This is a genomic window from Bacillus sp. EB106-02-03-XG38 (genome assembly GCF_058792175.1).
Genome location: NZ_JBYTED010000001.1, coordinates 699,842 through 930,527, shown reverse-complemented (window position 1 = coordinate 930,527; position 230,686 = coordinate 699,842). Strand labels below are relative to the sequence as shown.

Below are 230,686 nucleotides of genomic sequence, written 5' to 3'. Positions count from 1 at the left end.
ATACCGGATTTTCCGAGGTGGTAGCTGGGCTGAAGCAGCTAGAGGTTGTGGTGCAACTTGTCGTCGCCGTAGTCATCCTACATTTCATATAGATGACCTTGGATTTAGGCTCGCTAGGTCCATTTAGAAGAATAAGACAAAATACCTGTAATCCTAATGACAACGTAGAAAAGATTTAAATTAAGGAGTGTTTAAAGTGGCACGTGTGTTATTCATTAATACTGGATCAGAAGGACATATAAATCCAACATTGCAAGTGGTAGAAGAATTAGTTTCACGCGGGGAAGAGGTAGTTTATTTTTCAATTGAATCTTTTAGAGAACGTATTGAAAAGACGGGTGCTACTGTACGAACAATTGATGAGCAAAAGTTTATAAAAGCTTTTCTATCTGGTGGTCGAAATTATTTACCAGAGAGAATAAATGGTCTTTTACATACGGCAGATGTAATTATACCAAATGTTCTTGAACAAATTGAAGGGGAACATTTTGATTACATCATTCATGATTCAATGTTTGGGTGCGGTCGTATAATTGCTCAAATTCTAAAGCTTCCAGCAATAAATTCTTGTACATCTTTTGCACAGGATGAAAAATCATTTGAACAAATGTTAGACCACTTGTCTAAAAGTATCCCAGTGAAAGTTCAGGATAAGATACATAATGATTTTGAACGATTGACTAAGGAAATTACGGTAAAATATAGTGTTGAAATAAACTCACCGTATGAAGTTTTTTGTAATCCTGCGCCACTTACTATAGTGTATACAATTAAGGAGTTTCAACCTTCTGGAGAAATGTTTGATGAAACTTTTAAATTTGTAGGTCCATCTATCTCTACAAAAGTAAAAAATGAAGAGTTTGATTTTACTACAATTAAAGAAAAAGACCTGATTTACATTTCACTAGGTACTGTTTTTAATGAAGCGCTCAATTTTTATAAACTTTGCATAAAGGCGTTCGAGAATAGTAATTATACAATTGTGATGTCTATCGGTAATAAAACGAAAATAAGTGATTTAGGTGAAATTCCTAAAAACTTCATTGTAAAAAACTATGTACCACAAACAAAACTACTTTCATATACAAAGTTATTTATTACACACGGCGGGATGAACAGTATACATGAAGGATTATATAACGGGATTCCGCTCATTGTAATTCCGCAAAGTGCAGATCAGCCAGTTATCGCCAAGCAAGTGGAGAATCTCGGAGCTGGGGTTAAATTGTCGATGAAGGAATTAACTGTGGAACAACTGCGTGAAAGTGTAGAATTTGTATTAAATAATCCATCATATAAAGAAGCTGCATTGAATTTGAAGGAGTCTTTCCGAAAATCTGGTGGCTATAAGGAAGCTGTTGATGGGATTTTTACATTTATAGGTCAGTAAGAAATAGAAAATTATACATGAGAAGAGTGTCTATATGAAATGATATAGACACTCTTCTTTTATATGAAGCGGAGAATTCATTGTTTTTAAAGACTGAATATTATGTTTTATAAAATTGGACTATAATTTTACGTGTTAGTAATGCTTTCACAGCTTCCACACAATTTCTGCACAACTTCTGCACATACTTTGATGATTTCTATGTAATGATATATTTATTAAGTGAAATGTTTCACAAAAGATGAAATGTATTTTCACTTTGGTGTATGCATAACTAACACATACATCGATACAAGATTGTCTCTTGTTATTCTTTTACATCGAAGCCCACATTACACTACAAAGTATAACAAGAAGGGGACAGGAACATGAATAATCAATTATTAAAACAACTACAAAACATGAAAATGAACAAAAAAAGTCTAGGAGCTATTGCATTAACAGCTGGAATTATTGGCACGACACTTATTCCTCAAAACGCATACGCGCACGGTTTTGTTGAAAAGCCTAGCAGCCGATCTGCTTTATGTAGTCCAACGTATGGCGCGCTAAATGTAAACTGCGGAAGTGTTATGTATGAACCGCAAAGCTTAGAAGCTCCAAAAGGGTTCCCGCAGGCTGGCCCAGTTGACGGCCAAATCGCTTCTGCAGGTGGTAAATTTGGTGGTGTTTTAGATCAACAAACTGAAAATCGTTGGTTTAAAAATACAATCACAGGCGGGGAAAATACTTTTACTTGGAAATATACAGCGCCTCACTTAACGAGCAAATGGCATTACTATATTACTAAAAAAGGATGGAACCCAAATAAAGCGCTCACAAGAGCAGATTTAGAACCAATTGGAACTGTACAACATGATGGTTCTGCAGCCTCAAATCATTTAACTCACAAAATTAATGTACCTACTGATCGTAGTGGATATCATGTGATTTTAGCAGTATGGGATGTAGCTGATACAGCAAATGCATTCTATAATGTAATTGATGTTAATCTTATTAATGATGTGAAACCGGACATAGAAGCTCCAAGTATTCCAAATGGAATTCAGGCACAAAAAGTAACAGCGAATAGTATAGAACTAGCATGGAACGCTTCTACGGATAATGTAGGGGTGAAAGGGTATCAAATCTTTCGTAACGGAGAGATGATTGATATAGTACCAGGAACTCATTTTATTGATAAAAAATTACAACCAAGTACAGAATACTCTTATACTATAAAAGCAATTGACGTAGCTGGAAATGAATCGAAAGAAAGTGCAGCACTTACAGTAAAAACAACAGTCGAGACTCCTGATACAGAAGCACCAACACAACCAAAAGGGTTACATAGTATGGGAACGACAGCGTCGAGTGTAGATTTAATGTGGAGTCCTTCTGACGATAATAGTGGTGTAGACCATTACGATATTTATAGAGAAACAGAAGGGTCATTTAAAAAAATTGCAACATCCAATACGACTTCTTATATGGATAAAAAATTACTTCCTAATACTACTTATAAATATATAGTGAAAGCTGTTGATGTAGCTGGAAATGAATCTGTACAGAGTGATATATTCACAATTACTACAAAAACTGAAAGCGTTTTATATGAAGAGTGGGATGCAAAGAAAGCATATGAAAAGGGAGATAGAGTTCTACACGAGGGAAGAGTATATGAAGCAGTCCAGAGTTATAAAGGAAATGGGGATACAAACTGGATCTATGCCTTATCATTATGGAAAACAGTGTAAGCTTTACCTAGGTATGAACTAAGAGATGATGGGCTTTGATGCAAAAGGAAATCTTGAGAATTCACTTTTCTATTAATAAAAAAAGGGTAGTATATGAATTCATATACTACCCTTTTTATTATGATAATACTCTCGTCATAAGAACATGTGGAATTCCATCTTCCATAAATACATCAGAAGAAGTTTGATAATCTAGTTTTTTATAAAAACCTTCAGCTTGTGTTTGACCGTGTAGTTTTACTTTTGTAGCCTCTTTGTTACGAGCAATTTCTTCTAACGCCTTGATTATTACTTTTCCTAAACCGTATTTACGATAGTCTTTTAAAATACAGATGCGTTCTAATTTACCAGTACCATCAACAAATCGGATACGACCTGTACCTACAGGAAGCTCATTATAATAAACTAAAATATGTTTACATGTCTCTCCGATTTCATCAAACATATCGAATTCATCTTCAAGTGGGACATTTTGTTCTTTTACAAATACTTCTTTTCGAATGTGAAAGGCAGTTTCTAAATCTGTAAGTTCTGTTATGAGTTTGGAGTGCAAATTGTTCAGCCCTTTCTAGTGTAATATGCTGTTGTTTTCATAGTATATCATAATGATACGTAATAAAGAGAAAATATAAAAAGCTGACTGTAAGAGTCAGCATTCATTATAATTCCTGTATCCCATTTTTTGTTCCAATTATCGCCTTACTAGTCATATTAACAAACAATCCGGTTTCAACTACACCAGTAATCATTTTTAATTCAGTGTGTAAATGGGCAGGATTAGATATATGATTAGGGAATATACAATCTATAATTATGTTATTGTTATCGGTTATAAATGTATCGTTATTTTTCAAACGTAACGTCGTTTGGCATCCTAAAGACTGAATTTTATTTTCTGTTTGTTTCGATGAAAAAGGTATAATTTCAACAGGTAATGGGAAAGTACCTAAGCGTGTCACAAGTTTTGATTCATCAGCGATAATTATAAGTTCTTTCGAGGAGGAGGCTACAATTTTCTCTCGTAGTAATGCACCACCGCCGCCTTTAATAAGCTGTAAATTAGGATCAATTTCATCAGCTCCATCAATTGTAAAATCAAGACTTTGTACGTCGTTTAACGAAATCAATGGGATATTTAATTGCTGTGCTAATGCCTCTGTTTCCTTTGATGTCGGTACAGCTTGAAATGATAACCCTTCTTTTACACGATCACCTAATTTTTGAATCGTCCAATATACAGTTGAACCTGTGCCAAGTCCAACTGTCATTCCATCTTTTACAAAGTTTGCAGCATATTCACCTGCGAGTTGTTTTAGATTCATCGCTTTATTCCGCCGGACGTGGTCCAGCATCAAGACCTGAATTCTCAACTGTAAGTACCGGACGAACGACTAAATCTTTATGTACACGCATTTGACAAGATAATCGTAAATGATCCTCAATCCCTTTTTCCGTCATCGCATTTTTTTCATTCGCACTCGCTTCACAAAAATCACCCGCTATAATTTCTACTCTACAAGTTGTGCAACGTGCTTTTCCGCCGCAACGATGGAGTATGTTTACACCGTTGTCTTCAATCGCTAATACTAATTTTGCGCCTTCTTTTACATCAAAAGTTCCTGCGCCTTCAATTGTTAATTTTGGCAAAATTGTTCCTCCTCACGTAAAATTGTACATAACATATTTATGACCGCGAATTCTTGAACATAAACATAATTTTTTTATATGCCCCGTAACTTTTTTATTTGTTGAATCGTTAATTAAGTAAGCGCTGAAAAGGAGTGGTTATTTTGTGCACAAAAGTAACTCATATTTTAAAAAATCATATCGATATGAATCATTCAAATATAAACTTTTTAATTGAGCAATATGGAGAATTGAAAAGGTACTGTACATTTTTAACGAAAAACAAATGGGACGGCGAAGATCTTGCCCAAGAAACAGTTTGTAAAGTTCTTCAAAAATATGGTGATAAAGATATTTGTATGACGCTTGTATATAAAATAGCTAGAAATCGTTGGTTAGATCAAATAAAGTCAAAATCAGTTCATGAAAAAATAAGAGATCAAATTACTTTTGAAGAACCACATGAAAAAATTGCGGATTTGCATGAAATGGTAGGGAAAGTATTATTTTCATTGAATGTACAGCAATCTACAATTTTATTATTAAAGGATGTTTTTCAATATAGTATCGCTGATATTGCCAAAGTATGTTCCGTATCGGAAGGGGCAGTGAAAGCTTCTTTATTTCGGAGTAGAAATAGGCTGAAAACTGTAAGTGAAGAAGGGATTGAGATAGTCGAATTCACAGATGATATTGAAGTTGTAGTAACGTCTATTCGTGAAGAAAGGCCGGAATTATTAACCAAACTTCTTCCGACAATTGATTTTACTAAGTTACCATCTAAACAGCCAGTCTTATTATTTCATGCGAAAAACCCTTCTTCCTACAGTTGTATGCTTTGTGCGGCATAACAATTATTGGAGGGATTTAAAATGAATGCAATTCCATATGTAGTAGAACAAACAAAATTAGGAGAACGTTCCTATGATATATATTCAAGGTTATTAAAAGACCGCATTATTATTATCGGTTCAGAAATAAATGATCAAGTAGCAAGTAGTGTTGTAGCTCAATTATTATTTTTAGAAGCGGAAGATGCAGAGAAAGATATATATTTATACATTAATAGCCCAGGTGGTTCAACAACAGCAGGTTTTGCCATATTAGATACGATGAATCTCATTAAACCAGATGTACAAACGTTATGCATGGGATTTGCAGCATCATTTGGTGCATTGTTATTATTATCAGGTGCAAAAGGAAAACGGTTTGCGCTACCTAACAGTGAGATTATGATTCATCAACCACTTGGTGGTGCAAAGGGGCAGGCTACGGAAATTGAAATAACAGCAAAAAGAATATTGAAGTTAAAGCATGATATTAATAAAATGATTGCAGAAAAAACGGGGCAACCGATTGAAAGAGTAGCACATGATACAGAAAGAGATTATTTTATGACTGCAGAAGAAGCGAAGGCATATGGTATTGTAGATGATGTGGTTACGAAAAAATAACATAAAACAGGATAGAAAATATGCTAATTCTCTATCCTGTTTTTTTAATCTTTAATCCATTCATCAACTAACGATTGATTCTTTTTAATCCAATTTCGAGCAGCTTCTTCAGGATCTTTCGTTTTATTTAACTCAACCATTAATGTACCAAGCTGTTCATCGTTCATTTTCCATTTGTCAAAGTATTTTATGATATCCGGATGATCTTTTTCGAAACCTTTACGAACAGAGTAATAAATGTCATCTTTTTCACCATATACTTTCTTAGGGTCTTTTAAATATTTTAAGTCAAATTCTGAAAAGCCCCAATGCGGATTCCAAAGCGTAACAGCGATTGGTTTCTTTTTCGTATATGCTTTCTTTAATTCACTCATCATCGCAGCCTCAGAAGATTGGACAAGTTTTAGTTTAATATCATATTCCTTCATTGCTTTGTTCGTTAAATTCATAAGACTACTTCCGGGTTCGATTCCGACAATTTTGTTATCTAGTTCATCTTTATGAGCGTTTAAATCTTCGATACTGTTTATGTTTTTCATATAAGAAGGTACGACAAGGCCAAGTCCAGTACCTTCATACCATTTTGTTTTTAAGACAATATCATCTTTATAACGATCGTTTAACGGTTTATCCGTAACGGGTAGCCACACTTCTAAATTAGCATCAACATCACCGCGAGCAACACCAGTCCAAATTGCCGCTTTTTCTAAATACATGAGTTCAACTTTATAGCCTTTTTCTTCCAATAGAACTTTCCACATGTTTGCAGTTGCAATGTTTTCTTTCCAACTTGTTACACCTAGTTTAATTTTTCCTTTCGAATTTGCATTTGTTGCATTACATGAAGAGAAAATCATAGTAATAAATAATGCAAGGCATATAAGCCATATTTTCTTTCTCATTGAAAACCTCCTAAGAAACGTTTGCCTTTTTAAATAAATGTATAAGTAAGCATTCTTATTATGAACGGAAACGAGAATTTTAAAGAAATCTTATGAATGTTATTTTTATGTAATATTTCTGTGCAAAATCGCAACACTATGTGAATAGATGGGTAGAAAAGGAGTAGTGACATGGATAATACAAAGGTGCGTGTTGAAAACGTAACAAAAGTATTTGGGAAACACCCGCAAAGAGCGCTTACCTTATTAAAAGAAGGAAAAAGCAAATCGGAAATTTTGAAAGAGACAGGAATGAACGTTGGTGTAAAAAAGGCAACTTTTGAAGTATACACTGGAGAAATTTTCGTTATTATGGGATTGTCTGGTAGCGGGAAATCTACGTTAGTTCGCATGTTAAACCAACTGATTAGACCAACAGCGGGGCATATATACATAGATGGTGAAGATATCGCAACGATGGGTAAAGAAGAGTTACGAAGAGTGAGAAGAACGAAGATGAGCATGGTGTTTCAGAAATTCGCTCTATTCCCTCATCGTACCGTTTTGCAAAACGTTGCATATGGATTAGAAATACAAGGAGTTCCAGTAGAGGAAAGAGAGAGAAAAGCGTTAGAGTCCTTGAAGTTAGTTGGATTAGACCATCATAAAGATAATTATCCAAGTCAACTTAGTGGTGGTATGCAGCAGCGTGTCGGCATTGCGAGAGCGCTTACGAATGATCCGGATGTTTTACTTATGGATGAGTCATTTAGTGCATTAGATCCACTGATTCGAAAAGAGATGCAAGATGAACTGCTAGAATTACAAGATAAAATGGAAAAAACAATTATTTTCATTACGCATGATTTAGATGAAGCCCTTCGAATTGGTGATCGAATTGCGTTAATGAAAGATGGAGAAGTTGTTCAAATTGGAACGCCAGAAGAAATTATGATGAGTCCTGCCAATGAATTTGTAGAGAAATTCGTGGCGGATGTGAATTTAGGAAAAGTAATAACGGCGGAATCTATATTAAAACGACCAGAGACGTTATTAATTGACCGTGGACCACGTGTAGCTCTTCAAATTATGAGAAATGCCGGGGTTTCTACAGTGTATGTTGTTAACAAAAAGTATGAGTTTTTAGGAATATTAACGGCAGACGATGCGAGTAAAGCCGTTCAAAAACAGTGGCCAATTGCTGATTTATTACTTACCGATATCCCGCATGTGTATATAGATACTTTACTGGAGGAAACGTATGCGAAAATGGCGGAGATGAAATATCCGTTACCAGTAATTGATGAGAAGAAAAGGTTAAGAGGAATTATTAAACGCGAAAGTGTCATTCAAGCTCTTGCAGGTAATATTGAGGAAGAGGTGAAAGACGATGAGTAGTATACCACGTATTCCATTAGGGGAATGGGTTGATTCATTTGTTGCAAGTTTGTATGAGAACTTTGAAGGATTATTCCGAGGGTTCTCTTATATTATCGGCGGATTCGTTGATTTACTCACTAATTTTTTAACAATAATACCAGGTATATTGATGATTATTATCCTTTGTTTCCTTATTTGGTACACAACGAGAAAAGTATCTTTAGTTATTTTTACATTGATCGGATTATTATTTATTTTGAATATTAACTACTGGGCACAAACGATGCAAACATTAGCTCTCGTACTTACGTCTGTGATTATTTCAATTATTGTAGGGATTCCAATTGGTATTTTAGCATCTCAAAATGAACGTTTCTCAAAATTTTTAAAACCGACATTAGATTTTATGCAAACAATGCCGGCGTTCGTATATCTTATCCCTGCGATTACATTTTTCGGAGTAGGTGTAGTACCTGGGATTATTGCATCAGTAATCTTTGCAATGCCGCCGACAATTCGTTTTACTGACTTAGGAATTAGGCAAGTTCCAGAAGATTTAATAGAAGCAGCAAATGCGTTTGGCTCTACCGCATCACAAAAATTATTTAAAGTACAATTACCACTCGCAACTGGCACAATCATGGCTGGCGTGAATCAAAGCATTATGCTTTCTTTATCGATGGTAGTAACAGCATCGCTTGTAGGAGCACCAGGTCTTGGAGTTGATGTATATCGTTCTGTAACACAAGTTAATATCGGAATGGGATTTGAAGCAGGACTAGCTATTGTTGTCATTGCGATTATATTAGACCGTATTACACAAGGTTTTCATCAAAAAAGAAGATAACAAAAAAACACACTTTATTATAAAAAGTGTGTTTTTTGTTTGAAAAGATTACATACGAACAATGACAGAACCACCAGCTGGGGCACAAACTTGGTTTTGTTGTTGTTCTATTGATTTAATTAAATGATTATTTTCTTCAATTAATGAGATTAATTTCGCTAATTGACTTTCAAGACTTGCGATACGCTGCATCATATATTGTGAATCTTGATGCAACGTATTTCTTACAGGATGGGGGGAATAAACATATTGTTGATTTATATTTGGATTCCAATAAGGATGCATGTAAATTGTTCCTCCTTCAATAAATTACGAAGCTTTCTTATAGTAAATGCCTATGCATAATTAATGGTTACTTGAAATTTTTCATTATAAAAGGAGTATGTGCAGAAAATGGAAAATATTATATATGAAGTAAAAGTACATTTTTTGGAAATATTCAAATGAGATAGTGAATATAGTAATACATTCAAGTAAATGTATGTTATTTAAGAAGAAAAGATGGGAGGAGATGAAATTTTGCCTAAAAATAATAAAAGAAATGATGCCTTGGCAATAGGTATCGGTATAGGGGTTGTAATCGGTGTGTTTCAAGGATTTTTTACTAATAATTTAGTAATTGGAATTGTCATAGGAATTGGAATTGGGATTGCATTTTTGAAGAAATAATGAGGGGTAAATTTATTTTTAAAATTGTTGTATTAAAAGAATGAATTTTCGGAATATAAATCTTTTTTTCCTTTTTTTATGATATTATATATGAAAAGGTTGGTGAGTGAATATGCATACAATAAATAATAGACAATATTCATGGGTTGGAAATACGAAGATGTATTTAGACGAAGTTTCAGTAAAACAATATGGTGATATTGTACTCGGTACATATGGTGGGAATATAAGCGCCGGAGCTAAAAAGAACGAAGATGGTGCGTTAGTTTGGTCGAGTGGTGATTGGGAATTTGCAGCTATTTTAGATGGACATAATAGTGCGGAAAGTGTTGATTTAGTAGTAAATACAATCCAAAAAGAATATGAAAATATAAAAGTAATGATGAATGAATCGATTGATACAGCATTTCGATCTGTTGAAAATCATATACTTACAATTTTTCAATCTTCTTCATTTAAAGAAAAATGCCAAAGAATTAAAGGTGAAACAGCTTGCTTAATATGTGTAAGAAAAGAAAATTATATATGGTGGTTATCTATTGGTGATTGCCTCATTTATGTATTTCATGAAGAGTTACATAAGTTAGGACAATATGCGTTAAATCAACGTCACTTTTACGAATGGATTGGAAATGTAAATACCTTTGATTTATCTATACCTTGCTATTCAACAGGAATTCGTGAATTACGTACTGGAAAAAATCGAATTGCCATGGTTACAGATGGGGTATTAGAATGCGGGGAACGACACTATGAAACGCCATTAAATCTGTATAACGATATGAATAGAAATAATATAGACCTTGAAGAAAGTGTTCATTATGTATTAGAGCACGTTCATCATCAATTCGGACGAGACAGTGCGACAATTATTAGTTGGGATGTTGAAAATAAAAGAAATACTACGTATCCGAGTGATCAGCCGGATAAAAAGTAAAGGAGGGGACATCACTGCTTTTAGCTAAAGGAATTTTATTAGTATTATGGATCATATCCTTAGTTGTTTTGGAAAAAGTAGTGAGAAAAAAATTAAATATACCGAAACAAACTGGCTGGAATAGTAAATATGTAAACAACGCTCATAAATGGGGCACTAGAACTCTTATCATTTCTTATATAATTGTTACGATGATATGTGCAACTTTAAATCCTATTTATATTAGTAATTTACCTATATTATTTTTAATAACTTTATATTGCTTTCAATCATATATGGAGTGGAAATATGATATAGAATCGAGGGAATATCTCATTTCTTTAGGCACAGTTCCATTATTAATAATAACAGGAATTATGATTAATCTTTTCTTTTATAGTTATTGGATTTAATTCTATGTGGAATTGTAATGAATGGGGAGACAAAATGAAAATACCTAAATTACGTACTGAAGTAATAATTTTAAATGAAGATCATTCTAAAGTACTTGTACAATGTGATGAGAATGAATCATTTTACCGTTTTCCAGGTGGTTCTATTGAATTTTGGGAAACTGCAAAAGAAGCGATAATACGAGAATTAATGGAAGAATACGATTTGAAGATTGATGTTCAAGAATTAGCCATTGTAAATGAACATATTTTTGAGTGGAACAACGGAAAAGGACATCATTGCACATTGATATATTGGGGAACTGTTCAAGAGAGAATTAGAAATGAAATAAGACATAAAGAATATGAAGATATTAAATTAACTTGGAAAAGTATAAATGAATTAATGGAGAAGCCCACATATCCTGAAGGGATTGTAAGTTATTTAGAAGAGAATAACCGAAATATAGTCCACTTTATTTCTAAAAATAAATAAAGTAATAGGAGGGGGATAACAATGGACATTTCTACAATCTTAATTATTATTATTGGACTGGCTATAGGTGGTTACTTATTAGAACAGTTTTTAAGAAAAAAATTAAATGTGGAGAAAAGAGGCTTCTTTGGATATAAGCATGTGAATAGTTTACATGTAAAAATAGAAATAGGGCTTATTATTATTTATGTAATAAGTAGTTGTTATTATATATTTAAATTTGAAAACGCTAAAATGGCTTATGTCATGTTCGTTTATTTAGGGATATCATTGACTTTAAGAGCATGGATGGAATGGAAATATGATAGAAAATCAAAAGAATATATACTTTCGATAACGGGAATGGTTGCTTTTATATTGATGCTCTCAATACTATTATATTTTGTTCCACCTGCTGCATAATAAGGTGATTATTAATGGTACAAATAAAGAGTTAACTAATAAATAAGAAACCATTTACTACTAAATGGTTTCTTATTTAAATTCATCATTTATCCCACCTTTAATGGGCAGTAAGACCCCCACCTCAAAATGCAGCGAAAGCAAAGAATTTAGGTGGGGGATCAACTGCTCATAAAAGTCCGATTGGTGAGGGCTAATAATCAGTGGGGATGAAGAAAACCCCCACTGATTAAAGTTTCACTTTATTTTGGATAATATAGATGTAACAAAATTTGTTTTATCCTCAGCATATCGATGTTTATCATTAGGATAAGCTTGTGAAAGTTGAATTTTTAACTGTTCGTATTGTATACGAGAAGTTTTGTTGTTTATTAAGTAATCTCTGAATTGTAATTGCTCTATTAAATATGTATTTCCTTGTTCATACATATGAATTTGATGAGTTCTTGGCTCTCCTTTATTAAAATAATACCGTTCAGGTAGTACATCTTTTCTGTATCTATAGTTTAGCAGTTCTAATTTATTAATACATTTTAATCCGTCCTTATAATCTTTTAGTTCGATTGCAATATCAATAATTGGCTTTGCACTTAAATGTGGAATAGAAGTACTACCAATATGGTGTATTGCTAAAATATATTCGCCAATTTGTTCCTCAATGAATTGTTTCTCTTTCACAAATTCAATTTCCCATTGCTTAGTCCACGGAACTAAAAATACTTTTCCATATGGTAAACCTAACATTTAATTCGCACCTCTTTCAAAATGGTTTTCAAAAAGTCTATTACATTTTCTTAAAGGTTCTCAATACAAGGTACTCCCACAATCTCCAAGGAAGGATCTTCTTCGCAAAGATCATAAATTTTACACCTTTTCCAATCGGATATCGTAAATTCGTACGCTTAGATTCAGCGATTTCTACAATTTTATTAGCAACATCTATCGGATTACCAAATGTATCACTGCCCCTACTAATATGTTTTTGTATTTTCTCCATATATTCTTTGTAAGGAGAAGTAGTTTCGGATTGGTTTGTAGCTAGTTGTTTACCCACTTCCCAAATATTCGTGTTATAAGAACCTGGCTCGATTAAAGCAACATCTATTCCGAACGGTTTTACTTCTAAACGAAGGGATTCACTCCATCCTTCTAATGCATATTTTGAAGAAACGTAAGGGGATAGACCAGGGAATCCAACTTGACCACTGATGCTGCTTATATTAATGATTTTCCCACTTTTTTGTAATCTCATATAAGGTAAAACAAGCTGAGTGATTGAAATAGCGCCAAAAAGGTTCGTTTCAAATTGTTTACGGTATTCCTCTACTGGAATTTCTTCAACAAATCCTCCAGTTGCATATCCTGCATTATTAATAAGAAGGTTTACCCTGTTTATTTCTTTTAAAAATAATTGGAAATTATGTATAGAGTTTTGATCGGTTACATCTAATTGTTGAATTTTTATGTTTTGTTGTAAATTGAGTTTAGTAGCTTGAGATATTAAACCTTCTTGTTTATTAAGGTTTCGCATTGTAGCAATGACTAAAAAGTCTTTTTTTGCAAGCTCAAGTGTTGTTAATAGACCGAAACCACTTGAAGCCCCAGTAATAACTGCGATTTTTTTATTCATTTTTTGCTCGCTTTCTTTTTCTTTTATCATAACGAGTTATGAAAAGAAAATCTATTAATCTTACATTCGTTTTAAGAGCAATATCGTTAATTCTATTTTAAAAGAGGGAATCATACGGACTCAGCGTATATAAAGAAGTGAGTATGAATACGTTAATGAAATGAGGGAATAAAAATGGCCCATGTGAAGGATGTATTAGCAGATCAGTTATTAGCGAATGCAAACGATCCTAGTTGGTATATTCCATTTTCAGATGCAGTGAAAGATCTACCTGAGAGAGAAGCTTTCTGGAAACCGAATGAAGAGAGTAATAGTATAGCTGAAATTGTACAACATTTATTGTATTGGAACTCAACGTGGCAAACTAGGTACAAAGAATCGAATGTGAATGCCGTGCCTGCTATTGGTGATAATAACAAAAGTTTTATGCTTTCAGATAATCAATCTTTCGATGAGTTAAGAGAAAAGCTACTAGAGAAACTGTTACTATGGCAAAAGCTAATAAATGAAGAAAAGGTTGAAAGTGATGTGGTTGGATTTCCTGTTTCCGCAAAGTGGTGGGAAGTATTAGCAAATGTAACAACTCATAATGCTTATCATATTGGTCAAATTATCTACATCCGGAAGTTACAGAAGAGTTTTGATAATGAATAAGATCATAATTCTCAAATTAGGTGAACAAAAGTGGACAAAACGAGACAAGTGTCTCATTTTGTCCACTTTTTTATTTTGAAGGAATAGAGAAAAACTATGAAATCAAGGATTAGAAGTTGGCACAGTATTTGCAATATAAAAGATGAACAAGAAAATAGGAGGGCTGGACATGTTAAAAACAACTGAAAGTAAAGGGAATGAAATTACGAAAGAACAAGCTCGTTGGATGTATGAAAAAATGTTAGAGATTCGTAAGTTTGAAGATAAGGTACATGAATTATTCGCGCAAGGCGTTCTACCAGGTTTCGTTCATTTATACGCAGGTGAAGAAGCAGTAGCAGTTGGTGTATGTGCCCACTTAACGGATCATGACAGTATTACAAGTACGCATAGAGGACATGGACATTGTATCGCAAAAGGCTGTGATTTAAACGGTATGATGGCTGAACTTTTTGGGAAAGCGACAGGATTATGTAAAGGTAAAGGCGGTTCCATGCATATTGCCGATTTAAATAAAGGAATGCTTGGTGCAAATGGGATTGTAGGTGGTGGTTTCCCACTTGCTTGCGGCTCAGCATTAACAGCTAAATATAAAGGTACGAAAGATGTAAGTATTTGTTTCTTCGGTGACGGAGCAAATAATGAAGGAACATTTCATGAAGGGGTTAATTTAGCGGCGATTTGGAAGTTACCAGTTATTTTTATCGCAGAAAATAACTGTTACGGTGAAGCAACGACATTTGAATATGCTTCAAGTTGTGATTCCATTGCAGATCGCGCGAAAGCATATAATATTCCAGGTGTTCAAGTAGATGGAAAAGATTTACTTGCAGTGTATAAAGCGGCGCAAGAAGCAGTAGAACGTGCGCGTAATGGCGGTGGGCCAACAATAATTGAATGCATGACATATCGTAATTACGGTCATTTTGAAGGTGAAGCACAAACGTATAAAACTGCAGAAGAAAAAGAAGAACATTTAAATGAAAAAGATGCAATTGTGAATTTCCGTAAGCATTTAATTCATGAAGCACTATTAACTGAATCTGAACTTGTAGATATGGAAAAGGCAGTAGATGAAGCAGTACAAAAATCAATTGAGTTTAGTGAAAACAGTCCATATCCAGGGGATGAAGAATTGTTAAAAGATGTATACGTTTCTTACAAATAAGAGGAGGGTGAAAAATAATGACTAGAACAGTAAGTATGTCAACTGCAATTAATGAAGCGATGAAAATCTCAATGCGTCGTGATGAAAATGTAATTTTAATAGGCGAAGATGTTGCAGGTGGTGCACAAGTTGATCATTTGCAAGATGATGAAGCATGGGGCGGTGTACTCGGTGTTACGAAAGGACTTGTACAAGAGTTTGGCCGGAATCGTATTTTAGATACACCAATTTCAGAAGCAGGTTATATGGGAGCGGCGATGGCAGCTGCTGCAACGGGACTACGTCCAATTGCAGAATTAATGTTTAATGATTTTATTGGAAGTTGTCTTGATCAAGTATTAAACCAAGGTGCAAAGTTCCGCTATATGTTCGGTGGTAAAGCGAAAGTTCCAGTTACAGTACGTACGATGCATGGTGCTGGTTTTAGCGCAGCTGCACAACACTCACAGAGTTTATATGCGTTGTTTACGAGTATTCCAGGTATAAAAGTTGTCGTTCCTTCTACTCCGTATGACGCAAAAGGCTTATTATTAGCAGCAATTGAAGATGATGACCCAGTAATCTTCTTTGAAGATAAAACACTCTACAATATGAAAGGTGAAGTGCCGGAAGGGTACTATACAATTCCATTAGGGAAAGCAGATATTAAACGTGAAGGTTCTGATGTAACAATCGTCGCAATTGGAAAACAAGTTCATACAGCACTTGCAGCTGCTGAGCAATTATCGAAAAAAGGACTTGAAGTAGAAGTAATCGATCCACGTTCTTTGTCACCGCTTGATGAAGATACCATTTTAGCATCTGTTGAAAAAACAAATCGCCTAATCGTTATTGACGAAGCAAATCCAAGATGTAGTATTGCAACAGATATTGCGGCAATTGTAGCGGATAAAGGATTCGATTTGTTAGATGCACCTATTAAACGGATTACAGCACCACATACACCAGTTCCATTCTCTCCACCACTTGAAAAGTTATATTTACCAACGCCGGAGAAAGTAATTGAAACTGTATCAGAAATGATCGGAGACCAATCGTTATTACATGTGTAATGAAACGATGAGAAAGGGGAGAGAAGCATGGCTGTAGAAGTTGTAATGCCAAAGTTAGGTATGGCGATGAAAGAAGGTATTATTACGAGCTGGAATATTAAAACAGGTGATCATGTAGCAAAAGGTGAACTAATTGCTAGTATTAACTCGGAAAAAATCGAAACGGAAATAGAAGCACCAGCTGATGGAACTGTTCTTGATATAGCTGTAAGTGAAGATGAGGGAGTGCCGCCGGGTACTGTAATTTGCTATATCGGTAAGCCGAACGAAAAAGTAGAAGTAAATGAAAGTACACAAGTGGTAGAAGAAAAAACACCGAAGCCAGAAGTTAAAAAGGTCCAACATCCAGAACCATATGCGATAGATGTGACGAAGCAAAGAATCAAAATTTCACCTGTAGCGAAGAAAATTGCAAAGTCTGAAAATCTGGATATCAAGGCATTAGTTGGTACAGGGCCCGGCGGAAGAATTACAAAGGTAGACGTATTAAAGGCGCTTGAAGAAAAAGTCGTAATTCCAGGAGTACTTGAACAAGAAGAAAGTAAAGTCATTCCTGTTACTGGTATGCGAAAAGCAATCGCGAACCGTATGCATACAAGTTTACAAAATAGTGCGCAATTAACATTAACAATGAAAGTAGATGTTACAGATTTAGTTGCTTTACATAAAGACATAGCGGAAGTCGTACAAAAACGATACGATAACAAACTAACCATTACGGATTTCGTTTCTCGTGCTGTGGTATTAGCGCTTAGAGAGCATAAAGAAATGAACAGCGCTTATATAGATGATGTAATTCATCAATTTGAACATGTTCATTTAGGTATGGCGGTCGCATTAGAAAAAGGATTAGTCGTTCCAGCTATTCGTTTTGCTAATAATCTACCTTTAGTAGAGTTATCTAAAGAGATTAAAAACGTTGCACAAAAAGCACGAGCAGGCAGTTTAAGTAGTGATGATATGCAAGGAACAACCTTTACAATTAGTAATTTAGGTAGCTTCGGTATTGAATATTTCACGCCAGTATTAAATACACCTGAAACTGGTATTTTAGGTGTAGGTGCAATTGAACATATTCCTGTATATAAAGGGGAAAAATTAAGAAAAGGAAGTATGTTACCTTTAAGTTTAACATTCGATCATCGAGTATTAGATGGTGTACCAGCAGCTGCATTTTTACGCACAATTAAACGTTATTTAGAAGAACCTGTAACAATTCTTTTATAAAGAGAAGGTGAGAGAATGAGTAAATTAGTTGTTATTGGAGGCGGTCCTGCTGGTTATGTAGCGGCAATTACCGCGGCTCAAAACGGAAAAGATGTCACTCTTATTGATGAAGCTGATCTTGGCGGGACTTGTTTAAATGTTGGATGTATGCCTACAAAATCATTGTTAGAAAGTGCAGAAGTACATGACATTGTGAGAAAAGCGAATCATTATGGAGTTATGCTTAACGAAGGAAGTATTTCAGTTGATTGGAAGCAAATACAGGCGAGGAAATCACAAATCATAACACAGCTCGTCCAAGGAATTCAATATTTAATGAAGAAAAATAAAATAAAGGTTATGCAAGGTAGAGCGAAATTCGAAACGGATCACCGTGTGCGAGTTACAAATGGTAATAAAGAAGATGTAGTAGATGGAGATCAGTTCATTATAGCGGCAGGTTCAGAGCCGACTGAATTACCTTTTGCTCCATTTGAAGGGAAGTGGATTTTAAATAGTAGCCATGCAATGTCCTTAGAAAATATACCGAAATCATTATTAATTGTTGGCGGTGGTGTAATAGGGTGCGAGTTTGCAAGTATTTATAGTCGCCTTGGAACAAAAGTTACGATTGTTGAAATGGCACCACAATTATTACCTGGTGAAGATGAAGATATAGCACATACATTAAGAGAGAAATTAGAAAATGACGGTGTAGAAATATTTACAGGAGCTGCTTTAAAAGGATTAAATAATTATAAGAAGCAAGCTTCATTTGAATATGAAGGAAGCATCCAAGAAGCTAACCCGGAATATGTTCTCGTTTCTGTAGGTCGAAAACCACGTGTTCAAGGATTAGATTTAGAAAAAGCAGGCGTCCAATTTTCAAATAAAGGAATTTCTGTGAATGAACATATGCAAACAAGTAAATCACATATTTACGCAGCAGGTGATGTGATTGGTGGAATCCAGCTTGCCCACGTTGCTTTCCATGAAGGAACGACAGCAGCATTACATGCGAGCGGAGAAGATGTAAAAGTAAACTATCATGCTGTACCTCGCTGTATGTATACAGCACCAGAAATTGCTAGCGTCGGTTTAACAGAAAAAGATGCAAGAGAGCAGTACGGTGACATACAAATTGGAGAATTTCCTTTTACAGCGAACGGAAAAGCACTTATTATTGGAGAACAAATAGGAAAAGTAAAAGTTATTGTGGAACCTAAATATCAAGAAATTATAGGGATTTCAATTATCGGTCCTCATGCAACCGAACTGATTGGACAAGGAACTGTAATGATTCATACAGAAGTTACCGCTGATATAATGAGAGATTATATTGCAGCGCATCCAACTTTATCTGAAGCGATTCATGAAGCGTTATTGCAAGCAATAGGACATGCTGTACATGCTTAAATGGAAATATAATAAACCACTATTCTCTAAATGAATAAGAGAATAGTGGTTTGAATTTTCACAGAAAAAATTAAATATCCTATTATTTTTTTACGTCAATCGCTGAAGTAATATCGTTCCAATCAGCAGCTAAATTAGCAGTTTTACCATACCAATCAGCATGTTTAAATACAACACCTTTTCCATATCCTTGTGTTGAAGTATGCTCCCAAAGTGTCGTTGAATAACTTGCTGAAGGCGATGCTGTACTTACAGAAGAAATTCTGTCATTCCAGCTAGAAGGTAGGTTTTTAAAACCGCTGCTCCAGTAAATATATTGGCCACCTTTATTTTTATGTTCATAAAAATCAGTACTACCAGCACCGCTACCTAAAGGATTAATTTTATTTTTAAGTGCTTTTTTATCCTTTTCAATATAAGCATCTAATGTTTCACGGCTAGTAAAACCATAAGCTAACCAATCTCCATTTTCATTTTGCTCAGGTAATACCATAGTAATTTGGATGTTTTTTTTCTCCTGATCACTTAATTTTGCAAAAGAAGTAACATTCTGTTCATCAACTTTTAAATAATCAAATGATTTAATTACATTACTTTTTTCTTCAGCACTTGCTACTCCTAGTCCTCCAGTGAATGCAAATCCCGCTACTAGTGTACCTGCTACTAATTTCTTCAACATATAACCATCCCTTTTTGTTTAGATTTTTGTACAAGTGAATCTTTGTACTATTAAAATGTATTCTAATTATAAATAATTGTAAATATTCTGAAGTTTTAGAAATAAAAGGCGGAATATTTACAGTTTTGCATTTTTTCTTTAGAAAAAATAGTTATTGGAATGATATAATAAATAGATATATCGCTTTTGTTGGATGTTAAAATGTTTTAGGAGGAAAGCTATTGAAGTATTTCAATAAAGATTGGTATAAAGAAATGCAAGTATTTGGATTCTTAATTTTCCCAGAAACAGTAGAAGAATGGGAAGAGCTGTTGCGAGAGAGCGAAAAAGTAGGAGTGGATTATAAGCAAAGTTTAAGAGAAGACGTGGAAGAAAAGAAAGAAGATTTATTAAAGTTTCTACCTAAGTCATTACATCCATACATTCATGACAATACCATTAATTCAGAATACCCATCGGAAAAATTAAAGAAACTTATGCTTGAGTGGACAGTAGATTATGAGAAAAGAATGAATGATTTAGAACAAGCTTGTATAGATAATTATAATAGTATAAAAGAAAAGCTCTTGCAGAATGTCGTTCAACTACATGATTACTCACTACATGATAGTGTAGTCAAATCAGTAGAGAGAAGATCAAAAGATACGCTAATTATTACTTTAGATTGCAGTGGTACTTTCAGTGAATTTGATAAACTGCAAGTAACTTTTACAGGCGTAACGAAGTGTTCAATTCCGGAAGATTTTGAAGGTGCTTGGTGGTTAAGTCATGAGATAAATCTTACGAATGAAGGATTCGAATTGGGTGTTTTATTTGATTGCCCATTTGAAGAAGTGACAATTTGTGCAAAAGACGTATTGCTTGAGATAAGTAACTAGTAAACTTTATAACTTTACAAACAAAAAAACAGTCTTATAAGACTGTTTTTTATTTAGATGCTAAATTATCAAGTTTCCAATATGTATCTGTTAACGGCGCAGCTTTGCTATCTATGTATAAATACATATTATTTAAATCTTTTGGTGAAGTTTTCATATTAAATTGAATGTCGCTAGTTAAAGAAAACTCAGATGGAATCTTTTTAGCATTTTCATTTTGTATAACTGCACCTTCGTATTTTTCACCCGTTTTTTCATCTTTTATGAAATATTTTATTTCTGAAAGATCTATCGTTTGTCCGTCAACACGAGCGTTATTTATAGTAACGCGAGCTGTGAGACGCCACTCTTTGTCTATTTTTTCGAATTTAGCATTTTCAACAGTTGCTCTATAGTATTTATTCTTATATATTTCCCCATAGTGCATTGCATTCTTTTCAAGAGCGCTCTTTTCTTGTTTCGGTGCAGTATTCCCATTACATCCTGCCATTAGTCCTGTAAATAATAATGCTGTACAAGTTACTTTAATTATAGATTTCATAATAATTCCTTTCTGTGCTAAAAAGTAAAACATAGGAATAATTTTACATCAATAGGAAGTTAAATGGAAGTATGTTTGTGGAATATGCAAATATGCATTTGTTTCGTTCTGAAGTTAACGGAATAGAAAGAGAGAAAAGCTGAATAAAACGGAGTGAATAAGAATTGAAAATATTGTAAAACGGAAGAGACATGCATATAATTAAAATAAGGATGAGATTTCAGAATCTTCAATAACGGCGGTGGGTACATGTTTACTGAAGAGCGTAGAGAGAAAATTTTAGAGTTACTTAAGAAAAACGGAAGGGTAATTGCTAAAGATCTTGCGGAAAGTTTCGATATGTCTATTGATTCTATAAGAAGAGATTTGTCTATTATGGAGAAGGATGGCTTGTTAAAAAGAACACATGGAGGTGCAGTTGAACTTACGCGAGTGAGGAACTTAGCCGCCAAACTATCAAAATGTTATCGTGATAGTTCACTAAATGCAGAAGCGATTGCGAAAGTTGCTGCATCATACATACAAGAAGGAGATTCCGTTTTTATTGGCGGGGCATCTATTCATAATACGATGTTAAAGTATTTACCTGAAACATCATTTACAGTGATTACGAATTCTTTAGAGATTGCTAGTAAGTTACGGGAGTATAAGAATGTAGAAACGTATTTAATTGGTGGAAAAGTGAAACCATCAGGAAATATGACAGATACACTTTCCTCTGAAATGATAAGTAGATTATCTATTGATCTGTATTTCTCTACAGGTGGCGGCATTTCATTGAATGGTATAAGTACTGCAACGCCTGAAGTTGCTTATTTTGGAAAAACCGTAAGCAAAATTGCTAGAAGAAATATTTGTTTAGCTCCTCATAATAAACTCGGAATAGACTGCTTTATAAAAGGAGAGTCACTAATAGAAATCGAACTTATTATAACAGATGAAGAAGCTAGTAAAGAAACGATTCAACAATTTCAGGAACAAGGTAAAGAAATTGTAATAGCGTCAATAGATCCCATTTAAAAGGAGTTTAAAATGATTATAAAAGAACAAGAGTTTCATATAAATGGATTAATTTATACAGTTCGTTCTGCAGTTGAAACGGATGCAGAGCAGTTATCGAAAATTAGAGTTCAGATCGATGGTGAAACTGAAAATATGGATAGAGAAGCTGGGGAGGGATTTATAGATAAGTTAGGTTTTCAAAAAATAATAAAAACAGATAGTGAAAGGATGAAGAATCTCTTTTTAGTTGCAGAAGTGGACAACCGAATCGTAGGATTTTCAAGATGTGAAGGATCAAATTTGAAGAGATTAAAACATAAAGTAGAATTTGGTGTTTGTATTTTAAGAGAGTTTTGGGGATATAGAATCGGTAAGAGTTTACTGCAACAATCTATTCAGTGGGCTGATGAAAATGAGATTAAAAAGATATCATTACAAGTGTTAGAGACAAACGAGAAAGCCATTCAACTTTATAAAAAATTAGGTTTTGAAGTAGAAGGTATTTTGAAAAATGATAAAAGGCTGTCGGATGAAAAGTATTATAATACGGTTGTAATGGGAAGATTCATAAAAGAGGTGTAGTGGAATGTTTTACAGAAGAAAGTACTATTTAGTAAAGAATGAATTTGTAGAAATATTTAACGAGCATTTTACTAACACGAACTTACCCAATCAATTAAAGCATGGTTCCAGGCTAATAGGACGCTGGATGAAAGATAATAATGATGGTACAACTGAAATATTCGCCATATGGGAATACGATAGTTATATACAGTATAAAGAAATTGAATCGAAAATCAGAAGCGACGAGGGGCATGTGAAAAGAATATATGATTGGTATGAAAAGCATGGCGGAAGAGAATATGTTTTACAGAAGTACATACTAGAGTTAAAAAATGAAGAGTTAGTCTGTACAGTAAGGTGATAGAGGAGGGAGTAATAATGAGAATTAAAACAAAATTATATTTTAGTTTAGCATCTACCATTTTATTTGCAATAGCGGTCATTGTTTTCTTTATAAATGATACTCCACAAAAGTGGTTTTGGTTATGTATTTTCTTTGCGTCCATTATACAAAATATGGTTTTACTAAAAAAGAATAAAGAAGTGCATTAAGATATTCAAATTATTAACATATTTGTGTCGTCTTTCTAGTTTTATTGAAAACGCTTTTATTCAGTTTTATAATAAAAGTATGTTTTTAATAATCTCCAAAATAATGAATAGGGAGATGATACAATGTTAGCTTCACCGTTTTACTTACATACATGGAAAAAGTTTATTAATGAAGGGGTCCTTGATTCGAACCGTATGAACGAAAGAATTTCAGAGTCATGGCATCGATGTAAACAAGCAAATGTGAATCCTCACATGAATAAAGGTCAGAAAATTTTGTCTTCTAATGTTTTTCAAGATCAAAAGAAAAAGAGTGAAATCTTCCTCGATATAGCAATACCTCAAATACAAAGTATGAGAAAAACCATTGATGAACTGCAAATGATGGCATTATTAATTGATCCAGACGGTTACGTTCTATCGTTAAGTGGAAATCAACAAACGTTGAAACGAGCGAAACATATTAATTTCATTGAAGGTGTAAAATGGACGGAAGCAGCTGTTGGTACAAATGCGATAGGAACCGCGTTACAGATTGAAGAGGCTATTATGATAAGTGGTACAGAGCATTATTCTGTCGCATCTCATAGCTGGAGTTGTGCGGCCGCTCCCATTCATAATGATGATGGGAAATTGATTGGGGTTCTAGATTTCTCTTGTCCAATTGAATTTTCACATCCTTATATGCTAGGGATGGTAACTTCAATTGCACATGCGATTGAACGTGAATGTAGTATTCGAGTGCATCAAAATGAACTACATTTAATTCATCGTTTTTTAGATGTAATTGACAGTGATGAACAAGTTGTCATTTGTAATCATCGAGATGTTATCGTTTCTGCAAGTAAGAAGGTTCGAGAACGAGTTTCTAATTGGTCACGAATGAAACTTGAAGATTTAAGGCAAAATGGATTGAAACCTAAGTTAGAGGTGCCAGTATATAGTAATGATAGAATGATTGGGAAATGTATTTATGTAAAGGAAAATAAACAAGGAAATTTATTTTCAACTGCCCCATTTATTAGTGGAATTACTTTCCCAGGAGTTATTGGGACAAGCAATGCATTTCAACATACTTTAGAAGAAATTAAGCTTGTATCTCCAACTGACGCTAGTGTATATGTTTGTGGTGAAACAGGTGTAGGGAAAGAATATGTAGCGAGAGCGATTCATGAAAATAGTCCAAGAAAAAATGGCCCTTTTATAGCTGTTAACTGTGGTTCATTACCAAAAGAATTAATGGAAAGTGAATTATTCGGTTATGCTGAAGGTGCGTTTACAGGTGCGCGGCGCCAAGGGTATAAAGGGAAATTCGAACAAGCAGATGGAGGGACAATATTTTTAGATGAAATTGGTGAAGTACCGCCAGAGATGCAAGTCGCATTATTACGTGTTTTACAAGAGCGAACAGTAACCCCAATTGGCAGTTCAAAAGAAGTACCGTTAAGTATTCGTATTATTACTGCAACACATAAAGATTTACTGCGATTAGTTGAAGAAGGCAAGTTCCGTCAAGATTTATACTATCGTTTACATGTTTATCCACTATATGTTCCGTCGTTAATAGAAAGAAAAGAAGATATTCCGTACTTCATACAAGATTTTTGTAGACGAAAGAATTGGAATGTGGTATTTCCAACGAGCATTTTTAATCAATTTTTACAGCATACATGGTCCGGAAATATTCGAGAGTTATTAAATGTGTTAGAACGTATTTACATTTTGTCGCAAGGACGGGAAATATGCGAAAAGCAAATCTCTTTTTTATTACAAACTATGATGGGAAATCAACATCAACTTGCATTACAAGTAGAAAATATAACAAAGCATACATTCAATCTCCGTGAGAAAATACAGCGTGATAGTATGATTGAAGCGCTAGAAAAGACGAATGGAAATGTTTCATTAGCTGCCAAACTGTTAGATGTACCTCGAAGTACATTTTATAAACGAATGCAAAAATATAAGTTATAAAGTAGATTTTTGTAATCTACTATTTCTTTGTGGGCTCATGTTCTGTCGGAATGTGCGCTTACCGGGGAAATAATAGAATAGTTAGAAATTAATTTTCGGGAGGGGGACTTATGTGAAGTATATTGAAATTGGCATCGGAAATAGGTGGTTCGTTCGAACAGAAACTGAAAATACAGATGGAACTGAATTTGAAGAACGTGGAATCATAAAACCAATTTACTTTGAGTCTTTATATGTACGAATTTGGTTTCGGAAAACGTGTTTAATTTTTGATACGAAAGAAGGATTTAAAAAAGTAAAAAAGAGGAGGATTGAATATAAATTTATAGTCGGGATTGTAAGTAGAATGAATAAAGAAAAGGTATGCTAACATACGCAGTTATATTGGCTAGGAAATTCTTTGGAATTATATCAAATTCATAAAAATTAATTTTGTAAGTATAAATTGTTAATAAAGCCGCTAAGGAAACTTAGCGGCTTCTTTTTAAAGAGGAGGGATCTACGCATGAATAGGATCTTAACGATTTTACTTGCAATTATTGTAATGGGATTTTCTATTTGTAGTTGGAATGATGCTTCGGAACAGAGTATGCTAATTTTGCAAACACTATTAGGGATTATGTTAGTTAGTATGGGAGTGCAAAATTTTAAAAATAAGGAAAAAGAAAATAGGAGTATAGGACTTGTTTTACTACTTGTTGCTTTATTTTTAATTCTTGTATCGTTTATAAAATATTTTAACTGATTTTCTTATTACAATAAGCATTCTTGCAATAAAAGTTAAAATTCTACTTGTATTTCACTATATAAAATATGGCATAATGATTGAGTTAATATAGAATTGGATAGGGTATTTGAGAGGGGCAGTTTAATGAGTTTCGCACTAGAAATAGTAATAAAAGCACCAATTGATGTAGTTTGTGACTATATTGTAGAAGATGAAAAAATAAAAGAATGGAATACGTTTATAATAGAAAATCGTTATCCTTCAAATATGGATAAAGAGAATCCATGTGTAGGAGATAAATATATCTCTGTTCAAAAAGTCGGCAAGAAAATAATTGAGGCAGAAGTAGAAATCATTGAATATGATGCACCACATATTATTTCACTAGGAAGTGAAATGAAGCAAGGTTATTCAGCGATGACTTATATGTTAGAAGAAGATGAGGAAGGTACAGCACTAACATTAATTTCAGAATATGAACCTAGTAATTTTTATTATAAAATTATGTATAAGTTAACAGGTTGGATTTCACGAGGTTTGACTATGGAACAAATGGAGCGTCTAGCAGAGTGTGTAGAAACTGCTTATAATAAAGAAAATTAATATGAAAGACATATTAAAGGAAAAGCGTTACTCAAAGGATTGAGTAACGCTTTTATTTATTTAAGATTTTTATTGAAAATCTTAAAAGCCTTTGTATACATTTCTTTATCAATACGAAATCTTTCTGTTATCCAATAAGTAAGTTCAGAAGAGGTAACGTTAAGTTCTCTTTTCTTACCTTGGAAATAAAGTTTTAAAACGTAATCATGAATAGAAGTTGGAATGCCATCGATATAACCAAAGATTTGAATTTTCTTTAAAACAGGAGATGTACGCCAATTATTAGACTTAGTAATGAGTTCTTTCATACTTTCTAAAGATGGTGAATCTTTAAAACTACAATATTTCTCTCTATCTGAAAAGCCACCTTTAGCGTTACCATACCCAGATAAAATATTTTTATAGATGTAAAATAGCACACTTTATTTATTGAAGGTGTGCTATTTATATAATCCTGTCGTATACATTTCCGTCAATGTATGTACTATCTCTTCTAACTCTAAATTGTTATTATTTTTCACAATCGTCCAAAGAAACATCTCATTCATCGCGAACCAAGCACGTGCTACAATGTCTTTATTTAATTCAGTCTTTGCTAATCTACTTTGTTGAGAGTATGTAATATCCTGCGTAATATTGTTTATAAAGCGTTCCCGTATCTCGTCCCATTTTTGAAGTATCTCTTTTGATAATCCAATCGCTTCTTCAACTACTTGTAAAATAGCTCGTTCTTTCTTTGCTAGTTGCAGAAATGCTCTAACTTGATTTTGGATCATTTTATGTGCTTCCTCTTTCGTTTGAGGCGAAAAGGAGCGTTCAGCAATATCATAAAATTGATTCATAACATCTTCCATTAAAACGATGAGGAGATCATCTTTGTTTTTAAAGTATACATATGCGGTGCCATAACCGGTTTCTGCATGTTTAATAATTTGTGTAACTGTCGTTTTTTGAAATCCATTACGTATAAAAATAGTGTAACCAGCGTGTAATAGTTTCTTCTTTGTTTCTATGGAGCGGTGTTTTCTTGATGAAAGAGTATTGTTTTTCAAAGAATCACCTCTTTATACTGAAATATCTGAAAATATAATTGTATTGTAAAAGAAATTCATATATAAAGTCAACTGACATAATATCATTGACGTTATATCAACTAAGGTGATATATTTCAATTAGTTAGAATAAAAAGAAAATTAAAAGAAGGTGACACCATGTATAAAGAACCATTTCAACCAACTTATGAATATGCGCTTGAATGTGATAAACATGATGAACTGAAAGATTTTCAAACTGAATTCTATAAAAAAGAAGGAACGATATATTTAGATGGAAACTCATTAGGGCTACTTTCAAAAAGAGCAGAGAAATCGTTACTCACTTTGCTAAATTCATGGAAAGAGTATGGCATTGACGGCTGGACAGAGGGTGAGCATCCGTGGTTTTTCCTCTCGGAGAAATTAGGTGAGTTGACTGCACCTCTTATTGGAGCTTTACCAGAAGAAACTATTGTAACCGGTTCCACGACTGCAAATATTCATCAAGTAATTGCGACATTTTATGAGCCAAAAGGAATACGTACAAAAATTCTTGCGGATGAATTAACATTCCCGTCAGATATATATGCACTTCAAAGTCAAATTCGTTTAAAAGGATTAGATCCAGATGAGCATTTAGTACGAGTGAAGAGCCGCGATGGTAGAACACTTTCAGAAGATGATATTATTCACGCAATGACAGATGATATCGCGTTAATTTTATTGCCTTCTGTACTATATAGAAGTGGCCAAATTCTTGATATGAAACGTTTAACAGCGGAAGCGCATGAGCGTGGTATTCATATCGGATTCGATTTATGCCATTCAATCGGTTCTATTCCGCATTATTTCAAAGAATGGGATGTTGATTTCGCTATTTGGTGTAATTATAAATATTTAAATGCAGGACCTGGTGGAGTCGCGGGCCTTTATGTAAATAACAAGCATTTTAATAGAATTCCAGGTTTATCAGGTTGGTTTAGTTCTAGAAAAGATAAGCAGTTTGATATGGAACATACATTAACAGCTGCTGATAATGCAGGTGCTTATCAAATTGGTACACCGCACGTATTAAGTACTGCACCATTAATTGGTTCTCTTGAAATATTTAAAGATGCTGGTATAGAACGTTTACGCGGAAAATCGCTACATATTACAAGATACATGCTGAATTTAATTAATCACGAATTAAAAGATTTCGGATTTACAATTGGCAATCCATTAGAGGATGAAAAACGAGGCGGACATATTTATTTAGAGCATGCGGAAGCGGCACGCATTTGTAAAGCGCTAAAAGCAAATGGAATTATTCCTGATTTCCGTGCACCTAATGGTGTAAGACTTGCGCCAGTTGCTTTATATAACACATATGAAGAAGTATGGCATTCTGTTCAAATTTTAAAGAAAATCATGAAAGATGAAGAATATAAGAAGTTTGAAAATAAGCGAGAGGTTGTGGCATAAACATGAAATCATCAGAGTGGATTGATATTTCACAACCGCTAAATAATGATATTGCTACTTGGCCAGGGGATACACCGTTCTCGTATGAAGTATCATGGTCAAAAGAAGAAAGCGGGTCGGTAAATGTCGGAAAGTTAACGATGAGTATTCATACAGGTACTCATATTGACGCACCGTTTCATTTTGATAATGATGGTAAGAAAGTAATAGATTTAGATGTTCAAGTTTATGTCGGTCCAGCGCGCATCATAGATGTTTCTAATCTTGAAAGCATTGGGAAAAAAGAATTAGAAAGCTTTCATTTAGAAGGTGTAGAAAGATTGTTGTTACGCACATCTTCACATGGTAAAGTGAATGAATTCCCAGATGTAATCCCGCATTTACGTGCAGATATAGCACCGTTTCTTTCAGAGAGAGGTATCTGTTTAATCGGGGTAGATGTACCTTCAGTTGATCCATTAGATGATAAAGAATTAGCAGCGCATCATCAATTGTTTAAACATGGCATACACATTTTAGAAAATGTCGTACTAGAACATGTAGCAGACGGTGATTACGAATTAATCGCGTTACCACTTGCCTTAACAGATGCAGATGGAAGTCCAGTTCGAGCAGTTATTAGACCAATATAAGTAGAATTATATAAAAGGGGCGTTTGGCTAATATGAAAGAAAACGAAAAGGTAATTATGGAAAAAGGAATTCATACGGACTTTAAAGAGAATATGACGTACGGGGAATACTTACAATTAGATAGTTTACTATCTTCTCAAAAGAGATTATCAGACCATCATGATGAAATGTTATTTATCGTGATTCACCAAGCAAGTGAACTTTGGATGAAGCTTATTTTACATGAGTTAAACGCAGCAATTGAGTCTATTAAACAAGATAAATTACAACCAGCGTTTAAAATGTTAGCACGTGTATCAAAAATCCAGTCGCAAATTATTCAATCTTGGGATATTCTTGCGACATTAACTCCATCAGAGTACATTGAATTCCGTGACTCACTCGGTCAAGCTTCAGGTTTTCAATCGTATCAATATCGTATGATTGAGTATGCGCTTGGTTATAAAACACCGCATGCATTAAAAATTTATGAAAAAGATCCAGAATTACACGCTCGTCTTCATACAGCACTACACGCACCAAGTTTGTATGATGTGGCAATTCAAGCACTTGTAAAAGAAGGATTCCCTATTCATAAAGATGTGTTAAATCGTGATATTACGCAGCCTTATGAAGAAGATGCAACAGTAGAAGCGGCATGGTTAGAAGTGTATGCCGATGTGAAAAAATATTGGAACTTATATCAGCTTGCTGAAAAATTAATTGATATCGAAGATTGGCTACAACAATGGCGTTTCCGTCATATGAAAACGGTAGAACGTATTATCGGACATAAAATGGGAACAGGTGGCTCTTCTGGTGTGTCTTATTTAAAACGAGTACTTGATCAACGTTTCTTCCCAGAGCTTTGGAATGTTCGTACGAAATTATAAAAAAGAAACCTGTCAGTTCATTACTGACAGGTTTCTTTTTTATTTGATCACAATTATGTTTTAATTGAAGTTACAAGATATAATAAATCAAGTAATGATTTAATTGGAGGTAAAGTTTTGGATTTCAAGCAACTAGAAAATAAATTTGAAAAGAAAAAAGTAAATACATTTCTTGTTTATCAAAAAGGTGAGTTAACAACTGAGTATTATAAAACGTTAGAGTGTGAAAATAATCTATTTAAAATAAATTCGATTACAAAAAGCATTGTATCTATATTAATTGGTATCGCAATCGATAAAGGATATATAAATGATATACATACATCAATTACAAAATGGATTCCTAATGTACCAGAAGAAAAAAATGAATTAACAATTTACCATCTATTGACGATGACTACAGGTGAAGATTGGAAAGAGTTCGGAAATGGGGTAGTGTTCCCAAATGATTTTGTAGAATCGGAAAACTGGGTGCAATACATATTAGAAAAACCAATAATTGAAGAACCCGCAACAAATATGAATTATAACTCAGGTTCTTCGCATTTGCTTAGCTACATTATCCAAAAAGCTACTGGAATATCGACAGAGCAGTTTGCGAAAAGGTACTTATTTGATCCGTTAGAAATTACCGAATATGAGTGGCAACAAGATCCCCAAGGAATACATGTCGGCGGTTTCGGTATGAAAATGAAATCTAAAGACTTATTAAGGATCGGAATATTATGTTTGCAGAATGGATATTGGCAAGGGAATGAAGTTGTATCCTCGAAATGGTTAAAAGAATCAAGTACAGCTCTATTTGAAACGTATGAACATGTCGGGGCATATGGATATCACTGGTGGGTATTGAATAATGAAAGATTTCACATACCGTATTGTATATATTTTGCTATGGGATATGGCGGGCAATACATCGTTATCATTCCGCAGTTAGAGCTTATTGCTGTAATAAGTAGTCATATGCCAAAACGTGGACTTGTTCCATTGAAATTGTTTATTGAGCATGTACAAGAGAATTATTAGTTTATATAAGAAGAGGAGAGAATGTATGAAAGGTGTAAAAACATTATCTTTATTTAGACTATGTTTAAGTCTTTTAGCATGTAGCGCCATTACTACGCAATTTCTAATAAGAGCACAAATGAAACCATTCAATCCAGTTAATTTTTTTAGTTTCTTCACTATTGAAAGTAATATCTTAGTAGCGGTTATTCTCCTTCTTAGTAGTATAGGAACAGCTACATTTGGTCGATCAGAGCAGTTTGGTATACTCCGTGGTGCGGCAACGGTATATATACTTACGACAGGACTCATTTATTTTTTGCTATTAAGAGGATTAGAAGAATCACTTCAAACTGCAATACCATGGGTAAATACGGTGCTACATTATATCATGCCAATAGCCATGCTTTTAGATTGGATTTTAAATCCACCTAGTAAGAAAATCACTTGGAAACAAGCTTCAAGTTGGCTCTTATTCCCGTTTTTTTACGTTGTGTATAGCTTAATACGTGGTCCACTCGTGAATTGGTATCCATATCCGTTTTTAGATCCGAGAATAGGAGGATATGATAGAGTATTTTTATACAGTATAGGGATAGCAGTTGTAATTGGTGCTATTTGTATATTGGTAAGATTTTTAGGGAATCGAAATTTTAGAAATGAAAGAAACCCCACTGTTTAAAATATAAATAGTGGGGTTTTTATTTTATCTACTCGTCTTTTGAAACGACATCTTTATAAATTTCTCCGTCTTCGTTTCAAATTCTACATCAACAAAAACGCCATATTCTTTTCCATCTTCACGTAGCCACAATTTAAATTTTTCAACTGTTATTTGAACGGTTTTTGGTTTTCTACCTATATGAAGGTAATCAATAATCTCCGCTTTTGGGTATTGTTCTTTCGTCTTTTCTACAGCAAGTTTCCCCCATTTGGCATAGGGCGGCTGGGCATGAGCAATTGATGGGCTGGTATATATATTTGAACTTGTTGTTATGAAAAGAATGACAAGTGCGACACGCATTAACAATTTCTTCATGATTAACTCCTTTTATCTTTTTTTATATTGTTTACATATTTTTTTGACGATATGAGTTTGGATTTTTTTGTCTTCTTTACATAAAAGCGAGGCTTTTACAAAACATAACCAAGAAATCATTTACATAATTAAGGAGGGAAAATTATGCGTCAAAAAGCTATTTTTAAAATAGCAGTTTTACTTGCGTTCATAGGACTATCTTTGATGGTCAGTAGTATACAACTGAAAAATGTAGAAGCCTTTTCTAACCAAGTAATTCAAAGAGGGGCATCTGGCGAAGATGTTATTGAACTGCAATCTCGTTTGAAATATAACGGATTTTATACGGGAAAAGTGGATGGTGTTTTCGGATGGGGTACATACTGGGCACTTCGAAATTTTCAAGAGAAATTCGGATTACCTGTTGATGGTTTAGCTGGAACTAAAACGAAACAAATGCTAGTAAAAGCAACGAAGTATGACAAGTCAACTGCTAATAAAGGAAATAGTGGCGGTACTGCACAAGAAAATAAACCACCTCAAAATAAAGGGACAAATGTTCCAAATGGTTATTCTCAAAATGACATTCAGCTGATGGCAAACGCAGTATATGGAGAATCTCGTGGTGAGCCATACTTAGGACAAGTTGCAGTAGCTGCGGTTATTATTAACCGAGTTACAAGTGCATCATTTCCAAATACAGTTTCAGGAGTAATATTTGAACCGAGAGCCTTTACGGCGGTTGCGGACGGACAAATATATTTAACACCAAATGAAACAGCAAAAAAAGCTGTATTAGATGCACTAAATGGATGGGATCCAACAGGAAATGCATTGTATTATTTCAATCCAGATACCGCGACAAGTAAATGGATTTGGACTCGTCCACAAATTAAAAAGATCGGAAAACATATTTTCTGTAAATAGATCGGAGGTGGAACTATGTTACGAGGTATTATAATCGTATTATTAACAGTCGGTGTAGTTGGAACAGGTTACTGGGGTTATAAAGAGCATCAAGAGAAAAATGCAGTTTTAATTCGAGCGGAAAATAGCTATCAACGTGCGTTTCATGATTTAGCATACGAGGTTGATTTGTTGCACGACAAAATCGGGACAACGCTTGCAATGAATTCACGTGCATCTTTATCACCTGCATTAGCAGACGTATGGAGAATAACATCTGAAGCTCGTTCGGATGTAGGGCAACTTCCTTTAACGTTAATGCCTTTTAATAAAACGGAAGAATTTTTAGCAAATATCGGTGATTTTAGTTATCGTGCGGCTATTCGTGATTTAGAAAAAGAGCCGTTAAATGATCAAGAATACAAAACGTTAGAAACTTTATATTCAAATGCAGGAAATATTCAAGATGAGTTACGAAAGGTACAACATCTAGTTTTGAAAAATAATTTACGCTGGATGGATGTTGAGATGGCACTCGCATCAAATCGTGATCCTGCAGACAATACGATTATTGATGGATTAAAGACCGTAGAGAAAAATGTAACGTCGTATTCATCTACTAACTTCGGGCCAACCTTTACAAGTGCACAAAAAAATAAAAAAGGTGGATTTGAAGCAGAAGGAAAAGCAATTTCTAAAGATGAAGCAGCGAAAATTGCAAAATCATTTTTAAATTTAAAAGGAAATGAAAAAGTAGATGTTGAGAAAAGCGGAAAAGGCGCCAAAGAATCTTTCTATAGTGTGAAAATTAAAGATTCAGCAACGAATAATGAGTTTTATATGGATATTACCGGAAAAGGTGGCTATCCAATTTGGGTCATGAATAATCGAGAAATTAAAGAACAAAAAATTAGTTTAAACGATGCAGGAAGTAAAGGTTTGAAATTCTTAAAGGACCATAAGTTTAATAATATGGAGCTTTATGAGAGCTCACAATATGATAACGTTGGTGTATTTACGTATGTAGTAAATGAGAATGGCGTACGAATTTATCCAGAAGCAATCCAAATGAAAATTGCTTTAGATGACGGTTCTATCGTTGGATTCTCCGCAAAAGAGTATTTAGCATCACATCAAAAACGAACAGTGCCATCAGCAAAGCTAACTGCAGCAGAAGCAAGAAAGAAAATCAATCCAGATGTTAAAGTTATGGAAGAACGTAAAGCTGTCGTAGTAAATGATTTGCATAACGAAGTACTTTGCTATGAATTTATAGGTACTTTAGGGAAAGATACGTACCAAATTTTCATTAATGCAAATAGCGGTGCTGAGGAAAAAGTGAAGAAAATGCAAGCTGTTGAAAAAATTTATGATTAAACTTTAATAGTAAAGTGGTGAGAACAATGAAGAGCCTTATATATATGTTGATGCTTTGCTTGTTTATAGCTGGATGTAGTATTGGAAAAAAGGATAACCCAAACGAAAAACCAGAGCAAAAAAATGTTTCGATGAAAAATGTTAACTATACAAACAAACCAAATAAACCAAATGAAAAAGCAGCGGACCATTTAGCATCTTTAGCCGCAAGTGTGCCAGGTGTGAATGATGCAACTGCTGTAGTTGTTGGGAAATATGCTATTGTAGGTATTGATGTAAAAGCAAAACTCGATCGAACTCGCGTGGAGTCCATTAAATACTCTGTTGCTGAAAGTCTAAAAAACGATCCTGATGGTGCTAATGCAGTCGTTGTAGCAGATGTTGATACGTATGAACGACTGAAACAAATTGGAAAGCAAATTAAAAAAGGAAAAACAGGCGAAGGTATACTTGATGAGTTAGCAGCAATTGTTGGCCGAGTAATGCCACAAGTTCCAAATGACATGATTGAGAATCGAGAAACGAATCCAATTAAAGATAATGATAAGCAATTACCGAAAGATGAAGAACAAGAACTAAGAAAAGAACAGGATGACCAATCAAATAATCATTTAAATAAATAAATTAACTTTAACCCTGTACTGAATTGTGCAGGGTTTTCTAATATAATATTAAATATTCAGTTTATTTTTAAGGGAATATATGGTTTAATTAGTATGGGAGGGACAACTGTTATGATGAAAAAAAGCGCATTAATAGTATGTAGTTTATGCTTAGGTTTCAGTATGACAGCGTGTGAACAGAAGAAAGAAGTGAAAAAACAAACAGCGACTTCTTCTACTGTGATGGAAAGGGAGAAGAAAGAACCTATTAATATAAATCATTTCTCGAATATAAATGAAGGAATGACTTATACAGAAGTGAAAGATGTAATTGGTTTTGATGGTAGTTTACTTATAGAAGAAGGTGTAGAAGATTCTACACAAATTAAGCAAATTTTTGCTTGGAAAGGAAGCGATCCGACTGCATTAGTTGAAATTACCTTTTTAGATGGAAAAGTGCATTCAAAAGCGCAACAAGGTTTAAGTTAATATGTTGAAAAATGGGAGAGTTTAGCATGAACATACATACAGGGGAAATTCAATTAGTTCCGTATAAGGAGAAATATAAAGAAGTTATACAAACATTTACTTTACCAAGTGAACAAGTTCGATTCACATCTGATCCAGGTGAATTATTGGAGAAAGCAAAAAGTGATCAAACAAAAAATGTGATTGTTATTTTAGATTACAACGGGGTACCTGTTGGGCTTTTTGCATTGCAAACAGGAGATAGAGTACAGGAGTTCACAGATAATGAAAACGCTTTACTTTTAACTTCATTTTCTATAAATCACAATAGACAAAGAAAAGGATATGCTAAAAAGTCATTAGCACTACTACAAGAGTTTGTACAACGATATTTTCCGATAAAAAATGAAGTTGTACTTGCTGTAAATGAAAAAAATATTCCTGCACAAAATTTATACGAAAAAGTCGGCTTCCAAGATAAAGGTTTTAGAAGAATGGGACCAATTGGTCAACAAATCATAATGCATTTACCTATTATAAAATAATGAGAAGAAAAACTTACTCCTCGCGTAACAAAGTAGTAAGTTTTTTTATTTAGAACGATAAGAGAATAAATATTAAAAGGCTATATTTTAGAGTAAAGAAATTATAGCTAGATACATAAAAAATTAAAGATACTTAAAAAGCATTAATTTTAGTTAGTTGTACAATTATTAAAAAATATTTTTAGGGGGCTTAGCTTTATGGAAATAATTCAATTACTAAAAAAGGATGATTTATTTAATAAGGCAATAGATGTTTTTTGGAAAGAATGGGGTGAGGAAGGTGGGCGTGCTTTTTATGAAGATTGTATGACTAATGCTTTAACTGATCCAAATGACATACCGAGTTTTTACATAGCAAAAGTAAACGATAAGATTATCGGAACGTATGCATTAATTCGCAATGATTTAAATAGTCGTCAAGATTTGAGCCCATGGCTAGCATGTTTGTTTGTAGATGAAAAATTTAGGGGCAACTCTATAGGTGCAAAATTGTTGAATCATGGACTGCTAGAAGCTGCAAAGAGAGGGTACCAATTTCTTTATCTTACTTCAGATCTTAAAGACTATTATGAAAAATATGGATGGGAAAAGATTGGAGTTGCTTATGGGCCTAGTGGAGGGTATATACCTTTGTTTAAAAAGGAGACGGCTCTATAACAAAAGCAATTTTCATGCAAAAAACAGTTGTTTCCATTGAATAAAATTTAACCCTTTTAAGAACGTTACTTCAATAAAATGTAGCAAGGTTCTTATAGTTTATATAAAAATTAAATAACTTTACATCAATTGGGAAACACATTTATACGAGGAGAAATGATATGACAATTTATATCGCATTACTAAGAGGAATCAATGTAGGTGGGCATAAGATAATCAAAATGGCTGATTTAAAGCAAATGTTTGAATCACTAGAGTTAAAACAAGTAAAAACATATATTCAAAGCGGTAATATCGTGTTCAAATCTGAGGAAAATATAAAATTCCTAAAGGAACGAATACAATCGGAAATTAAAAACGTTTTTAGTTTTGATGTTCCGGTCATGTTAAGAACAAATGATGAATTTTTAAACATTATAAAAGGATGTCCCTATGATGCTGATTCATTGGTGGAAGGAGAAAGTATACATGTTGCTTTCTTAGCAAATGAACTTTCTGAAAAAGAAAAAGATCAGCTGCTTATGCAAAAAAATGAGACTGAAGATTGTTATATAGATGAAAATGTAGTGTATTTGTTTTTCAAAAATAGCATTCGAAATTCTAAATTAATAAATCAATTTCAGAGGTTACATATACCAGCTACAGTTAGGAATTGGCGGACTGTGAGTAAATTAAAAAAGATAGTTGAAGGAATATAAATATAAAAAGGTGAGATTCACTTAGAGCAGATAAATGTTTAAGAGACTATTGTTATAGTATAAAACAAACGAATTAAGGGGTAGATAAAATGGGGAAATATGTGAAAGACCAAAAGGTAGTTGCATTTACCCTAGAAGGGTTAGCGCCATGTACAGTTGTAAGAGTAGGTTGGATTTTCATTATGGTGCAAGTAGAAGAAACGAAACATTTATATTCTGTTACAAAAAGTAAATTAACACCTATAGAGGAAGAGGAACACTACCTTTTAGAAGAGAGTATTGATGAAGAAGGGGTATTCGATATAGGTAGATTGTTTGCTAAAATAGAAGCAGAAGACATGGACTTTGCAAAGAAATCATTTGAAGAAAATGAAGACTTCAAGAAATACGAAGATTTTCACAATCCATCAGAAGGGAAACTGTATGGTGGAGAGTACTATACTACAATCAAAACAGGTAAAGAGTTACTAGAGCAATACTTTAATCGAGAAGAGCTAGAGCGTAATGGTACTAATTCAATTAGATGTGAGAACAGTTAGAGGTCAAATTTTATTTATGTTAGATATATAGAATAAAAAAAATTATATTTGACTATTGGGAGGACAAAATAATGGATTTGGTAAATAAATTTTTAAACGGTTTGAAAGCAGCATTATCAACGGATGATCTCGAAGCACTAAATAAAGCATACGGTGCTATAAAAGAGGATATTGATATATTAAGGTCAAAATATCCAAATTGTCCAGAATCATTAATCTCTTTACTTGAAAATATCGATGGTACATATTGGCGGAAATATGGAGAAAACGAAGTCACAGTATGTATTTTAGGTTCAGATGTTGAAGAGTATCCATATTATTTGCTTTCTACACAGGAGATGATCGAAAGTTCAAAAGAAGGAGAAGACGTCTCCTATCTTTTAGAATACCAAGATGACGAGGATGCTGTTGACTCTAAGATAAAACCAGAAGGACTTCTCCCTGGCACGTATATTCACTTTTCAGATTGTATGAACAACGGTGGAACATCAAAGCTGTATATTGATTTTAATCCTTCTGACGAAGGGGTATGTGGTCAAATCATTCGTTTTTTACACGACCCTGATGAATATGAAGTGATTGCAAACAGCTTTGATGAGTATTTACAGGATCTTATTGATGGCGATTTTAATTTTCTAGAAGAACCTCAATAATTTTTGAAGAATTACACTTCAACTAATGGGAGCTTTATTAAAAAAATTTAGTATTTATATTTGTCTACAAGCTCATTTAAAAGGTTAGAAATTAAACAACTTTAAAGAGCCTTACTACAATATAATTTGTAGCAAGGCTCTTATATTTTTAAATCAAAATTAAATAACATTATTATCACTTTACAAAATCTCACCTTTTTATTTATATTGTTTTGCAACTATAAGTTCGACAATAGGATAAATAAAGAATGAAGAGCAAAGAGAAATAAAAAGTGGAAGATTCTTTATTTCATCGAGTAATAAGAATGCAAATCCTTCTGATGCTATTAATATAAAAAACATAAGGCCTATTAGTAAAAAATAAGCAATTTTAAAGCTTTTATATGTAATTTGTTGTCCCATTTCATCTTGGCTTTCTTCCGATACACCGTGGGGATCTCCCCACGTAATATGATTGATGAGGTAGCTAATTATAATTGCACTTGCGAAAATTGTTCCACCTAAAATCGCACCTTCAGTGATGTATTTATAGGCTCCATGTATAAGTATTCCAAGTAATGATAAAACGATTGTTAGCAAAATGAAATTTTTACGATTCATATTAGAAATAGCACCTCCATAGATGTAAAAAACTATTTACATCTATAGTATAAATTTGGAAAAGTTACATGTCAAATACTTTTTACATAAAGAGTAAGAATATGATATTTTATTTTTGCGATTTATAAAAAATTACATTACATTTGAATGTAAAAGAATGGGCTCGCATATATTTGGAAGGGATGTCAGATTAATTTAGGGGGTAGTTATGTCTATTCTATTAAAAGCTGGTGCTGATGCAGGAAATAACGGTTTGAAGTTAATGGTGAAAGGGCAAGATCCTATTTTTATTCCGAGTATTTATGCTTTATATATAGGAGAGCCTACTGGATTGTTAGATGAGGGAGATGTTTCATTATCTGAGTTAGAAAATCACATTGACGTGACCATTAGTTCTCCATCGTTAATGTTAAATAATGTGCGGTATATCGTTGGAGAAAAGGTCATTCAAGATCAATTAAAAGGTACTGAAGTTGAGAAGAAATCAAATAAGTCAACTGATGAGTTAATGGTTATTACAATTCTATCTGGTTTAGCGGTAAGTGCTATGCGTCAAAGTCCAACTTCTAGTCATATTAATATTCGATATGATTTATCTGTTGCTCTTCCTATGCAGCTTATTACACAAGAAATAGCTGCAGAAAATGCAAAACGTTATATGGGTAATCATAAGGTTGTGTTCCATTATCCTAACGGACGTGATGTGACAATTAATATTTCAATCGAATATTGTAAATGTCTACCTGAGGGCGCTTCTGGGACGTGGGGCATTGTATATGATGAAGAAGGAAATGTTGTGAAACATAAAATAGAATGTGAACAAAATCAAGTATCAGAAATTGATTTTGTTGATAAAACCCTATTATCTTTTGATATTGGTGCAGGGACGACTGAAGAAGTAGTTTCATTAGGTGTAAACTTTAGACCACAACTAAGTAAGGGCTTATCATATGGCGTGAAAGAAACGTTGCTACAAATTATTACAAGATGGAACCGGAAGTATCCAACAAAGACGATTGATAGCATTACAGAGTTTAACCAAATTTATTTACATGAAAAGCACCCAAGAAACGCGTTATTAGTTGAGGAATCACAACCAGCATTATTAGGATTAGCAGCGCGTGTCGCAACGGATATCATAAATAAAATTGATGATATGAAGGACGATCCATACGTATTTATTTATGGTGGGGGCGCAGTAATTATTAAAAATAGTTTAAAAATGATTTTAAAACAAAAAGGACGACTAACAAATGTAATCTTTGTAGATAATCCTTTATTTACAAATGCACGTGGATTATTAGTCTACACTTGTTCACCAAAATATAGAGAGCATAAGCAAAAAGAGTTAGGATTTACAAACTTGACGATAAGTTAGTTGGTGGAAGTATGCGATCTAGGCGATATAAACGTGGTGATCGAGTGAAAATCAATATTCATAAGTCAGTATCACCTGAAATGCTTGCATGGCTAAATAAACAATCAAACCCAACTAATTTCTTTTTCTTTGCAGCGCAGCAACTCTTTAAACAAGTAGGAGATATTGATGTGTCAAAAGCTATACCTAGTAGCCATGTTTTCTCATTATACGTGGAACCATCATCCTTATTAAAAGTCGAAGTAAATCCTTTTAAAAACGTACCACTAGAAGCTAATAAATCCACCGAAAATATAAAAAAAAAATCATGGGAAGCTGTTGATCAATTAGATTGTCCATTTTTTTAAACATAGAAAAATATAAGTATTGCCCATCACTATACATACGGATACAGTGATGGGCTTTTTTACATGTAACGAATAGAAGGGGCACACCATAATTTGTACCCCTTCTATTCGTTATTTATATTTTAGCTGTATGTTCAGTGACAGCATGGATTATGTCTTCCCAGTCATCTGGATGAATTTCATGTCCAGCGCCTTCAAGGGTTAATAGAACAGAGTTAGGAATTTCATCAATTAGTGCGAGACCATGTTCGAAAGGAAGTGCAGTATCGTCAGTTCCATGAATAACTAATGTTGGTGCCTGTATGGAGTGAAGCACATTTTCATATGCATCATCTCCTTGAAGTAAAGCGTGATTAAACATGCTTAATAAATTGTTAGCTCGTTCTATTTCTTGCGTTACTTGATTATAGACTCTTTTTTCAGCAAATGTTCGTTTGGATCCGCATAATAGCCTAGATCCGGAAACTAAATATTCTGCTACAACTTTATCATTTGTCCAATCTAAATGCGTGCCATTTACGTGATGTGTTAAAATTCTTTCATCCATCGGAGGTAAATCACGCGTGTTATCGTCAGAGCCTATTACACTTGTAGCTAGTAATGTTAACGATAAAATTCTTTCGGGATGTTTTACAGCAGCAATTTGAGCGATCATACCGCCTAAAGACATACCAAATAGATGCGCTTGATCAATTTGATAAGCATCTAGTACACCAATTGCATCTTCAGCCATATTTGTAACTGTATAATTGGAAGTACCCGGCTCGTATGCAACAGATCGCCCTACATCACGGTTATCAAAACGAATAACAAATTTCCCTGTGTTAGCCAACTGTTCACAAAATTCTTCATCCCAATACACCATGGAACACGTAGCCCCCATAATTAATAAAACAGCTGGGTTTTTAGGGTTCCCAAAGCTTTCTGTACATATATCAATCCCGTTTATTTTAAATATCTTTTCAGTCATAAAGTTTTCCCCATTTCTTTTGAATGTAATTAAAAATACCGTTTAAAATAATTCTAAGATGTGTGTATGATTCATTTTGGAATTCAAAATGGTTCTTGCGTAATTACCTCCAAAAATAAGTTTATGATAATTCAAGGCAAAAAATTTTGAAAAATATTTGTATGTTATTAAAATAAACAGCAAGGAGGAGAGGAAATGAAAGCAATTGTTATAGATCAATATGGTAGTGTTGAAGAATTAAAAGAAAGACAAGTTTTAAAACCGGTTGTTAAAGATAATGAGGTATTAATACGTATTCTCGCAACATCTGTTAATCCTGTTGATTGGAAAATTAGAAAGGGAGACTTACAAGAGCAGTTAAGATTTTCATTTCCAATCATTTTAGGGTTAGATGCAGCTGGAGTTATTGAAGAAGTTGGGGAAGAAGTAGAGTGTTTCAATATAGGAGATAAGGTGTTTACGAAACCTGAAAATATAGGAAAGGGCTCTTATGCTGAATTCATTACAGTAAAATCAGATTTAGTATCCTATATGCCTACTAATCTAAGTTTCGAAGAGGCAGCTTCTATTCCTCTTGCAGGACTTACAGCGTGGCAAAGTCTTGTAGATTATGCAGAAATAAAAGAACATGACCGAGTACTCATTCATGCGGGTGCTGGTGGAGTTGGAAGTTTGGCAATCCAAATTGCAAAAACATTTGGAGCTTTTGTTGCGACAACTACGAGTAGTAAGAATGAAGAGTTTGTAAAGTCTTTAGGAGCAGATCTCGTTATTAATTATAAAAAAGCTAAATTTGAAGAACTACTATCAGATTTTGATATTGTATTAGATACAATTGGTGGGGAAGTACAAGAAAAAAGTTTTCAAATTATAAAGCCTGGTGGTGTTTTAGTATCGATTGTCCATGAACCAATACAAAAAGTAAATGGGATAAAATCAGGATTTTTATGGCTAAAACCAAATGGAAAGCAACTAGAAGAATTATCTGATTTAATTGCACGTGGAAAAATAAAACCAATCATAAGTAAAGTTGTACCGTTTAATGAGGCAGGGGTTAGAGAAGCTCATATTTTAAGTGAAGGTCAGCATGTGAGAGGTAAGATTGTAATGAAAATGGAATAAAAATAATAAAGTATCTTTCGAAAATTCATTATACCCCAAAACAAAAATATTTTGGGGTAGTTACTTTTTAACTTAAAGATATTGTGCATATGCTTCTATAGCTTATAGTTTCGTATTGTATCATGTAATTTTTCTAAACCAATCAACATATCTTTTTCATTTAACATAGAATAGCTAATCCTTAATTGATTATTATTAATATCGTTATTTAATAAACAAGCTGTTCCTGGTAAAAAAGAGACATCCACTTCATTTGCTTTTTGTAATAAGGTAAAGGGGTCTATCGAATCAGGGAGTGTAATCCATAAATTAAATCCACCATTTGGTATTTCAAAGCTTATTTCTTTAAGTGGTGATAATATATCAATCGTTATATCACGTCTAATTTGTAAAGCTGTACGTAATTTTTCTAAATGATTTTTCATACGTTCTGCACGTAAAAAAGGTAAAAGTGCTTTTTGTGTTAATAAAGGGCTACCGATATCCATTGAACCTTTTACAGCATATAACCATTCGAAAATAGGTCCATCAGCAATAAGTGATGCGATACGCAGTCCTGGTGCTAACGTTTTACTAAATCCTTTTATATATATTACGTGACCGTTTGTATCAAAATTTTTAATCGGAGTGGGAACAGTCGCACCCTCAAAATATATTTCTCCGAAAGAATCATCTTCAATTATAAAAAATTCATATAGCTCTGCTAGTTCTATCAGTTCCATTCGCCGTTCTTTACTCATTACTGTACCTGTTGGGTTCTGGAAAGTTGGATTCGTATACAATAAAACAGGATTTTTACTTTGACAAATATCATCGATTAAGTCGGAGCGAATTCCATGATTATCAAGAGAAATAGGTATAATTTGAGCACCTTTATTGATGAAAATATCAAGAGCAGCACTATAACAAGGACTTTCCACTAGTACAATATCACCAGGCTTTAATAATGTTTGAGCAATTAAATCAATTCCTTGTTGTGCGCCGCTTGTAATTAATAATTGAGATGGGTCTGTTACTAATTGCTGATGTTCATGTAAGTAACTTGCTATTTCAACTCGCAGTTCATAGTCACCTTGAATTGGCCCATAAGTTGCTAGGATCATCTGGTCTTTATTAAGTATTTTATGCATTTCGTCTGCCAAGAATGGATTTGGTAATAAGCGAGGATATAAAATCGCTTGTGAAAAATCATAATATTTCCGGTGCTGATTTATTGCATATTGAGATCGCATAACATTAATCGTTTTCGTTTGTTGCCATTTATACGGAATTGGTTTGAAATCTTTTTTTACATGTTTATGTATATAAGCACCTTTTCCTTGCTCAATACGTATATATGACTTTTTTTCTAGCTGCTTATATGCTTTACGAACAGTTAATAGGCTAATTTGTAAATCTTCGGCCATAGAGCGTAAAGATGGAAGGGAGTCACCATGCGAAAGCATACCACTTTGTACTCTTTCAACAATTTGCATATATATTTGCTGATAATAAGGTATGTTAGATTCTTTACGAAGGACAATCTTCATGGTTTCACCTTTTTCGTTTTTATTTAATTAAAGCGAAAAATTTAAAGAGAATCAACTACGATTTTAGGCAACTGTTATATACATAGTTACACTGTTATACACCACACCTTCTATACTCATGTTAAGAGTAAAAAGGAGGAAGGAAAATGGTCATTATTAATTATATTTTAGTATGTATTATTTTCGGAACAACATTTTTAACGATAAAAATAGGAATTGAAGCAGGGGCGCCTCCATTATTTTCAGCAGGAATTCGTTTCTTTTTAGCAGGTGTAATTCTGATGATTATATTTAAGTTAAAGCGAAAAGAAATAATGCCACATCTATTTTCAAAACGTATTATGTATGCTGGTTTTTGTTTAACGTTTATGACATTCGCTACATTATACTGGGCGGAACAATATATTTCCTCAGGGTTAGCTGCTGTACTATCTGCTACGGGGCCGATGATGATTTTGTTATTACAGGCAAAGAGAAATAAAACGAAATTACAAAAAGAGCAATTGCTAGCTTTAATTATTGCACTCATAGGTGTTGTTTTTGTTTCTTTACCAGGAATGCATCAAGAAGTAAGTTTCATATGGAGTATCGCTTGTTTTGTTTTAATCATTGGAGAGTTATTTTACGGAATAGGTTCTATTCACTCAAAAGAAATACTTTCGGATTTACAAAGTGTATCACCATTTCTCATTAATGGCATTCAAATGTTTTATGGAGGCGTTTTACTACTAATCGTGTCTGTCATAGTAGAACAACCGAATGTAACTGTATTAGCTTCATGGAGTGTACAATGGCCTATTTTATATCTTATCTTTATCGGATCAATTGGTGGGCACGGATTATATTATTGGCTCTTATCAAAAACAAATCCTGTATTTCCGTCAACGTGGTTATACGTATCGCCGCTAATTGCTATTATTGTAGGGTATATTATATTAGGGGAACCTTTAAACCCTACAATGGGGATAGGTGCTTGTTTCATTTTGGTTGGTGTATTTTTAGCTAATCGATCCACACTCCGGTCTTATTTCAAACAAGGGAGATTATTTGAGAAGCAAATGTAGTTGTATAAAGAAGCAGCCCTATATAAAATAGGGCTGCTTTAATTTTATTAAAGATACGGATTGACTTTATTTATTGGAAAGTCATAATATTATTAAGCTATATGAAAGAGAACTGTAAATAGAGGGGGAGTTATTATGAAAATAAATTGGACTGAAGTAAAGGAAAAAATTCGACCGCTAATTTCAAAACCATCATATGAAACTTGATTTACGAATACTACTGTTTATTTAGAAGATGATATATTAACAATTTATTGTCCAAATGAATTTGCACGTGACTGGTTAGAATCTCATTACAAAGAATTAGTATTTAATACATTAAGAGAAATGTTTAATACGACGTTTGAAATTCAGTTTGATCTATGTAATGGCGAACCACCTAAGTTGAAAGATGTTCGAAAAGAAAGGCTTAATAGCTGGGATGAAGTAAAGAAAGCATTAAGGCCTAAAGTAGCAGAGAAAACATTTATGACGTGGATTAGAAATACAAATGCTACGATAGAAGATAATAAATTAATAATCTTTTGTGAAGATGCGTTTCATCGTGACTTGCTTGAAGGTGAGTATAAAAATATAATTTCAAGTACCGTACAGAATCTTACAAATGAAGAATATCAAATTTGGTTCGAAATAAAACCAAACACTACTCCTACATTGCAGATTCATCATGCACAAAATAATCAGCACACTCCCATACAAGAGGAATACAGCACAATTTGGAATGAAATAAAAGATAAAATGCAAGTAATAATTTCAAGACCTTCATATGAGACGTGGATCAAAGAAACGACAGCCAGAATAAATGAGAATTCATTGGTCATTTATTTTGAAAACGAATTCCAACAAGGATGGGTTGAAAACTCTTATAAAGATTTAATTTCGGAAATATCTAAAGAGTTAACTGGAAATACATATAAGCTTCAATTTGAATTGAAATCAAATACAGATGCAACCGATAATGGTGGAAAATCAAAAATTACTATTGATAATATAATTTCTGAAATAGGGGAGCAATTCAAAGGTTCTACTAGTAATTTAAAGAATAATGATGTAGACGATAGTGACAAACGTATTCAAGCATTAGAAGAAAAAATAACAGACATGGAGAGGGTAATTGATACATTAGTAGAAAAATTGAAGGTAGTAGAATTAAAAACACAGTTGGAAAAATAACCAACTGTGTTTTTTACTTAATTTACTTTTTTTATAAACCCTTTATAATGACGTTTCACAAGCTGACTTTCTAACGTCTTCATTGTTTCAAGTGCTACACCGACGATAATAAGTAAGCTTGTACCACCAATTTGTGCAGAAGGTGGCAACGTAGCAATTTTCGTAAATACAAGCGGTAAAATTGAAATGGCACCTAAGAATATTGCGCCGATAAATGTTAATCGATATAAAATTTTCGTTACATATTGTTCTGTTGATTTACCAGGGCGAATACCAGGTACATATCCATTTTGCTTTTTCAAATTCTCAGCCATTTGTTCAGGATTTACTTGAATAAATGCATAGAAATATGTGAAAGCAACGATAAGACCGACATAAAGTGTCATTCCAATTGGATGTGCAAAATCAAGATTTGCAACTATCCATTTTGAGACGCTTGAATCAGGGAAGAGCTGCGCAATTGTACGCGGCGTCATTAAAAATGCAGAAGCAAAGATTACTGGAATTACACCAGCACTATTTACTTTAAGAGGTAAATGAGTGTTTTTTGCTCCTTGATATTGGTTGTTTCCTGAAACAGCTTTTGCATATTGAATCGGTATTTTACGCACAGCTTGTTGTATGTAAATAACACCAACAACTATCGCTAAAATAACGAGACCAATTAAAACCATCTTTATGATGTGCATGAATAATTGATCGCCTGCATTTTGGAATTGTTGCAGATAAACTTGGTTCGCAACATTTGGAATTGCTGCTACAAGTCCTGCGAAGATAATCATCGAAATACCATTACCTACTCCATTAGCGGTAATTTGTTCACCTAACCAAAGTAAAAATGCAGTACCTGCAGTTAAAACTGTCGCAATAAATAAGTATGTAGTCCAGCTTTGATCTGTTATTAATTGTCCACCTGCTATATTATTAAAACCATAAGACATCCCAATGGCTTGTATGAATGCGAGAATGATTGTAAAGTATCGAGTGAATTGAGCTGATTTCTTACGGCCCATCTCTCCTTGCTTTGCCCATTCCGAAAATTTAGGTATAACGTCCATTTGTAGTAATTGTACTATGATGGAAGCTGTAATATAAGGTGTAATACCTACAGCAAAGATTGAGAAGTGTTGCAGTGCTCCTCCGCCAAATACGTTTAGCATCCCTAAAACGTTAGCTTGATCTTGTACTTTTAATACCTCTGCGTTAGTATGAGGAACTGGAATAAACGTGCCAATTCGAAAAACGATTAGCATCGCTAATGTAAAAAGAATTTTGTTTCTTATCTCAGCTACTCTCATGAAATTTGAAATCGTACGAAACATTATGTCGCCTCCTATATTTTTATCAGTTCACAACTGATTATTATATCCCGATGAAGTAACCACAAACCTCCTTCCGCATTAAATTCATTTGACAAATGGATTTACATACATTTTGTAGTTTTCATGGATATAAAATATAAGGTGTTAAATAAGCGACCTATAAACTTTTCGTAATCATTCAATACACATAATATATCGAATAAATTAACAAATGTACATACATATGCATGAAAAATGCTTTTAATTATTGTATTCTAGTAATTCTATTATTTACTAATCAAATAGTAACGGAGAATTACAATGTATAAGACAACGGACTTTTAAAAGTTATTGTGCAAAGAAATCACCAAGTAAACAATTAATGAGACGAGCATATACTAATAAATGACACAATGCATTTATGATTTATAATCGTATGTAAAGAGCGCCTTAGGGAGCTCTTTTTTTTATTGAAATTAACCACTTATATGTGTTGTTCTTTATTTATATCATCGTCCTTACAGTATGTAATTTTGCATAATGTTACATAAATTGTGTATTTTCCCTTTTTTTCGACAGAAACAGCAAGTATACTTTGTACAAGCTTTCTATTTTAAAAATTATACGAGGTGAAAAAATGAAAAACAAAAACACATTAACTAAGGTAGCTTTAACGACAGGCTTAGCTTTAACAGCTGTAGCACCATACGGATTAGGTCATGCTGAAGAAACAGATCAACTACAAGTTCAAATTCAGGAAGAATCGTTCCGTTCGGGTGAACTTACACAACCGTCAAAAAAGGCACCAGAGAATGTAGTAAAAGATGCTCTGAAGGAGAAAACAGAACAAGCTCTTTCTCCGAAGCAAGTCAATGGAGAAACAGGAGTAGATTATAAAGTTCTTCAAAAACGTGGTTCATATGATGGGACTACACTTGTACGTATACAGCAAACATACGAAGGAAAAGAAGTATATGGTCATCAATTAACTGCACACGTAGATAATAACGGTGTTATTAAAAGTGTTTCAGGTGATAGCGCGCAAAATTTAAAACAAGAAGAATTGAAAAAACCTATTAATCTATCAAAAGATGAAGCAACACAATATATTTATACGAAGTACGGGAACGATATCAATTTTATTTCTGAGCCAGAAGTGAAAGAAGTTATTTTTGTTGATGAAAATAATGGACAAGCTAGCAATGCATACCAGGTTACATTTGAAGCTGCAACACCAAACTATGTTTCCGGAACTTATTTAGTAAATGCACAAAATGGTGATATGTTAAAAAATATGGTACAAGAATCTAACTTAAAAGCAAGTGAAAAACTAGTTGGAGCATTAAAGAAAAGTAAAAAAAGCAATCTTACATCATTAACTGGAACAGGAAAAGATGATTTAGGTATATCACGTACATTTGGTATCTCTAAACAAAGTAATGGCAAATATGCACTTGCTGATTATACAAGAGGCCAAGGAATTGAAACATATGATGTAAATTATAGAGATATTACGAAAGAAGAAAGCTATTATCCTGGTACATTAGCAACTAGTACTTCGACAACATTTAACGATCCAAAAGCAGTAAGTGCACATTACTTAGCAACAAAAGTATTTGATTTTTATAAAGATAAATATAAGCGTAATAGCTTTGATAATAAGGGACAAAAGGTAGTTTCAGTTGTACATGCTTGGGATTCCGGAGATACGAATGATCCGAAAAATTGGCAGAATGCTTTAAGTGCAAATAATGGAAGTATGCTTGTATATGGAGATCCTATCGTCAAAGCATATGACGTAGCTGGCCATGAATTTACACATGCTGTTACTTCTAGCGAATCTAACCTTGAATACTATGGTGAATCTGGTGCGATTAATGAGGCGCTATCTGATATTATGGGAACATCTATTGAGAAATACGTTAATAATGGAAGCTTTAACTGGACGATGGGAGAACAAACTGGATCTGTTTTCCGTGATATGGAAAACCCGGCTTCTGTTCCATCTTCACTTGGTGTACCTTATCCAGATGATTACAGTGAATTTAATGATTTTAATGGATGGGATCAAGGTGGCGTTCATTTTAATTCAAGTATTATTAATAAAGTTGCGTATCTTATTGCAAAAGGTGGAACTCATAACGGTGTAACCGTTAAAGGGATTGGCGAGGATAAAATGTTTGATATCTTCTATTATGCAAATACAGATGAGTTAAACATGACTTCTAATTTCAAAGAATTAAGATCAGCATGTATTCGAGTGGCGACGAATAAATATGGTGCGAATACAGCTGAAGTTCAAGCAGTTCAAAAGGCATTTGATGCAGCAAAAATTAAATAAGTTAGAAATATAGTTTTCATTCATATATTATTACATTATGAAAAACAGCTACTGTCATTTTAAAGATAGTAGCTGTTTTTTTGCAGCAATGTATGTGCGATAATAAAGCTATCTATCTTCAATAAGTTACGATAAATATATAAGGAATAAAATTTAAAAACTGAAAATTAATAATATATTGACCTCTTGATAGGAAGTACTATAGAATGAAAGCGATAACAAACGTTTGCTTTAAATGATTTCCCTGATTTTTTTAGTATTTACAAATATATGAAGACATCAACAAATCTATTTTTTTGAATATTAATGCAAACGTTTTCGTATTAAAAAGATCATTGAAATCCATATGTAAAAATAACCAATATGGGGGTGAAGTAAAAGAGATTTCTAGATTAATTTAAATAGTGTAATTTAGTATGAGCATAATAAATTGTGCCTACTATTTAAAGAAAGGGTGTATGTGGTGCAAATGATAAAAAGATTAGTGAACAAATCAGTTTTATTACTTACTATAATCGTTATGTTATCATCTATTTTCTCTTTACAAAGTGTAAAGGCAGTTTCAAATTCGAAAACAACTGAAGTTATCATTCATTACAAAGAGCAGTCTGGAAATACAAAGAACTGGAACCTTTGGACATGGGGAGAAAATGCAAATGGTAAATCATATGAATTTACTGGTGAAGATGAATTTGGAAAGTACGCTAAGATTAATATAGATGGTGAATATAATCGTGTAGGATTTATCATTCGTACAAATGAGTGGGAAAAAGATGGTGGCGATCGTTGGATTGAAAATATAAAGGACGGTCGTGCTGAAGTGTGGATTCTTTCTGGTGATGATAAAGTATATAATTCTAAGCCTTCTGCGGATCTATCCATTCAAAAAGCATCTATTGATAGTTTCAATGAAATTACTGTAACGACTACTGTCCCGTTTCATATTAAGGAACGGAAAATTGAAATTGAAGGCATTAAAATTAAGGATATTAGTCCTTATGATAGAAACAGTGGAAATGTTACGAATAAGTTTAAAATAATTACGGAGCAGAAAATTGATTTAAAACAATCATACAAAGTTAAAATCGAAAACGTAGCTGATACGTATACGGAAATTGGTAAAGTCATTCGTAGTGAGGAATTTGATCATTCATTTTATTATGGTGGTAACGATTTAGGTAATATATATACGCTACAACATACGAAGTTCCGTGTATGGGCTCCTACCGCGAGTGAAGCGAAGTTAGTTACATATAAAAAATGGAACGATAAAATAGGCACTGAAATAAACATGCAACAAGGGGAAAAGGGCACTTGGAAAGCAGAACTAAAAGGGAACCAAAAAGGGCTCTTTTATACGTATAAGGTCAAAATCGGTGATAAGTGGACAGAAGCAGTTGATCCGTATGCACGTGCTGCTTCTGTAAATGGAGATAAAGGGGCAGTTGTTGATTTAAAAGAAACAAATCCCCCAAAATGGAAAGTAGACAAAAAGCCAAAATTTAAAAACCCGGAAGATGCTATTATTTATGAATTGCATGTACGTGATCTTTCTATTCAGCGCGAAAGTGGCATTAAGCAGAAAGGGAAATATTTAGGGGTAACAGAAAAAGGAACAAAAGGGCCTGAAGGTGTGAAAACAGGACTTGGTCATATAAAAGATCTTGGTGTTACGCACGTTCAGCTTTTACCGATATTTGATTATGCATCAGTAAATGAAGAGAATTTAAACGAACCACAATATAACTGGGGATATGATCCGAAAAACTTCAACGTTCCAGAGGGATCCTATTCTACAAATCCATATGAGCCTACTGTTCGAATAACTGAATTAAAGCAAATGATTCAAACACTGCATGATAATAATCTTCGTGTTGTGATGGATGTAGTATATAACCATATGTATAATGCTGCTGAATCTAATTTTCATAAGTTAGTTCCAGGTTATTATTACCGTTACAATGAAGATGGAACATTTGCAAATGGAACTGGAGTAGGAAATGATACAGCTTCAGAACGAAAAATGATGAGAAAATTCATGGTGGATTCGGTCACATATTGGGCAAGAGAATATAACTTAGACGGATTCCGTTTTGATTTAATGGGTATTCATGATTATGAAACGATGAATGAAATACGTAAAGCTATTAATCAAATTGATCCTTCTATTATACTGCATGGAGAAGGCTGGGATTTAAATACACCTCTTGCAGCTGAGTTGAAAGCAAATCAAAAAAATGCGGAGAAAATGAAAGGGATTGCCCATTTTAACGATAATATACGAGATGGATTGAAAGGTAGTGTGTTTGAGGAGAAAGAAAATGGCTTTGTAAATGGAAAGGACAACATGGAAGACCGTATTAAAAAAGGCATTACAGCAGGCATTAACTACGATATAAATTCGTCTACTTATCAAGATCCGGAGCAGGTATTAACTTATGTGGAGGCACATGATAATCATACATTATGGGACAAACTTGAGTTGACGAATCCAGGTGATAGTGAAGAAACGCGAAAACAAATGCACAAATTGTCTTCTTCGATTTTATTAACATCACAAGGGATTCCATTCTTACATGCGGGACAAGAGTTTATGCGCACAAAGTATGGTGATCATAACAGTTACAAATCTCCTGATTCAATTAACCAAATGGACTGGTTGCGCCGTGCAGCATTTAATAATGAAGTAGATTATATGAAGGGCTTAATAGAATTACGCAAAAAGTATCCAGCTTTTCGAATGACATCTGCAGAACAGATTAAAAAGCATATAACTTTTATCGATGTTCCAAAAAATGTTGTCGCTTATAAAATAGATGAAAAGGTAAGTGGGAATAAAAGCGAATACTTTATGGTGGCTCACAATGCAAATAGGGAAGACATTGACATAACGCTTCCATCAAAAGGTCCTTGGAAAGTACTAGTGGACGGTAAACTAGCAGGTAGTAAAACACTTTATGTTGTCCATGATAATAAAATTAAAGTTCCTGCGTTAAGTTCATTAGTTTTAAAAACAGAGAAACCAATTAAATAAATTCAAAAAGCGAAGTGAAGGTTGTTTTCACTCCGCTTTTAAAATTAAAACGATATAATTTCACGTACTGTAATTTTATTACAATCCAATGAAAAACATAAATAAAAAGGAGAAGACTCACCAAGGTTCTTCTCCTTTTTATTGTGTAATTAGGATGATCATTGTTACAGAACCATATAAAGAAATATCGATATAAACCTAAAGTTACAAGAGGTTTGAAAATAGCGAAAGGCAAGACGATGAATCCATTTACTAAGTGACGAGAAAATGACAAAACTGTAAGAATGCACGAATGTTTGTAAGAAAGTTCGATGTTTTCCTTTTTCTTTTTTTATTAAAGTGAAAAAGAAGAAAGCGATGTCATAAGAGGTTAGTATTTTTAGATGAGTACAATAACCAAAACTATTCATGTAATGAAGGTATATGGCAATCAGTAAAACAACTTACTAAAAAGGAGGGATTTGAAAATGTCTTTTTCACAATTCAATATTGATATTTTCCGAGCAATTAATAATTTAGGCAAACAATATTCATTCCTAAACTCAACCATGGTATTTTTGGCAGAATATACGGTATATATTTTTGCTTTAATTATTTTAGCTTATTGGTTTACTGGGTCCAGAAAAACTAGGGTGATGGTTATACAAGCGATGGTTGCTTTTGTAATTGCTGAGGTGATTGGAAAAATAGCAGGGAAATTCCATCTAAATTATCAACCGTTTGCAGTATTGCCTGATGTTAATAAACTTGTCGACCATACTGTAGATAATTCATTTCCTAGTGACCATACGATTCTCTTTTTTTCGATATGTTTTTCGTTTTGGCTTGTTCGTAAAAAAACTGGATGGTTATGGCTTACACTTGCATTTTGTGTAGCGATTTCTCGTATTTGGGTAGGAGTTCATTATCCTTTCGACGTTGCAATAGGGGCTTTAATAGGATGTGTTTCAGCATTGTTTTCTTATTGGTTAGTACCAAAATTTTCTTTTATTAATCAATTGCTTACGCTATATGAAAGAGTAGAAAAACATGTTTTACCATCCAAAAATAATTCAAAGGGATTTTGAGTATAGAAGTATAAAAAAGACTTTATCCTTTCCTATAATTCAACAGAAAGGATAAAGTCTTTTTCGTTTTATCGATATTGCAAAATATTAGATTGATAGTGATGTATCGGGACTCTATAGTTAAATATAAGTTTCTTCAACTCTATCCAACCATTCAAAATAGCTTATTTTTTATTAAAGGATGCACCTTTTAAAATGACGTGATTTCTATGAGAAACATTAAAAGATATCTATATATGTTCCTCTATATTTATTGCATAGAAATTACACAATAAATATATTTTTCATCTTACATACATTAAATTAAGCCCAACTTTCTTCTTTTTCTATAAGTCCTTTAAATGGACAAACTTCTTACCAATATTCAAAACCGCCTACGCTTTTAGAATGTTTTTTCGGTTTTTCTTGATTAGGTCAATGAATAACTACACATAAACTCCTTATATCTATAGATAAACTACCGATTAGCTCCATATAGACTCTAGATAACATATATAGAATACAAGTTATCAAGGAGGTAAGAAAAAATGAATTTTATGAAACGCGCAATTCTCAGTATGAAAAAAAGGATAGGAACATCATTAATTTTGATGGCAGTATTTCTAATTGTTACAAATTTGGTTCTTTCAGGATTCACAATCCAAAATGCATCAAAAAAGGCAGCTGATGCTGCAAGAAAAAAACTAGGTGCAGATGTTACTTTAGGTCTTGATTTTGACAAATTAGGTCAAAAAGCTAGAGAAACTGGAGAAATGCCAAAACCGCCGCAACTCAATATAAAAGAAACAGATCAATTAGCGAAGTCAAAATATGTAAAAGACTATAATTACATAACTAACACTTTCGGAATTTCTGATGGACTTAAACTAGTAGGAGCCTCAGATGAAGAAGAAGGGAAAGGTAAAGTGGGAATGGCGGCTGTACGAGGCGGTTCAAGCTCAGGAACAGAAATAGATATGAATGCATCTTTTACGATTGAGGGAGTTCGCAAGACAGCATTACAAGAAAGCTTTAAAAACGGAAAAAGTAAAATCATTGAGGGAAAACCAATTACAGAACAGATGAAAAATCAGAATGTAGCTTTAATGGAAAAACGATTAGCGGAATTAAACAATTTGAAAGTAGGAGACAAAGTAAAAGTGCAATCAGGAGATAAGAAGGAAACCCTCGAGATTGAAATTATCGGTATTTACGAAACGAATGAACAAGCAATGGGTCAACAGGCCCCTCCTATAATGGATCCAGCTAATAAACTATATATGCCGCATTCAACTATGAAAAAATTAAAATTAGATCAAGGTATAAATAGTGTTCAAGTCGTGTATTTCTTGAATGATCCACAATACATTGATGCATTTAAAAAAGAAGCAAAAAAATCTGATATTGATTTTAATTATTTTAAATTAGATGCACATGATTCATTGTACAAACAAATGATTGGTCCTATCCAAAATATCTCTTCTACTTCTCAAATGATTATTTATATTGTATCGATTGCAGGTGCGATTATATTAGGGTTAATCATTATGCTATCAATTAAAGGCCGACGTAAGGAAATGGGGATTCTGTTATCTATTGGAGAGAAAAAGTGGAAACTGATAGCGCAGTTCGTAGTAGAAGTAGTATGTATCGCTATTTTGGCATTTGGATTATCCATAACAACAGGAGCCAAAGTTTCTCAATATATGGGGGATAATTTACTTTCGAGTGAAATCGCTATAGCAAGCGAAGAAACAGCCCCCCCGCAAAATGGAACTGTAATGGTGTCTGGACCTGGTGGCACGCTACAAAATCAAAAAGAAGATCCGATTGATAAAATTGATGTAAGTGTAACAGGAGAAGATGTAGGAAAAATGGGAGGGATTGGACTAGCTATTGCTATAATAGCAACGCTTCTTCCGGCATTATCTATTCTACGTTTAAACCCAAAACAAATTCTTTTAAAAGATGAATAAGGAGGCTTAACATGGAAACGATTTTACAATTTAAAAATTTGGATTATTATTATGAAAGTAATGGGAAAAATGTAGCGATACTAGACAATGTTAACTTTTCTTTTCAAAAAGGGCATTTCTACACGATTTTAGGACCATCTGGGTCTGGTAAAACTACAACTCTAAGCTTAGGTTGTGGACTGGATGTCCCTAAAAATGGTTATGTACTGTATAATGGCAAAGATATTCGAAAAATTGGTTTGGATCGATATCGTAATCAAAATGTATCTGTAATTTTCCAATCTTATAATTTGATTACTTATATGACTGCTCTTCAAAATGTCCTAACAGCGATGGAAATTACAGGTGTTAAAGTGAAAAATAAGACGGTAAGGGCATTAGAATTATTAGAGAAAGTAGGACTCACAGAAGTAGAAGCGAAACGAAACGTCTTGCAACTAAGTGGCGGGCAACAACAACGTGTAGCAATTGCTCGAGCATTATCTTGCAATGTTGATTTACTTATTGCAGATGAGCCGACGGGAAACCTCGACGAAGAAACGGCAATGGATATTATAGAACTGTTTCAAGAACTTGCACATAAAGAGCATAAATGTATTATTGTTGTAACGCATTCACAGGAAGTTGCAAAAAAATCCGATCGTGCAGTGTATTTAAGTAAGAAGAAGTTGGTCGTAAACCAAATCTAATACAAACATCTTAGTTTTAGAATTCACATAATTTTCAAAAACTAACTATTTCAAAAGTTTATATTTGATATATAATAAAATTAAACCATAATAAAAATGGTCTCCCTGTATTGAATGTGAAGATAGTTTTTTGTTTCCTTTTTAACAATATTTGAAAAAGAACTTGTAGGATATTCTACAGGTTCTTTTTGTTATGATTAGTTACCTAAATGATTCGAAAGTGAAAGACCATTCTGGTGTGGTGGCATCTTCAATAAGATTAAGATGAGAGTTTGATTAGATCAGAAGGAGGATATTGCCTCCTTCTTTGCCTAAAAACATGCTTACATTTCTTGGTGTTTAGATAAAGTAGAAGTCTTTCAAACTATATGTGCTGCAAAATAGGAACGGCTTAAACTCTTTACTTTGATTTATTCTTTACTTTTAAAGAATCTAACACTATTTTAGTTGCGTCCGCAATAAGTTTATCCTCATATTTCGCATCCTCTTTAACATGATTAGAAAGTACCGCAAGAACAATTGGCTTTTTATTTGGTGGCCAAATAATTGCGATATCATTTCTTGTTCCATAAGACCCAGAGCCAGTCTTATCGGCTACTTCCCATTCTTCTGAAACTCCAGCACGGATTAAGTTATCCCCCGTAGTATTTCTTTTCATCAAATCTATTAAAAAGTTCCGTTTCTCAATTGGAAGGATATCACTTAGCGCGTAAGTTTGAAGACTAGTAGCTAATGCCATTGGGGTACTAGTATCACGAGTGTCACCTGGCTGCACTTCATTTAATTCTGGTTCAAAACGTTCAGGATTTATAACAGAATCTCCTATTTCTCTTAGTGATTTTTTGAATTCACTTGGCCCACCTAATTGTTTAAGAATAAGATTTTGTGCAGTATTATCACTATATCGAATGGAAGCATCTGCAAGCTCCTTCAGAGTCATACCTGTATCTACATATTTTTCTGTAATTGGATTGTAATTCACAAGATCTTTGCTGGTATACTTAATTTTTTGATCTAAATCTTCTATTGATTTCTTTTGTAACAGTGCTCCAACAGCAAGGGCTTTGTGGGTAGATGCGTATGCAAAGCGTTCATCTGAACGATAAGTAACAGTTTGATTCGTACCTGTGTCCAATGCATAAATACCGAGTTTAGCATCATACTCTTTTTCAAGCTTTACAAAAGAATGCCTACTTGTATTTTCTTGTTTGGCTTGTTTCGGTGGTTAGGATTGAATATTACTATTGGAACAGCCTATAAGCGTTACACATGAAAGTAATACTGCAGGGAGCACCTTTTTATAATGTGCAATGTGAAAAAACTTCTTTGAAACTATCATACATTTTCAACCTCTTTCAAGAATATATGGATTTTGTATACCTATACAATTAACAAATGCACTGGATAGCACTCCTCTTGTATTTCTTATATTACAAAATTAGAGGACTATCAAGAACACCTTTTTTATACGTAATAGACAATCTAAGGGACACATTTGTTCCATTTATGATTAAATTTTTTAACATACCTATTAACTTTGTTTTTAAGCATCGCAAACTCCATTTTTTGAACTTCACCTAATTTAATATGGATTTAGATTGAGTTTTTCTTGTAACGGGAATTTCAATTGGATAGCCCATATATAACAACTTCGTTTCGGATAGAATAAGTAATAACAACTACTGATTTCATTTTAAAGTTGGATGGTAGAAATAAAGATCTAAAAAAAACGAAAAGTCCACTTATTGATTCCTAATAAGATTATACTTGCTACAAAAACAAACAAACTCGTCCTACTAAGAGGGGAGTTTGTTTGTTTGTTGTTTAGATAAAGGAATCTTCATGCAAAATTGCACACTTTGTTCCATATTTTTTATAGAATACTTTATATTTAGCGTTTCAAGAATTTGTTTAACAATATATAGCCCCAAACCACTTCCTCCGGTATTTCGGTTCCTAGATTTTTCAATTCGATAAAATGGTTTGAAAATTTGTTGTATATCATCATTTTTAATATTGATACCTGTATTAATAATTTGCATTTTAATTTGACCTTGTTTAGGATCCTTACTTAACTTTATATAGACTTTTTCATTATTTGGTGAATACATAACTGCATTATGGATAATATTTTTACATGCTTTTTCAAAAAGGACACGATCTGTATAAACAGAAAGGTCAGAGTCAATTTCTTTTATTATTTGGATGTTTTTTTGAGAAGCGAAAAATTCGAGATCTTTTGTGATTGTACCTATTAACTTTGAAAGATTAACTTCTTCTATTTTTAGTTTAAAAGTGTGTTGTTCTAACTTTGACATACTTAAAATTTCACGAACTAGTTGTTCCATACTTTCAATAATTTGATGATTTTTCTTTAAATATTGATCACGATTTTGATAAGGGCCAATATTGTATATCATCCCTTCTAAGTATCCTTTCATTACAGTAAGAGGGGACTTTAATTCATGTGCTACAATGGCAAAAAACTCTCTGCGTTTTGTTTCTATTTCTCTTTCTTTTTCAATATCATTTTTTAATTGTTCATTTGCTTTTTTCAAATCAGACATAGCTTGTTGTAAGTTAATAGACATGTCGTTCAAACTATTAGATAATTCTCCTAACTCATCTGTAGAGCGAACCTCAATTTTTTCGGAGAAATCTAAATTTGCCATCTTTTGTGCACCCTCATTAATATAAATAAGTGGCTTTGTAATAAATCTGGAATAGAAATAAGCACTCCCTATACCAATTACGAGCACGATGATACTAATATAGGGAAGAAAGCGCACTAATACTTGCGAAGCTTCATCAATCGGTTGAAATGTTGCGAACACTACAAGCGTTAAACTACCATCTTGGAATTGAATTGGTTCCGTAACATTATATGAATTGCTAATGGTACCTGCATTCTCAAATCGTGTGGCTTTAGTAACTACTGTTGTTTGTGTACCACTTTGAATAAAAGAAAATGAAGGCGAGTAAATAATAACTCCTTCTTTATTTTGAAGCGAAAGCATCGCGTTATTTTTTTTTGCGTATTCATCAAAAAGTGGTATCGCATCTTGAAACGTAAGATCTTTGGACTTATCAATTATTTCTTTTATCCCTGTTTGAAGTTGATCTGTTTTGTATTGCTCATAAAACGTAGGGAGAAAGAAATATAAAGTTAAATAAATCAACACTGCAAAGGATAACAAAATGAGGGATGTAGTCATAAAGAGTTTATAAGTAATTTGCTTCATCTTCATGACTTTTAAAATTTTATTCATCAACTTTATAACCAATACCTTTTATTGTTTTAATGTAGGGGATAGCTAGTTTTTTACGTAGATTTTTAATATGTGTATCTATTATTCGTGTTTCTCCAAAATAATCGTATCCCCAAACTTTTTCTACGATATTTTCTCTTGTAAGTACTTTTCTCTCATTTTGAAATAGTAGTTGTAGAATTTCGAACTCTTTTGTCGTTAACAAAATTTCAACATCATTTACATATACTCGATATGCATCAACATCAATGCACACTTCTTTAAATACCAAATGATTATTTACATTTTTATCATAACTTCTTCTAAGTACAGCTTCGACTCGTCTAATCAAAACATGAAACGAAAAGGGTTTTGTTATATAATCATCAATCCCAAGATCGAACCCTTTCATTTGATCTTCCTCTTCTTCTAACGCAGTTAGCATAATAATTGGTATATTTGACTGACTTCGAATCATTTTAGCAACTTCAAATCCATTAAGATTGGGCATCATTACATCTAGAAGAACTAAATCAAAGTATTGCTTATTAAATTGTGTCATACCCTCTAGTCCATCTGAAGCAACTACCACTGTATACTGTTGTGTCATTAAAAATTGTTTAATTAATTCCTGAATTTCTTGATCGTCCTCAACCACGAGGATATGATAGTTTTTCATAATATCACCTCTGGTAGTCATTATAGCCGTACTATCTGTAGTTTATGTGGAGATACAGTAGGAAACTTCATAAGACATTTAACATATTAACTCCATTTTTCAAAATTGTGTATTCTCCGTAAAAAAGTATTATTACCCATATTCCCTTTTTATGGAGAAATATTTGTGTGCATAAAAAAACTTATCATATAAAAAACTGAACGATTAATATTTACGAAAAACTAATGTATACTAATGTAAAACGTGCGTAGTTTTTTAAATTTTTCGAAAATGCATTTTCGGAACTTTAATAGAAGGAAGAAAGGGAGATGAATTTAAATATAAAAGAAGCCAGCGAAATTCTAGAGCGTACGCCACAAACTTTGGAGTTTTTTTGCTAATTTAGTAAAGGCCTAAGGTGCGAACTAAGGATTTTTTAAATTATGTGAGAAAGGTTGTGAAATTATTTAATGGGTTATAAAGCGATGTTATTTGATTTAGATGATACGTTACTAGATAGGGATAAGGCAGTAGATAGCTTGTTTTTATTAGTTTTAGAAAAGTGTTATGAGGATGTTAGTGATACAGTTAAAAACACTATGTTACAGAAATTCAAAGAATACGATAAAAGGGAATACAGTATTAGCAATAAAACGATAGTTTTAGAATCATTATTTGATGAATTCGCGCCGAAACATAGATTACCAAGCAATTATATCCAAGATTTTTGGAATGAAAATTTCCCTAAATGTTTTTCTTTAGACCAAAATACTATTCGTTTCTTAAATCATATAAAGAGGCACTTTAAAGTTGGAATAATAACAAATGGCTCAACTCAAAGGCAAAAGGCTAAAATAATTAATACGAATTTAAACAATTACTTTGATACAATCATTATTTCTGAAGAAGTGGGTTTGAGTAAACCTGATAACCGTATATTCGAACTAGCATTAAACAAGCTTAATGTGCAACCAGATGATGTATTATTTGTTGGAGATGACTTAGAAAAGGATATTGCTGGTTGTCAAAATGCAAATATAAAGGGCGTATGGTTTAATCCTCAGATAATCAAGAACATTACTGAAATACAACCGTATGCCGAGATTCATACTTTGGATAGTTTGTTAAGTTATGTTACACCACAATACTTTTATAATAAGTAAAACCAGTCTCGATATTTAATAATTTCATTGACCGTATTAGTAATATAAATAATCTATATTTAAAATAAAAAGAGGCTACTTTATTCACAGTCTCAAATTTGAATTATGATTACTATGAAGAGCTGCAATACAAGTTTACTCTTACTGTGTAAGTATAAATGGGGTGGGACTATGGAAATAAAGAAATTAGTTATCCATGGAATAAATATTGCTGTCATAAAAAACGATAAGGTATTAATTTCCGATGTTCAAACTGCATTGGATCTTATGGCAACAGTTCAATACGAGGTAGATTCGAAACATATTATCATCGACAAATCATTAATAAGCGATAGTTTCTTTGACTTAAAAACACGCCTTGCTGGTGATGTTCTTCAAAAGTTTATAAACTACAGAGTAAAGATTGCTATCATTGGAGATTTCTCTATGTATACTAGTAAAAGCTTAAAGGACTTTATATATGAATGTAATAAAGGAAAAGACATTTTTTACTTAGCAACTGAACAACAAGCAGTTGAAAAACTAAGTACGTTAAAACAATAATAATACACCCGTAAAATCTCCCTCTTTTTCACATCACTTATTATTTACAACATATAAGAACTGATGTTTGTGATAAACTAAGAGGTGAATAAAGGGGGAATTTTCTTGAATAAATTTAATGATGTAATCCGGAATTTAAACAATTTGGTTTACAAACCTAACAACTTAATGATTACGAAACTAAAAGAAGAAAAGCAAAACGCAGAATATGCAGGATGTTTATTTCACTTAAATGATAAAAGTATTCGTTTTAGAATATCAAAAATTACCCCTAATAAAATCGGGCAATTTGTTTCTTTTTGGGAGAAAGATGACAATATGTATAATCAAGCATTTTCTTATGACGCTGCGCCTGATTTATTAGTTATCACTTGTATAGATGATAATAAACTAGGACAATTTATTTTCCCTAAAGAAATTTTACTTAAAGAAAAAATATTGAAAACGCAAAGTCAAAAAGGCAAGATGGCTATGAGAGTTTATCCAGTTTGGGATACTCCTGTTAGCAACCAAGCTAAAAAGAGCCAAATGTGGCAACTTCAATATTTTGTTGATTTGAGTGATCATAATCATTTACCTATAGACAAACTATTACATTTGTATTTGTAGCTGCTTTTCTTATGTAGTCTTGTGAGCCGAACTTTTTGTACCGGTACAGTTAAACGAAATGTACATTGTTTCAGTACTCCATCAAAATTACAATCAGCATATACTATTTTAACTTATACATGTTAAGGGGTGCTGACTATGACAAGTCTACAAGAAAAGATGTTTACAAGATTGAATCTTGCAAACCGTAATGAAGTGAAGTTTGAAGAATTAAATACAATTCTTTTTTCATTTGCACACACTATACCATTCGAGAATTTAGATGTTATAGCACGTAATGCGAATACAATTACTATGGAAAATTTACAGAATAAAATTTTAACTATATCCCGCGGCGGACTTTGTTATGAATTAAATACTCTTTTTTACTACTTTTTACAAGATTGTGGTTATGATGTACAGCTTGCACTTGGTACTGTATATAAAAATGATATAAACGCATGGGCACTTGAGGATGGGCATATAACAATTATTTTAAATCATGATAACGTACGATACTTAATTGATGTAGGTATTGCTTCTTTAGTACCTTTAATCCCTGTACCTTTTACTGGAGATTCTGTTTCCTCTAAAAACGGTACGTATCGAGTGAAAAAACGAGACACGAGTAAAGGAAATTACGTTCTAGAAAGAAAAGATACAAACGGAGAGTGGAAAGTTTGCCATGCTTTTTATAATCGTATCATTGATGAGGCAGTAGTGAACGATGTTCAAAGAAGAGTAATAGAAGATGAGAAATCTATTTTCAATAAGGGCCCAATCGCAGTCAAATTAACGGACTCTGGCCATGTCACTTTAACAAATACTAGTTTAACTGAAATCATTCATGGTGAAAAAGTGAAACGTGAAATTACAGAAAATCTATATAGAGAGCTTTTATTTACTTTATTTGCTATTGAGTTGTGATGTAACGAATAACTAGCCGGTTCTTATGCAGAATCGGCTACTTTATTTTAAAACTACTATTAAAGTTTGATTTTCTTAATAGATATAATACACTAGAACAGTATGAACAATGAATTTTGAATGTAAAGGAAGATTTTTATGTCAATTATTGATAAATTGAAACTTAATAAGTATACAAATATGGTCGTAATTAATGAACCTAGTGATTATGACATTTTTACAGGGGAAGAAACTGCATTTTCCAAAGGTCACGATGCCATTTTTGTTTTTGTAGAAACACTTGATGAAATGGTGAAACAAACGAATTATATTGTTAGTAATGATGAATTACTAATTGAAAAAGGCTATATATTCTTCGCGTATCCGAAAAAAGGTAATTCTCGTTATAGTACGTTTATTCACCGTGATGAGATGTTTCCTGCATTATGCGTTGGCGAAGATGGGTATGTAGGACAGAGTGATATTAAATTTGCACGAATGGTAAGTATGGACGATGTTTTTACTGTTGTAGGTTTAAAGCGTGAAAAGAAAAAAGAGAAGAAAAAGCCTGCTATGAGTCAATGTGTTGCTGATTATGCAGATCGTATTAAAGATGTTGAAGCATTATTGGTTAACCATCCGAATGAACTTACGTTTTATCAAAGTTTAACACCTGGATATCAAAAAGATTGGGCACGTAATTTATTTTCTGTAAAACAAGAAAAAACACGTGATAAACGTCTTGAGAAAATGATTGAAATTCTTTCACAAGGATATAAAACAATTGAATTATTCCGTAAGAAGAAAAAATAATGAGTAGGAAAGTCACAATGATGCAACAATTAATTATGCTTAGCACATTGAAAAAAGGATTCCTTTCAGTATACTAAAGTATGTTCTTATATTTAAATAATTAGCAAAAAAGAAAAGGTGTTTAAAATGAAATCGTATATTGTAGTTGGAGCGGGTATTTTAGGAGCGTCTACTGCTTATCATCTTGCTAAAGCAGGTGCGAACGTTACTATCGTGGATCGCCAACAATTAGGTCAAGCAACTGATGCAGCAGCTGGTATTGTATGTCCATGGCTTTCACAACGTCGTAATAAAGCGTGGTATAAAATCGCTAAAGGCGGTGCGCGTTATTATTCTTCTTTAATTCAACAATTAGAAGAAGACGGTGAAACGGATACAGGATACAAACGTGTGGGTGCAATTAGTTTACATACAGATGAGAAAAAGTTAGATAAAATGGAAGAACGAGCTTATAAACGACGTGAAGATGCACCAGAGATTGGAGAAATTACACGTTTATCTGCTGAAGAAACGAAAAAATTATTCCCGGCACTATCAGAAGAATACAGTTCTGTTCATATTAGTGGCGCTGCAAGAGTAAATGGAAGATCATTACGTAATGCATTAATAAGTGCCGCGAAAAAACATGGTGCAACTTTTATTAAAGGTGATGCAGTATTAGTCCGTGAAGGTAATCTCATTACTGGAGTTAAAGCAAATGACGAAACAATGGTAGCAGAAAAGGTAATTGTCACTGCAGGCGCATGGGCGAATGAAATATTGAATCCATTAGGTATCAATTTCTTAGTAACGTTCCAAAAAGGACAAATTGTTCACCTGCAAACGGAAAATACAGCAACAGGAAATATGCCAGTTGTAATGCCGCCAAACGATCAATACATTTTAACGTTTGATAATGGTCATGTCGTAATTGGTGCAACACATGAGAATGACACTGGTTTCGATCATCGTGTAACAGCAGGTGGTTTACATGAAGTATTCCATAAAGCATTAGAAGTTGCACCTGGTTTAGAAGATGGTACTATGCTTGAAACGAGAGTTGGATTTAGACCGTTTACTCCAGGATTCTTACCTGTAATTGGGCCACTTCCTAACTTTGAAGGTATTCTCATTGCAAACGGATTAGGAGCTTCAGGTTTAACAGCTGGTCCATATTTAGGTTCAGAATTAGCTAAACTAGCACTTAGCCAACCAATTGAGTTAGATTTAAACGATTATGACGTTGCTGGTGCAATTGAATAAATAAAAAAGATTAGGATTCGCTCCTAATCTTTTTTATTTGGAGTAGTACGACATACCCATCAAGCTAATATTTTTAATTACTTCCATTAAAAATATGCATCGTTGACTACAAATAAGTTGGTTAAGTTAATTGAAGACAATTGATTTAAATCGCGAAATTTATATAAAAACGATAAAATGGAAGAGTGTTTGAAATATTTTGATGAAAAAATGGGCGAGATATGATGAGTATAATTGGGGTACAGCCGAGGTACGTGTAAAAATAGGTTATAGACTTATATTTATCTCCATGTATAAAATCAGCTTTTTCTTAATTGTTAGGGGTCACCATACATCGCAATAAAGTTAAGGAAACGAATTTCCCTCAAAATGAAAAAACGTTTGCAATAAGACTTATAATGAAATTAAATTCATGATATATCCCGCCAAGGATATATCATGAAACAGTGCTGAAATAAAGGAGTTGTATAAAATGAATGAAAAAGATACAGAAATAAAATGCTCTTCAAAAGCAGAAAGCATCCTACCTCAGATCAATAGTAAAACTAAGCTAGGCGACTTACGAAAAATCGCGAAGGATATAAAAAAAGATCACGAACTAGCTATGGAACTTTGGTCAACCGAAGAGTTTTTGCCCAGGCTATTAGCAACCTTAATTATGGACAAAAAACTTCTTTCACAAGATGTGCTAAATAAGCTTGATAAGGATATGCAAACTCACACTTTTGATGAGCGAAATAACATAATGGATTGGTTAATGGCTAATCAGCTCACTAAAGACAAGAAGAAAATTGCATTGATGGAGTCATGGGAAAATAGTCCTTCTGCTCTTCAAAGGCGAGCTTTTTGGTATTATCAAGGGCGCTTGAGATGGACTGGGCAAACACCGCCTGATAACACAGCAGACTTGCTATCTGCATTAGAAGCTAATATTATGCAGGAAGAACCGGAAGTTCAATGGGCTATGAACTTCACCGCAGGCTGGATAGGCATTTATGATGAAAAAAATCGTGCACGTTGTATGAAACTTGGTGAGAAAACGGGTCTTTACAAAGATGTAATAGTAGCAAAAGGATGTACTCCCAGCTATTTACCGGATTTCATTACGATTGAAGTTAACAAACGACATAATGATTAAGTTACCTTTGAATAGTTTATTAGGGTTTAATACAAAAATATAAAGTCATTTAGTGCCTCAATAATTGTATTATAGAAATAAGCAATATAAAAAGAGATTAAATGATACATATTAATCATTAAGAAAGGAACGATCACAATGACGAAAGTATCTTATAGTGGTTTAAAATATGGGAAAAGTGATGTGGAAATAAAATTATTAGTGGATATTCAAAATGATTGGTTTGAAGTAACACATACTAAGGAAGTGTCTCAAGTAATGAATAAATCAACAGGTAAATATATTATAGTAAATCGAAATACCTTGAAATGTGAGTTTGTTTCATAATACAAAAAAACTGTGACATAACTAAATTTTATACAACTGACTATATCAGTCTTTTTATAGTCTGATCAGATAACAATATTCTATATGAAAATAGCGAAATTAAAAGAATATAAATAAAACCCTTGATTTATCTATGTTGAGTAGAAAATCAAGGGTTTTTGGTTTGAGAAACGTCTTAGAATATAACCTTCGCAAAATACTGGTAAGGTGATTTTTATGCATATTGGGGGAAAGGTAACTATCATACAATGTAGATAGTAGATAGCATATTGAATTACAGGGAGGATTAAAAATGAAAAAAATTATAGTTATTAATTTAGTAAGTCTTATATTTTTTCTATACTTACACCTAATTGGGAAATAGAAAAATTAAAAACCTTGCTGCATATGAAGTGTAGCAAAGTTTTTGAAGTTGTTTAATTCTTGTTTTACTAATGGCTTTGCTAACTACTACTTTAATTGTTTTAATAACCTTTTGTTTAATTCCCATAATGCTGTTTTGTTACTATCCCACTTTAAAAGCGTTACTGCTTCCTCAAAGCATAACCATTTGTAATTGAAGTGTTCTTTGGATAATGAAATGTTTTTTGTAGGAACTTGAACTCCAAAAGAAAATTCTTTTATTACATAAACATCATCTCCCCAAAGAAATTCTCCAACTACATCTTCTACTGGTAGTGAAGACACAGAATCTAATTGTATATAAGGAAATTCCCTTAAAATACCAGCCTCTTCAAACGCTTCCCGTTTTGCTGATTCAATAGGAGTCTCACCATCTTCTCCGCCACCAGCAATTCCTTGCCAATAACCATAATCACTTCGGTTAAAAATAGCGTATTGAATAGAATCTTCATTTATTATATAAGGAAATATTAATACTTGATATGGCGCTCTCATTGTATAACCTCTTCCTAAAAATAAGCTTTAAATAAATGTTAATTATTATATAGAGTGGGTGTTCTTTTGAATATAAACACCACGGATAAAATAAAGATTACAGTCTTCAAACTTCCCCAATACGGATATACAGCATGATCTGTTAAACTAGCATATTGAAAGATATTCTCTAAACCGAAAATTCCTATCATGACTGCTAAGAGGAATGAAACTGATCCGTATGTTCCATTCCGATAGAGGGTAAATAAATATATTGCACATGTAAGTGGTACGATGATTTGTAGTAGGATTGCCATGGATTGTCCCCCTAATTTATATTTTATAGTTATATCATATCAAAAAATGTAATAAAAAGGTAAGTAAGTTAATTGATGCTAAGGAGAAAACAGGCGTGTACGAACAGAGATATTACGACTTCATGGCTATAGTTTTGATACTAATTAAACTACTCTAATCATATTCTTCTATATAAAAGATATAAAAAAGGGGGAAGTTAATTGACAAACTTTAAGATTCGTTTACGGCCCATCGTTCATAACTTAAATTTACCGACTGTAATAAAAACAGCTATACTTCCAGGTGAAACGACCGAAAGGCTATTTATCGCAACGCAATTAGGAGAAGTTTTTTACATAGGAGACGGAGATATAAAGACATTTTTAAATATTCGTCACCGAATTATTAAACTAGGCACATTTGAAGAAGGTGTTGCTAGTAGCGGTTATGATGAACGCGGCCTGCTCGGACTAGCGTTTCATCCACAATTTAATGATAACGGCTTATTTTATCTTCATTATTCAGTAGCCGGGACTCAAGGACCAGGTGCACTTTCAGAACAATTTAAACCGAATCCATGTGACCCAAAAACTTTAAACTTAAAGTGGACAAACAGAGCTACTCAATATGATCATATTGATACGATTGAAGAATGGATTTTACAATCAAATGGAAAACCTGAAAAACGAAGAACTGTACTTAATATAAGAAGGCCATTTTTTAATCATAACGGCGTAAATAGCTTAAACTTTTCACCTGAGACTGGAAAACTGATTTTTACAAATGGAGATGGCGGTTCAGGCTATGATCCATTTAATTTAAGCCAGGATGATTTAGAAATAGCAGGTAAAATAATCGAAATCGATGTAAGTAAAAATACATCCATTAACAATCCTCCAGTAGTTACACGCTTTAATGAACTTCCTTTATATACACAAGAAACACTTACAGTAATTGCGAAAGGTGTTCGTAATATAACCGGCATTTCATTTCAAAGGTTTTATAATCAATATATCAAATACGTTGGTAATGTCGGGCAAGATATAGTAGAGTCTATTTTTTCATTTGTTCAATACAAAGCAATACCAGTTACCGAACTTGTTCAAGCCCATTTAATGAGAGATATTCCTAATCAATATGGATTTATTAATTTTGGGTGGAAAGGATGGGAAGGAGAATTACCTACCTCTTTTATAAGGCACTGTTCTGATAATCCAACTTTAGATGAGAGAACAATGGCTTATTATAATGAAACTATAGAAACATCAGTGCAGCGTATCCAGCCTCTAATTAGTTATTTTCATAAAGATTTCAGACCAGATAAATTTGAAGGTACTTCCCTTACTGGAGTTCAACCGTATATGGGAACTGCCATTCCTAGTTTGACGGGTAGCATTGTGTTTACTGATCTTGCTAAAAAAGAAAAATCGCAGTCTACAGTAAAAGGTGCGTTAGCTTATTCTAGAGCAGGTACGCATGGTAAGCATACTGACTTTCATGTTATTGAAACCCTTTATGATTTCGGTGAGCAGGCAGCTTATTTTATGAGTTTAGGAACAAATTTAGATCAGACTAGATTATATTTAGGAGTTTACGGTTCTATGAAAGTAACTGATTTTAACAAAGGTACTATTTTTGAAATCGTTCCTTAATATGATAGACACTCTCGGAATTATTCATTATACAATCGTCCACTGCATAATTAGATATCTTTAGGGGGATTTGGATGAATCACTTTAGAAACTATTGGTATCAATCGATGATCGCGTATGATGCGAATTTTGTTCATAATAGAAAGATGACGCCCGCTAAGCGGTTAGTCATTACAGCATTACTCGGTTCACTTGCTGCTATTTTTCAATCTGCAGGGAACTTAATCCCTGGTATTGGCTTATTTATTAGTCCTTTTGCAACACTGCCTATATTTTTCGCTATTTGTTATTCTACTCACACGGGAATAGTTTCTTATATTCTTACTATTCTCCTATTATTTATTATTGAGCCAAGTGAACTAATTGTTTTTCCTTTTACTACAGGTTTATTAGGTATTGCGTTAGGTGTATCCTTTATACAATTTAAGAGGAGGATTTGGATTGTTTCTTTTTCGGCGATATGTTTACTTATAGGAATTATAGTCGTTCTTGATATTTTTCGCTTTCCTGTATTAGGTCCTACTGTTCATACCACTTTGGATATAAAAATTATATTATCGATATTTATAATGAGCTTTCTATATTGTTGGATTTATGCAGGTTTTTGTAGAATCATGTTGAATAGAGTATATAAAGTATGGTCTTAACAATTTCTCATATATTTTCAAAGATTGGAGATTTAAGTCGTGTATAACGTTAAAATTAGAAGGCCAAATTCGGATGATGTAGATGAATTAAATTTGTTTTTTCGTCTTGTTATTACTCATACATTTAAAAATGAAGGATTATCACAATTATTGGATGACATAGAAAATGAAATACATACGAAAAAACAGTATTTGAAAAATGATTTGGAGAGTAACGGAGAAAGTCGTTACTTTTTATTAGCAATTGATATAAGTAACGATAAAATCATTGGAACAATTGAAATTGGTCCAGCAAGTACATTGATTCATAGTTGTACAGGTGGTGTACTTAAAGAGTTATATGAAATAGGAACTGTATTTGTACTACCCGAATATCAGCAAAAGGGTGTGGGTAATTTATTATTACATGCAATGTATATTACGTTACTTAGCAAAGGGATAACAGAATACTGTTTAGATAGTGGATACAAAAAAGCGCAAAGTATATGGACGAAGAAGTTTGGAGAACCTAGTTATGTACTGAAGGATTATTGGGGAGAATCAAGTGATCATTTGATTTGGAAGAAGAGTTTACATGATACTCCTATAATATTTGAATTATAAAATGAAATATGCCTCTGAACGTAGCTTTTCTTACATATGTATGCTATTATTTATCTTTATAATAAAAGAGGACGTGAATGAACTTGATTAAAATTAATATTCCTGAAGCTGATGTTTCGATTACTGAACGTAAACAAGTTATTAAAGGAGACGAGCCAATAATTACTCCAATTAATGGTTTTATTGATTTCCACTTGTTCCCTAGAGATAAAGGCGGCATTTTTATGTTTTACAATATTAATGACGAACTTCTTTTCGTAGGTAAAGCTCGTAAAATTAGACAACGTATTAAGAAGCATTTTGAAGACAATGTTTCACCAATTAAAAATCACCGTGATGAAGTATACCGCATTGATGCATGTATCGTAGAAGATCCAACAGAAAGAGAAATATACGAAACATATATCATTAATGAATATAAAGCAAAATATAACGTTGATAAAGTATTCTATAAATAAGTAACAAAAAACAATCCTAGCATAAAGACTGGGATTGTTTTTTTATTTAAAATTAGTCCTCATATTTTTCTCCTTTTTTTAAATGATTAGCCACAATAAAACAGCATACACCTATACATATAAGTACAATTCCAATCGTTTTATGTTTTCCTTCAAAGATAGGAATATCAGAAATAACATTTGTCATACATAACCCTATAAACACAAGGATAGGTCCTGCCCATAGTAATACATTGCCGAATTTCGTATGTTGCCACATAGTAACCCTTCTCACTCCTTTTCACATATATATCCATAAATTAAAAGTAAATTCATAGAGAAATATAGTTTTTTTCATATCGAAAATTTAACCCTCATATATTGGTACAAGCAAACAAGAAAGGGGACCATCATGAATTGGTTAGAAGCTTTTATATTAGGGATCATACAAGGTTTAACAGAGTTTTTACCGATAAGTAGTACAGGTCATCTTTATTTAGGAAGACATTTGTTCCAATTAGATGAAGCGGGATTATTTTTAGATACGATGTTGCATATAGGGACTTTACTTGCAGTGTTTATTTATTACAAGAAAGAATTTATATATTTAATTAAAAATCCATTTTCAAAACTAATGCTACTACTTATTGTCGGGACGATACCTGCAGTCGTAATCGGATTGTTATTTAAAGACTTCTTTGAGGATATTTCAAAAACCGGTATTACTATTGGTTGGGAGTTTTTAGTGACAGGATTCTTTCTCTACATGGCAGACAAACAAAGGAATGGTCGTAAAAAAATGGATGACATTACATATAAAGATGCATTAATTATAGGTTCCTTTCAAGCAGCTGCTATTTTTCCGGCAATTTCTCGTTCTGGAATGACAATCGTCGCAGCATTATGGAGGAAGTTAGACCGCGAAACTGCTGCTTACTTTTCTTTTTTATTGTCAACTCCAGCCATTATCGGGGCTATTATTTTGCAATTAGCAGATGTTTATCAAGGGAAAGCAGAATCTATTTCTAGTACATCTTTAATTGTCGGGACGTTATCAGCAGCATTTTTCGGTTACATAGCCGTTTCATGGATGATTCAATATTTAAAACGTCACTCTTTAAAAGTATTCGCGTATTACGTATGGGGATTAGGTATTTTAATTTTAACGTTGCAATATACTCAAGTGTTTTAGTTTAGTAACAGATCCTGTTTCATTCATACAAGGCAGGGTCTTTTTTCATTAAGGAGGAAAATATGTTTAATAAAGCTATCGTTATTGGCGGAAGTATCGCAGGAAAACTCGCAGCAAAAGCATTATCAACTACTTTTCAAGAAGTAATCATTATAGAAGCCGGTGAAAAATGGGATGGAAAGGCTTCGAGAAAAAGGGTTCCACAAAGTAATCATCCTCATGTGTTATTAAAAGGTGGAGAACAAGCCATTGAGGAATTGTTTCCTACTATCACTAATGAATTAATAGAAGCAGGTAGTGTCGTAAATAACTTTACTCGTGATTTAAAATGGCATCAATTTGGTTTATGGAAACAACCATTCACAGGAGAAGTACATATGATTCAACAAAGTAGATTTTTGCTTGAATGGCATATTCAAAAACGAATAGATCAGGTTTCTAATATTACTATTAAATATGAGACATTGATTGAAGGGTTATTAATAGATGAAAACCGTAACAAAGTATATGGAGTAAAAGCTAAATGTTTTAAGACGGGCACACAAAAAGAAATTAAAGCGGATATTGTTGTTGATGCAAGTGGATTCGGTTCAAAAAGTATAGCATGGTTACGTGAATACAATATCGAAGTACTAGAAGAGAAAGTGCATATTGATTTATTTTACGTAACTAGAATGTTTAAACTTAAAGAAAATGAGAAATTAGACTACTGTAATACGCTAATGTCTCCAAGTTTCCCTGAGAATCCGTATGGCGTTCTTATTCAAACGATTGAGGATAATCGTTATTTTGTTACTTTCAGTGGATATGCAAATGAAAAAGCACCTCAAACAGATGAAGAATTTAATAATTTTGCTGAAAACCTATCAATCTCTAATGTTACTGATTTTCTAAATAAAGCTGAAGCCATTTCAAATATCAAAACGTACAAAATTCCACATCAAGTACGTAGGCGATTTGATTTAGTAGATAATCTACCTAAAAGATTGTTAGTTGTTGGGGATGCACATTGTCGTTTCGATCCTGTTTTCGGTCAAGGTATTTCAGTCGCTGCTATAGAAGCTCACCAATTACAGGTACTTTTACAAAGAAAACAAAAACTTGATAAAGCATTTACACAGCAGTTTTATAAAGAGACTGCTCATATCATACAAACTCCATGGGAGATGACTACAACGGAGATATCGCGTCATCCTCAGTTAAAGAGAGAATTAACGATAAAGCAAAAGTTTCAGCTATGGTATACGAAACAAATTTATCAACTATCTGCAAGTGATTCTGACGTTTATATTCGTTTAGTAAGAGTGATGAATTTAATTCGTAGTCCATTTCACTTGTTTCATCCGAAAGTGCTACTCGCTGTATTACTGAAGCGAAAGAAATAGAAGGAAAATAGTTGGTTGAAAAAGAATATATAACAGTTAGTAGATATAGAAGGAGTAGTTAAGATGAAAATATACATAGAACTATTAAAGAAAAAAGATGCTAAGGATTTATTTACGTTTGAACTTACGAATAAATCTTTTTTTGAAACAATGGTACCAAATCGTGGCTCGCAATATTTTGAGTTTGAATATTTTCAAAAACTACTAGATGATTTATTAATAGAACAGGCTGATGGAGATTCTTACTTTTATTTAATTCGTAATGAAGAAAAAGAAATTGTAGGACGAATAAATTTAGTAGATATAGATACAGAAAATCGAAGCAGTTCGCTAGGCTATCGTGTCGGAGAAAAGTTTACGAAAAGAGGCGTTGCAACAGCAGCTGTAAAATTAGTTTTAAACGTAGCAAAAAATAATGGAATCACTGAAATACACGCTAAAACAACTGCTAATAATCTCGCATCACAAATTGTATTAGAAAAAAGCGGGTTTTCTTCCTTTCAAAACGAAGCAGATACAACATCTGTAGAATTAAACGGGGAACATGTAAATTTTCTACACTTTATTTGGAGAAATACTTCGCGCTTATATTAAGGGGGACTTATACATGAATGATTTACGTTATCCAATTGGGCAATTTACATACAAACGTCCTATAACTGAAGAAATGATAGATATATGGATTCAAGAAATTGAAGATTTACCTAATGAACTAGCAAAGGCAATTAAAGATTTAGATCAGAAGCAGTTAGACACACCGTATCGCGTTGGTGGATGGACAGTTCGTCAAGTAGTTCATCACGTTGTTGATAGTCATATGAATAGCTATATACGCTTTAAATTAGCACTAACAGAAAAGAATCCAACGATTAAACCGTATAAAGAAGAAAAGTGGGCAGAATTACCTGATTCTAAATTACCAGTAGATGTTTCACTAGTAATGTTAGATTCATTACATAAAAGATGGGTTAACCTATTATATTCTTTAGAACTTGAAGATCTAGAAAAGACATTTAATCATCCAGAAACTGGCGAAACAAAACTTGCTGCTGCAATTGGACTATATGCATGGCACGGACGTCATCATACAGCTCATATTACGTCATTAAGAAAACGACTAAACTGGTAACATGGAGATTATTTTAGAGAAGGCGATAGAAAATGATGCAGCAGTTTTATTTCAAATGCAAATAGACTCTTTTAAACCTATATTAAATAAATATAAAGACTATAATACAAGTCCAGCAAATGAATCTATTGAAAAAACGATTTTAAGGATAAATAATCCTAGCAATAACTATTATAAGATTATATTGGATTCGAACCTTGTTGGAGCGATATGCATATCAAAAGAAATACCTAATAAATTTTGGATCAGTCCAATGTTTATTCATCCAAATTATCAAGGGAAAGGGATCGCACAGAGGATATTTATTTTAATCGAAGAGATGTTTCCAAAAGCACAGAGTTTTGAACTTGCTACAATTTTAGAAGAAGAAAGAAATTGTTTTCTATATGAAAAAATGGGGTATAAAAGAACAGAAGTAATAAAGAAATTAAATAATAAAACTACACTTATTTATTACAAAAAAGAAAGGTAAAGCATTTGAAATACGCTTTACCTTTTTCTGTCATTTGAGATTAAATATACAAAATGAATGCATATTCTTCCAAAATACTCGGGTTAGTAATTTCGCAAATGAATAAACATACGAAAAGACGTTATTTTGTCGTATATGTTACTAACGCTTTTTGAATACTTAAAACACTATCGTCGCCTTTAAATTCTTTCGTAATTGGCGTACTCAAACTAGATACCCAAATCTTAAGCTCAGCATCTAAATCAAAATGCCCAGCTGTTTCAATGCTAAATTGTGTAATGCTTTTATAAGGAATAGAATGATACTCTGTTTTTTTACCTGATATCCCTTGTTTATCTACTAAAATAAGACGACGATTTGTAAATACGATTAAATCACGAATTAATTTATAAGCATGCTCTACTTTTTCATCATCTAGCATAATCTTCTCTAAATCACGTTCTACACTTTCTGTACTCGCATTTGATGCATTTCCTAAAATACCGCTAAATAAACCCATAGGAAGTTCCTCCTCCATTATTTGTGGATTGTGTTAATTACATTGTACCATGCTATGTACTAAGAAATTATGATATTACTTTAGTAGTTTTTGGTTATTGTTGCAATTAACTTTTATAACCTCATCTTAAAATCTTATGCTAACATGTAAGTAAGAAAAAAGAAGCAGAGGGATATAGTATGAAAAATATCGGTTTAGTTTTAGAGGGCGGAGGAATGAAAGGATTATATACTGCGGGAGTGCTCGAATATTTTATGGAAAAGAGCTTATATTTTCCTTATGTAGTCGGTGTATCCGCCGGAGCATGTATGGGAGCAACTTATTTATCACGTCAAAAAGGAAGAAATAAAAAAGTAAATACAGAGTTAGTATCTGATCACCGTTATATATCTTATCGAAATTTGATAAGAAAACGTGAATTATTTGGAATGGATTTTTTATTTGATGAAGTACCTAATAAAATTGTGCCATTTGATTTTCAAACTTTCTTACATTCAAATGAACAGTTTGTTATAGGAACGACTGATTGTGATTCAGGAAAAGCAGTTTATTACAATAAAATAGAACACGGTAATGACATATTAAAAATCATTCGTGCATCAAGTTCAGTCCCGTTTATAGCACCTGCTGTAGAATACGATAATCGAAAATTGCTAGATGGAGGGATTATTGATCCTATACCAGTTTTAAAAGCACAAACGGATGGTTATGAAAAGAACGTCGTTATTATGACAAAGCCAGAAGGATATGAGAAGCAGCGAAATAAGTTTTCTGGACTAGCGAAAATTTTATATAGAAAATATCCGAATATCGCGCAATCTTTAGTAGAACATTATCGTTTTTATAATGAGACGATATCTTATATGGGCCAAATAGGACAAAAAGATAATTTTTATGTTATTCAGCCTAGTGTACAGCTTCCTATAAGCGGAATAGAGAGAAATAAAGAAAAACTCGTTAATTTATATAATCTTGGCTATACAGATGCTCAATATCATTATGAAAAATTATTAAGTTGGATTAATAAATAAAGAGGTGGAAAGTTGCTATTAGGTAAAGAGGTTATTTTTAATGAATTGCAGAAAATGTATAGTCCGCTACAAAAACCGTTTCCGTATCGTGCTTCAGCAAAATTGCAGCGAGACTTAAAAAGTCAATTTACCGAAGATGACTGTATAAATGCTGATTTTAATCATTATTGGATGCATACAGCAGGTACTTTAAGTTCTGTACTAAATGGAAACGAACAGAATATTACGTTTCAACAAATAAAGTGGCTAAGGAAATCGTTTTTTGAATGGTTTCCGCAATATCGTTCTATAGAAACAGAAATTGTGAAGTATCCCGTTTTGTATAGAGATTTCAGGAATTATGAGAAAACACGAAAACTATTACTATATTATCTTACTGAATAAAAATAAAAACGTACAAGTTATGCTGCTTGTGCGTTTTTTGTTCATAAAAAATACAATTTTAATACCTTGTTTAAATAGGGATTCTAATAAGAAAAAAGAAGTACATATAGAATGATGTAAGGGAGGGAGAGGCATTTAGATACCGTTTTCCTTTAATCCATTATCCAACTCGAATATAGTTAGTTATTTATGATAAAATATTTCGAGTGAAATCAAGTACTTATTATATCCAGTATTTAATAAGTTAATCCAGGAGGGACAACATTAAAATGGAAAACGTATCAAATATAGATAAATTGGAATCAATAAAATCTTTACAATCAACAATTCGTAAACTTGAAAATGCACTATCACAGATGACTGAAAAAGGTGCCAATACTACATTAGTAAAAAAACGACTTAAAGCAGTTTGCGTAGGGTTAGCAGTACTAGAAAATATTTGGAATCAAGAAAGTCACCAATATAGTCCAGAAGAATTAGCAGAGGCTCGTAATATCCTTGCTGGTTTGCTCCCATCAATAGAGAAATCCTATGATAAGTCTAAAATTGGAAGTCCTCAAAGAACACTTTTAACAAGACGGATAAAAGCATTGGAACTTTCTATTCAGGCAATTGATAAACTTTCTAATAAATAACTCATCTACATACATAACATCCTAATCCTAAATTTTATAAAAGCAATCTAATGAAAAGAAATGCAAAGGAGGAAGATGGGTGACTTCAATAATTAGTCCTAAGCTTAACAATCAATTAAAGAATGGAAATGAGAAAGCTTTGTATACTTTTTTTCATGAAATAAAGTTGAATCATACGCCACTAATAGAACAATGTCCTGTAGAAAGTCAGTATAAGCTTATAACGTATATGGTTAGGTGATCAAAAAACGGAAAACGTTTATGTATTCGGTAGTTTTCCTGGTTGGGATCTGTCTGTAAATCAACTACAACGGTTGTTACAGACAGATATTTGGTATGCAACGTTTAGGACGGATAAGAGTTTTATTTCAACGTACTATTTTTCAGTAAACGATTTTTTCGAAAATGATTGGATAAAGCGTAGTGAACAGTATCAATTAGACCAATTTAATAAAAATACATTTGGAGAAGATGCCAATAAAGCGTCTTTGTTAAATATAGGAATGGAAGTGCAGTATAGCAGTCGTTTTCCTTCAAATCATTATCCATCTGGAAAAATTGAAACATATTCTTTTCATAGTTCAATTTTAAATAACACACGTAAAATTTATATTTATACGCTTCATGATTATTCTCACACTTCACATCTTCAAGAACTTCTCATTGTATTTGATGGGAATTCATTCATTAATGACCTTTCAATCGCAAAAACACTCAATTATTTAATTTACGAAAAAGAAATCCCATCTTGTATTGCTGTAGCTATAGAACCAGTTAATCGGCTAGAAGAGCTAATTTATAACGATAACATGAATGCTTTTTTAACGAAGAAATTACTTCCGTGGATTCATGCTAAGTATCGCGTGCATCAAGAAGCGATTCATACAACAATTGCCGGTTTTAGTCTTGGTGGCCTAGCAGCTTGTTATGCAGCGCTTCAAAATCCACATATCTTCGGGAACGTGTTGTCAATGTCTGGATCCGTTCATTGGAAAAAAGATGCTTATGAAAATAAAATTCCTTGGATTGAAAATCAAATTTCAACAATACATTCTAATAGGACTCAACCAAATTTTTATATTGCAGCAGGAGAGCTTGAAAACAAACCTCTTTTAACGGCTAATAGACGCCTGTATAGAGCTTTAAAAGAAAAAGAATACCCAATTACTTATAATGAGTTTAAAGGCGGCCATGACGATATTTGGTGGCGAGAAAAGTTATTTGACGGGTTGAAAGCTTTAAAACTTACAAAAAACACACTATAAAATAAAAAGGAGAGAGAATCTATGAATCAAGAAGAACTAGATAAAAAACTAAAAAAGCAAGAGATATTAGTAAAAGATGAGAAAGTTTGGTCTTATACGTATGAGGATCATATTAGTTCTATCGTTAAAGAAGCAGCAAAGAAAGGGTCTTTTGATAATTTGCCTGGTAAAGGGAAACCTCTTAATCTAGATAAAGACCTTTCGTACAATCCTGAGAAGCAACTGTATAGAACGTTAAAGAATAATCATGTTTTACCAAGGTGGATTGAGCTGTCAAAAGAAATTGATGATTTAAAAGAAAGGTTAAAAGAAAATACAAACACTACAGAAGCAGCGAATTTAATTCGGACTATTAATAAAAAGGTATTAGAACATAACTTACTTTGTCCGCCAAGTGCGCAAAAAACTAGGGTGAAAACGGACTTTTAACAATTTTCAATGACGCTATCTCTTGCTATATAATTAAGTAATGCATTTTCAATTCAATATTAAAGGGAGGTAAATGTAATGAAGAATACGTATCAACTTCAAATTCCGAAAGAACTAGAGCAGTATCGTACTATTTTAGAAGAAAGTGTGAAACCGTATATAAACGTGTCTGGAACATTAGCAGAGACAACACTTTTTGAAAGTAAGTTTGGTGGGTATCCGTATTTCCCAATTGGTCAAGAGCATCCTAAAGATTCAAATGGACAACCTATGATGTTACTTGCTCAGCTAAATTTTGAAAAAATACCGCATGTTGAATATATGCCTCAAGAGGGAATATTACAATTTTTCGTAAGTGCTGATGATGAACTTTATGGAGCAGATTTTGATCATCCAACAACTCAAAAAGACTTTCGAATTATTTATCATTCTACAATTATAGAAGATTTAAGTAAGGTTATTACTGATTTTAGTTATTTAAACAATTTAGAATTAGAGGACTTTATCATACCTGAAGCAGTGAAATTGAATTTTGAATTAGGTTATCAACCAGTAACACCAAGGGATCATCGATTTGAAAAGATGTTTAGTGAGGAAATTGATTGGGAAGAAATTGTTGATGAAGAAAATAATACAGAATTAGGCGAACTGTATGATGATTTATGTAAAGATCAAGGGCATAAAATTGGTGGGTATCCATTTTTCACACAGACAGATCCAAGAGAATGGGAAGAAAAATACGAGCAACATGACATGTTATTGCTACAAATCGATACAGACGATTCATTAAATATTATATGGGGAGATTCTGGTGTTGCTAATTTCTTTATAAAAAAAGACGATTTATTAAATCTAGATTTTTCCAATGTTATTTACAATTGGGATTGTTATTAAAATCTTATAAATGAAATACTAGCAAGCTAAAAAATCTTCCTGAAGGTGAGGGAGATTTTTTTACGTTAAAAATAAACGTTATGTTAACTAGAATAAAAAAAGATGAGTGTAATGAAAGTCAAGCATAAATAACAACAAATCATACAAAGTTATAAAACGAGTGCAAATAGCAATAAATTCATAAAGTAACACATAAAATATAAATTTATATTTTGTATAGAAATAATTTTTCTGTATAAAAATTTCTTCCTGATCAAAAATGTTTTTGATTCGTTAAATCGTAAGCGATTATTGATTAAGATTTGCTGCGATGGATTTATAACAAATAAAAACGATAAAAACTGTAGAAATTCGTTTACATACGATTTTGTGTAAATCTCACTAAAAATCTCCATTTCATCTCATTAAGTATAGTTTACTTGGTTTTTGATACCTGATATTGCTTTGTTTCTATAACTGCCTATAATATATATTATGTCAACTAGTAAAAAGTAATGAACTTATTATATATTAGTCAAGTGTTTTACCCCCCCCTTTTCTTTATTTATAATTGGTGTAATTTGAAGGCTTTGGTATTCGTCTTGTATATGAGCGGTTATAAACACAATAAAAAGCAACTCGTTTAAAATTAATGATTAAACAAGTTGCTTTTAGATTGACTTAACTATATTTATAATTAGTTTGCTATAGCAATTACTTTGATTTCAATTAATAATTCATCGTGAATTATTCGATCATTATTACAATTATTCTTTTTCTTGAAAAATATTGTATTTACGCTTTAAATGCAAACCTTTATTTTTATAAATCCACTGTGAAAATTTATTAACATTATTTTTACCACTTAGGTAAATACGATATTGTTTTTCTTTGTCAACAAAACTTAATTGGAATTTATTATTCTCAAGGATATCTTTAAAAGAATTCATAAAATTATACGATCCTCCAACAAAGCTAACAAAATATCTATGGGAGTTTACATGACCATCCCCATCAAAATACCCACGAACAAAGTGATGTAAATATTCTTCTGGTACAAAAGGAAATTCAATGTTAAAAGATTTACAGGGCTTAATTCCGTGTACGTTTATAAGATCGTCTTTTATTGTTTTGCTATTAATGTTTAGCATATATACGCCTGTTTTTTTATTTTGATATAGTGGCTGGTTGGTGTTTAGTTCTTGTTTTATATCTTCTAAAATGTAACTTTCTTTTTGAGATATACTGACACATTGATTTTCTTTTTGTATAACACCATCTGCTGCTATAAACCCTAATATATAAGCCATGTTATTTGACCACGTTTTAAAATAATCTTCTGCTATTGCATATTTCCTCTTCCAACTCCCTATAGCACGCCTTGGAACGTTATTGTCTGTTAAAACCATACGAATATACCTAGCAGACACATTAGCAAGTATGGCGATTTCTGAGGTGCTCTTCCCTTCTTTTAATAATTAGAGACGTATTTTCTTCTATAACATATAACGAAACGTATGTTCTTTGTTACTTATAAGAAAGTATTTACCAAATTAAAACAATTTACATTTGCTTTATATTAGTTTTAACTGCTGCATGTGTTGTTTTTTGTATATAAAAATAATGAATTTGACAAATTTATGAAATGTACTGCATTTAAGGTGAAAGGTAAATTAAATTCGTTTAAACTACAATTAGCTACAATAACAACATACGTATATTGTTAAACGTAAAAAGGAGAACGAATGAAAAAGAAATATGTAAATCAAATTCATACTGATGTAAGTTTTAAACCGAAAGATATTATCGGTTTAATGACTGATTACTTTAAAATGAAATCAAAGCTGCGTCCTGTAAAAAATTTACCTATTGTTTTATCAGATAAAAATAATGAGTCTTTAGAGAGTGTGACATGGTTTGGGCACTCTGCTTCACTATTAAAAATAGAAGGTAAAACATTGTTATTAGACCCGATGTTTGGAGATGCCTCTTCCCCATTTCCTCTGTTTACTAGTAAACGTTATAGTGGTGCTTTTTCTTTAGAACGTGATGACCTTCAAGAAATTGATGCGATTATCATTTCACATAATCACTATGATCATTTGAATTATAAAAGTATTCTGCAGTTAAAAGATCGCGCAAAGCATTTTTATGTTCCAACTGGAGTTGCACAATACCTTATTAAATGGGGTGTTTCACCTAGTAAAATTAGTGAGCATAATTGGTGGGACGAAATTACATTTGATAATATTAAGTTAGTATGTGCGCCTGCAAGGCATTTCTCTGGACGTGGTATGACAGATAGAGATTGTTCATTATGGTGTTCATGGCTTATTCTTGGGCAAGAGACTAAAGTTTTCTTTAGTGGTGATAGCGGCTATGCTCCTCACTTTAAGGAAATTGGTGATAAATACGGTCCATTTGATCTTACATTGATGGAATGCGGACAATATGATCCGAGATGGTCTGCTATTCATATGTTGCCAGAAGAAACCGTACAAGCTCATCTTGACGTGAAAGGAGAACTACTCCTCCCGATTCATTGGGGTGCTTTTACATTAGCATTACATGAATGGAGTGATCCGATTGAACGAGTTACGAAAGAAGCAAAGCGTTTAGGAGTTAAAATCGCAACGCCGCAAATTGGTGAATCGATTACGTTACAATCTACAGACTATCCGTCATCAAGCTGGTGGAAAGAAATTTAATTAAATACAGAAAAAGAGCGCAACCTTTTATAAGGAATTCGCTCTTTTTCTGTATTTAAACTTATTTCACTATATTTGCCTTCCCACTATCTAAAACTCTATTTGTCTGTACTGAGGTAATATTAATAACTGTATTCATACTCTTATCAGTTAGTTCAATGAGTTCTTTTTCATGATTGATTTTCTGTAAATCCCACACCATTCCATTGAACTCGTTATGTTGTCCACTTACTCTTAATATATTTTTGGTTTTACTTGATGGCTGTATTTGTAGATTTGTAAATTGGTTACCACTAATTTCATTTGGCGTAGTCACATTACTATCCATATAAATCATATTTACACAATCTTCAAGTGAAAAGTTCATAAAACGGTTGGCATTTATCCAGGCATAACCAGATTGCGGTTTCTTTGCTACTAATTTTAGCCCAGTTTCCATTCCTACAACTTTTATATTTTCAAAGTTAATAAATGAAATTTCATTTTCTTTCCCACCAGCATACAAAGAAATTCCGGTACCTTTATTCGTTTCTGTCCAATTGATAATATTTATATCTTTTATTTGTGTCTTATGCCAAGTGTTATAATACTTATTTTTTCCGTCTAAATATATAACTTCAGAATTAAATGTAGGATCGTCTATTGCTATATAGGCTCCTTCGATAGAAGCATTTTTTTCTAATTCTAGAACTCTAAAATTACCTTCAACAACAAATTGTGTTCCATAACCAAATAATAACTTTACACCCTGTTTCACTATAATTGGTGACGTAATTTTATACTTTTTATCATCAAGCAATACTGTTTTCATTTTACTAGATGCTGCTTTATTAATAGCAGATTGTATTTTGTTTGAATCATTTTTGCCTTTAAAGTCTTCTACATACACCTTATCATTTTTAGATAAACCATCTTTTTTGTTATATTGATAAAAAGCAAAAGTAATTAGAACTACAGCTATGAGTAAAATAATTAGTTTCTTCATTACACTCATCCTCATATGAATTTTCTCTTTAGCTACTCTTCGAATCATTTACGTTAAAATTATTTTGCTGTGTATGATAGATTACAATTCCTGCTTTTTATAATTGAACTATATTATATATAGAGCTGTCCTGCTTAGCCAATTCGTCATTCCTATAATCTATTAGTTTATGATTAGATAAAACAAAATTGTGCTCTAATAATAATTCATTGTGGAGTACTTCAAATAAAAATTTTGGTATCATCTCTCCTACACCGTAATTATAGTCACTTAAAATCCAAGAAATCTCTTTCCAATCTAAAATTCCTTCTGATACTTTTTTTGGAGTTTGATATGTAAATTCATTAAGTAGCTCTACTAGATAAATATACATACCGCCAGAATATGAAGAGTCCTCCCACTTAATAATCCCTTTAAATTGAATTTGGTCATGCATAACTTCTATATTAGTCTCTTCTTTTATTTCACGGATTGCATTCTCTAAAGGTGTTTCTCCCTTTTCTATCTTTCCCCCTACCCCATTCCACAATCCTTTTATAGGGTCATATTCTCTATTTAACATAAGTATCTCTTCATTTCTCTTTATAAAACATAAGGTGTGCTTGTACATAATGTAATTTCTTCCTTTGTTATGAATAAGTTCTCACTGGAGATATAAGATGTACTGCTGCAGATTGCGTCCCTGCTTCAATTAATATTGGTCTCATAGAACCACTGAAACTTAAAGTAACCGTTTCTTCTTTTATTGCTTTTAAAGCATCCATCATAAATCGTCCATCGAAAGATATATTTAATTGTTTTCCACCTTGAATCGCATCTATCTGTTGTGTCTCGGATATTTTACCAATCTGAGACGCGTTAGAAGAAATTTTTAATGTGGATTCGTCTATGATTTCTAAGTTGACATTGTTATTTGCCCATTCACTTGCTAATAAGCTGGATCGATCTACACCTTGTAAAATCCTTTTTCTATCTACGTTAATGACTGTCTGAAATTCATTTGGAATTAAACTAGATATATTAGGATATTTCCCTTCAATTAGTCTTGAATATAACGTAGTTGTGCCGAATGTAAAAATAATGTGACTTTCTGAAAGATAGATGTATACAAATTCTGAATTACTACTCATTAATTTTAACAGTTCACTAATAGTTGCACTTGGTACGATACAACTTGCTTTCGCATCTGAAGAAATTATCGTTTCACGTATAGCAAGTCTATGAGAATCAGTTGCTACGCAAATTAACTTATTATGATCTAACTCTAAATGAACGCCAGTAAGAACAGGCCTAGATTCATTTTTAGCTACTGCAAAGACAGTTTGTTTAAACACTTCAATCAATTGTTCTGTTTCTACTTGTACTTTTGCATGATCGTCTATAAGTGGTACATTCGGAAACTCATATGCTGGAAGTCCATTTAAGTTTAATATGATTTCTTCTGACTGTATCGTGATAATTTGCTCATCCTTACTTTTTATTGTTATATTGCTTGGCATTTTCTTTATAATTTCAATAAAATATTTTGCAGGTACTACAATATTTCCTGCTTCTACTATAGTTGTAATTTGGTCATCTTCGTTGGAACTAGGGATGAATTTTTCAATAAAAATATTACAATTACTTGCGATTAAAGTAATTCCGGTTTGATCTGCGGTTATTTTTATACCAGATAGTATAGGGATTATAACTTTCGTAGATATAGCTTTACTTACTTCTGAAAGTGCTTGAGTGAAATGTTTATGATTAACGATAAACTCCATTTTTTCCCCGCCTTACATGAAATGATAATGTTATGAAGATTGATGAATGATTGTTCCGTTAAAAAAGTAAGGTGCTGTTCCTTTCCTTTGTAATGTATTTAATAATTGTTCTGGTATACGTAAATGCGGTGCTGCTTTATGTAATTCCATCCAAGTAATCTCTTCGATTTCTTTTGGCCTTGATATATATGTCGCTCCCCCGATTATTTCGCCTGAAAAATTAAAGAAAATTGCATGGTGTCCTCTCTCTTCAAAAAAAGCTTCGCTAATGTAACAAATACCGTTTACAGTTATATGTAGCCCAGTTTCTTCCTTCACTTCTCGAATAACTGCTTCTTCTAACGTTTCCCCAAATTTAACTGCGCCACCTGGTAATGTGTAATAGGAACCATTCTTTCCTTTGTTTTTTACCATTAAGATCTTTTCCTTTGTTTTATCGTATAAAAGTGCATATGTAACATTTACTTTCTTCATCTAAGTTCACCTTCAATAACGGGAATTTTCTGTCTTTGTTACATTCTACCATTTAATCGTTTTAAAAAATAAAAAAATTAATAGAGTATTTCATTTATCTGCTCTTAGTAAAGGTATTAATCAATATCTTTTCATTTCCAAATAAAACAAGAACGTATTTTGAAAGTAATAACTCAACGTACGCTCTTTATGGTTTGATTGATTTATTGTTGGGATTCTAAATACTTTCTAACCTTTTTTCTAAATAGTATCGATTATGCCCTTTAGGGTGATCTTTACTTACTCCAATTACTTTATATCCATGTTTTTTATAAAAAGCAGGTGCTTGAAAGCTAAAAGTATCTAAATTGATTAGCCTACACTCTTTTTCAATTGCAAATTCTTCAATTAGTTTTAATAACTTACTTCCGTATCCTTCGTTTCTATACTCTTCAGAAACCCAAAGGAAATCGACATGTACGTGGTGCCAACATGTAATCGCAGTTATTCCGCCTACAATTTCTTCCTTTTCATTTCTCACTATAAAACTAATTTTTTCTGAAAGCTTTTTCTCTTCATCCGAAATATGTTTTTGGTTATACTCAATTACTTTTTCTCTTATGTAATCACTATCTTCTTGGACCCATTGTTTTACTATTTTCATTTTAATTATCACGCTCCTTTTAAAGTATCTATTCAATTTAATAATCGTAATATCCTGTCTAATTTAATAGTCCTAGAGCAACGTTTCATTTCACTACAATAAACAAAGCCGTACTACATTTTATCTGTAATAAGGCTTTATACGTAGTTCGATTTATTTAATTAAAACTGCCGTTAGTTTCAATATATTAGTACAATAATTCAAATGTATTACTGTGAAAAAGAATAAACACTCCTAAACCAATTAGAACAATTGGAACGATAATATGACAGTTTTTCTTAAGTACTTTAGCTAAAATAGGAGCTCTTAACAATTTATAGCTAATAAAACACCATATTGCTAACATGCAATAAAAGATTACTAATGTAACAATATTGGCATTAAGATTTTGACTAGCAAACATTGGTATATAAATCGAAATATTATCAGTTCCATTTGCTAATGTAATGGAAGCTATTTTAAATATTGAACTAGAAGCGTTATCTATGACTTCATTACTTTTATACGAACGAATTGACAATAGCCCTTTTACTCCCATATAAATTGGTACGAATCCTAATAATCCGATCCACGAAACAGGAATGAAAAAAGAGCTTAAAGAACCGATGATACTTAGAAAAATAATGAAACTAAACCCCAAATATTGTCCAATAACAACATGAAGTTCTTTCATCTTAGTTTTTTCCCTGACAGATCTACCTTCTTTCTTAATTACTCCTGTCCTTACTTGTGAAAATAAAACAAGAAGTATAAAAATGTCATCAATATTTGTTGAAGTGAATGCAATAAAAGAAGAAATTATAGTTGTAACCAATATAAGCCAACTACCTTTATAATAAAATAATGGTGTACAAATGAATTTCATATTTAATAACAAAGGTGGTTAATGTAGATTTATAACATGATTTCCGTGCCTTTATAAAACAATATGAATATTTTACTAATCTGTTACTTAGTTGCTAAAGAAATAAATTACTTTATTATCTTTCAAATCATTTTCACTTTGAATTAAGTAACTTTTTCTTCCTACACAACATCAAATATTTTGCAATATAAAAAGAGTCCTATATGAGGACTCTTTTTAAAATTAAGCTACTTTCCGATATAAATGTTGTGTTTCTTTTTTCTTCTCTGCTTTAGGTGGACGAATTAATATCGAAATGATGAAGGAAATAACGCTTAAAACACCGATTATAATAAAGGTCGGTTGAAATCCACCAAGTAACGCTCCAATGAACGCTCCTGCAAGTGCACCAAACCCGAAACCTTGATATACAATCCCGTAATTTGTACTATGGTTTTTTAATCCGAAGAAATCTCCAACAATGGCTGGGAAGATTGTGATATTCCCACCAAAGCAAAAAGCAACACTTGCTACACAAGCGAAATAAATGCCGTAATTTAGTGGAATGAAACTCAAAGTAAAGACTGACAATCCAATAATAATAAACGTTGCAGAGACAATTTTCATTCGGCCAATTTTATCTGATAACGTTCCAAGAACGATTCTACCTACCGTATTAAAAATTGCAATCATTGCAACGGCGTTAGCTGCAGTTGCTGCGCTAAGTCCAACGAGCTGTACCCCGATATCTTTTACCATACCGATTAAATATAGACCGCCCATACACGATGTGAATAGCATAAAAAACAATAGATATACTTGTTTCGTTCGCATCATTTCACGAGGCGTATAATCATTGTGTAATGTCTCAGTTACTGTATTACTCACTTTTGCTTCACGTAAGAAGAACGAACCGGTTAATACTAAAAGTAAAACGATGATCCCCCAATATAAAAATGCTTGTGATACACCAAGACTTTCGATGAGACTTCCGTTTATATATCTAAAGATTAAGCTGCCCATTCCATATGCAGAAACAGATATACCAGAAATAAGTCCTTTTCGATTTGGAAACCATTTAATTAAATTAGATAATGATGTAATATAAGCAGTTCCATCGGCGTAACCAACTACTACACCAGCTAATAAATAAAGTAATGGTAAGGAAGAAACTTGTGAACTAAGTATTAAACCGAGTCCCAGCACAACCCCAGCAGTAGCGATGAGTTTTTTAAGCCCTAATTTTTGTTGCAACTTTCCTGCAAATAAGGTTGAAAATGATAAAGAAAAGCTTGTTATGGAGAAAGTTATTGCAACCGCATTGAGATTCCATCCAAATTTACTGACAAGGGGCTGATTAAATAAACTCCATGTATAAATTGTTCCAAGGCCAATTTGAACAATGATTGTACCTAGAACAATTAGTAACGGATTTATAGAGGTTTGTTTCATACTAACTGTCCCCTTCTTTTATCATGACATGAATTTTCACAGTTAGTATAACCAGCATAAAAAGCAAGATACTGCACGAAAAATGGAAATTGAATTTATGTACACAAAAAGACACTCCAAAATGAAGTGTCTTTTTGCAGGTTATATTAGATTTACTTAAAGAAAGCTTTGTTAAGATAAGACATTTTCAAATGCTTATGTATTTAGAATACCAAAAGATTTCAATCTTGTGATGGGACTTAAGATGTATTTTCCATTCATCATATAGTCGGATGGTCGAAAAATTAATATTCAATTTCATCAAAATCTTTCGGCTGCGGTACTGTCTGCATATTAGCTGCATCTTTCGGATCGCTATAAATTGCATTTTGTTCTGTATTTACATCTTTAATGTTTTGCTTTTTATTTTTATTCATTTTATCTTTCACTTTTCTCACTCCTTTTCATTATAGGAGTAATTATGCCCCATTACCGTTACGAAATGTATCCGCGACTAAATTGCTGAATTCACGTAAATAATATAAATAATTATCACCGCCGTAGTTATATCTTTTATTATACATTTTCGCAACAACTACATTATATTCAGGTATTACTAATATGGTCGGTCCTGTAATTCCTAGTATTTGAAACAATCCTTTTGGAACTCGTTCACCAAGCTCACTTAAAAGTGCTGGATCATTTTGAACGAACCAAAACAACCCGTTTTGTGGTAGTTCTTTATTTACAAATGTTGGACTCTGCAAACTCGTAGTAATTTTTATAACTTCTTTTGGAACAATTTTTTACTGTTTATCATACCTCGATTTAAATGCAGATTGCCCCACTGCGCAAATTCTCTAGCTGAAACAAACAGATTTTTTTCAGTACCATCATCTACTGTACCAATTTCACTAATCGCGTCTTCGCTTGGATTATTAACAACTTTAACTAAGTTCTCATCTTGTTGAATTCTCCAACCTGTTTCTTTGAAGTCAGCTAAATCAAATACACGCTCCTTTAACAATTCAGGAAAACTTTTGTTATATAGCTGATAAATAAGACGTGTTATCATTCTTACATTTATATCTCTATACGCCCATGCTTGTCCAGGTTCAAATTCCCGAAAAATTGTTCCGTCATTCGTTTCTCCTAAACCGTGCGAATGGGTTACTAAATGTCTTATCGTTGTTTTACCGAGCAATGCAGAATCAAAGTCTTTAAAATACTTTATCGCTTCATCGTCAATAGAGTTTATTTTCCCCTCGTAAAGCGCATAGGCTACCATTAAACCTAAATAACTTTTTCTAGCAGAAGCAACATTGAACTGTGAAGATGCGGTCACTTTTTTATTAGTCGATGTATTTGAGTGATGTCCACTATAATGCTCTAGTACAATTTTATTATCTTTTATAATACAAAGTGCTGTTGCAGAACTATGATTTTTTCTTTTATATTTTCTACCCAAGAAATTAACTTATCGTAAGTATACAAATAAATCCCCCTTAATACGCATAACAATTACATTTGAAAGAAAAGTGCAAAATAATTTCCACACCTTTCTTTCAAGTAAAATAGTTTTCTTTCTATACTTAAATGATCCACCAGTTCCAGCAGTTAAAACAACCGAAACAACCAGCGCACCCTACACAACGACCACCACAACCTCCGCATCTTCCGCCGCCACATCCACCACAGCGACCACCACAACCTCCGCACCCGCCACAACGACGTGCATCATCTTGAATGTAATAGTATGGATATTGATTTTGTTGTAGTTGATCCCAATATACAACATTACCAGACTGATAATCATTAAGGTTTAATGATTGTAGATCTTGTTGAAACTGATTCATTACGAAACCCTCCATTTATAAAAATAAATTCCGTCCAAATGTTAAAGTTTATATATTTTTGCAAACAAAGTAGAAAAAAGACTATAGACTAAATGCGTACATCAACAAAATATGAACTTACACTAGGTGATGTACCTTGTTTTTTAGCCTATTTTCTTAATCTCCTTTCGGTGGACGTATTTACTATTAATAGAGGTGCTTAAAAATTGCTAATCCAACAGTTTAGTAGTTCATCGCTTAATTTTCTTTCTAATAACTTTTTAACTGATGGAGCTGGCATGATTTTATATGTATGTAAAGCTTCTTGATTATAATCTATCCAGTGAAACGCTAAATGAGATTCTTTAGAATTTGGTATGAAATCAATATGTAACTCTTGCGAATCTACTTCAAAAATGTGATTGATTTCATGATGAAGAACTTCACGGTCTTGCCATTGGTTTTCTATCACGCCTAAAAATTGTTTTATGCTACAATTCACTCCGAGTTCTTCTCTTAGTTCTCTTATTAATGCATTCTCAGCTGATTCGCCAACTTCAACATGACCACCTGGTAAAAAATAATGATGGCCAATATATTCAGCCAATAATAATTTATTTCCCTTTAACATTACAGCTCGTACAATATAATGAAATTTATTTTCCAATTGTTATTCCTCCCAGTCATTAATTTTATATTTGATTAAAATAGCCATTTAATATTGGGATAATATAAATCATAGGTGTTTCATACGGGTGAATTTCATTAATCACTTCAAGGGCATCCTTTACAAGGTCCTGTTTACACTTTATTTCAATTTTACATTCTTGCCCTTCGCATATTTGACCAATTTCTCCGTTAAAAGGTGATGCATCGTCTAATGGTCTTCAGTATCCGTTCACGGAACTATAGGATAGACAATGGTCATATTTTCCCGTTTTACAAGCACCAATTCTATTTAGCTCATCCCGTAATATCTCAATGTATTCTTCAAGAATAAACACTTCGATTTTCACTTCCGAAAATTGCATCTTTCCTTTCACACCTTTACTTTATAATACTTAAACAAATAAACGATACACTTGCTCCCCATCATAATCATGTCCCAATGATTGAAAACCGGCACGTTCATATAGTTTCTTTGCAAAAATATTATCTTTATGTACCGTTAATCTAATTTCTTTACACGCCTTATATGTATTTTTTATTAAATAGATGCTTTTCTGTAATGCCGCTTTTCCATAACCATTCCCTTGCTGCATTTGATCGACAATAAATCCATTTATCCAATACATATCAGTTGTTTCTCTTACAACAGCATGCATAATAAAACCAACCAATAGATTGTCATCATATATCGCAAATGGTATGTACTCCACATTGTCACCATCTGGTTTTATATACACTTTAGCAAGTGAAACTGCTACAGATGGAACAAATTTCGTTTGATTTTCTTTAACTTGTAGCTTTAAGGCATCTTCCCAATTCTCTCTCGTAACAACCTTTAATTGGACATTCAAAATGGTAAGCTCCTTTATAATGAGAATGTATTTATATATTCAACGTACTAAAATAAATCCCTGTTTCAATTTCTAAAGTTACTTGGTTACGTTAATTGTTAAATTATTATCACAAAATAAAAGCTAGTTTGTTGTATTATAGTACTCTGCATTTTTCATTTTTTTCTTTAATGATACATGCGCAATTAAAACTCCAAGTATAGTAATTCCCCCGCCGATTATTGAAACAAATGTCGGTACTTCACCTAACCATAACCAAGCAATAAAACATGCAGTTACTGGCGTTAAATATAGAGAACTTGTTGCCTCAGCAGCACCAGCATGAGATATGATATAGGCCAATGCGATATATGGGAGTACTGTTGGAAATAAACCTAAGTATAAAACACTCACATTCACTTCAAGAGGAGCTGCTAGTATTTCTTGATACAATCCCGGTAAGAAAATAAGCATACATACAGTACTAGATACAATTGTATATATGGTAAATGTTAAGAAGCCATACTTTTTTAAGTAAGAAGTTTGGAAAACAAAATATAGGCTTTCTGAAATCGCTGCTAATAATATAAATAATCCTCCACTATTTAATTGCATAGTATCTCCTTGACTAAATGATATGAGAGCAATTCCTATAAAACTAATTACACCACCGATCCAACCATTTAATTTCATTTTTTCGTTTAAAAATATAGAAGCAAGAATTGCCGTTACTATAGGTGTGACCGAAACAATTAAACTTGCAGAACCAGCATTTACTGTTTTTTCGCCGTAATTTAATGCAATATGATAAAAAGTGAACCCTAAAGCACCAAACATAAAAATTGCTGGGATATCCTTTAAGTCTGGTAGTCGTAACTTGTAGATAAAAGAAAACAACAGAAGTATAAATGAAGCGATTAATAAGCGTAGTAAAGTAAGATGCTCAGGTGTATAAGATTCGAGTCCCATACGAATTGCCGGAAAAGCAGTTCCCCATATAAGGATCGTAAACGCGTGAGCATATATAATGCGTAAATCCCATTTTTTATTATGCATGTTTTCTCTCCCTTTCTAATAAACCAACCATTTTTAAATTACCAATTATTTCTTTTCATCATATTTAATAGTTGTTACAATGTCTTCAACCAGTTATTTATCGTAAAAACCAACCACTTGGCATTTTTAAAGTGAACGAGGGAGTTTTTTTATGACAACGAATAAAAAACTGCCTAAATATCGGCAGATAGTAGAATATATGAAAGAAAAAATCGAAAACGGAGAATGGCCTATTGGAAGTAAGATCCCTAGTCAACGGCAGTTAGCCAAATTATTTCATGTAAATCGAAGTACTGTAATAACTGCGCTAGATGAAATGATGGCAGATGGCTTAATTCAAGGACAAATTGGAGCAGGAACAATTGTAACAAATAATACATGGTCATTATTAGCGACAAATCCACCGCCTGATTGGAGTGAATATGTAAAGGCTGGTATTCATAAACCTAGCAAGTTAATGGTACGAGAAATAAATGAAGCAGAAGCAAATAAAACACTTATCCATCTTAGTAAAGGTGAACTTGCTCCTGAACTTTTTCCACTAAAAACGATGCAGTCCATTATGACAAGTGTATGTGACGAATTAGATTATTTTGGATACGAAGAACAAAAAGGTTTTTTACCGTTACGTGAAACAATTAGTAAATATGTAAAATCATTCGGAATACATGCATCAGCCAGTTCTATATTAATCGTCTCTGGTGCATTACAAGCATTGCAATTAATATCAATTGGTCTTTTGCATAGAGAATCAACAGTATTACTTGAACAACCTTCTTACTTATATTCACTTCATGTATTTCAATCAGCAAATATAAATTTATCTGGTATAGCTATGGATCATCACGGTATTTTACCTAACGAATTATTAAAACGCATTAAATACAGTCAAAAGAGAAACATTTTATATTCTATCCCTAGTTTTCAAAACCCAACAGGGATATTAATGTCTCAAGAGCGGAGAAAAGAAATAATAAAGATATGCGAAAAGGAACAGTTGCCTATTATTGAAGATGATATTTACCGCGAGTTATGGATTGATGAACCCCCTCCAGCTCCTTTAAAGTCGATAGATAAACATGGACATGTATTATACGTTGGTAGTTTATCTAAAACTCTTAGCCCTGGACTTAGAATTGGATGGATCATTGGACCCGAACCAGTTATTGATAGATTGTCAGATATAAAGATGCAAACAGACTATGGATCGAGTTCGTTATCCCAAAGAGTTGCTGCTGAATGGATACATAATGGCTTTTATGAGGAACATGTTGCAAACGTAAGAATTCAATTAAAAGAACGAAGAAAAATCATGATACGGGCTTTAAATAAGTACTGTGCAGATGTTGCATCGTGGGATATTCCTAGTGGTGGATTCTTTATATGGCTAAAGGTTGTACCTAACATTCCGATGAAAAAATTATTTTCAGAGGCGCTATCAAAAGGAATTCTTTTAAATCCAGGACGTATTTATGAAGAAGAATCTGATCGGTATATTCGTTTATCATATGGATATGCTTCTCCAGAGCAAATGACTAATGGGATTAAATTACTGAGTGAATTAATTCGTAAGCTAATGTCATAACAAAAACTCCTCTTTTATCTATAGAGGAGTTTTTATGTATCTTATTTACCACAACCGCATTTCCTGCCCCAACACAATAAGTCCGTCATAAGGATCTCCGTTAATGTTTAATACTTGAGCAAAAGCAGGTTCTGTTTTTAAACCGTTCTCTTTTAAGCGAAGAATTTCTTCCCTTATATGAGGATGCTGCATTAATAGCATGTGCTCTACTATCATATGTCTATATGCATTTTGATTACGCACTGGCTTAGGCTGAGCGAATAATTCAAATTCAAAACCTTCAAATTCAAAATTCACCTTTATCGATTCGATATTTTTAATTTTTTTCTTTTTTATTTTAAACCCTTTATAAGAACCGTATAAAGATCTCATTTCCTGTTCAAAAACATCAAAGTTATGTACTTCCATTACTATATCTAAGTCAGATTGAAGAGTATCAATTCTTATAGGGATTGTCCCACAAAGAACAGGACTATACAAAGCTAAATCCTCCATAATATTTAGTTTGTTCAAAACATCATATACTTTTTGTTGCTTGTCATTCCCTGATTGTAAATATGTAATAGATGTAAACATGGAAGTCTCTCCTTCATTTCACGTAATACGTGTCTCACTAAACTCAAGAAAAATTTGTCCGTTTAAACTTGTTCTTGAAGTACCTTTACTTCAATATATTAAAGTGAATAAACAATATGTTTCAACTTTTCTCCTATGCTGCAATACTATAAAAATAAAAAGGGAGGAATTATTATGAGCATTTTCAACATTCTTTTAACCATCCACATATTATTTGGAACGATATGTTTAATCACTGGGATAATAGCGATGATTGCTCAAAAGAAGAAAGGAAAACATACGGAATGGGGTGAAATATATCATGCATCCTATGTTGTAATCACCCTTACTGCAATTATATTATCCATTATAAACTGGGATAAAATCGCATATTTATTTTATGTAGCAATTTTCTCTTATTCATTTGCGATTTATGGCTACCTTGCGCGAAAACAACGTTGGAAAAATTGGCTGCATCATCATATTAGAGGTATGTTAGGTTCTTATATAGGTGCGGTAACTGCACTTTTAGTAAACGTCGGTATTCATATTCCCTTAATTAATTTACTGCCACCTATATGGTTTTGGTTTTTACCTACATTAATCGGTATTCCTCTCGTAGCCAGTGTATCAAAAAAATATAAAAAGCGTAGTTAAAATCCATTACATTTTTGTTACTTTCTAATGATTATTACGAAAAGTCATACTCAATGTAATATTTTATATATAAATTCAAAATCGTATTGCTTTAAGTTAATCACTTATAGCTAAATAAAAAGAATCCAATAAAATTATTGGATTCTTTTTCAGATTTTATTTCAATATCGGTTCTATGTACTTAATGATGTAACCATCTGGATGACGAACTATCATTGTATACTTGTGGATAATTGAATTATTGATTCAGCGATAGTTACAACAATATAGTTTAAGATTGTAATAATGAGTGTAATCGATCCGGGTAATTCGTAAACATCCCGTCAACGTCCCATAAAAGTAACTTTTTCATATCTTTTTCATTATCTACAGTAAATGGATGAACTTCTAATCCATGTTTCTTTATTCTCTTTACATAAGCTGAATCAATATATTTATAGTTCATCCCAAGACCGATGCAGTATGTTTTATACTTTTTTATTTCTAATTCGGTTAATTGAACTGCCTTTTTGTAAGGTAGTAATTGTACTAGCGGCATATTAACATCTAAACTATGAATTTTTTGCAGACTTTCTTCACTAAATGATTGAATAATAACGTTATCACTTATTTCGTACTGCTTTATAATTGCTAATAGTTTTTCTTCCATACCAGCATATTGATTTGGTGATTTTGTTTCAATATAATAGTTAGCATTATGCCCGAACGTTTCAATAATTTCTTCTAGTGTTGGGACTTTAGCACCTTCAAATTCTTTGTTGGCTAAAGTTGGATGCTTTTTATTGAAAAAAGAACCTGCATTAAGTTGCTTTATTTCCTCTAATGTATGTTCCTTAACTAGCCCCGTACCATTTGTAGTGCGTTTTACTGTTTCATCATGCATAGCTACTAAATGTCCGTCTTTTGTCATTTGAAGATCAATTTCTATATAATCTCCTTTTAATCGTTGTCCTAATGAATAAGCTGCTATTGTATGTTCTGGTGCATACGCAGAAGCTCCTCTATGTGCAATATTTTTTATATCATTTGATTGATTAATAGCTTTCGTGTACTTAAGTTCATCTACTTTATAAAAAACAAAGGTACCTATTACTATAAAGGCGCAAAGTATTGTAATAATATATATCTTTTTCATAATGATGTATTTACTCCTACATGTAAGCAATTTAGCTCGGATAATTTATTCAATTAAATGTCGATTTTCAAATACAGTCATTTGTCCCACAGATTGAAAGCCCGCCTTTTTATAAATATTAATCCCATCTGGTGATGCTTGTAATACACATTGAGCAACGTTTAATTCCTTTGCTTCCTGCAGCAAGTAATGAAACATAGTGGAGCCAAATCCTTGCCCTCTCATTTCTTCTTTAGTTGCTATATCATAAATACCAATACTATCTTTTGTGCACACTAATGAACCAACCGATACAACTTCATCTTTATAAAGTCCTAAGTACAGTTTCATATTTTTACTATTCCATAAGTCAAAAGAAGCAGTTTCATTGTAGAATGATTGTACATGTACACCTTCCTCTGATGTACCAAATAAATTAGCTAAAGTTTCTCCAAACTTTTTAATTTGTCCTGACGAAGATGCTTTTTCTATTATAAAACCTTCTGGCATGTTTATTGTTGGATATATTGTTTTTAAGTCTGCTACCATCGCAATATTTTGTTCTGCTTCTTTTAAGCCAAGTTTTATTAATTCGTTTTTTATAGCCTGTTCATACCTATCATCCCAAAACCAAACACTCATTGGAAATTTCTTTTGATTATAGTTGTTTACCTCTTTATATAACTCGGTACTACCCGTTAAATTATTGTTTAGCAAAGTAATGATATTGAATGTATCTGCAGGTAAACCACAGTCTACAGCAATGTAGTCCTTCGTTTCTTTTACATTCATTCCATGTAAGTGCCGCGCAATATATGACGTTTTATATGTAAAATTATCTATTAATAACTGTTTATAATTCATTCCTTTTCTCCTTTCATAAAAATGCGTATTCGAATCGTTCAGTATTAAATATAACATATATAAAATGTGCCTTTTTCTATGAAAATAGCTCTATACATCACTCTTTTCACCCTAAAAGAATTAAAAATGATATAACGTTGTCGGAATGAAAAAAGTGGTATATAATAAATATTAACATTACTAGTAATTATTTTAGGTATTCCTAGAATAAAGGAGCGATACATATGAAAATTACTATTTATTTCGGAAGTCATGAAGATCAAGATGTTCGTACTATGGACTGTCATTTAGATGTAGAAGATACAGAAGAGATTGTTTCTGTATCATAATATAAATTGTATGGATGAACCCTCTTTCCTACAGCGTTTAAGGCACCTTTTACAGGTGTCTTTTTTGTTGTTTTTTTCGTCAAAAACCCTTTACTTTATAACGTTTTAATAGTAAAATATAAATACACGAACAAATGTTCTTTTTATTTTAATTGTACATGAAGGGATGATTTTTACAATGGCTCAAGCAAAGCGCAGAGGAAGAAAAAAGCAAACACCTATTATTTCAAATACAGGTTTTATCGGCTCTGTCTTTATTGATACATTGGAGTTACAAAAGAAATCCTATTATTTCGCTCGTAAAAAACTTCAAATTGTACATCACGTACTTGATGGTCTTTCCGTAGCAACAAGTTCTCTATTTAAAGAACATAACATTTCAGCATACATGTCATGTGTGTATTTACATAAACAAAAGAAAATCGGCTTTGTTCTCTCAACGAAACCATTTGAACAAAGTGATGGTGTAGCTTACTTTATAAATTATTTAATCGAAAAGAATTTTTACGGTAATGAAGAAGTAGATTATCAAGAAGTATTTAATACAGGTTTTATCGGTGTTGTATTCGCAGATTTATGTAGCATTGATCGCTTTAATTTTGAGTTTGAAATGGGTATGTTAACAAAATTAATGAAGGATATGATTATTCCGGTTAAAGAACTCTTTTTACGCCACAATGTACCGGCTTACATCTCCACTTCTCATTTAGAGGAACAAAATAAATTAGGTTTCGTTCTATCTGTAAAACCATATGATGAACGTGCAGAAGCAGATTTATATTTTGAGGCGTATTTAAAAGAACGTGGTTTATTTATCGGTGATGAAGAAGATGATATTGATAAGATTGTTATTAGAAAAACAGCTGAATTACGATAAAAAAGCACAGGATGATTATCCTGCGCTTTTTAGATTACATCAAACACTAAAATCTTTTGAATGAATTTCTAAATTTAGTTTATTTGTGAAAACTTGATTCAAAATAAAAAATACAATCCCCCCTGCAATCGGAAGCATATAAGCTGGAATGTAATTTAATAATAATCCTGATATTGCCAGTGCTACCGGCTGTATTATTTTACCTATACTTAATCCAATACTAAGAACCCTTCCTCTATATTCATCAGGAATTTCATTTTGCATGAAATACATTAAAGGAATATCAATTTGTGCAATCATTAGACCTAAAAAGAACATAATAATGCAATACAAAGTAACGTATACCAGATTATTTACTTCAATAGTTTGAAATAAAACAGGTATTCCCAACGCTATCATAAAAATCCCTAATATAAAACTTATTTTTTTCAATAAATAGGAATAAGGAAAGCGATCAGTTATCTTTTTTACTAATACTGCCCCAACTATCATACCAATCGAAAAAGTACCTTGAATTATACCGAATTGTTTCGAACTTAAGTTGAGTACCGAGTTTAATATGTATGGTAGTGGAACAATTACAGTAAAACCTAAGAAGAAATTAAGGGAAATTAATATACTAAACGTATTTTTTAAGCTTTTTCTCTCCATTAAGTAAGAGTATCCCTCCTTTATATCTTTAATAAAATGAATTTCTCTAATTGAACATTCCTCACTTATGTTTTGCTCGAACGATTTAAAGTTAATAAAAAATATGAATATAGCCGAAAGAATATATGAAATACCATTTATTATTATAAAAATTTTAATATCTAAAACAGCAAAAACAATACCGCCTAACATTGGACCAAGTATTAAAGATACAGAATCTATAATTTTACTTATCGCATTAATACTCATTAATCTCTCTTTAGAGACCATATTTGGTTTTGCAGCTTCTAATCCTATTCCAAAAAAGGTTGTAAACAGCGTCATAAGAAAGGTTGTAGTATAAATGATGAATAAGTTTAATCCGTAACTACTACTTAATATATAGACAGTAATTAATAATCCTCCACTTAGTAAATCCATACAAACAACCAGTTTCTTTTTATTAACTTTATCAGCAATGACACCAGCAAAAGGATTTAAAACAATCATGGGAATTGTTCCTAAAATGAGCGTAATCGCGAAATTTAACGCAGATCCAGTTATTTGTAAAACATATAATCCTAGTGCGAAACTATAAATTGAACTACCGAATAATGATACTGTTTTTGCAATTGAATATAAAAAAATGTTTCTAAGTTCTTGTTTGCTTTTTTTATTTTCTATATGTAATCGTAAACTGCCCATAACATTTCCCTCGCTTTTCTTTGTATTACATATAGTGTATGGTCTCGGGTTAACCCAATATCAATATGTACAATTTGAAAAGTTTTAAGGAGAAATAAATAAAAGATGGGGCTAACCCCATCTTTTATCAACTATGGGTTTTTACGTCTCTCTACAATGATAGAAATAAAATGATTGCTATAAAAAACTTAGGATTATATATACGAATGCTAATTTTTTATTGAAATATAAAAAGTAATATGGTATCTTCTATTACATTGATTAATTACATATGAGAATCATGTATAACTCCAAGAATATGGCTTGGGGGTCTCTACCAGGAACCAATAACTCCTGACTACAAAATGCGTATTATAGCGTTTGTAGTCAGGAGTTTTTTTATTCTATGGTAAATAATGACGAGAAGGGATTACAAAAAATGAATTTCAAAGTATTTATATTAGCTTTAGCAACAATAGCCGTAGGGCTTGTAGAGCTTATTGTTGGAGGAATATTGCCAGACATCGCTAAAGATTTTAATGTTTCATTAAGTTCCGCTGGGCAATTAATTACAATTTTCGCCTTTACTTATGCAATAGCAGGTCCTGTATTATTAATTTTTACAAATAAAGTGGAAAGAAAAAAATTGTATGTTATTTCACTTTATATTTTTCTAATTGGTAATATACTTACGTATTTCAGTCCAAACTTTACTTTTATGATGATAGCAAGAATTTTAACTGCTATGAGTACAGCTTTAGTTGTAGTACTTTCCCTTACAATTGCAGCAAAGATTGTTAAACCCTCTTACCGAGCAAAAGCATTAGGATTAATTTATATGGGTATTAGCTCTTCACTTGTTCTAGGAGTACCACTAGGCATTTTAATTTCGAACACATTTGGCTGGAGAGTTATCTTTTTATGTATTGCTATTTTTTCATTGGGATCTATCATCTTAATTTCAGTATTTTTAGAGAAAATACCTGGAGAGGAAAATCGAATTCCTTTATCTATTCAATTAAAGGCCGTTTGTAGTCCAAAACTAGGCGCTGCTCATCTAGCTACCATGTTTATGTTAGCTGGACACTATACACTATATGCTTATTTTACTCCTTTTTTAGAAGATAAGTTTCACCTAAGCCCTTATTGGATTAGCATATTTTATTTAGTATTTGGTATAGCTGCAGTAAGTGGCGGAGCGTTCGGCGGTGTTTTATCAGATAAAATAGGCGCTCCAAAAAGTATTGTGATAGTTATTACTTTATTTGCTCTAATCTTATTTATATTACCGTTCACGACAGTTTCTATTATCCTATTTATTCCTGTTATGATAGTTTGGGCTGCATTGAGTTGGGGGCTTGCACCACCTCAACAAAGTTATTTAATCCAAACTGCCCCAAATACGTCAGATATACAGCAAAGTTTTAATAATTCAGCCCTACAAATAGGAATTTCACTCGGTTCTGCAGTTGGAGGTATAGCTTTAAAACAAGTACATAATGTTGCCAACATGGCCTGGGTTGGTGGATCTCTAGTTTTATTATCTTTATGTTTGGCTATCTTTTCTCTTACTAGACATACACCGACAAGAGACTGTCCAGTGAGTGCTAAACATTTAAATTAACATTCTCTTTTTCTGTTAATCACCAAAGTATAAATATGTATCGTCATAAAAAGTTCAGTTATAAAACCGAACTTTTTATGACAGGTTTAACCTCATCTTTTTCCAAAAAATGAATATGTATAAATTTCTTCTCCTTCAATAAAGAAATTCTCGTACTTTCCACCTCGTTTCAAATAGTTTGAAGTACTTTCATCGATGGATTGAAACTGTAGATTTTGGATTTCTTTTGTTACTTTTGAAAGTGTAAAATTTGCTCGAAAGTTGTTTGTAATTTGGCTATTTGAGCTGAAATTTTTAAATAAAATAAATAAACTTAATAAATAACAATCCGTTTTAAAAAGTGGATTTAATTTGTGAAGTAAAAAATTCTCATGCTCAAAACTATAATTGCTCGTACCAGAATGATCAATTACAATATCAACAGACTTGTTCTGAATAGGGATGTTCAAAAAATCAGCACAGATAAAGAGAATATTTCTTTTCGGATTTATACTCGCTAATACATCCTTTAAAAATAAAAGTTTATTAAAATCTCGATCCACTGCAATGTATAGGCAATCTTCTGGCAGTTCTTCATAAATGTTTCTCAAAAAGAACCCAAGTCCCGATCCTATATCCAGTATTAATTTGTTATTTAAATTTAAATGTAATAGTTTCTTTTTCGCCCATTGCCCTTCTCTGTGCATATTTTCCAAATACGCATTATCAGTTTCATGAATATAATCCGAAATAGTATTTTTATGTGCCGGTTGCTCATTTGCTTTGAATAATTTACTAGCAGTTATTATTCCTGAGGTAATTATATATTCTTCCCCACAATTACAGATTAACTTTCCCTCAGTAATTTGATTGTTATTAATAATTCCATCTTGAAGAATTAGCTTTTTGCTACACCTAGAACATGTAAGCAAATGAAGTACGCTTAAATCTATCCCTATAATTGAATTAGAGGTTTCACTTGTTAATAATAAATCATGTAACACTTCCTTTAATTTATCCCGTTTCTTCTCCAAAAGTTCTATTTCCTGTTCCAACTTGTCATATTTCAGTTTAAATAAAGATTGGTAAAAAGTATCTTTTTCGTAATTCATAGATTTCGCTAAATTTTTATAAAAAAATAGTTCTTTAATTTCATTCAAACTAAATCCTAGCTCTTTGTAATGTAATATAAGCTCTAAATCTGTTTGACAATACTCGTCAAAAAAATAGTGACCTCCCTTTTTTTCAGGAATAATCAGACCCAGGTCCATATAATGTCTAATTGTATCAATACTTATGTTGTTTAATTCTCCAAATTTACCTATTTTCATAGCATCACTACCATTTATATATTTTTTTATATAGATTTCTATTTTTATATTTAAAAACCCTTTAAACATTCTAAACAACATTATTTACGTTATGTATGGGATATTGGATGCCACATATTTTATAAGTGTATAATCCTTTTATTTAATTAAATTTTCATTGTATGGAATATACAGGAGTTTATAACTTAATATAGAACATAAAAAAGAGAAGTTTATATTCTAAATAAGGGGATATACATACGGAATGAGGGATTAGAAAATGAAAATTGCAATAGTCTGTTTCGATAACTTTACTGATATAGATGTTTTTTTACCATGGGATTTATTAAATCGTGTACGTTTAGTTGGCGGTGTTTCTGATTGGAACGTTCAACTATTAGGAACGGAAAAAACTCATATATCCATGTCTGGCTTACGTATTCCCATGACAGGAAGCATATCTGATATTCCTACTGCTGATGCAGTAATATTTGCAAGCGGTAAGGGGGTACAAGATTTATATAAAAACCAAGAATATATTAAAAACATTCATGTAGATCCTCAAAGACAATTAATAGGATCTATGTGTTCTGGTTCATTACTACTAGGAGCTAAAAAATTGCTAACAGGTAAAAAAGCGACTACATATCCGTCCGTAGTAGAACAGCTTAAAGAATTCGATGTAGATGTTATTGAACAAAGTTTCGTGAACGAAGGAAATATCTCGACTGCTGCAGGCTGTTTTGCTGCTCAAGATCTTTCAGCTTGGATTATAAGAACCTTAATCAATGAAAAAATGGTCGATGCTGTTCTAGAAACTGTTCAACCAGTAGGCAAAGGTTTATATTTTTAATTTCAAATCAAGTAGAAGGATTGGTTACTCCCCAAAACGATAAAATGAGCTTTTTTGATTGATGGCGACGTAATATGCCTCCAATTTTACTTTAATTATTTAATTAAATAAAAAAAACCCGCGAATCATTCACGGGTTTTCCTCTTAATAACTAATTGCTATTGTACCTTCACCTGCATGAACCGCAAATGAAATTGGTAATGGATATAGTTTAAAGTCCATTTCAGGGAATGCTTGTCTAATATCCGAAATCCATTCTTCAGCTCCATCTTTATCGTTAGCATGGAACATGTGAAGTACTTTTGGTAATTCTTTTTCAAGTTCATTTTTAATGTATTCTCGACATTTTTGGATTTTACGAACTTTCTTTTCAAGTAAAAGCTCTCCACCTTTTACTTCTAATATTAAGTTGACACTTAATAAGCTTCCAAGTAAAAATTGAACTCCCTTTACACGTCCACTTGCGTAAAGGCCTTTTAAACTTTTCGGGAATACGTGGAAAGGTCTTCTTTTTTCATCTGCTAATGTATTGTGTATATCTTGTAAAGTCATACCATCATTGTATAACGATTTCGCTTTTCTAATTAGTTCATCCATTGGATAACTTGTTGTTTCGCTATCTAATACTGTTAATGGGAAACCTGCCATTTCTGCCGCTAACTTCATGTTTTGATAGGTTCCACTTACTTTTCCGCTAATAGCAACTGCAAATCCCTCTTCATACTCTTCTTTGCATTTCGAAAATAAATCTACCATTTCCCCTATGTTAGGCTGTGATGTAGTGACAGTTTTACCTTCGTTCAAAGCATTATAAACTCGCTCACGCACACCTTCTTCACAATCTTTGTACGACACACCATCGATAATAACTTCAATTGGGATAACAAAGTTATCTCCCTCTGTTTTAAAACTCGCAGTTGTACTATCAGTAATCCAAGCAACACGCTTCATGTTGTTCCTCCCTTAATTCAATTCCTCTTTTCTGACTTTTCTATATATTTATGTTACGAAAAGAGAATATCCCTGTAATAGTAACAGGACTTTATTGTTTTGGCTATAGTAGATGAATAGTAAATGTGAATATTTTTTGTCATTTCACGAAAAAAAGAAGAAAATCGAAGTATTTGCCCAATTTTCTTCTTATCCTATATTATTTAAAGGTTTCATTATCTAAAATTACAACATAATCATTCGTCAATCGGCCAGCTTCCTTCGTATAACTAACAAGTCTTTGTACGTTATCACAGCAAAGTTTCGCGCCCCATACGAGTAACGGTACACCGATGAAATCAATGTGAAACCTTCTAGAAAACAGGCCACCAAAAGTCATTGGTAAAGGAACTGTAGGTGATGTATTGGAAAAAACAATCTTTTCATGACTTTGATAATGTTTTTGCAAAATCTCTCCTAAATGCTTCATCGCAGGTACAACAACTTTTGATGCACCACATCCAATTGTATAAACCGGATTACCATTTTCGTCTATTCCATGAAAAATGATTTTCCCCATATCCTCTGTTTTCAATTTATTAAAGTAATCTACATTCAAAATTTCTTCTTTCGTTAACTTACGATCCGTTGGCAATTTATTTAAATGATAAGCTGCAGCAAGTGAAGTTGAATGTGTTCCGCCGAAATCTGTGTAAATGAATATCATATTATCATCCCTTGTTGTAAATGTTCAATGTTATTTAGTATTACCGTTCACGGTGCTGTTAAACAATGGATGAATACTTTCATGTTTTTTGTATTAATTCATTATATTTTTTCCAAATATAATATCGTCTACTAATTACAGTACCTAATGTGATACATAAAAAGGTATTTGTTACAACCATTAATGTATAGTGAGTACTGCCAGAAAACATACTTTGTTTAATCAAAACCTTCGTACCTAGAATAGCAAGTAGAATAATTGTACTTAACCAATTTCCTTTTCTTAATACATGACCTGTTTCACTATCTAATCGAAATGTTAAAACTTTTCCCCTAATTACTCCAAGACCCAATCCAATCCCTAGCATTACAACGAATAGTAATACTTTCAACATAGTTAATTGTCCCATATGAATAATAGACTGGATTGTCACAAAGCACAGCAAAGCCGGAATGAGCCAAATAAGATTAATATTCACTTTATATTCTTTACCTTGCATTAGTATGATTATAAAAACAACAAGTAGAATAACAAATAGAAATTCCATTTAGAGTCCTCCTATTTACTTGTTTACATTTAAAAATTATATTCGCTTCTTTTTATTCCATACTTTAAATAAACTAGGTACTAAAAATCATAAAATATAGAATGTGATTCCCATCAGTTTTAAGTGTTATTTATACAAAAAAGACGCACAAATAAATAGTACGTCTTTTTTGCATTTATTAGTGCATTCATAAACTCTTTTAACCTTATGAAACAGAGTTTTCTAATTCTTTCATTATTTTTTCGGGTCCTGTTCCTTTATTTGATGGAATAACTAAAGTAATTCCTAAGCCTGGATATACAGCTGAGCGAAAACTAACGCCTGGATCATACCCCATTACATGATATTTGAATATCTTATTTGCTCTTGTTTCAATCCATATTCCATAGCCGTAAGACTGATTATTATTCACTTGAATATGTGGGGTTAAAAGTATCTTTGTATATTCTCTGCCTACGATTTCATAGTTAAACAATGCTTCCCAGAACTTCAGCATATCTGGCGCAGTAATAAAAGCTCCACCATCAGATCCTCCTATTATTGGTATAGAGTAGGTGTTCGTTCTCCAATTTTGGTTAATTTCATCTTTTATATATCCAAGAGCCGTGTGCCTTGGTAATATATCTAAAGAAAAATAGCCAGAATCATTCATACCAATTGGTTTAAATATGTTTTTTTCTATATACTCCGTAAATGTAAGTCCTGTCTGTTCTTCGATTATTAATCCCAGTATGATAAAACCTGCATTGTTGTAGTGAAACTTGCTTCCAGGTGCAAACATCATATTTCTGTTTTGGAATAATGGTAAGAAGTCTTTTAAACTTTTTAAAAGATACATAGGTGTTTGTTTCCATAGATTTTCGAAGTTATCCATAATATTTTCATCAAAATAATCTGGAATACCCGAACTATGCGTCAAAAGGTGATGTATTGTAATATCTTCATTGAAGTTTGGAAAGTTAATACTTAAACACTCTTTTAACTTTGTTTGAAAAGTAATTATCCCATTTTCAACAAGTTGACAGATACCGATAGCAGTGAAGATTTTACAACCGGAGGCAATTCCGAACCTTGTTTGTAGCGTATTGTTTATACATTCATTTCGATTTGCGTAACCAAACGCCTCTTCATAGACTAAGCCTTTTTCTTCATTTACTAAAATTACCCCAGAGAAATCTATTTGCCGATGCATTTCTTTTACAATGCTGTCTATTTGATCTTTTGTTTTCATTACAAAAATCACCCTTGTTTATCAATATTGTTCTCCTTTCTTATATTTCCATATATAGGAGGGAGAACCCTCCTATTGAATACCGTAAATCAAAACCAAGAGAACTATTTTGAATGAATTGACCCAGAGGAATGTACTTTAGACTGTGATGGCAATAAAGTAAACACACACAAAATGATAGTAATAAGTAGCATTACTAATGAACCTACGATAACGACAAGTTGTATAGAAATAAATTGAGTAGCAACTCCAAATAGAATCGTAATCAAAATGGTTATGCCGGCAATTACTAGTCCATATATACTTCCAATCCGTCCCATTATGTGAACGGGAACGTTGTTTTGATAAAAGGTATAATATCCTGTATTTGCATATGCCATAGAGAAAGATAAAATAAGAAATCCGATAGCAGCTATTACGAACCCATTTGAAAAAGCATAAATTAAATAACCAATTGCAATGAATAATGATCCTATTCCAATTAAAAATGAAGGCGCTAGTTTTTTAGATAAAATTGTATTTGTTATAGCTCCCAAAATAATTCCAGCCCCGCCGGTACTAACTAAAAAGCCATATTCACTATCTGTTAACAATAGAACTTCTTTAGCAAATGACAATTCAAGCGAATCATTTGCGGTAGCTAAAACCATCATCCCTTGAAATAAGAAGTACACAAAAACGATATGCAAAGATTTTTTACTAAAATTTAAAACGATGTTCCAATCTTTTTTTAGTACAGCTAAAGATAACGTGTCATTTGATGTATGAATATCGGATTTTTTATCAAGATTAGGTAATAGCAATGTAATTATTCCTGATAAGAGAAACGCTATAGCATTTATATATATTGCAAACTCTGGTGTACTTGCTATTAACAATACTCCCGCTATCGCTGGACCAATTAAAAATGCACCAGATCCTATTAAACTACGCAATGAGTTGAAACGTTGTCTTTTCTCAACTGGAATTAATTTAGTCATATATGTCATAGCAGTTGGTTCATAAATCGCACTGGCCATACTAATAAAGAATACGAACACATAAACCATCCAAAGTGATGGAAGTAAAGGTAAAATAGCGATAAATACCGCACGATATATATCAAGGTGAATCATTAACTTCCGTTTATTTAAACGATCAATCATACTTCCTGACCAAGCGTTTGTAAATAAGGTGGCTAATGGTTTAATTACATATAAAGTAGCAACAGCTAGGGCTGAGCCCCCCATATTATAGACGAGTACATTCAGTGCTATTAAGTAAATCCATGCCCCTAAATTCGCAATTCCAACGCCAGACAGTAGTAATAAAGGATATTTCCAATCTTTAAGTAAGTTTTTCATTTTAGGCCCCCGCTTTCCAAATTGTATTTAAACAATAAAAAAATCCCACCCCCAAGACTTTTTGTCTTAGGGACGAGATTTATCATCGCGGTGCCACCCTAGTTTGTTAATATGTCGCCATATTAACCTTATCAGGTACTGCATTGTAAATCATGCTTATACCATAGCTCTATAACGGGAGCTCCCGTCACACCACCCCCTAATAAAAGGTTCCGATGTGCTGCTCAGAGGCTTGGTTCAATAAAGAATTTTTACTCCTTTTCAGCTAAATGGAGCTCTCTGTGAAAAATTCATTTTATTTACTCTTCTCTTCACTGCATTTGATTTTTTCCATATTATCACAGAAATATTTAACTGTAAATAAAAAATAATCAGATATTTAATAACGTGTTTTTGTTAATTCTTTTATTTATTATTTTTTCTAAAAATTACGGTGCGTGAAATTACTTAAATCTATAAAATAAAGAGCCTATAGTATATAGACCCTACACTTTATCCGAATTAATTTGTATTCGCCTCTACTAACGGTTGTAAAGGTGGTTCTAAGTTTATTTCTAATGCATCGCCTTCTTGTATACCTTGTCCTTTTTCAATGGTTTGACTCGTTACGTAGCCCGTACCAGTAGTTTTTAAATCTAATTTTAATAACTTGGAGAAATACATAACATCACGCATAGACCAACCTTGTAAATTAGGCATTTTTGCGTTGGTACCTAATAAAAATATACGATCTCCTTCACTCATTATTTCACCAGACTGCGGATATTGCTTTATTATTTTTCCTTCTCCTAAAACCATCGGTTGAAGTTTCTCTTTTTTCACACTATCCTCTACTGTATCCATTGATTGATTTACATAATTTTGTACTTTTAATTCAGAACGTTTCGTTGCATCTGCCATTTGTTTTTCTGTATATGGCTTCACCTTTAAATATTCAAGGCTATTTTTCATAACTGGTTTAAATATTTCTGAAAGCGGCTGAGCTCCATACTCATCTCCCTTTAACTTTGGCTGCTTAATAGCTAAGTATACAATTAACTCTGGGTCATCAATCGGAGCCATACCTAAAAATGAAAAAATATAATTTTCTTTCCCCTCCATATATCGTCCATTTTCAGGATTCGGGATTTGCGCTGTTCCTGTCTTACCTCCAATTGGATAACCATCCACTTTATACATTGTACCAGTACCTTTTGAAGACGTAATAACACGCTCCATTAAGTCTCTTACCTTGTCCGCTGTCTCTTTTTTTATCGGATTCCCAATTTCTTTCGGTTGATTTTCCATAATAACTTGTTTATTTATTGGATTTACAACTTTGTCAACGATATATGGTTGCATCATTTTTCCGTCATTTGCTATAGCGGTAGCTGCTTGGATTAATTGAATCGGAGTTACTGTAGAACCTTGCCCAAAAGAAGTTGTGACTTGTTGAATTTGTGTATTTAATAGTAAAGTATTTTTACTTTCACCAGGTAAATCTATGCCGGTTTTTTGGTTAAATCCAAATTTATTCATATATTGCTTAAATTTATTTGGTTTCAATAACTGATCTTCTAAAATAGAAAAAGCAACATTTGATGATCTTTCAAAACCTTCATCAAACGTAATAGATCCCCATCCAAATCCACCGTTATGATCTTTAATATCTGATGAACCGACTGAATATTTTCCGGATTGGAAATATTCTTTCCCGTTATATACACCTTCATTAATTGCAGCAGCTAACGTAAATATTTTCATTGTTGAACCTGGTTCATATGCATTTGCGATTGGATCATTTAAAAAATATTCGATATCGCCTTTATTAGGATTAAAACTAGGTTTACTTGACATTGCTAAAACTTTCCCTGTCTTTGGATCCGCTATAATTCCTACTAACATAGAGGGGTCATAGTGTACTTGCGCCTTATTCATCGCTTCTTCTAAAAAACTATTAATTTGTTTATCGAGCGTAAGGTATACGTTATTCCCATTTTTAGCTGGTTCTATTTTCCCTATATCATTTGTAAGCGGGATTCCTCTTGCTGCTCCCACATATTCTATATTCCCGTTTGTCGAGCGCAAATATTTATCCAGACTCTTTTCAAGTCCAAATTTCCCTTCTGTATTTCCTTTATCGTCTGGTCTCGCAAAACCAAGTATATAGGATGCAAAATCTTCATTTGGATACACTCTTGCTTTTTCTGGCATAAAAGATACACCCGGGATTTTCAATTGCTTTATTTGTTCTTTTACTTCTCTAGATAAATTCCGGCCAACTTTTCCAATTTCAACTTGCGTGCGTCCTTCATGAAAATTTTTTAATACGTCCTCTTTATCAATTTCAAGCGCATCAGCTAATCGCTCTGCGGTTTCCTCTTTATTGTTCACCTTATCTGTACCTTTCAAATTCACAACAACACGATACGTTGTGGAATCTTGGACTAACACTTTTCCAGCTTGATCATATATTGTGCCACGATTCGCTTCCAAAACACCATTTTTATTATGTTGTTCATTTGCTAGATCCTTTACATTGACATTATGCAAGACTCCTACTGCCTGAATATAGAAAAAACGCAAAAGCATAATAAGAAACAAAACAATAAAAGCAACCATAAAATACCGCGCGCCTTTATTCGTTTGAAGTTTATGCATATTTATCTCCTTTCTTTTACAATTAATTGCTGCGATGGTGTGCTATAAATTATGTAGTTTTTTGCTTTCAATACTATATGTTTCGAACTTTTCCTTTTAATTCCTTTAAAACAATGTGAAACTAATTATTGTTATTGCTAGTTTATTTATATATTTAAAATGCAGTACGTGAAATTTCATAATATTCCTTCTTTTAATTCTACTCCATAACATTCAAATTCTTATTGCAAATAATCTATTCACTTATATACAATAAAAAATCCTCCTCTGGATTTCCAAAGGGGGATTTTTTCATCTAATCGATAGGAGACTAATTATAAAATTTAAGCTACATGGTTATATTTTTCTAAAAAGGGAATTCGTTTCGCTACGAGTGCATACATTTTGAAAACAAGTTTTGCGATTGGTTCAAATATACGTTTTTTCTGCAACAATAAACTGCTTGATATCATTGTTATTACAGCCGCACCTATTACATCTAAAGGAAAATGAACACCTACATACAAACGTGATATACAAACTAAACCCGCCCATAAAAGTGCAATATATCTTAACTTTTCTCCTCTAAGAACAAAAATGAATGCAATCGATAATACAAGTACAGAATGATCACTAACAAATGATGAGTTTTCTGCATGAGGTACTAATTGATTCACATCATATGATACAAAAGGACGTGGATGATAATATACTGCATGAATAAAAACATTTACTAGTAATGCAATTATTACTGAAAGTGTCGTATACAACACTGTATATTGTTTCCTTATCGCATTCTCTTTTTTTCCGTTATGAAACCATAAGATAAACATGAATAGAATAGCCACATATGCAGCGCTATTTGTAATAGTAATCATTATCTTATCTAAGAGCGCAGATGTACCCGCTAAATTGTTTATCCACTGAAATACTGTGTAATTCACGTTACTCTCTCCTTATATTACTTGAAATAAAGATACAAGTTTACTTGATTTACACAGTATACAACATTTACACATATTTAGATTTTCACTTTATTCATTTTACTATTTTTCATTTGACAATTATGTAACTATTTACATGAATTAAAGGTGTATAATGTTAAAAAACCTTTTAAATTCAATGATTCACGAACTATAAGTGTATATATTACATAACATATCTATATAAAAAGATAGGTTATTAAATCATATTTTTATTCCATACGTAAAGCAATATTACCGAACTGTTCTCCCTGTTCCATACGTTTTAATGCTTGAATCGCCTCTTCTAACGAATAAACTTTATCCATAATTGGTTTAATCTTATATTTCTCTATAAACTTAATCATTTCATTAAATTCCTCACGGCTACCCATAGATGTCCCCATAATATCGATTTGATTATAAAATAACGCTCGTAAAGGTAATTCAATTTTATCTCCTGAGCTTGCACCAAAATTAACAATTCTACCATTTGGTTTTAATACATCAAAGTATTTTAAGAATGTTGCTGATCCTATACTATCAATTATTAAATCTACTTTCTCTCCGCATAAATTCTCTTCCCAATTTCCAGAACTATTAAAAGAAAAGTCTACGCCATATGTTTCGGCAAACTTTCTTTTATTCTCAACTCTTGAAGTAACAATGACTTTTGCGCCAATTGCTTTCGCAAATAACATGGCAAATGTCGCTACACCGCCGCCTATTCCTGGAATTAAAACATGTTCTCCACACTTCAATCTACCCTTTGTAAAAAGCGCTCTATATGCAGTTAATGCCGATAAAGATAATACGCCAGACTCTTCCCAAGTAAGATGTGACGGTTTTGCCACTACATTTTTAGCTGGCACAATGACATATTCAGCAAACGTTCCATCTTTCGGTCCACCTAACACCTCTGGTAACTCTGGTACTTCGGCAATATTATCCCATCCAATGCTAGGATTTATAATAACCTCGTTATTTAATAAATGATTTAACACGCCTTCTCCGATTTCTGTAACAATCCCTGAACCATCTGATCCTATTACTAACGGCAGATCCATTTCTTTTCTATTGTTTATAATAAATAAATCCCTATGATTTAATCCTGCAGCTTTTAACTTTACTTTCACTTCACCAAATTTAGGATTTATTTCAGCTGACAATCTATATTCTAATCCTTCTACCCCTTTTTTATATTGATGTACAATAGCTTTCATTGCTTCATTCCCCCTTAATATTTTCAATGTACTAGATATATCAAAATAAATAAAAGAATCTGCCTCCAATAATTAGAAATAATGTATATCATTGTGACAAAGAAAAAATCCTTCCCTATAAATAACGTAGGAAAGGCAGGGTGTTTTTTAATTTTTAGCCAATTCTAATATCTTTTGAATAAACGGTGCTTTAGCACTTGTATATGAAGCACGATCAAAAGGATATGTAGCTGCAAGTATCACTTTTAATTCTCTATATTCTTTCCGTGCCCATTTATGTTTTATAAGAAAATCACGAAACAAAATGTTATTCTTCCACTCCTCACTATTATAAATATAGACATGTAAATGGTGAGTACCAGCTCTCCATTTTCCCTTTCTAAAAAAACGCCAATTAGGGGTTTCTTTCGGAACATACTCGTACCCAATTTTTATTAGTGCTTCAATCCACTTATCTGTAATTTGCAAATCCGTTACACCAACCATCATATCTATTAGCGGTTTCGCGCCTAATCCTTCTACGGATGTACTTCCTATATGTTCAATAGCAACACAGTCTCCATCGAATAAAGAAATAAATTTCTCTTTTTCTATTTCATACTCTTTATGCCAGCCTTTTTCATATGGTTTAATGACGATTTGTTGATCCACCTGATCCACCCTCTTAAAATTATTTATTATTATATTTATAAAATTCCATGTGATTAACATAGGATTTTCAAAAAATATGTCGAATACTAAGATATACAACTTAATTATAATAAATGCGAGGTATAATATGAAAGATATTCCAGTTAAAATTCAGGTAAATCAAGTTACATTCCATTTGAAAGAACATCATAATTTTGATTGGCTAATGAAATTAGGAAACGTATTTGCGGTTTTTGACCAGCAAGATTCAGGTAATCTATCTTTCGGTGTAGAAAAAGATGGGCGTAAGCAATTCATTAAATATGCTGGGGCACAAACACTTGCATATGAAGGAACTATAAAAGACGCTATTGAAAGATTAAAAAAATCAGTTTTCCTATATGAGGAATTAAAGCATAACTCGCTTATAAAACTAATTGAACATTTTCCAGTTCAATCCGGATATGTATTAATTTTCGATTGGTTTGATGGTGAATGTCTCCATTCGCATTGGAGTTTTCCGCCTCCTGAAAAATATACTAATCCAAGCTCTCCATTTTATAAATTTAAACATTTATCAATTATGGATCGAATTCAATCATTACATTCCATTTTTTCTTTCCATACATATGTTGAAAAGAAAAACTATGTAGCAATAGATTTTTATGACGGTAGTATTTTATATAATTTTCATACAAATGAGACGAAGATTTGTGATATTGATTTATATTCTAAAAAACCATATATAAATAAAATGGGAAGATTATGGGGCTCCTCGCGTTTTATGTCTCCTGAAGAATTTGAATTAAATGCCATGATTGATGCAAGAACAAATGTATTTAATATGGGAGCAATGGCGTTTGCTCTATTGGGCGGCGGAAAAGATCGTTCCTTTACAAAATGGGAAGCAAGTAAAGATTTATATGTAATAGCCTATCGTGCTGTAAATGAAAACCGGAATGAACGGTATGCGTCGGTTGAAACGTTTTATAATGAGTGGCTAAATGTGGCTAACGCTGAAAAGATATAAACTTATATTATTAAAAACAAAAAGTTTCTACTATAATCATGTATAATATATTTGAAATGGAAATTCAAAATAATGAGGCAAATATTATGAACTTTGTTTATATTAACCAAAACGTATTAAATAATCTTCTATACATTTTAAGTAGTATATTTATTTTTTATTTTATATATGATAGTGGTCGCTATTTAAAAAAATATAAAAAACTCCTTATTATACTCTGTACAAGTATCCCCCTTATTTTATGTATGCGATATCCTATCTATATGGATGAAAATTGTATTCATGATTTAAGACAGATACCAGTAATAATAGGTACGCTTTATGGTGGGTTCCCTGTTGGTATAATCTTGTTTGCTATTTTATTAGTTACAAGGTTTTCATTTTATGGATTTAGTTTGTTAACAATGCTAGTTTATGGCACAATGTTTATCATTACAGCGTTCGCATCTGCAAAATTTAATAAGTATAATAGAAAAGTTAAAGTAGCTTATGGAATGTTTTTAACATTTTTTCTAGCGATATTTACAACTGTAATTGTATTGACTTTATCAGATTTTGAAGTAAATAATTTATACATTATTTATTTCATAATATTACCAACTATTTTGATGTTGTTTGTAATTTATTTTAATGAAGTTTTAAAAGATGCAGTATGTATGCGATCGAAGTTAATTAAAATGGAAAAAATGGAGATTGTTAGCCAACTCGCTGCTAGTATATCGCACGAGGTAAGAAATCCCTTAACTGTCGTAAAAGGATTTACTCAGCTCTTAAAAACACCAAATTTAACTCCAAAATCTAGAGACGAGTATATTGAACACATACTTGAAGAGTTGCATCGTGCTCAAGGAATTATTGATGATTATTTAACGTTTGCCAAACCTGCTTCAGAAAAATCAGATCAAATTTCAGTAGAACAAGAGTTAAATCGAGTTATTAATATGATCTTACCTTTATGTAACATGAACACAATACATATTACAAAAGATTTCTCAACGGCAACAATTGTTGGTAATAAACAACACTTTCAACAATGCTTTTTAAACTTAATAAAAAATGGTATTGAAGCAATGCCTAATGGCGGTACTTTAAATATCTCCTCATCTATTAGTAATAATAAAGTTATTATACGAATTGAGGATAGCGGAATTGGTATGTCACAAGAGCAAATAAATCGATTTGGCGAGCCGTATTTTAGTACGAAAACGAAAGGTACAGGTTTAGGTACAATGGTTGCTGTTAAGATCATTGAAACGATGCAAGGTAGTTTGAAAATCCGAAGCATCGTTAATAAAGGTACAACTTTAACAATTACATTGCCGAAATGTAATGTAAATTCATCTGAAAACAAATAAAAAAGGAGCGTAATTGCTCCTTTTTTATTTGTTCGATACATAAGTATCTTTTATGTTTTTTAAGTTTACATTTGTGGAGACTAGTTAGTAATTAGTACCCTCCGCCCCAGCAGCTGCATCCAACAATAATTAATAAAATGAATAACACAACTAATAAAGCGAAACCTCCACCAAAACCACAAGAACCACCGTAACTCATATTTTCTCCTCCTTTTGGTTTGAAAACTAATAGGTAGTTGATCATTTTAACTGGTTCGTATTATACATTATGTAAATACCACTTTTTTGAGCATGTCTATATAAAAATAAGTAAAAGCACTCATTTGAGAGTGCCTTAAAATGGATACCAGAAGTTTTGAAATACATGTAATTTTGTATACACTGCAACTATAAAAATAAAAACACCTACAAATAAAGCAATATAATCCCCGCTTTTCGCTTTATTTGTATAAAACCACGTACGCGTATCCTTCTTTCCAAATCCTCTTAAATCCATTGCATTTGAAACTGTATCGATTCTATCTAGGGAATGAATAATTAATGGCCAGAAAATTAAGACACGATTTTTCATACGAACCCATAGACTTGCTTCCCCTTTTTCAAAAGCTACTCCTCTCGCCTCTTGCGCATGTTTTATAATTTGATATTCGGACTGAATATCAGGTATATAACGTAATGCAATGTTTATCGCATATATAATCTTATAATGAATTCGAAATTTACTTAAACTACTCACAAATTCGCTTGCATCAGTCGTATAAATAAAAATAAGTGTAAATGGTAATAACGTAAAATATTTTAATGAAAGTGTAGCTGCGTAAAATAATGTTTCATAAGTTATTGTTGCATATCCAATATGTAAAAATGAAGTATATGATTCGGTTAATTCAGATCCATGTGTTGGTGTAATAAATAAGATCATGACAGAATTTAATAAACTAAATGTAAATATAACAGCAAAAACAATAATGATTTTACGAAATGGAATTTTAGCAACTAGAAGTCCGATACATCCAATCAAAAATACAAAGAGCAATACGCGAAAATCAAAAAATAAAAAAGTAAGCGTCATGCAAAAAATAAATAACAACAATTTCACTGCTCCATCCATACGATGAAAATATGTATTATGCACCTTCCTCCCTCCTCATAACATCAAAATAAAGTTCTATAAATCTTTCAGGTTTTGCAATACCACTTAATTTAACGAGTTTGAATAAAGAACTCTCTCCTAAGTACGCTCTATTTAAAGTTTTTGAATGCCCTAATACAGTAGAGGCGGTATTATTCGCAATAATTTCTCCTTTATGTAGAACTATCGCTCTGTCAGCGTATTCTAATGCGAGATTCATATCGTGTGTAATAAAAATAAAAGATATTCCCTTTGTAGCTAGTTTTCTTATAAACGTCATAAACTGTTTATAATGATAATGATCTTGTCCCGCTGTTGGTTCATCTAAAATAATAAGTTTCGGATTAGTTGTTAGTACAGATGCAATCGTTACCCTCTTTTTTTGTCCGTAACTTAATGCCTGGATTGGCCAATTTCGAAATGGATACAAGCCACAAATTTTTAACGTTTCCTCCGCTCTATGCTTAATTTCTTCCTTCGAAAACTTTTTTAATTTTAATGAAAATGAAACTTCTTCTATAACAGTAGGTTGTGTAATCATATGATTTGGATTTTGCATGACATAACTTATAATCTCTCCGCGTTTACGAATAGACCAAGAATTAATATTTACTCCATCAAATAAAATCCTATCATTCTTTGCTTTGTTTATCCCTATTAGACTATGAGCTAATGTTGATTTTCCAGCGCCATTATGGCCCAAAAGTACTACAATTTCACCTTCATCTATGGAGAAATTTACATTGTTTAATACTTTTTGTTTATTATCATAGGAGAATGACAAATTCTCTACTTTTAATAATTCCTTTTTTGTAGGAGTACCTTTATAAAAACTTTGCTTCTCCGTCCACTCATGAATAACACTACTAATACTTTCTCTTTGAAGTTTTTCAAGTGGGTATATTACCTTATTATTACTATCAAACTGTAATCTCTTTAATGCTTCAATGTACATAGGTTCCCTTAAGCCAATAGACGGTAATATATTTGATGCTAAAATCTCTTCTGGTGTTCCTATCTCAACGATCTCCCCTTCATCCATTAAAATAATTTTATCTAAATCTAGATTTAATATTTCTTCTATTCGATGTTCAATAATAACAATTGTTTTGTTATATTGTTTATGTATATCTTTAATAAGATCTATCGTATGTAAGCTACTAGCTGGATCTAAATTTGCTAACGGTTCATCGAATAATAATATATCAGCATTTGTCGTTAACAGACCCGCTAAAGAAACAGTTTGTTTTTGCCCTCCAGATAATTCATGCGGACTTTTTTTGTGAAAAGAATGCATCTTTACCTTTTCTAATGATTTCGAAACAATCTTTTTCATATCTTTTTGATTTACACATTCATTTTCTAAAGAAAAAGCTACATCTTCTTCTACTGTAAGACCAATAAATTGAGCGTCTTGATCTTGTAAAATTGTTCCTACCTGTTTACTTTGTTCAAAAATACTCCCTTTCCTCGGATCTTTTCCCACAATAGAAATAGTTCCAGTACTACTCCCTTCATAAGAAAACGGGATTAGCCCATTGATACAATGAGCTAACGTTGATTTTCCTGAACCACTTCGTCCAGCAATTAATACTTTTTCCCCAGGATATATATGAAATGTAATGTTTTGAACATTAGGCTGCGCCGCATGCTTATATTGAAAGCTGAATTGTTCAAAAGAAATAATTGGTTGCATGTTAACATCCCTACTTTTCAATTTTTAAGTGTGTATGTTTTTTATTAGATTTAGCTAGACCTATCGTAATGGGCAATCCAAGAACTAAAAATACGATAACATCAGCAATTGTTGCACCTAATACTTGTATTATAATTTTGTCAAACGGTTCTCCCATGACAATAATATCGAATACACCCGCAAATATGATAGCAATGACGATACCAAGTAAGCCAGTAATAGCTAAATAAGAAATATCGCCTTTATTATACGTCCCGTTTTTCACACTAAAGCCAACTCTTTTTTGAATGAGCCCCATTGCAAAACCGATAATGCCTGAACTAATAACCCATCCCCACCAAATACCCCATCCAGCGATTGTATCTGTTACGGTATGACCGATAAGTCCTATTAACAGTCCTGCCACTGGACCGAATAACACTCCAAAAACGGTTAAAATAGCTAATGCAGGTTTAATAAATGTATTTGGTGCGATAGAAAAGCCCCAAAGTCCTAATATGCCGTATAATGCTGCTCCAATGCCGATTGCTACTACTAACTTTGTTGATAATTTGTTCATTACAATTCCCCTCTCATATTAGTCAACATTTATTACTCTATATTTATTTTGAAAATGAATTATGCATCGACACTCCCTTTCTATACAACAAAAAATGACCTCTTACATAAGAGGTCATTTTCTTTCACGTTCAAGAATCCTCTTATCTTTCAAAAAACACATCGTGTCCTCTGCGGAATTAGCACCTTCCTACAAAATTACATAGGGGTTGCTGAGGTTTCATAGGGCCGTTCCCTCCACCTCTCTGGATAAGTATTAATTTGTAATTCGTATTATGGCATTAAGATGGATGAATTTCAATACTTTTCTAACTTTTTTTATTTTTTGTTTAACAGCGCATTTAAATCATTGTATTATTATCGGAATTATGAAATAATAAATTCAACATAATTACGGGAGGAATGTACGATGAAGGTAATTGGTTTAATTGGTGGACTAAGTTGGGAATCTACATCATTATACTATAAACATATTAATACACTTACACTCTCTCAATATGATCAAAATGCAAAGCTTATTTTATATAGCATGGACTTTGGTGAGGTAACTACTTTATTACAAAATCATCAATATGAAGATGTGAAAAATGAATTAGTCACAGTTGCAAAAAAGGTTGAAAAATCCGGAGCTGACTGTTTATTAATGTGTTCCAATACGGTTCATTTATTTGCTGAAGAAGTAGAAAATGCAATATCCATTCCACTTCTTCACATTGGTGATGTAAGTGCTAAAGAAATAGTAGACCAAAATATAAAACGTATCGGACTATTAGGCACGAAACAAACGATGGAACAAGGCTTCTACAAATCACGTCTAGCGAACTATAACATTGAGACAATCATTCCAAATGAAGAGGAAAGAAATTTTATCCATCATGTTATTTTAGATGAATTAAGTAAAGGAATTGTTTCAGAATCGTCAAAAGAAAAGATATTACAAATTACAAAATCATTAATTCAAAATGGCGCAGAAGGTATACTACTAGGCTGCACTGAAATACCATTGCTCATTTCCCAAAACGATCTTAAAGTACCTGTTTTTGATACCGCTTTTTTACATGCAAATACTGCTGTACAGTTTGCAGGATAATAGTATAAAAGCATAAAGGTATGGCCTCTATGCTTTTATATAGTCTACACTATTTATTTAAAAGAGATGTAATCACTGCGATCGCTTCTTTTGGACCACCACATTCTAAAAAACTATCATTCAGTTTTCGTATACCATGCTTATACTTTTTATTTGAAAGAACATCTGATACCGCTTCTTTTAATGTTTGCACATTAACATTCTCTTTCAATAACCGATGGGCTGCTTCAATCTCAGTTAATCTTTGCGCTATCATTGGCTGGTCTTTATCATGTGGAATGATAACAAATGGGACTTTAAAATAAATAGCATCGTGTACGCTGTTCATGCCGCCATGTGTAATAAAAACATCTGTTTCACTTAATATTTCTGATTGGGGTACGTATGAAGCGATTATAAAATTGTCTGGCGCTTTCTTAATTTTAGAACGATCATTTCTATCACCAATTGCCATTACAACTATTCCATCAAAATCTGAGAAAGCATCAATGCACGTATTAAAGAATGGTTCAAGTCCTTCAAGCAGTGTCCCCATTGAAATATATATAACCTTCTTACCTTTAAGCAATTCAAGTGGAAACTCTACAATTGTTTTACGCTTTGAAATACTCGGCCCAATAAAAATGTTATTTCTTCCAAATAAATCGCTATTAGGTTGAAAATAACGACTTGTGTACACAAGAGTAATATCTCCCTTGTTACGCATAAATTGAAGATTATTTTTAGGCTTTACTCCAAATTCATGTTCCATTTCATATAGTAACTGTTCAGAAATTTCATCAGGTTGAAATGATATTTTAGCATTTGGATGAAAAGGTAATGTCTCCAAAAATTTGGGAGGAATTAAAAATATAGGAGAAGAAACTATGCCTGGAATTTGTAAATACTCCTTTACTAACTCTCCAGCGCCAAATATATCATAAATTACGAAATCAAATTTTATGTTTTCATATAATTGTTTCGTAATTTGTAAAATAAATAAAGAAGTTTGAACATGTACACGAAAGAAAGAATTCAGCCCATCTAGGGTTTCAGAATCAATAGAAATCTCCTTTAATAAATCTGGATGTGTATATACTGTAGCTCCCAAATCTTCAATTCTGCCTTTAAATTGTTCTGTCGTAATATAATGTACGTGATCCCCCTGTTCAATATAAGCTTTGACTAAACTTAATGTAGGATTTACATGTCCCTCTGCTGGAAAATTAACCACTAAAATATTTAGCACTTTTTTCTCACTCCTTACATTTCAATTCGCTTATTAAGCATACTGTAATTATTACCGTCAATCTTCACCTAATAGTCCTAATATGTTTGCTACTTTAGGTTGATAAATAATGCTTAGTGATTAAATTAAAAAAGGCATCTACATATGTAGATGCCTAACCGTGATAAGGAGTGTTCTGTGAGGTTAGAATAAGCTTTTCAGCTTGTCCTATGCTATCAATATATGATTTGTTTTATAAAACGTGAATAGTTGATAGTTTGGTTTTACATCTCTATCACCCATTTTGAATCTATTCCTACATAAGACGACGCTAGTTTCTATAACATTTCATATGTTTTAATCTTCTTGAGTGCTATCTATTTTTGTAGCTTCTCCTGTCAACCGCTTATTTTTCAATTCAAAATAAGCATCTAAAACTTCTTTTCCAATATCAGAATTAATACCAGATTTATCATTAATAACCCACGGCACAACTACGGAGAATGCTACTTCAGGGTTATCATATGGCGCATATCCTGCTAACGTTAAATTATAACATTCTCTTCTCTCGCCCTTTTCATTTCTTCCAATATCACTTTCTCCACCATATACAGTCTGTGCTGTCCCTGTTTTACCTGCTGGTTTATAAGATGCTTTTTGGAACGCCCTTACTCCTGTTCCATCCCCTTCCTGGAATACCCTTCTAAATCCTTCTTTTACTTGATTTATATATTCCTCTTTCATATCTATTTTATTTAAAACGATTGGTTCTACTGCATGCACCACTTTACCAATCTCATCTTTTTGCGACGTTTGCTCTCTTACCTCTTGAACGATTTGTGGCTTCATTCGATATCCACCGTTTGCAATTGTTGAAATATATTGTACAAGCTGAAGTGGTGTATACGTATCATACTGGCCAATTGAGTAGTCTAATAAGAAACCAGGTTGATTATCTTTTTTACCAATTTGTCCAGCTGTTTCATTCGGTAAATCGATACCCGTTGGAACACCTAATCCAAATTGTCTGAAATAATACCTCATTTTATCAAAGTACTCCTGTTTAATGTTTAATGAACTATTTTTCACATAATCCACACCTGCAATTTTTAATGCTGTATGAAACATATAAACGTTTGAAGAGACTTGTAACGCTCTTAAATCATCAATATTTCCAAACTCTTTCCAAGACTTTTTTTCCTTAGTTCCTTTAAACTTCATTGGTGCATCATAAAAATAAGTACCTGGTGTTATAGCTTTCGTTTCAAATCCGGTTAAAACTGTCGCACCTTTCACTGTTGATCCAAGCTCATAAGAACTAGTCATTGTGCCTAATGCATAGTCTTCAACTTCTGTTTTTCCGTCTTTTTCTACAAGTCTTTTCCCAGCCATGGATAATACTTGTCCGTTTTTCGGATTCATCATCACAACGAAAGCACGGTCCAACATGGATTCTGAACCTTTATATGCCTTTAATATTTTTTCAATACTTTCTTCTACTTTCTTCTGTAATTCCATATCTATTGTTAAAGTCAAATTCTTACCGCTTTTCCCCTCGGAAACAGTTTCCGTTCTAATTGTATTACCTTGTTTATCAGCAACGCTTCTTACTTCTTTTTTTGTACCATGAAGTACATCTTCATATTGCTGCTCGATATAACTTTTTCCAACCCTATCATTTCGGCTATAATCACGTACCAAGTAGTAATCTAATCGTTCACTTGGTAATCCTTCATCGGCATTAGAAACATTTCCAAGAACAGATCGGAATAATCCATCATTGACATATACTCTCTCCCAATCAACCGATACGTCTACACCTGGGAGATTTGCTAAGCCTTCACTAATTATAGTAAATTCCTTTTCACTAACATCTTTTTTAATAATTTGAGGAGCCATTTGATAACCAGAAGTCATCTTACTTTTAATAGCTAACACTTTTATATCTTTATCTGTTAATTCCTGAAGATTTTTATCTGTTACACGCTTCCTTTTCAACTCTTCTATTTTTTTATCTAAATTTTTTCCGGTAATATCTTTATCTCTGAACTGATTTATTTCTTTTTTAGATACTAACTTTTCGGTAAGTTTCGGATTTAATTGCATCCAAAAATCTTTCTTATCCGTCTCAGTTAGCTTATCTATATCTTCTTGTGGCATTTCAATTATGTCTGCAAGTTGTCTTGCAGTTTTTAATATTTCTTCAGATTTTACACCTTTCATCTTTGTATATGTAATTGTACGTAAAGATTTATTATCAACTACTGGATTGCCTTCTCTATCAAATATTTTTCCGCGCGGGACAGAAAGACTTACGGTCGCATTTTCTTTCTTCTCTACTTCATTTTTATACGTTTCTCCATCAATAATTTGTACTTTACCTAATTGTATGATCATGGCAGAAAATAATAAAAATACACAAAAGAATAAAATATTTAACCGCGTCGGTATTGCTCTACCTATTGTTTTCTCTTGTTTTTTCACTTCGTCTTAATCTCCTCCTTACAATATTTCATTTATATATTAAAAGTAATGTATAATTCCCATACATTACCTTGTACAAATATTAATATAATATTTAAAACTTAATAGAAATTAAAACAAATCTAAAGAAAAGGTAAAGTTTACTAAAGTAAATGTAAAAAATACCTAATAACCAAATACTAAGCTTTTGGTTATTAGGTATTTAGTATTTTATGAATTAATAATTGGACGCATTTATTCAAATCTATCATCACAAGGAGATAGAGATTTTTCGCTCTGAACTTTCGGCAAATATATAGTTACTGTCGTCCCGACACCAACCTCACTCATAATACTTATTTTCCCTTGATGACTTTCAATAATTTTATAACTCAACATTAATCCAATACCGGTACCTTTTTCTTTCGTACTATAAAACGGCTCACCTAATCTCTTAATTCTTTCTTCAGGTATCCCAATTCCTTCATCAATTACATGAATAATGACACCTTCATCGTTTATCTCTTTTATATGAATTGTAATTTTCCCACCATCTGGCATAGCCTCGATTGAATTTTGCAAAATATTAATAAACACTTGTTTCAATTGATTTTCTGAGCAGTCAATACTTATATCTTTTGTGTCTGCATATAGTTCCACTTGAATATTTGTCATAATTGCTTTTGTATTCATTAACGAAACGACATTTTTATAAATTTGATAAATATTTTTTTGTTCTGTATTTATTTCATCTGTTTTAGCAATTGATAAAAACTCTTGAAGAATCGCTTCTATTCTTTCAATTTCAGAAAGCATTAAATCAAAATATTTTTCTTGATCTTCTTTATTAATTTGGAATAACTGTATAAATCCTTTAATAACTGTTAATGGGTTCCTCACTTCATGAGCAACACCAGCTGCTAATTGACCGATTGCTGCAAGTGTATCTGATTTATTTAGCAATTCTTCTGTTTTTTTTCGCTCTGTAATATCACGTACAATGATCATAATTTTATCATGTAATAAAGGTAAACACCTAGCTTCAAAGAAACCAACACTACCATTAATTGTAAGTGGATATTCAACAATTACATTCGTTGCTTTTTCCTTCACTTGATGAATTGCTTCATGAAACTGCTGCGCCACTGGTGATGGTAATACTTCGAAAAACTTTTTTCCCATAAAAGCTTCTGCCGGTACGTAAAATTTTGTAGGGGATCCTGCTTTATAGTCTATAATTGTGCCATCATCTTCTGTTAAGAAACATAAATCCGGTAAAGCCTTAAAAATTAATTCCAATTCAGACGTTTGTTGTTTTAACTGCTCTTCTATCGCTTTTAAATGTGTAATATCTACACCAACAGCCCAGTAGCTATATCCTGTTACAGGAAACTGTTCTGAAATATTGGACCACATGATTGTTTTGGTTTCACCGTTTTTACATGTTAAGTGCATTTCCCAATCTCTGAAATTTTTTCCGCAAGTTAAAAATTTCGTTTGTATTTGGTGACGATAATTATGATCTGGGTACAATAATTGAAGTGCATGTGGATTCCCTATTATTTCTTCAGCGGTATAACCCGTTACAATTTCACACTCACGATTCCACAGAACAAAATCTCCATTATAATCAAGCGCATCAACCATAACGGGCATATTTTGTAAAATTGTATGTAATTCCTCTTCTTTTCGAGAGAGCAATGTTGTATTTTTACTTTGAAATACTTTTGTTGCCCCATCTATAATTAGATTTGAAAGCATTTCGAAATATTTTTGACAATTGAAAATTTCACTTTTGTTTGACCATACTACAAATGATCCTAAATGTTGATTGTATAAAAAAATGGGGATTTCAATTTTGGGAAGTTTACATATTTTCGTCTCATTTATTCCGAAAGAAAATATACATTCTTTTTCAGCATCAAGAAGTTGATGTGATATGTTGGTTAATTGATAAAATTGTTCTGCCATGGTTTCTATTGTACTCACATCAATAAGTTCCATTAGCCGCGCATTCATTCTTTTTTCACCTCAATATGTAAAATTAATACAAATTCAAATTTTATACTTCTCCATTATACGAAGAATGTGCCTTTAGGTATATAGCTGCAGATTAATTATTCGAACAAATTTTATTTTTCAATTAAAAAAGAAAAATATATACGTATAAAACGAATCTTTAATCAGTATGTGTTTTGTTCATCATCTAATTTGATAAGCAACCTAACGCGTGCCCTCATGTATACATTTCATTATTAAAGTATCGTTATACACATCATTTGGAGAAGTATAAAAATACGCAAAATATAAAGTTCATAAAATATTCACAATTATCATGAAAAATATAAACATTTATTCCAATATATTCTATATAATAAAAAGTAATAAGGCTTCTATGAAGCTCATAGAATACCTTACCCCTAATAAAAAGAAAAAAAGAATCTATTTAGATTCTTTTTTTCTTTTTATATTACATTACATATTTATATAAAGCATGTGCAACGCCGTGTTCTTCATTTGATAAAGTTTCATATTTACACATTGCTTTTATTTCCTCGACTGCGTTCCCCATTGCAATTGATATGTTTGCTTTTTCCATCATAGATACATCGTTTAGCCCATCACCTATCGCTACAGTATTTTCAACTGGAATATTTAGATGTTCTGCTAATGTATATAAGCCATTTCCTTTTTGAGCATCCCGATGGTTAATCTCTAAGTTATGCCAATATGAAGATGTAATTGCTAAATCAGTATTATGCAGAAACGTTTCTTTTAACTTTTTTAGTTTTTCTATGTCATAAGAAAATGGTAAAAGCTTATGCACGTGTATTTCTGTTTCTACAATTGGTTTACAACTTTCTGCGCTAAGAAATGCTGTATGTTCAAGATATAATGCAGCAATTGTTTCTAACTCTTTCAAGTCGATATTTTCATTTGAATTTTTCACATATTCGATTTCATTACGTACACTCTCTACTCCATAATCCGGTACGTACACACCTTTATTAGTATAAAGCTGATAATATAAACCATTCTCTTCAAGATAGTTCACAATCTCAAGTGCTTGCATATTTTGAATTGGATATCGTTTCATCATTTTTTTATCTTTATATATAAGCGCACCGTTTTCTGCAATAATTGGACACTCTAAATTAACTTCTAACAATAATCGTTCAATATCGACGATAGAACGTCCTGTACAAATTGCTACAACATGGCCTGCTTCTTGACATTTTCGAATCGCTTCTGCATTCTCTTTACTAATCATTTTATTCCCCGAAAGAAGAGTTCCATCTAAATCAATTGCGATTAATTTCATTATTTCTTCACCACTTTCTATATATACACGAATTTATATTAAACGAAAGGTATCGTTTTCATACTGATTTCGTGAAGTACTCCTTATTTATAATTTATGAAAAGCGTTTCAGGTCAAGAAATAATTAAAAATAAAATCAAAAGCTTTTCTTTAAAAGAAAAGCTTTTGATTTTAAACTATGAACTATAACTAATATATTTCGTCTCACACATGTACACATTCTTTTCTTCAGTTGGGACATATATTTTAAACTTTTCTAAACGTTTTCCGTAAATATGAATTGTGACAACGCTTTCATTCTCGGATATTTCAAGAATATGACAATCAGCTGGTGGAATAACTTTATCTGTCTCTCCTTCTCCCAAATAAAGATTTCCTGTATGTGTTAAATAAACAAGTGAATTTTCAAGCTGTTTAGTTTGTATAAAGTTTTGCACCATTATCCTTCCTGTAAAAACACCTTCTACTCCCCATGTACCATCATGATCATGTAAAGGTGTAGATTGTCCATCTTTCCATACAAGAGCTAATACTTCAAAACGATTAAAGGGATCTTCATATAACAAGTGTCGTGCGTATTGAGCCGAATTCGCCTTCTGTTTTTCTAACGGAAGCCATGTTTTCTTTTCTAAAAGTTCTTCTAGTAATTTTTCGATCGCACAAACAATTTGATTTTCTAATAAATTACTATCCATTAAATCCGTTACACCTTTAATGAACGTTTGAAACGTTTTACTTCCATTACACGTTAACATAAGTGTCCTCCTCCATTCTTTTTCACACACCTCCATACTAAATAACCAACCAAAAATTTACAATTGAGAAATAAAAAACAAGGTACAGTAAATTTGTACCTTGCTGAGCAATTTACCTAGTTTTCAAAAGAATAGGTAAGTAATTTAACGTTTGTTCATTTTCCAATAGACATTTTTCTAATAGGTTCTTCCCTTAATTCTTTATATGTTCTAGGTGAATCCACTAAAAAGCAATAAAAGCTATTAATAATTAAATTAGTAGTTGTTTCATTGCCTGTCGCTAATAAACCTAAAGAAAAAGTTACAATTTCTTCATCGGTTAATCTTTCACCTTCATATTCAGCTCTTATTAAATCCGAAATAATATCATCGGTTAAATGGTATCTCTTTTCTTGAACGATCGGTAGAAGATATGCTTTAAATTCATTTAGTGCTACCCCCTTTTCCACATCCAGATCATAAAACTTTTCTTTACTATACGGCATAAATAAAATATCAGATCATTCTTTAATTTTTTACGGTCAGTTGTTGGCACTCCTAATAAATCGGATATGACGGTAACAGGTAAAGGTGCAGCAAACTCTTCAACGATATTAACCTCACTATATTTCCCAATATGTTGTACAAGTTCATTTGCGATAGACTGATATGTAAATATAATAAAAAACGAATGATTAATAGAAATATTCTACGTCACTCGTTTTTTATCGGACTTCTTTTTACTGTACTTTTATTTTCTTTATGAGTTATTAGAAAAATAATTGTCTATATAAGTCTTTATTTTTTCAAAATCCTTTTTCATAAATAAGATTGCTGGTACTTCAATTATTGGAAGATTATTTTCATTATCAAAAGGTGGACACGGTTTGGGAACTACCAAATAGTCAACTGAGTTTTTATCCCTAGTATAATTAGTTGAAACATCATAATACTTAGAAAAATACCCCTTCAAATCATCCTGATTCCTTAAAATTGGTAGAGAAAATATTGAACCATAATTTATACCAGCGTCGACAATTAATACAAAGCATATTTTTTTCATGATACACCCTCCTCGTATAATAAGTTTTAAGTTAATAACTGTTCCTTGAAAATTAAATAGTTTTTATCTTCAAGAGCTACATCAAAAAAATGATATATGGGTAAAATTTAGTCTTGGATAAGGTAACACTGATAAAAACAGGTTTCTTTTTCTTTATATTCAATTAAATCATATCATTATTTTACATGAATTTCCAGATTTTGTTTTTTTATTTTATTGGTAAACTTATGCTTAGCATGAATTGGAGGGATATATATGCTAGATTATAGAATAATTTCAAGAGAAAACTATTCAAATAAGATTAGAGAACTTGTAACAATGCTTGAACATACAAGAGATGTTACATTGAGCGAAATCTCCAATTTAAACCAAAGTGATTTAGATTTTTTACCAAACGGTAGTTCAAACACTATTGGTTCTCTCTTATCACATATTGCAGCGATGAAGTTTGTTCATCAAGTTATCTCGTTTGAAAAAAGAGATTTAACTGAAAGTGAATATCTAAAGTGGCGAATTTCTTTAGAACTTGGAGACAAAGCAAGGGAAGGAATAAAAAAGAAATCTTTAGATTATTATTTGAATGAATGATCACAAGTTAGAGAAAATACACTAACATATCTGAAATTGAATTTAGTAAATCACGTATTGAACATGAATTGCTCTGGATTACATCACTTATGAAGAAAATATGAAAAAATAAAAAGAAAAGTTAAAAACAATGAATGAAAATGAGATTTATTATCAATACTATAATTAATAAAAGGGCAACCACGATTTGGCTACCCTTCAAAATTTATACTTCTGGATCGAAAGTTTTGCAATCTGTTTCTTCTGTAGTAGATGCTTGTTTTCCTTTATGACTTACTACATAAATTGCATCTGCACTACATTTATTGCCATTTGCCCAAAATTTACAGTTGTTTACTTCACATAAAACGTCTTGTGCCATAGTATCACACCTCCTCGTTCTATTATCATTAACAAAATTCGGAGGTATGATACTCTTTGTTATGCATTTTTTATTCCCTTTTTAGCTTTCTTAAAGGTTCAATATCTCCTCGTACAATAGCATCTATATTTTCGGTTATTTTTTCAATGTCAAAATGCCACCATTGAATTTGCAATAATTCTTCGATTATTGTATTTGTAAATCGTTCCTTTATTTTATTTGCGGGATTTCCGCCAACAATTGTATATGGTGCGACGTCTCTAGTCACAACAGATTTAGCTGCAATGATTGCACCATCCCCTATTTTTATTCCGGGCATAATCGTTGTATCCATACCAATCCAAACGTCATTTCCTATAACTGTATCCCCTTTGTAAGGTAAATCAGACAAATTAGGTGTATACTTCTCCCACCCATTCCCAAATATATTAAATGGATATGCCGAAAATCCATCCATCCGATGATTCGCTCCGTTCATAATAAAGGTAACTCCATTTGCAATACAACAAAACTTTTCAATGATAAGACGATCTCCAAGAAATTCATAATGATGTAATACTCGATCTTCAAATGTTTCTCCATCTTTCGCATCATAATATGAATAGTCTCCAACGAGTATATTAGCTTTCGTTATTGTATTTTTTATAAAATGGACATTTTGATTTCCTTCAATAGGATATTTAACATTTGGATTAGGATTCATGTTGTACAGCACTTCCTTTACCATTTATTTCACTCTCTACCGCTATTACTGGCTTTAAATTGTATATAGGTAAAATAAATAATAATCCAATTATAAAAAGTAAAGCGGTCCCTTCATACATCATACTTAATGAAAACATCTCCTTTAATGAGCCAGCAATACTCATCGTTACTACCATTGAACCGGTAAATAACGGACTTAAAATGCCATTTACACGACCAATAAAATCAGTATCGCTATTTTGGATAATGAGTGTATTAATACCTATTTGGATACAAGGAAGAGCTAACCCACTAAAAAGTTGTGCTGTAAGTGTCACCCATAAATTCGTCGAATAACCTATAATACCAATGCCAATCGCCTGACCGAGCATCCCTATAATTAACATCTTTTGCGGAGCTACGTTTTTCGCAAATACCATCGCTAAAACTCCGCCAACAATCATACCCGCGCCATTTACTGTTAGTAACCATTGTAAACTCTCTTTTGATAAACCTAACTGCTCAGTTACGATAAATATACCTAATGGCTGAATCAATCCTATACCTAGTCCTGCCGCCATAAAACAAAGCCCTAGTAAAGTTAATGCTTTTTTCTTTTTCACATATTTAATACCATCAAGCATCTCCTGTAGTAGCGTGATTTCTTTCTTATCATTATCATTCTCAAGATCTTTCGGAAGAAATAACAACACAGCAGCTGCCAGTAAAAAAGCGATACCTGTTATGATAATTGAAATATAAATTCCAAAACTATGAAAAATAAATGTTCCAAGAATCGGCCCTAATACCATAAAAATCGCAAATATTGTTTGATATATAGACATGGCTAATTGGATCTGTTCCGCCGATAAATGCTGTTTAAACAATTTCATGCCAGATGGCTGAGAAAACTGTGAAAGGATTGCAGAAATAAGCGTGACAAAAAACACAATTTTCCACGTACCAAACATGAGTGTAATTAATACACCAAATACTGAAATAGAACTTAACGTTTCACACCATATCATTGTCTTCTTCGGCTTCCACCTATCAGCAAACGTTCCGCCAATAAAAGAAAAGATGAAAATTGGAGCAAACTCCGCAACTGAAATCATCGAAATAGCAAAAGCATCACCTTTGGTCATTTCCATTACATATAATAATACCGCAAAGTTTCGAACCCATATCCCTACTTGTAAAAATAATGCTGATGCTAAAATACCTTGCACAAACCGATTTTTCAACACTTGTGATACCCCAGTATTTTGTTTCGTTTCTACATTTGTCGACATAAAAAAGCCCCCTATTTCATGTTCTGAACAGGAGGCAGCACAAATCATATAAAAAGACTATATATTCGCAGAGCGAAATACATCCCTTTTCTATAAATGTACAGACTAATCCTATTCAGAAGAATATTTCGTTTTTTAACGAAGATCTCTTACAAATAGAATTAGTTGATCATTGGGATGTGTTCACCCTTCCGTTTCGAATTTAAATAACACATACATACTCTATGTAAAGCATTTTCGATGTATGCATGTCTTAAAATAAATATTCTAGAATGTTAATGGTAATTCCTCTAAAGAACGCATTAAATAATTACCTTGCCATTTAACATCTTCACGATTTCCTTTTATTTGCAAATCAGGCATTCGATTAAACAAAGTCGTAATAGCAATCTTTGCTTCCAACCTAGCAAGTGGAGCGCCTAAGCAGAAATGGCTCCCATGGCCAAAGGCAATATGACGATTATTCTCCCGAGTAATATCAAATACTTCTGGGTTCTCAAATACTGTTTCATCACGGTTCGCTGAAGCTAATGCAATGACAACCATATCCCCTTTTTCGATTGTTTGGTCATGGATTTGAAAAGATTCATCTGCCCATCTTGAAGTTGTAACCTCAACTGGAGAATAATATCGTAACCCTTCCTCAATAGCTGCATCAATTAATTTTGGATTATCCTTTAATAACTGTAATTGATTCGGATTTTCAAGAAGCGCTAATACCGTATTTGTAATTAAATTTACAGTTGTTTCGTGTCCCGCCACAATTAGTAACATTATCATTGAATATAGTTCCCGAGCGCTAAGTTTATGCCCTTCACTCTCTGCAAGTATTAAAGCACTCACCAAGTCCTCTTTTGGTTCTTGTCTTTTAACATCAACTAAATATTGGAGATATGTAATAAACTCTGATAGTTGCTTTTCAGTTTCTTTTATTTCTTCTGGAGTTTCTGGATAAGCAATGACAGCATGAGACCAAATTCTAAATTTCGCTTGATCCTCTTTTGGAATGCCAAGCATTTCACTTATTACAATAATCGGTAAAGGGAACGAATAATCATCAACAAGATTTAATGAACCTTTGTGCTCGACTTCATTTAACAAATCATCTGCAATATCCTGTATTCTTCCTTCCAATTGCGTAATCATCTTCGGTGTAAAAGCTTTTTGGACGAGTGATCGTAAACGATTATGGTTAGGTGGATCTGAATTTAGCATGTGCGTCGTTAAATAATCACTATTGTCAACAGTAAGAAAGACATTCAATGCATCTTGAGAAAATACATTGGCTGGATCTTTTTTTAAGCGATTATCTTTTAATAGTGGCAAAGCATCTTCATATCTTGTAATAAGCCACTCTGCACCTAATTCAGTTTTATTCACAAATAAGATAGGTTGCATTTTTCGAGATTCTTTATAAATTTCATATGCATCTTCTTTAAACTGAGCTGAAGCTAAATTAATGCCATCCTCTATTCTTAGTCCAACTTTGTTTTTCATTGACATCGTATTCCCTCACTCCCATATGTTTTTGAAAACCAACCAACATATGCATTATACTCTAATAAAAACGTGAAAATTGTAAATTTTTAACCAAAATCTTACTTCATATATTGAAAAATAAAAAAGTGAGGGAGTAAAATCTTTCTACTCTCTCACTTTTCTTTATGCGAAGCACATGAAATTACTAATTTGTTGATAGCGGTAGCTTACTTTACGACGACGACCACCTTGCCAAGTGTAACCTGATACTCCGTTTCTTCTCACTTCAGTCGGAAAGAACCATAAGTCTCTTCCGAAAGGTCCTGGACGATGTAAACGTAAAAAGCCCCATCTTCCTAGACAGTTACACATCCATGATTTCATATTGCCTGGTTGTGCTGGAGAAGCAAATGTAGATGGTAACGATGGAGCTTGAGATGGTGGTGGTGACGTTGGAGCATCCTCCGCATCATCTGGTCTATAATCTTCTTGTTCCATTTCCCTCACTTCATTTACAGGTTCATACCCGTAGTTTTGTGGATTATAATACATCCCTTGATCATATGGATAATTTTGCTGGTTATACATATTAATAAATCACCTACTTTTCATTCAGTACCTTTAACATTAATATGTGATAAGCGCTCTATAGGAAGCTTATGTATAGCCCAAATTCATATAAAATTGTTACAAAATAAAAATAGAAGAGATCTATAATAAATCTCTCCTATTTACATTAAGCAAAACACATAAAATTACTAATTTGTTTATATTGGTACGTTACTTTAAAACGATAGCCATCTTGCCAAGTATATCCCGATACATCATACCGCCGAACTTCTGTTGGAAAAAACCATAAATCTCTTCCAAAAGTACCGGGTATATATAATCTTAAATAACCCCATCTCCCTAGACAATTACACATCCATGATCTCATTTGGCCTGTTTGTATAGGATTAGCAAATGTAGAAGGTAAATTGGGAGGCTTAGATGGCGGTAGTAACTTTGGAGTGTCATCTGCTTGACATGAACAAAACTGATTGTTCAATGAACTATTCCTCCTAATTATTAGTAAACTCTATATAGTATATGAATTTTCTTTTTATATGAAACTTCTATAAAGGAAAAACTCGCTATTGTCCAAACAAAAATCCCCTTCTAATTCTTTAATAGAAGAGGATTTTTTGTTTAAATTCTATTTCAACTTCACACTATAAAAACGCATTTCATCTAACGAACCTTCAAATTCAAATACTTCTTTTTTTATTAGTTCCTTTAAGCGATATTCTAAAAACGTATCGCCAACTAGCTGCTCTACAAGACCAAGTGCTTCACCAATTACTCTAGGAGCTTTTAGGAACTCTCGATCAGCACCTATACTTTTCGCGCATTCAATAATAAATTGATCAAAATAATCTTCTTGTACTGAACGCACTTCATTGTCTGTCCAAACTCTTAAAAATTCCGTACTTTTCGATAGACTATCCCACTCACGCTCAAACTGCGTACGTTTCTCTACAGTTAAATATGGCAGTTCTAAAAAACTGTTTTGAATTAGAGCTAAACTTTCAGGTGATAACTCTCCCGTTCCACGAATAGCATACTCTCGTTTTAATATTTCTTTACTTGCTTCAGATGTATTCATAACGCGAATGTTTTTCTTATCTTCTAATTGTGCCATTACAAAACATAGACCTACATGTTCATGAGCATTATTAGCTTTCCAAATTGTAATAGGCGTATCAATAGGGATAGTATGTAGTTCTTCCATAGTTTCTAAAAATCTTGATAAATACTCTTCTTCAAAATAATTTTCATAAGCAGTTAAGTTGTTTACTAACCATTTCTGTCTTGCTAGTTGTCCCTCATTCATATGTAACTTGTTTATCGGCCCAATTGAAAAGAATTCAGAAAAAGCAACAACCATCTCTTCTAATCGCTCTTCTTGACCAAGCATATACTTTAAACATCCAGCTGTTGAATCATCAAAAGCAATATGTACGTGTGAGCTTTCTTTTACATTTTTATAAGATGTATTACTCGTTAGTTGATTAGGAATATCCATCAAATTTTTAATCGTATCTTCACTATAATTTTCTTCTAATAAACTCAACTGAATTAGAATACTTTGAAGTAAATGTTTTGCTTCATCTTCGTGCATATCTTCTACAACATTTTTGATTTTATCTATCATATAAATCCCTCTATTCATTTCAAAAATAACATAGATTATAGTGTATCACTTAAGTGTCACTCTTTAAAAGTTTTTTAATCAAATCATGTATTAGAAAGATTGCTACAGCTATATAAGGTTTCAACAAAAAATTTATCTACAACATTCTACTAAACACTTTGTAAATCCTTTTATTTAAATGTATAATTATTTAGAAAATAAAAAGTACAGGAGCTATATGTATGGAGAAAATGTTTACTACTTATAAACATTATTTAAAAAATTGGAGATTTATATTTATTTGTATATTACCTACTATCGCCTTATTATATGTTTTCGATGTCATATTTGAACTACTATTTCATCAAGATTTCTATTTATCTAACTTAATTTTTGCTATTATATTATTTTTAATATTTATTAACATCAAAGATATGTTTAAAATTGAAAGGTAAAGAGCGGGATAAAAAAAGAGCACCCTACAATGGGATGCTCTCATGTGATAGAGGTTTTTCTGAGTATTAAGTAGGACACGAAGGTCTTGTCCCACTATCTAATATATGCTTGTACTTATTTTTTGTGCATGTACGAAGTATCACTATAAATTCTCATCATAAATTCATTGAACAATTAACATATTTATAAATAAAAAACATCCCCGTGGATGTTTTTTATTTACTAATTTTTATGCCTCCATAAACTTTGCCGGTACACCAATTTTTTCAACTACAGAAGATATATTAGTAGGATTAATCATTACATTTTCAATACTAACTAATTTATTTTCTAATAGTCCATTCTCTGTTGTAATAAGTTCTTCAAACCGTTCTAAAGTCATCGAGAATTTATGTTCACTCCCGCCATTCATACTGACTTTTACATACTTCATCGTGCACCCGCCTTTCATAATAATCTATAATTCGATAAAAAGGCGCTTACATCCTTTTATTTACTACTAAATTTCACACTTTTACGCCTTACTAATTCACGTTTATTTATTTTGGAGAAAGTAACTACTATTTTATGTTCACGTTATAATTGCTAGAAAGAATGATAAAGATAAAAATGCACAAAGTGGGATATATAAAACAGTATCCATTCTTGCAAATTGCGTACCTTTTTTCCTTTTAAAGATACCAAAATAATGAAACTCACCAATTACTCTTATGAAAAACACAATCATACAAACCCAGGATCCCATTTGAACAATAATATTAGGAAGTGCGAAATGAACGATATTCGTTTGTTGTAATAAAATTATCGCTGCCATACTTATTAATAACGCAATGAACAATGTCATACCTACACTTGGTGTAAACGCCTTTTCTCCAGCTTTTGTTGGAATGACACTACTTGTCGCCCACTTACCTCCGAAAGCCCAGTAAACATGTAAAAAGCTAACTAAAAATAATATACAGACCGAAATGTATGTAATAATAAGCATTTTGTCCTCCTATTATTTTATTTAAATCTTCAACTTTAGAGTATTTTATAATTTCCACATTAGTAATCTATATCTAATAATATAAAAACCCCTTAATGATTTTTCGTAAAATTGATTAATCATTAAGGGGCTTTTCACTTTATTACGCATTATACCTATTTCTACGACGTTCCATCCTCGTTTGTCCTTGAGCAGTACCTTCTTGATATTGCTCTATTTGCTCTCTCATTTCATATGTTGCAGCTGGAGCTGGTTCTTCGTAATTATGCTCACGTATTTTTTCTGGTGTTTTTCGTTTTGATCCTTTTCCACCAAACTTAAATAATTTCATCTTTAATTTCGGTAATTTTGGAAGTGGAATCTTAAATGATAGCTTTTTTCGTTTCTTTTTTTGTTTAAATAGATTTATGCTTTCTTTATTATCTTCCTCTTTACGGTGTAATAACATGGCGATTAACCCACCTAATATAAGCCCGCCAACTAAAAGCATAAGGTATTTGAAATTGCTTATCATTAAACTCGACATACGTTCAAGTATGACTAACGACTGTACTTCTTTAATATCCCATAATAAAGCGGCCCATAATGCGAATAAACCGAAAGTAAGTCCATATGTACGAAAACGGAATAAACATGGAATTAAAGCGACACAAGCTGCAATTTTCGCGTTCGCTATAATTGAACTTGTTGAAATATCTTGATGCCAAATTACTAACAGTAATGTTATAAATGGCGCATAAGCTATCCAGCTACATATACGTGAATATACTTTTTTCGCAAAATAGCTACCAAAACTAGTGAAAAATAAAAGGCCTCCAATATATAAAGATTGTTCTAGTGGGATTTGCTTCATAATTCCTGCAACTGGAAAGAGGCCGCTCAATAGCATTAATAGCACATCTAACTTCTTCACAATTCCTCATTCCTTTCAAATTTCTTTTGAATCAATTCATATTACTTTTCCAAATAAAATGTTTTTATTTCTAAAAAACATCTTAATCCTGTATGCAAATAAAGTAAATACGTAAAAGAGAAGTTACATGACAAATGATATCCTTATTTACATGAAAAAATGACAAATCCTGACCGATATAAGGAGCAGGATTTGTCTATTATTATTTACAGTAGAATAATTGAATCTTTCTTTTCTATCTTTATTATATCTACATCCAGTTCATCATCAAACTCTTTAAACTCTCTTGCATCTATATCAGTCATATAGCCTTTTATTACTTTCGCCATATGCTTAGAATACGGCATGTGTACATCCTTTTCCAAAAGCATACTTGTATTACAGCACATGTAATGTATCATTTTGGCAATAGAATTCCTTTCTACTGCTTTTACACCTAGCGGTAAAATTTCAAGTATGTATCTCTGCAATGTTTCACTACCATTAAGCGAATATTCACCAATGCTATAATACATTCCATTTTGATCTACATATAAGCTCGTGCCATCCAGTATATCATCACTTTCTACTGCACCGTATTTTGGTACATCATAAGATGTATTTATCCTAATAATATTTAAGTTTGAAACCTTTAGCATATCCGGAACAATGTCAGGGAACCTATCTATATCAACTTTTTTATTTTGTAACTCTTTTATCCAATGTTTTCTTAAATTCGCATCTATAATGAAATATACTTGTTCATTTTTTTCTTTTGCAGGTTGTAAAATTCCTGATAATGTTTCAGAAACAAATTGTTTAAATTGAATTCCCATATCATTTCTTTTTGAAGGCTGTGGTAAAAAGGTATTATGTTTATTTACATGTAATAATAGACGATCAATCGTTTGCCAATCTGTATTCCCATATAATTTATATGAAATTTCTTTTCCTTTTATTTGTGAAAAAATAGGTAAGAAATCAAATTTCGAGATTCGTTCAATTGATAAATTAACAAATGTACAAGGTAAATTTATCTTATTCCAACTACGTTTCAAAAATCCTTTTTGTTCTAATAAACTAAGAATACAATTTATAATTGTTTTACGAGATACACTTTGGCCTATAAATAAATTAATAAATGCAGAAATACGGTTTGTTCGTGCAAATCCTTCTCTAACAATTTGCTTTGGATCAATTTTTTCACGTCCATCACAATTTTCCATTGCGATTAACGCTAATGTCGCATCATTACGCTTACCTGCAGTAGCGTAAACCGCTTTCATAACATCCTCTACTAAATTCGCTTTGTATTTCTGGCAATATTGCATTTTATATGGATTTTGCAATACTTTTTCAATATTACATCTTACTATTTTTAACAATACTGGTGAATCAGCATTTAATACGTATGATGACTCACCAATTTGAGCTAACACAATTCCACTTTCACATAACGCTTGTTCTACTTCCATCGATATTTTTTCAGACCATATCTCTAATGTTATAGTCTCTAATCCTTTGGGTGCAATTAAAGGGAATAATTCATTTTCATTATTTATTGCAAGTTTCTTACATTCTGGTAGTAATGTGAAATAAGTGAATTTTTGCTGAAACCCTTTAAATAAATACTCTCTTTCCTTTACTTTTATACCAGGTTTTATTTTAGTACCTTGAACTTTATATATTCTCTCGTTATATGGAAGTAACACCCTAAGATTTTCTCCCAGCATATAATCTTTCGGATATTGAAGAATATGCTCCAATTCAACTTCTCCACCTATATGAAAATCATCTTTTAAATTTCTAAATATCTTAATCCACTTTATACCGTTTGTTGCTTGTTGCACTTTTAGCTTTACAAACCGAGGTTTTTTATTATTCGATGCAAATTCTGGAGTAGAAATTAAAATCATGCCTCGTTTTCGTCTTAAAAGCAAAGGAATATCTGGATGGTTATATTCTTGATATTAAGACTGTCTTTATGAGCATTTCGTATAAGTGTGATTTCATTAATTAAAGCTATTTTTAAAGCAGACATATCAGCGATAATTTATGTCTATTCTGTATTAGTGTTAGCAAGTTCGTTTGCAAACTTGTTAGCACTTTTTTGTTTAGATAATACACGCATTCCTTCTTATATACTGACTGTGTTCCGATTTGGGGATTTTTGTGCGGAAAATATAACTTCCCATTGTGGTCAAAAGAGAGTGGTCGTTTTATTCGCCACTCTCTTCTTATATATATGCCCAAAACTTTTTTTGTGGTTAAATATCATTCCATCTATCCTTGCCTTTGTTTCCTATGACTGACAGATTACATTTTCAAACTTCTACCCTATTCCCTTGTGACTCATTTATACTTTGTTCAAGATTTTTAATTGTCGTATCTTTTTCTTTAAGAGCTTCTTTTAGCTCATCAATTATTTTTGAATTTACATCCATCTTACTCTTCAATTCCTTTTCTAAATTGATAAGTAAGTCATACTGCTTCTTCTGTTCATTAGATACCGCTCTTCTGTTGTTATCTCCAATCATTATAAATACAACGCCTAAAGCAATAACGCTTGCTGAAGTACTCATTGAATCAAGAATACCTTTCGGCAATGATGTAATCAATTTAGAATTAGGAAAAGCTATTATACAAAATGCCGCTATATAGTATAGCATCCCACCTATTCTTAATGCCTTCTTTTCCAATACAGGGTCATTTCCATTCTCTATTAACTTATTAAGAAAGTCAGATAATGTTAAGAAAAGTCCAGCTAACGAAATACCTGTAACAAATGCTCCTGAAATATTTGCTTGCCCTAAAACATTTAAAATCCCAAGTAAAACTATAGCAACCCCCATAAAAATCGTTAATTGTTCCATCTGTGAAAACCAATTTCTTTTCATTAATTCACCAACTTACAAATTTATTATAGAATTTAATTATATAATAAATTTGTTGTACAATTTCCTAATTAATTATTATTTTTAATAAATTTAAAATTCTTCTATTACATAAACATTCACAAAAACATCATATTTTGCTGCCAGTTCCTCCAATTTCTTTTCTCTATATTTTGTAATGGTAAAGAAGTGGATAACTGGCACTTTCCCGTTATGCTTTTGTTTATAAATTTGTGTAAGCTCTTCATATTTTTTTATCTTCTCTTCATTCACTTTCATTTTTTGCGAACGATCTATCTCAACTGCATGAAGTATATTTTCTTCATCCCGAAACTTTACATCAGGAACTATTTTCTTTTTTTCTTTATTCTTTATATAACGGATATCTGTTTCAATCTGCCAATCATCCGGACAGAATAAATGTAACCATGCTTCATTCCGTAATAATGCATGTGCAAGCTTCCCTCTCGAAACAACCTTACCGTCATCCCCAAACATGGCATGCCCTTCCTTATTGAGATAATACACGTACTCTTTCCCTTGCATCGTCTTACTCAAATACGGCTTCAAATCCCCCATAATTCTGTTTGCATTTCGAATACCACCCATATCATGCACACTCATTACATGTCGTCTTGTCGCAAACTGCAACTTCCTAATCGTCGCAAGTATCGCCATCTGACGGTTGATCTTCATGTGACTCTGGATGTTCATGTTTTTCCACCTCATATTCTTTTAGATATTTCCACATGACCTTGTCATCGATATATGGTACTTGCAGTACAGTGAAGTTTTCCTTCATATATATAGCTCTTCCTGGAATAGATGGTAGTTGCTCTAATCCAGACTGATCAATTACAACTTCTGATGCGGTACGAGTCGGTAAACGGAAACCAAGTTTTGCATTCGCCATCTGTTTGACTACCCTCGGCAATGTGTCTCCAGTCGGATATTGTGTACAGAAGATAATACGAAATCCAAGTGCCCCTCCAACACGCGCAATGTGACTCAGCATGTATTGACACTCTTCCAACATTTTATTATGAGCTCTTGGTAATCCTTTTGCAGGTGCGAGTACCGCTCCTTCATCCACTACAATGAAATACCGGTCCTTTTCTTTCGTGTGAACAATATTCTTGATACCACGTTCTTTCATGTACTTTCCGCGCTCATGCATTTTCTCCATTACTTTTAACAACATTCCATGTGCTTGCTCTGATGTTTCTGCGATTTGTTCAACCTGTTTCAGTTTTTTATATTCGCTAAATTCGAGTCCTTCTTCTTTTAAATCAATTAAATAAAAATGCGCATGATCTGGATTTGCTAACGATAAGGAAGCAAACGTATTTTTAAGGAAAACTGTTTTCCCCATACGAATTAATCCACCTACAGCCATATGCGGTGTTTCATCAAAATCGTGGTAAACAATTGTTTCTAAACTCTGGCCAACTGGAATACGCCATTTCCCTTTCATTACTAAATCCATTGACCATTCCCAGTTCTTCGGTATCTCTCTGCGGAATACACGGATGTTCAATTTATAATTATCGTACTGAATACATACTGGTTTATTTAATCCTTCAGAAACAACGTCCTCAACCTTCTGTACGATTTTACTCGGCATGCCAAGCGGTAAGGTATATACATAAGTCGTACTGCGATTATCATCAATTTGTTTTTGAAACTTTGGATATTGTAATTTCTCTTCATTATTTCTTTTGATCGCAATACCAGCTACCTCAAAAAACACTTGTATCTTTCGCTTATCATCATTTTTACTTTTGAACTTTTCACCGAATAATGCCACTGTTAAACCTGCAGCTGGAACGAGTAATAATTCAATCATTTTCTTCACTCCCTATATACCCTTTATAAGGGTATATATCCCTTATTTTTGGAAGGCTCCCGTACATGTTCTATGTTAATGACCAGTAAATGTCCTACAATTCCACATTGGTATTCCCTTATAGAAACGCGAAAAGCACATAACGTAGAAGATACAAGAACGAGCCTGTGAGCGTTGTGTACATGGTCATACGTGGAAGCCAATGTGGAACACTCTGCCCCATTTTTTCTGCGACCTTCATCGTAATAACTGACAAGCCAGTTGTCGTCCATACCACTACCGCTTCTCCTACGATTGTCATTTGAATCCCTCTTTTCGAATGAGTTGTAATCCCTTTGTTGTCATAACCGGTTGATACTCATTTATGACATCGCCCCAATCAAGCACTTCATCCTCATCTTCATATAAATCATCCATGATATCGTTTGATAAACGGTAATAGCCTTTGTACTCACGGTTATTAAAAACCTCATGTCTTTCCATGTGGTCCACAATTGCATTTGTTTCTTTTTTGCCACTAGCACCCCTATACATATTTCTCAATTCTTTTGATGGATATAGGTAAGGCGTTTCATTCAAATGTGAATATTGCCAACGCATACGCTCCCTCTCCCCTCTTGATGTCCTTGATTCCACTTGGTATTCCTCGTGGTCTTGATATAGGTATATGACCTAGAAAGAAGGATTTTGCCTGTCCTTCGAGAAAAAATTCGTAGGACAACTAAAAAAGGGTGATGATATGGAAAGTCGTTTGAAAGAAATTTTGGATGAACGTGGAATTAAATACAGTTTTATTGCTAAAAAAGCTGGGATTGCAACATCCACAATGACGAATTTAATAAAAGGTGGACTTCCAACCTTACCTGTCGCCTACCGTATTGCTCGTGCGCTGGAAATGAAATTAGAAGACATTTGGATTGAGGATGAAGTAGAATAAGCACCAATTGGACATACTCATACTGAGGTGAATTGCATGATTTGGGCAATAGCATTGCTATTACTTGTTTTTCTAATCGGTTTTGTTACGAGAGGTCCACACGTAACACCTGAAGAAATTAGAACACACCGAATACAACAAGCTGCAACTCGTAGTCATTTAGAAATAATGGATCCAAGAGAATTTGAATACTTTGTAGCTGATGTCTTTCGTACACTTGGTTATAAAGTCCAGGTTACTTCTGGTTCTAATGATGGTGGAAAAGACATCATCCTTTATAAAGGGAAAGAATTGAAATTCGTTGAGGTAAAACGCTATACGAAAAGCTCTATTGGAAGACCTTTTATCCAGAAGCTTCATAGCGCCATTGTGGATGCTGATGCTGTTGGAGGATATTTTGTTACACTAAGTAATTTCAATAAGAACGCACGAATATACGCTGCGAATAAAAACATTGAGTTAATCGATGGTGATTCTCTTATTAGCATGACGAAATCATAAAGCTGGCTCTTTTGAAGAGTTGGCTTTTTTCTTACAAAAAACTTTTTTATCAATTAACTTTTTGTAAAATTTTCCGATTAATCTGATATACTTATACTCGTGTTATTAATACATAATCAGGGGGAAAATATCATGAAAAAAGAACTATCTGTATTAGTTGCAACAGCGGTTTTAGCAATGGGGCTTGCTGCATGTGGATCTACCGAGGAGACTGCAAAAAAAGAAGAACCAAAAGCTACTGAATCTAAAGAAGCAAAGACAGAGAAAAAAGATACAGTAACAGAAAAGAAAGAAGCTTCAAAAGAAACGGCTGCTACTTCTGAAAAGGAAACACGAAAAAGTGAATACGGTACATTGACTGTTCTTAAAAAGAATGAGAATCTTGGTATTTCCGAAACTGCCGGTCCCTTCAAATTAGAGTTAAATAAAGCACAGGTGGCAAAAATGGAAGTTAGCCCTAACTACAAACAAATGTTTAAGGATAAAGACAAAGTAACTGTTGTTACGATTGCGATGAAAATAGAAAATACAACTGATGATACAAATTCTTATTACCCTGATCAAGCTGTACTCGTTACGAATGATGGTGAACAAGTAGAAGCTTCCACTTTCATTAGTGACCATCTAGGTGGAGAGTATATTGGAAAAGTAAAGAAACAAGGGAATGTAATATTCCTTCTTGATGGGGAGCCTGAAAAAATTAGTCATTTAAAACTTTCTATTAAAAAACCTCATAACAAAGAATTTTCTCCTATTGGTGAAGAGAAGTTAATTGAATTTGATATAAAATAAACAAAAAAGCCGCCCACATGAACTGCACCCCAATTGTTAGATTGTGTCTAACAATTGAGGTGCGGTTCAATAGGAGTCGGCTTTATTTAATAGCTATAATATCAATAAAATTAAGCGTAATCTTATTATAAAAAGCATCCGTACAGATAACGGCACTATTTAACGGATCTATATCAATTACTGTCATGTAGCTGTTCAGCAAATAACCATCCTCATAATATGTAATTAGTATTTCTTCTTCAGATAACAATGAACATAATAGCTTGTTCTCAATAAGTTCTTGTTCATCCTGGGTTAATGTAGGCCGCTCTACTTTTGTCTTTTCTTTAACAATCTCGCGGATACCATCGAATTGATCTGTAAGTGCTGCGAACGGACTCCATTTAACCATACCGCGTTCCTTTGGCATATTAGCGTTGTTCATGCTTTATGTCCCCCTAACAATGTGTTTCTGTATCTTGTTGTTGCACTATTTGTATACGAAATTCCTCGTAATATGCTGTTCTTACCAAATTTAGTGCGTATTTCATCCATTACTTTAGTTAGTTTCATTTCTTTTTCTCGTTGTATTACATTATCGAATAGTGAGATTTGTTCTTCGCCTTCATTGATTAAGTTAGTTAAAGAAACATTGATGGATCTAATGGGTTCTCCAGTATAAAATTCATGTAAAAAATATGTACAAATCTTATAAATATCCATTGTTAAATTGGTTGGTCGGTTCATAGTGTGAGTTTTTCTGAAACCACCAGCGTAATTTTTACTGTAACCAATTGAAAAATGAATAGTTTGAGCTAGTTTGTTTTGTCTTCGCATTCGATAACAAACTTCCTCAATATGTTCCAGTAGAACAATTGGAAATTCCTCTATGGTGTAATCACGCATGAGTATTTGGCTTTTACCAATTGAAGTTGTTGTTGGGATGTATTTCTCTGATATTCGGCTAAAATCAATGCCATTACTATGTAAGTGTAGTTCTTCGCCAATGACCCCAAAGCTCTGCTTTAAGTATTTAAGTGGATACTGCGCTAAGTCCCCAATGGAATGTATTCCTTTTCGGTTTAACTTCGCTTCTGTCTTACCCGAAATTCCCCAAAACTTACTCAGTGGTCGTATTGGCCATAATTTTATGGGTACATCTTCGTACTTCCAGTATGCTATACAATCTTTCGTTTTCTTTGCTTCCACATCTAAAGCGACCTTACTCATTAAAGGGTTAGGACCAATTCCAACCGTGCATTCAATTCGTGTCTTCGCGTATATTTCACGTTTGAATTTCAATGCGAACTCATAAGGATCGTTAGCAAATAAATGAATGCTATCTGTAATATCCATGAAGAACTCATCAATTGAATATTGGTGAAAATCCTCAATCGGAACGTATTGTAGAGCTAATTTTGTTATGTAGTTTGAGCATTTAATGTATGTGCTCATAATCGGATTTACAACAAGAATATCCTTTTGACGCGGGATCTCATATAGCCTTGCCATCTTCTTTACACCCATCGCTTTTAATGGTGGCGTTGCAGCCAAAACAATTGAACCACTTCTATTCACATCACCAACTACTGCTAACTTAGTGCGTAGAGGATCTAACCCCATTTTGATGCACGAAACACTGGCATAGAACGAACGAAGATCTACACATAAAACAATTCGATTGGGCAATATTGAATAGTCATACACTGTCATTTCCTCCTTAAATAACAGAACGTTCGTTCTTATTATATACGAACTAATGTTCTTTTAGAAGGGGTTTTTAAGAAAATATTGGATTAAAAAACCGCATTCTTTTTTATGGAGACTGCTTAAATGATGTCCAATCCTCCCTACTGCTTTTCGCATAGCATGTACTAAAAAGGAGGTACGTACTTAATATGTCAAACTATTATTACGACCGTTCACATAAGTTCTATCGCAAGAAGCGTAAGAAATGTGACTGTGATTGTCATTGTGAACCTCGCTATGAAACGTTAACATCAGGTCCTTTATTCCGTAATGCTGACACTGATTTCATTCAAGTTTCTGCACTTAATCAAACGGACGAACCGCAAACTGTTACTATAGCGGTTCAGAATTATCAAGATACGTGTGATGGTGATGTTTACCCTTCTTATGGATATCTTTGTGGGGAGTTAATAAACGATGATAATGGAGGTTCGGATGATACTGTGCGAAACGGTAACGGTGGATGTATCTATTGCGAGCCTGAAGGAGTAAATCCGTTTATTGGTCCAGTTACATTTACGATTCCACCTCGGCAGTTGTTTAGCGTAAGGGTGTTTTATCCAACCGATCCAATTCAACCGCAAGATCCTTTATACGTAGTTCGGGTGACGAAGCCGACTGACCCGATTCAACCGACTGACCCATTTCAACCGCAAGAACCTTTCCGACCAGTTACCATAAACACATGGGGCATTAACTTTGCAGGAGTAATTCAGCAAGGGAATACGGTGTTGAACGGGCAGTTTACGCCAGGTGATCCGCTTGCACCAGTTGACCCTGCTTAATACGATATAAATAAAAAAAGCCGTCAAATGACGGCTCTTATTGTTACTTCACATACACATCTGCTTTATTTACAATTAAGCAGATTTTATTTCACATAAATATTATTATACTAATCTAAAATTTCCATGTTTACATTTTTTTCTTTTTATCTCATAATTTTAATTGGGAAAGGGAGGAAAAAAATGGTTCAAATCAAAGTAACACCTGAAATGCTAGAAGAAGTAGCTAATCGTGCAAATAATACCAGAATCGCATTAGAATCTATACATAGTAATTTATGTAACGAAATAGATCAATTGTGTTCTCAATGGATTGGTGCCTCTAATCAACAGTTCATTCAAATGTTCAATGATGCGAGACCAAAAGCTTTTACATCTATCAATTCACTTATACAGGTAGAAGAAGATTTGAAACGAATTGCCGAAAAATTTCGTAATACAGATAATCAAGATGTTACAATGGACGAAGGTGCAATGTGTGGTAAACTGTCAATAGAGGAAAAAGATAAGTTTGACGGAGTAAAGTTTGCAAAAGATACAGTTGGTGAATTATCAGGTGTGTATGATATAGAAAGAGCGATAGATGGTATTGATCCATCTACCGGAGAAGAACTTTCTACTACACAACGTTTTATTGCTGCAGGAACATTTATTCTTGGCTTAACACCCGTAGGAAAAATTGGTAAAGCAGCCAAAGTAGCTAAAATGGCTGATAAAGCACACGATGTATCTAAAGAAGTAAAAATGGCTGAAGATGCAAGATTACTTCAATCCGGAGGAAGAGACTATCTAACCCAATATGATGATGGTGTTCATCATGTAGAAAAAATGTATGATGAAATTAGGGCTTCAAATACTGATGTTGCAGCAATCACAAAAAACACTGGATGGAAAGAAGAAAGAATCAATCGTATTAAAGAACATGTTTTTATGAAGGAACATATGCTTAGTCGCGGAAAAGATAGATTTGACCCTGATTATGGTATTGCAAGAGCTTGGCAGCGTTTAGAAAAAGGAATTCATCATGAAAATGATATAAAATTACTTAAACATGAATACTTTGAATCTCGATTTGAAGGAATTTTTAAAACTGATTATGTAACAGCACATCGTAAGACAGTTGATTCAGGACGACCATGGGATCCGCCTGAAACTGAGCCAATGATACCTTTTGATGAGCATTTAAAAGTTCCTCTTGATAAAGTTTTTAATTAAGGAGTGTTGAGAACAATGGGGAGATATCCACTAATAGCAATCATAAAAGAAAATGAGGATAAAGAAAATGTGATTTACAGTTTTGGTCCAGATACCGAATCTTGTATGTTAAATCCAGAGCTTTATAGTAGATGGAATTTTAAAGTTGCAAAGAATGCAACTAACCGTGTCGAAGCATTTATTTTACTAGATGATATGCCTGAGAAACATATGGCCTTGTTATATAAATGCGTTCATAAAATATATGCTCACATAGAAGAAAATGGTGGTATAGAGAATATGAATAACATTGATTTCCCGGAATATTTCGAGTTTATTGTTTAATAGATATCAGCATTAAACTTTGACATAATAATTATAAGAAACCGACTCTTTTATAGGAATCGGTTTCTTTGTCATGCTGTTTCTAAATTAATATATGTTTACATAGGCCCCATTAGCTGTTACATAGTATATTTTACTTAACCTCATACCACCAACCTTTACGGTCAAGGTATCCTTTCATTGCATTAAGTTGTGTATCTGATGTTGGCTCAGAAACAAAATACGTTAAGCCATCAGATTGTAATTTGAAGTTCGCTGTCATTTTAACAGATGTTAAAGCTTGCATAGCATCTTGAACCTCATATGGTGAAAAAGCTCCTGATTGGATAATATTTTGTTTAGGTTCCTCCGCTTGTATTTCCTTCTGTGCTGCTTCAGTAAACCAAGACAATGACTTGCTTCCTATAAGCGAATTCAAATCACATTTGCCAATACCAGGTACATTACCTGTTTCCGTGTACTGCCAAATATCACATGGATAAGCTGGCTTATTGCCGCCATAACGCGGAATCCATACAAAGTCACTCTTTACATTTGCCATACCAAAAGGCGCATACATATGATGACCAACATATAAACCAACTTTCTTAGCCCCCAATCGGTATAACTCATCGATAAACGCCTTTGTACCTGCACTCATATCGTTCATTGTTTTTACTTCTACATCAGCCACCCAAACGGTTGCGCTCTTGTCACCACGGCTCCAGAAGTCTTGTGCTTCTTTCTTTGCATCAGCAATGGAAACAAAACGGCAAAATGCATAGTTACCAAAAGGAATGCCATGCTGCTTCATAGCTTGTACATATCCTTTATATAACGGATCTACATAATTTGAACCATCTTGTACACGAGCAATTACAAAATCCAAATACTGTTTTGCTACTGGCCAGTTGATATTACCGTTCCATTTTGAAATATCTACGATTTGTCCCATTATTGATCCGCTCCTTTTTTATCTGCTTGTTTTTGTTTCCCTCCTAAAATCTCAACCGCATTAGTTAAAGCTGACGGTAAAGGGATTCCAATACGTCCTGCATTTTCTAACAATGAAAGTAATTCATTCCCGATGAAAAAGAAAATCGTCGCTTCGCGAATTGCACTGTTCGTTCCCATAACTGCATCAGCTTGAGTAGCTGCTGCGACCAAAAGAAAAAGCACCACCTTTTTGGCGATGCCTTTAAAACCAACTTTACTTTTCAGTTCCCCATTGAATCCTGCTGCGAATACACCAGTGATATAGTCGATGATTACCATGATAACGAGAACTTTCAATGTTGTATCCCATCCTCCCAAAAAGTATCCGCAAAATGCTCCGAATGTAGCTATAAATGCTTTCATTAATACATCAATACGATCCATCTTTTCACTCCTTTTTAGGCAATAAAAAAAGACCAGCTTACGGCTGCTCTGATTTCTCATTTATTAATTTTTGAACTAAGTTTTCTAATGATGTTAGTCTGTTGTTCATTAATGTAATTTCTTCATTATGTTTTCTCTCCATTTCTTGTATCTTCGCATTTTGATTTTCTTCAAGTTCCTGTAAAGCTTTGATTGTAAGTGACGCATATGAGTATAAGTGAATTCCTTTACCACTTTCATCGATAAACACTTCATCAGATTCATCTACAATTGCCCCGTAGTATGTTTTAATATCTTCTGTTGTCAATGGTGGGTCATTAGAATCTTTCTCTTCTCTCATTTTGTAAAGCTCGTTTACCGCATTCTTATAGTTAAATTGTCTCACTCTTACGTTCCTGATTTTTTCTAAGGCGGAAAAAGAAACTTCACGAATGTTAGATTTATATTCTCGTAGTGAAGGACTCATGAAATTACCTTGAACAGACCCCCATCCATTCTGAGTAACAGGTGACTTAACTTGAATGATACCTGTATATCCTGCTGCACGGCTATTACGTAAAGTGATATTAGGTAATCTTAAATCAGAATCTGTACCATTATCTTCAATGACTAACGAAGTTTGATATAATCCAGTTTTTCCTCGTCTAAAATACCAATTCCCATTCCCAGCATAAAAAACATGGTAATCATTAGCGTTTAGAACACTTAGGCCGTTTCTTTGCAATTCCCAATACACGGATTTTTTGATTTCACCATTTTCTATGCCATCGCCAATACCAATGTTCGCATAAGCCCCTGACCATCCTGCGCCTGCTTGAGACATAAATAATGCGCCTGCTGGGGCGTTAATCTTTTCATCTGAACCTAAGATGAAAGTCGGTTGCACTGCACCATCTGCTCTTCTGTAATGCCCAAGGAACGCTCTAGCAACACCACTTTCATATAGACGTACAAATTGGTCATCTAAACTAACATAGTTATTGGTGTTTGATGTTCTAATTTGGCAACCGGTCAGCAATCCAGCTTTAATCCACTCAGCGTTAACTTTACCGATTAAATCTATTCGTGCGGCATTTAACTTAATATTTTCTTTACTCATGTTAATGGCTGCAATGACATCATTTTCTTTTACAGATATGCTAATGCCCTTTTCTGTTAGTTGAAGGCGTGACTCCATATCTCTTACATAAGAATCTTTTGCAAATTGTCCATCCGATTGCGTCTTCGTATATACCTCTGTCTTTTTTGCTGCTGCATTAATCCCCTGTTCATTGATAGTAAAGCGGTTATCGATTAGAGTCATTTTTTGATTAAATTGCTCAGTTGCAAGTTTATTAGCTAATTCCCCCAATAAATCTTGTTTATTTTTATCAACTGTTTGTTTCAACTCAGGTATCTTAAACCCAGCAACATAATCCTCTACTTGTTTAAGCTCAACTTTTGCTCCGATTGCTGTTGCCTGTTGTTCGAATTTTGTATTTGTCTCAGTAATCTTTTTACCTTGTGCATCTACAATATTGTTTAAATTACTAACCGTAGAAGACAATCCGCTCGCTGTTTGTTCTATTGATGTAACTTTTTTATCAATGGTACCCTGATCGTTTTTCAAATCAACAATGGTACGTGAAAAGCCTTGAAGAGTTTCGTTCACTTCGTTAAATTGACCAGAAACCTCACGTTTTACTGATTCAATATCAGGTACAACAGGATCCCAAATACTATCTTTCCAGAGTTTTAAAATACCAGGCTTACCATTTGAAATATCTAACCATAATGTTTTTCTGTCTATAAGTCCTGTTGTTGGCGGATTCTTTGCTTCTATAATTTCAACGGTATTATTTTTAATATTCTCCTGTACTTTTTCAGCTAGTGTTTTTGCTGCTTCTGACTCCTTCTTTGCATTACTAGCTGTTTCATTAGCATTTTTCACTAATTTATCTAACTGATCTATCATTTCTTGTTTATTGCCAAGTGAACTTAGAATACGATTATAAATATTCCTTAATTCCTCATTCGGATCGATAATCTCATGATAATCACCAAATAAATATCTATCTTGTGTAGGATCTTTAAAAGATTCATCACCAGCAATTGCTCTAGCTTCCAAATAAAGCTTAGGTGTAAATCCAGTATCTTTAATTCGAATCGTATCGCCCTCATTAATCAACTCATGAGCCAATCCAAATACACGACCAATTGATTGTGCTTCTACTTCATAGGATATCGATGAATTAACACGCTTTTTTAACTCTACATTCATAAGAGTCATTAAACGCTTTGGATTCATATCTTGCTCTTCTGTCTCTGGACTATAGAGTCCAAATTTATGCTGTCCCTTCTCACTCCATCTTTGGAAAGCATCGTTGTCCACGAGATAAGGAATACCGTTATTTATTTCCGTAATCGTAATAAACTCTCCGCCTTCTTTTTTTACGAACCCTAATAAGGCTGTACAAATGTTTTGAGAGTTCTCAATACGCTTAATCCCCATTAAATCTTTGCCAAGGGTTATTTCTTTTCCTGTTTCTCGCCCACGCTTCTTTACCATATCTACATAACGCCCAACGACTTGAGAGCCAACGACTTCAGCGCGGTATTGAATTTCTAATTCGAATAATGAAGCTATCTTTTTAAGGAGAGTTAATGGATCGATAAACTCATCAATCGTCATAGAACGGAAACTAGCATATTCCAAATTTCCTTTTTGCCACTTCGTACCTGCAAGAGCTATATCCATCATTTCTATTACGGTCTTACCTTCTAATTTTTGTGGAGGGATAATTCCAGCTTTGGCAAGTTGAATCCATTCACCAGATGCATAAGTGATTACTAATCTATCATCAGAATTCTTTTCAATTTCAGTAATTACATAAGGAACAATACGACCATCACGTACTTCTTTTAATACTAAGTTTTGCTGCATAAGTGTAGATGAATGCCGTGTATTATCAAATACATGAAACTCTAATGTATCAATATTATTTTTGATTTCCCAATGTCTTTTATCATCCCAATAATCTGTAGGTTGAATAGATGTTACAATTTGTTCTGTTTTAAAATCAACAACATGCAATTCACCACTTGGCGTTCTCATCTGTATCGCTCCCTGTAACTGATTGTAGCTGTAACATCCGGTGGCATAATATCAATACGATTTTCTCCACGTATGATCTTAGGAAACTCGCTAAATATATCTTTAATATTAATAGCATCTTTCCCATTAATCGTAACAAGGCTTCTTTCTGTATCAATAATTACTTTATCTCCTGCATCGAAAATATAAGGCTTTGTATTAGAAGAGACTTTGTTTACCTTCCAAACCTTTAAGTCATCAATTTGCATTTCGTTAATAGGCTGGTGATTATCCCACTTACAAATTGCAATCATAACTTGTGCAATTTTACGTGCTGTCATTGGATTTCCTGTTTCATCAATCCAACGTTCCACAAGTGAAGCGCCATCTGTTTCTGTACCATCTATAAACTTAGCTACATATACAGACCACACCTTACCCCGCCTAGCGATACGTAAACGCCCTCGGAATTGATTAAATGTAGTCGAATAACCTCCACTTGTATCAACTAATTTTCGAAAACTATTGGGTGTTCCGCTATTTCCAATTTTCATATGCGCCCTTGTAATTTCAGCGGTACCATATAGATCATTCATATTGATGCGAGCTACCACATTGCTTGCATCATCTAACAGAAGAACCTCACACCGTCCCATTTCATCAATGTTTTTGGACTTTAATGTCATCCATACCTCCATTTCAAAATCTTGTAATGGACCGCCGGGAATACTTTTCTTAGCTATTGCACCGTAAAATCCTTTACCTTCTCCGTAATCTTCACAATATAGTGCATAACCACCTCTTGCTTTAAAACTACCTGTCCCTTTCATTTCTTCGAATTGTCCTGTAACAGGAGTCCAACCTATAGGTGAAGCCATTTCATCCCATAATACACGCTCACGCTCTTGTACCGTTGTTTCCTCCACATTTAGGGGATAACCAATACGGAAATAGTTTCGTTCTAAAGGATATTTACCAAACCATACATCTAAAAAAGTACTTGGTTTTTTTACAATCATTTCAATTAATGCTGGAGCTCCTACGCTTCCTTTATTCGTGAAATAAGAAGTAATCTCAGTAGACCAACTTTGTGTGAAAGTGTGAGTCTGTACCTTTCCTAATTTATAAGGCATGGGACAAATAAATGTAATTGTACCTATGCCAAGTGTTACAAATTCATCCGGGTCAAAGCTATCATCTACAACAGCTAAATATGTTCTATTTGGTTCTACATCGAAAGTAAGCTCTGTTGGTTGATCTGTAATTAACCAATCTGCAATCTCTTCTTTTACGATTTCTAAATCAGATCCATCAGGAACGATAATTCCTACAGGAATAGATAAAACACGCATTTCAGTTTGTGTGTTTAATAGTCTTGCACCTGGATAACCAGGAACACTTAAAAAATTCCTTTTTAACGGCGCCCAAGTTGGTCTTTTCCATCCTTTTGCAATTTGAATAAAGTCTTTTCGCTCTTTATTAAATGTAAAAGAACTCATGCTGATACCTCATTTCTTTATAAAATAAAAGAAACCCAAACCTAAAAGTCTGAGTTTCTTTTTGCTTCTCTATCTTGATACTCGGTTGTATAACGATACGTACCGCGTGCAACTTCTCTTCCTTCTAAAATTACAGGCACTTCAATTGCTAAACCACCACCAAGCATTGGAAGTGCTCCACCATCAGATGATCCTGGAGAGTAATTAAATACTTGATTTGATACGCTACTTGTCATGGCTTGTCTGCTATTTGACATACTTCCATACACACCACTCATGACAGTCTTTAATCCTGATAATTGACTTACAGAACTAGCCATCATACGGCTCATATCATTCATTAATTGATTGATTTCACCAGGCATAGCAAATTGTTCACGCTGCATGGTTGCTGCAATTCCTGCCCCAATATCACCAAGTGTCTTTTTATTAAGCGGAAGCACCGCTTCGTCCCCAGCTTCGCCCGCTGCTTGATAACGCCCATTATTCATTCCGAATATAGTTGGCTTAGTGAAAATACCACCCTTGGCGCGCCAATCTATATTGAGTCCAGAAGGAAATGTAATATCTTTACCTAAAACATTTTTAGTGCTAGTTTGTAAACTGAAATGTGGAAGAGGTGGCATTTCAGGTTTAGGAATTTTCAACTTCAAATTATCAAAGAATCCTTTGATTTTATCGATGAATCCCTTTACTCCATCAACCGCATCTCTTATTGGATCCATAATAAATCTTTTTGCCGCTTCAAATTTTTCTTGTGCTGCATTCTTTACTGAATCAAATTTTTCTCTAGCTGAATTATATAAATCAGTAAATTTTTGTTTAGCCTGATTATAAGCATCCGTTACTGGCTGAATCACATATTGCTTTACTAAATTCCAAGCTGTAAGTGTATAGGATTTTATAGAATCCCAATTTGATAATATCCAATTGGCTAAATCAGAAAGCTTTTGCTTGGTTGTATTCCACAACTCTTGAACTGGTTGAATTACATACTGTTTAACCAAATTCCAAGCCATAAGAGTGTATGATTTGGCAAGCTCCCACTGTGAACTTAACCAAGAAATTAAATCACTAAATTTCTCTTTTACCAAGCTCCAAGCTTCCTGGACAGGTTGGATAATATATTGTTTAAATAATCCCCACGCAACTAGGGCCACGGCTTTTGCGATTTCCCACTGTGTACCCAACCAAGCAACCAATTCGGAGATTTTCGTACTCAACCAGCTGTATGCTTCTTGAATCGGTTGAATGATATATTGAGATATTGCTGCCCAGGCAATTTGCGCCCCTGCTTGTATTAATAACCATCCAGCTTGAAGTACGGTTGAAATTAACGAAATAATTGGATCTAAAAATGTAAGTATAGAAATCCAAATTTCTTGCCATTTTTGGAACAATTGCATAAAAAATTGAGACGCCGTTTCTACTAGAGATGACCACCAGCTAGTTGCTGTTTCAACAAGAGAAGATAACCAAGTCGATGTTGTTTCGACAAGTGAAGACCACCATCCAGTTGCTGTATCCACTAAAGAAGATAGCCATGAAGAAGCTGATTTAACTAAAGATGACCACCAAGTCGATGCTGATTCTACCATTGATGAAAGCCATGTTGTCGTTGTTTCTACTAAAGAAGACCACCCACCTGATACCGTTTCTACAAGTGAAGATAGCCAACTGGAAGCCGTTTCTACTATGCCACTCCACAATTCGGATAAATACTCCCCAATAAAATTAAAGGTATCTATCGTCCATTGTCTTATAGAATCCCAATTTTGATAAATGGCTATACCTAAGGCAACTACCGCGGCTACAACCACAGCAATTAAGGCTACCCATCCCATCATCGCTAATCCAATGGTGGATATGGTGACGACTATTGGAGCTAATGCCATAAATGCTCCTGCAATTACGCCAATAGCTACTGCGATAGCTGCCAAAGTGGCTGCTAGTTTTGGATTATTAGAAATCCAATCGGCTATCTTAGCAACAACATCAGCTATTGCTCCAAGTACCGGTTGGAGAGCCATTTGTAAATCTTGCATTGCCTTTTGGAATTTCACTGCTGGACTTGCATCTATTTTAGAAGTAGCACCATGTAAGTCCTCTACTCCTTTTTTCAAATCAACTTGTTTACCTTCTGCTTTCAAGATGGTGTCTATGATTTTCTTTCCTTGGTCTTCCCAAAGAGTACCGAACATCTTCGTGCCAAGTGCATTTCTGTCTGTTGCATTTTCAACACCAGCTAAGGCTTTAGTTGCTTCAAGCATAGCTTTTTGTCCATTTTCACCGCCACCAGCAATTGCCTGACCCCATTTTTCAAACTGATCTGCCGAAATCTTTGTTTTATCTAAAACCTCTTGCATAGACTTATCTACACCGGCCCCAAACTCAGCCATTTTGATACGACCTTCTTTAACACCCGATATGTTCAACAGGACTCGCAACATCCTGCCAGTTCTCTTATGAACTTCTATATATCACTATACAGACCAGACTATATCATCATCTTTTATATAAGATGCTCCCCATTTCGGATGTCATTAGCTTACACCCTACGCTTTTCAGCTAGTCGTTGCACGTTCCTTTGTTAAAGGCTTCGCTCAGTATTGTCTCATTTGAGAGTTTCACTGAATTAAAGGAGTTTTCTATGAATGTCACCACTCATAGGGACAATTTTTCATCCAAAAGGTTATCGATATTCCAACTTTTAGTGTCGACTCCTGCAGACAGGATTCCTTGGACTTCTTTCGCTGAAAATCCAGCTTGAACCATCTGATCCCCATATTCAGCGATAATATCCAATTGTTCTGGTGGAAATCCTGTTTTTAATAATGTATTAACTAATCCCAAAGCTTCCTCGTTAGTAATACCTAACGTTGCACCAATCTCATTGGTTTCTTGTATAAGTTCATTAAAATCAATTCCAGCGTAAGATGCTGCAATAGTCGCTGCCCCTTTAACCACAGCGGCATTTGTTTCATCAGAAGCATCCTTATTTAATGCCCATTGTCTGCGAACACCTTCTAATGCTTCTTCAGCGTCAATACCATAAGTACTAACGCCCCTAATAGCTTCTTCCACTGATTTTTTCGAAGACTCTGGAACATCAAATGTGATATCAATTTTTGTTTGTAGACTTGACATATCCATTGCTTTTTCAATAGCGGTTGCAATACCGCCACCAGCTGCCAATCCACCTATAACATTTTCTAATCCTATTTTTAATCCTTCAAACTTTTTCTCTGTTTTGCCAGCTTCCTGTTGTAAATCTCTTAGTTCGTTTCGTACTTGTTGAATCGAATTACCAGCATCTACGGATCGAAGCGCACGTTGTAACTTTTCAATATCGACTTCTGTTCCTAATGCTTCTCGTCCGATAATCCCAATTGCTTGTTCTAATTGCCGACTTGTAGCTGTTCCGTTTTTAATTGCATTCACAAGACGATTTCCTAATGCTCCTGCAAAATCATCAACGCTTTTCCCAGTAGCGCTAAACAATGTTTCTAATTGTCTTGTTGAACTCGCTACACTATCTTGCTCAGCCTTCATGTTTCCAAGCTTATTCTTTAGGCCATTAAGCGATCCTTCTGTAAATTCAATTTCACGCCTAAATGCGCGATATTGCTCTTCGGAAATTTTCCCATTTTGAAATTGCGCTTGTACTTGTTGTTCCGCTGCCTTCAATTTATCTAGCTTTTGCGTTGTATTTTCTACTTGTTGAGTTAATAACTTTTGCTTCTGAGCTAAAGCTTCAACATTACCAGGATCAAATTTTAAAAGACGTTCAACATCTTTTAGTTCTTTGGCCAAGTTATCACTTTGCTTATTAACATCTTTTAGAGAATTTTGTAATGGTTGAGTGTTACCATTAATCTCAATTGTAATCCCTTTAATTCTTCCTGCCATTTTCTCACCCCTTTCTTAGAATGAATCGAAGTCTTTTTGATTTGCTTTTCTAACTTTTTCTTTATCCGGATTCTCCATTTCAGCAAATTCAGCAATATAGTCAAAACAATCACCGATTGTCATATCTTCTAAATCCCATCTTGTTAGTTTCGCTTTATAACAAAGAGCAAGGAACGTATCGGATGTTAATTCTTCATCACCGAAAGTCCCTTGCTCTTTATCATTTTCTGTTATTTTTTTTTTGCTCCCATAGTAACTTGGATTAAATCCATAATTTCTGGCATTATTTCTTCAATAGGGAACTCTTCAAAACCATCTAACCACACCATAGGATCAGGAATACTTTGATCCGCTGTTTTAGCGAATAACCAAGTTAAATCATAAATAAGTTCAAAATCCACATTACTTAAATCAACATTGGACATATCAATAGGTTGTTGCGTACCATCCGATGAAGTTAATGCGCTAATTGCTCCTAATCCCATCAAGTCTGCAAATAAATTACGTCTAAATTGAGCCTTATAACGTTTGACTGTTGCTGCTGTACTTTTAAGTCGGACTTGTTTTCCGTCTATTGTGATTGTCTTTTCCATTTACTTACGCTCCTTTTGGTGCTGCTGGCTTTTTAACGTACACTTCTTTGTACCAGTTATCGTAAATTGCTTGAGTTGTTTTAGAGGTTGTTTTTGTTTTAACCATCGGTCTTCCACCAGGCGCTAAAACAATTGGACTAGATACAAACTTCAATTCATTTGTATTTGGTTCAGCTGAATTTGTTTTTGTTTTAGATGCGATTGTTGGACGACTCGCTGCACAGTTATACATAACGTGTCGAGTTGCGTTCACATCACCATCGAATTCAAATAGTAATGCAAATGATTTCCCTTTGGCATCAGCTAACTCATTTAATACACCGTCTGTTTCATCGAATTGCTCACCTAATGCATCAATAGCGAATTGCTCCGGAATAGTTGCAATAGATAGCGTTCCATCATAACCTTGGTTATTACTTGCTGCGTAATAAAGCATATCATCCGCATAGAATTCAATTAAATCACCGCGTGGCTCAAATGTTAGCTCCACCCCACCAGGTAACGGGATTGGCGTACCAAACTTTACTAAAAAATCTTGAACATCAATTGGGACATAATGTACATTCTTCAAACCAAACGTAACTTTATTTTCTTTAGTCATTTATATCAACCTCGTTTCGTATATTTTTTGATACATTTTCTCAGATTCAATAAACGTCCCATACGAGTCATAAGGAATCTCATGATTGTCTAGAACTTTTTCAAGTTTTGCTTCTACAACTAAGTTTTTTCTAGTTGTGTAAAGTTCAATATTTACATCATTTATTTTGTGATAGACCTTGTTATCTGCCATTAGGTTTGCTGAGCCATCTGCAAGAAAACAAATATACGGAGGACTTGGTACAGGATTACCTGGCGTTGCTGTGAAATTCGAATAAGCCACAGGGTAACCTGTAGCTTCAAGAATCTTTGTTAATTCACCTAATGTCATTGTTGGATCGCCCTTTCAACAAGTTCAGTAAATTCATTTATCGCTTTTTCTTCTGCTGGAGCGATATGAACTTTAGCTGGTACACGTCCACCACCAACCTTCGCATGCCCTTTTTCTAACAGATGTGTTAATTGCGGTTTCAATGCATTATGAACAATAATTGCATTGCCTTCCTTCTTTTTTCTCCACCCTTTCGCATATTTACGTGTATCTTTACGTGTGCTTTTAGGACTTTTCTGTTTCAGTTCACTTACTAGATCATTAGCTACTTTTTCTTTTGCTTCTTTCATATCTTCTTCTACAATATGGGCATATCTTTGTAATTCTCTAGCGATTTCACTCGTCAAATCTTCTACACTAGCCACCGGATCTCACCTCGCAATATAGTTCGATCCTTTCGTCATCCCTTTCATATGTGCGGTAAATGCTATACTCTTTTTCACAATACTCCACTTTTTGTTCCTCACAGTAATCCAATGTATAAACAATTAATAGACATTTCGGCTTAAATCCACTTTGACCAGCCTTGAAAAACTCATCTTGAGAAATACTTTTTTTCTCGCAAAATACTTGCCTCGTAAAATCTTCTGAAACCTCTACTTGGTTCAACTCATCTTTGCTAGTTATTACAATTGGAAAATATAAAATATCATTCATTTATAATCACCTGCTAAAGTGAGATGATTTTTAAGCATGTTATACGATAATTGAAATCGCTCCGACTCCTTAGCATCTGAAATGAAGTTAGCTTTCGTATACATAATTATCGCCCTTTTAATTAACGGATCTGTATCATCATTTGATTTGAAACCAGAAACCCCAGATAACTTTAAATCAGTTCGGGCCGCTTCAATCAAATCATCAATTTCATCATCTAAAGCATTATGTGAAACACGCAATGCCTTCTTTACCACCTCAAGCATCATGTTTATTCACCAACTGGGTCGAGTTCTTCTAACGCTTTTAGTGCCACTTCTTTCCCTTTAACCTTTTCCCCATTAGGTAGTTCATAATATCCTCCACCGACATGGACAATTTCAGGAACAACGGGCTTATAATCATCAACTGGTTCAGTGTCCAAGAAACCTTCTTTTTGTAGGAAGTCTATTCTTTCTTTGTCATCTGTTTTATATGATTCTCCAACACTATAATGTACATAAGAGAACTTATCACGAAATCTGTCATATCGCATACTCCCCTTTCTGATAATCTCGAACCACATTGCCCTCATCATCGTAGTAAGCAATTTCCCAATGAGGATGGCAGTTATGCTTCTCAATTTCCCCATCAAACAAAACGAACAAATTAGTTTTCCAGTTTCCAACGATCCTACCCCACATGCCAGCTACGTTTACTCGCATACCCATGTAAGCAAAGTGTAGGTTTCTAAAGTTTTGCATTTTCTTAAAAGCCTTTTCCGCACTGTACATCCGTTTTATATCAAAAACACCTTCGTTCTCGCACTTTACAAACTTCATGAATTCAACCATTGGCATTGTTAGAAACTTTGTTCTGAACTTTTGCCAATATAGGAATCTTGCTTTTCCTTCCGTTTCTGCTACTACATATTCTTCATTTGGCCAGTGTTCGAAAATGGTTGTGAGTTTGAATTTGTAAAGGACCGCCATCCTTCCACCTCCCCTTAATTCGCAATCAACTTGCGGAACAGTTCTTCGTTTCTTGTGTCTAGTGCATGATCAATAAGTTGTGCTTTAGCGAGTTTTTCTAAATCGTTAACTACCTGTGCTAGTTCCAACCTTTCAGTAAAAGGTAGATCTGTTTCATCAGATACCTCACCTTCTAATACCTCAATGAATAACGGATATCTGAATTTATCAGCGAAGTTTAATTCAATAAAAATTGTTTCTTTTTGATTAAAACGGATCTGATCAAAAGCTTTGTCTGGATCATCAGAAACTAAATTGTTTTTATAAAATTTAAATGGTACTGTTTTTGTGCATTGCGTAGACATAAACAATGAAATTGGTTTATCGAATTTAACTCGTTCTACAAAATGAACCCTTTTTAATGCCCCTTCATTTTTCAGTAAATACTCCAGAATCCAAAGGCACTCTCTCCATTTCATTTTGTAATGCTCTTTGAACCATTCAATAAACTCACGCTTTTTCTCAACCGACACGCTGCTCATGCAGTAACCCCCCTTTTCCATCCTTCAAATTTTTGTATCCAAGCATCCCAATGTTCTTGGTATGAAGCTTCCTGCTGCTTTGCTACCTCACAATTACAACCCTCAACCGTTATCATCCCAGGATAAATTTCTTTATGAACTACGCCAGTGTTACTGCATGTCATGCACATTTTCTTCACTCCTTTTCACGATAATCATCGCCTTCTACAGCGATTAAATAATGTTTACTCATGCCGAACAAACGGCTCTTTGCTGCATAACCAATCTTTTCAGGTAATGTTTCATCATCTTCATTAGAGCTGTATAAAATCGGTAAATTATGTCGATACCGATAATCAATAATTTGATAGTAGAGGTTCTCTTTCGCTTCTGACCATTTTGACTTCCCTAAGTCATCCCAGATGAGGACCTCTACTTGTTTTGCGTGGTTTAACAATCGGTTAAATTCTTTCTTATCATCATTCATCATCTTGGCTGCAATGAGATCATCCATGAAAGTTCCGTCTGATATGAGCAGTACGCTATGCCCTCGTTTCATGAGATACTTTGCTGCCGCTACTTGAAGATGTGTTTTACCAAGTCCAAAACTATTATGTTCTCTTTTCGCTTGCGCTTGCTTTGCTGGCTCTAATTGCTTAATTCGTAACTCTCCAAATGTTGCGATGAAGCCCAGGCTATTTTGTTTTGTATCCTTGATCTCTTTGAAGTTCTGTAGGTATTTACCCATCGTGCTATACAAAAGCTTTTGTTCTTCTGTTTCTCTTTTGTACGAATCAAACCGAGCGTCTGTAAATTCTTCTGGAATCATCGCGTTTTTCAATCTGCGTTCCATTACTCGTTGCGCTTTGCACTCACAATCTTTTTGCATAGATACTCGCATACCAAACTGATTTACTTCTTCGTAAAAAACCACTTCTGAATCCTGACATTTTACACATCTATACTCGTTTAATGAAGCTTGGCATGTTGCGTTCTCGGCTTGCATTTTCTTCCTCATAGCTTCTGCTCGTACCATAACCGCTGCCAGTTCGTTTCCGACGTGTCGCATTTCCTACACCACCTCTTTGGTTTTTATAATCCTCATCAAGCTTGATTACATCTGCCAATGTTTTCACGTTACTTTTTTGCCAGTTGAATAAAATACCGCTAATATATTTCCATCGCTTTGCGTTCTGATCCACTGCTCTATCAACAGCTTCCATAATGATTTGGCTACCTAATACATCACTAAACTCTCCCAAATCGTGCATTGCCGTTTCACTTAATGGAATGTTGTTTTGTAAAAGGTAGTTGTAACTTTTTTGAAATTCTTCATCTATCAGTGGATGCTTATCTACATCATCATTTTTATCTGTAGTAGTCTCTGTAGTAATCTCTGGTAATGGCCTGTCCATATTGCCCCGTCCACCAGGCCATTTTGCTCCGTTGGTCTGGTCATTTTGGCCTCTCGTCTGGTCATTTTGATCACACGTCTGGTCATTTTGACCTGTCGTGTTATTTTCGATATTTTGAAGCACTTCATAATCAATGCGATACCATTTGGTGTTATCGATTTTAAGTTTGTTGTATTTCCCGACTATAATTAAGTGCTGACCTTCTAGCTTTTTTATAGTTCTTTTTATCGTACTTTCAGACCAAAACGGAAATTGCTTTTGCCACTCTTCATAAGTGTTATAGACCCACCGAAACCCATCTCTCACGTTTTTACTTTTTTCAAGCCAATAATGAAGTTGCTGAAGAATGATCGCTTCATTTAAACCAATAGCTGCAGCTAACTTCGGTAAAATAACTAAAGGTTCATCATCTAACAGAAGCTTACTCATTCACTTACCCCCTTGTGCAAATCGCGATGTAAGACTCATTTTCCTTAATGACTTTCTCTATTCGATAACCTGGATATCCAGTTTGTATATAACGTGCAATCGACTGTTTTAATTCATCTTTTGATTGTGCTTTCTCCCACAACTTGTGTGAGAGAAGCACCTTTGATTTATTCCTCATTCGTCAATATCCATATCAAAATCCGTTCCAAACTGCTCAACTTCAATCGCTTCTTCCTTCTGGCGATTCACATGTTCTAAGTCGATGAATTTAGAAAGGGCTGTAATCTGTTGTAAAGATAGATCATTAGGCTTCATGTTAAATTTTTCTTTAATAATTATTTTTAGATCATCTTTCGTCATGCCGTACTCTTTCAACTTTTCATTAATGGCAGACCATTTGTTTTTCAATTCATCATCATGGTTAACCACTGCGCCTTCTTCAACTTGTAGCTGTGTTGGAGTAATGTCTACCCTTGCGCCTGGCTGATAAGAATCTACTTGATTTACTGGATTAGAACCAACCGACTCATCCTCATTAATTTCGATACCGTACTGTAATTTTGCAGCTCGTTTCATTACATGTTTTTTGAACATATCGTTGTACCAGTTGTTCCACATGTGCTTGTTATTACCCGTCTTCATGTGATCCACTTCATTTGTTTCCATCAGTACAATTACATCTTTAAACCCTTCTCGCTGCGCTACTGCATAGCATCCGACCACTTGCCCTCGAGGGAATTTCACTTTATGATTTTTTATAACCCATTCCCCTTCGTTTAATCGTTCTGCATCGAACTCATCATTTTCATGAACCGTTTGAACATCAATTCCTTTGTAGCCGTTCTTTTGTCTCGCGAGGTGAAGCACACCTTCAACAGAAATTTGAATGCTCATTTTACCGCCATATACAATGCAGAAGATGTGGTTTAAAAATGGATTCAGTTCAGAATTTACGCAAGTTTGAACGAATAAAGCGAACTGTTCATTTGATGTACCTGCTGCAATTGTGCCTTTTAATGTATCCAACTCACTTTGAGTAAAACTTCCTACCACCGCTTGTGTATTCGAAACTGCTACTTGATTAGCCATTGATTACTTCCTCCTTGTTTTCAATTGTTTTTGCTTGAACCGTAAATTCCGTATCTTGAACCTGTGCCACAATCAGCTGGCCAACTGGTTTTTCAAAGTGTAAAATACTTTCCGCGTTATCAATGAACGTTGGAACGATAAGCTCTGATTGCTTGCTCAACACTTCAATTACTTCCAAGCCTGCTTTAATTTTTTCAGCCGTACTTAATCGGCTATACGGCTTACCATCCATCAATATTTCGAATGTCGCACGTTCCTCACCGTTTTTCAGCGTTTCATACAGTTGTACATCAATTGTTTTAAATAACGCTTGAATCTTTTTCACCATTAACTCACTGCGTTTGGTACGGAAATCTTTGATTGCATCGAGCAATACAATAGACTCATTTTTCTCTTTTCGAATCTGTTCTTTGGTTTCTGTTGCTTCATCAATTTCTTTTTGTAAAATCTCTAAGCTATGAACTTGTTTCAATGTCGCGTTTAGTGAGAAGATTTGACTATCTAGCTCGCTCGTTTGCGTTAAATCCACTTCAACTGGCGATAATTGTTTGAACTGTTCCGCTAATTCTTTGTGTTTGGCTACCATACTTTTCCCGAGTTGTTTTGCTTGTTCAAAACGATCAATTCGATTTTGCTTTACTTTATCTAGCGCTTCACCTTGCAACGCCTGTCCACATGTATAGCAAGACTCTTGCACCTGTTCCGCTTTGATAGCAAAAACCACTTCTTTTTGCTTTTCAATTTCTTGCTTAACGCCTTCAATTTGATATTGTATTTGCGTATATGCAGATTGCTGTTTCTGTGATGCGCGAACTTTTTCATCGATTGCGGAACGTTCTGCCTGTAATTTCGCTAGTTTTTGTTTAACGGCTTCTATATCTGTTTCTGGCTGTTCTTCTTTTTGTTTATTCAGTTGTTCTTGTAAGGTAATAACGCGCTCGCTTGCACGTTCGTATGATTTTTCATGTGTTCTCTTTCGTTCTGCATGCACTTTTTGTAAGTCTTCGAGTGGATGTTTTTTCAATTTCTGTTCGAGTAATTCAACCTGCAATTTAGGTAATTCAGCAAACACTTCTGCTTTTAATGGTTCGCTTACATATGTGAGAAGCTGTTCTCGCTGCGTTTGCCAGTGCTGTGTACTGAAAAAGTTAGGGTTAAATAGCGATAAAAATGCTTGTTTATCAATCAACGCTTCCACCCAGGCTTCGAACTCTTTCGCTTTCTTTGGTACCTCATTGATAAAGTGCTTTGCTGTTTTCTTTTGTTTTCGGCCAATTAAAATGTCTTTTCCGTCTACATCAATTAAAAGCTCAACAACTGTTTCTGCTTCGGTATCACCGATTGGTTTTGGATCAAGTTTTGTTCCGAATGGATCTGTACCAAATAACACCCAAGTGATCGTTTCAGCAATTGTTGATTTACCTGCACCGTTTCTACCTGCAATTGATGTAATATCCCCGAATAAAATTTGTAAATTTGAATGATTCTTGAAATTCATGATAGACAAAGATTTAAACTGAATATGCATTTTGTTTCCTCCTTGTGATATACTAGCCCTAACTTATCTTTTTAAAGGGAACCCATGTCCGTGGGTTCTTTTTTATTCCCCTGCGGTTTTCTTCTCAAATCCAAGCTGCGTAATCATGTAATCCATAATGCTATCCCTTAAAACTACTTCACCATCTGGTGCGATTAAAATCTCATCGCCTGTCATAATTTCATTACCTAATACATCCTCAACTGGATGATCTATCATTTGTTCTTGTGGATCCGCTTTTCCGTATCCATTGTGCATCGACATCGGATTATCTATCATCTAACTCACCTCCTCGCAAAGAGTTATGTAATGCGCTCTTTCTACCAAATCCGCATTTATTCCCTGACTCTTTAACCGCTTAATCACCTTTAGAATGTTTTTACGATCCCTTTCACGTTCTACATCGTGCTTTTCTTTCTCTCTATACAGTGCTGCGAGTTCTCTTCTTGCCAGGCGCGCTTCCTTTACCCACTCACGTAATAACTTTTCATCATGTGTTCTTAATGCTTCAATTTGCATTTGATTACAATATTTTAAGAACTCATCTAACACCTGTTTCTTTTGCATGTCCTTTTGTAAAACTGGCGCAGTAATGCTCATATTCTTTTCACCTTCCTTAATTGCTTATTTTCTTGCTTGAGCTGCTCGTTCTCGTTGATAAGTTTTGCAAATGTATCAAATAGCGCTACGCCACCCACGAATGACACGATAACCACCGCTGTGATTAAAAGGCTGAATGTACTTTCAACCAACGTACGGTTCCTCCTTTTGCGCTTCTAACCATGCTTCCAAATCTTTTTGTAAGAAGAGTAATTTGCGCCCTTCTCGGATAACCGGAAACTGCGGATGGTTTGCAAGTTCATACACTCTGCAAACTGCAATGTTGAGATAAGCAGCTGCTTCTTTCACTCGCAATACCTTGTTTGGATGTGATTGTTGGTGTAAATCAGCTAATGCTAATCTGATTTCTTCACGAATCACTTCACGGATTGATTCTTTAATAATTTGATCTAATCCCATTTTGTTTTGCTCCCTTCTATTTAACTTAACCAACTCCAACTTAACTATTAGTTAAGTTACGGACAAAAAATTTTAATTGCATCTAGTTTTACTTTTAGAAACTCAGCAATTTTAACAATTAGGTCATAATAAGGACGGCGTTTGCCATTTTCTATGTACCAATAATATACCTCGGTAATACCAACGGCTTCAGCTACTTCCTTACATGTATATCCTTGTTCTACACGTAGCTGTTTTAGAGTTTTCATATGCAACTCCTCTCTTCCGTTTTTGTTGTTAAACTTATAATAACTTAACCAAAGGTTAAGTTCAAGTGTTTTATTAAATTTCTTTTAAAAAATTTTATCTTCCCACTTAACTGATAGTTAATATATAATGACAGTGTAGCACTGTGACACTATCACAGTAATAAAGAAGAAATAATTTCATATAAAATAGAGAAAATAAACTTGGGGTGTTTTTATTATGTTTAATCATGAGAGGCTAAAATCACTAATTGATAAAAGAGGGATTTCCCAACAACAATTAGCTGATGCGATTGGCGTTAGTCATGTTTCTGTTTATAACTATGTTGAGGGAAAAAAGAAACCAGGTATACGTACACTACAAAAGATAGCAAATTTTTTAAAAGTTACTACTGATTACCTGTTAGGATTATCTGATTCACCAGATTTAACAGCAGATCAAGATCTACAACTTACAGAAGAGGCTCAAGAAATTCTTCAAATCATAAATAATCTACCTGAAGAACAACGAAAAAAAGCATTAGAACAACTAGAAATGTTTGTGAATTACGAAAAAGCTAAAGGGAATATTTAATAAAAAAAGACTATCCGAAAAAAATTAGATAGTCTTTTTTACATTGCTTTTTCACTTTCATGTTCACTTAAACAAATAGATAATAATGTTTCTTTCGGATTATTTTCTTCTTGCAGAAGTAAAAGCGCTTTTTTTATCAGATTAACTTCCCCATCTTTACTCTTCATCTTCTCTTATCCCCTTATCATTTTTGTTATTTTTTTACATAAATTTCTTTTTTGTTCATAAACCTAAAAAGGAAATCTCCCTTAAAACTACAAATGACACCGCCAATTAAGACGATGTCATTTTAAATCTATATATGTAAACCTATATTTTGGATCTTACCAACCGCCACCAGGGTCAACCATCATTTGCTGAACTACTGGTTTCGAATCATTTGCACTAGGCTTTTCTTTCACAGAATCAGTGTTAACAACTAGTGTAGTTGCTAATAATAGTACAGGAATAATTGTAATTAATTTTTTCATCTAATCCCCTCTTTCCGATGATAATTATACCAAATATTCAAATTAAACCCAAGTGAATTTTCGGTAAATTCGAATAAAATATATTTCCTGATTTTTGACACATTAGAAGAGATTGTTTCATTAACTCCTCTCTTTTAGCTCCCTCATATGTTAAAGCTAAATAAGCGGTCTGTATGTCTGTTAATTCACCTGTAGAACTTTTTATTTGATTTAACATTTCCCTCGCTCCTATTGTATTACCTTGTTTAATCATTAAATATGCCAGCTCACTTGGATGTACAACATCTATATCACTAATTTCTTTGTCATGGTGAATCTTTAAAAATGATAATGTATGTTGCACCATTTCTTTCTTCTTCTCTACAGTTTCAACTTTTCTATCACCAATCACTTGTAATGTTTTCTCTAGGTAATATTTTGAGTTCTCATATTCACCTACTGAGAAAACATACGATTCACCTAGCTTTAAGTACGCATTTACTTTTGGAAAAGAAAAATAGTTATCCCACTCAAGATCATCTATTAATTTAATACAAACGTTTCTTGCTTCATCTACTTCTCCTCCTTGCAATGAAGTAACAGCAATCGCTTCTCTGTAACGTAATTTGAAGCACTCACGAAGATATTTATTACTAATTTTATCAATTTTAGTTTCTATTGATTTCAGACGCTCATTTAAAGCCGTATAATTTCCTATTTGGTATTGCGCTTGACATAATAAAATTTCAGTTAACAATTCCATCTCAATTGTTTTCACTGATTTGCTTGCTATATGCAACGCTTTATAATACATTTTGGCATTCAACTCACCGATATATCGTTTATAAATAATCCGATACACACTAGCAAATTCTTTATTTTCAGACACCTTAGACTGTAATTCACTATTTATTACTTCAATCAAAAGATCGAACTTACCTCTTAAAGCTAAGTCCTCCATCGCTTCACGTAAATTCTCTGATTTCGGATTTGTGACATCAATATAATTCTTTAATATATTTCCTTGTACTTGTATGCCTTTATTTAATAGAATAATTGTTTTAGAAAGAAAACCAAAACTAATATCTGTGCTACCTTTAAATACTTTTGTAACAGTACTTGGCTTAACACCCCAATGATCTGCTAGTTTATTTTTTCTTATACCAGCTACACATAATTCTTTTTCAATTTGACCTAGAGCTTTCCACATGCTTTGTCCCCCTTATTGGAACAAGACACACTTCCCTATCATGAACACGTACCTTAATGCTGAATTACATCCAAAAGCTGTGTTATACTAGCCGTATACGTTATGAAAACTCGTAACCGAAAGGCTCATGGCAAATGTTTTCCCTACTACAATTAGGGTTAAACGGTGTAAGCGTGTTCCCAGCACAATTACACACGCTACGGGTCTTTTTCGTTCCGTTAAATTATATTATTAAGAATATTCTATCACAATTAACCCACACATCCATTCTCTGATATTCTGAAAATACTTGAGAAAGTTGATGCAATTAATATACGCCTAGTTTTTTGATAGTTAAAAATATGCAATATTGCATTTGATAATCAGTTTATATGTAACTATAGTGATCGCAAAAATTCAATTATTCTTTTAGAGATGTAAAGTTAACAAATATCTATTGAGATTTTATATTAAAACTACTATCCTGAACTACAATTGTATAAGTTTAACTATCTCCAATTATGTAATCATTTAGTTTTAACTGTATATGCCATAATTTAAGAACAAGAAAAGCCACTCATCTAAGTGGCTTTTCTTATTCTTAATAGACAAACTCAATCTAAATTCACCATTTTCTTTAGGGTATTTTAAAAATGAACATAATTATGATTTTCTACTAAATGGCCTTTTACTCAAATCTGCAGATAAATTATTTAATAAGAAAAGTGCATTTGGAACTGGTGATGGAAACCTCGCAGCTTGAAAATTTGTAAGAAGCGGAGATGCAATAGCGCCATCTATGGTACTACCAGCTTGAACTTGCACCATATCCCCTGCATTCAATTGTACAATCGTAGAAACTGTTACCGCATTTAAAAGCCCAGTATTTCCACCAAAAAAGCTATCATCTCCCGCTATTAAAGTACTGTTAACTGTTATAAATACTTCCGTCACATAATTTAGAGTATCATCAGTAGGACTAAAAATTATAGTAGTAATAATTAAATAGATTCCATCTTGTTGCGGTATAAATGTTGATACACCATCATATTCACCGTTTAAATCGAATTGTGTAGTTTCAAATGTTACTAAAGACAGTGTATTAGCTGTAACGGACTGATCAGTAGATTTGAAAGCTCTGAATGCAGATTCAAATCCTGTTGGGCCTGTTGGACCTGTTATTCCAGTTACTCCCGTTGAACCTGTCGGACCTGTTATTCCACTTGCTCCCGTTGGACCTGTTAGGCCTGTTATTCCGGTTACTCCTGTTGGACCTGTCGGGCCTGTTATTCCGGTTACTCCTGTTGGACCTGTCGGGCCTGTTTTTCCGGTTACTCCTGTTGGACCTGTCGGGCCTGTTATTCCGGTTACTCCTGTTGGACCTATTGGACCTCCTGAAGGACCTGTTGGACCTGTTGGGCCTGCCGGGCCTCCTGAAGGACCCGTTACTCCGGTCACTCCCGTTGGGCCTGTCGGACCTGTTGCTCCACTTGCTCCTGTTGGGCCTGTCGGACCTGTTGCTCCACTTGCTCCTGTTGGGCCCGTCGGACCTGTTGCTCCACTTGCTCCTGTTAGGCCTGTCGAACCTATTATTCCACTTGCTCCTGTTGGGCCTGTCGGACCTGTTATTCCACTTGCTCCTGTTGGGCCTGTCGGACCTGTTATTCCACTTGCTCCCGTTGGGCCTGTCGAACCTGTTCCCCCCGTTGGTAGAGTAAATGATGGAATCGGTGGTAATGTAGGTCCTATTAAACTCGAATCCAGTGAACTACTAGATAGATTGTTAGCTTTTAATCCTTCCCATTTCTTTTTCTTCTCCATATTTGTCACTCCAAATAAAAATCATTTGTAAATGAAGAAAACATCAATTGTACAAAATATGATATATATAAGATGTACTATTCCAAATAAAATTTTTGAAATAAAAATATCGCTTTAAGTATACAAATTTCTTTTATAAAATTAACTTTTGCAAAAAACAACCAACATTTTAAATAATCGAGTTTGTTCATATATGGTAAAATGTATCCATCGCTGATATGTCCAACTTTGTAATTTTCATAGCATCAAAATTACAACTAGACTTATACAACATGATTCAATTCAAAATAAAATGAAGGAGTGTTTTAAGTGAAAGGACATATTCGAAAAAGAGGAAATAAATATTGTATTGTGGTCGACATTGGACCTGATCCAGAGACGGGAAAAAGAAGACAAAAGTGGTTTTCTGGTTATAATACAAAAAAAGAAGCACAGGCTGATGTTGCGAAGAAGATTACTGAATTAAATGAAGGAACTTTTATAGAGCCATCTAAAGTTACATTAAAGGAATATCTAAATCATTGGCTAGAAATTAAAAGTATGAGTATAGAAAGAAGTACCTTTGTGGTCTATAGGGCATGTATTAACCAACATGTTATACCTAGTATAGGAATGATTACACTCCATAAATTGAATGTAATGCACATTCAAAAATGCTATAAAACTGCTATAAATAAAGGTATTGCAAATAATTCTATTCTGCTTATGCATAGAATATTAAAGAGCGCTTTAAATCTTGCTGTAAAACAAAATATTATTTCTCGAAATCCAGCTGCTTTTGCAGAGATACCGAAAAAAGAAAGAACCTCTATCCAGACTTGGACAGAGGAAGAAGTAAAAAAGTTTCTTTTGCATTCACAAGAATCACGATATCACATTGGGTATCTACTTGCAATAACTACAGGTATGCGTATGGGAGAAGTTCTAGGTTTACGATGGCAGGACGTTGATTTTGAAAAACACACCGTTACGATAAACCAAACATCCGGCCATGACAATAAAATCAAAAAAACAGCAAAAACAAATTCATCAAAGCGTACTATTCCTGTACCTAAAGAAACTATAGAATCCTTAAAAAGACATAAGATTTTAATTAATAAAGAGAAATTAAAGTTTGGTTCTGCTTATCAAGATCAAGATTTAATTAATTGTAATGAGTTTGGAAAAATTATAAAAAAAGCGCATTTCAGAAAATGTTTCATTAGAGAGACACATAAAGCGGGTATAAAAGAAATTAAATTCCATGATTTAAGACATACACACGCTACTATACTATTGAAACAAGGGGTTAACCCTAAAATTATCAGTGAGCGATTAGGTCATACAGACATTTCAATGACATTAAGTGTGTATTCGCATGTTTTACCGAATATGCAAGAAGAAGCTGTTAAAAACTTCGGTAAAAGTATCTTTGGATAACTTACGTTTGCAAAATGTTTGCATTTTATAAAAACAAGTCAAACAAACGCTGTTATATCAAGGTTTGTTTGACTTAACATCTTATATTCTTGATAAAATCTCCGAATTCCTATTGAAACATTCAATAATGGAATATTCTCGCCCCCGCGCGTTATACATTCGAACCGATATACATAAGCGAAATAATCTTGTGTTTTTTCGTCTTTAATAGGCTCTGACATAGCCTCACAAATATTTTGTGATCTAAGAGGAGAAAAATATATATTTTCTTCGTGTATGTTTTCTAATTGTAAAGGACGTTCACAAAAAATATGTGAAATTAAAGCTGGTACCCACTTAGAATATATTTCATTATCTTGTAATACTGTTAAATTAGAAATTAAATCGTAATGCCATTCATAGTTTGGTGGTTCTATTAATTTATTAGGTTTCCAATCATGAATAATCTCATACCAACTTTGAAAAATATAATCAAGTTGTTCTTTTCTTATAGGTTCTTTACATACAATCCATGGTGTATTTTCATTTAATACATATGGATTATGCTGAATAAATAATATATCAGAAAACATATCATATAATCTTTCATTCAACCGTTTCAACTTACTTGTTAATAAAAATGTCTTATAATGTATCTCTACAATATCAAGCCATTCAATAGGAAAATATATAAATGATACACTTTCGTTTAAAAGAGGTTCTACTATATTTTCAAATGTTAACAACTTTAATTTTTCCATAAAATGATTACTTCCTTTCTACATTTTTCTTGATCTCAATAAAACTAAAGTATCATCACATAATTTAATTATTTAAAAGAAAAGCAAATACCGCTTATCCGACTTACATATTAATGACATGACTCTGATAAAAGTTAAAAGAAATTATCACACCTAGACCTCCTTTTATATCATAAATATATTACATTAAGATTATACAATACATGTTACGTATTGTATTTGGGATTTACAATAATTTTACAAAAAAATATAAAAGTGGTATTGACCATACATATGTATATCAAAACGTCTTTTCACTATCCTATTACCTTTTTCGCTTCTGTATTCCCTGGCGACTACTCTAATATTAAAAATGAAAAAGTGTATATAATTGAGCATAGAGAAGATAAAATGGGTAAAGGTTCCCATTTCCATACTGCAGATAATGAAAAAGGAAGATATAATCAACACCATAGACATTATCCGGAAGATTATGAAGGATACAAGAAAAAATTAAGAAACTAAAGGTGTGAAAAATTTTGAGTAATATGAATAAAAGCCGGATCGAAATTCTAAAAATGAAAGCAAAAAGAAAAGCTAGTAGAAAAGAACTGATAGACGAACTTTCTAATATTGTTTCGATTTCTATGGACTCATTTATAGATGCCGAATCTAATGATTTATTTTGTAAAGAATTATTTAATACGCTAGAACAAAATTCAAACATAAAAAATTTTGGTAACACTGATTATGAAGAAAACAGAAAACTATCAATCGCGCTGTTAAAAGAAACAGCTAAAACTATTCAATTTCCACTTAATCAAGGGAGACTCTTTTTCTCTAAGGGTGGTAAAATTGAAGCAGTTAAACTAAACATTGCTGAAGTATTTGATAATTTAGAAGAGTTATCAACCATATCAAGATTTCTAACTGGGTATGCGGATTTTGTATTAGTTGGTGATGATTTAGAATTCGGCGTATGTATTGAAAGAACGGAATATCATTATGAATTCAGTATGTGGGGAATAACGAAAATCTAAATTATAAAAATAATCCACCTTCAGATGATGTAAATCCAATCCTATTGGATGAAAACAATTGGTTTGTATCTAAAAATAATCAATTAGAGGGAATTGGAATACCTGCCGTCTACTTTGATTCAAATGAAATAGAATGGCGTTGGAGATAGATAAAAAGGTTCTCTTAACTAAGAGCCTTTTTCACCTTATCTCACATACACATAGGCTTTATTTGCTATTACATAGTAAATCTCACTTAACATCATACCACCCAAGAGTATGAAAGGATTGATTATTAATGAATATTCTAGAAAAATTAAACGATTCCTTCACATTAGAAGCTCAGGAATCACCAGCGAGTAAAGAGGCCATTCAAGAATTACAAAAGTTCTCATCAATAGATGTACCATTAGATTATTTAGAAGTAATCCAAAATTGTACAAATGCAGAGATTAATGTACAAAATGAACTTTACATACGTATTTGGGGCCCTACTGATTGCATAGAGATGAATGAAGCACATGATATTCAAAAATATATACCAAATTCACTGGCAATCGGTGATGATGAAGGTGGAAAAGCATTATTATATGTAGATGGAAAAGAAGGATTCGGATTATATACAGTGGATTTTGGAGATTTAGATATTGAAGAAGCAATTAAAATAGCTCCTTCATTAAAAGCATTGTTAATAGATGGTGTCGGAGTAGAGGAATTGTTGTCATAGTTAAAAAAATAACAGACGACTCATTTATTTCGAGTCGGCTGTTATTTTTGATTAAGCTATCCTTTTGTTTTACTTCAAATACTCATACCACCAATCTCTACGATTAAGGTACTCCTTCATCGCATTTAATTGAGCGTCTGAAGTTGGATCAGAAATAAAATATGCTAACCCATCAGGTTGTAAAATAAACTTAGCTGTCATTTTTAACGATGTCAATGCTCCCATAACATCTTCAATATACTCTCTTGAAAATGCTCCTGATTGGATGATATTTTGTTTAGTTATTTGAACTTGCTCTTGCACTGCTCCAGTAAACCAAGACAATGACCTGCTCCCAACAAGCGAATTCAGGTCACACTTACCGATACCTGGTACATTTTCTGTTTCCGTGTACTGCCAAATATAGCAAGGATATGCTAGCTTATTACCGCCATAACGCGGAATCCATACAAAATCACTTTTTACGTTCGCCATACCAAAAGGTGCATACATATGATGACCGACATATAAACCAACTTTCTTAGCACCTAAACGGTATAACTCATCGATAAAAACTTGTTTCCCCACTCTCATATCATCCATTGTCTTCACTTCTACATCTGCAACCCAAATATTAGCGCTCTTATCCCCCCGTCTCCCCAGAAGTCTTGCTCTTCTTTCTTCGCATCAGCAATGGAAACAAAGCGGCAAAATGCATAATTACCAAAAGGAATGTTGTGCTGCTTCACTTCACTCCAGCGGCCCTTCATATGGAATACGTGGCATATTAATAAAATCATATGTCACAATATTTTCTATGTTTGTCAGATAAGCATGTAAGCTTTCAACTAACATAAGATTAGGTATACTTTCTTTTTCTTTTATCAAAATAATAGGCTTTTGGAATGCATATGCGTAACCAATTTCAAAAGCCGTACCACTATCTACACATCCATTCACAAAATCATGAATTACCACTACTACATCCGCTCTTCTTAAATATTTTAAATCATTATGAAAAACTGCAGTTTTCCACTCCATAGATCCAAAAGTTAAATGTTCATGTTGATAAAACCTGGCTGAAAAAATATCTGCAACAAAAGGATTGTTACTAAGCGCATGTTCCAGTCTCTTTACCCTGTTAAGTTGTTCATCATTAAAAAATGGACTTGCTATAAAAACCCTAACTCCCTGGTATTCTTTTTATCCATACCACCTTTACCTTCTTTCACTCTTATAAACTTTAAGTATTCCGTATATTACAATGAGAGTATCGTTTATTTAAATAAATATGAATATCTATCCCTTCAATAAAACGAAATATTCTGTCTCTAATACAAAATACAGTTTCTTATTCCCTTCATTCGAGTAGTTAGCTTTTGCTAGGTTCTCTTTAGTGTATGAAAAAAAGATAAGACTCTTTAAAATAATTCTTCTTTATTTCTCAATATAAAGAGTCTTGGATTTCCGCTAACAAACCTATACTATATGAACAAAGAGTATAGTAAGAGTTACTCTTTTCCATTTTCTACGGGGCTTCTTTTTTTACAAGTATTTAGTTAATTGTGCTGACTATCTTAATTTACACCTATATATTATAGTTACTCTTTTACTTGAATGATTGAATATATCCACTAGTGATGGCACTATATTCTTTGTCGGCATGTACATGTATAAAACTAATATTTTATATTAATATTCATAGTCAATATTCATATATTACAATAGCATCAGAAGTACCATTAAAACAATTAGAGCAACTACCACAGCCGCCACAACCTCCACAATTAAAACAACCAAAACAACCGAAGCAACCAAAACAACGGAATCCACCACAGCGACCTGCACAACCACCACAGCGACCACCACAGCCGCCACAGCGACGAGCAGCATCTTCAATATAGTAATATGGATATTGGTTTTGCTGGTCCCAATGCACAACATTTCCATACTGGTAATCATTAAGGCTTAACGCTTGTAGTTCTTGTTGAAACTGATTCATTTTCATGACCTCCGTTTATTAACTTTAAATCTTTTGACGCTTTCCTATATTTCTGTCTGTTAAATTTAAATAGAAATAGCGCTATAAACTAAGTTCAATACGTACACCTACAAAATATGACCTATCACTAGATGATGCACCTTGTTCATGTACCTATTTTTAGGTTATTTTTCCACGGACTCATTTTTATAAAGTAAAACTTTAATCAGTGGGGGTTTTCTTCATCCCCACTGATTATTAGCCCTCACCAATCGGACTTTAATGGGCAGTCCGACCCCACCTAACTTCTTTGCTTTCGCTGCATTTTGAGGTGGGGGTCTTACTGCCCATTAAAGCGGGATAAACTGAAAAAGACGCACTTAGATTGATGCGTCTTTTTGCGATACTTCTTTTGTGAAATCAAATACATAACATAAGTATTATTCATAACTGTAAATAGCAATACCTCTACTCATTATCTAATTACATCTTTTATTTCTGTATTCACTGGCCACTTTTCTAAAGTATAGGCCATTTCCCAAAATGAATATTCATATTGACTGCTAATAATAAAGTGCTGTTTCATTCGATTTCGGTCTGCCTCTGTTACTTTTTCAGCTATTGCATCTAAACGTGTAATTTGCTCTTCAACTAATGTACGGAACCAATCAGATCCATAAGCAGAAATCCATTCGTTATAAATTGGTTCTTCTGGCTGACACTCTTTTAAACGCTCACCAATTTCATAATATAACCAATAACAAGGTAAAATTGCTGCAATGATATCACCTAAATGTCCTTCATACGCAGCACGATACATATGTGAAGTATATGCGTATGCAGTTGGAGCAGGAATAAAATTATCTTTTTCTTCTTGTGTAATCCCTAGTTTCTTCGCAAAATTCTCATGTAAAGATAATTCTGCTTCATATGTATTTTGAGCATGGTGTGCCATACGAGCTGTCGTTTCTAATTCCTGTGCTTTTGCAGCTCCTAAAGTTTGTACTCTAGCGAAATGACTCAAATAATATGAATCTTGAAGTACGTAATAGCGAAAACTAGCTAAATCTAACGTTCCTTCACCAAGTTTTTTTACAAAAGGATGATGAAAACTAGCTTCCCAAATTGAATCTACTTCTTTACGTAATGATTGTGAAAAAGTCATTTAAATCCCTCCAACTATGTATAAAATTTAAGTATTTACCCACCATTATTAATTCTGTAAAACAAAAAAACTTTCTTTACAGGCGTAAAGAAAGTGAAATTGACAGTTTTTATTTATAAAATAGCAATGTCTTTCCCACTTCCCTACGCTGGCATTAACCAGATCAGGTACTAAGAGTCTCAAATTCCAATTTGATCTCAGCCTATAATAGGCCCCCCTAGTGGATAAAATATTTAATTTTCGTATTGTATCCATCATAACATACTTCATGTAACTGTCAAAAGTTATTCATGATACTGCTATTTAAAATCCTTCTTCTTTTCTTACTCTTAATGAAGTTTCAATAATCATATCTAATAGTTTACTATATTCAATTCCTGCTGCAGCCGCACTTTTTGGTAGTAAACTCGCTTGCGTCATCCCTGGTAATGTATTAATCTCCATTACATATGGAATACCGTCCTTCACCATCATATCAACCCTTGCATAAACGCTGCATTTCAATGCTTTATAGCAAGCCAGTGACGCTTTGTTTACACGTTCCTTCAGTTCAGCTGGAAGTTCGATAACTTCTTCAAGTGTACTAGCATCATCATATTTCGCATTGTAATCAAAGAACTCAGCCGCATGACGAATTGTAATGATAGGTAACTGTTTCCCATCAAAAATGGAACATGTAATCTCGTCACCTTTTATATATTTCTCTATTACTACTTCAGAATCCCATTCGAACACAGTTTCCAGCATTGAAATTAATTCGTCTTTATTGTAGACAATCTTTACTCCAACACTTGAACCACCAGAGTTTGGTTTTACCACTAACGGAAATCCTAACTTATCTAATTCATCAACATTAAGATCCTCCATTTTTGTAAGTTCAATCCAATCTGGTGTTTCTATTCCTTCATAACGTAAAATCTTTTTCGAAATATTTTTGTCCATACATATACCGCTAGATAACATATTGCTGCCGCTATAAGGAATACCTAAACTTTCAAGCGTCCCTTGAACTGTCCCATCTTCTCCGTATTTTCCGTGTAATGCAAGCAATGCAAAATCAATCTCTTTCGCTTTTTCAATTAAATCCATTTTTTCATTTAACGTAATTGGAACGATTTCATATTTATTTTCATCTAAATTTGCAATCATTTCGTTTCCAGTCATAATTGATACTTGTTTTTCAGAGGATACTCCTCCCATAATAACGCCAATTCTCATTTCCTCAACTCCAAATTTCATTTTTTATTGTATCGCCGATTATTTTGATTCCCCGAACTATTTCTTCTTCTTTCAGACGGGAAAATCCTAATCGAAACGTGTTTGCTCCTCCTCCATCAGAGAAAAAAACATCTCCAGGAGAAAAGGTAACCCCTTGCTCATAACACTTTTGTAAAAGTGTGCGGGCATGAATTTTTTCTTCTAACTCTATAAATAAATGAAGTCCACCATCACCAGTCATTCTTTGAAACGGAATGTACTCGTTACACGCCCCAACAGCTAACTCATATTTTTTCTTATAAACAGACCTTGCCTTTTTTAAATATTTTTCAAAATATCCTTCATGTAAATATTGAAATAAAACCGCTTGATCTAATGTTGATGTGTGTATTGTTCTTGCTCTTTTTACACTTTCTAAATGATGGATTAGCTCTTTATCTGCGATGATCCATCCTACACGTAAACCAGGGAACAGTACTTTCGAAAAGCTACTAATATAAATCACATTATTACCAGAGCCGGCAAAAGTTAATAATGGTGCTAAATGTGAACCTGAATAACGTAGTTCTTCATTAAATCCATCTTCTATAATAGGAATTTTATATTTTGAAAATAAGCTCATCAGTTCTGTTCTTTTCTCTGAACTCGTAACAATACCGGTTGGATTATGATAAGAAGGAATTAAATATGCAAAATCAAACTCTTTTTCACGCAAGCGTTTTTCAACTTCGCTCGTATCAATACCATCTTCATTCATATTAATCCCATGAACTTCAAGTCCATGTAAACGGAACAGCTTCAAAGCAGCATGATGTGTCGGATTCTCACAAATAACTCGCCCTGATTTCTTCGATAACGAGGATAGTACAATGTCTAATCCTTCTGTAAATCCATTTGTAATTAATATATCTTTATTTGAAATATCTACACCTTTCATTTCCATATAATGAAGTAGATAGTTCATTAATGGTCTATAACCTTTTGCATAGCCGTAATTTAATACGACATCACCTTCAATGGACATACGAGTAAGAAAAGCTCTTTTGAAATTTTCCACATCAAATAGCTTTTCATCCGGAGCAATGCTGTTAAAAACAATCATTCCTTTTTCCCAGCGAACACCATGCTTCATTAAATCTAATTCATCCGCTAATAAGGTAACGGTATTAAGTTTATTTTTCCAATCTATTTCAACAGACGAAGTGTTTGAAATATCAACCTTCGCAACAAAATTCCCTTTTCCTTTAACTGCATAAATGAGTCCTTCTTGTTCTAAATCCGCATAAGCAGCAAGAACAGTATTTCTGCTCACACTTAGTAATTCACTTAGTTCCCTTGTTGAAGGGATTTTTTGATCCTCGAGCAAATGCCCTTTCATAATCATCTTTTTTACATAATCTTTCAATTGAATATAAACGGGACGCTCTTTCACAACTTTAAAATCTTTAAACAATTCCTTACCCCCTGCAATCATTTTTGCATATTTATTTCATTCTCAAAAGGTCCACTACATATGTATTTTTTATAAAGGGCGGTACGGTCTTATTGTGTGTAGCTTTAATCAATGGGAGATTCATACCGATCATTGATTATTAACTCTCACCACTCAGGAGTTTTACTACCCGCTAATAGGTGACAAATCTTTACGATATAAGTTAATTAAATCTTTTAAAGCAGCTGCTGCAGCTCCGCGTGGATTAGAAGCACCACCAATTGTAGTAACTTGCCCCATCGTATCTGTAAAGAACGTAATCCCTTTTTCTGTCCCATTTACTTTTACCAGCGGATGATCTTTATCTATTTCGCGCGGTTCCACATTAAGTGTCACATTTCCAACCTGATCCTTATATGCAGAAGCTATTAATTTAATATAGTTATTATGTTCCTTAGCATTTCGAATTTGTTGTTGTGTAACATGTTCAATTCCTTTTATATGTATATCTGAAAGCGCATTCTCTGTTCCCATTAAACTGTTTGTTAAAAGTAACAATTTACACGCACTATCAGAACCACTTACATCTAATATTGGGTTCGTCTCAGCAATTCCTTTACTTTGCGCCTCTTTCAGTGCTTCTTCAAACGTAATATCTTCCTCATTCATTTTCGAAAGAATATAATTTGTAGTTCCGTTTAATATTCCTTCTATTTTTTCAATATGGCATCCAGCTAAACTAAATTGCCCAATATCAAGTGTCGGTAATGCGGCAGCAGTTGCACCACTATATCGAATTCTTACATTTGCGATTTTTGCTGCTTCATTTATTTCTCTCCAGTTTGTAACGAGTGCACCTTTTGAAATCGCTACTATATCCATATGTTTCTCAATCGCTTGTTTTATATATTGTTTTCCTGGATTTCCATCTTTAAGATTTGTAACAGTCGATTCCACCAGTACAGTACCACTTATGTTATCCGTTGCTCGTTCCTTCGGATGATGTTCAATATATTCTTCAATTGCAGAGCTACCGCCACCATACCTTAATAAGTGTTGAATAGATAAGCCATCTTCATTATGTATTGCAACATTTCTACCTAACACGCCACTTACAATTAATTGAATTCCATATGTTTCATATATATATGAATATTTTTCGTTTAATAATTTTACAAACTCTCTGCCAACTGTTCCATATCCTGATAATACAACTTGAATTTTCATAATATCCCCCCATATTTTTCTACCATATCCCTCTTTCAATATAATATAAAGCGCTCTCGAATTCCATCGAGAGCGCTTTATTATTATCTAATTCGGTAATCTTGATAGCTTTTCTGCAATTGTTCTATAAAACTCTTGAATACTAGAAAAACCTAATGTGTCTGAAACACTAAGTCCTACCATATCGAGATGGTCCCAATTTGCTTTCGTTTCAATATGATTCCATTTTCCAATCTGTAAAGTCTCATTATTATTTACCGAAGTATTAGAAGAAGGCGCGATCATAGAATTTGTATTTACTACACCATCATTTTGCCACCAAGAAGTATCAATGAATGGACGGTTTTCTTCATATCTTGCATAGGAACCTAAGAAAAATGCATTCCCCATTAACACTTTATTCATCGTTATATGAGGTAGATGTAAACCTGTAATAGGTGCTGCTTGTGATGCATGTCCACTATAGGATAAGTAATACACATCTGATTGCGTCTTTACCCAATTATTAAGCTCCTTTGCACCATCTGTACTTAAATCCCATTGACTTATATCTTTTGTACCTTTCCAAAGTGAACTATTTACAATACGATCAGTGTATTGGAAAAAAGACTCTCCAATATTCTTTTTTATACCCCATTGATCCAATTTAAAATCATATAACGATAAATTATTATTCCCTCCCAAACTTGCAGCTGTAATGAGCAAATCTTTAACGAACGGTACTAGGAGACTACCATCCGCAAGTGTCGTGCCATTGTGAGGAGTTGCTAATGTTGTCACACTATGAACAAATGATTTCTTGCCCTCAAATAGTGGTGAAATATTCGTGTTCGGATGATTTTTTACATAATTTTTCTCTGCAAAACTACCTTCTTTTAATAGCTGTACTAATGTTCTAATCGTTTGTCCACCCATGCTATGCCCAACTAAATGAACTTTATTTGTTTCACTCCAATTCAATGCAAAACCACTATAAGTTCTGCCAAAACGATTATGTCCATGTTTCTCAGCATGTGCGGCACCGTAGTCTACTGTACCACCATTAATTTGCGCATATAATTCACATGCGCGATCCCAGTTACTAGAAACAGGTCCAACAGCAGCAGTATATACTGTATAGCCACTTCTTTTTAAATTTTCTTGTATATCATGAACACCACCCCAATATTTAACCCCTAACATTTCCTCTCTACCCCACCCTGCAAATCCATTTACTAGTATGATAGGATAATTATTTTGTTGCTTCTCTTCAGCGTATGTTGTTTTTACTGTGAACGAAAAAACAGTCACTAATGCGAAAAAACATATTTTTAAAATTAACTTCCCCATTCTTTCTCCCCCTTTAATAAAACGCTTACATATTTCTATTAAAAAAGAGTTCTTAACTTAAACATAATGTAAAGTATTTTATATACATTGTATATATAGAAAACATACACAAATGTTGATAAATATTAAATCAAGTAAGCATTTACTTTTTTAGAATACAACTTGTAAATCTTATTATTTGAATTTATAATTAGATTTAGTTTCCTCAAGTTAAATAGCTTTAAAAATCATAAGAAAACTAATTCAATTACTTTAGGAGGAGGAAAAAACATGCAAATCGGATTAAATATTCATACATTATCTCAACCTACCAAAATAACTCCATCTAATCTTGAGCATAATACTATCTCTTCTACAAAACTTGAAGATAAAAAATCAAATGATCCAATCAAATTTGATATTCGTTCATCTGAAAAAGATATGAAACAACCTGAGCATAAATTTAATGAATTAGATTTATGGAAAATGTTAAAAGATAAAGGTGTTCCTTTATGGATAATACTTGAAATGCTTCAAAAATTCCGTAAAGAGAAGGAATCTCAAAATAATTCGGTTCAAAATCCAAATGTGATCGAAGAAACAAACGAGAATCGATTAAATGAAGTAATGTAATCTATGTTATATGAATGCTCTAAAGTAAAAAGAGTTCGAGGTTGATAAAATTTCTATCAACCTCGAACTCTTTTTTAAGATTTTTCTCCAATCGTTACAAACTGAAATGATACTTCCCCTAGATGATCTTTAATTAACTTTTCTACTTTTACTTTTTCATTTATTAATGTATTATCTGTCGATATTTTAGGCTTTTCATCACCTAAAGACTTGTTCAGGTGGAGAAGATGCATTTTCGTTTCATTTGCTTTTAATTCTTTATACACACTATCTTTTGCTACAATCACATACCATTGCATTGGATATTTACGAGCGTTACCTATCCAAGCATCACTACCGTATTTAACAGCAATCTCCTTTCCTTCTAGTTCAATACTTTTTAAATTTTTTTCATCTTCTTGTGCCAACAAAAGCGATCCTTCTTTTGGTAACTTTGGTAACGAATCTATAGGTCTAAATTTGGATCCATTCTCTCTTTCACGAAAAACCTTTGTTTTAATCAATGCTTGTGCTGTAGATTCATTTAAAATTAATACTTGTCCTTGTCCAAATGTACCTGTTTTCACAGAAAACACTTCATTTTCTTTCGTAATTTCCTGATAACGATTCATAATTGATAAAGTATTATTTTCATCTCCAATGATTAATACACCGTTAGCTGGAAATCTGTTTTCATTTTTAGAGCATGCACTTAAACTTATTAACATTAGTATACTTAAAATGAAAATAGATAATATTTTCTTCATCACAGTTCCTTTCATAACTCAAATTGTTTTTACATGCTTTTATGCAGTCTTACTTGCTCATATTCCCTACTGTTCCATAGTTTTATAAAGCTTTTGTAAATAACGCCAACGAGTTATATAGAAATATAAAACTTGTATACAGATAAATGAAATTAAAATTACAATAGAACTATTTAAAATAGAAAAATCGACTAATTGTTGCAATGCCATATAAGCAACCACTGTATGAATTACTGCAATGATAATCGGTAAAAAGAACATTAATAATAACTGTCTCGTTACAACTTTTTTCAACTCTCGTTTACTTAATCCCATTTTCGAAATCATTTTATATTGTTGTTGATCGCGATCCAAATCAGTATATAACCGGAAGTAGATAAAACTAGCGGCAAATGTGAAGAAGACGATTCCAACTAAAACACTTGCCATCAGTAATAATCCATTCGTTTGTTTTGCCTCTAACAAACTTAAAGTCAAAGCTTGAAAATAGAAATTACCTTCTCTTGCATCTTCATCGAATATACTATTTAATTGATTTGAAATTTCTTTCGTCTTTATCCAGTCATCTACAACAAATCCATATGTACGATGTTGAATAACTACATCATCTTGATTGGTATTAAAAGGAATACCATCATATACACGATCTTGAACTGCGATAAAAATACCGCTAGTATCATGTGGTAAAACTAAATTTTCTACAGCTTTTTTCACACGAAATGTCTTTACCCAATCTCCTTCAATGACTTCAATATTCTTATTATAATCACCATTTTTAAATTCTTGTTTTTGTGATACCATTCCAGGGATTAGTAATATTTCATCTTCTTTTTCAATTGTTTCTTGTTGATATCCTAGTGCTCTCGCAAGTTCGTTATATTCACTTAACTTCATTACATATACATTACTTTCTGTATATTTATAAGAAGTTGAAGCTGTTCGATATGGAATATTCGCATCAGCAAGATGTTTTTTTATAATAGAGAGATGTTTATCCACCATTTTGTCTTTTTCAGGACCTATATAAAGAAACGTATATGGGTTTGTCATCCTTACCAATTCTTTATTCCCAATAGCAGCTGTAGTTCCAATTGCTGTAAAAGCAACTGCTGAAATAATAGACACTATAAAAAACATCGTTGCATTATCTTTCATACGGTAAATTAATTCTGAAAACGTTAATATATTTGTTCTCTTTAAAAAGAAAGATTCACTCCTTTTCGCAAGATGCAATATATAAACGCTACATTGTGTATATAAAAAGTACGTTCCTATAATTACTAAGAGTACACCCATTACGAGCATAATAAAACTATGATTTTGAATAAAGCCAAATACTGAAATATATCCATACCCTATACTAATTAAAGAAAGTAACGATAATATTATTGAAGCTTTCGGTTCAGGCTTTGGCTTTTCTCCAGCTTGAATAAGTTCCACAAGTTCGGTTACTTTAACCGTTTTAAATGTAACTAACGAAACGATTAAAAATAAGACAAGAAACGTGAAAACTGTTAATAATACAGCCTGAACTGGTATATAAAAAGGTAAGCCATTACTAATCATTAATACACTGGCACTGATTAGTAAAACTAGTTTAGAAAATATGAGGCCGATAAGGATCCCAATACAAATTGAGCCAAGTCCGATTATCATATTTTCAATTAACAATAACTTCTTAAGCTGTCTCATTGACATACCTTGCATCATTAAAATGCCAAATTCTTTCTTACGCGTTTTTAAAAACGAGCTCACTGAATATAAAATAAAGAAAAATGAAAAGACAAAAATCAAACCTTGGGATATTTGAAATCCTAATGTACCAAATGTACTTATTGTTTTACTTGTCGATTTCAACTCCCCCTGTAAATCAGGATGGAATAATAAAAGTGCATACGTAAAGAAAATCATAATCGAAAATGCACTACTTAAAAAATGGGCAGCATATGTACGCTTATTTCGAAAAATATTATTAAATGCGAACTGACGAAAAGTCATGCCTTTTCCCTCCTAACAAAGAAAGGACATCCATAATCTTTTGATAAAAGGTTTGCCGACTTTCACCACGATAAATTTCGTTATACAGTTGACCATCTTTAATGAAAATTACTCGGCTGCAAAAACTAGCTGCATACGGATCATGTGTAACTAACATCATCGTTGCCTTTTCTTTCTTATTAAGCGTATCCAGCATCTCCATTACATCATTTGAAGATTTAGAATCTAAATTCCCGGTCGGTTCATCGGCAAGTAATAATTGCGGCTTATGAACAATTGCACGAGCAATTGCTGTTCGTTGAGCTTGTCCCCCTGAAATTTCAAACGTTCTTTTATTCAATATATCTGTAATATTTAATTCCTCTGCAATTTCTTCTACTCTTTTGTTCATTTCTCGCACAGAAACACCATCTAAAGTCATCGGCAATACGATATTTTCCTTTACTGTAAGTGTGCTAAGTAGATTAAATGATTGAAAAACAAATCCTAATTGTTTCCTGCGGAACAAAGCTAAATCTTCTGATGTTAACTGGAAAGGATTTGTACCATTTATTAAAATTTCTCCTGAGGACGGAGAATCAATAGTAGATACCATATTTAATAGCGTAGTTTTCCCGCTACCGGATGGCCCCATGATACCTATAAATTCCCCTTCTTGAATTGATAAATCAATATCTACTAATGCTTTAAAAGGTATTTTCCCTTTATATACTTTACTAATATTTTTCGCATGTAAAATTTCCATTTCTATTCTCCCTTCATTTGCACTTCTCACAATAGAGTGTAAATGAATTGTCTTATAACTCCTATTGATTCATCTTTCATTTATCTTACACGCTTGTAAGATTTCTAAAAAAACTGATAAAAAAACTTTTTTCAAATTAAATGTAATGTATAACTATCTTATAATAATTGTATATTGGCCGGAAATACAATATTCTATCTTTATTAAATAAAAAAGAAAAGACCTATTATTTTATCGGTCTTTTCCTTCCCAACGTTATATTTTTAACTAACCCTTTAATTGAAATGTTTTTGAATCACCATTTTATTTCTTTTTCACTTTATAATACCCTCTACAAAAAATTGAGTGCTTCGGTTTGATCGCAATTAACAAAGAATTGTATATGTCTGAAGCAGAAATTATTGCATTTATCCAACATACAAATAATAAGATTGATTTAATATTGCCTGATACAAAAGATGATATAATGGCCGGAATGACCGATAGTACAAGAATAGGTAAACTCATAAAGATCCAAAATCTCGCTTTGGATAGAATTGCATTCGTATTTAGCCAAAAAAATATTCCACTACAAGTTAAGCTAATATCACCTTTATTATTTATAACAATAATATGTAGACATTCATGAATGATGAAGACCAAAATGCCTATGATGATGAGATAAAATATATTAAGATCGGTAAAACTTGCTCCAAAATAATGCGGTATTAGAAAAATAATGATTTGAAGTACATATACAAACTTCATATAATGTTTCCTATGCCAATTATTCTGTATAAAAGGATGCCATTCTGATAAATCCATGCTTATTTGTGGTAAGTTACGAAACCAAATTATAATACGCTTTCTCCCCTCTCGTTTAAACTATTTCATACTTAAAAAGATGTAATCCACTAAAACTTAACCGTTAATATTAAAGCATAAAGTAATTCATTTATAGGATGATATGATTGAAAATTCAGTGGTTTCATAGGTGAATAAATTCTACAAAATCTTCCAAATACCTTTTCGAATATGTTGTTTATAAAATGGTTCTTGCATGTACAACTTGATACATCTGTTTTTGGTGAAAACCACATAATGTAAAAAAGCTTAGAATTTTAGCTCTAAGCTTTTTAATGATTTTATTTCGTTTTCGCTCCTTTTAAAGTGCACTATTTTTTATCCATTCGGATTTACTCAGTACATAATGATTATAAATTTGGTTTTTTATCGTCTGTTGACTCAAATAAACGAACCCGCATTTTTCAATCACTTTATTTGACGGTACGTTAATAATTAATGCAATTGCGTTAAGGACATCCACATTTGTATTTTCAAACAAATAGTCAATCAAGCCTTTTGTTGCTTTCGTTGCATATCCATTATTATGATATTCACTTGAAACAGCATACATAATTTCTCTATTCGGTGCAGGAAGCTCATCTTTCAGACTTGTGCAGCACCATCCAACAAATTCACTAGTCGTTTTCTTAAATATTCCTAGTCTTAATATGTGATCATCTATGTTAGCCTTAGTTTTGACTGCATTAAGAAATGCTTTGTTTTCGGGTATTTCATAATTTGTAATCCAAATAACTCGTTGTTCTTTCGTTGATTTCCAGTCCGGTAAAAACTTTTCTATTTCCGGTTGATTTGCTATTTTATTAATACTTTCTGCATCTTTGACCGTAAACTCTTGTAGGTATATATCTCCGCAATCTATTTTAAATAACTTAGTCAAACTCTCTTCTCCCATGTTAATCCCCCTTACTTACGTTAAAGTTCCTTAATCTGCTTCGTAAGTTCCACAAACCGTTCATCTAGTTCTTTATATTCTTTGTCTTTAGAAGTTAAAAAGCTTAATTTCCCTAATACTTCTTGTCTTTCTGTTTCTAACGTTAAACGTAGCTCTTCAATTTCATCTCTAGTTTTCGTAGGTTCTTCGAGCTGTTTTTGTATCGTATTGTTTAAAAATACGAGTTTTGCAGAAGTTGTTTTCTCCAGAAAATATCGATCGTGAGAAACGATAACGAGTGTTCCGTTATACTCAGCTAATGTGTCTTCAAGCTGTTCACGTGAAGGCAGATCAAGATGGTTCGTCGGTTCATCTAAAATAAGTACATCTTTTTCATCTAAAATATAAGCCATAAGCTTACATTTTACTCGTTCCCCCATACTCATATATTCAATTGGCTCTTTCCATTGAGAAGCTTGGAAACCTAAATGTTTCATTAAATTTTGGACTTTTCCTCTTTCTTCAAACGTCTCTTTATAAAATAGATTTTCTGGTGTTTTATCAAGTGGTAAATCAAATACTTCTTGAGTTAAATAACCGATGTTTGCTGATGGTGAAATCCATACTTCTCCTTCAACAGTTTCTGATCCCATAATCATCTTCAGTAAAGTTGTTTTCCCGCTACCATTTGGTCCAATAATCGCTACCTTTTCACCGTGCTGAATTGTAAAATTAACGTTTTCAAATAATATTCGTTTATTAAATTCTTTCCGCAATTGTTTTACTTCTAAGAAACGTTTTCCTACTTTTTTACTCGCTTGAATAGAAAATTCAACTGAATAATCTTCTTTCACACGTTCTACTTTCGTTTTCTCTAGCTCTTTTTCAAGACGTTTTCGTTTCGATTTAACTTGCGCGTCCATTCGCTTCGCCTTTACACGATAAAATTCTTTCACACCTTCTTGTTTTGTAGACTGCGCATGTGCCTTTTGTGACCATGAACTTAATTCTTTTATATGAGTTTCTACTTGTTCTATCTTCTTTTGTTGTTTTTCATATTCACGCTGCTGCGTCATTCTTTTATGCTCACGTGCTTTCATATAACTCGTGTAATTCCCGCTATGATCAATTAATTTCTTATCCTCAATCGACCATATTCTACTTGCGACAACATCTAAAAAATATCGATCATGTGATACGACGATTACTGTACCTTTCATATTTTTGATTTGTTTAATGAGAAATTCCGTACTCATCTCATCTAAATGATTTGTCGGTTCGTCTAATATTAAGACATTAGGATTTTCAGCAAACCCTTTTGCTAATCGAACTTTCAGCTTTTCACCACCACTTAAAGTAAGAAAATCGTTCGTTGGTACGCCCCATTTCGCAAGAAGTTCTGCTTCCTTTGCAATCATATCCTTGCTAACAAAAGATTCCTTTTCTTGTTCAACATATGCAGTTGTCATATTCATTTGCATCCATTCAACAGTACCTTTTGAAGGTTCAATCTTCCCATTTATTAGTTGAAGTAACGTTGATTTACCAGCCCCGTTTTTACCAATTAATCCGATAACATCCCCTTGTTTTACTGTCACATTCATTTTCTCTAACAAAGTATTTTCCTTTATTTCAACATAAACGTCATTTAATTTTAATAATTCTTTCATAATACCGATCCCTTTCATTAAGGGAGAATAAAAAAATCCTCCCAAATAAATTTGGCAGGATTAGTCATTAAAATATTTATACCCAAATAAGCTATTGGCAACATAAATAGCAATACCGTTGTATGGAAATTGGGCAGACTAATCCTATTTTTTAGAAATTGAAATGTATTGAATTTCAACATTTAAAAATAAGATTAGTTAATCATCGTCCACCCATCATTCCTTTCCGTCGTTAGTAACCATATTGTACCATACTAGTACTGTATGAGTAAATGCAATTATATGTGCTGTTATAGAAAATCCCTTCTTCTAATAAAGTGAAACTTTAATCAGTGGGGGTTTTCTTTATCCCCCACTGATTATTAGCCCTCACCAATCGGACTTTTATGGGCAGCCCGACCCCCATCTTTGTTTTCGCTGAATTTTAAGATGGGGGTCTTACTGCCCATTAAAGCGGGATAAATTGTAAACTTGACGAAAAGGAAAAAATGTCATTCGTTATTCAACAACGAATTATTGTTTTTCGATAAATATTTATTGATTTTTTCCGATTAATGAGCTATTATATGTTTGCAGAAAATATTAATGTAGGGATTGAATTTATGGACAGGACATTAAAAATCACAAAGTTATATATATTTTTAAGGATTTTTCTCACCCCGATTATAGTGGGGATAATTGTTGGTATACTAACTAAATTGGGGCAAGGTATACTTCCAGGACATTGGAATTCATTAGCTAATCTAGGAAGCGTTTGGTTAGTTCCATCCTTTTTTGTGGCTAGCTTTAGTTATTCTAAGCGTATAGCTATACTTTCTGGTATCCTTGCGCTACTCGGTATGGTATTAGGATATTATGGTTATGCAATAGTTATTAATAATGTAGCTCACTCTATTTATTTTATATCTGTATGGATTGTATGTGCATGGATAGGAGGAACTATCTTCGGAATTGCAGGTTTTCTATGGAAAGATACTACAAATCCACTTCATAAATTCGGAAGCGCGCTTATTAGTGGAGTTTTTGTAACGGATGGACTTCACATTCTTTTAAATTTTGAAGACTATAGTCACATGTTACCTGTTGGATATACCGAAGTGATAGTCGGGATTATCTTGATTCTTGTATTAGAACGCTCTAATGCTAATCGAATTTCTTCTTTCTTAATGATGGTTCCTATCACTATTTTAGGGTTAATTGGATATAAATTATTAAGTTTGTTTACTTAATATCATGAAAAAAACAAGAGACTACTTCTATTATAATCCACAATACATAGCACGAATTCAAACGTTAAACTTATTAATGTTGATACACTTATTCATAGGATGGATTCATAAAGCTATCTCTTTCAAAGAGATGGCTTTTTCTTACAAAAACTACTCATCAGTTTTATATTAAATCCTTCTAATTTATTAGTGTGTCATTATACATACTAAGATGACCTCTTACTATTTCATGTAATCACTATAAAGTGAATCTTTAATCAACGGAGCTTTTCTTCAGCTCCCACTAATTATTAGCCCTCACCAATCGTACTTTTATGGGCAATCCGTCCCCCACCTAACTTCATTTCTTTCGTTGAATTATAAAATGGGGTCTTACTCCCCAATAAAGCGAGATAAAATAAGGCTAAAAAACTTATTTCCAAAGTTCTTTAGCCTAGATCACTTATTTATACATTATAAAATTTAATTCGGACAACCGTACCTTTACCAACTTCTGAATGGATTTCTACACTATGTCCTAATTGTTTCGTAATTTCATATACAAGATATAGCCCCATTCCAGTTGATTCTTTAAAATCTCTGCCATTTTCCCCTGTAAAGAATGGTTTAAATACTCTTAGTAAATCTTGCTTCGGTATCCCTACGCCATAATCGGTAATTTCAAGTATAACGTTATTATCTTCCTTACAAGCTTTCACTTTAATCTTCTCTCGACTACCAGATGAATATTTAATCGCATTCGATAGTATTTGTCCAATTAAAAATTGTAACCATTTCGCATCACTTTCTACAGTAATGTCCTTTTCAATTTTGAGCTCTGGATATACAAAATTCCGAATAAAGAAGCGTTTATGTTCATGAACAGAATCATTCACTATTTTATGTAGTTGTACTCTTTCCACATAAAAATCTTGCGTAAATGCTTCTAAACGCGCGACGTATAGAGCCATCTCTAGCCCCTTTTTCAGCCTATCTGTTTCCTCATTTATACTTTCAAAACGCGAATCAACTTCATCCTGTGTAATTAACTCTATTACAGATATAGGTGTTTTCATTTGATGTATCCACTGGTTCATAAAGGTTAAATGATCATTATTTTTTCTCTCTTGTACTTGCAGCTGATTTTGATAATGTCGATATTGCACCTCAAGTAAGTCCTGAAGCGCAGTAGATAAAACTGCAAAATCTGATTTTTGAACAGAATCATCCAAAGAATGCATTGGATTTGCTAATCTTTCATAGAACATACGATGAGTAAAGTAACGAAATACTAAATAACCCACCATAAAAAAGACACCTAAAAACATTGCATATAATGCCGTTGCAATATGCTTATGCCCATCAAACCAATATACAAGAAATATGGATAATAGCTGGATTACTGTAAAACAAATAAGTGGTATATGATCACGAATAAATAATCTTATCATTTTTCCATACCAGTATCCCAAGTTATATGTAACCTATAACCGACACTACGGATCGTTTCAATTGCATCTTCAATCTGCAATGTTTTTAACTTTTTACGCACACGAGTTGTATTTACACTTAATGTATTATCATCAACATAAGATTCGCTATCCCATAATTTATTTAATAACACTTCTCTACCCACAACACGCGGATAATTTTGCATTAACATCTCTAATAAAATTGCTTCATTTCTTGTTATATCTATCTCTTGATTCTTAAGCTTTAATACAAGCCTTTCGGGATATAAACAAAGACCTTGTTGCTCAATCATCCGTTCTTCTACTTTCGGTGCATAATCTCCGTAAGCACGTCTTAAATGACTGCGAATTTTCGCCATTACAACTTCGTAATGGAATGGCTTTGAAATAAAATCGTCGCCACCGTTTTCAAGCGCCATAACTTGATCCATTGTGCCTTCACGAGCCGAAATAAATAATATCGGACATGTAGAAACTCCGCGAATTTGACGACACCAATAGTACCCATCAAAACTTGGTAAATTAATATCTAACAAAACTAATTCTGGTTGTTCTTCTAAAAAAATGTTTAATACATTTTGAAAATCCGATACAATAATTCCTTCATACCCGTATTTCGCGACATGTGTTGATAATAGTTCTGCAATTTTCATATCGTCTTCTACAATCATAATTTTAACCATGTGTTTACTCCTTTTTTGTTCCACAATCTTATATTCAATTATATAAAATAAATACTACCTTTTTTTATATAATCCGTAAATCAAAAAAGGATACTTTTATACAACAGCATCCTTCTTCTATTATTCTTATTTAATATGAAATTTACTCAAATTAAAACCTTGCTTCTCCACATAGTCCATACCAAGTTCCATTCGTGCTGTTTTAAGCGGGTCCACAACTTGACAAACTCTTAAATCACCGGCAGCCGATAATAAAAGTGTCGCATCAGCTTTAGACATTTCCAATTCTTCATGTAAAAATGTCACCATATTACGTACAGCGCGATTCGCTGCATCATCTAACAATTTCTCTGAAGCAATCGTCATTACTTTTTCTTTTTGGATAGCCATTGGTAGTGGCCATTTCTTTCCTTTTATAATTTGAACTGTTACAGTTACCTCACCAGCAACCTCTACTCCACTAACCCCAATTTCACCATCACCCATCGCTGCGTGTAAATCGCCTAGTGCTAATAGGGCACCTGGAACATTTACTGGTAATAGTAATGTTGTCCCTTCTTTTATCTCTTTACAGTCCATATTCCCGCCGTGATCATGCGGTGTGCCACATGAAATGCTCTCTTCTTTCGGCGCAGTACCAATTACACCGATCATTGGATTAATCGGGATTTGTAGTTCATTCGAAAACAAAACATGTTCATTATGTATCGGGACAATTTTTACTGTATTTTCGGTTAGCTCTTCACCCATTACGCCAAGATTCGCACCAGTAGTTAAAACGCCTTGCTCTGCGATGTTAATTTTTTCAATCGTTACGACTAAAATATCGCCAGGTTCTGCACCTTTAATAAATACAGGTCCGGTCGCGGGATTAATTCGGTTCCAATCTAATTCTTGAAACGCAACATCTTCAGAATCAATTTGGTTTTCAAAGCAATCATATGTTTCAAATACAAGACGACTCCCTACTTCTACTTCCATACACGACTGATTATCTGGTGACATTGCGTAAATGATATGTTCTTTATGAATTCGATACATGTTATCTCTCCCCTTTTATATTAGTCTACAATTACTAATTAGCTTTTTTCGTAAAAGCTCCTGTTAAAAATTAATAAATTTACATATAGAAAAGCACCTAGCTTATTTTCATACATACACTCTTTACTATAACAGGTAAAGAAAGGTGGTAGCACTATGCCCCTTATTCCATATAATGAAAGCGATGTTGATTTACTAGCTCGTTTAATTCGCGCTGAAGCTGAAGGAGAAGGTAGACAAGGCGAACAACTTGTTGGCTGCGTAGTAGTAAATCGTGTATTTTGTGATTGCTTAGATTTTAAACAACTTCGCTCCGTGCGTGATGCAGTATATCAAAGTCCCGGTGGATTTGAAGCAGTGCAATACGGATATTTTTATCAGCGTGCTCGCGACTCAGAAAAGGATATCGCTAGAAAAGTTTTACAAGGTGAATGGCGCTGGCCAGCACGATGGGCTCTTTGGTATTTTCGTCCAACTGGAGCTTGTCCGCCTGAATGGTATAACCAGCCATTTGCAGGACAATTTAAAAGCCATTGCTTTTATGAACCACGTGGTGATGAATGTCCGAAAATGTATTCACGATAGCAACATTTGAAACGCAAGTACTTAGAACACTGAGTACTTGCGTTTCTTTTAGCTTTTTTAGAAATCTAATAATGCGATGAACTTTTCAATTCCTACAACATGTATTAATAACGGTATACGCGGGCCGCTAGACTGATTCATAATGAGCCTATAAATTATAATAAATAATTGTTTTTGATTTTCTTTCATTATTTTTTTATTTTCATGATGGCAAATTGAATACAATTGTTCCATATAGTTAGAGGAATCTTTATTAGAACGAAGCATTTTGCAAACTTCTACTAACCATTCTTTCTGCCTTTCATCTAATGTGTTGTAAAACTCTGTATTTCTCTCTTGATTTACCGCAACTAATTTTTCAGATTGAAAGTTTCTTACCCAATACTCTGCACGTTTACTTATCGCTATCATATCCTCTAAAGCATACTTCCTATCTGTTTTTTCTAATATACCTTGTAAAATAGGTGAATCAAAATTTAATAGCGGTAACGTTCCTGCTACTTGATTAAATTTCGGATATTCTTTAATGCTGCTATCAACTTTAGAGAGTTTAATTGCATCAAATAAATCTTCATTTTTGAGTGTTTTATTCTCATAACTATCTTTCAATCGTTCATATTCTGTATAATTGCGAATCACATCTTCATCAAGACCGATATGAAAAGCTGCGTTTGGTCTATATTTAGCAAACATAAACAGAATCACTTCTGGTAAATACACTTTTAACAAATCACTAGGTGTAATGCTGTTGCCTGAAGAACTAGACATTTTTTCATGATTGCCTTTTATTCCTATGAAATCATATGCAACGTAATGCGGAGCTTCACGATTGAATATTTTCCTTGCAATTTCCTTTGATACATTAAAACTACCCGTTTCCGAGGAATGATCTCTTCCGCCCGGTTCAAAAATAACATCCTCTATCATCCATCTCATCGGCCAATCGATTTTCCAATTCAGTTTCATTTTATTTGTATTTAATACCGATAATTCAGTTTGATTTCCGCATTTACATTTATATCGTACTGTTTTTAATACTTCATCAAAATGTGTAATCGTTGTTGCATCTTTCCCGCATTTCTCACAATATAATGTAACCGGATAAAAGCTCTCTCGCTCTTCTTCACTACAATCTCCTGTTTTAAAACTCATTAAAATATCATATATTTCTTTTCTTTTATATAAAGCCTCTAATATGTTTTTGTTATATCTTCTACTTCTATATGCAGCATGTTGATATATGAATTCCACTTCAATCCCAAATACTTGAAGCGATTTCTCAAACTCTTTTTCAAAATGCTCTGCATAGGAGTTATGGCAACCATATGGATCTGGTATATCACAGTATGGCATACCAATATGTTTTGCAAAAGATGGATCAATATTTTTAGGGATTTTTCTAAACCTATCATAATCATCCCATGAAAATATAAAACGAGTCTTTTTCCCTAAATCTTGAAGGGCTCTTACAACGAAATAAGTCGTTATTATTTCGCGAAAGTTTCCGATATGGACAGAACCAGATGGACTGATTCCAGATGCGCAAACAAAAGTTTCTTTGTTTGGATGTTTTCTAATTAATTCATGTGCTACTTCATACGCCCAATGCATATATTACTCACCTCAATTATTTATTTGTTTTCACATTTTCAAATATATACAATAAAAAAACTCCCACCCCCAAGATTATTCATCTTGAGGACGAGAGTTATTAGCTTCGTGGTACCACCTCAGTTTGTTAATACGTCACCATATTAACCTCTTCGGGTACGGCAAAACATGCTTATACCCTATCTCTATAACGGGAGAACCCGTCGCACTATCCCTAAACAAATTAGTTCCTTGCGCAGCTCCAAGTCTTTTTTCATTAAGATGTATACTGCTCTTTCTCAGCTACCAGAGCTCTCTGTACGTATTCTTTCTTAACTACTCTTCTCTTCAATGCCATTTTAAATATTAGTTTTTCATATGATAATTTATAATACTTTTATTGTCAAACTTTTCCGAACGAAAAAGCTATCTAAATAAATGCTTTATCGCTTCTAATTGAATTTTGTGGCTACATTCATCACAACAATATGTCCCTTTTGGTTTTTCTTTAAATCGCTTATATTTTTCGCTTCCCTCGTAAACACGGAATATATTTTTACAAGAAAAACAAACAATTTCATAAAACATCATATGCACTTTCCTCTCCATGTTTATACATTTTTTAATCACTTGAGAAAATCAGTTTTCCAAAGTACAAATCTTAATATCTTCTGACTAAAGGTTTACCTCTATTCTTATCGAATTATATAAATATCTTATAAAGCGAGGTGAACATCTTGATCAGTAATATAGAATTAGTTTTAGATGCTAAAGCTAGTTTAGCTGAAGGACCTTGTTGGAATGAAAAAAAGCAACTTTTATACTGGGTTGAGATTGTGGAGAAACAATTATGCATATTTAGTCCTACTGCTAATACAAACCGAGTAATTGCTCTCAATCAACAAATTGGCTGTGTTGTTCCATATTTAGATGACGTACTACTCCTAGCTTTGGAAAACGGCTTTTATTCTATTAATGTAAAAACAGAAAAACTAACACATATTTTTGATCCTGAACCACATTTATTTGAAAATCGTTTTAATGATGGAAAATGCGATCCAGCAGGACGTTTTTGGGCAGGTACTACAGATACATACGGTATAAATGCTGCTGGTTCCTTGTATTGTTTAAATAATAATTTAAAGGTAAAGAAAAAGGTTTCACATGTAAATACATCAAATGGCATGGCTTGGTCACCTGATCATACATACCTTTACTATATTGATACACCTACTAAAAAAGTAGTTCGTTTTCATTATGATATATGCTCTGGAGTAATTCGTAATCCAAGTGAAGTAATCATTTTCCCTGAAAATGACGGTCTACCTGATGGTATGACAATTGACAAGGAAGGTTGTTTATGGATTGCTCATTGGGGAGGTTCAAAGATTACTAGATGGAACCCTTCAACTGGAGAACAAATATTAAGTATTCCAATTCCAGCGCTATATGTAACTTCTTGTACATTTGGAGGCCCTAATTTAACAGACCTATATGTTACAACAGCCAGAACAAGAATGACGGATGACGAATTGAAAAAATATCCACATGCTGGTGGTATTTTTCGAATCCAAACAAATATAAAAGGTTGTCCTACCCATTCATTTCGCAATAATAATATTGGAGCTGAAACTATATGAACCGTATCGATTACATAAGACACGAAGAAAAGAAATATCATGACCTTTGTTATGAACAATACAAGCTATTTGAAACTGGCTCTTGGCTTTACAAACCGGTAAAAACAGTTATGAACTTAATGGATTACTTTGAAGGACGAAACAACTTGCAAGTACTTGATCTCGGCTCTGGCGTTGGAAGGAATAGTATTCCAATTGCACAAAAAATAAAAAATGCTAGTGGTACTGTTACTTGTGTGGACTTACTGGATTCCGCTTTAACAAAATTACAAATTTATAGCCAAGAATATGATGTTTTTGAAGTTATAAAAATAGAACAAGCAGCAATTGAAAACTACTACGTCCACCCTAACACATATGATTATATCGTTGCAGTATCAAGTTTAGAGCATGTTCAATCAGAAGAAGATTTAAAAAACGTACTCCATTCTATGAAGTAAGGTACAAAGATTGGTGGTATCAATTGTTTAATTATTAACTCGAACATACAAGAAATTGACTTACATACGAAAGAAGAATTAGATGCTTTAATTGAAATTAACCTTCCTACTGATAATATGATCCATCTATTAAAAAGTATTTATAAAGACTGGCAAGAAATAAAAGTGGAAATAAAAGAATTAGCTTATAATATAGTCCGAAACGAAAGACACATTCAATTAAAAACAAATGCTATTACGTTTGTCGTTCAAAAATAATAGCAACAATATAGGATAATATTTTTATTTTATGAGCTTTGTATCATTAAATATTAATTAAATAGAAATATAAAAACCATGCTTTGACATCATTAGAAGCATGGTTTTTATTAGAGATCACATACAAAACAACTTAACTATTTAATGAATTCATTAAGTGGAAGAAAGGTTCGGGTTCATGTGCCTTATTTAATTCATACCATGAATGGAGTGTACCTGGCGAAAAAACATCTAATTTTTCAGAACTTCCATCCCAAATTCCAAAGGAGCTACTCCAGATGCCGTAATAAGATTTTTACCAGTTGCTACATAGAAAAAGCTTTTCTTGTTTGCATTCAATAACACTCCATTCCCAACTTAATCTCATCCAATCTTTTTTATCCTGCTTTAATGGGCAGTAAAATCCCCACTGATTAAAGTTTCACTTTATAAGATAATCTATCTACTATTTTTAATTGCTTCTCGAGCTCTTTCTTTATCATCAAAATGAATTGTTGTATCTTTTAAAATTTGATACGTTTCATGCCCTTTCCCTGCAATCAAAACAATATCATTAGAAGATGCCATGTTTATTGCATGTTTTATAGCAAGTTCACGATCAACTTCTACTTTATAATTCAAATAGTTATTCTGTGAAAATCCCTTTTCAATATCTTTAATTATTGTATGCGGGTCTTCTGAACGTGGATTATCAGAAGTAATGTAAACAAAATCACTATAACTTCCAGCAATTTTACCCATAATAGGTCGTTTTTTCGCGTCTCTATCCCCACCGCAACCGAAAACAGTAATGATTTTCCCTTTTGAAAACTCGCTAATTGTATCGAGTACATTTTCTAATGCATCCGGTGTATGAGCATAGTCCACTATTACAAGGTAATCTTGATTTTCGTCTATGATTTCCATTCTACCTTCAATGCTCTTTACATTAGATAAACTATCATTAATGTTCGCTAGTGGAATACCTTCAACTAATGCAGTTGTTATTGCTGCTAATGCATTATAAACATTAAAGCGGCCTACTAGATTTAGACTGATTTCTTTTTCTCCATTAAATGTAGAAACTAAAAACTGAATTCCTCTTGGGCTTAAAGTTATGTTCTTCGCTTGAACATCCGCTCCATTATGTATCCCATATGTAATCACTTCAGCAGAAGTAACTTTTTTAAAGTATTCTACTGATGGATCATCTACATTCAAAATAGCAATTTTTTTATCTGTAGTAGAAAAATCATTTCCTAATCTAGAAAAAAGAAGACCTTTTACATGCTTATATTCCTGAAATGTGCCATGATAATCCAAATGGTCTTGTGTTAAATTAGTGAAAACAGCTATTTTAAAGTTACATCCTTTAACTCTCTCCATATGTAAGCCTTGTGACGTAACTTCCATAACACAATAATCTGTATTATGATTTTTCATCATCTGCAAATTCCTTTGAAGTATTGGAGGTTCTTGCGTATTAATTACAGTCGGATACCATTTGGACCCAATTTTAACTCCGTTATTCCCCATAAGCCCTGTTTGAAATCCATAGTCAGTTAAAATTTTTTCAATTAAATAGGACGTAGTTGTTTTACCATTCGTTCCTGTAATTCCAATTAGCTTCATTTTATTAGATGGATAACCATAGAAATGCGACGCAATAACTGCCATAGCATACCTAGCATCTTTTACAATTATTTTAGGTATTTCAATGTTTACATCTCTTTCTACAATTAACGCCACAGCTCCATTTTTCACTGCATCTTCAACAAATTGATGTCGATCTTCGAGAAAACCATCAATACCTGATACACATATAAAAAGATTTCCGCTAGTGATCTTTCTAGAATCCATTTCTAATCCCGTAATTTCTACATTCATATCACCAATGGTTTCTTTAATCGATAACAAATTCGCCAACTCTTTTAGTTTCAAATCCCCCGCCTCCTTACACATTTCCCTATTCATTTTACCACTTTATACAAAATAATGGTTTAAAACACCATATATATCATCTTAAATAAAAGATAAAAGAGCACTTGTTTCCGCAAGTGCTCTTTTTAGGGATTTTGAGATATCCTATTAACGAAAGTTAGGTTACTTAAAGTTAAAAGGTAATTATATTATATGCTTGTCCTTTTTATTTGTGCATTATTAATATATAAACATTTATAGAAACTTCAAATTATAGTTCTTTCTTACATTTTATCATTAAGAAATTAATTGAAGGCTTATTTTCCATGATCTTATTTGGTTCATCAATTTCTGAAACTTGTACTAATCCATACTTATTAAAATCTTGTTGTATAGATTTAGAATCATAGAAGAACATTTTAACACCTTCCATTATCTCAAAATAATCTTTATCCAACTGTTTTCCTTTTCCGTACATGGGAGCTTTTTTAGAAACAGTTGTGAAAACCATATATCCACCTGGTTTTAACTGATTGTAACAATCTTTAATAAATTTCTCTCGCTCATGCTCATTTAACAAATGAAGAAGTGCATGACTAAATATCCCGTCATACAGTTTATTTTTAAAAGGCATTTCGTTAACCGAACCGTGATACATACTAACATCTTCTAGTCCGTTTTCTCTTGCTAAATCGATCGCTGTTTTCGAAATTTCAATGCCTGTTACATTTATACCATTTTCCATAAACACCTTTGCATTTCTTCCATATCCAATACCCGGAACTAATATGTCTTTAACGTTCTTTTCCAAGAAAAATTCTTTTGTCAAAATTGCAGAATCTGTAGGTTCAAATCCCCACATTGTTTGTTTCTCAATAAAGCTTGATTCCCAAAATTCCATTATATTTTTATCTCCTTATTCTTATCTCATGTTTAATACCACATGAAATACCTATTCATTTTAATGCTGCTTTTTTCACCACAGCCACTATAGGTCCATTGAATATAGCATATTAATAAGCCTTTATCTATTTTAAAGATTGGTTGAATATTCCCCCAAAATATTAACTTTTACATTTAGAAAAAATAAAAAATGCCAATAATTTTATTGAATATCGGCATTTTCATATAAGAAATTATCTTTTTATTTTGTGCTGATCTAATATTTTTTCTAACATTTCTAAAGTTATCGGTTGAGCTTTCTCTATTAATCGATAACCAATACGTCCATTCGGTTCGGCTGTAACTTGTTGTAAACTCTTTAAATCATGAATCCCTTTTTCTCTTAATTGCATATATAGTTGTTGTTCTGACATTTTTGCCTTTATCAAGTTCGCTTTAATAATCTCACCGTTTTCAACAATTACAAAGCTACTGCCATTTAGGAATTGTTCCGCCTTCCTTGATTTCAGTTCAAAGAAATGAATGATAAGAAGTACGCTTGCAAATATTACAGCTGCAAATATAGATGGGATCACTTTCCTACTTAATACAGGCTCTACAATAATACGTGCAATTGATACTACTATAATGATTTCAGCTCTTGTCATTGGCTAACAGATTTACTCCCTGTCATTTTTAATGCAAGAATCCCAGTGAGTATTAAAATAATGCTTTCAACAATAATATGCATAATAGCCCAATCCTTTAATGGTAAATGTTATTAGCATTCCCATTTCATATAGCATTCTAAATGAATTTCAATTAAATTTTTTGTGAAAATCAAACAATCTATTTTGATTTATCTTTTTTCAATAAGGATTTAATAATACATTGTACCAAAAATAATAAGCACCCGAATGGATGCTTAGATTAAAATTATTCATTATTACTTTCTTCACTTTTATCATCAACTGATTTCGAGTCTAACATGCTGCCTATATCAGGCGGTAAAGCTAACTCTATACCAGCTACTGGTTGATTATCTTCATTAAACCATTGTTTCTTAAATTTACTCAATTCTTCATTTTTCTTATTTCTATCCATATTACCCCGCCTTTTATGTACGTGATATTAAATACTTTACTTAATATGTACATTGAGAAAGATAATATACGATTTGTACATAATGAAAGAGCAACAACCAACCTCTATTTACAGAACGCGTTGTACCTATTAAGAACCTACCGTACATGCTACTCTTCGTTTTGTTATCATATTAATGATGAAACATACGTGAGCTATGTGACAAGTACGTTGTCATTTTATTCATATGAGACAAATACTTTTAAAGGGATAATCCAGTTTTTCTTGGATAAATAAGATTTGTATCTATAACATCCGATTCTTTATACTGTGGTAACTCTGCTCCAATACTTATTGCACCTGCAATTGTTTTAACAATAATTTCATCATCCTGTATAGACTTAATTTCGCGCGTTTCACACTTAAGACGTTTCGGTCCTTCTAAAACTAATTTATTTTGTTCCATTTATAACCCTCTCATTTTATAAATAAATATTCTCACTACATTTCAAACAATGTATAATAGATTCATCTAAAATTTAAGTTATAACGTTGGCTAGCAACCAACAGTGATAATATGATAATTGAATTTGATGGATATGGAATTAATGAGTATGTTATTGGCTTTAACTGTTCTCTACACGAAATAAAAACAATGTATTGAAATGTTAAAAGTGAAGAGTTATCTAACGAAGATCTTCTAAGCTTATTTTGTGTACGGTATCACTATGAAAAACTCCCAAAATTACTACAAGAAGAAGTCCTAAGCGATGTTGTCATTGATTTAGATACAGAGTATATTTATATCCCTAATATATAACACTAGATTAAATGAATAGAAATTATGATTCAGCTAAGTGTTTAATAAAATAAGTGAATGCCCAAATTAATGTCGCAAATTGAGTGACAAAATACATTGTCCATTCAAAACCAGTCAATTTTCTCTCTCGTCTTACCTTTTTTAAATATCTGTAAAATATAAATGTACTTAAAAACATTAGTAACAACGATAATTGCTGTAAATCATCGACTATACGTACCCCCATAGACTCGATCACCTTCCTATTCAAAGTAAATACTATACTTTAAGGATATCACCTATTGGTAGTTTATTTCCATTTTTCTACATAAACTAAAAGAGCACTCAGCAATTGAGTGCTCTAAAAAGTATTAACGTAACACTTTTCTTTTACTTTTTATAACTCAGTTCTATCACTTCCGGTATATGATTGCTTTCATATTTCCTTGTATAGATTTCTCCATTTGGAGTAACTAATTGTAATACAATCTCACCACAAACACCATGTGGTATTTCAAATTGGCCTTCTGCATTTGAAATACTGCGTTCCTTATTTTCAATTGAATCTTCATAAATTTTCACGTTAGATATAGGTTCGTTATTTTGATCTACGATAATGCCTCTTGAATACTTACCAATCACGATACATGGATCATCTTTTTTATAATAATTAATTAGAACGACAACTCCAATTATTATAGCTATACACACAAACAAGAGAATTATTTTGCGTCTCACAACAAACCTCCTTATTCATTTTTTTCTTTTTTAAATTGGAAGGTTATATGTTCCAATTGTTTGATTCCCTCAATTACTTTACGAATTCCTACTTCAATCCTATCTTCCTTTACATTCGATACGTTTAACTTTAATAGTCTTTCTTTCGGAAAACCTCTCACATAATTTTTATCAATCGTATCAATGCTTATTTGCATTTCACCTAGTCTTTGTAAAAGTATTTCTAAAATACCAGTTTTATGTAATTCTAAACAAGTGTGGATTCCAATTGTGTTTTGCTTTGTATATGTAAAAAGCTGATTTTCATTATGCATTCTTTCTAATGTTTCTGCTAGTTTTTTAGATCTATCGTGATAGGACGATTTAATTTTATTTTTATGACGTTCAAACATGCCACTCTTTATATAAATTTCTAAAGCAGCTTGAGATATCATTGGGCTATCAATATCTAAAATCTTTTTATATGTATGGAAAGCATTCGCAATAACCGGTGGAATTACTGCTACACCAACTCGTAAACCTGGAAAAATAATCTTCGAATAACTTTTCAAATATATGACATGATTATCATGATCCAAGCTATATAACGGGTCAGCTTTTGCATCTGTTTCTAAATCTGCTAAATAATCATCTTCCACTATAAATACATTATATTTCTTAGCCAGTAGCACGATTTTTTCTTTCTCCTCTTTTGAATAAGACGTTCCAAGTGGATGATGATATCTTGGTATTGTATAAAAGAATTTTATTTTACCCGTTCGAAAAATTCGTTCCAATTCATTTAAGTCAATACCTTCATTCGTACGTTTAATACCGATTACAGGAATTTTGTTTATTTCTAGATATTCAATATATAGATGATATGTTGGTTGTTCAATTAATATCGTTTCATTTTCATTTGGAAATGGTATAGAAGTTAATATTGCTAGTGCCTGCTGTACACCTGACGTTATAAAAATATTTTCTTCTTTAGTGAAAACTTGATAGTTTGCCAGTTGTTTTTGAATAACCGGAATTAAAGACGGTAAACCTTTCGGCGTCCCATATACAAATAAGTCATTTTTATATGTATCAATGGCTTTATTAATACAGTGTTGAAAATCTAAATATGGAAAAACATCTGGATCTGGTGCTGAGGAAGCAAAATCAATTATCTCGTCGTTTTCTATAGCACTCCCTGATTTTCGAACAACGTAGTATCCACTTTGAGGGACGGAATAAATAATATGACGTTTTTCTAATTCATGTAGCGCCCGTATAACTGTTGCCTTATTACACTCATATTGCGTAACGAGTGTCCGAATAGACGGTAGTTTCTTTCCTTCTTTTATCTCCCCATTTTGAATCATACTTTCTAAGCCGTTGAAAACATGTAAATACTTATACATCATTACCACCTCATCATTTAATTTGTACCGGTACAGTTTGCATTTGTTCACATTGTAGCACTAGATCATAAAGATTACTATATACGTATACTGGCCAGTAAGAAATCAATTACTATGAGGTGAAATTATGAAACTTACAACAAAGGCATATTTATCAGCTTTACTCTATTCATTAATTATTGGATTCTCCTTTATGTTTGTGAAATTAGCATTAACAGTTACGAGCCCCCTTGATACTCTTGCTCATCGTTTTACAGTTGCTTTCGTAGCTGCAAGCATTCCCATTGTTTTCGGTTTTGTAAAGTTAAATATGTCATTCAAAAATATACTTGCCCTTTTACCACTCGCAATATTTTATCCAGCACTATTTTTTGCTTTCCAAGCATTTGGCTTAGTGTATACAAGTTCATCCGAAGCGGGAATTATACAAGCGGCTATTCCTATATTTACGATGATGTTAGCTTCCTATTTTTTAAAAGAGTATACAAATACTTGGCAAAAAATATCTGTACTCATTTCTGTTATCGGTGTCATTTATATATTTATCATGAATGGTATAGAGACTCATGAAACTAGTTTCATAGGTGTTATTCTTATTTTGCTATCGGCATTATCATCTGCTTTCTATAATGTGTTAGCTAGAAAAATGACGAAGAAATTCAAACTAATGGATTTAACTTACACAATGACAGTAATCGGCTTTATTAGCTTTAATTTAATCGCGATCGCCAGCCATATAAGCAAAGGTACAATAACGGCATACTTTCAACCGTTTACGAATGGAACATTTGTTATCTCCATTTTATATTTAGGGTTACTATCTTCCTTGTTGACGGCATTGCTATTAAACTATTCCTTATCTTATATTGAAGCTGCTAAAATAAGTGTTTTTAGTAATTTATCTACACTTATTACAATTATCGCTGGCGTTATTTTTTTACACGAACAAATTTCTTATTTTCATATCATTGGTACAATAATGATTATTTTTGGTGTAATAGGTACAAATTTTTTGGGTGAAAAAGGAATTATAGTGAAAAAGAAGAATATCTCCATGAATAAATAAAAAGCGAGGGATATATAATGCAGCGCACAAATACGATTGATATTAATAATGTATTAGAATTAGAAAATTCTCTTTCTACTTTATTAAATGAAGTGATTTCTTCAAAACTAGAACTTGAAAACTGGTTAAAAAAACAATCTACAGTCATTTGGGAAATTGAAGAACAATTAACATCACACTATATCGCCTTTCAATGTAATACGGATAATAAAGAAATAAAAGATACTTTTGAATATGATCAACAATTTGTAAGACCTCTTTTGAAACGTTATCAAAATTCATTTGATAATAAATATTTAGAGTCTCCTTTTCGAATGGAACTTAATCCAAATACGTATAGCTTACTAGATAAAAAAATAAAGAATGCTCAAACTTTATTTTGCGAAAAGAACATTGATTTAGAAGTAAGAGAAGACAAACTAGTAACCGAATACTTCGAAATTACAGGTGGTTTAACCGCACTATGGGACGGTGAAGAAAAAACAATTACTGAACTACAGTCTTACTTACAAGATTCAGATCGTCATATACGAAAAAAAGCAAAAACGCTCATTTCCGATAAGTTTTTATCTGTTGAAAATAAATTACAACATATATTAAATGAATTAATTACAATCCGTCACCAAAAGGCGAAAAACATTCAATTAGATAATTATCGTGATTATATGTTTAAAAAACATGAACGTTTTGATTATACGCCTGAAGATTGCTATGAACTTGCTGAATCTATTCGTAAATACGTAGTACCACTTATCGATAAAATATTGAATGAGAAAAAATCTGAACTTCAAGTAGATAGTCTTCGTCCATGGGATTTAAAAGCAACCGCACCAAATCAAAAAGTATTAAAACCTATTGAAGATGCGCGTGATTTAGTCGAAAAAAGTTCTCGTATTTTACACAAACTAGACCCGGAATTTTCTGTATTATTAAGCCGTATGCATAAAAATAATTGCTTAGATTTAGAAAGTCGTAAAGGAAAAGGTCCTGGAGGATTTTGCGAATACTTACCTGCTTCGCAACTATCTTTTATCTTCATGAATCTCAATCATACACATGATGACGTTACTACTTTCCTCCATGAAATGGGCCATAGTATTCATAATGACTGTATGAAGCGGTTAGAACTTCAAAAATTTGTAGAAATCCCTTCAGAATCAGCAGAACTCGCTAGCATGACAATGGAATTATTTTCGATGGAGTATTGGGATACATTTTATGAGAATACAGAAGAATTTATAAAAGCAAAATTAGATTTCTTTAAAGATATTGTAAAGTATTTACCACCAATGCTTATCGTTGATCAATTCCAGCATTGGATGTATGAAAATCCTAATCATACTGCTAAGGAAAGAAACGAAAAATATTTAGAATTACATAACACTTACCAATCAACCGTCGTAAATATCGAAGGTTATGAAAATTGGATCGCAACTGGTTGGTTACCTGTACTGCACATATTCGAAATACCATTCTATTACATCGAATATGCTATTGCACAACTTGGTGCGTTGCAAATGTATAAACAATATAAAGAAAATCCTAAACAAGCACTAGAAAATTATAAAAAAGCTTTATCATTGGGTAGCTCTAAATCTTTAACTGAAGTATATGAAGCAGCCGGTATTCGTTTTGATTTTTCTGGAGAAACGATTAAAAAACTAATGTTATTTGTAGAGAGTGAATTAGCGTTACTTGAACAATTGTAAGAAGAAAGCTGTTCCTATATTTTAGGTTCAGCTTTCTTCTTTATTTTATTTATCAATTCTATGTACTGAGAATCACCATATCCGATTTTTTGAAAAAGTTGAAACAACTTTATTAATAATTCATGATTTGATAAGTCTTGATTTTTAGAGATAAATTTCATTACGATATTATCTTCTTTTAGCATTTCTAAATATAAATCTATAGCCTGATACATTACAGGTGGTACCTTATGAGAAGTCTTTTTATGGTTTACTAATACTTCATTGTATATAGAAGAATAATTACTCAATTTAAGTTCAATTTGATTTACTTTAAATTCATCCTCTCTGAAACTATTTAAGTATACCTTCCCTTCATAAGAAGTCTGTTCAAGGTAAGAAAGTACGGTAAGTAGGTTCATTTGGCAAAACATATCTTCACCAAACCATAAAACAATACATTTATACTTTTTCGTAAAAAGGTTTTCTAACGGATCTATAACCTTTTTTGTATAACTTTCTATTGAACTGTTATGACCTTCAGCTCTTGTTTTAATAAACTCTTCATTAAAAACTTGTGTAGTAGCCAGGTTCACACACATTGCCTCATTAAATGGTGCATATTCAGAATCACCCATTAGCTTTTCATTTTTAAATTCTTCATACATCATTTGACCATTTAATATGTTTAGTACATCTTTATCAAACAGCTCTCTTTTCTCATTTCGTAACTGCTCAACCTCTAATTTTCTAGAAACGTTCATTTTAAACTCCCTTTCTTTATTTATATTGAGTTTAACAAATAATTGAATAGGCATGTTGTAACGTTGGTATTCTCTTGGATTCATTCCAAAAACATTTTTGAAAGCTCTACTATAAGCCTCTTGCGAAGAATAATCATAATCCAATGCAATATCTATTATCTTTCTATCATTCTTCAAATCCTCCGTGGATAAATACAGTCTTCTTAAAAGAATATAGCGCCTAATACTAATGCCTGTTACTTGGTGAAATCTAAAAGAACAGTAATACGGAGAATAACTCATATAACGCGATAATTCATTTAATGAAAATTCTTCTTTTAAATTGCTCTCAATCCAATCAATCATCTTCTGTATATGTTCATTCATTTCCTTCACTCCTTATTTATAAGTATAAAAGAGATTCGTTTCTTTCTTTTGATATTTCTTGTGTTTTATAACAGGAGCCATTCATGACATCATGCTTCATTTTAAAGGAAATCAAAAATAAAACACGAATTTTGTAAATTAAGATTCTTTTCGTTCTCTAGTAAAAAATAAAAGTTTGGAAAGGACGTTACGATGAACGAGCTAGAAAAAGAAATACTTCAATTAATAAATGAACAATATTCGTTAAATTTTATTAACATGAAACCAATAACGAATGAAATGTATCAATGTCTTACAGAACTAGGTACATACTTCATTAGAATTACAAACTACAAAACATATGAAGAACAGTTAGAAGAAGTTACATACACGAACTTTTTATATGAAAATGATTTAGCAGTTCCTCCAATAATACCTTCTCTTAATGGGAATTTATTAGAAAAGTTAACATTAGACAAGGAGATTTTTGCCGTATTATATAAAGCTGCTCCAGGTATACATTTACCAAGGGGCGAATGGAATTCTAATATATTTAGAAAGCTTGGTAAACAAATTGGAAAATTACATCGTATTTCTAAAAGCTTTGAGAAGACTAAACCGGTTAAACATATAAACGATTGGTATGAAAACGAAGAATATAATTTTCTTAAGTATATACCTAAAGAAGAAACTACTATAAGAGAAATTGCCTCTGACCTTTTAACCTCTATAAAGGGGCTAGAAAAATCTACTTCGAATTACGGCTTAATTCACGGTGATTTATGGTTAGAAAACATTTTAGTTGAAAACAATTCAAACTTAACAATGATTGATTTTCAAGACTGTGAAAAACATTTTTACCTATTCGATTTAGCAGTTCCTATTTATAGTGCGATAGAATATTGATTTGCTGGAAATGGGAATATCGCAGACTATGAGCATTCTATTACAAAAGCAATATTTGACGGATATCAAGAGGAAAATGAACTACCTAAAGAGATGATAGACAAGTTGCCTATGTTTATAAATTTAAAGGAGATTTTTGAATATAGCTTAATGCATATGTATTGGGATAAAGAAGCATTAACTGAGGAACAAGTACGGATAATGAATCTTTATAGGATGAAGATCGAAACTAAATATACCTATATCAATGTTTAAAAATACTATTGTTTAACTACAAGGAAACCACTTTCTATCCTTAAATAGAAAGTGGTAAGTTTAATTTACTAGGAATATCGGAAGGGAAATGTGGTGTATGCACAATTGAAAATGCATATCCCTGCTCAATAAATGATACTTCATTACGTTTACATTGAAATGGGACACTATTTTTCTTAAAGTTAATTTGGATTTGCTGTAATAATGCAGGGTCCGGTGTTCCAAAAGAAACATGTACTTTCGGTGGTAAAGCTTTCATCGCAATCGGGATCCAAGGTCGCTGCCACCAAGTTGCAACGATGTATGCGGTGCCACCAATAACAAAGTTGAAAATATCCCCATCTTCCATCGTTTTCATATTTAGATTTGATTTCAACCATTCGCGAAATACGGGTACACTTTTAACAGGAAGACCAATTTCCCTTACGTATAAAATATTTAAAGGGGAATGTGCAACTAATACATCTTCTTTAATATAACTATGTGCGATAATTTCGAGTAGATTTCCATCCCCGTCTTTAAAGTATACATTGAATAGACCATTCTCTTCACCAATTACATTTCCATTTTGCCATTTCACAATGAGTAATCCAGAATCCTTTAGCCATCTTGCTGTTTCATGGAATTTTGAATATGGAATCTCAAAAGCGAAATGTGCAGGGGCGATTGGTTCATACACTTCTTGAAAGCTAATTGTTGTGTATGGCGTTACTTCAAATTGAATAAACGATGCTTTTTCTTTTTTTATAGGAAAAGATAATATGTCCTTATAAACTTGTTTTACCCCTTCTATCGAAACCGTTTGTAGTTTTATATCTGATATATGTGTAATCACGTTGCATCCCCCTTGTTTCTTATTATCTATTCGTATTGTATTACATTTATAAATAGATAGAATCAAACGGAAGGATGGATTTTTCAAATAAAAACTACAACTTTAGTATGAATATTTAAGTTTATCCTGCATTGTTTCCATACAAAAAAGCTGCCTTTCCTTAAATGAAAAGCAGCTTTTACAATACAACACATCATGATTTTACAGCAATAATCATAAACCTTTTTGAATTCGTACGAATCCCTTTTTCAGAATTATTTGCATCAATGAACTCTTGTAAACTAGTAAAATCCTCTTCTTCTTCTCCAAATCTAGGAATAATAGGTGTATGTTTTAATAAGAAAATGAGATCTTCTGGCGTACTGTAATAATCAGTAACATCATATTCACGTACTTGCACGAGTTCAAATCCAGCATTTATAAGTTCACCCATATACTTTTCTTTTAAAGTTCCATCTCTTTCGCCTAAGCATTGTCCTCTTCCAAATGCCTCTTTCAGGTTTACTTTATCATGTTCGCTAACTTGTTGTGTTAAAAATAGAGCACCTTTTTTCATTACTTTTGCTAATTCGGATGCTATAAATGGCGCGTGACAACTCGAAGCAATATCAAAATGCGCATGTGGAAACGTTAAAGCTTCAGAATCCATTTGAAGAAACTCAACATTTTGTACACCTGATTTTTTCAAGTTAGAATGTGCTGTTTCAATCATTCCGTTAGAATTATCTACTCCAATTAACAATTTAGCTGAAGATGCTATTTTAAGTACATTTTCTCCTCCGCCTGTACCAACATCTAGTAAAATATGTGATGGTTTGCATCTTTCTTTTACCTCTCTATAAAAGTCCCATGAATCTCCTACAGTTTCACATTTTATTTTACTAAAATCCCATCCATTTAATCTTCCTACTTTATCATAAAAGTTTTTGTACTCTAATTCGTTCATTTTATTATTTCCCCTTTGTTACTATGCATAAAATGTTTAATCCTGATCATACCAGAAATAGACTCATAGTTTATATATTCGTAAATTTCCTTTTATATCAAGTACGCATCCCTCAATCCCAAACAACTATTTACTTCGTGCTATACTTAAATTCATCCCGCCGCAATTAAAAGAATATATGTATGATAACTTCATTTAATTCAGTATATTATAAAATACAAATTATTAAAATAGCATTATATATTTCAGTTTACATAATATATTTACAGTTCATCTTTATTAATATATTCTAAATGTCTTCTTCCCCAACTACACATACTATCTAATACAGTACTTACTGTTTTTCCATGCTCAGATAAACTATATTCCACTTTAGGTGGTATTTCTTGATAAATCTCGCGTTCTATTAGTTGATCTTGCTCTAATTCACGCAATTGCTTTGCTAACGTCCCTTGAGATATATCTGGTATTAATCGCTTTATTTCACCAAACCGTTTTGTTCCATCTGTTAATAATATAAACAAAATGAGTGGTTTCCATTTCCCGCCGATTATTTGTAGTGTTGCTATTACTCCTTTTAACTTCGGTTCTTGCAAATCCATTTTTCTCACATCTCCCCTGACATCATAGTTCATTTTATGCAATTTTTTATATTTCATATCTGTATGAAAAGCAATTAGTACGAAATTTGCGACTATGTACATATAAAGTGCGTACTTTTCACTTGCTATCTTTTAGCGAATAATAAAAGCATAGCAGTTTTATTTTAAAGTTTTTATTAAGGGAGTGGCTAAAATATGTCTATTACAACTTTAAAAGATAGTCGTATCGTTATCATTGGCGGGAGTTCAGGTATTGGATTAGCAACAGCAAAACAAGCAATCGAACAAGGAGCACATGTAATTATTGCAGGGCGTTCGAAAGAAAAATTAATGGTTGCTCAAGAAGTAATAAATAACAATCATCTTCAAACTTATGTATTGGATAACCAGGATAAAAACCAATTACAAGCGTTTTTCAAGAACGTTGGGGATTTTAATCATTTGTTCACACCAGGAGCTTCTTACACACTTGGCCCAATCACCACTACAGATGATATTGCCGAAAGCAGCTTTATCGGAAAGTTTTGGCCACAATATTATGCCGTAAAATATGCAATTCCTTTTCTTTCAAACACTGGATCTATCGTATTAATGTCCGGTGCATTTAGTCAAAGGCCACTTAAAGGTGCGCCTGCTTACGGAGCTTGTAATGGTGCTATTGAAAGTTTAGGGAAAGCTTTAGCTGTTGAGCTAGCTCCAATTAGAGTTAATGTTGTTTCTCCTGGAACAATACAAAGAGAGAATGAACGAAATGTAAATAGACTAGCTTCTTATGAAACTTATAAATCTCTATCTCTTGTAAAACGACCTGGGCACAATGATGAAATTGCGCATACTGTACTATATTTAATGCAAAACAGTTTTTCTACAGGTAATGTATTGTTTCCTGATGGAGGATACACTTATCATTAAATTATTTATAACAAAAGCCACTTATTAAGGTGGCTTTTGTTACTAATTTAGAATCTGCTGAAGCAATACAGGATCCTCTTTTAAAAGTTCTGCTAAAAACATAAGTTGCGGAAAAGGTTGTAAGATTAACTCTTTATCCATTTTTTCTTTCAATATAGCCATTCCACCTTGTTTAATATACTCGTTTAGTGTTATTTCCTTACTACAAACTAGCCTAATATCACTTACTGAAAGCAATAATAACCCGTTCGTTTCAGCGGATGGAGTTGGTTCATTTTCTGAATGTGCCATGTACATAATAGATAAAGTTTCATCTGGACTATCAATAATTAATATTGGATTGATTTCATTTTCTACTTTTATTTTCTTTGCTTGTGCACTCCAATTCTCTTTGTAATATATACTTGGCGAACTCAAAATGGTAATATCGATAGCTGCTTCTTCTTTCACCTCTCTTTTAGCAGTTTCTACTGATGTTTCTTTATCTTCTTTATGTCCTCCTAGCCTTACTACACCTAATGTATCTCCTTTCCTCGTTGGTCCAACCTGAAAAACAAATAAATTTTTATATATTACATACGCACCAGATGTTCGCACATTCTTATCTATTTGTATCAACATTTTCCCTCCTAACGACCTTTGAACAAAATAGTTTACTATAATTTTATTATGTATTTAAATTATCTTCAATCCAACACGCAGCATCAAGTAGGTTTTGCGCTATATAATCAGGTACTGTTTCTTCCCACGAATTTCTATACTTTGTTAATGAACTTTCTCCACATTCTGTTCGCACTAAAATCTTTTTCATAATACTGCCTTCATTTTTATTGCCTCTTTTAAGTTTTAAAACACCTCTAAAAAGTAGGATTTATCTAAAAATTACAGAATTCTATATGTAACAAGTATTGGACGGATAATTTTCAAATTCCTCTATAATAAAGTTGGTATAAACGGAATAGAGATGGTATCCATCTTTTTTTCTTTACTTAAAATAGTATGTTGATTCTCCAATTGGATGAGTAGGATATAATTGAAAAAAGCACCCTGTTTACAGGACGCTTCATTAAATACAATATCCAATTTACATATTAACTAAAAAATTTATAAATTTTATACCGATTAGGGCTATCTAAAAGGGGTAATACCATGATTCCTTTTTTTGAGCCACTGACAACTGATTAAGCCAAGAAGATCAAAATGAATCGGAACAAATACATATTACCCTTGGCATATTTTTAACATTCTAAATGTGCATAGCCAACCATAATTAGTGATTGAGTATGCACATTTAATTTTTTGCCTATCTTTTTTATGAATACATTTTTGTACATATACGTTTTAAATAGTGATGTCTAATAATAAGAAAGTAAATCATTTGCATACAAATAAAGCTTACTAATACAATAATTGAGCTTTGAATAACAGACATTTCCCTACTTACTGTTTGTCCTAATTGATGCAGAGTAAGAAATGCAAAACTGCTGTGAACCATAGCCACTACAATCGGTAAGAAAAATAGTAGCATCATTTGTCTTGTCACGATTTGCTTTAACTCACTTTGGCTTAAACCAAATTTTGAAATCATTTGATATTGCTCTTGATCCCGTTCTAAATCAGTAAATAGACGGAAATATAAAAAGCTTAGTGTAAATATGAAAAATACAATCCCCACCATTACACTTGAAATAGAGAGTAATCCGTTTTGTTGTTTCAATTCAATCCATTTTAAATACAATGATGAAAAGGCATAATAATCCTCTTGATTCGTACCAATGAACTTTTTAAGGTTTGTAGAAATCGAACTTGTTTCAGACCAATCTTTAACGATAAAACCGTAAATCGTGTAATCTCGCAGTACGCCTTCTTCTTGAACATTTAGGACCTTATTATAAACAGCATCAGATACAATAACAGGGCTTCCAACCATTGCTAATTCTGGGATATAAACTAATTTTTTCACAGAAAGTGAAACCTCTAGATCACCATGTTTTATAACAAAATCCGTTAGATCTTCTGCACTATTTTCGTTCTTATTAAGTCGTATAGCAATGCTATCATTTTCATTTGTTAATTTCTCTATGTCATACCCTAATTGTTTTGCATATTCATTATACGTAGATAGATTAATTAACGCCAATCCGTTTAGTGTCCTTTTAAATTCTGTTGCTACTAGGTTATAAGAAAATCCTGATGCTTCTAATTGTTTTTTTATCTCTTCAATATGTGCCTTTTCTTGTACATTCCCTTTATCTGATCGATAGGTAAATGCATATGGAGTTTCATGTTTTGCCAATTCAGGATTTGCGATAGCTGTACAAACTCCAATTGCAGTAAAAGAAACAGCGGAAATAATTGTAACGATAAAGAACGTTCTTGCATTATCTTTCATTCGATACATTAATTCTGAAATAACAAGGAGATTGGTTCGTTTAAAGAATGTAGTTTCCCTATTTTTTAAAGTGTGTAACACATATACACACAATTGAGTAAAGAAAAAATAAGTTCCAAATACAATAAATACGACACCTACTCCTACGAGTAGGAATAATTGATTCAAAGTCATGTAATTTACAGCGGCAATACTGTGGTGAACAGCGGAGTAACCCGCTCCAAATAAAATAAATACCAACAAGGATATATAGACTGACACTATTGGCTCAGTTTTTGGTTTTTCATCTGATTTTATGAGTTCTACAAGCTCATTCATTTTCACCATTTTTGATGTAAACAAAGAAATAAGTAGAAATAAAACAACAAAGGACATTGCTGTTACTAGCATTGCCTTTAAAGGAAAGTAAAATGCTAACGTTTGCTCTACTCCTAATAAAGACCCACTAACTAGTAAAAACAATTTAGAAAAAACCATTCCAAGCCCGATGCCTACTACTATAGAAGGGATTCCAATCAACATATTTTCGAAAAAAATTAATCGATGAAGCTGTTGATGAGACATTCCATGTAACATTAATAATCCAAACTCTTTTTTTCTATTTTTTAAAAATGCACTAACAGAATAGAAAATAAATAAGAAAGAAAAGACAAAGATTAAGTAATAAGATAACTGAAATCCTATTTTCCCAAATGTACTCATAATGGTACTTACATGAGTCAGTTCGCCTTGTAGGTTCGGATGAAAGATAAGTAGACCATAAGTAAAAAAAATCAATACCGCAAATGTACTACTAAAAAAATGGCCTAGATATATTCGTTTATTCCGTAAAACATTATTGAATGCCAGCTTTCGAAAAGTCATGTTTATTCACCCCTAACATAGAAAGACTATCCATAATATTTTTATAAAATAATGGGCGATCACCATTGTAGCAAACTTCATTATATAACTGTCCATCTTTAATAAAAATAATGCGGTCACAGTAGCTTGCAGCAACTGGATTGTGCGTTACTAACATCATTGTCGCCTTTTCTTCTTTATTTAATAGTGTTAATATCTCCATTACGTCTTGAGAGGCTTTAGAGTCTAAGTTTCCTGTCGGCTCATCCGCAAGAACCAATTTAGGAGAGTGAATGAGTGCACGGGCAATCGCTGTTCGCTGTGCTTGCCCTCCTGGTATTTCATATGTTCGTTTATTTAAGATTTCATTGATTCCTAATTTATTCGAAATAGATTCTACTCGTTTATTTATTCTTTTCACATTCATACCATCTAATACAAGCGGAAGAATCATATTCTCTTTTACTGTTAATGTATGCATCAGATTAAAAGATTGAAAAACGAACCCTAATTCCTGTCTGCGAAATAAGGCCAAATCATTTACCGAAAGTTGATACGGATTTTTATTATGAATGGTTACACTTCCTGAAGTTGGCGAGTCAATAGTAGAAATCATATTCAATAGAGTTGTCTTCCCACTACCCGAAGGGCCCATAATCCCAACAAATTCCCCCTCTGTAATTGTTAAATTAATATTTGAAAGTGCTGTATGTGAAACCGTCCCTTTGTATTCTTTACTAAGATCTTTTACTTTTACTATTTTCATATGAGAAATTACCTCCAATTTTACACACTAAGAATGAGACTTGATAGAAGATGCCTGCCTACATTTTGGCTTTTTTAAAATACGAGTAAAGTATCATTCATTAATTGTCTAGTTTCGAATTTTCTTATTTAAACTGGAATACTTGGTCAAATGTATTAAGCACGAAAACAACTTAATATCGTACCTCAGAATTTTTGCGAATGATTCTGTTTTTCATTGTAGTAGTAAGGTAGGTTTTTTCATATTGAATTATCTTTCATTTATCTTACACGCTTGAAATATTTCTGAAAATACAGTCTATCCAGTCAACAAGCATGATTTTTTTGAGAGATAGCATAGAGGTATTTTTCACATGCACCGTGCTATACAGTAAAAAATTTCCGTATAGATTATACTTACAATTCATTAAATTTCTTTACCGTTTACCAATTTCCCCCTCTATTTTTATGTACATTAAAGGAAATGTTGAGATTTGATTAAAATAAATGAAAAAAGGTGTTGAACAAAAGTTCTACACCTTTTTTTGTAAATAAAAATAAAACAACACACCATCAACTGTATTATATACTCCATACTCTGCTCCATGAAGTTCTAAGATGTGTTTTGAAATGGCAAGTCCAAGTCCTGTTCCACCTTGCGACCGTTGTCGCGCTGTATCAACCTGATAAAAGCGATCCCAAATTTTATCTAATTGATCTTCTTCGATATGGGCACCTTTATTTTCGACACAAACTTTTATTCGGCTTGGTTCATCTATTGTAGAAACAATAATGTCTTCTTTATTTGGTGTGTAACGAATAGCATTCGTGATAAAGTTTGTGATTACTTGTTCCATAAGACGATGACTAGCAATGACTTCAATCGTAGAAAGATGTGTATGAACATATAATTGTTTTTTATTATCTCCAAATATAACTGTTCACATATATGCTGAATGGCAATGTCAATATAAAAAACATCCATCTGCATTTTATACGTACCAGACTCAAATTTTGCTAACTCAAGCATATCTACAATTATCATATCCATCTTATCTACTTCTTTTTCCATAACCCTAAAGTAATACTCTCTCTTATGATCTGCAACACCATCTTTTAAAATAGAAATAGTTAATTTTAATAATAAATAAACAACATTAAAACACTGTTTATTTAAACCGTGTTAATATGGTAATTCATATAATGTATGAATTAATACATTTACTCCTTCAGCTAAATCTTTAGGGTTCGTATACTCAAACGGAGAGTGACTAATACCTTTATGACTTGGGACAAAAACCATCGCTGTCGGTATATAAGGGGCTATAATCTGAGCATCATGCCCTGCACCACTATGCATCATTTTATACACAATATTATTTTGCAAACAATGCTTTTCAATAATGTCAGTTATATCTCTATCCATTGGTACTGGTGCAGCTTTACCTAGTAAATTACTTAGTTGACTTGATGGGCATGGGGTCGCCATACTAAAAAAAGAAAATTGTACATTTTGACACAATTTAGATACAAAATATCCGATTCCTTGTACGCTAAGGAATCGGATATTTGTTTTACTGTTTTATATAGTGGACAATTTCTCGCTTACGAGGCCTATGTAGCAACCGAACCAAATCTTACTTTAAGTATTAATGGACATCAAAAATAGTAATGATTAATCCAGATTAACATCCATCCGATTCACAATTACATATACCAATATGTTAAATGGCCAAATAATAAAAACGGTATGAAGTGAATTTCTACTCTTTTCATACCGTTTTAAATTTGTTTATAAGTTTCATACGAAATTCGTGGAAAGATGGCAGCATCTCTTTATAAACAAGGATCAAAAGTTACCATACCTGACAATGGAAATATTAATGTAACTCTAGTTCCTTTATTCACTTCAGATTCAATGCCAATTTTCATTCCTAATTTTGAGCACAGTTTTTCGCATAGATACAAACCCATTCCTGTACTTTTGCTAAATCTCCTTCCATTCTCTCCAGTAAATCCTTTTTCAAAAACTCTATTTATATCTTTAGTTATTATCCCTACTCCATTATCTTCTATAGTTAGTATTACTGCGTTAGTTTTCTTAATTGTGTATATACGTATCATTTGTTCTTTGTTATTTGAGTACTTTATAGAATTTCCTATTATTTGATTAATAATAAATTCAACCCATTTTCCATCACTATATACAATCTCATCAATATCCTGTATATCTAATTTTATTCTCTTATGAATAAAATCTCTATAATTTCTTTTAATTACAGTTCTTACTACATCATCAAGGTTGATTGGTTTTATAATATAGTCCTTATCGACATTATTGCTTCGAGAATAATACAGCACCTGTTCTACAAACCCTTCGATTCGATCCAATTGTGAGTCTATTTTATTAGTTACTTCATTTTGATTATTTTCAATTATTAGCTTTGTGGAAGCTATCGGCGTCTTAATTTCATGCACCCATGTTTCTATATATTCCCTATAATCTAATTGCATGTCTCTATAATATTTTACATTTTCATGCATATCTCTACTTACTTCTTTCAGTATATCGTTAAGCTTTTCCCCATGTATAAAGTTTGCTTCCTTTACTATCTCTGGTAGTAGGTATTTTCTCTCCAAGTTTTCTAATATGCCATTAATCTCATTATAATAATTCTTACATTTTATAAATTCTATAACCATATATGAAATCAATGGAAAAAACCAAATACAAAAGACAAAGAATATTATAATGAACTGAACATTCGCAGTCAGCAATATACCTGATAGTATAATAAATACCAGTACATTAGATAGTATTACTACCATTTTATCTTTAAAAAATTCACCTATATTCATGGCATTATATACCCTAAGCTTCTTCTTGTTGCAATTGGATTTTCTATACCTATCTCTTCAAGCTTTTTTCTTAATCTATTTATATTAACAGTTAAGGTGCTATCATCCACAAAATAATCAGATTTCCATAAAGTTTCTATGAGCGAATCTCTTTTTACAATATTTCCGCGATTATTTATTAGGCATGATAGTATTTTAACTTCATTTTTAGTTAACTCTACAGACTTGTCTTGATAAGTAACTGTTGCATTTGAAAGATTCAAATTAAAATCTCTATAAATTAAGATATGATTCGTCTTGAAATCTCCAGATGTTCTTCTTAAAATGTTTGTTACTCTTGCTAATAGTATTTCTGTATTATAAGGCTTTGTTATAAAATCGTCTGCTCCTAAATTCATACTTATTAGTTCATCTACATCACTATCTCTGCTTGTAACCATGAAGATTGGAACATCTGAAGTTTTACGTATTTCTCTGCATATATAATAGCCATCGAACACAGGAAGATTTATGTCTAGTAATATAAGGTCTGCATTCTCACTTTCTATATATTTGATAATATGATTAAAATCTGTGGGAGCCTTTACTTCATATCCATACTTTATAAAAAAATGTTGTAATTCTTCTCTGATGATTTCATCATCTTCAATCAGAATAATTTTTTTCATGACTTTTCCCTCCCTATACAGAATATAAGGCTATTACATCTTGAGAAACAAGGTGTAATAGCCCTAATGAGCATTATAAAATCAAGTATTACTTTTTACAATATTTTTATACCCGACATATGTCGTGTAGAAATATACTACATACACTACAAGAAATACTAAACCCGTCATCAATGCTGGTAAAATAATGTCTGTTTGTTGAAATGTGTTAATATAATAATTGACTACATAAATTCCAACTATAGAATGAATTATGGAAAGAAAAACTGGAAGACTAAAGTATACGAAAGTTTGAATGAAAATCGTTTTGTCGATCATTGTCCCGTTTGAACCAATTCTCTTCAGAGATTTATATCGTTCTATGCTATCACTGGCTTCTGATAATTGTTGAAGAGCTAATACAGCCATACTCGTTATTAAAAATACAATACCTATATATATCCCAATAAACAGTACGATAGTTTTCAATCCCTTACTTCCTGCACAAACTTCATCCTTTGATTTGCCTGCTATACGATTAATATTTAATTTCGGGCCATTTTCGTCATAAAAGCCCCGTGCAACGTTATCATATTTTTTATTATATTCTTCTCTATTTCCATCTAAATAATTTACATTAAGTACGGATTCAGTAATTTTGTAGCCTGATAAAAACTCATCATTTATAACGATTGTGAAGTAATTATTTCGCACATCATAAGTGAAGAGATTCTCTTGTATAACTTTAGCGTTTTTTACCAAATATTCTTTTTCTTTAATATTCACCTTATTGCTATTTTTTAATCTTTCATTTGTCGAATTAGCCAACCGGCTTTCATTTGATAAAAGTAAAATTTCATTGTTATTTAAAGTGATTTCCTTTTCACCTTTAAGATTTAAAATTTTATTATAATCAGATACTTTAATGAAATCTATATCGTTATTATAATCTTTACCTTCTGGTACAAAGTCCACCACTTCCATCCCTGTTCGATATACATTATAAGATACATATTTTTCGTTATTACTTATTTTAAAATTAGCTTTATTTAATACTTCTTCTATAGTGTAACTTTCATCCTTATTCTCCAACGTAATACTGGCATCAAATGGTGTTATTTCTTTCGTTGTGGCGTCCATCATTCTATTAAAGCTGATTCCTGTAGATAAAGCCACCATTGTAAGGAATAACATTAAACAGATTACAGACATGGATATAAAATTTGTATTAACCTTACTATTTATTTGTTTGATGATAAATATATTTAAACCTTTAAAATAGACTTTTTTATTCTTCTTTACAACATATAATATAAATCCAGATAAACTAAAGAAAAACAGCAATGTACCTAATATGCCAAGAATGATTGATACCACGAGCATAGGATTAGTAAAATTCAATCCGATTTTTAGTACAGTCACATATGCATATCCAAGTGATGCTACACACATAATAAATGTGATTACATAGATAAGAGGATTTCTAAATTTTACATCTTCGTTTTTTCTACCTGCTGTTAACAAATCAATTATTTTGTATTTAGAAACAACGTATACATTAAATAACATAACAAGTAAAAACATGATTCCAAAGTATAATACGCTTTTACCTATAGCACCTGTTGAAATTGCAAATTTATATTTATTGACAGGCAAGTCAAATAGCTTTAATGCAAATGTAGATAACCCCTGCGATACTCCAATACCTATTATAAGTCCACTCATTAAAGATATAACGCCAACTAGAAATGTCTCTGTTACTAATATTCTGGATATGTTTCTTCTTCCCATACCTAAAGTCATGTATATTCCTAATTCTTTTTTACGTTTTTTAATTAAGAAATTATTTGCATACAATATTAAACCACCTAATATTACGGATACAAATACTGACACATTTGAGATAGCGTTCATTACTGTAGGCACATACTTTCTATCTGAAGCGTTAATTTCCATAAGTGCCTTTTGTGATTCTATTGAGTTAAAGCTATAAAATATACAAACAGCCAGTGTTAGTGTTAAGAAATATATTGCATAATCTTTAAAACTTTTCTTTACATTCCCAATAGCAATCTTAGAGTACATTATTATCGTCACCTCCAAGAAGGGTTATAACTTCGATAATTTTAGTAAAGAATTCTTTTCTAGAATCATTCCCTCTTACCAACTCAATAAATATTTTTTCCATCTTTAATAAAAAGAATTCTACGAGCATAGCTTGCTGTAAATGCATCATGAGTAACCATAAGTATTGTAGCTTTTAAATCCCTATTAAGACTTTCAAATCTTTCGAGTAATAATCTAGCTGATTTAGAATCTAGCGATCCTGTTGGTTCATCTGCAAGTACTAAAGATGGATCTGTTACGATAGCTCTTGCCGAAGCAACCCTTTGTTTTTGTCCGCCTGATATTTGATAAGGGTATTTGCTTAATACTTGTTCAATGTCTAAATATTTTGCAACAGCTTGTATTTTGCCATCAATTTTTGAACTTTCCTCACCTTTTATAGTTAACGCTAGGGCAATATTTTCATAAGCAGTAAGGGTATCTAATAAATTAAAGTCCTGAAATACAAACCCTAATTCATTTTGTCTAAACTTATCTAGTGACTTTGATTTTAACCGAGTAATGTCACTATTATTTATCATTATTTTTCCCGTAGTAACATTATCAATAGTTGATATACAGTTAAGTAATGTAGTTTTGCCACTTCCTGAAGGCCCCATTATCCCAACAAATTCTCCCTCATCTACCTTAAAACTAATATTATCTATAGCCTTTGTTACATTATCTTTATTACCATAATATTTTTCAATTTTTTCTACACTTAATATATTTCGCATTAATACTTCTCCTTTTTCATTATAAAAATTCTTTAACTCTCATTCATTTATGTAACTAATTTTATATAATTTCATTTATAGTATCGATGGAATTACATTTCATTAACATTACATTTTTGTTATATTGAGTGATACCTCTACATATAAGTTATCAGAAATCGCGATGGTATAAGTAAGGATTATTCGCTTCCTTACCAAAGAGGCAGATAAATGTAGGGCTATTGGTTCTGGTGCAAAAACGATAAAACTTATGTAATTAGTGGAAATAAACAAACTGGTTGGGAGGGCACCACATCACTATCCAGCTAACAAAACAAAATACACGTTAAAATGAAAAAATACGCTATGCTTTCTGTAGAATCATAGGAAAGGATGACGTTTTCGTATGTCTATTTCTGTATCTGATGAATTACAACTATTTACTTAAGAAATTCAAAGCTTCTTATCCCCAAATATCTTACGAAATTTTGCTAGAGATGTTGGTTTTGTTCAACGGACCAGTAAGTACCAAGCAAAAGATTTAGTCGCTTTATGTGTATGGATGAATCAAAATGTCGCTACGGCGTCTTTAACTCAGTTATCTAGCTGTTTAGAAGCATCGACAGAAGTGCTCATCAGTCCCGAGGGACTGAATCAACGATTTAATAAAGCAGCCGTCCAATTTTTACAACACACACTATCCGAACTACTAAACAAAAAATTGACCTCATCTATACCGATTTCTTCTCAATATACTTCTGTTTCCAAGCGTATTCGTATTTTAGATTCAACTGCATTTCAACTTCCAGATCTTTTTTCGTTTGTTTATCCAGGTGCAGGAGGATGCAGCCATACAGCTGGAGTAAAGATCCAGCTTGAGTATGATTTATTAAGTGGACAGTTCCTTCATATTCATACAGGTCCAGGTAAACAACATGATCGAACCTACGGTTCCCTGTGTGCCCCAACTGTAACAGCAAATGATTTA

At 32.9% G+C, this 230,686-nt stretch carries 239 protein-coding genes, 24 pseudogenes, 3 riboswitches and 2 other annotated features (2 of these 268 cut by a window edge); of the genes and pseudogenes, 108 read left to right on the top strand and 155 right to left on the bottom strand.

From position 1 onward, the window contains the following. The 3 genes from AC3WTI_RS04785 to AC3WTI_RS04775 all read left to right on the top strand — a co-directional run. Positions 1–127: the final stretch of a formylglycine-generating enzyme family protein gene (locus AC3WTI_RS04785; protein ID WP_142286468.1), read on the top strand. It extends 551 nt beyond the left edge of the window; 127 of the gene's 678 nt are visible here — the last part of the coding sequence; the start codon falls outside the window, past its left edge; the stop codon is at positions 125–127. 69 nt (positions 128–196) lie between these two features. Then, on the top strand, positions 197–1,390 hold the full coding sequence (locus tag AC3WTI_RS04780; protein WP_087956116.1) for a macrolide family glycosyltransferase: 1,194 nt from the start codon (positions 197–199) through the stop codon (positions 1,388–1,390). Positions 1,391–1,758: 368 nt separating this feature from the next. Then, complete coding sequence (locus AC3WTI_RS04775; RefSeq protein ID WP_097841111.1) at positions 1,759–3,126, top strand: lytic polysaccharide monooxygenase; 1,368 nt, start codon at positions 1,759–1,761, stop codon at positions 3,124–3,126. A 118-nt stretch (positions 3,127–3,244) separates the two neighbouring features. Here the strand turns inward: AC3WTI_RS04775 and AC3WTI_RS04770 are convergent, their stop codons facing one another. The 3 genes from AC3WTI_RS04770 to AC3WTI_RS04760 all read right to left on the bottom strand — a co-directional run bounded on the left by AC3WTI_RS04770 (position 3,245) and on the right by AC3WTI_RS04760 (position 4,773). Beyond that, the gene (locus AC3WTI_RS04770) at positions 3,245–3,679 is read right to left on the bottom strand and encodes a GNAT family N-acetyltransferase (RefSeq protein ID WP_087956118.1); all 435 of its coding nucleotides are present in this window, start codon (positions 3,677–3,679) and stop codon (positions 3,245–3,247) included. 106 nt (positions 3,680–3,785) lie between these two features. Next, positions 3,786–4,448, bottom strand: coding sequence for a ribose 5-phosphate isomerase A (gene rpiA, locus AC3WTI_RS04765; protein WP_087956119.1), 663 nt, complete (start codon positions 4,446–4,448; stop codon positions 3,786–3,788). 4 nt (positions 4,449–4,452) lie between these two features. After that, a complete protein-coding gene (locus AC3WTI_RS04760) occupies positions 4,453–4,773 on the bottom strand; it encodes a 2Fe-2S iron-sulfur cluster-binding protein (protein ID WP_087956120.1) in 321 nt (106 codons plus the stop codon). Positions 4,774–4,916: 143 nt separating this feature from the next. Between AC3WTI_RS04760 and AC3WTI_RS04755 the strand changes: the two genes are divergently transcribed. Continuing rightward, positions 4,917–5,603, top strand: coding sequence for an RNA polymerase subunit sigma-70 (locus tag AC3WTI_RS04755; RefSeq protein WP_087956121.1), 687 nt, complete (start codon positions 4,917–4,919; stop codon positions 5,601–5,603). Positions 5,604–5,624: 21 nt separating this feature from the next. Next, on the top strand, positions 5,625–6,206 hold the full coding sequence (gene clpP, locus AC3WTI_RS04750) for an ATP-dependent Clp endopeptidase proteolytic subunit ClpP (protein ID WP_087956122.1): 582 nt from the start codon (positions 5,625–5,627) through the stop codon (positions 6,204–6,206). Positions 6,207–6,250: 44 nt separating this feature from the next. Here clpP and AC3WTI_RS04745 read toward each other — a convergent pair whose 3' ends face one another. Then, positions 6,251–7,108: a glycine betaine ABC transporter substrate-binding protein gene (locus tag AC3WTI_RS04745; protein WP_087956123.1), complete on the bottom strand. Its 858-nt coding sequence runs from the start codon at positions 7,106–7,108 to the stop codon at positions 6,251–6,253. A gap of 171 nt (positions 7,109–7,279) precedes the next feature. On the opposite strand from AC3WTI_RS04745, the gene AC3WTI_RS04740 reads away from it, so the two are divergent. Together AC3WTI_RS04740 and AC3WTI_RS04735 are read left to right on the top strand one after the other, a co-directional pair. Then, positions 7,280–8,485 (top strand): quaternary amine ABC transporter ATP-binding protein, encoded by a 1,206-nt coding sequence (locus tag AC3WTI_RS04740; RefSeq protein WP_087956124.1) that lies wholly within the window; start codon positions 7,280–7,282, stop codon positions 8,483–8,485. Beyond that, positions 8,478–9,314 carry an ABC transporter permease gene (locus tag AC3WTI_RS04735; protein WP_097841110.1) on the top strand — a complete coding sequence of 279 codons (837 nt, stop codon included), beginning with the start codon at positions 8,478–8,480 and terminating at the stop codon, positions 9,312–9,314. Before AC3WTI_RS04740 ends, AC3WTI_RS04735 begins: the two co-directional genes overlap by 8 nt. Positions 9,315–9,362: 48 nt before the next feature. Here AC3WTI_RS04735 and AC3WTI_RS04730 read toward each other — a convergent pair whose 3' ends face one another. Then, the gene (locus AC3WTI_RS04730) at positions 9,363–9,599 is read right to left on the bottom strand and encodes a hypothetical protein (RefSeq protein ID WP_142305855.1); all 237 of its coding nucleotides are present in this window, start codon (positions 9,597–9,599) and stop codon (positions 9,363–9,365) included. A gap of 216 nt (positions 9,600–9,815) precedes the next feature. On the opposite strand from AC3WTI_RS04730, the gene AC3WTI_RS04725 reads away from it, so the two are divergent. The 5 genes from AC3WTI_RS04725 (at position 9,816) to AC3WTI_RS04705 (ending at position 12,189) form a co-directional block, all read left to right on the top strand. Beyond that, positions 9,816–9,983, top strand: a complete 168-nt coding sequence (locus tag AC3WTI_RS04725) for a glycine zipper domain-containing protein (protein ID WP_087956127.1) — start codon at positions 9,816–9,818, stop codon at positions 9,981–9,983. Between the two features lie 112 nt (positions 9,984–10,095). After that, a complete protein-coding gene (locus tag AC3WTI_RS04720; RefSeq protein WP_097841108.1) occupies positions 10,096–10,920 on the top strand; it encodes a PP2C family serine/threonine-protein phosphatase in 825 nt (274 codons plus the stop codon). A 68-nt stretch (positions 10,921–10,988) separates the two neighbouring features. Continuing rightward, entirely contained in the window at positions 10,989–11,312 is a 324-nt protein-coding gene (locus tag AC3WTI_RS04715; protein WP_087956129.1) for a DUF4181 domain-containing protein, read from the top strand. 34 nt (positions 11,313–11,346) lie between these two features. After that, entirely contained in the window at positions 11,347–11,787 is a 441-nt protein-coding gene (locus tag AC3WTI_RS04710; RefSeq protein WP_087956130.1) for an NUDIX domain-containing protein, read from the top strand. 21 nt (positions 11,788–11,808) lie between these two features. Next, positions 11,809–12,189 (top strand): DUF4181 domain-containing protein, encoded by a 381-nt coding sequence (locus AC3WTI_RS04705; RefSeq protein WP_087956131.1) that lies wholly within the window; start codon positions 11,809–11,811, stop codon positions 12,187–12,189. A gap of 237 nt (positions 12,190–12,426) precedes the next feature. Here the strand turns inward: AC3WTI_RS04705 and AC3WTI_RS04700 are convergent, their stop codons facing one another. Continuing rightward, positions 12,427–12,933: a GrpB family protein gene (locus AC3WTI_RS04700; RefSeq protein WP_087956132.1), complete on the bottom strand. Its 507-nt coding sequence runs from the start codon at positions 12,931–12,933 to the stop codon at positions 12,427–12,429. A gap of 40 nt (positions 12,934–12,973) precedes the next feature. Continuing rightward, positions 12,974–13,819, bottom strand: coding sequence for an oxidoreductase (locus tag AC3WTI_RS04695; protein WP_218777773.1), 846 nt, complete (start codon positions 13,817–13,819; stop codon positions 12,974–12,976). 174 nt (positions 13,820–13,993) lie between these two features. Here AC3WTI_RS04695 and AC3WTI_RS04690 point away from each other — a divergent pair, with 174 nt between their 5' ends. From AC3WTI_RS04690 to lpdA, 5 genes are all read left to right on the top strand, one after another. Next, positions 13,994–14,473 carry a DinB family protein gene (locus AC3WTI_RS04690; RefSeq protein WP_087956134.1) on the top strand — a complete coding sequence of 160 codons (480 nt, stop codon included), beginning with the start codon at positions 13,994–13,996 and terminating at the stop codon, positions 14,471–14,473. A 169-nt stretch (positions 14,474–14,642) separates the two neighbouring features. Then, on the top strand, positions 14,643–15,641 hold the full coding sequence (gene acoA, locus AC3WTI_RS04685) for an acetoin:2,6-dichlorophenolindophenol oxidoreductase subunit alpha (protein ID WP_492304340.1): 999 nt from the start codon (positions 14,643–14,645) through the stop codon (positions 15,639–15,641). Between the two features lie 17 nt (positions 15,642–15,658). After that, positions 15,659–16,693, top strand: a complete 1,035-nt coding sequence (gene acoB, locus AC3WTI_RS04680) for an acetoin:2,6-dichlorophenolindophenol oxidoreductase subunit beta (protein ID WP_000198893.1) — start codon at positions 15,659–15,661, stop codon at positions 16,691–16,693. Positions 16,694–16,720: 27 nt separating this feature from the next. Then, positions 16,721–17,920, top strand: coding sequence for a dihydrolipoamide acetyltransferase family protein (locus AC3WTI_RS04675; protein WP_097841107.1), 1,200 nt, complete (start codon positions 16,721–16,723; stop codon positions 17,918–17,920). Between the two features lie 15 nt (positions 17,921–17,935). After that, positions 17,936–19,315, top strand: coding sequence for a dihydrolipoyl dehydrogenase (lpdA, locus tag AC3WTI_RS04670; RefSeq protein ID WP_087956138.1), 1,380 nt, complete (start codon positions 17,936–17,938; stop codon positions 19,313–19,315). Positions 19,316–19,397: 82 nt separating this feature from the next. Here lpdA and AC3WTI_RS04665 read toward each other — a convergent pair whose 3' ends face one another. Next, positions 19,398–19,994, bottom strand: coding sequence for a hypothetical protein (locus AC3WTI_RS04665; protein ID WP_097841106.1), 597 nt, complete (start codon positions 19,992–19,994; stop codon positions 19,398–19,400). Positions 19,995–20,215: 221 nt separating this feature from the next. On the opposite strand from AC3WTI_RS04665, the gene AC3WTI_RS04660 reads away from it, so the two are divergent. Further along, on the top strand, positions 20,216–20,872 hold the full coding sequence (locus AC3WTI_RS04660) for a DUF4085 family protein (RefSeq protein WP_097841105.1): 657 nt from the start codon (positions 20,216–20,218) through the stop codon (positions 20,870–20,872). Between the two features lie 49 nt (positions 20,873–20,921). Here the strand turns inward: AC3WTI_RS04660 and AC3WTI_RS04655 are convergent, their stop codons facing one another. Continuing rightward, the gene (locus AC3WTI_RS04655) at positions 20,922–21,413 is read right to left on the bottom strand and encodes a hypothetical protein (RefSeq protein WP_253621573.1); all 492 of its coding nucleotides are present in this window, start codon (positions 21,411–21,413) and stop codon (positions 20,922–20,924) included. A gap of 249 nt (positions 21,414–21,662) precedes the next feature. On the opposite strand from AC3WTI_RS04655, the gene AC3WTI_RS04650 reads away from it, so the two are divergent. From AC3WTI_RS04650 to AC3WTI_RS04615, 8 genes are all read left to right on the top strand, one after another. After that, entirely contained in the window at positions 21,663–22,433 is a 771-nt protein-coding gene (locus tag AC3WTI_RS04650; RefSeq protein WP_087956142.1) for a DeoR/GlpR family DNA-binding transcription regulator, read from the top strand. 12 nt (positions 22,434–22,445) lie between these two features. Continuing rightward, positions 22,446–22,997 carry a GNAT family N-acetyltransferase gene (locus AC3WTI_RS04645; RefSeq protein WP_087956143.1) on the top strand — a complete coding sequence of 184 codons (552 nt, stop codon included), beginning with the start codon at positions 22,446–22,448 and terminating at the stop codon, positions 22,995–22,997. 4 nt (positions 22,998–23,001) lie between these two features. After that, positions 23,002–23,340, top strand: a complete 339-nt coding sequence (locus AC3WTI_RS04640) for an NIPSNAP family protein (RefSeq protein WP_087956144.1) — start codon at positions 23,002–23,004, stop codon at positions 23,338–23,340. Between the two features lie 17 nt (positions 23,341–23,357). Continuing rightward, positions 23,358–23,531 (top strand): hypothetical protein, encoded by a 174-nt coding sequence (locus tag AC3WTI_RS04635; RefSeq protein ID WP_001220797.1) that lies wholly within the window; start codon positions 23,358–23,360, stop codon positions 23,529–23,531. Between the two features lie 123 nt (positions 23,532–23,654). After that, positions 23,655–25,505: a sigma-54-dependent Fis family transcriptional regulator gene (locus AC3WTI_RS04630; protein ID WP_087956146.1), complete on the top strand. Its 1,851-nt coding sequence runs from the start codon at positions 23,655–23,657 to the stop codon at positions 25,503–25,505. A 112-nt stretch (positions 25,506–25,617) separates the two neighbouring features. Further along, a complete protein-coding gene (locus AC3WTI_RS04625; RefSeq protein WP_087956147.1) occupies positions 25,618–25,875 on the top strand; it encodes a DUF3977 family protein in 258 nt (85 codons plus the stop codon). A gap of 135 nt (positions 25,876–26,010) precedes the next feature. Beyond that, positions 26,011–26,250, top strand: a complete 240-nt coding sequence (locus AC3WTI_RS04620; protein WP_142305854.1) for a DUF3953 domain-containing protein — start codon at positions 26,011–26,013, stop codon at positions 26,248–26,250. Positions 26,251–26,376: 126 nt separating this feature from the next. After that, positions 26,377–26,835, top strand: coding sequence for an SRPBCC domain-containing protein (locus AC3WTI_RS04615; protein ID WP_087956148.1), 459 nt, complete (start codon positions 26,377–26,379; stop codon positions 26,833–26,835). 27 nt (positions 26,836–26,862) lie between these two features. Here the strand turns inward: AC3WTI_RS04615 and AC3WTI_RS04610 are convergent. Then, a pseudogene (locus AC3WTI_RS04610) lies at positions 26,863–27,152 on the bottom strand (hypothetical protein); the annotation flags it as partial. A gap of 1 nt (position 27,153) precedes the next feature. On the opposite strand from AC3WTI_RS04610, the pseudogene AC3WTI_RS04605 reads away from it, so the two are divergent. Next, a pseudogene (locus AC3WTI_RS04605) lies at positions 27,154–27,240 on the top strand (NUDIX hydrolase); the annotation flags it as partial. Positions 27,241–27,275: 35 nt separating this feature from the next. Here the strand turns inward: AC3WTI_RS04605 and AC3WTI_RS04600 are convergent. Continuing rightward, a complete protein-coding gene (locus AC3WTI_RS04600; RefSeq protein ID WP_087956150.1) occupies positions 27,276–27,887 on the bottom strand; it encodes a TetR/AcrR family transcriptional regulator in 612 nt (203 codons plus the stop codon). Between the two features lie 159 nt (positions 27,888–28,046). Here AC3WTI_RS04600 and kynU point away from each other — a divergent pair, with 159 nt between their 5' ends. From kynU to AC3WTI_RS04575, 5 genes are all read left to right on the top strand, one after another. Further along, positions 28,047–29,333, top strand: coding sequence for a kynureninase (gene kynU / locus AC3WTI_RS04595; protein WP_097841104.1), 1,287 nt, complete (start codon positions 28,047–28,049; stop codon positions 29,331–29,333). 2 nt (positions 29,334–29,335) lie between these two features. Further along, a complete protein-coding gene (kynB, locus tag AC3WTI_RS04590) occupies positions 29,336–29,965 on the top strand; it encodes an arylformamidase (RefSeq protein WP_087956152.1) in 630 nt (209 codons plus the stop codon). Positions 29,966–29,997: 32 nt separating this feature from the next. Then, positions 29,998–30,837, top strand: coding sequence for a tryptophan 2,3-dioxygenase (kynA, locus tag AC3WTI_RS04585; protein ID WP_000661967.1), 840 nt, complete (start codon positions 29,998–30,000; stop codon positions 30,835–30,837). 117 nt (positions 30,838–30,954) lie between these two features. Then, positions 30,955–31,863 (top strand): serine hydrolase domain-containing protein, encoded by a 909-nt coding sequence (locus AC3WTI_RS04580; protein WP_087956153.1) that lies wholly within the window; start codon positions 30,955–30,957, stop codon positions 31,861–31,863. Between the two features lie 25 nt (positions 31,864–31,888). Continuing rightward, entirely contained in the window at positions 31,889–32,524 is a 636-nt protein-coding gene (locus tag AC3WTI_RS04575) for a Pr6Pr family membrane protein (RefSeq protein ID WP_097841102.1), read from the top strand. Positions 32,525–32,548: 24 nt separating this feature from the next. On the opposite strand, the gene AC3WTI_RS04570 is transcribed toward AC3WTI_RS04575, so the two are convergent. Beyond that, entirely contained in the window at positions 32,549–32,881 is a 333-nt protein-coding gene (locus tag AC3WTI_RS04570; RefSeq protein WP_087956155.1) for a YqzG/YhdC family protein, read from the bottom strand. 144 nt (positions 32,882–33,025) lie between these two features. Here AC3WTI_RS04570 and sleB point away from each other — a divergent pair, with 144 nt between their 5' ends. The 9 genes from sleB (at position 33,026) to AC3WTI_RS04525 (ending at position 39,305) form a co-directional block, all read left to right on the top strand. Beyond that, on the top strand, positions 33,026–33,787 hold the full coding sequence (gene sleB, locus AC3WTI_RS04565; RefSeq protein WP_087956156.1) for a spore cortex-lytic enzyme: 762 nt from the start codon (positions 33,026–33,028) through the stop codon (positions 33,785–33,787). A 15-nt stretch (positions 33,788–33,802) separates the two neighbouring features. Then, a complete protein-coding gene (ypeB, locus tag AC3WTI_RS04560) occupies positions 33,803–35,143 on the top strand; it encodes a germination protein YpeB (RefSeq protein WP_087956157.1) in 1,341 nt (446 codons plus the stop codon). 26 nt (positions 35,144–35,169) lie between these two features. Then, the gene (locus AC3WTI_RS04555; RefSeq protein WP_087956158.1) at positions 35,170–35,766 is read left to right on the top strand and encodes a YhcN/YlaJ family sporulation lipoprotein; all 597 of its coding nucleotides are present in this window, start codon (positions 35,170–35,172) and stop codon (positions 35,764–35,766) included. Between the two features lie 111 nt (positions 35,767–35,877). Continuing rightward, a complete protein-coding gene (locus AC3WTI_RS04550; protein WP_097841100.1) occupies positions 35,878–36,234 on the top strand; it encodes a hypothetical protein in 357 nt (118 codons plus the stop codon). A 26-nt stretch (positions 36,235–36,260) separates the two neighbouring features. Beyond that, positions 36,261–36,758: a GNAT family N-acetyltransferase gene (locus tag AC3WTI_RS04545; protein ID WP_087956160.1), complete on the top strand. Its 498-nt coding sequence runs from the start codon at positions 36,261–36,263 to the stop codon at positions 36,756–36,758. Between the two features lie 198 nt (positions 36,759–36,956). Beyond that, positions 36,957–37,415, top strand: a complete 459-nt coding sequence (locus AC3WTI_RS04540) for a GNAT family N-acetyltransferase (RefSeq protein ID WP_087956161.1) — start codon at positions 36,957–36,959, stop codon at positions 37,413–37,415. Positions 37,416–37,576: 161 nt separating this feature from the next. Beyond that, complete coding sequence (locus AC3WTI_RS04535) at positions 37,577–38,113, top strand: DUF1697 domain-containing protein (protein ID WP_097841099.1); 537 nt, start codon at positions 37,577–37,579, stop codon at positions 38,111–38,113. A gap of 89 nt (positions 38,114–38,202) precedes the next feature. Further along, entirely contained in the window at positions 38,203–38,652 is a 450-nt protein-coding gene (locus AC3WTI_RS04530) for a hypothetical protein (protein ID WP_097841098.1), read from the top strand. Between the two features lie 71 nt (positions 38,653–38,723). Further along, positions 38,724–39,305 carry an SMI1/KNR4 family protein gene (locus AC3WTI_RS04525; RefSeq protein ID WP_087956164.1) on the top strand — a complete coding sequence of 194 codons (582 nt, stop codon included), beginning with the start codon at positions 38,724–38,726 and terminating at the stop codon, positions 39,303–39,305. A gap of 198 nt (positions 39,306–39,503) precedes the next feature. Here AC3WTI_RS04525 and AC3WTI_RS04520 read toward each other — a convergent pair whose 3' ends face one another. Then, entirely contained in the window at positions 39,504–39,905 is a 402-nt protein-coding gene (locus AC3WTI_RS04520; RefSeq protein ID WP_087956165.1) for a hypothetical protein, read from the bottom strand. 208 nt (positions 39,906–40,113) lie between these two features. Between AC3WTI_RS04520 and AC3WTI_RS04515 the strand changes: the two genes are divergently transcribed. After that, the gene (locus AC3WTI_RS04515) at positions 40,114–41,283 is read left to right on the top strand and encodes a ParM/StbA family protein (RefSeq protein ID WP_087956166.1); all 1,170 of its coding nucleotides are present in this window, start codon (positions 40,114–40,116) and stop codon (positions 41,281–41,283) included. Positions 41,284–41,294: 11 nt separating this feature from the next. Then, the gene (locus AC3WTI_RS04510; protein WP_087956167.1) at positions 41,295–41,630 is read left to right on the top strand and encodes a hypothetical protein; all 336 of its coding nucleotides are present in this window, start codon (positions 41,295–41,297) and stop codon (positions 41,628–41,630) included. Between the two features lie 115 nt (positions 41,631–41,745). On the opposite strand, the gene mleBCA is transcribed toward AC3WTI_RS04510, so the two are convergent. Beyond that, positions 41,746–42,600: a BCA family alpha/beta fold macrolide esterase gene (gene mleBCA, locus AC3WTI_RS04505; protein ID WP_087956168.1), complete on the bottom strand. Its 855-nt coding sequence runs from the start codon at positions 42,598–42,600 to the stop codon at positions 41,746–41,748. A 195-nt stretch (positions 42,601–42,795) separates the two neighbouring features. On the opposite strand from mleBCA, the gene AC3WTI_RS04500 reads away from it, so the two are divergent. Next, on the top strand, positions 42,796–43,722 hold the full coding sequence (locus tag AC3WTI_RS04500) for an NADP-dependent oxidoreductase (RefSeq protein ID WP_087956169.1): 927 nt from the start codon (positions 42,796–42,798) through the stop codon (positions 43,720–43,722). Between the two features lie 95 nt (positions 43,723–43,817). Here the strand turns inward: AC3WTI_RS04500 and pdxR (AC3WTI_RS04495) are convergent, their stop codons facing one another. Then, a complete protein-coding gene (pdxR, locus tag AC3WTI_RS04495) occupies positions 43,818–45,251 on the bottom strand; it encodes a MocR-like pyridoxine biosynthesis transcription factor PdxR (RefSeq protein ID WP_097841097.1) in 1,434 nt (477 codons plus the stop codon). Between the two features lie 146 nt (positions 45,252–45,397). Here pdxR (AC3WTI_RS04495) and AC3WTI_RS04490 point away from each other — a divergent pair, with 146 nt between their 5' ends. Then, entirely contained in the window at positions 45,398–46,315 is a 918-nt protein-coding gene (locus AC3WTI_RS04490) for a DMT family transporter (protein ID WP_087956171.1), read from the top strand. 135 nt (positions 46,316–46,450) lie between these two features. Next, positions 46,451–47,488 (top strand): annotated as a pseudogene (locus tag AC3WTI_RS04485) (DnaA N-terminal domain-containing protein). Positions 47,489–47,505: 17 nt separating this feature from the next. Here the strand turns inward: AC3WTI_RS04485 and secY are convergent. Beyond that, positions 47,506–48,810, bottom strand: a complete 1,305-nt coding sequence (secY, locus tag AC3WTI_RS04480) for a preprotein translocase subunit SecY (RefSeq protein ID WP_087956173.1) — start codon at positions 48,808–48,810, stop codon at positions 47,506–47,508. 616 nt (positions 48,811–49,426) lie between these two features. Between secY and AC3WTI_RS04475 the strand changes: the two genes are divergently transcribed. The 5 genes from AC3WTI_RS04475 to AC3WTI_RS04455 all read left to right on the top strand — a co-directional run bounded on the left by AC3WTI_RS04475 (position 49,427) and on the right by AC3WTI_RS04455 (position 57,875). Beyond that, positions 49,427–51,130 (top strand): M4 family metallopeptidase, encoded by a 1,704-nt coding sequence (locus AC3WTI_RS04475; protein ID WP_097841095.1) that lies wholly within the window; start codon positions 49,427–49,429, stop codon positions 51,128–51,130. Between the two features lie 463 nt (positions 51,131–51,593). Continuing rightward, entirely contained in the window at positions 51,594–54,164 is a 2,571-nt protein-coding gene (gene pulA, locus AC3WTI_RS04470; RefSeq protein WP_097841094.1) for a type I pullulanase, read from the top strand. A gap of 467 nt (positions 54,165–54,631) precedes the next feature. Then, on the top strand, positions 54,632–55,231 hold the full coding sequence (locus tag AC3WTI_RS04465; protein ID WP_087956176.1) for an undecaprenyl-diphosphatase: 600 nt from the start codon (positions 54,632–54,634) through the stop codon (positions 55,229–55,231). A 527-nt stretch (positions 55,232–55,758) separates the two neighbouring features. Then, positions 55,759–57,186 carry an ABC transporter permease gene (locus AC3WTI_RS04460; RefSeq protein WP_097841093.1) on the top strand — a complete coding sequence of 476 codons (1,428 nt, stop codon included), beginning with the start codon at positions 55,759–55,761 and terminating at the stop codon, positions 57,184–57,186. An 11-nt stretch (positions 57,187–57,197) separates the two neighbouring features. Then, the gene (locus tag AC3WTI_RS04455; RefSeq protein ID WP_087956178.1) at positions 57,198–57,875 is read left to right on the top strand and encodes an ABC transporter ATP-binding protein; all 678 of its coding nucleotides are present in this window, start codon (positions 57,198–57,200) and stop codon (positions 57,873–57,875) included. Positions 57,876–58,275: 400 nt separating this feature from the next. Here AC3WTI_RS04455 and bla read toward each other — a convergent pair. The 3 genes and pseudogenes from bla to AC3WTI_RS04440 form a co-directional block, all read right to left on the bottom strand. Then, positions 58,276–59,214: pseudogene (gene bla / locus AC3WTI_RS04450) on the bottom strand (class A beta-lactamase). Between the two features lie 457 nt (positions 59,215–59,671). After that, positions 59,672–61,144: a sensor histidine kinase gene (locus AC3WTI_RS04445; RefSeq protein WP_097841092.1), complete on the bottom strand. Its 1,473-nt coding sequence runs from the start codon at positions 61,142–61,144 to the stop codon at positions 59,672–59,674. Further along, positions 61,137–61,802 carry a response regulator transcription factor gene (locus AC3WTI_RS04440; protein WP_087956180.1) on the bottom strand — a complete coding sequence of 222 codons (666 nt, stop codon included), beginning with the start codon at positions 61,800–61,802 and terminating at the stop codon, positions 61,137–61,139. The genes AC3WTI_RS04445 and AC3WTI_RS04440 overlap by 8 nt, the downstream gene beginning before the upstream one ends. Positions 61,803–62,251: 449 nt before the next feature. Between AC3WTI_RS04440 and AC3WTI_RS04435 the strand changes: the two genes are divergently transcribed. The 8 genes from AC3WTI_RS04435 (at position 62,252) to AC3WTI_RS04400 (ending at position 68,501) form a co-directional block, all read left to right on the top strand. After that, positions 62,252–62,944, top strand: coding sequence for an HAD family hydrolase (locus AC3WTI_RS04435; protein ID WP_097841091.1), 693 nt, complete (start codon positions 62,252–62,254; stop codon positions 62,942–62,944). A 171-nt stretch (positions 62,945–63,115) separates the two neighbouring features. Then, positions 63,116–63,487 (top strand): DUF4180 domain-containing protein, encoded by a 372-nt coding sequence (locus AC3WTI_RS04430; protein ID WP_097841090.1) that lies wholly within the window; start codon positions 63,116–63,118, stop codon positions 63,485–63,487. Positions 63,488–63,592: 105 nt separating this feature from the next. Then, positions 63,593–64,096, top strand: a complete 504-nt coding sequence (locus AC3WTI_RS04425; protein WP_142286464.1) for a MepB family protein — start codon at positions 63,593–63,595, stop codon at positions 64,094–64,096. A 138-nt stretch (positions 64,097–64,234) separates the two neighbouring features. Then, positions 64,235–65,002 carry an arylamine N-acetyltransferase family protein gene (locus AC3WTI_RS04420; protein ID WP_097841089.1) on the top strand — a complete coding sequence of 256 codons (768 nt, stop codon included), beginning with the start codon at positions 64,235–64,237 and terminating at the stop codon, positions 65,000–65,002. Between the two features lie 138 nt (positions 65,003–65,140). Continuing rightward, on the top strand, positions 65,141–65,794 hold the full coding sequence (locus AC3WTI_RS04415; protein ID WP_097841088.1) for a YdeI/OmpD-associated family protein: 654 nt from the start codon (positions 65,141–65,143) through the stop codon (positions 65,792–65,794). A 126-nt stretch (positions 65,795–65,920) separates the two neighbouring features. Continuing rightward, a complete protein-coding gene (locus AC3WTI_RS04410) occupies positions 65,921–67,036 on the top strand; it encodes an NAD(P)/FAD-dependent oxidoreductase (protein ID WP_087956186.1) in 1,116 nt (371 codons plus the stop codon). A 472-nt stretch (positions 67,037–67,508) separates the two neighbouring features. Next, positions 67,509–68,174: a DNA alkylation repair protein gene (locus AC3WTI_RS04405; RefSeq protein WP_087956187.1), complete on the top strand. Its 666-nt coding sequence runs from the start codon at positions 67,509–67,511 to the stop codon at positions 68,172–68,174. A 138-nt stretch (positions 68,175–68,312) separates the two neighbouring features. Beyond that, positions 68,313–68,501: a hypothetical protein gene (locus AC3WTI_RS04400; RefSeq protein ID WP_048560902.1), complete on the top strand. Its 189-nt coding sequence runs from the start codon at positions 68,313–68,315 to the stop codon at positions 68,499–68,501. Between the two features lie 450 nt (positions 68,502–68,951). Here the strand turns inward: AC3WTI_RS04400 and AC3WTI_RS04395 are convergent, their stop codons facing one another. Both AC3WTI_RS04395 and AC3WTI_RS04390 read right to left on the bottom strand, forming a co-directional pair. Then, positions 68,952–69,398 carry an NUDIX hydrolase gene (locus AC3WTI_RS04395; RefSeq protein ID WP_087956188.1) on the bottom strand — a complete coding sequence of 149 codons (447 nt, stop codon included), beginning with the start codon at positions 69,396–69,398 and terminating at the stop codon, positions 68,952–68,954. 38 nt (positions 69,399–69,436) lie between these two features. Next, a complete protein-coding gene (locus tag AC3WTI_RS04390) occupies positions 69,437–69,694 on the bottom strand; it encodes a hypothetical protein (RefSeq protein ID WP_097841087.1) in 258 nt (85 codons plus the stop codon). A gap of 201 nt (positions 69,695–69,895) precedes the next feature. Between AC3WTI_RS04390 and AC3WTI_RS04385 the strand changes: the two genes are divergently transcribed. The 4 genes from AC3WTI_RS04385 to AC3WTI_RS04370 all read left to right on the top strand — a co-directional run bounded on the left by AC3WTI_RS04385 (position 69,896) and on the right by AC3WTI_RS04370 (position 73,034). Continuing rightward, complete coding sequence (locus AC3WTI_RS04385) at positions 69,896–71,326, top strand: PQQ-dependent sugar dehydrogenase (RefSeq protein WP_097841086.1); 1,431 nt, start codon at positions 69,896–69,898, stop codon at positions 71,324–71,326. A 74-nt stretch (positions 71,327–71,400) separates the two neighbouring features. Continuing rightward, positions 71,401–71,973, top strand: coding sequence for a hypothetical protein (locus AC3WTI_RS04380; protein ID WP_087956191.1), 573 nt, complete (start codon positions 71,401–71,403; stop codon positions 71,971–71,973). Between the two features lie 39 nt (positions 71,974–72,012). After that, positions 72,013–72,576, top strand: coding sequence for a GNAT family N-acetyltransferase (locus AC3WTI_RS04375; protein ID WP_087956192.1), 564 nt, complete (start codon positions 72,013–72,015; stop codon positions 72,574–72,576). Between the two features lie 77 nt (positions 72,577–72,653). Continuing rightward, a complete protein-coding gene (locus AC3WTI_RS04370; protein WP_001048941.1) occupies positions 72,654–73,034 on the top strand; it encodes a nucleotide excision repair endonuclease in 381 nt (126 codons plus the stop codon). Positions 73,035–73,086: 52 nt separating this feature from the next. Here the strand turns inward: AC3WTI_RS04370 and AC3WTI_RS04365 are convergent, their stop codons facing one another. Continuing rightward, complete coding sequence (locus tag AC3WTI_RS04365; RefSeq protein WP_087956193.1) at positions 73,087–73,293, bottom strand: hypothetical protein; 207 nt, start codon at positions 73,291–73,293, stop codon at positions 73,087–73,089. Positions 73,294–73,425: 132 nt separating this feature from the next. Here AC3WTI_RS04365 and AC3WTI_RS04360 point away from each other — a divergent pair, with 132 nt between their 5' ends. The 5 genes from AC3WTI_RS04360 to AC3WTI_RS04340 all read left to right on the top strand — a co-directional run bounded on the left by AC3WTI_RS04360 (position 73,426) and on the right by AC3WTI_RS04340 (position 77,191). Further along, a complete protein-coding gene (locus AC3WTI_RS04360; RefSeq protein ID WP_087956194.1) occupies positions 73,426–74,205 on the top strand; it encodes an undecaprenyl-diphosphate phosphatase in 780 nt (259 codons plus the stop codon). Positions 74,206–74,267: 62 nt separating this feature from the next. Beyond that, the gene (locus AC3WTI_RS04355) at positions 74,268–75,590 is read left to right on the top strand and encodes an FAD-dependent oxidoreductase (protein ID WP_097841085.1); all 1,323 of its coding nucleotides are present in this window, start codon (positions 74,268–74,270) and stop codon (positions 75,588–75,590) included. A gap of 63 nt (positions 75,591–75,653) precedes the next feature. Further along, positions 75,654–76,184, top strand: coding sequence for a GNAT family N-acetyltransferase (locus tag AC3WTI_RS04350; protein ID WP_087956196.1), 531 nt, complete (start codon positions 75,654–75,656; stop codon positions 76,182–76,184). A gap of 13 nt (positions 76,185–76,197) precedes the next feature. Further along, positions 76,198–76,719 (top strand): YfiT family bacillithiol transferase, encoded by a 522-nt coding sequence (locus AC3WTI_RS04345; protein WP_087956197.1) that lies wholly within the window; start codon positions 76,198–76,200, stop codon positions 76,717–76,719. Between the two features lies 1 nt (position 76,720). Then, the gene (locus tag AC3WTI_RS04340; protein WP_087956198.1) at positions 76,721–77,191 is read left to right on the top strand and encodes a GNAT family N-acetyltransferase; all 471 of its coding nucleotides are present in this window, start codon (positions 76,721–76,723) and stop codon (positions 77,189–77,191) included. A gap of 121 nt (positions 77,192–77,312) precedes the next feature. Here AC3WTI_RS04340 and AC3WTI_RS04335 read toward each other — a convergent pair whose 3' ends face one another. Further along, positions 77,313–77,690: a PH domain-containing protein gene (locus tag AC3WTI_RS04335; protein WP_000522465.1), complete on the bottom strand. Its 378-nt coding sequence runs from the start codon at positions 77,688–77,690 to the stop codon at positions 77,313–77,315. A gap of 179 nt (positions 77,691–77,869) precedes the next feature. On the opposite strand from AC3WTI_RS04335, the gene AC3WTI_RS04330 reads away from it, so the two are divergent. From AC3WTI_RS04330 to AC3WTI_RS04305, 6 genes and pseudogenes are all read left to right on the top strand, one after another. Then, positions 77,870–78,721, top strand: coding sequence for a patatin-like phospholipase family protein (locus AC3WTI_RS04330; RefSeq protein ID WP_097841084.1), 852 nt, complete (start codon positions 77,870–77,872; stop codon positions 78,719–78,721). A 12-nt stretch (positions 78,722–78,733) separates the two neighbouring features. Next, positions 78,734–79,105, top strand: coding sequence for a YxiJ-like family protein (locus AC3WTI_RS04325; protein ID WP_087956200.1), 372 nt, complete (start codon positions 78,734–78,736; stop codon positions 79,103–79,105). 269 nt (positions 79,106–79,374) lie between these two features. After that, the gene (locus AC3WTI_RS04320; RefSeq protein ID WP_097841083.1) at positions 79,375–79,740 is read left to right on the top strand and encodes a hypothetical protein; all 366 of its coding nucleotides are present in this window, start codon (positions 79,375–79,377) and stop codon (positions 79,738–79,740) included. A gap of 79 nt (positions 79,741–79,819) precedes the next feature. After that, positions 79,820–81,005 (top strand): annotated as a pseudogene (locus AC3WTI_RS04315) (alpha/beta hydrolase-fold protein). A gap of 21 nt (positions 81,006–81,026) precedes the next feature. Continuing rightward, positions 81,027–81,434 (top strand): DnaJ family domain-containing protein, encoded by a 408-nt coding sequence (locus tag AC3WTI_RS04310; protein ID WP_142305853.1) that lies wholly within the window; start codon positions 81,027–81,029, stop codon positions 81,432–81,434. 78 nt (positions 81,435–81,512) lie between these two features. Beyond that, the gene (locus AC3WTI_RS04305) at positions 81,513–82,328 is read left to right on the top strand and encodes a YwqG family protein (protein ID WP_097841082.1); all 816 of its coding nucleotides are present in this window, start codon (positions 81,513–81,515) and stop codon (positions 82,326–82,328) included. 746 nt (positions 82,329–83,074) lie between these two features. Here the strand turns inward: AC3WTI_RS04305 and AC3WTI_RS04300 are convergent. After that, positions 83,075–83,716 (bottom strand): LAGLIDADG family homing endonuclease, encoded by a 642-nt coding sequence (locus AC3WTI_RS04300; RefSeq protein ID WP_097841081.1) that lies wholly within the window; start codon positions 83,714–83,716, stop codon positions 83,075–83,077. Between the two features lie 336 nt (positions 83,717–84,052). Here AC3WTI_RS04300 and AC3WTI_RS04295 point away from each other — a divergent pair, with 336 nt between their 5' ends. Then, positions 84,053–85,015 (top strand): MBL fold metallo-hydrolase, encoded by a 963-nt coding sequence (locus AC3WTI_RS04295; RefSeq protein ID WP_097841080.1) that lies wholly within the window; start codon positions 84,053–84,055, stop codon positions 85,013–85,015. 61 nt (positions 85,016–85,076) lie between these two features. Here AC3WTI_RS04295 and AC3WTI_RS04290 read toward each other — a convergent pair whose 3' ends face one another. From AC3WTI_RS04290 to AC3WTI_RS04225, 14 genes and pseudogenes are all read right to left on the bottom strand, one after another. Further along, positions 85,077–86,015 carry a hypothetical protein gene (locus AC3WTI_RS04290; RefSeq protein ID WP_097841079.1) on the bottom strand — a complete coding sequence of 313 codons (939 nt, stop codon included), beginning with the start codon at positions 86,013–86,015 and terminating at the stop codon, positions 85,077–85,079. A gap of 82 nt (positions 86,016–86,097) precedes the next feature. Further along, on the bottom strand, positions 86,098–86,610 hold the full coding sequence (locus AC3WTI_RS04285) for an NUDIX hydrolase (RefSeq protein ID WP_097841078.1): 513 nt from the start codon (positions 86,608–86,610) through the stop codon (positions 86,098–86,100). 19 nt (positions 86,611–86,629) lie between these two features. After that, a complete protein-coding gene (gene dnaN / locus AC3WTI_RS04280; protein WP_097841077.1) occupies positions 86,630–87,763 on the bottom strand; it encodes a DNA polymerase III subunit beta in 1,134 nt (377 codons plus the stop codon). A 30-nt stretch (positions 87,764–87,793) separates the two neighbouring features. Beyond that, positions 87,794–88,237 carry an NUDIX hydrolase gene (locus AC3WTI_RS04275; protein ID WP_492304339.1) on the bottom strand — a complete coding sequence of 148 codons (444 nt, stop codon included), beginning with the start codon at positions 88,235–88,237 and terminating at the stop codon, positions 87,794–87,796. Positions 88,238–88,454: 217 nt separating this feature from the next. After that, positions 88,455–88,880: a GNAT family N-acetyltransferase gene (locus tag AC3WTI_RS04270; RefSeq protein WP_087956209.1), complete on the bottom strand. Its 426-nt coding sequence runs from the start codon at positions 88,878–88,880 to the stop codon at positions 88,455–88,457. Between the two features lie 187 nt (positions 88,881–89,067). Next, on the bottom strand, positions 89,068–89,694 hold the full coding sequence (locus AC3WTI_RS04265; RefSeq protein WP_097841076.1) for a cadmium resistance transporter: 627 nt from the start codon (positions 89,692–89,694) through the stop codon (positions 89,068–89,070). Between the two features lie 273 nt (positions 89,695–89,967). Further along, positions 89,968–91,176 carry an L-lactate MFS transporter gene (locus AC3WTI_RS04260; protein ID WP_087956211.1) on the bottom strand — a complete coding sequence of 403 codons (1,209 nt, stop codon included), beginning with the start codon at positions 91,174–91,176 and terminating at the stop codon, positions 89,968–89,970. Positions 91,177–91,460: 284 nt separating this feature from the next. Beyond that, the gene (locus tag AC3WTI_RS04255) at positions 91,461–91,604 is read right to left on the bottom strand and encodes a hypothetical protein (protein WP_000653369.1); all 144 of its coding nucleotides are present in this window, start codon (positions 91,602–91,604) and stop codon (positions 91,461–91,463) included. Positions 91,605–91,634: 30 nt separating this feature from the next. Further along, positions 91,635–92,649 (bottom strand): annotated as a pseudogene (locus AC3WTI_RS04250) (serine hydrolase domain-containing protein). Positions 92,650–92,747: 98 nt separating this feature from the next. Next, complete coding sequence (locus AC3WTI_RS04245; RefSeq protein WP_001071346.1) at positions 92,748–93,011, bottom strand: heterocycloanthracin/sonorensin family bacteriocin; 264 nt, start codon at positions 93,009–93,011, stop codon at positions 92,748–92,750. A 199-nt stretch (positions 93,012–93,210) separates the two neighbouring features. After that, positions 93,211–93,657: an NUDIX domain-containing protein gene (locus AC3WTI_RS04240; RefSeq protein WP_087956214.1), complete on the bottom strand. Its 447-nt coding sequence runs from the start codon at positions 93,655–93,657 to the stop codon at positions 93,211–93,213. A gap of 25 nt (positions 93,658–93,682) precedes the next feature. Further along, positions 93,683–94,021, bottom strand: a pseudogene (gene cutA, locus AC3WTI_RS04235) (divalent cation tolerance protein CutA). A 30-nt stretch (positions 94,022–94,051) separates the two neighbouring features. After that, positions 94,052–94,510 carry a GNAT family N-acetyltransferase gene (locus AC3WTI_RS04230; protein WP_087956215.1) on the bottom strand — a complete coding sequence of 153 codons (459 nt, stop codon included), beginning with the start codon at positions 94,508–94,510 and terminating at the stop codon, positions 94,052–94,054. A gap of 123 nt (positions 94,511–94,633) precedes the next feature. Continuing rightward, a complete protein-coding gene (locus tag AC3WTI_RS04225) occupies positions 94,634–95,545 on the bottom strand; it encodes a DMT family transporter (RefSeq protein WP_087956216.1) in 912 nt (303 codons plus the stop codon). Between the two features lie 151 nt (positions 95,546–95,696). On the opposite strand from AC3WTI_RS04225, the gene norG reads away from it, so the two are divergent. Continuing rightward, positions 95,697–97,130 (top strand): efflux pump transcription regulator NorG, encoded by a 1,434-nt coding sequence (gene norG / locus AC3WTI_RS04220; protein WP_087956217.1) that lies wholly within the window; start codon positions 95,697–95,699, stop codon positions 97,128–97,130. A 45-nt stretch (positions 97,131–97,175) separates the two neighbouring features. On the opposite strand, the gene AC3WTI_RS04215 is transcribed toward norG, so the two are convergent. Next, positions 97,176–97,706, bottom strand: coding sequence for a DUF4269 domain-containing protein (locus AC3WTI_RS04215; RefSeq protein WP_097841075.1), 531 nt, complete (start codon positions 97,704–97,706; stop codon positions 97,176–97,178). A 174-nt stretch (positions 97,707–97,880) separates the two neighbouring features. Here AC3WTI_RS04215 and AC3WTI_RS04210 point away from each other — a divergent pair, with 174 nt between their 5' ends. Beyond that, entirely contained in the window at positions 97,881–98,342 is a 462-nt protein-coding gene (locus tag AC3WTI_RS04210) for a DUF2306 domain-containing protein (RefSeq protein ID WP_087956219.1), read from the top strand. Between the two features lie 271 nt (positions 98,343–98,613). On the opposite strand, the gene AC3WTI_RS04205 is transcribed toward AC3WTI_RS04210, so the two are convergent. Together AC3WTI_RS04205 and AC3WTI_RS04200 are read right to left on the bottom strand one after the other, a co-directional pair. Next, complete coding sequence (locus AC3WTI_RS04205; RefSeq protein WP_087956220.1) at positions 98,614–99,477, bottom strand: glycerophosphodiester phosphodiesterase; 864 nt, start codon at positions 99,475–99,477, stop codon at positions 98,614–98,616. Positions 99,478–99,522: 45 nt separating this feature from the next. After that, complete coding sequence (locus AC3WTI_RS04200; protein WP_087956221.1) at positions 99,523–100,320, bottom strand: GNAT family N-acetyltransferase; 798 nt, start codon at positions 100,318–100,320, stop codon at positions 99,523–99,525. Positions 100,321–100,827: 507 nt separating this feature from the next. On the opposite strand from AC3WTI_RS04200, the gene AC3WTI_RS04195 reads away from it, so the two are divergent. Further along, positions 100,828–101,526 carry a hypothetical protein gene (locus AC3WTI_RS04195; RefSeq protein WP_087956222.1) on the top strand — a complete coding sequence of 233 codons (699 nt, stop codon included), beginning with the start codon at positions 100,828–100,830 and terminating at the stop codon, positions 101,524–101,526. Between the two features lie 39 nt (positions 101,527–101,565). Here the strand turns inward: AC3WTI_RS04195 and AC3WTI_RS04190 are convergent, their stop codons facing one another. Further along, positions 101,566–102,861, bottom strand: coding sequence for an MFS transporter (locus tag AC3WTI_RS04190; RefSeq protein WP_087956223.1), 1,296 nt, complete (start codon positions 102,859–102,861; stop codon positions 101,566–101,568). Positions 102,862–103,121: 260 nt separating this feature from the next. Further along, positions 103,122–103,221, top strand: a riboswitch (purine riboswitch). Positions 103,222–103,279: 58 nt separating this feature from the next. Between AC3WTI_RS04190 and AC3WTI_RS04185 the strand changes: the two genes are divergently transcribed. Further along, positions 103,280–104,464 carry an MFS transporter gene (locus AC3WTI_RS04185; RefSeq protein WP_087956267.1) on the top strand — a complete coding sequence of 395 codons (1,185 nt, stop codon included), beginning with the start codon at positions 103,280–103,282 and terminating at the stop codon, positions 104,462–104,464. 92 nt (positions 104,465–104,556) lie between these two features. Here the strand turns inward: AC3WTI_RS04185 and AC3WTI_RS04180 are convergent, their stop codons facing one another. Further along, the gene (locus tag AC3WTI_RS04180) at positions 104,557–105,774 is read right to left on the bottom strand and encodes a MerR family transcriptional regulator (protein ID WP_097841160.1); all 1,218 of its coding nucleotides are present in this window, start codon (positions 105,772–105,774) and stop codon (positions 104,557–104,559) included. 259 nt (positions 105,775–106,033) lie between these two features. Here AC3WTI_RS04180 and AC3WTI_RS04175 point away from each other — a divergent pair, with 259 nt between their 5' ends. Then, on the top strand, positions 106,034–106,606 hold the full coding sequence (locus AC3WTI_RS04175) for a DJ-1/PfpI family protein (RefSeq protein WP_087956224.1): 573 nt from the start codon (positions 106,034–106,036) through the stop codon (positions 106,604–106,606). A 144-nt stretch (positions 106,607–106,750) separates the two neighbouring features. On the opposite strand, the gene AC3WTI_RS04170 is transcribed toward AC3WTI_RS04175, so the two are convergent. The 9 genes from AC3WTI_RS04170 to AC3WTI_RS04130 form a co-directional block, all read right to left on the bottom strand. Continuing rightward, the gene (locus AC3WTI_RS04170; RefSeq protein ID WP_087956225.1) at positions 106,751–107,557 is read right to left on the bottom strand and encodes a DegV family protein; all 807 of its coding nucleotides are present in this window, start codon (positions 107,555–107,557) and stop codon (positions 106,751–106,753) included. Positions 107,558–107,756: 199 nt separating this feature from the next. Beyond that, complete coding sequence (locus AC3WTI_RS04165; protein WP_087956226.1) at positions 107,757–108,263, bottom strand: DUF3189 family protein; 507 nt, start codon at positions 108,261–108,263, stop codon at positions 107,757–107,759. A gap of 79 nt (positions 108,264–108,342) precedes the next feature. After that, positions 108,343–108,810 (bottom strand): DUF1453 family protein, encoded by a 468-nt coding sequence (locus tag AC3WTI_RS04160; protein ID WP_087956227.1) that lies wholly within the window; start codon positions 108,808–108,810, stop codon positions 108,343–108,345. A gap of 205 nt (positions 108,811–109,015) precedes the next feature. Continuing rightward, entirely contained in the window at positions 109,016–110,041 is a 1,026-nt protein-coding gene (locus AC3WTI_RS04155) for a serine hydrolase domain-containing protein (RefSeq protein ID WP_097841073.1), read from the bottom strand. A gap of 104 nt (positions 110,042–110,145) precedes the next feature. Further along, positions 110,146–111,384: an MFS transporter gene (locus AC3WTI_RS04150; protein ID WP_087956229.1), complete on the bottom strand. Its 1,239-nt coding sequence runs from the start codon at positions 111,382–111,384 to the stop codon at positions 110,146–110,148. Positions 111,385–111,449: 65 nt separating this feature from the next. Continuing rightward, positions 111,450–111,708 (bottom strand) — a binding site (T-box leader). 177 nt (positions 111,709–111,885) lie between these two features. Beyond that, positions 111,886–114,024 (bottom strand): penicillin-binding protein, encoded by a 2,139-nt coding sequence (locus AC3WTI_RS04145; protein WP_097841072.1) that lies wholly within the window; start codon positions 114,022–114,024, stop codon positions 111,886–111,888. A 323-nt stretch (positions 114,025–114,347) separates the two neighbouring features. Further along, positions 114,348–114,947, bottom strand: a complete 600-nt coding sequence (locus AC3WTI_RS04140; RefSeq protein WP_087956231.1) for an undecaprenyl-diphosphatase — start codon at positions 114,945–114,947, stop codon at positions 114,348–114,350. 251 nt (positions 114,948–115,198) lie between these two features. After that, the gene (locus AC3WTI_RS04135; RefSeq protein ID WP_097841071.1) at positions 115,199–116,188 is read right to left on the bottom strand and encodes a zinc-binding dehydrogenase; all 990 of its coding nucleotides are present in this window, start codon (positions 116,186–116,188) and stop codon (positions 115,199–115,201) included. 147 nt (positions 116,189–116,335) lie between these two features. Further along, entirely contained in the window at positions 116,336–116,839 is a 504-nt protein-coding gene (locus tag AC3WTI_RS04130) for a GrpB family protein (protein ID WP_098903252.1), read from the bottom strand. Positions 116,840–116,966: 127 nt separating this feature from the next. Between AC3WTI_RS04130 and AC3WTI_RS04125 the strand changes: the two genes are divergently transcribed. Then, positions 116,967–117,848: a protein kinase family protein gene (locus AC3WTI_RS04125; RefSeq protein WP_087956233.1), complete on the top strand. Its 882-nt coding sequence runs from the start codon at positions 116,967–116,969 to the stop codon at positions 117,846–117,848. 86 nt (positions 117,849–117,934) lie between these two features. After that, positions 117,935–119,203 carry a LytS/YhcK type 5TM receptor domain-containing protein gene (locus AC3WTI_RS04120; protein WP_097841069.1) on the top strand — a complete coding sequence of 423 codons (1,269 nt, stop codon included), beginning with the start codon at positions 117,935–117,937 and terminating at the stop codon, positions 119,201–119,203. A gap of 91 nt (positions 119,204–119,294) precedes the next feature. Here AC3WTI_RS04120 and AC3WTI_RS04115 read toward each other — a convergent pair whose 3' ends face one another. The 4 genes from AC3WTI_RS04115 to AC3WTI_RS04100 form a co-directional block, all read right to left on the bottom strand. Further along, positions 119,295–119,402: a YjcZ family sporulation protein gene (locus AC3WTI_RS04115; protein ID WP_000120182.1), complete on the bottom strand. Its 108-nt coding sequence runs from the start codon at positions 119,400–119,402 to the stop codon at positions 119,295–119,297. Positions 119,403–119,537: 135 nt separating this feature from the next. Next, positions 119,538–120,338 carry an energy-coupling factor transporter transmembrane component T family protein gene (locus AC3WTI_RS04110; protein ID WP_087956235.1) on the bottom strand — a complete coding sequence of 267 codons (801 nt, stop codon included), beginning with the start codon at positions 120,336–120,338 and terminating at the stop codon, positions 119,538–119,540. After that, entirely contained in the window at positions 120,331–122,031 is a 1,701-nt protein-coding gene (locus tag AC3WTI_RS04105; RefSeq protein ID WP_097841068.1) for an ABC transporter ATP-binding protein, read from the bottom strand. Before AC3WTI_RS04105 ends, AC3WTI_RS04110 begins: the two co-directional genes overlap by 8 nt. A gap of 10 nt (positions 122,032–122,041) precedes the next feature. After that, positions 122,042–122,590, bottom strand: a complete 549-nt coding sequence (locus AC3WTI_RS04100) for an ECF-type riboflavin transporter substrate-binding protein (protein ID WP_087956237.1) — start codon at positions 122,588–122,590, stop codon at positions 122,042–122,044. 139 nt (positions 122,591–122,729) lie between these two features. After that, a riboswitch (SAM riboswitch) is annotated at positions 122,730–122,845 on the bottom strand. A gap of 153 nt (positions 122,846–122,998) precedes the next feature. On the opposite strand from AC3WTI_RS04100, the gene AC3WTI_RS04095 reads away from it, so the two are divergent. After that, positions 122,999–123,679 (top strand): aspartate/glutamate racemase family protein, encoded by a 681-nt coding sequence (locus AC3WTI_RS04095; protein ID WP_097841067.1) that lies wholly within the window; start codon positions 122,999–123,001, stop codon positions 123,677–123,679. A 49-nt stretch (positions 123,680–123,728) separates the two neighbouring features. On the opposite strand, the gene AC3WTI_RS04090 is transcribed toward AC3WTI_RS04095, so the two are convergent. The 7 genes and pseudogenes from AC3WTI_RS04090 to AC3WTI_RS04060 form a co-directional block, all read right to left on the bottom strand. Then, positions 123,729–124,907, bottom strand: a complete 1,179-nt coding sequence (locus tag AC3WTI_RS04090; protein ID WP_087956239.1) for a macrolide family glycosyltransferase — start codon at positions 124,905–124,907, stop codon at positions 123,729–123,731. Positions 124,908–125,243: 336 nt separating this feature from the next. Continuing rightward, positions 125,244–127,370 (bottom strand): peptidoglycan D,D-transpeptidase FtsI family protein, encoded by a 2,127-nt coding sequence (locus AC3WTI_RS04085; RefSeq protein WP_087956240.1) that lies wholly within the window; start codon positions 127,368–127,370, stop codon positions 125,244–125,246. A gap of 234 nt (positions 127,371–127,604) precedes the next feature. After that, on the bottom strand, positions 127,605–129,368 hold the full coding sequence (locus AC3WTI_RS04080; RefSeq protein ID WP_253621571.1) for an ATP-binding protein: 1,764 nt from the start codon (positions 129,366–129,368) through the stop codon (positions 127,605–127,607). Positions 129,369–129,819: 451 nt separating this feature from the next. Further along, positions 129,820–130,671 (bottom strand): Cof-type HAD-IIB family hydrolase, encoded by an 852-nt coding sequence (locus tag AC3WTI_RS04075; RefSeq protein ID WP_097841064.1) that lies wholly within the window; start codon positions 130,669–130,671, stop codon positions 129,820–129,822. A 176-nt stretch (positions 130,672–130,847) separates the two neighbouring features. After that, the gene (locus AC3WTI_RS04070) at positions 130,848–131,426 is read right to left on the bottom strand and encodes a cysteine dioxygenase family protein (RefSeq protein ID WP_087956242.1); all 579 of its coding nucleotides are present in this window, start codon (positions 131,424–131,426) and stop codon (positions 130,848–130,850) included. 182 nt (positions 131,427–131,608) lie between these two features. After that, a pseudogene (locus tag AC3WTI_RS04065) lies at positions 131,609–132,072 on the bottom strand (cytochrome P450); the annotation flags it as partial. Positions 132,073–132,165: 93 nt separating this feature from the next. Beyond that, positions 132,166–132,468 carry a hypothetical protein gene (locus AC3WTI_RS04060; protein ID WP_097841063.1) on the bottom strand — a complete coding sequence of 101 codons (303 nt, stop codon included), beginning with the start codon at positions 132,466–132,468 and terminating at the stop codon, positions 132,166–132,168. Positions 132,469–132,723: 255 nt separating this feature from the next. Here AC3WTI_RS04060 and AC3WTI_RS04055 point away from each other — a divergent pair. After that, a pseudogene (locus tag AC3WTI_RS04055) lies at positions 132,724–133,053 on the top strand (hypothetical protein); the annotation flags it as partial. A 38-nt stretch (positions 133,054–133,091) separates the two neighbouring features. Then, a pseudogene (locus tag AC3WTI_RS04050) lies at positions 133,092–133,160 on the top strand (PadR family transcriptional regulator); the annotation flags it as partial. A 101-nt stretch (positions 133,161–133,261) separates the two neighbouring features. Here the strand turns inward: AC3WTI_RS04050 and AC3WTI_RS04045 are convergent. From AC3WTI_RS04045 to AC3WTI_RS04015, 7 genes and pseudogenes are all read right to left on the bottom strand, one after another. Continuing rightward, entirely contained in the window at positions 133,262–133,417 is a 156-nt protein-coding gene (locus AC3WTI_RS04045; RefSeq protein ID WP_000046091.1) for a DUF1540 domain-containing protein, read from the bottom strand. A 70-nt stretch (positions 133,418–133,487) separates the two neighbouring features. Continuing rightward, positions 133,488–134,120, bottom strand: coding sequence for a Vat family streptogramin A O-acetyltransferase (locus AC3WTI_RS04040; protein WP_097841062.1), 633 nt, complete (start codon positions 134,118–134,120; stop codon positions 133,488–133,490). Then, the gene (locus AC3WTI_RS04035) at positions 134,110–135,393 is read right to left on the bottom strand and encodes an MFS transporter (protein ID WP_144488300.1); all 1,284 of its coding nucleotides are present in this window, start codon (positions 135,391–135,393) and stop codon (positions 134,110–134,112) included. Before AC3WTI_RS04035 ends, AC3WTI_RS04040 begins: the two co-directional genes overlap by 11 nt. A 267-nt stretch (positions 135,394–135,660) precedes the next feature. Then, positions 135,661–136,896 carry a cytochrome P450 gene (gene cypA, locus AC3WTI_RS04030; protein ID WP_097841060.1) on the bottom strand — a complete coding sequence of 412 codons (1,236 nt, stop codon included), beginning with the start codon at positions 136,894–136,896 and terminating at the stop codon, positions 135,661–135,663. 159 nt (positions 136,897–137,055) lie between these two features. Next, a complete protein-coding gene (locus AC3WTI_RS04025; RefSeq protein ID WP_097841059.1) occupies positions 137,056–137,460 on the bottom strand; it encodes a hypothetical protein in 405 nt (134 codons plus the stop codon). Between the two features lie 148 nt (positions 137,461–137,608). After that, positions 137,609–137,893: pseudogene (locus AC3WTI_RS04020) on the bottom strand (hypothetical protein); the annotation flags it as partial. A 174-nt stretch (positions 137,894–138,067) separates the two neighbouring features. Then, positions 138,068–139,066: a DUF1835 domain-containing protein gene (locus AC3WTI_RS04015; RefSeq protein WP_087956250.1), complete on the bottom strand. Its 999-nt coding sequence runs from the start codon at positions 139,064–139,066 to the stop codon at positions 138,068–138,070. A 221-nt stretch (positions 139,067–139,287) separates the two neighbouring features. Here AC3WTI_RS04015 and AC3WTI_RS04010 point away from each other — a divergent pair, with 221 nt between their 5' ends. Continuing rightward, a complete protein-coding gene (locus AC3WTI_RS04010; protein ID WP_087956251.1) occupies positions 139,288–139,500 on the top strand; it encodes a hypothetical protein in 213 nt (70 codons plus the stop codon). Positions 139,501–139,730: 230 nt separating this feature from the next. Here AC3WTI_RS04010 and AC3WTI_RS04005 read toward each other — a convergent pair whose 3' ends face one another. From AC3WTI_RS04005 to AC3WTI_RS03965, 9 genes and pseudogenes are all read right to left on the bottom strand, one after another. Then, positions 139,731–139,934 (bottom strand): hypothetical protein, encoded by a 204-nt coding sequence (locus AC3WTI_RS04005; RefSeq protein ID WP_000878375.1) that lies wholly within the window; start codon positions 139,932–139,934, stop codon positions 139,731–139,733. A gap of 138 nt (positions 139,935–140,072) precedes the next feature. Further along, positions 140,073–140,489: a DUF3995 domain-containing protein gene (locus AC3WTI_RS04000; RefSeq protein WP_087956252.1), complete on the bottom strand. Its 417-nt coding sequence runs from the start codon at positions 140,487–140,489 to the stop codon at positions 140,073–140,075. Between the two features lie 142 nt (positions 140,490–140,631). Then, positions 140,632–141,402, bottom strand: a complete 771-nt coding sequence (locus AC3WTI_RS03995) for a DUF3959 family protein (RefSeq protein ID WP_097841057.1) — start codon at positions 141,400–141,402, stop codon at positions 140,632–140,634. Positions 141,403–141,608: 206 nt separating this feature from the next. Next, positions 141,609–143,351: pseudogene (locus AC3WTI_RS03990) on the bottom strand (RNaseH domain-containing protein); the annotation flags it as partial. A gap of 354 nt (positions 143,352–143,705) precedes the next feature. Next, positions 143,706–144,278, bottom strand: a complete 573-nt coding sequence (locus tag AC3WTI_RS03985) for a hypothetical protein (RefSeq protein WP_492304338.1) — start codon at positions 144,276–144,278, stop codon at positions 143,706–143,708. Positions 144,279–144,368: 90 nt separating this feature from the next. Continuing rightward, positions 144,369–144,989 (bottom strand): replication-relaxation family protein, encoded by a 621-nt coding sequence (locus AC3WTI_RS03980; RefSeq protein ID WP_492304337.1) that lies wholly within the window; start codon positions 144,987–144,989, stop codon positions 144,369–144,371. After that, the gene (locus AC3WTI_RS03975) at positions 144,931–146,121 is read right to left on the bottom strand and encodes an FtsK/SpoIIIE domain-containing protein (protein ID WP_492304336.1); all 1,191 of its coding nucleotides are present in this window, start codon (positions 146,119–146,121) and stop codon (positions 144,931–144,933) included. The genes AC3WTI_RS03980 and AC3WTI_RS03975 overlap by 59 nt, the downstream gene beginning before the upstream one ends. A 118-nt stretch (positions 146,122–146,239) precedes the next feature. Then, on the bottom strand, positions 146,240–146,422 hold the full coding sequence (locus AC3WTI_RS03970; protein WP_492304335.1) for a hypothetical protein: 183 nt from the start codon (positions 146,420–146,422) through the stop codon (positions 146,240–146,242). Beyond that, entirely contained in the window at positions 146,419–146,721 is a 303-nt protein-coding gene (locus AC3WTI_RS03965; protein WP_492304334.1) for a hypothetical protein, read from the bottom strand. Before AC3WTI_RS03965 ends, AC3WTI_RS03970 begins: the two co-directional genes overlap by 4 nt. 139 nt (positions 146,722–146,860) lie before the next feature. On the opposite strand from AC3WTI_RS03965, the gene AC3WTI_RS03960 reads away from it, so the two are divergent. The 3 genes from AC3WTI_RS03960 to AC3WTI_RS03950 all read left to right on the top strand — a co-directional run bounded on the left by AC3WTI_RS03960 (position 146,861) and on the right by AC3WTI_RS03950 (position 148,351). After that, a complete protein-coding gene (locus AC3WTI_RS03960; protein ID WP_461301137.1) occupies positions 146,861–147,058 on the top strand; it encodes a helix-turn-helix transcriptional regulator in 198 nt (65 codons plus the stop codon). 36 nt (positions 147,059–147,094) lie between these two features. Then, the gene (locus AC3WTI_RS03955) at positions 147,095–147,559 is read left to right on the top strand and encodes a restriction endonuclease (protein WP_492304333.1); all 465 of its coding nucleotides are present in this window, start codon (positions 147,095–147,097) and stop codon (positions 147,557–147,559) included. Positions 147,560–147,691: 132 nt separating this feature from the next. After that, the gene (locus AC3WTI_RS03950) at positions 147,692–148,351 is read left to right on the top strand and encodes a hypothetical protein (protein ID WP_492304332.1); all 660 of its coding nucleotides are present in this window, start codon (positions 147,692–147,694) and stop codon (positions 148,349–148,351) included. Positions 148,352–148,433: 82 nt separating this feature from the next. On the opposite strand, the gene AC3WTI_RS03945 is transcribed toward AC3WTI_RS03950, so the two are convergent. Both AC3WTI_RS03945 and AC3WTI_RS03940 read right to left on the bottom strand, forming a co-directional pair. Continuing rightward, positions 148,434–148,775 carry a YolD-like family protein gene (locus AC3WTI_RS03945; protein ID WP_492304331.1) on the bottom strand — a complete coding sequence of 114 codons (342 nt, stop codon included), beginning with the start codon at positions 148,773–148,775 and terminating at the stop codon, positions 148,434–148,436. Next, positions 148,772–150,037 carry a Y-family DNA polymerase gene (locus tag AC3WTI_RS03940; RefSeq protein WP_492304330.1) on the bottom strand — a complete coding sequence of 422 codons (1,266 nt, stop codon included), beginning with the start codon at positions 150,035–150,037 and terminating at the stop codon, positions 148,772–148,774. Before AC3WTI_RS03940 ends, AC3WTI_RS03945 begins: the two co-directional genes overlap by 4 nt. Before the next feature lie 191 nt (positions 150,038–150,228). Between AC3WTI_RS03940 and AC3WTI_RS03935 the strand changes: the two genes are divergently transcribed. The 3 genes from AC3WTI_RS03935 to AC3WTI_RS03925 all read left to right on the top strand — a co-directional run bounded on the left by AC3WTI_RS03935 (position 150,229) and on the right by AC3WTI_RS03925 (position 152,403). Continuing rightward, the gene (locus AC3WTI_RS03935) at positions 150,229–150,864 is read left to right on the top strand and encodes a sodium:proton exchanger (protein ID WP_492304329.1); all 636 of its coding nucleotides are present in this window, start codon (positions 150,229–150,231) and stop codon (positions 150,862–150,864) included. 183 nt (positions 150,865–151,047) lie between these two features. Continuing rightward, on the top strand, positions 151,048–152,079 hold the full coding sequence (locus tag AC3WTI_RS03930) for a WXG100 family type VII secretion target (protein WP_492304328.1): 1,032 nt from the start codon (positions 151,048–151,050) through the stop codon (positions 152,077–152,079). A gap of 15 nt (positions 152,080–152,094) precedes the next feature. Beyond that, a complete protein-coding gene (locus tag AC3WTI_RS03925; RefSeq protein WP_431084612.1) occupies positions 152,095–152,403 on the top strand; it encodes a hypothetical protein in 309 nt (102 codons plus the stop codon). A gap of 133 nt (positions 152,404–152,536) precedes the next feature. On the opposite strand, the gene AC3WTI_RS03920 is transcribed toward AC3WTI_RS03925, so the two are convergent. The 26 genes and pseudogenes from AC3WTI_RS03920 to AC3WTI_RS03795 form a co-directional block, all read right to left on the bottom strand. Continuing rightward, positions 152,537–153,337, bottom strand: coding sequence for a GH25 family lysozyme (locus tag AC3WTI_RS03920; protein ID WP_492304327.1), 801 nt, complete (start codon positions 153,335–153,337; stop codon positions 152,537–152,539). Next, a complete protein-coding gene (locus AC3WTI_RS03915) occupies positions 153,337–153,762 on the bottom strand; it encodes a phage holin family protein (protein ID WP_492304326.1) in 426 nt (141 codons plus the stop codon). Before AC3WTI_RS03915 ends, AC3WTI_RS03920 begins: the two co-directional genes overlap by 1 nt. A gap of 37 nt (positions 153,763–153,799) precedes the next feature. Then, positions 153,800–156,856 (bottom strand): phage tail spike protein, encoded by a 3,057-nt coding sequence (locus tag AC3WTI_RS03910; RefSeq protein ID WP_492304325.1) that lies wholly within the window; start codon positions 156,854–156,856, stop codon positions 153,800–153,802. Continuing rightward, positions 156,853–158,334, bottom strand: a complete 1,482-nt coding sequence (locus AC3WTI_RS03905) for a distal tail protein Dit (protein WP_492304324.1) — start codon at positions 158,332–158,334, stop codon at positions 156,853–156,855. Before AC3WTI_RS03905 ends, AC3WTI_RS03910 begins: the two co-directional genes overlap by 4 nt. 41 nt (positions 158,335–158,375) lie before the next feature. After that, a pseudogene (locus AC3WTI_RS03900) lies at positions 158,376–160,763 on the bottom strand (phage tail tape measure protein); the annotation flags it as partial. A 235-nt stretch (positions 160,764–160,998) separates the two neighbouring features. Then, positions 160,999–162,243: a phage tail tape measure protein gene (locus tag AC3WTI_RS03895; protein ID WP_492304323.1), complete on the bottom strand. Its 1,245-nt coding sequence runs from the start codon at positions 162,241–162,243 to the stop codon at positions 160,999–161,001. 230 nt (positions 162,244–162,473) lie between these two features. Continuing rightward, a complete protein-coding gene (locus tag AC3WTI_RS03890; protein WP_098148472.1) occupies positions 162,474–162,836 on the bottom strand; it encodes a hypothetical protein in 363 nt (120 codons plus the stop codon). A 4-nt stretch (positions 162,837–162,840) separates the two neighbouring features. Further along, positions 162,841–163,437, bottom strand: a complete 597-nt coding sequence (locus AC3WTI_RS03885; RefSeq protein WP_492304322.1) for a major tail protein — start codon at positions 163,435–163,437, stop codon at positions 162,841–162,843. Further along, positions 163,438–163,767 carry a hypothetical protein gene (locus AC3WTI_RS03880; RefSeq protein WP_492304321.1) on the bottom strand — a complete coding sequence of 110 codons (330 nt, stop codon included), beginning with the start codon at positions 163,765–163,767 and terminating at the stop codon, positions 163,438–163,440. Then, positions 163,764–164,132 carry an HK97 gp10 family phage protein gene (locus AC3WTI_RS03875; RefSeq protein WP_492304320.1) on the bottom strand — a complete coding sequence of 123 codons (369 nt, stop codon included), beginning with the start codon at positions 164,130–164,132 and terminating at the stop codon, positions 163,764–163,766. The genes AC3WTI_RS03880 and AC3WTI_RS03875 overlap by 4 nt, the downstream gene beginning before the upstream one ends. After that, on the bottom strand, positions 164,125–164,424 hold the full coding sequence (locus AC3WTI_RS03870) for a phage head closure protein (RefSeq protein WP_492304319.1): 300 nt from the start codon (positions 164,422–164,424) through the stop codon (positions 164,125–164,127). Before AC3WTI_RS03870 ends, AC3WTI_RS03875 begins: the two co-directional genes overlap by 8 nt. Beyond that, the gene (locus AC3WTI_RS03865; protein ID WP_492304318.1) at positions 164,421–164,693 is read right to left on the bottom strand and encodes a head-tail connector protein; all 273 of its coding nucleotides are present in this window, start codon (positions 164,691–164,693) and stop codon (positions 164,421–164,423) included. The genes AC3WTI_RS03870 and AC3WTI_RS03865 overlap by 4 nt, the downstream gene beginning before the upstream one ends. 2 nt (positions 164,694–164,695) lie before the next feature. Next, a complete protein-coding gene (locus AC3WTI_RS03860) occupies positions 164,696–164,959 on the bottom strand; it encodes a hypothetical protein (protein WP_492304317.1) in 264 nt (87 codons plus the stop codon). After that, positions 164,949–165,395, bottom strand: coding sequence for an MFS transporter (locus AC3WTI_RS03855; protein ID WP_492304316.1), 447 nt, complete (start codon positions 165,393–165,395; stop codon positions 164,949–164,951). The genes AC3WTI_RS03860 and AC3WTI_RS03855 overlap by 11 nt, the downstream gene beginning before the upstream one ends. Positions 165,396–165,409: 14 nt before the next feature. Further along, the gene (locus tag AC3WTI_RS03850; RefSeq protein ID WP_492304315.1) at positions 165,410–165,916 is read right to left on the bottom strand and encodes a YpiB family protein; all 507 of its coding nucleotides are present in this window, start codon (positions 165,914–165,916) and stop codon (positions 165,410–165,412) included. Then, positions 165,913–166,086: a hypothetical protein gene (locus tag AC3WTI_RS03845; protein WP_492304314.1), complete on the bottom strand. Its 174-nt coding sequence runs from the start codon at positions 166,084–166,086 to the stop codon at positions 165,913–165,915. Before AC3WTI_RS03845 ends, AC3WTI_RS03850 begins: the two co-directional genes overlap by 4 nt. Positions 166,087–166,091: 5 nt before the next feature. Further along, the gene (locus tag AC3WTI_RS03840) at positions 166,092–166,901 is read right to left on the bottom strand and encodes an ATP-binding protein (RefSeq protein ID WP_492304356.1); all 810 of its coding nucleotides are present in this window, start codon (positions 166,899–166,901) and stop codon (positions 166,092–166,094) included. Continuing rightward, positions 166,855–167,739, bottom strand: a complete 885-nt coding sequence (locus tag AC3WTI_RS03835) for a DnaD domain-containing protein (protein ID WP_492304313.1) — start codon at positions 167,737–167,739, stop codon at positions 166,855–166,857. The genes AC3WTI_RS03840 and AC3WTI_RS03835 overlap by 47 nt, the downstream gene beginning before the upstream one ends. 4 nt (positions 167,740–167,743) lie before the next feature. Next, entirely contained in the window at positions 167,744–167,917 is a 174-nt protein-coding gene (locus AC3WTI_RS03830) for a hypothetical protein (RefSeq protein ID WP_492304312.1), read from the bottom strand. Continuing rightward, positions 167,914–168,828, bottom strand: a complete 915-nt coding sequence (locus AC3WTI_RS03825; RefSeq protein WP_492304311.1) for a RecT family recombinase — start codon at positions 168,826–168,828, stop codon at positions 167,914–167,916. Before AC3WTI_RS03825 ends, AC3WTI_RS03830 begins: the two co-directional genes overlap by 4 nt. After that, positions 168,821–170,356 carry an AAA family ATPase gene (locus AC3WTI_RS03820; protein WP_492304310.1) on the bottom strand — a complete coding sequence of 512 codons (1,536 nt, stop codon included), beginning with the start codon at positions 170,354–170,356 and terminating at the stop codon, positions 168,821–168,823. Before AC3WTI_RS03820 ends, AC3WTI_RS03825 begins: the two co-directional genes overlap by 8 nt. 72 nt (positions 170,357–170,428) lie before the next feature. Then, positions 170,429–170,644 (bottom strand): YqaI family protein, encoded by a 216-nt coding sequence (locus AC3WTI_RS03815; protein ID WP_492304309.1) that lies wholly within the window; start codon positions 170,642–170,644, stop codon positions 170,429–170,431. Then, positions 170,645–170,965 carry a hypothetical protein gene (locus AC3WTI_RS03810; protein ID WP_492304308.1) on the bottom strand — a complete coding sequence of 107 codons (321 nt, stop codon included), beginning with the start codon at positions 170,963–170,965 and terminating at the stop codon, positions 170,645–170,647. Further along, entirely contained in the window at positions 170,962–171,117 is a 156-nt protein-coding gene (locus tag AC3WTI_RS03805; RefSeq protein WP_176373010.1) for a hypothetical protein, read from the bottom strand. The genes AC3WTI_RS03810 and AC3WTI_RS03805 overlap by 4 nt, the downstream gene beginning before the upstream one ends. After that, on the bottom strand, positions 171,110–171,385 hold the full coding sequence (locus tag AC3WTI_RS03800; RefSeq protein ID WP_492304307.1) for a helix-turn-helix domain-containing protein: 276 nt from the start codon (positions 171,383–171,385) through the stop codon (positions 171,110–171,112). The genes AC3WTI_RS03805 and AC3WTI_RS03800 overlap by 8 nt, the downstream gene beginning before the upstream one ends. A gap of 56 nt (positions 171,386–171,441) precedes the next feature. After that, positions 171,442–171,633, bottom strand: coding sequence for a helix-turn-helix domain-containing protein (locus AC3WTI_RS03795; RefSeq protein ID WP_073535962.1), 192 nt, complete (start codon positions 171,631–171,633; stop codon positions 171,442–171,444). Positions 171,634–171,850: 217 nt separating this feature from the next. Here AC3WTI_RS03795 and AC3WTI_RS03790 point away from each other — a divergent pair, with 217 nt between their 5' ends. Beyond that, positions 171,851–172,204, top strand: a complete 354-nt coding sequence (locus AC3WTI_RS03790) for a helix-turn-helix domain-containing protein (RefSeq protein WP_098289237.1) — start codon at positions 171,851–171,853, stop codon at positions 172,202–172,204. Positions 172,205–172,242: 38 nt separating this feature from the next. Here AC3WTI_RS03790 and AC3WTI_RS03785 read toward each other — a convergent pair whose 3' ends face one another. The 4 genes from AC3WTI_RS03785 to AC3WTI_RS03770 form a co-directional block, all read right to left on the bottom strand. Beyond that, positions 172,243–172,371 carry a hypothetical protein gene (locus AC3WTI_RS03785; RefSeq protein ID WP_255289965.1) on the bottom strand — a complete coding sequence of 43 codons (129 nt, stop codon included), beginning with the start codon at positions 172,369–172,371 and terminating at the stop codon, positions 172,243–172,245. Positions 172,372–172,527: 156 nt separating this feature from the next. Further along, the gene (locus tag AC3WTI_RS03780) at positions 172,528–172,674 is read right to left on the bottom strand and encodes a complement C1q protein (RefSeq protein WP_098289236.1); all 147 of its coding nucleotides are present in this window, start codon (positions 172,672–172,674) and stop codon (positions 172,528–172,530) included. 37 nt (positions 172,675–172,711) lie between these two features. Next, a complete protein-coding gene (locus tag AC3WTI_RS03775; RefSeq protein WP_492304306.1) occupies positions 172,712–173,863 on the bottom strand; it encodes an AimR family lysis-lysogeny pheromone receptor in 1,152 nt (383 codons plus the stop codon). Between the two features lie 642 nt (positions 173,864–174,505). Further along, on the bottom strand, positions 174,506–175,663 hold the full coding sequence (locus tag AC3WTI_RS03770) for an exosporium leader peptide-containing protein (protein ID WP_492304305.1): 1,158 nt from the start codon (positions 175,661–175,663) through the stop codon (positions 174,506–174,508). Between the two features lie 309 nt (positions 175,664–175,972). Here AC3WTI_RS03770 and AC3WTI_RS03765 point away from each other — a divergent pair, with 309 nt between their 5' ends. After that, entirely contained in the window at positions 175,973–177,082 is a 1,110-nt protein-coding gene (locus AC3WTI_RS03765) for a site-specific integrase (protein ID WP_492304304.1), read from the top strand. Between the two features lie 38 nt (positions 177,083–177,120). On the opposite strand, the gene AC3WTI_RS03760 is transcribed toward AC3WTI_RS03765, so the two are convergent. Next, complete coding sequence (locus AC3WTI_RS03760) at positions 177,121–177,822, bottom strand: pPIWI_RE module domain-containing protein (protein WP_492304303.1); 702 nt, start codon at positions 177,820–177,822, stop codon at positions 177,121–177,123. A gap of 273 nt (positions 177,823–178,095) precedes the next feature. Between AC3WTI_RS03760 and AC3WTI_RS03755 the strand changes: the two genes are divergently transcribed. The 3 genes from AC3WTI_RS03755 to AC3WTI_RS03745 all read left to right on the top strand — a co-directional run bounded on the left by AC3WTI_RS03755 (position 178,096) and on the right by AC3WTI_RS03745 (position 179,547). Further along, positions 178,096–178,326, top strand: a complete 231-nt coding sequence (locus AC3WTI_RS03755; RefSeq protein ID WP_257127473.1) for an HNH/endonuclease VII fold putative polymorphic toxin — start codon at positions 178,096–178,098, stop codon at positions 178,324–178,326. 14 nt (positions 178,327–178,340) lie between these two features. Continuing rightward, a complete protein-coding gene (locus AC3WTI_RS03750) occupies positions 178,341–178,841 on the top strand; it encodes a YxiF family protein (protein WP_087956604.1) in 501 nt (166 codons plus the stop codon). Between the two features lie 277 nt (positions 178,842–179,118). Next, on the top strand, positions 179,119–179,547 hold the full coding sequence (locus AC3WTI_RS03745; RefSeq protein WP_087956603.1) for an SMI1/KNR4 family protein: 429 nt from the start codon (positions 179,119–179,121) through the stop codon (positions 179,545–179,547). Between the two features lie 69 nt (positions 179,548–179,616). Here the strand turns inward: AC3WTI_RS03745 and AC3WTI_RS03740 are convergent. The 8 genes and pseudogenes from AC3WTI_RS03740 to AC3WTI_RS03705 form a co-directional block, all read right to left on the bottom strand. Beyond that, positions 179,617–180,281: pseudogene (locus tag AC3WTI_RS03740) on the bottom strand (N-acetylmuramoyl-L-alanine amidase C-terminal domain-containing protein); the annotation flags it as partial. Further along, positions 180,277–180,654, bottom strand: coding sequence for a nucleoside 2-deoxyribosyltransferase (locus AC3WTI_RS03735; protein ID WP_253621716.1), 378 nt, complete (start codon positions 180,652–180,654; stop codon positions 180,277–180,279). The pseudogene AC3WTI_RS03740 and the gene AC3WTI_RS03735, both read right to left, overlap by 5 nt. Positions 180,655–181,231: 577 nt before the next feature. Next, positions 181,232–181,528 (bottom strand): heterocycloanthracin/sonorensin family bacteriocin, encoded by a 297-nt coding sequence (locus tag AC3WTI_RS03730; RefSeq protein WP_087956601.1) that lies wholly within the window; start codon positions 181,526–181,528, stop codon positions 181,232–181,234. A gap of 454 nt (positions 181,529–181,982) precedes the next feature. Then, the gene (gene tenA, locus AC3WTI_RS03725) at positions 181,983–182,672 is read right to left on the bottom strand and encodes a thiaminase II (RefSeq protein WP_097841054.1); all 690 of its coding nucleotides are present in this window, start codon (positions 182,670–182,672) and stop codon (positions 181,983–181,985) included. Between the two features lie 123 nt (positions 182,673–182,795). Further along, a riboswitch (TPP riboswitch) is annotated at positions 182,796–182,901 on the bottom strand. A 74-nt stretch (positions 182,902–182,975) separates the two neighbouring features. Further along, entirely contained in the window at positions 182,976–183,890 is a 915-nt protein-coding gene (ddlB, locus tag AC3WTI_RS03720; protein WP_087956655.1) for a D-alanine--D-alanine ligase, read from the bottom strand. 4 nt (positions 183,891–183,894) lie between these two features. Beyond that, positions 183,895–185,343 carry a MocR-like pyridoxine biosynthesis transcription factor PdxR gene (pdxR, locus tag AC3WTI_RS03715; RefSeq protein WP_097841053.1) on the bottom strand — a complete coding sequence of 483 codons (1,449 nt, stop codon included), beginning with the start codon at positions 185,341–185,343 and terminating at the stop codon, positions 183,895–183,897. A gap of 165 nt (positions 185,344–185,508) precedes the next feature. Continuing rightward, on the bottom strand, positions 185,509–186,549 hold the full coding sequence (locus AC3WTI_RS03710) for a homoserine dehydrogenase (protein WP_087956598.1): 1,041 nt from the start codon (positions 186,547–186,549) through the stop codon (positions 185,509–185,511). Between the two features lie 87 nt (positions 186,550–186,636). Then, positions 186,637–187,878, bottom strand: a complete 1,242-nt coding sequence (locus tag AC3WTI_RS03705; protein WP_097841052.1) for an esterase/lipase family protein — start codon at positions 187,876–187,878, stop codon at positions 186,637–186,639. Between the two features lie 270 nt (positions 187,879–188,148). On the opposite strand from AC3WTI_RS03705, the gene AC3WTI_RS03700 reads away from it, so the two are divergent. Beyond that, positions 188,149–188,490: a DUF3914 domain-containing protein gene (locus AC3WTI_RS03700; protein ID WP_097841051.1), complete on the top strand. Its 342-nt coding sequence runs from the start codon at positions 188,149–188,151 to the stop codon at positions 188,488–188,490. A gap of 74 nt (positions 188,491–188,564) precedes the next feature. Here the strand turns inward: AC3WTI_RS03700 and AC3WTI_RS03695 are convergent, their stop codons facing one another. The 6 genes from AC3WTI_RS03695 to abc-f all read right to left on the bottom strand — a co-directional run bounded on the left by AC3WTI_RS03695 (position 188,565) and on the right by abc-f (position 195,366). Then, entirely contained in the window at positions 188,565–189,236 is a 672-nt protein-coding gene (locus AC3WTI_RS03695) for a lipoprotein BA_5634 family protein (protein WP_097841050.1), read from the bottom strand. Positions 189,237–189,302: 66 nt separating this feature from the next. After that, positions 189,303–191,234, bottom strand: coding sequence for an ABC transporter permease (locus AC3WTI_RS03690; protein WP_087956594.1), 1,932 nt, complete (start codon positions 191,232–191,234; stop codon positions 189,303–189,305). Next, positions 191,209–191,979, bottom strand: coding sequence for an ABC transporter ATP-binding protein (locus tag AC3WTI_RS03685; protein ID WP_097841049.1), 771 nt, complete (start codon positions 191,977–191,979; stop codon positions 191,209–191,211). Before AC3WTI_RS03685 ends, AC3WTI_RS03690 begins: the two co-directional genes overlap by 26 nt. A 303-nt stretch (positions 191,980–192,282) precedes the next feature. Beyond that, positions 192,283–192,783, bottom strand: coding sequence for a DUF3267 domain-containing protein (locus AC3WTI_RS03680; RefSeq protein ID WP_097841048.1), 501 nt, complete (start codon positions 192,781–192,783; stop codon positions 192,283–192,285). Positions 192,784–193,123: 340 nt separating this feature from the next. Continuing rightward, positions 193,124–193,717, bottom strand: coding sequence for a GNAT family N-acetyltransferase (locus AC3WTI_RS03675; RefSeq protein ID WP_097841047.1), 594 nt, complete (start codon positions 193,715–193,717; stop codon positions 193,124–193,126). 20 nt (positions 193,718–193,737) lie between these two features. Beyond that, complete coding sequence (gene abc-f / locus AC3WTI_RS03670; protein ID WP_097841158.1) at positions 193,738–195,366, bottom strand: ribosomal protection-like ABC-F family protein; 1,629 nt, start codon at positions 195,364–195,366, stop codon at positions 193,738–193,740. Between the two features lie 602 nt (positions 195,367–195,968). Here abc-f and AC3WTI_RS03665 point away from each other — a divergent pair. Then, on the top strand, positions 195,969–196,595 hold the full coding sequence (locus tag AC3WTI_RS03665) for a DUF6518 family protein (RefSeq protein ID WP_097841157.1): 627 nt from the start codon (positions 195,969–195,971) through the stop codon (positions 196,593–196,595). 446 nt (positions 196,596–197,041) lie between these two features. Here the strand turns inward: AC3WTI_RS03665 and AC3WTI_RS03660 are convergent, their stop codons facing one another. From AC3WTI_RS03660 to AC3WTI_RS03650, 3 genes are all read right to left on the bottom strand, one after another. Continuing rightward, the gene (locus AC3WTI_RS03660; protein WP_097841156.1) at positions 197,042–198,025 is read right to left on the bottom strand and encodes a sensor histidine kinase; all 984 of its coding nucleotides are present in this window, start codon (positions 198,023–198,025) and stop codon (positions 197,042–197,044) included. Then, on the bottom strand, positions 198,022–198,729 hold the full coding sequence (locus tag AC3WTI_RS03655) for a response regulator transcription factor (protein WP_087956590.1): 708 nt from the start codon (positions 198,727–198,729) through the stop codon (positions 198,022–198,024). The genes AC3WTI_RS03660 and AC3WTI_RS03655 overlap by 4 nt, the downstream gene beginning before the upstream one ends. Before the next feature lie 126 nt (positions 198,730–198,855). Beyond that, a complete protein-coding gene (locus AC3WTI_RS03650; RefSeq protein WP_087956589.1) occupies positions 198,856–199,770 on the bottom strand; it encodes an acetamidase/formamidase family protein in 915 nt (304 codons plus the stop codon). A 156-nt stretch (positions 199,771–199,926) separates the two neighbouring features. Here AC3WTI_RS03650 and AC3WTI_RS03645 point away from each other — a divergent pair, with 156 nt between their 5' ends. Beyond that, entirely contained in the window at positions 199,927–200,355 is a 429-nt protein-coding gene (locus AC3WTI_RS03645; protein ID WP_097841046.1) for a cell wall hydrolase, read from the top strand. Between the two features lie 57 nt (positions 200,356–200,412). On the opposite strand, the gene lysS is transcribed toward AC3WTI_RS03645, so the two are convergent. Next, the gene (gene lysS, locus AC3WTI_RS03640; protein ID WP_097841045.1) at positions 200,413–201,966 is read right to left on the bottom strand and encodes a lysine--tRNA ligase; all 1,554 of its coding nucleotides are present in this window, start codon (positions 201,964–201,966) and stop codon (positions 200,413–200,415) included. 83 nt (positions 201,967–202,049) lie between these two features. Beyond that, positions 202,050–202,306: a binding site (T-box leader), on the bottom strand. Positions 202,307–202,371: 65 nt separating this feature from the next. Further along, complete coding sequence (locus AC3WTI_RS03635; protein ID WP_064505453.1) at positions 202,372–202,536, bottom strand: DUF2197 domain-containing protein; 165 nt, start codon at positions 202,534–202,536, stop codon at positions 202,372–202,374. A gap of 146 nt (positions 202,537–202,682) precedes the next feature. Between AC3WTI_RS03635 and AC3WTI_RS03630 the strand changes: the two genes are divergently transcribed. Both AC3WTI_RS03630 and AC3WTI_RS03625 read left to right on the top strand, forming a co-directional pair. Then, positions 202,683–203,585, top strand: a complete 903-nt coding sequence (locus AC3WTI_RS03630; RefSeq protein ID WP_142305849.1) for an SMP-30/gluconolactonase/LRE family protein — start codon at positions 202,683–202,685, stop codon at positions 203,583–203,585. Continuing rightward, positions 203,582–204,283 (top strand): annotated as a pseudogene (locus tag AC3WTI_RS03625) (class I SAM-dependent methyltransferase). Before AC3WTI_RS03630 ends, AC3WTI_RS03625 begins: the two are co-directional and overlap by 4 nt. Positions 204,284–204,416: 133 nt before the next feature. On the opposite strand, the pseudogene AC3WTI_RS03620 reads toward AC3WTI_RS03625, so the two are convergent. The 7 genes and pseudogenes from AC3WTI_RS03620 to AC3WTI_RS03590 form a co-directional block, all read right to left on the bottom strand. Next, positions 204,417–204,586 (bottom strand): annotated as a pseudogene (locus tag AC3WTI_RS03620) (hypothetical protein); the annotation flags it as partial. A gap of 135 nt (positions 204,587–204,721) precedes the next feature. Further along, complete coding sequence (locus tag AC3WTI_RS03615) at positions 204,722–206,203, bottom strand: UDP-N-acetylmuramoyl-L-alanyl-D-glutamate--2,6-diaminopimelate ligase (protein ID WP_253621568.1); 1,482 nt, start codon at positions 206,201–206,203, stop codon at positions 204,722–204,724. A gap of 250 nt (positions 206,204–206,453) precedes the next feature. Then, on the bottom strand, positions 206,454–207,083 hold the full coding sequence (locus AC3WTI_RS03610) for a class I SAM-dependent methyltransferase (RefSeq protein ID WP_097841042.1): 630 nt from the start codon (positions 207,081–207,083) through the stop codon (positions 206,454–206,456). 235 nt (positions 207,084–207,318) lie between these two features. Further along, a pseudogene (locus tag AC3WTI_RS03605) lies at positions 207,319–207,815 on the bottom strand (DUF421 domain-containing protein). Positions 207,816–208,000: 185 nt separating this feature from the next. Then, the gene (locus tag AC3WTI_RS03600; RefSeq protein ID WP_087956580.1) at positions 208,001–208,168 is read right to left on the bottom strand and encodes a hypothetical protein; all 168 of its coding nucleotides are present in this window, start codon (positions 208,166–208,168) and stop codon (positions 208,001–208,003) included. A 218-nt stretch (positions 208,169–208,386) separates the two neighbouring features. Continuing rightward, positions 208,387–208,443 (bottom strand): annotated as a pseudogene (locus tag AC3WTI_RS03595) (hypothetical protein); the annotation flags it as partial. Next, positions 208,422–208,613 (bottom strand): annotated as a pseudogene (locus tag AC3WTI_RS03590) (alcohol dehydrogenase); the annotation flags it as partial. The pseudogenes AC3WTI_RS03590 and AC3WTI_RS03595, both read right to left, overlap by 22 nt. Before the next feature lie 111 nt (positions 208,614–208,724). Here AC3WTI_RS03590 and AC3WTI_RS03585 point away from each other — a divergent pair. Continuing rightward, positions 208,725–208,967, top strand: a pseudogene (locus AC3WTI_RS03585) (hypothetical protein). Positions 208,968–208,989: 22 nt separating this feature from the next. On the opposite strand, the gene AC3WTI_RS03580 reads toward AC3WTI_RS03585, so the two are convergent. The 3 genes from AC3WTI_RS03580 to AC3WTI_RS03570 all read right to left on the bottom strand — a co-directional run bounded on the left by AC3WTI_RS03580 (position 208,990) and on the right by AC3WTI_RS03570 (position 211,072). Further along, positions 208,990–209,193, bottom strand: a complete 204-nt coding sequence (locus AC3WTI_RS03580) for a hypothetical protein (RefSeq protein ID WP_087956578.1) — start codon at positions 209,191–209,193, stop codon at positions 208,990–208,992. A gap of 143 nt (positions 209,194–209,336) precedes the next feature. Further along, entirely contained in the window at positions 209,337–209,684 is a 348-nt protein-coding gene (locus AC3WTI_RS03575) for a serine/threonine protein kinase (protein WP_097841041.1), read from the bottom strand. A gap of 11 nt (positions 209,685–209,695) precedes the next feature. Beyond that, a complete protein-coding gene (locus AC3WTI_RS03570) occupies positions 209,696–211,072 on the bottom strand; it encodes an aminotransferase-like domain-containing protein (RefSeq protein WP_097841040.1) in 1,377 nt (458 codons plus the stop codon). 127 nt (positions 211,073–211,199) lie between these two features. Between AC3WTI_RS03570 and AC3WTI_RS03565 the strand changes: the two genes are divergently transcribed. Next, positions 211,200–212,138, top strand: coding sequence for a DMT family transporter (locus AC3WTI_RS03565; protein ID WP_087956575.1), 939 nt, complete (start codon positions 211,200–211,202; stop codon positions 212,136–212,138). A 17-nt stretch (positions 212,139–212,155) separates the two neighbouring features. After that, positions 212,156–213,847 carry a M3 family oligoendopeptidase gene (locus tag AC3WTI_RS03560; protein ID WP_097841039.1) on the top strand — a complete coding sequence of 564 codons (1,692 nt, stop codon included), beginning with the start codon at positions 212,156–212,158 and terminating at the stop codon, positions 213,845–213,847. Positions 213,848–213,861: 14 nt separating this feature from the next. Here the strand turns inward: AC3WTI_RS03560 and AC3WTI_RS03555 are convergent, their stop codons facing one another. Beyond that, complete coding sequence (locus AC3WTI_RS03555; protein WP_142305848.1) at positions 213,862–214,956, bottom strand: helix-turn-helix domain-containing protein; 1,095 nt, start codon at positions 214,954–214,956, stop codon at positions 213,862–213,864. Between the two features lie 192 nt (positions 214,957–215,148). On the opposite strand from AC3WTI_RS03555, the pseudogene AC3WTI_RS03550 reads away from it, so the two are divergent. Next, positions 215,149–216,096, top strand: a pseudogene (locus AC3WTI_RS03550) (phosphotransferase enzyme family protein). A 40-nt stretch (positions 216,097–216,136) separates the two neighbouring features. Here AC3WTI_RS03550 and AC3WTI_RS03545 read toward each other — a convergent pair. The 3 genes from AC3WTI_RS03545 to AC3WTI_RS03535 form a co-directional block, all read right to left on the bottom strand. Then, the gene (locus tag AC3WTI_RS03545; RefSeq protein WP_087956572.1) at positions 216,137–216,931 is read right to left on the bottom strand and encodes a VOC family protein; all 795 of its coding nucleotides are present in this window, start codon (positions 216,929–216,931) and stop codon (positions 216,137–216,139) included. Positions 216,932–217,124: 193 nt separating this feature from the next. Further along, positions 217,125–217,877: a class I SAM-dependent methyltransferase gene (locus AC3WTI_RS03540; protein WP_087956571.1), complete on the bottom strand. Its 753-nt coding sequence runs from the start codon at positions 217,875–217,877 to the stop codon at positions 217,125–217,127. Between the two features lie 263 nt (positions 217,878–218,140). Beyond that, entirely contained in the window at positions 218,141–218,479 is a 339-nt protein-coding gene (locus AC3WTI_RS03535; RefSeq protein WP_087956570.1) for a winged helix-turn-helix transcriptional regulator, read from the bottom strand. A gap of 195 nt (positions 218,480–218,674) precedes the next feature. Here AC3WTI_RS03535 and AC3WTI_RS03530 point away from each other — a divergent pair, with 195 nt between their 5' ends. Next, the gene (locus tag AC3WTI_RS03530) at positions 218,675–219,391 is read left to right on the top strand and encodes an SDR family oxidoreductase (RefSeq protein ID WP_087956569.1); all 717 of its coding nucleotides are present in this window, start codon (positions 218,675–218,677) and stop codon (positions 219,389–219,391) included. A gap of 42 nt (positions 219,392–219,433) precedes the next feature. Here the strand turns inward: AC3WTI_RS03530 and AC3WTI_RS03525 are convergent, their stop codons facing one another. The 10 genes and pseudogenes from AC3WTI_RS03525 to AC3WTI_RS03480 all read right to left on the bottom strand — a co-directional run bounded on the left by AC3WTI_RS03525 (position 219,434) and on the right by AC3WTI_RS03480 (position 229,719). Then, on the bottom strand, positions 219,434–220,009 hold the full coding sequence (locus AC3WTI_RS03525; protein WP_097841037.1) for an NUDIX hydrolase: 576 nt from the start codon (positions 220,007–220,009) through the stop codon (positions 219,434–219,436). A 49-nt stretch (positions 220,010–220,058) separates the two neighbouring features. Continuing rightward, positions 220,059–220,202, bottom strand: coding sequence for a hypothetical protein (locus tag AC3WTI_RS03520; RefSeq protein ID WP_179192007.1), 144 nt, complete (start codon positions 220,200–220,202; stop codon positions 220,059–220,061). A gap of 501 nt (positions 220,203–220,703) precedes the next feature. After that, positions 220,704–222,647 (bottom strand): FtsX-like permease family protein, encoded by a 1,944-nt coding sequence (locus AC3WTI_RS03515; protein ID WP_097841036.1) that lies wholly within the window; start codon positions 222,645–222,647, stop codon positions 220,704–220,706. After that, positions 222,619–223,392, bottom strand: coding sequence for an ABC transporter ATP-binding protein (locus AC3WTI_RS03510; protein ID WP_097841035.1), 774 nt, complete (start codon positions 223,390–223,392; stop codon positions 222,619–222,621). The genes AC3WTI_RS03515 and AC3WTI_RS03510 overlap by 29 nt, the downstream gene beginning before the upstream one ends. 511 nt (positions 223,393–223,903) lie before the next feature. Then, positions 223,904–224,514, bottom strand: a pseudogene (locus AC3WTI_RS03505) (sensor histidine kinase); the annotation flags it as partial. A 39-nt stretch (positions 224,515–224,553) separates the two neighbouring features. Next, the gene (locus AC3WTI_RS03500) at positions 224,554–224,859 is read right to left on the bottom strand and encodes a M20/M25/M40 family metallo-hydrolase (protein WP_492304302.1); all 306 of its coding nucleotides are present in this window, start codon (positions 224,857–224,859) and stop codon (positions 224,554–224,556) included. Positions 224,860–225,206: 347 nt separating this feature from the next. Then, entirely contained in the window at positions 225,207–226,229 is a 1,023-nt protein-coding gene (locus AC3WTI_RS03495; RefSeq protein WP_087956565.1) for a sensor histidine kinase, read from the bottom strand. Next, on the bottom strand, positions 226,226–226,897 hold the full coding sequence (locus AC3WTI_RS03490; RefSeq protein WP_087956564.1) for a response regulator transcription factor: 672 nt from the start codon (positions 226,895–226,897) through the stop codon (positions 226,226–226,228). Before AC3WTI_RS03490 ends, AC3WTI_RS03495 begins: the two co-directional genes overlap by 4 nt. 81 nt (positions 226,898–226,978) lie before the next feature. Next, positions 226,979–228,961: an FtsX-like permease family protein gene (locus AC3WTI_RS03485; protein WP_087956563.1), complete on the bottom strand. Its 1,983-nt coding sequence runs from the start codon at positions 228,959–228,961 to the stop codon at positions 226,979–226,981. After that, positions 228,951–229,719: pseudogene (locus AC3WTI_RS03480) on the bottom strand (ABC transporter ATP-binding protein). Before AC3WTI_RS03480 ends, AC3WTI_RS03485 begins: the two are co-directional and overlap by 11 nt. Before the next feature lie 430 nt (positions 229,720–230,149). Between AC3WTI_RS03480 and AC3WTI_RS03475 the strand changes: the two are divergent. Further along, positions 230,150–230,686, top strand: a pseudogene (locus AC3WTI_RS03475) (IS4 family transposase); it runs 780 nt beyond the window's last position.

Coding starts and splice junctions, on each gene's coding strand:
- AC3WTI_RS04330 (WP_097841084.1), top strand. CDS start 77,870: ATGAAAAATATCGGTTTAGTTTTAGAGGGCGGAGGAATGAAAGGATTA.
- lysS (WP_097841045.1), bottom strand. CDS start 201,966: ATGCATTGGGCGTATGAAGTAGCACATGAATTAATTAGAAAACATCCA.
- AC3WTI_RS04370 (WP_001048941.1), top strand. CDS start 72,654: ATGAACTTGATTAAAATTAATATTCCTGAAGCTGATGTTTCGATTACT.
- AC3WTI_RS04435 (WP_097841091.1), top strand. CDS start 62,252: ATGGGTTATAAAGCGATGTTATTTGATTTAGATGATACGTTACTAGAT.
- AC3WTI_RS04080 (WP_253621571.1), bottom strand. CDS start 129,368: ATGAATGCGCGGCTAATGGAACTTATTGATGTGAGTACAATAGAAACC.
- AC3WTI_RS03685 (WP_097841049.1), bottom strand. CDS start 191,979: ATGGAAATTTTACATGCGAAAAATATTAGTAAAGTATATAAAGGGAAA.
- AC3WTI_RS03660 (WP_097841156.1), bottom strand. CDS start 198,025: ATGATAAGATTATTTATTCGTGATCATATACCACTTATTTGTTTTACA.
- AC3WTI_RS03610 (WP_097841042.1), bottom strand. CDS start 207,083: ATGGAATTTTGGGAATCAAGCTTTATTGAGAAACAAACAATGTGGGGA.
- acoB (WP_000198893.1), top strand. CDS start 15,659: ATGACTAGAACAGTAAGTATGTCAACTGCAATTAATGAAGCGATGAAA.
- AC3WTI_RS04245 (WP_001071346.1), bottom strand. CDS start 93,011: ATGAATCAGTTTCAACAAGATCTACAATCATTAAACCTTAATGATTAT.
- AC3WTI_RS04295 (WP_097841080.1), top strand. CDS start 84,053: ATGAAAAAGAAATATGTAAATCAAATTCATACTGATGTAAGTTTTAAA.
- AC3WTI_RS04530 (WP_097841098.1), top strand. CDS start 38,203: ATGGGGAAATATGTGAAAGACCAAAAGGTAGTTGCATTTACCCTAGAA.
- AC3WTI_RS03555 (WP_142305848.1), bottom strand. CDS start 214,956: ATGAATGAACATATACAGAAGATGATTGATTGGATTGAGAGCAATTTA.
- AC3WTI_RS04490 (WP_087956171.1), top strand. CDS start 45,398: ATGGTCATTATTAATTATATTTTAGTATGTATTATTTTCGGAACAACA.
- AC3WTI_RS04360 (WP_087956194.1), top strand. CDS start 73,426: ATGAATTGGTTAGAAGCTTTTATATTAGGGATCATACAAGGTTTAACA.
- AC3WTI_RS04705 (WP_087956131.1), top strand. CDS start 11,809: ATGGACATTTCTACAATCTTAATTATTATTATTGGACTGGCTATAGGT.
- pdxR (WP_097841097.1), bottom strand. CDS start 45,251: ATGAAGATTGTCCTTCGTAAAGAATCTAACATACCTTATTATCAGCAA.
- AC3WTI_RS03645 (WP_097841046.1), top strand. CDS start 199,927: ATGCCCCTTATTCCATATAATGAAAGCGATGTTGATTTACTAGCTCGT.
- AC3WTI_RS03800 (WP_492304307.1), bottom strand. CDS start 171,385: ATGGGATTAGATCAAATTATTAAAGAATCAATCCGTGAAGTGATTCGT.
- AC3WTI_RS04320 (WP_097841083.1), top strand. CDS start 79,375: ATGGAAAACGTATCAAATATAGATAAATTGGAATCAATAAAATCTTTA.
- AC3WTI_RS04545 (WP_087956160.1), top strand. CDS start 36,261: ATGAACATACATACAGGGGAAATTCAATTAGTTCCGTATAAGGAGAAA.
- cypA (WP_097841060.1), bottom strand. CDS start 136,896: ATGTCAATGAAAAACAAAGTTGGACTAAGAATAGAGGATGGCATTAAT.
- AC3WTI_RS04735 (WP_097841110.1), top strand. CDS start 8,478: ATGAGTAGTATACCACGTATTCCATTAGGGGAATGGGTTGATTCATTT.
- AC3WTI_RS03890 (WP_098148472.1), bottom strand. CDS start 162,836: ATGGAAAAGACAATCACAATAGACGGAAAACAAGTCCGACTTAAAAGT.
- AC3WTI_RS04620 (WP_142305854.1), top strand. CDS start 26,011: ATGAATAGGATCTTAACGATTTTACTTGCAATTATTGTAATGGGATTT.
- AC3WTI_RS04695 (WP_218777773.1), bottom strand. CDS start 13,819: ATGAATAAAAAAATCGCAGTTATTACTGGGGCTTCAAGTGGTTTCGGT.
- AC3WTI_RS04275 (WP_492304339.1), bottom strand. CDS start 88,237: ATGAAGAAAGTAAATGTTACATATGCACTTTTATACGATAAAACAAAG.
- AC3WTI_RS03785 (WP_255289965.1), bottom strand. CDS start 172,371: ATGAAGAGTAAAGATGGGGAAGTTAATCTGATAAAAAAAGCGCTTTTA.
- AC3WTI_RS04205 (WP_087956220.1), bottom strand. CDS start 99,477: ATGAAAAAGATATATATTATTACAATACTTTGCGCCTTTATAGTAATA.
- AC3WTI_RS04285 (WP_097841078.1), bottom strand. CDS start 86,610: ATGTACAAGCACACCTTATGTTTTATAAAGAGAAATGAAGAGATACTT.
- AC3WTI_RS03985 (WP_492304338.1), bottom strand. CDS start 144,278: ATGAAAAGAAATTGGTTTTCACAGATGGAACAATTAACGATTTTTATG.
- AC3WTI_RS03970 (WP_492304335.1), bottom strand. CDS start 146,422: ATGACAATCGTAGGAGAAGCGGTAGTGGTATGGACGACAACTGGCTTG.
- AC3WTI_RS04200 (WP_087956221.1), bottom strand. CDS start 100,320: ATGAATTATAAACAGTTATTAATAGATAATTTTACATATAAAACGTCA.
- AC3WTI_RS04700 (WP_087956132.1), bottom strand. CDS start 12,933: ATGTTAGGTTTACCATATGGAAAAGTATTTTTAGTTCCGTGGACTAAG.
- AC3WTI_RS04015 (WP_087956250.1), bottom strand. CDS start 139,066: ATGATAGATAAAATCAAAAATGTTGTAGAAGATATGCACGAAGATGAA.
- AC3WTI_RS03535 (WP_087956570.1), bottom strand. CDS start 218,479: ATGGATTTGCAAGAACCGAAGTTAAAAGGAGTAATAGCAACACTACAA.
- AC3WTI_RS04675 (WP_097841107.1), top strand. CDS start 16,721: ATGGCTGTAGAAGTTGTAATGCCAAAGTTAGGTATGGCGATGAAAGAA.
- AC3WTI_RS04160 (WP_087956227.1), bottom strand. CDS start 108,810: ATGGAATTTCTATTTGTTATTCTACTTGTTGTTTTTATAATCATACTA.
- AC3WTI_RS03560 (WP_097841039.1), top strand. CDS start 212,156: ATGCAGCGCACAAATACGATTGATATTAATAATGTATTAGAATTAGAA.
- AC3WTI_RS04060 (WP_097841063.1), bottom strand. CDS start 132,468: ATGAAAAAAATATGCTTTGTATTAATTGTCGACGCTGGTATAAATTAT.
- AC3WTI_RS04655 (WP_253621573.1), bottom strand. CDS start 21,413: ATGAAATCTATAATTAAAGTAACTTGTACAGCATTATTATTTACAGGA.
- AC3WTI_RS04460 (WP_097841093.1), top strand. CDS start 55,759: ATGAATTTTATGAAACGCGCAATTCTCAGTATGAAAAAAAGGATAGGA.
- AC3WTI_RS03700 (WP_097841051.1), top strand. CDS start 188,149: ATGCAAATCGGATTAAATATTCATACATTATCTCAACCTACCAAAATA.
- AC3WTI_RS03515 (WP_097841036.1), bottom strand. CDS start 222,647: ATGACTTTTCGAAAGCTGGCATTCAATAATGTTTTACGGAATAAACGA.
- AC3WTI_RS03485 (WP_087956563.1), bottom strand. CDS start 228,961: ATGTACTCTAAGATTGCTATTGGGAATGTAAAGAAAAGTTTTAAAGAT.
- AC3WTI_RS03865 (WP_492304318.1), bottom strand. CDS start 164,693: ATGATGCTTGAGGTGGTAAAGAAGGCATTGCGTGTTTCACATAATGCT.
- AC3WTI_RS04225 (WP_087956216.1), bottom strand. CDS start 95,545: ATGCATAATAAAAAATGGGATTTACGCATTATATATGCTCACGCGTTT.
- AC3WTI_RS03680 (WP_097841048.1), bottom strand. CDS start 192,783: ATGGATTTATCAGAATGGCATCCTTTTATACAGAATAATTGGCATAGG.
- AC3WTI_RS04440 (WP_087956180.1), bottom strand. CDS start 61,802: ATGAAAAACTATCATATCCTCGTGGTTGAGGACGATCAAGAAATTCAG.
- AC3WTI_RS03855 (WP_492304316.1), bottom strand. CDS start 165,395: ATGGCGGTCCTTTACAAATTCAAACTCACAACCATTTTCGAACACTGG.
- AC3WTI_RS03950 (WP_492304332.1), top strand. CDS start 147,692: ATGAAAAAAGAACTATCTGTATTAGTTGCAACAGCGGTTTTAGCAATG.
- AC3WTI_RS04475 (WP_097841095.1), top strand. CDS start 49,427: ATGAAAAACAAAAACACATTAACTAAGGTAGCTTTAACGACAGGCTTA.
- AC3WTI_RS04345 (WP_087956197.1), top strand. CDS start 76,198: ATGAATGATTTACGTTATCCAATTGGGCAATTTACATACAAACGTCCT.
- dnaN (WP_097841077.1), bottom strand. CDS start 87,763: ATGGAGTTTATCGTTAATCATAAACATTTCACTCAAGCACTTTCAGAA.
- AC3WTI_RS03540 (WP_087956571.1), bottom strand. CDS start 217,877: ATGAACGAATTAGAGTACAAAAACTTTTATGATAAAGTAGGAAGATTA.
- AC3WTI_RS04145 (WP_097841072.1), bottom strand. CDS start 114,024: ATGCATAAACTTCAAACGAATAAAGGCGCGCGGTATTTTATGGTTGCT.
- AC3WTI_RS04075 (WP_097841064.1), bottom strand. CDS start 130,671: ATGAAATTAATCGCAATTGATTTAGATGGAACTCTTCTTTCGGGGAAT.
- AC3WTI_RS03635 (WP_064505453.1), bottom strand. CDS start 202,536: ATGATGTTTTATGAAATTGTTTGTTTTTCTTGTAAAAATATATTCCGT.
- AC3WTI_RS03760 (WP_492304303.1), bottom strand. CDS start 177,822: ATGGAAAAATTAAAGTTGTTAACATTTGAAAATATAGTAGAACCTCTT.
- AC3WTI_RS03955 (WP_492304333.1), top strand. CDS start 147,095: ATGATTTGGGCAATAGCATTGCTATTACTTGTTTTTCTAATCGGTTTT.
- AC3WTI_RS03945 (WP_492304331.1), bottom strand. CDS start 148,775: ATGAACAACGCTAATATGCCAAAGGAACGCGGTATGGTTAAATGGAGT.
- AC3WTI_RS04210 (WP_087956219.1), top strand. CDS start 97,881: ATGAGCATTTTCAACATTCTTTTAACCATCCACATATTATTTGGAACG.
- AC3WTI_RS03790 (WP_098289237.1), top strand. CDS start 171,851: ATGTTTAATCATGAGAGGCTAAAATCACTAATTGATAAAAGAGGGATT.
- AC3WTI_RS03845 (WP_492304314.1), bottom strand. CDS start 166,086: ATGTGCATGACATGCAGTAACACTGGCGTAGTTCATAAAGAAATTTAT.
- AC3WTI_RS04650 (WP_087956142.1), top strand. CDS start 21,663: ATGTTTACTGAAGAGCGTAGAGAGAAAATTTTAGAGTTACTTAAGAAA.
- AC3WTI_RS03830 (WP_492304312.1), bottom strand. CDS start 167,917: ATGAGGAATAAATCAAAGGTGCTTCTCTCACACAAGTTGTGGGAGAAA.
- AC3WTI_RS04645 (WP_087956143.1), top strand. CDS start 22,446: ATGATTATAAAAGAACAAGAGTTTCATATAAATGGATTAATTTATACA.
- AC3WTI_RS04720 (WP_097841108.1), top strand. CDS start 10,096: ATGCATACAATAAATAATAGACAATATTCATGGGTTGGAAATACGAAG.
- AC3WTI_RS03490 (WP_087956564.1), bottom strand. CDS start 226,897: ATGAAAAAAATTATTCTGATTGAAGATGATGAAATCATCAGAGAAGAA.
- AC3WTI_RS03835 (WP_492304313.1), bottom strand. CDS start 167,739: ATGAGTAAGCTTCTGTTAGATGATGAACCTTTAGTTATTTTACCGAAG.
- AC3WTI_RS04215 (WP_097841075.1), bottom strand. CDS start 97,706: ATGTTTACATCTATTACATATTTACAATCAGGGAATGACAAGCAACAA.
- AC3WTI_RS04120 (WP_097841069.1), top strand. CDS start 117,935: ATGAACTTTGTTTATATTAACCAAAACGTATTAAATAATCTTCTATAC.
- AC3WTI_RS03665 (WP_097841157.1), top strand. CDS start 195,969: ATGGACAGGACATTAAAAATCACAAAGTTATATATATTTTTAAGGATT.
- AC3WTI_RS04000 (WP_087956252.1), bottom strand. CDS start 140,489: ATGCTTATTATTACATACATTTCGGTCTGTATATTATTTTTAGTTAGC.
- AC3WTI_RS04555 (WP_087956158.1), top strand. CDS start 35,170: ATGAAGAGCCTTATATATATGTTGATGCTTTGCTTGTTTATAGCTGGA.
- AC3WTI_RS04630 (WP_087956146.1), top strand. CDS start 23,655: ATGTTAGCTTCACCGTTTTACTTACATACATGGAAAAAGTTTATTAAT.
- ddlB (WP_087956655.1), bottom strand. CDS start 183,890: ATGAGAATTGGCGTTATTATGGGAGGAGTATCCTCTGAAAAACAAGTA.
- AC3WTI_RS04355 (WP_097841085.1), top strand. CDS start 74,268: ATGTTTAATAAAGCTATCGTTATTGGCGGAAGTATCGCAGGAAAACTC.
- AC3WTI_RS03705 (WP_097841052.1), bottom strand. CDS start 187,878: ATGGGGAAGTTAATTTTAAAAATATGTTTTTTCGCATTAGTGACTGTT.
- AC3WTI_RS04045 (WP_000046091.1), bottom strand. CDS start 133,417: ATGGCACAAGACGTTTTATGTGAAGTAAACAACTGTAAATTTTGGGCA.
- AC3WTI_RS04305 (WP_097841082.1), top strand. CDS start 81,513: ATGAAGAATACGTATCAACTTCAAATTCCGAAAGAACTAGAGCAGTAT.
- AC3WTI_RS04525 (WP_087956164.1), top strand. CDS start 38,724: ATGGATTTGGTAAATAAATTTTTAAACGGTTTGAAAGCAGCATTATCA.
- AC3WTI_RS04190 (WP_087956223.1), bottom strand. CDS start 102,861: ATGGGCAGTTTACGATTACATATAGAAAATAAAAAAAGCAAACAAGAA.
- AC3WTI_RS03650 (WP_087956589.1), bottom strand. CDS start 199,770: ATGTATCGAATTCATAAAGAACATATCATTTACGCAATGTCACCAGAT.
- AC3WTI_RS03775 (WP_492304306.1), bottom strand. CDS start 173,863: ATGTGGAAAGCTCTAGGTCAAATTGAAAAAGAATTATGTGTAGCTGGT.
- AC3WTI_RS03960 (WP_461301137.1), top strand. CDS start 146,861: ATGGAAAGTCGTTTGAAAGAAATTTTGGATGAACGTGGAATTAAATAC.
- AC3WTI_RS03850 (WP_492304315.1), bottom strand. CDS start 165,916: ATGAGCAGCGTGTCGGTTGAGAAAAAGCGTGAGTTTATTGAATGGTTC.
- AC3WTI_RS04615 (WP_087956148.1), top strand. CDS start 26,377: ATGAGTTTCGCACTAGAAATAGTAATAAAAGCACCAATTGATGTAGTT.
- ypeB (WP_087956157.1), top strand. CDS start 33,803: ATGTTACGAGGTATTATAATCGTATTATTAACAGTCGGTGTAGTTGGA.
- AC3WTI_RS04665 (WP_097841106.1), bottom strand. CDS start 19,994: ATGTTGAAGAAATTAGTAGCAGGTACACTAGTAGCGGGATTTGCATTC.
- AC3WTI_RS03495 (WP_087956565.1), bottom strand. CDS start 226,229: ATGAATATAGGTGAATTTTTTAAAGATAAAATGGTAGTAATACTATCT.
- AC3WTI_RS04005 (WP_000878375.1), bottom strand. CDS start 139,934: ATGAAGTATGTAAAAGTCAGTATGAATGGCGGGAGTGAACATAAATTC.
- AC3WTI_RS04010 (WP_087956251.1), top strand. CDS start 139,288: ATGGAGAAAATGTTTACTACTTATAAACATTATTTAAAAAATTGGAGA.
- AC3WTI_RS03675 (WP_097841047.1), bottom strand. CDS start 193,717: ATGGGAGAAGAGAGTTTGACTAAGTTATTTAAAATAGATTGCGGAGAT.
- AC3WTI_RS04640 (WP_087956144.1), top strand. CDS start 23,002: ATGTTTTACAGAAGAAAGTACTATTTAGTAAAGAATGAATTTGTAGAA.
- AC3WTI_RS03695 (WP_097841050.1), bottom strand. CDS start 189,236: ATGAAGAAAATATTATCTATTTTCATTTTAAGTATACTAATGTTAATA.
- AC3WTI_RS04635 (WP_001220797.1), top strand. CDS start 23,358: ATGAGAATTAAAACAAAATTATATTTTAGTTTAGCATCTACCATTTTA.
- AC3WTI_RS03690 (WP_087956594.1), bottom strand. CDS start 191,234: ATGACTTTTCGTCAGTTCGCATTTAATAATATTTTTCGAAATAAGCGT.
- AC3WTI_RS04150 (WP_087956229.1), bottom strand. CDS start 111,384: ATGAAAAACTTACTTAAAGATTGGAAATATCCTTTATTACTACTGTCT.
- AC3WTI_RS04745 (WP_087956123.1), bottom strand. CDS start 7,108: ATGAGAAAGAAAATATGGCTTATATGCCTTGCATTATTTATTACTATG.
- secY (WP_087956173.1), bottom strand. CDS start 48,810: ATGTTTCGTACGATTTCAAATTTCATGAGAGTAGCTGAGATAAGAAAC.
- AC3WTI_RS04445 (WP_097841092.1), bottom strand. CDS start 61,144: ATGAATAAAATTTTAAAAGTCATGAAGATGAAGCAAATTACTTATAAA.
- AC3WTI_RS03880 (WP_492304321.1), bottom strand. CDS start 163,767: ATGACATTAGGTGAATTAACAAAGATTCTTGAAGCTACAGGTTACCCT.
- AC3WTI_RS04365 (WP_087956193.1), bottom strand. CDS start 73,293: ATGTGGCAACATACGAAATTCGGCAATGTATTACTATGGGCAGGACCT.
- AC3WTI_RS04115 (WP_000120182.1), bottom strand. CDS start 119,402: ATGAGTTACGGTGGTTCTTGTGGTTTTGGTGGAGGTTTCGCTTTATTA.
- kynA (WP_000661967.1), top strand. CDS start 29,998: ATGAAAGAAAACGAAAAGGTAATTATGGAAAAAGGAATTCATACGGAC.
- AC3WTI_RS04335 (WP_000522465.1), bottom strand. CDS start 77,690: ATGGGTTTATTTAGCGGTATTTTAGGAAATGCATCAAATGCGAGTACA.
- AC3WTI_RS03815 (WP_492304309.1), bottom strand. CDS start 170,644: ATGATAGATAATCCGATGTCGATGCACAATGGATACGGAAAAGCGGAT.
- AC3WTI_RS03730 (WP_087956601.1), bottom strand. CDS start 181,528: ATGAATCAGTTTCAACAAGAACTACAAGCGTTAAGCCTTAATGATTAC.
- AC3WTI_RS04535 (WP_097841099.1), top strand. CDS start 37,577: ATGACAATTTATATCGCATTACTAAGAGGAATCAATGTAGGTGGGCAT.
- AC3WTI_RS04420 (WP_097841089.1), top strand. CDS start 64,235: ATGACAAGTCTACAAGAAAAGATGTTTACAAGATTGAATCTTGCAAAC.
- AC3WTI_RS04410 (WP_087956186.1), top strand. CDS start 65,921: ATGAAATCGTATATTGTAGTTGGAGCGGGTATTTTAGGAGCGTCTACT.
- AC3WTI_RS04730 (WP_142305855.1), bottom strand. CDS start 9,599: ATGCATCCTTATTGGAATCCAAATATAAATCAACAATATGTTTATTCC.
- AC3WTI_RS03710 (WP_087956598.1), bottom strand. CDS start 186,549: ATGAAAATTCAAGTTGTATTATCAGGATATGGAACAGTTGGCAGAGAG.
- kynB (WP_087956152.1), top strand. CDS start 29,336: ATGAAATCATCAGAGTGGATTGATATTTCACAACCGCTAAATAATGAT.
- AC3WTI_RS04550 (WP_097841100.1), top strand. CDS start 35,878: ATGATGAAAAAAAGCGCATTAATAGTATGTAGTTTATGCTTAGGTTTC.
- AC3WTI_RS04710 (WP_087956130.1), top strand. CDS start 11,347: ATGAAAATACCTAAATTACGTACTGAAGTAATAATTTTAAATGAAGAT.
- AC3WTI_RS03920 (WP_492304327.1), bottom strand. CDS start 153,337: ATGGGACAAATCGTAGATATTTCAAAATGGAACGGTAATATCAACTGG.
- AC3WTI_RS03510 (WP_097841035.1), bottom strand. CDS start 223,392: ATGAAAATAGTAAAAGTAAAAGATCTTAGTAAAGAATACAAAGGGACG.
- AC3WTI_RS03500 (WP_492304302.1), bottom strand. CDS start 224,859: ATGGCGACCCCATGCCCATCAAGTCAACTAAGTAATTTACTAGGTAAA.
- AC3WTI_RS04455 (WP_087956178.1), top strand. CDS start 57,198: ATGGAAACGATTTTACAATTTAAAAATTTGGATTATTATTATGAAAGT.
- AC3WTI_RS04105 (WP_097841068.1), bottom strand. CDS start 122,031: ATGCAACCAATTATTTCTTTTGAACAATTCAGCTTTCAATATAAGCAT.
- AC3WTI_RS03860 (WP_492304317.1), bottom strand. CDS start 164,959: ATGCGATATGACAGATTTCGTGATAAGTTCTCTTATGTACATTATAGT.
- acoA (WP_492304340.1), top strand. CDS start 14,643: ATGTTAAAAACAACTGAAAGTAAAGGGAATGAAATTACGAAAGAACAA.
- AC3WTI_RS04100 (WP_087956237.1), bottom strand. CDS start 122,590: ATGAACAAATTATCAACAAAGTTAGTAGTAGCAATCGGCATTGGAGCA.
- AC3WTI_RS04155 (WP_097841073.1), bottom strand. CDS start 110,041: ATGAAAACAAAAGATCAAATAGACAGCATTGTAAAAGAAATGCATCGG.
- AC3WTI_RS04035 (WP_144488300.1), bottom strand. CDS start 135,393: ATGTCGACAAATGTAGAAACGAAACAAAATACTGGGGTATCACAAGTG.
- AC3WTI_RS03915 (WP_492304326.1), bottom strand. CDS start 153,762: ATGGATCGTATTGATGTATTAATGAAAGCATTTATAGCTACATTCGGA.
- AC3WTI_RS03870 (WP_492304319.1), bottom strand. CDS start 164,424: ATGAATGATATTTTATATTTTCCAATTGTAATAACTAGCAAAGATGAG.
- AC3WTI_RS03905 (WP_492304324.1), bottom strand. CDS start 158,334: ATGAGTTCTTTTACATTTAATAAAGAGCGAAAAGACTTTATTCAAATT.
- AC3WTI_RS04390 (WP_097841087.1), bottom strand. CDS start 69,694: ATGGCAATCCTACTACAAATCATCGTACCACTTACATGTGCAATATAT.
- AC3WTI_RS03810 (WP_492304308.1), bottom strand. CDS start 170,965: ATGAGCATTACTGCGCCAGTTTTACAAAAGGACATGCAAAAGAAACAG.
- AC3WTI_RS03895 (WP_492304323.1), bottom strand. CDS start 162,243: ATGGCAGGAAGAATTAAAGGGATTACAATTGAGATTAATGGTAACACT.
- AC3WTI_RS04395 (WP_087956188.1), bottom strand. CDS start 69,398: ATGAGAGCGCCATATCAAGTATTAATATTTCCTTATATAATAAATGAA.
- AC3WTI_RS04135 (WP_097841071.1), bottom strand. CDS start 116,188: ATGAAAGCTATTGTACATCAATATAAAAAAGGGGTAGAAGGATTAGAA.
- AC3WTI_RS04040 (WP_097841062.1), bottom strand. CDS start 134,120: ATGAATCCTAATCCAAATGTTAAATATCCTATTGAAGGAAATCAAAAT.
- AC3WTI_RS03520 (WP_179192007.1), bottom strand. CDS start 220,202: ATGAAAAAGATTTTAGTGCGAACAGAATGTGGAGAAAGTTCATTAACA.
- tenA (WP_097841054.1), bottom strand. CDS start 182,672: ATGACTTTTTCACAATCATTACGTAAAGAAGTAGATTCAATTTGGGAA.
- AC3WTI_RS04465 (WP_087956176.1), top strand. CDS start 54,632: ATGTCTTTTTCACAATTCAATATTGATATTTTCCGAGCAATTAATAAT.
- AC3WTI_RS04405 (WP_087956187.1), top strand. CDS start 67,509: ATGAATGAAAAAGATACAGAAATAAAATGCTCTTCAAAAGCAGAAAGC.
- sleB (WP_087956156.1), top strand. CDS start 33,026: ATGCGTCAAAAAGCTATTTTTAAAATAGCAGTTTTACTTGCGTTCATA.
- AC3WTI_RS04775 (WP_097841111.1), top strand. CDS start 1,759: ATGAATAATCAATTATTAAAACAACTACAAAACATGAAAATGAACAAA.
- AC3WTI_RS04725 (WP_087956127.1), top strand. CDS start 9,816: ATGGGAGGAGATGAAATTTTGCCTAAAAATAATAAAAGAAATGATGCC.
- AC3WTI_RS04165 (WP_087956226.1), bottom strand. CDS start 108,263: ATGATATTCATTTACACAGATTTCGGCGGAACACATTCAACTTCACTT.
- AC3WTI_RS03930 (WP_492304328.1), top strand. CDS start 151,048: ATGGTTCAAATCAAAGTAACACCTGAAATGCTAGAAGAAGTAGCTAAT.
- AC3WTI_RS04690 (WP_087956134.1), top strand. CDS start 13,994: ATGGCCCATGTGAAGGATGTATTAGCAGATCAGTTATTAGCGAATGCA.
- AC3WTI_RS04095 (WP_097841067.1), top strand. CDS start 122,999: ATGAAGGTAATTGGTTTAATTGGTGGACTAAGTTGGGAATCTACATCA.
- AC3WTI_RS03570 (WP_097841040.1), bottom strand. CDS start 211,072: ATGTATAAGTATTTACATGTTTTCAACGGCTTAGAAAGTATGATTCAA.
- AC3WTI_RS04570 (WP_087956155.1), bottom strand. CDS start 32,881: ATGAAGAAATTGTTAATGCGTGTCGCACTTGTCATTCTTTTCATAACA.
- AC3WTI_RS03820 (WP_492304310.1), bottom strand. CDS start 170,356: ATGCATATTCAGTTTAAATCTTTGTCTATCATGAATTTCAAGAATCAT.
- AC3WTI_RS04740 (WP_087956124.1), top strand. CDS start 7,280: ATGGATAATACAAAGGTGCGTGTTGAAAACGTAACAAAAGTATTTGGG.
- AC3WTI_RS04290 (WP_097841079.1), bottom strand. CDS start 86,015: ATGAGGATGAGTGTAATGAAGAAACTAATTATTTTACTCATAGCTGTA.
- AC3WTI_RS04515 (WP_087956166.1), top strand. CDS start 40,114: ATGTCTATTCTATTAAAAGCTGGTGCTGATGCAGGAAATAACGGTTTG.
- AC3WTI_RS03885 (WP_492304322.1), bottom strand. CDS start 163,437: ATGACTAAAGAAAATAAAGTTACGTTTGGTTTGAAGAATGTACATTAT.
- AC3WTI_RS04270 (WP_087956209.1), bottom strand. CDS start 88,880: ATGAAAATAGTAAAACAATGGGTCCAAGAAGATAGTGATTACATAAGA.
- AC3WTI_RS04380 (WP_087956191.1), top strand. CDS start 71,401: ATGAATCACTTTAGAAACTATTGGTATCAATCGATGATCGCGTATGAT.
- AC3WTI_RS04185 (WP_087956267.1), top strand. CDS start 103,280: ATGAATTTCAAAGTATTTATATTAGCTTTAGCAACAATAGCCGTAGGG.
- clpP (WP_087956122.1), top strand. CDS start 5,625: ATGAATGCAATTCCATATGTAGTAGAACAAACAAAATTAGGAGAACGT.
- AC3WTI_RS03910 (WP_492304325.1), bottom strand. CDS start 156,856: ATGAGAACGCCAAGTGGTGAATTGCATGTTGTTGATTTTAAAACAGAA.
- norG (WP_087956217.1), top strand. CDS start 95,697: ATGACAACGAATAAAAAACTGCCTAAATATCGGCAGATAGTAGAATAT.
- AC3WTI_RS04575 (WP_097841102.1), top strand. CDS start 31,889: ATGAAAGGTGTAAAAACATTATCTTTATTTAGACTATGTTTAAGTCTT.
- AC3WTI_RS04175 (WP_087956224.1), top strand. CDS start 106,034: ATGAAAATTGCAATAGTCTGTTTCGATAACTTTACTGATATAGATGTT.
- AC3WTI_RS03530 (WP_087956569.1), top strand. CDS start 218,675: ATGTCTATTACAACTTTAAAAGATAGTCGTATCGTTATCATTGGCGGG.
- AC3WTI_RS04540 (WP_087956161.1), top strand. CDS start 36,957: ATGGAAATAATTCAATTACTAAAAAAGGATGATTTATTTAATAAGGCA.
- AC3WTI_RS03745 (WP_087956603.1), top strand. CDS start 179,119: ATGAATATTCTAGAAAAATTAAACGATTCCTTCACATTAGAAGCTCAG.
- AC3WTI_RS04310 (WP_142305853.1), top strand. CDS start 81,027: ATGAATCAAGAAGAACTAGATAAAAAACTAAAAAAGCAAGAGATATTA.
- AC3WTI_RS03925 (WP_431084612.1), top strand. CDS start 152,095: ATGGGGAGATATCCACTAATAGCAATCATAAAAGAAAATGAGGATAAA.
- AC3WTI_RS04180 (WP_097841160.1), bottom strand. CDS start 105,774: ATGAAAATAGGTAAATTTGGAGAATTAAACAACATAAGTATTGATACA.
- AC3WTI_RS04195 (WP_087956222.1), top strand. CDS start 100,828: ATGGCTCAAGCAAAGCGCAGAGGAAGAAAAAAGCAAACACCTATTATT.
- AC3WTI_RS04125 (WP_087956233.1), top strand. CDS start 116,967: ATGAAAGATATTCCAGTTAAAATTCAGGTAAATCAAGTTACATTCCAT.
- AC3WTI_RS03600 (WP_087956580.1), bottom strand. CDS start 208,168: ATGGATAGAAATAAGAAAAATGAAGAATTGAGTAAATTTAAGAAACAA.
- AC3WTI_RS04350 (WP_087956196.1), top strand. CDS start 75,654: ATGAAAATATACATAGAACTATTAAAGAAAAAAGATGCTAAGGATTTA.
- AC3WTI_RS03935 (WP_492304329.1), top strand. CDS start 150,229: ATGTCAAACTATTATTACGACCGTTCACATAAGTTCTATCGCAAGAAG.
- AC3WTI_RS03795 (WP_073535962.1), bottom strand. CDS start 171,633: ATGAAAACTCTAAAACAGCTACGTGTAGAACAAGGATATACATGTAAG.
- AC3WTI_RS03975 (WP_492304336.1), bottom strand. CDS start 146,121: ATGATTGAATTATTACTCGTTCCAGCTGCAGGTTTAACAGTGGCATTA.
- AC3WTI_RS04300 (WP_097841081.1), bottom strand. CDS start 83,716: ATGGTTTTAACAGACAATAACGTTCCAAGGCGTGCTATAGGGAGTTGG.
- AC3WTI_RS04430 (WP_097841090.1), top strand. CDS start 63,116: ATGGAAATAAAGAAATTAGTTATCCATGGAATAAATATTGCTGTCATA.
- mleBCA (WP_087956168.1), bottom strand. CDS start 42,600: ATGACTGAAAAGATATTTAAAATAAACGGGATTGATATATGTACAGAA.
- AC3WTI_RS04500 (WP_087956169.1), top strand. CDS start 42,796: ATGAAAGCAATTGTTATAGATCAATATGGTAGTGTTGAAGAATTAAAA.
- AC3WTI_RS04170 (WP_087956225.1), bottom strand. CDS start 107,557: ATGAAGCGTGTTGCTTGGATTACTGATAGTACAACTGCGAGTTTTAAA.
- lpdA (WP_087956138.1), top strand. CDS start 17,936: ATGAGTAAATTAGTTGTTATTGGAGGCGGTCCTGCTGGTTATGTAGCG.
- AC3WTI_RS03825 (WP_492304311.1), bottom strand. CDS start 168,828: ATGGCTAATCAAGTAGCAGTTTCGAATACACAAGCGGTGGTAGGAAGT.
- kynU (WP_097841104.1), top strand. CDS start 28,047: ATGTATAAAGAACCATTTCAACCAACTTATGAATATGCGCTTGAATGT.
- AC3WTI_RS03840 (WP_492304356.1), bottom strand. CDS start 166,901: ATGCAAGCCGAGAACGCAACATGCCAAGCTTCATTAAACGAGTATAGA.
- AC3WTI_RS03655 (WP_087956590.1), bottom strand. CDS start 198,729: ATGGTTAAAATTATGATTGTAGAAGACGATATGAAAATTGCAGAACTA.
- AC3WTI_RS03980 (WP_492304337.1), bottom strand. CDS start 144,989: ATGAACATCCAGAGTCACATGAAGATCAACCGTCAGATGGCGATACTT.
- AC3WTI_RS04025 (WP_097841059.1), bottom strand. CDS start 137,460: ATGTATAACCAGCAAAATTATCCATATGATCAAGGGATGTATTATAAT.
- AC3WTI_RS04520 (WP_087956165.1), bottom strand. CDS start 39,905: ATGAATCGTAAAAATTTCATTTTGCTAACAATCGTTTTATCATTACTT.
- AC3WTI_RS03755 (WP_257127473.1), top strand. CDS start 178,096: ATGTATATCAAAACGTCTTTTCACTATCCTATTACCTTTTTCGCTTCT.
- abc-f (WP_097841158.1), bottom strand. CDS start 195,366: ATGAAAGAATTATTAAAATTAAATGACGTTTATGTTGAAATAAAGGAA.
- AC3WTI_RS04510 (WP_087956167.1), top strand. CDS start 41,295: ATGCGATCTAGGCGATATAAACGTGGTGATCGAGTGAAAATCAATATT.
- AC3WTI_RS03565 (WP_087956575.1), top strand. CDS start 211,200: ATGAAACTTACAACAAAGGCATATTTATCAGCTTTACTCTATTCATTA.
- AC3WTI_RS04400 (WP_048560902.1), top strand. CDS start 68,313: ATGACGAAAGTATCTTATAGTGGTTTAAAATATGGGAAAAGTGATGTG.
- AC3WTI_RS03770 (WP_492304305.1), bottom strand. CDS start 175,663: ATGGAGAAGAAAAAGAAATGGGAAGGATTAAAAGCTAACAATCTATCT.
- rpiA (WP_087956119.1), bottom strand. CDS start 4,448: ATGAATCTAAAACAACTCGCAGGTGAATATGCTGCAAACTTTGTAAAA.
- AC3WTI_RS04415 (WP_097841088.1), top strand. CDS start 65,141: ATGTCAATTATTGATAAATTGAAACTTAATAAGTATACAAATATGGTC.
- AC3WTI_RS03580 (WP_087956578.1), bottom strand. CDS start 209,193: ATGGGGGTACGTATAGTCGATGATTTACAGCAATTATCGTTGTTACTA.
- AC3WTI_RS04070 (WP_087956242.1), bottom strand. CDS start 131,426: ATGTTAACGTGTAATGGAAGTAAAACGTTTCAAACGTTCATTAAAGGT.
- AC3WTI_RS04340 (WP_087956198.1), top strand. CDS start 76,721: ATGGAGATTATTTTAGAGAAGGCGATAGAAAATGATGCAGCAGTTTTA.
- AC3WTI_RS03965 (WP_492304334.1), bottom strand. CDS start 146,721: ATGCGTTGGCAATATTCACATTTGAATGAAACGCCTTACCTATATCCA.
- AC3WTI_RS04260 (WP_087956211.1), bottom strand. CDS start 91,176: ATGAAACAAACCTCTATAAATCCGTTACTAATTGTTCTAGGTACAATC.
- AC3WTI_RS03780 (WP_098289236.1), bottom strand. CDS start 172,674: ATGAAAAAATTAATTACAATTATTCCTGTACTATTATTAGCAACTACA.